Annotated in this window: 194 protein-coding genes and 8 tRNA genes (1 of these 202 only partly in view); 73 read left to right on the forward strand and 129 right to left on the reverse strand. The window is 72.2% G+C overall.

Annotated features, from left to right (window positions below):
- The first annotated feature begins 316 nt into the window (after positions 1–316).
- Positions 317–1,765 (forward strand): acyl-CoA synthetase, encoded by a 1,449-nt coding sequence (locus tag ACIGW4_RS07875; protein ID WP_399579133.1) that lies wholly within the window; start codon positions 317–319, stop codon positions 1,763–1,765.
- 102 nt (positions 1,766–1,867) lie between these two features.
- Here the strand turns inward: ACIGW4_RS07875 and ACIGW4_RS07880 are convergent, their stop codons facing one another.
- From ACIGW4_RS07880 to ACIGW4_RS07895, 4 genes are all read right to left on the reverse strand, one after another.
- The gene (locus tag ACIGW4_RS07880; RefSeq protein WP_398708870.1) at positions 1,868–3,133 is read right to left on the reverse strand and encodes an MFS transporter; all 1,266 of its coding nucleotides are present in this window, start codon (positions 3,131–3,133) and stop codon (positions 1,868–1,870) included.
- A complete protein-coding gene (locus tag ACIGW4_RS07885; protein ID WP_359592244.1) occupies positions 3,130–3,582 on the reverse strand; it encodes a GNAT family N-acetyltransferase in 453 nt (150 codons plus the stop codon). Before ACIGW4_RS07885 ends, ACIGW4_RS07880 begins: the two co-directional genes overlap by 4 nt.
- 75 nt (positions 3,583–3,657) lie before the next feature.
- Entirely contained in the window at positions 3,658–5,094 is a 1,437-nt protein-coding gene (locus ACIGW4_RS07890) for a cytochrome P450 (RefSeq protein ID WP_399579137.1), read from the reverse strand.
- Positions 5,091–6,371, reverse strand: coding sequence for a wax ester/triacylglycerol synthase domain-containing protein (locus tag ACIGW4_RS07895; protein ID WP_399579139.1), 1,281 nt, complete (start codon positions 6,369–6,371; stop codon positions 5,091–5,093). The genes ACIGW4_RS07890 and ACIGW4_RS07895 overlap by 4 nt, the downstream gene beginning before the upstream one ends.
- Before the next feature lie 72 nt (positions 6,372–6,443).
- Between ACIGW4_RS07895 and ACIGW4_RS07900 the strand changes: the two genes are divergently transcribed.
- From ACIGW4_RS07900 to ACIGW4_RS07920, 5 genes are all read left to right on the forward strand, one after another.
- Positions 6,444–7,742 carry a cytochrome P450 gene (locus tag ACIGW4_RS07900; RefSeq protein WP_398708862.1) on the forward strand — a complete coding sequence of 433 codons (1,299 nt, stop codon included), beginning with the start codon at positions 6,444–6,446 and terminating at the stop codon, positions 7,740–7,742.
- Positions 7,739–8,359, forward strand: a complete 621-nt coding sequence (locus tag ACIGW4_RS07905) for an NUDIX domain-containing protein (RefSeq protein WP_399579143.1) — start codon at positions 7,739–7,741, stop codon at positions 8,357–8,359. Before ACIGW4_RS07900 ends, ACIGW4_RS07905 begins: the two co-directional genes overlap by 4 nt.
- A gap of 253 nt (positions 8,360–8,612) precedes the next feature.
- Positions 8,613–10,211 (forward strand): prenyltransferase/squalene oxidase repeat-containing protein, encoded by a 1,599-nt coding sequence (locus ACIGW4_RS07910; RefSeq protein ID WP_399579146.1) that lies wholly within the window; start codon positions 8,613–8,615, stop codon positions 10,209–10,211.
- A 26-nt stretch (positions 10,212–10,237) separates the two neighbouring features.
- On the forward strand, positions 10,238–10,468 hold the full coding sequence (locus ACIGW4_RS07915; protein ID WP_123452032.1) for an acyl carrier protein: 231 nt from the start codon (positions 10,238–10,240) through the stop codon (positions 10,466–10,468).
- Positions 10,468–11,682 (forward strand): beta-ketoacyl-[acyl-carrier-protein] synthase family protein, encoded by a 1,215-nt coding sequence (locus tag ACIGW4_RS07920; protein ID WP_399579149.1) that lies wholly within the window; start codon positions 10,468–10,470, stop codon positions 11,680–11,682. The genes ACIGW4_RS07915 and ACIGW4_RS07920 overlap by 1 nt, the downstream gene beginning before the upstream one ends.
- 26 nt (positions 11,683–11,708) lie before the next feature.
- On the opposite strand, the gene ACIGW4_RS07925 is transcribed toward ACIGW4_RS07920, so the two are convergent.
- A complete protein-coding gene (locus ACIGW4_RS07925) occupies positions 11,709–12,173 on the reverse strand; it encodes a MarR family winged helix-turn-helix transcriptional regulator (RefSeq protein WP_260174349.1) in 465 nt (154 codons plus the stop codon).
- A 115-nt stretch (positions 12,174–12,288) separates the two neighbouring features.
- On the opposite strand from ACIGW4_RS07925, the gene ACIGW4_RS07930 reads away from it, so the two are divergent.
- Both ACIGW4_RS07930 and ACIGW4_RS07935 read left to right on the forward strand, forming a co-directional pair.
- Positions 12,289–12,705 (forward strand): organic hydroperoxide resistance protein, encoded by a 417-nt coding sequence (locus ACIGW4_RS07930; RefSeq protein ID WP_123452038.1) that lies wholly within the window; start codon positions 12,289–12,291, stop codon positions 12,703–12,705.
- A gap of 245 nt (positions 12,706–12,950) precedes the next feature.
- Entirely contained in the window at positions 12,951–15,005 is a 2,055-nt protein-coding gene (locus tag ACIGW4_RS07935; protein ID WP_123452040.1) for a phosphocholine-specific phospholipase C, read from the forward strand.
- Between the two features lie 252 nt (positions 15,006–15,257).
- Here the strand turns inward: ACIGW4_RS07935 and ACIGW4_RS07940 are convergent, their stop codons facing one another.
- The 5 genes from ACIGW4_RS07940 to ACIGW4_RS07960 form a co-directional block, all read right to left on the reverse strand.
- Complete coding sequence (locus tag ACIGW4_RS07940) at positions 15,258–15,476, reverse strand: hypothetical protein (RefSeq protein ID WP_148086869.1); 219 nt, start codon at positions 15,474–15,476, stop codon at positions 15,258–15,260.
- Positions 15,473–16,018: an RNA polymerase sigma factor gene (locus tag ACIGW4_RS07945; protein ID WP_359592256.1), complete on the reverse strand. Its 546-nt coding sequence runs from the start codon at positions 16,016–16,018 to the stop codon at positions 15,473–15,475. Before ACIGW4_RS07945 ends, ACIGW4_RS07940 begins: the two co-directional genes overlap by 4 nt.
- 47 nt (positions 16,019–16,065) lie before the next feature.
- Entirely contained in the window at positions 16,066–16,530 is a 465-nt protein-coding gene (locus ACIGW4_RS07950) for a hypothetical protein (protein ID WP_399579156.1), read from the reverse strand.
- 355 nt (positions 16,531–16,885) lie between these two features.
- Positions 16,886–17,344 carry a hypothetical protein gene (locus ACIGW4_RS07955; protein WP_399579158.1) on the reverse strand — a complete coding sequence of 153 codons (459 nt, stop codon included), beginning with the start codon at positions 17,342–17,344 and terminating at the stop codon, positions 16,886–16,888.
- Between the two features lie 102 nt (positions 17,345–17,446).
- Entirely contained in the window at positions 17,447–26,047 is an 8,601-nt protein-coding gene (locus ACIGW4_RS07960; RefSeq protein WP_399579160.1) for a DNRLRE domain-containing protein, read from the reverse strand.
- Positions 26,048–26,366: 319 nt separating this feature from the next.
- On the opposite strand from ACIGW4_RS07960, the gene ACIGW4_RS07965 reads away from it, so the two are divergent.
- Positions 26,367–26,819: an MmpS family transport accessory protein gene (locus tag ACIGW4_RS07965; RefSeq protein WP_399579164.1), complete on the forward strand. Its 453-nt coding sequence runs from the start codon at positions 26,367–26,369 to the stop codon at positions 26,817–26,819.
- A 505-nt stretch (positions 26,820–27,324) separates the two neighbouring features.
- Here the strand turns inward: ACIGW4_RS07965 and ACIGW4_RS07970 are convergent.
- The 3 genes from ACIGW4_RS07970 to ACIGW4_RS07980 all read right to left on the reverse strand — a co-directional run bounded on the left by ACIGW4_RS07970 (position 27,325) and on the right by ACIGW4_RS07980 (position 27,715).
- Positions 27,325–27,398, reverse strand: a tRNA-Ile gene (locus tag ACIGW4_RS07970).
- Positions 27,399–27,564: 166 nt separating this feature from the next.
- A tRNA-Asn gene (locus ACIGW4_RS07975) sits at positions 27,565–27,637 on the reverse strand.
- A 5-nt stretch (positions 27,638–27,642) separates the two neighbouring features.
- Positions 27,643–27,715 (reverse strand) — tRNA-Asn (locus ACIGW4_RS07980).
- Positions 27,716–27,851: 136 nt separating this feature from the next.
- On the opposite strand from ACIGW4_RS07980, the gene ACIGW4_RS07985 reads away from it, so the two are divergent.
- From ACIGW4_RS07985 to ACIGW4_RS08005, 5 genes are all read left to right on the forward strand, one after another.
- Entirely contained in the window at positions 27,852–28,163 is a 312-nt protein-coding gene (locus ACIGW4_RS07985; RefSeq protein ID WP_093876233.1) for a hypothetical protein, read from the forward strand.
- A gap of 95 nt (positions 28,164–28,258) precedes the next feature.
- The gene (locus ACIGW4_RS07990) at positions 28,259–29,698 is read left to right on the forward strand and encodes an FGGY family carbohydrate kinase (RefSeq protein WP_123452050.1); all 1,440 of its coding nucleotides are present in this window, start codon (positions 28,259–28,261) and stop codon (positions 29,696–29,698) included.
- Positions 29,699–29,794: 96 nt separating this feature from the next.
- A complete protein-coding gene (locus tag ACIGW4_RS07995) occupies positions 29,795–31,528 on the forward strand; it encodes an ABC transporter ATP-binding protein (protein ID WP_123452052.1) in 1,734 nt (577 codons plus the stop codon).
- On the forward strand, positions 31,528–33,453 hold the full coding sequence (locus tag ACIGW4_RS08000) for an ABC transporter ATP-binding protein (RefSeq protein WP_399579167.1): 1,926 nt from the start codon (positions 31,528–31,530) through the stop codon (positions 33,451–33,453). The genes ACIGW4_RS07995 and ACIGW4_RS08000 overlap by 1 nt, the downstream gene beginning before the upstream one ends.
- A gap of 33 nt (positions 33,454–33,486) precedes the next feature.
- Positions 33,487–34,674 (forward strand): TerD family protein, encoded by a 1,188-nt coding sequence (locus tag ACIGW4_RS08005; protein ID WP_399579169.1) that lies wholly within the window; start codon positions 33,487–33,489, stop codon positions 34,672–34,674.
- Here ACIGW4_RS08005 and ACIGW4_RS08010 read toward each other — a convergent pair.
- The 5 genes from ACIGW4_RS08010 to ACIGW4_RS08030 form a co-directional block, all read right to left on the reverse strand.
- Positions 34,671–35,678 carry an RNA polymerase sigma factor gene (locus tag ACIGW4_RS08010; protein ID WP_398708844.1) on the reverse strand — a complete coding sequence of 336 codons (1,008 nt, stop codon included), beginning with the start codon at positions 35,676–35,678 and terminating at the stop codon, positions 34,671–34,673. The genes ACIGW4_RS08005 and ACIGW4_RS08010 overlap by 4 nt on opposite strands.
- A gap of 117 nt (positions 35,679–35,795) precedes the next feature.
- Positions 35,796–37,688 (reverse strand): DNA primase, encoded by a 1,893-nt coding sequence (dnaG, locus tag ACIGW4_RS08015; RefSeq protein WP_359592479.1) that lies wholly within the window; start codon positions 37,686–37,688, stop codon positions 35,796–35,798.
- Positions 37,689–37,755: 67 nt separating this feature from the next.
- Positions 37,756–39,015, reverse strand: a complete 1,260-nt coding sequence (locus tag ACIGW4_RS08020; protein ID WP_123452060.1) for an NAD(P)/FAD-dependent oxidoreductase — start codon at positions 39,013–39,015, stop codon at positions 37,756–37,758.
- Between the two features lie 136 nt (positions 39,016–39,151).
- Entirely contained in the window at positions 39,152–40,468 is a 1,317-nt protein-coding gene (locus ACIGW4_RS08025) for a deoxyguanosinetriphosphate triphosphohydrolase (protein ID WP_359592477.1), read from the reverse strand.
- Between the two features lie 35 nt (positions 40,469–40,503).
- Positions 40,504–41,427: a sirohydrochlorin chelatase gene (locus ACIGW4_RS08030; RefSeq protein WP_399579626.1), complete on the reverse strand. Its 924-nt coding sequence runs from the start codon at positions 41,425–41,427 to the stop codon at positions 40,504–40,506.
- A gap of 368 nt (positions 41,428–41,795) precedes the next feature.
- Here ACIGW4_RS08030 and ACIGW4_RS08035 point away from each other — a divergent pair, with 368 nt between their 5' ends.
- Entirely contained in the window at positions 41,796–42,629 is an 834-nt protein-coding gene (locus tag ACIGW4_RS08035; RefSeq protein ID WP_359592476.1) for a class II glutamine amidotransferase, read from the forward strand.
- A 6-nt stretch (positions 42,630–42,635) separates the two neighbouring features.
- Here the strand turns inward: ACIGW4_RS08035 and ACIGW4_RS08040 are convergent, their stop codons facing one another.
- Complete coding sequence (locus ACIGW4_RS08040; RefSeq protein WP_399579174.1) at positions 42,636–43,097, reverse strand: GNAT family N-acetyltransferase; 462 nt, start codon at positions 43,095–43,097, stop codon at positions 42,636–42,638.
- Positions 43,098–43,173: 76 nt separating this feature from the next.
- On the opposite strand from ACIGW4_RS08040, the gene ACIGW4_RS08045 reads away from it, so the two are divergent.
- The 3 genes from ACIGW4_RS08045 (at position 43,174) to ACIGW4_RS08055 (ending at position 46,790) form a co-directional block, all read left to right on the forward strand.
- Positions 43,174–43,896 carry an aquaporin gene (locus ACIGW4_RS08045; protein WP_123452067.1) on the forward strand — a complete coding sequence of 241 codons (723 nt, stop codon included), beginning with the start codon at positions 43,174–43,176 and terminating at the stop codon, positions 43,894–43,896.
- Between the two features lie 38 nt (positions 43,897–43,934).
- Complete coding sequence (locus tag ACIGW4_RS08050) at positions 43,935–44,624, forward strand: vancomycin high temperature exclusion protein (RefSeq protein ID WP_399579178.1); 690 nt, start codon at positions 43,935–43,937, stop codon at positions 44,622–44,624.
- A 72-nt stretch (positions 44,625–44,696) separates the two neighbouring features.
- Positions 44,697–46,790: a molybdopterin oxidoreductase family protein gene (locus tag ACIGW4_RS08055; RefSeq protein WP_123452071.1), complete on the forward strand. Its 2,094-nt coding sequence runs from the start codon at positions 44,697–44,699 to the stop codon at positions 46,788–46,790.
- Here ACIGW4_RS08055 and cutA read toward each other — a convergent pair.
- From cutA to ACIGW4_RS08070, 3 genes are read right to left on the reverse strand one after another with little or no spacing between them, the layout of a single operon-like run.
- Entirely contained in the window at positions 46,744–47,496 is a 753-nt protein-coding gene (gene cutA, locus ACIGW4_RS08060) for a divalent cation tolerance protein CutA (protein WP_123452072.1), read from the reverse strand. The two genes, ACIGW4_RS08055 and cutA, sit on opposite strands and share 47 nt — an antisense overlap.
- The gene (locus ACIGW4_RS08065) at positions 47,493–49,367 is read right to left on the reverse strand and encodes an ABC transporter ATP-binding protein (protein ID WP_399579181.1); all 1,875 of its coding nucleotides are present in this window, start codon (positions 49,365–49,367) and stop codon (positions 47,493–47,495) included. The genes cutA and ACIGW4_RS08065 overlap by 4 nt, the downstream gene beginning before the upstream one ends.
- Positions 49,364–51,097 carry an ABC transporter ATP-binding protein gene (locus tag ACIGW4_RS08070; RefSeq protein WP_399579184.1) on the reverse strand — a complete coding sequence of 578 codons (1,734 nt, stop codon included), beginning with the start codon at positions 51,095–51,097 and terminating at the stop codon, positions 49,364–49,366. Before ACIGW4_RS08070 ends, ACIGW4_RS08065 begins: the two co-directional genes overlap by 4 nt.
- A gap of 149 nt (positions 51,098–51,246) precedes the next feature.
- On the opposite strand from ACIGW4_RS08070, the gene ACIGW4_RS08075 reads away from it, so the two are divergent.
- On the forward strand, positions 51,247–52,041 hold the full coding sequence (locus ACIGW4_RS08075; protein ID WP_399579187.1) for an aminotransferase class IV: 795 nt from the start codon (positions 51,247–51,249) through the stop codon (positions 52,039–52,041).
- Here ACIGW4_RS08075 and ACIGW4_RS08080 read toward each other — a convergent pair.
- Positions 52,017–52,874 carry a helix-turn-helix domain-containing protein gene (locus tag ACIGW4_RS08080; protein WP_398708829.1) on the reverse strand — a complete coding sequence of 286 codons (858 nt, stop codon included), beginning with the start codon at positions 52,872–52,874 and terminating at the stop codon, positions 52,017–52,019. The two genes, ACIGW4_RS08075 and ACIGW4_RS08080, sit on opposite strands and share 25 nt — an antisense overlap.
- A gap of 345 nt (positions 52,875–53,219) precedes the next feature.
- Here ACIGW4_RS08080 and ACIGW4_RS08085 point away from each other — a divergent pair, with 345 nt between their 5' ends.
- The 4 genes from ACIGW4_RS08085 (at position 53,220) to ACIGW4_RS08100 (ending at position 55,224) form a co-directional block, all read left to right on the forward strand.
- A complete protein-coding gene (locus ACIGW4_RS08085; protein WP_123452080.1) occupies positions 53,220–53,411 on the forward strand; it encodes a hypothetical protein in 192 nt (63 codons plus the stop codon).
- Complete coding sequence (locus ACIGW4_RS08090; RefSeq protein WP_123452082.1) at positions 53,408–53,623, forward strand: hypothetical protein; 216 nt, start codon at positions 53,408–53,410, stop codon at positions 53,621–53,623. Before ACIGW4_RS08085 ends, ACIGW4_RS08090 begins: the two co-directional genes overlap by 4 nt.
- A gap of 296 nt (positions 53,624–53,919) precedes the next feature.
- On the forward strand, positions 53,920–54,513 hold the full coding sequence (locus ACIGW4_RS08095; RefSeq protein WP_398708827.1) for a hypothetical protein: 594 nt from the start codon (positions 53,920–53,922) through the stop codon (positions 54,511–54,513).
- A 90-nt stretch (positions 54,514–54,603) separates the two neighbouring features.
- Complete coding sequence (locus ACIGW4_RS08100; protein ID WP_123452086.1) at positions 54,604–55,224, forward strand: class F sortase; 621 nt, start codon at positions 54,604–54,606, stop codon at positions 55,222–55,224.
- Positions 55,225–55,281: 57 nt separating this feature from the next.
- Here the strand turns inward: ACIGW4_RS08100 and ACIGW4_RS08105 are convergent, their stop codons facing one another.
- Entirely contained in the window at positions 55,282–56,067 is a 786-nt protein-coding gene (locus ACIGW4_RS08105; protein WP_123452088.1) for a TSUP family transporter, read from the reverse strand.
- Between the two features lie 192 nt (positions 56,068–56,259).
- Between ACIGW4_RS08105 and ACIGW4_RS08110 the strand changes: the two genes are divergently transcribed.
- The 5 genes from ACIGW4_RS08110 (at position 56,260) to ACIGW4_RS08130 (ending at position 62,123) form a co-directional block, all read left to right on the forward strand.
- The gene (locus ACIGW4_RS08110) at positions 56,260–57,795 is read left to right on the forward strand and encodes an NAD(P)/FAD-dependent oxidoreductase (RefSeq protein ID WP_399579195.1); all 1,536 of its coding nucleotides are present in this window, start codon (positions 56,260–56,262) and stop codon (positions 57,793–57,795) included.
- Positions 57,792–60,311 (forward strand): nitrite reductase large subunit NirB, encoded by a 2,520-nt coding sequence (nirB, locus tag ACIGW4_RS08115; RefSeq protein ID WP_398708823.1) that lies wholly within the window; start codon positions 57,792–57,794, stop codon positions 60,309–60,311. Before ACIGW4_RS08110 ends, nirB begins: the two co-directional genes overlap by 4 nt.
- Positions 60,308–60,652, forward strand: a complete 345-nt coding sequence (gene nirD, locus ACIGW4_RS08120) for a nitrite reductase small subunit NirD (RefSeq protein ID WP_398708821.1) — start codon at positions 60,308–60,310, stop codon at positions 60,650–60,652. Before nirB ends, nirD begins: the two co-directional genes overlap by 4 nt.
- 37 nt (positions 60,653–60,689) lie before the next feature.
- Positions 60,690–61,274 (forward strand): TetR/AcrR family transcriptional regulator, encoded by a 585-nt coding sequence (locus tag ACIGW4_RS08125; protein WP_399579198.1) that lies wholly within the window; start codon positions 60,690–60,692, stop codon positions 61,272–61,274.
- 84 nt (positions 61,275–61,358) lie between these two features.
- The gene (locus ACIGW4_RS08130) at positions 61,359–62,123 is read left to right on the forward strand and encodes an SDR family NAD(P)-dependent oxidoreductase (protein WP_123452098.1); all 765 of its coding nucleotides are present in this window, start codon (positions 61,359–61,361) and stop codon (positions 62,121–62,123) included.
- A 15-nt stretch (positions 62,124–62,138) separates the two neighbouring features.
- On the opposite strand, the gene ACIGW4_RS08135 is transcribed toward ACIGW4_RS08130, so the two are convergent.
- From ACIGW4_RS08135 to ACIGW4_RS08145, 3 genes are all read right to left on the reverse strand, one after another.
- Positions 62,139–62,552: a glyoxalase gene (locus ACIGW4_RS08135; RefSeq protein ID WP_359587644.1), complete on the reverse strand. Its 414-nt coding sequence runs from the start codon at positions 62,550–62,552 to the stop codon at positions 62,139–62,141.
- 87 nt (positions 62,553–62,639) lie between these two features.
- A complete protein-coding gene (locus ACIGW4_RS08140; RefSeq protein WP_399579201.1) occupies positions 62,640–63,083 on the reverse strand; it encodes a group III truncated hemoglobin in 444 nt (147 codons plus the stop codon).
- A 52-nt stretch (positions 63,084–63,135) separates the two neighbouring features.
- A complete protein-coding gene (locus tag ACIGW4_RS08145; protein WP_399579202.1) occupies positions 63,136–64,164 on the reverse strand; it encodes a hypothetical protein in 1,029 nt (342 codons plus the stop codon).
- A 168-nt stretch (positions 64,165–64,332) separates the two neighbouring features.
- On the opposite strand from ACIGW4_RS08145, the gene ACIGW4_RS08150 reads away from it, so the two are divergent.
- Positions 64,333–65,490 carry an alkaline phosphatase PhoX gene (locus ACIGW4_RS08150; protein WP_399579204.1) on the forward strand — a complete coding sequence of 386 codons (1,158 nt, stop codon included), beginning with the start codon at positions 64,333–64,335 and terminating at the stop codon, positions 65,488–65,490.
- A 31-nt stretch (positions 65,491–65,521) separates the two neighbouring features.
- Here ACIGW4_RS08150 and ACIGW4_RS08155 read toward each other — a convergent pair whose 3' ends face one another.
- From ACIGW4_RS08155 to dusB, 3 genes are all read right to left on the reverse strand, one after another.
- Positions 65,522–66,556 carry a helix-turn-helix domain-containing protein gene (locus ACIGW4_RS08155; protein ID WP_185094529.1) on the reverse strand — a complete coding sequence of 345 codons (1,035 nt, stop codon included), beginning with the start codon at positions 66,554–66,556 and terminating at the stop codon, positions 65,522–65,524.
- 489 nt (positions 66,557–67,045) lie between these two features.
- A complete protein-coding gene (gene ppdK, locus ACIGW4_RS08160; RefSeq protein ID WP_123452106.1) occupies positions 67,046–69,757 on the reverse strand; it encodes a pyruvate, phosphate dikinase in 2,712 nt (903 codons plus the stop codon).
- 357 nt (positions 69,758–70,114) lie between these two features.
- On the reverse strand, positions 70,115–71,251 hold the full coding sequence (gene dusB / locus ACIGW4_RS08165) for a tRNA dihydrouridine synthase DusB (protein ID WP_123452108.1): 1,137 nt from the start codon (positions 71,249–71,251) through the stop codon (positions 70,115–70,117).
- A 52-nt stretch (positions 71,252–71,303) separates the two neighbouring features.
- Between dusB and ACIGW4_RS08170 the strand changes: the two genes are divergently transcribed.
- Entirely contained in the window at positions 71,304–72,761 is a 1,458-nt protein-coding gene (locus ACIGW4_RS08170) for an MFS transporter (protein ID WP_123452110.1), read from the forward strand.
- Here the strand turns inward: ACIGW4_RS08170 and ACIGW4_RS08175 are convergent.
- Positions 72,737–73,627, reverse strand: a complete 891-nt coding sequence (locus tag ACIGW4_RS08175) for a helix-turn-helix domain-containing protein (RefSeq protein WP_399579209.1) — start codon at positions 73,625–73,627, stop codon at positions 72,737–72,739. The two genes, ACIGW4_RS08170 and ACIGW4_RS08175, sit on opposite strands and share 25 nt — an antisense overlap.
- 101 nt (positions 73,628–73,728) lie before the next feature.
- Here ACIGW4_RS08175 and ACIGW4_RS08180 point away from each other — a divergent pair, with 101 nt between their 5' ends.
- The 4 genes from ACIGW4_RS08180 to ACIGW4_RS08195 all read left to right on the forward strand — a co-directional run bounded on the left by ACIGW4_RS08180 (position 73,729) and on the right by ACIGW4_RS08195 (position 77,704).
- Positions 73,729–75,171 (forward strand): MFS transporter, encoded by a 1,443-nt coding sequence (locus ACIGW4_RS08180; protein WP_399579210.1) that lies wholly within the window; start codon positions 73,729–73,731, stop codon positions 75,169–75,171.
- A 64-nt stretch (positions 75,172–75,235) separates the two neighbouring features.
- Entirely contained in the window at positions 75,236–76,279 is a 1,044-nt protein-coding gene (locus tag ACIGW4_RS08185) for an aldo/keto reductase (protein WP_398708806.1), read from the forward strand.
- A gap of 16 nt (positions 76,280–76,295) precedes the next feature.
- Positions 76,296–76,886, forward strand: coding sequence for a TetR/AcrR family transcriptional regulator (locus ACIGW4_RS08190; RefSeq protein WP_123452118.1), 591 nt, complete (start codon positions 76,296–76,298; stop codon positions 76,884–76,886).
- A 116-nt stretch (positions 76,887–77,002) separates the two neighbouring features.
- The gene (locus ACIGW4_RS08195; protein WP_123452120.1) at positions 77,003–77,704 is read left to right on the forward strand and encodes a VC0807 family protein; all 702 of its coding nucleotides are present in this window, start codon (positions 77,003–77,005) and stop codon (positions 77,702–77,704) included.
- Positions 77,705–77,771: 67 nt separating this feature from the next.
- On the opposite strand, the gene ACIGW4_RS08200 is transcribed toward ACIGW4_RS08195, so the two are convergent.
- Positions 77,772–79,154, reverse strand: a complete 1,383-nt coding sequence (locus ACIGW4_RS08200; protein ID WP_123452122.1) for a glycine--tRNA ligase — start codon at positions 79,152–79,154, stop codon at positions 77,772–77,774.
- Positions 79,155–79,309: 155 nt separating this feature from the next.
- Here ACIGW4_RS08200 and ACIGW4_RS08205 point away from each other — a divergent pair, with 155 nt between their 5' ends.
- The 4 genes from ACIGW4_RS08205 to ACIGW4_RS08220 all read left to right on the forward strand — a co-directional run bounded on the left by ACIGW4_RS08205 (position 79,310) and on the right by ACIGW4_RS08220 (position 82,436).
- Positions 79,310–80,278, forward strand: a complete 969-nt coding sequence (locus tag ACIGW4_RS08205; RefSeq protein WP_398708803.1) for a metal ABC transporter substrate-binding protein — start codon at positions 79,310–79,312, stop codon at positions 80,276–80,278.
- Between the two features lie 9 nt (positions 80,279–80,287).
- A complete protein-coding gene (locus ACIGW4_RS08210) occupies positions 80,288–81,058 on the forward strand; it encodes a metal ABC transporter ATP-binding protein (protein ID WP_123452127.1) in 771 nt (256 codons plus the stop codon).
- Positions 81,059–81,060: 2 nt separating this feature from the next.
- Entirely contained in the window at positions 81,061–81,954 is an 894-nt protein-coding gene (locus ACIGW4_RS08215; RefSeq protein ID WP_123452129.1) for a metal ABC transporter permease, read from the forward strand.
- Between the two features lie 71 nt (positions 81,955–82,025).
- Positions 82,026–82,436 (forward strand): Fur family transcriptional regulator, encoded by a 411-nt coding sequence (locus ACIGW4_RS08220; RefSeq protein WP_123452131.1) that lies wholly within the window; start codon positions 82,026–82,028, stop codon positions 82,434–82,436.
- Between the two features lie 57 nt (positions 82,437–82,493).
- Here the strand turns inward: ACIGW4_RS08220 and ACIGW4_RS08225 are convergent, their stop codons facing one another.
- The 6 genes from ACIGW4_RS08225 to ACIGW4_RS08250 form a co-directional block, all read right to left on the reverse strand.
- Positions 82,494–83,015 carry a YcxB family protein gene (locus ACIGW4_RS08225; protein ID WP_359587635.1) on the reverse strand — a complete coding sequence of 174 codons (522 nt, stop codon included), beginning with the start codon at positions 83,013–83,015 and terminating at the stop codon, positions 82,494–82,496.
- A 7-nt stretch (positions 83,016–83,022) separates the two neighbouring features.
- Complete coding sequence (locus ACIGW4_RS08230; RefSeq protein WP_123452135.1) at positions 83,023–83,847, reverse strand: isoprenyl transferase; 825 nt, start codon at positions 83,845–83,847, stop codon at positions 83,023–83,025.
- 12 nt (positions 83,848–83,859) lie between these two features.
- Positions 83,860–84,609 carry a DNA repair protein RecO gene (recO, locus tag ACIGW4_RS08235; RefSeq protein WP_123452137.1) on the reverse strand — a complete coding sequence of 250 codons (750 nt, stop codon included), beginning with the start codon at positions 84,607–84,609 and terminating at the stop codon, positions 83,860–83,862.
- 69 nt (positions 84,610–84,678) lie between these two features.
- Entirely contained in the window at positions 84,679–85,980 is a 1,302-nt protein-coding gene (locus tag ACIGW4_RS08240) for a S8 family serine peptidase (RefSeq protein WP_399579217.1), read from the reverse strand.
- Between the two features lie 132 nt (positions 85,981–86,112).
- Positions 86,113–86,328 (reverse strand): hypothetical protein, encoded by a 216-nt coding sequence (locus tag ACIGW4_RS08245; RefSeq protein WP_123452141.1) that lies wholly within the window; start codon positions 86,326–86,328, stop codon positions 86,113–86,115.
- Positions 86,325–86,546 (reverse strand): hypothetical protein, encoded by a 222-nt coding sequence (locus ACIGW4_RS08250; RefSeq protein WP_190156855.1) that lies wholly within the window; start codon positions 86,544–86,546, stop codon positions 86,325–86,327. The genes ACIGW4_RS08245 and ACIGW4_RS08250 overlap by 4 nt, the downstream gene beginning before the upstream one ends.
- A 132-nt stretch (positions 86,547–86,678) precedes the next feature.
- Between ACIGW4_RS08250 and ACIGW4_RS08255 the strand changes: the two genes are divergently transcribed.
- Positions 86,679–87,512, forward strand: a complete 834-nt coding sequence (locus ACIGW4_RS08255) for a Scr1 family TA system antitoxin-like transcriptional regulator (RefSeq protein ID WP_399579219.1) — start codon at positions 86,679–86,681, stop codon at positions 87,510–87,512.
- Positions 87,494–87,688: a DUF397 domain-containing protein gene (locus tag ACIGW4_RS08260; RefSeq protein WP_399579221.1), complete on the forward strand. Its 195-nt coding sequence runs from the start codon at positions 87,494–87,496 to the stop codon at positions 87,686–87,688. The genes ACIGW4_RS08255 and ACIGW4_RS08260 overlap by 19 nt, the downstream gene beginning before the upstream one ends.
- Here ACIGW4_RS08260 and ACIGW4_RS08265 read toward each other — a convergent pair.
- Positions 87,669–88,109 (reverse strand): hypothetical protein, encoded by a 441-nt coding sequence (locus tag ACIGW4_RS08265; protein WP_148086872.1) that lies wholly within the window; start codon positions 88,107–88,109, stop codon positions 87,669–87,671. The two genes, ACIGW4_RS08260 and ACIGW4_RS08265, sit on opposite strands and share 20 nt — an antisense overlap.
- Positions 88,110–88,209: 100 nt before the next feature.
- On the opposite strand from ACIGW4_RS08265, the gene ACIGW4_RS08270 reads away from it, so the two are divergent.
- The 5 genes from ACIGW4_RS08270 to ACIGW4_RS08290 all read left to right on the forward strand — a co-directional run bounded on the left by ACIGW4_RS08270 (position 88,210) and on the right by ACIGW4_RS08290 (position 95,444).
- Positions 88,210–89,121, forward strand: a complete 912-nt coding sequence (locus ACIGW4_RS08270; protein WP_359587630.1) for a nuclease — start codon at positions 88,210–88,212, stop codon at positions 89,119–89,121.
- Positions 89,122–89,220: 99 nt separating this feature from the next.
- On the forward strand, positions 89,221–90,054 hold the full coding sequence (locus tag ACIGW4_RS08275; RefSeq protein WP_399579224.1) for a hypothetical protein: 834 nt from the start codon (positions 89,221–89,223) through the stop codon (positions 90,052–90,054).
- Between the two features lie 153 nt (positions 90,055–90,207).
- Positions 90,208–91,581, forward strand: coding sequence for an FAD-dependent oxidoreductase (locus tag ACIGW4_RS08280; protein ID WP_359587628.1), 1,374 nt, complete (start codon positions 90,208–90,210; stop codon positions 91,579–91,581).
- Between the two features lie 184 nt (positions 91,582–91,765).
- Complete coding sequence (locus tag ACIGW4_RS08285) at positions 91,766–93,466, forward strand: LuxR C-terminal-related transcriptional regulator (protein WP_399579226.1); 1,701 nt, start codon at positions 91,766–91,768, stop codon at positions 93,464–93,466.
- A gap of 607 nt (positions 93,467–94,073) precedes the next feature.
- Entirely contained in the window at positions 94,074–95,444 is a 1,371-nt protein-coding gene (locus tag ACIGW4_RS08290; protein WP_399579228.1) for an FAD-binding oxidoreductase, read from the forward strand.
- A gap of 20 nt (positions 95,445–95,464) precedes the next feature.
- Here the strand turns inward: ACIGW4_RS08290 and ACIGW4_RS08295 are convergent, their stop codons facing one another.
- Together ACIGW4_RS08295 and leuA are read right to left on the reverse strand one after the other, a co-directional pair.
- Complete coding sequence (locus ACIGW4_RS08295) at positions 95,465–96,157, reverse strand: TerB family tellurite resistance protein (RefSeq protein WP_123452155.1); 693 nt, start codon at positions 96,155–96,157, stop codon at positions 95,465–95,467.
- Positions 96,158–96,501: 344 nt separating this feature from the next.
- Entirely contained in the window at positions 96,502–98,265 is a 1,764-nt protein-coding gene (gene leuA, locus ACIGW4_RS08300; RefSeq protein WP_123452157.1) for a 2-isopropylmalate synthase, read from the reverse strand.
- 293 nt (positions 98,266–98,558) lie between these two features.
- Between leuA and ACIGW4_RS08305 the strand changes: the two genes are divergently transcribed.
- Both ACIGW4_RS08305 and ACIGW4_RS08310 read left to right on the forward strand, forming a co-directional pair.
- On the forward strand, positions 98,559–99,605 hold the full coding sequence (locus tag ACIGW4_RS08305; RefSeq protein WP_399579233.1) for a M4 family metallopeptidase: 1,047 nt from the start codon (positions 98,559–98,561) through the stop codon (positions 99,603–99,605).
- A gap of 20 nt (positions 99,606–99,625) precedes the next feature.
- Entirely contained in the window at positions 99,626–99,880 is a 255-nt protein-coding gene (locus ACIGW4_RS08310) for a protealysin inhibitor emfourin (RefSeq protein WP_123452161.1), read from the forward strand.
- A gap of 49 nt (positions 99,881–99,929) precedes the next feature.
- On the opposite strand, the gene era is transcribed toward ACIGW4_RS08310, so the two are convergent.
- The 6 genes from era to ACIGW4_RS08340 all read right to left on the reverse strand — a co-directional run bounded on the left by era (position 99,930) and on the right by ACIGW4_RS08340 (position 105,494).
- Positions 99,930–100,880: a GTPase Era gene (gene era, locus ACIGW4_RS08315; RefSeq protein ID WP_123452163.1), complete on the reverse strand. Its 951-nt coding sequence runs from the start codon at positions 100,878–100,880 to the stop codon at positions 99,930–99,932.
- Between the two features lie 21 nt (positions 100,881–100,901).
- Positions 100,902–101,855 carry a WxL protein peptidoglycan domain-containing protein gene (locus ACIGW4_RS08320; RefSeq protein WP_399579237.1) on the reverse strand — a complete coding sequence of 318 codons (954 nt, stop codon included), beginning with the start codon at positions 101,853–101,855 and terminating at the stop codon, positions 100,902–100,904.
- Between the two features lie 66 nt (positions 101,856–101,921).
- Positions 101,922–103,256: a beta-xylosidase gene (locus ACIGW4_RS08325; RefSeq protein WP_359587622.1), complete on the reverse strand. Its 1,335-nt coding sequence runs from the start codon at positions 103,254–103,256 to the stop codon at positions 101,922–101,924.
- A gap of 226 nt (positions 103,257–103,482) precedes the next feature.
- Positions 103,483–103,962, reverse strand: coding sequence for a hypothetical protein (locus ACIGW4_RS08330; RefSeq protein ID WP_123452169.1), 480 nt, complete (start codon positions 103,960–103,962; stop codon positions 103,483–103,485).
- Between the two features lie 206 nt (positions 103,963–104,168).
- Positions 104,169–104,531 (reverse strand): cytidine deaminase, encoded by a 363-nt coding sequence (locus ACIGW4_RS08335; protein ID WP_123452170.1) that lies wholly within the window; start codon positions 104,529–104,531, stop codon positions 104,169–104,171.
- Positions 104,532–104,672: 141 nt separating this feature from the next.
- Positions 104,673–105,494, reverse strand: coding sequence for a helix-turn-helix transcriptional regulator (locus tag ACIGW4_RS08340; protein ID WP_123457320.1), 822 nt, complete (start codon positions 105,492–105,494; stop codon positions 104,673–104,675).
- A gap of 168 nt (positions 105,495–105,662) precedes the next feature.
- On the opposite strand from ACIGW4_RS08340, the gene ACIGW4_RS08345 reads away from it, so the two are divergent.
- The gene (locus ACIGW4_RS08345) at positions 105,663–107,093 is read left to right on the forward strand and encodes an MFS transporter (protein WP_398708778.1); all 1,431 of its coding nucleotides are present in this window, start codon (positions 105,663–105,665) and stop codon (positions 107,091–107,093) included.
- A gap of 22 nt (positions 107,094–107,115) precedes the next feature.
- Here the strand turns inward: ACIGW4_RS08345 and ACIGW4_RS08350 are convergent, their stop codons facing one another.
- From ACIGW4_RS08350 to ACIGW4_RS08370, 5 genes are all read right to left on the reverse strand, one after another.
- Entirely contained in the window at positions 107,116–107,469 is a 354-nt protein-coding gene (locus tag ACIGW4_RS08350; RefSeq protein ID WP_123452174.1) for an MmcQ/YjbR family DNA-binding protein, read from the reverse strand.
- Positions 107,466–108,761 carry a hemolysin family protein gene (locus tag ACIGW4_RS08355; RefSeq protein WP_123452176.1) on the reverse strand — a complete coding sequence of 432 codons (1,296 nt, stop codon included), beginning with the start codon at positions 108,759–108,761 and terminating at the stop codon, positions 107,466–107,468. The genes ACIGW4_RS08350 and ACIGW4_RS08355 overlap by 4 nt, the downstream gene beginning before the upstream one ends.
- Before the next feature lie 5 nt (positions 108,762–108,766).
- Positions 108,767–109,264: an rRNA maturation RNase YbeY gene (gene ybeY, locus ACIGW4_RS08360; RefSeq protein ID WP_041129173.1), complete on the reverse strand. Its 498-nt coding sequence runs from the start codon at positions 109,262–109,264 to the stop codon at positions 108,767–108,769.
- Positions 109,265–109,276: 12 nt separating this feature from the next.
- Positions 109,277–110,314, reverse strand: coding sequence for a PhoH family protein (locus ACIGW4_RS08365; RefSeq protein ID WP_123452178.1), 1,038 nt, complete (start codon positions 110,312–110,314; stop codon positions 109,277–109,279).
- Positions 110,315–110,420: 106 nt separating this feature from the next.
- Positions 110,421–111,539 carry a carbohydrate kinase family protein gene (locus tag ACIGW4_RS08370; RefSeq protein WP_123452180.1) on the reverse strand — a complete coding sequence of 373 codons (1,119 nt, stop codon included), beginning with the start codon at positions 111,537–111,539 and terminating at the stop codon, positions 110,421–110,423.
- 260 nt (positions 111,540–111,799) lie between these two features.
- Between ACIGW4_RS08370 and ACIGW4_RS08375 the strand changes: the two genes are divergently transcribed.
- Entirely contained in the window at positions 111,800–113,287 is a 1,488-nt protein-coding gene (locus ACIGW4_RS08375; protein WP_399579245.1) for an MFS transporter, read from the forward strand.
- Positions 113,288–113,291: 4 nt separating this feature from the next.
- On the opposite strand, the gene ACIGW4_RS08380 is transcribed toward ACIGW4_RS08375, so the two are convergent.
- Positions 113,292–113,723 (reverse strand): RICIN domain-containing protein, encoded by a 432-nt coding sequence (locus tag ACIGW4_RS08380; RefSeq protein ID WP_398708774.1) that lies wholly within the window; start codon positions 113,721–113,723, stop codon positions 113,292–113,294.
- Between ACIGW4_RS08380 and ACIGW4_RS08385 the strand changes: the two genes are divergently transcribed.
- On the forward strand, positions 113,713–114,114 hold the full coding sequence (locus tag ACIGW4_RS08385; protein ID WP_398708772.1) for a hypothetical protein: 402 nt from the start codon (positions 113,713–113,715) through the stop codon (positions 114,112–114,114). The genes ACIGW4_RS08380 and ACIGW4_RS08385 overlap by 11 nt on opposite strands.
- A gap of 177 nt (positions 114,115–114,291) precedes the next feature.
- Here the strand turns inward: ACIGW4_RS08385 and ACIGW4_RS08390 are convergent, their stop codons facing one another.
- The 5 genes from ACIGW4_RS08390 to ACIGW4_RS08410 all read right to left on the reverse strand — a co-directional run bounded on the left by ACIGW4_RS08390 (position 114,292) and on the right by ACIGW4_RS08410 (position 119,072).
- A complete protein-coding gene (locus ACIGW4_RS08390; RefSeq protein ID WP_123452188.1) occupies positions 114,292–115,287 on the reverse strand; it encodes an adenosine deaminase in 996 nt (331 codons plus the stop codon).
- Positions 115,288–115,289: 2 nt separating this feature from the next.
- Complete coding sequence (locus tag ACIGW4_RS08395; RefSeq protein WP_359587616.1) at positions 115,290–116,195, reverse strand: ribonuclease Z; 906 nt, start codon at positions 116,193–116,195, stop codon at positions 115,290–115,292.
- A 3-nt stretch (positions 116,196–116,198) separates the two neighbouring features.
- Positions 116,199–116,558, reverse strand: a complete 360-nt coding sequence (locus ACIGW4_RS08400; RefSeq protein ID WP_123452192.1) for a histidine triad nucleotide-binding protein — start codon at positions 116,556–116,558, stop codon at positions 116,199–116,201.
- A 124-nt stretch (positions 116,559–116,682) separates the two neighbouring features.
- Complete coding sequence (locus ACIGW4_RS08405; RefSeq protein ID WP_398708769.1) at positions 116,683–117,780, reverse strand: tetratricopeptide repeat protein; 1,098 nt, start codon at positions 117,778–117,780, stop codon at positions 116,683–116,685.
- Complete coding sequence (locus ACIGW4_RS08410; protein ID WP_399579249.1) at positions 117,777–119,072, reverse strand: AAA family ATPase; 1,296 nt, start codon at positions 119,070–119,072, stop codon at positions 117,777–117,779. The genes ACIGW4_RS08405 and ACIGW4_RS08410 overlap by 4 nt, the downstream gene beginning before the upstream one ends.
- Positions 119,073–119,140: 68 nt before the next feature.
- Here ACIGW4_RS08410 and ACIGW4_RS08415 point away from each other — a divergent pair, with 68 nt between their 5' ends.
- Positions 119,141–119,491: a hypothetical protein gene (locus ACIGW4_RS08415; RefSeq protein WP_123452198.1), complete on the forward strand. Its 351-nt coding sequence runs from the start codon at positions 119,141–119,143 to the stop codon at positions 119,489–119,491.
- On the opposite strand, the gene ACIGW4_RS08420 is transcribed toward ACIGW4_RS08415, so the two are convergent.
- From ACIGW4_RS08420 to hrcA, 4 genes are all read right to left on the reverse strand, one after another.
- Positions 119,488–120,231, reverse strand: coding sequence for a 16S rRNA (uracil(1498)-N(3))-methyltransferase (locus tag ACIGW4_RS08420; protein ID WP_123452199.1), 744 nt, complete (start codon positions 120,229–120,231; stop codon positions 119,488–119,490). The genes ACIGW4_RS08415 and ACIGW4_RS08420 overlap by 4 nt on opposite strands.
- The gene (locus tag ACIGW4_RS08425) at positions 120,228–121,319 is read right to left on the reverse strand and encodes a nitronate monooxygenase (RefSeq protein ID WP_399579252.1); all 1,092 of its coding nucleotides are present in this window, start codon (positions 121,317–121,319) and stop codon (positions 120,228–120,230) included. The genes ACIGW4_RS08420 and ACIGW4_RS08425 overlap by 4 nt, the downstream gene beginning before the upstream one ends.
- A 188-nt stretch (positions 121,320–121,507) precedes the next feature.
- On the reverse strand, positions 121,508–122,647 hold the full coding sequence (gene dnaJ, locus ACIGW4_RS08430; RefSeq protein ID WP_093876158.1) for a molecular chaperone DnaJ: 1,140 nt from the start codon (positions 122,645–122,647) through the stop codon (positions 121,508–121,510).
- Positions 122,648–123,667: a heat-inducible transcriptional repressor HrcA gene (gene hrcA / locus ACIGW4_RS08435; RefSeq protein ID WP_030684865.1), complete on the reverse strand. Its 1,020-nt coding sequence runs from the start codon at positions 123,665–123,667 to the stop codon at positions 122,648–122,650.
- Between the two features lie 147 nt (positions 123,668–123,814).
- Between hrcA and ACIGW4_RS08440 the strand changes: the two genes are divergently transcribed.
- Together ACIGW4_RS08440 and ACIGW4_RS08445 are read left to right on the forward strand one after the other, a co-directional pair.
- Complete coding sequence (locus ACIGW4_RS08440) at positions 123,815–124,543, forward strand: MBL fold metallo-hydrolase (protein WP_123452203.1); 729 nt, start codon at positions 123,815–123,817, stop codon at positions 124,541–124,543.
- Between the two features lie 122 nt (positions 124,544–124,665).
- On the forward strand, positions 124,666–125,472 hold the full coding sequence (locus tag ACIGW4_RS08445) for a DUF3097 domain-containing protein (protein WP_123452205.1): 807 nt from the start codon (positions 124,666–124,668) through the stop codon (positions 125,470–125,472).
- Positions 125,473–125,954: 482 nt separating this feature from the next.
- On the opposite strand, the gene hemW is transcribed toward ACIGW4_RS08445, so the two are convergent.
- From hemW to lepA, 3 genes are all read right to left on the reverse strand, one after another.
- Positions 125,955–127,196 carry a radical SAM family heme chaperone HemW gene (gene hemW / locus ACIGW4_RS08450; RefSeq protein WP_399579256.1) on the reverse strand — a complete coding sequence of 414 codons (1,242 nt, stop codon included), beginning with the start codon at positions 127,194–127,196 and terminating at the stop codon, positions 125,955–125,957.
- Between the two features lie 39 nt (positions 127,197–127,235).
- Positions 127,236–129,113: a long-chain fatty acid--CoA ligase gene (locus ACIGW4_RS08455; protein WP_123452209.1), complete on the reverse strand. Its 1,878-nt coding sequence runs from the start codon at positions 129,111–129,113 to the stop codon at positions 127,236–127,238.
- A gap of 290 nt (positions 129,114–129,403) precedes the next feature.
- Complete coding sequence (lepA, locus tag ACIGW4_RS08460; RefSeq protein ID WP_123452211.1) at positions 129,404–131,269, reverse strand: translation elongation factor 4; 1,866 nt, start codon at positions 131,267–131,269, stop codon at positions 129,404–129,406.
- Positions 131,270–131,454: 185 nt separating this feature from the next.
- On the opposite strand from lepA, the gene rpsT reads away from it, so the two are divergent.
- Complete coding sequence (gene rpsT, locus ACIGW4_RS08465; protein ID WP_123452213.1) at positions 131,455–131,721, forward strand: 30S ribosomal protein S20; 267 nt, start codon at positions 131,455–131,457, stop codon at positions 131,719–131,721.
- 1,096 nt (positions 131,722–132,817) lie between these two features.
- Here rpsT and holA read toward each other — a convergent pair.
- Positions 132,818–133,807, reverse strand: coding sequence for a DNA polymerase III subunit delta (holA, locus tag ACIGW4_RS08470; protein WP_359587605.1), 990 nt, complete (start codon positions 133,805–133,807; stop codon positions 132,818–132,820).
- Positions 133,808–133,878: 71 nt separating this feature from the next.
- Here holA and ACIGW4_RS08475 point away from each other — a divergent pair, with 71 nt between their 5' ends.
- Positions 133,879–134,121: a hypothetical protein gene (locus ACIGW4_RS08475; protein ID WP_123452217.1), complete on the forward strand. Its 243-nt coding sequence runs from the start codon at positions 133,879–133,881 to the stop codon at positions 134,119–134,121.
- Positions 134,122–134,239: 118 nt separating this feature from the next.
- Here the strand turns inward: ACIGW4_RS08475 and ACIGW4_RS08480 are convergent, their stop codons facing one another.
- From ACIGW4_RS08480 to ACIGW4_RS08520, 9 genes are all read right to left on the reverse strand, one after another.
- A complete protein-coding gene (locus ACIGW4_RS08480; protein ID WP_399579260.1) occupies positions 134,240–135,124 on the reverse strand; it encodes a YceI family protein in 885 nt (294 codons plus the stop codon).
- A gap of 98 nt (positions 135,125–135,222) precedes the next feature.
- Positions 135,223–136,107, reverse strand: a complete 885-nt coding sequence (locus tag ACIGW4_RS08485; RefSeq protein ID WP_399579263.1) for an arylamine N-acetyltransferase — start codon at positions 136,105–136,107, stop codon at positions 135,223–135,225.
- Positions 136,108–136,425: 318 nt separating this feature from the next.
- Positions 136,426–138,957: a ComEC/Rec2 family competence protein gene (locus tag ACIGW4_RS08490; protein ID WP_399579265.1), complete on the reverse strand. Its 2,532-nt coding sequence runs from the start codon at positions 138,955–138,957 to the stop codon at positions 136,426–136,428.
- Complete coding sequence (locus ACIGW4_RS08495) at positions 138,954–139,997, reverse strand: helix-hairpin-helix domain-containing protein (protein ID WP_399579268.1); 1,044 nt, start codon at positions 139,995–139,997, stop codon at positions 138,954–138,956. Before ACIGW4_RS08495 ends, ACIGW4_RS08490 begins: the two co-directional genes overlap by 4 nt.
- Positions 139,998–140,147: 150 nt before the next feature.
- Complete coding sequence (locus ACIGW4_RS08500; protein WP_399579271.1) at positions 140,148–140,993, reverse strand: DegV family protein; 846 nt, start codon at positions 140,991–140,993, stop codon at positions 140,148–140,150.
- 144 nt (positions 140,994–141,137) lie between these two features.
- Entirely contained in the window at positions 141,138–141,893 is a 756-nt protein-coding gene (locus ACIGW4_RS08505; protein ID WP_399579272.1) for a hypothetical protein, read from the reverse strand.
- A 123-nt stretch (positions 141,894–142,016) separates the two neighbouring features.
- Positions 142,017–144,890: a leucine--tRNA ligase gene (gene leuS / locus ACIGW4_RS08510; protein ID WP_399579274.1), complete on the reverse strand. Its 2,874-nt coding sequence runs from the start codon at positions 144,888–144,890 to the stop codon at positions 142,017–142,019.
- 270 nt (positions 144,891–145,160) lie between these two features.
- Positions 145,161–145,233, reverse strand: a tRNA-Ala gene (locus ACIGW4_RS08515).
- A 73-nt stretch (positions 145,234–145,306) separates the two neighbouring features.
- Positions 145,307–145,379 (reverse strand) — tRNA-Ala (locus ACIGW4_RS08520).
- A gap of 122 nt (positions 145,380–145,501) precedes the next feature.
- Between ACIGW4_RS08520 and ACIGW4_RS08525 the strand changes: the two genes are divergently transcribed.
- Positions 145,502–146,722, forward strand: coding sequence for a glycosyltransferase 87 family protein (locus tag ACIGW4_RS08525; RefSeq protein WP_399579276.1), 1,221 nt, complete (start codon positions 145,502–145,504; stop codon positions 146,720–146,722).
- On the opposite strand, the gene ACIGW4_RS08530 is transcribed toward ACIGW4_RS08525, so the two are convergent.
- On the reverse strand, positions 146,701–146,934 hold the full coding sequence (locus ACIGW4_RS08530; RefSeq protein WP_005317760.1) for a hypothetical protein: 234 nt from the start codon (positions 146,932–146,934) through the stop codon (positions 146,701–146,703). The genes ACIGW4_RS08525 and ACIGW4_RS08530 overlap by 22 nt on opposite strands.
- A gap of 137 nt (positions 146,935–147,071) precedes the next feature.
- A complete protein-coding gene (locus ACIGW4_RS08535) occupies positions 147,072–148,505 on the reverse strand; it encodes an MFS transporter (RefSeq protein ID WP_399579278.1) in 1,434 nt (477 codons plus the stop codon).
- Positions 148,506–148,606: 101 nt separating this feature from the next.
- Between ACIGW4_RS08535 and ACIGW4_RS08540 the strand changes: the two genes are divergently transcribed.
- The gene (locus tag ACIGW4_RS08540) at positions 148,607–149,500 is read left to right on the forward strand and encodes a helix-turn-helix transcriptional regulator (protein ID WP_359587594.1); all 894 of its coding nucleotides are present in this window, start codon (positions 148,607–148,609) and stop codon (positions 149,498–149,500) included.
- 22 nt (positions 149,501–149,522) lie between these two features.
- Here ACIGW4_RS08540 and ACIGW4_RS08545 read toward each other — a convergent pair.
- From ACIGW4_RS08545 to ACIGW4_RS08575, 7 genes are all read right to left on the reverse strand, one after another.
- Positions 149,523–149,595, reverse strand: a tRNA-Ala gene (locus ACIGW4_RS08545).
- Positions 149,596–149,698: 103 nt separating this feature from the next.
- Entirely contained in the window at positions 149,699–150,352 is a 654-nt protein-coding gene (locus tag ACIGW4_RS08550; protein WP_123452234.1) for a histidine phosphatase family protein, read from the reverse strand.
- Positions 150,349–150,813, reverse strand: coding sequence for a ribosome silencing factor (rsfS, locus tag ACIGW4_RS08555; protein WP_030684910.1), 465 nt, complete (start codon positions 150,811–150,813; stop codon positions 150,349–150,351). The genes ACIGW4_RS08550 and rsfS overlap by 4 nt, the downstream gene beginning before the upstream one ends.
- Before the next feature lie 83 nt (positions 150,814–150,896).
- Entirely contained in the window at positions 150,897–152,618 is a 1,722-nt protein-coding gene (locus ACIGW4_RS08560) for an LCP family protein (RefSeq protein WP_399579282.1), read from the reverse strand.
- Between the two features lie 19 nt (positions 152,619–152,637).
- Positions 152,638–153,258, reverse strand: coding sequence for a nicotinate-nucleotide adenylyltransferase (gene nadD, locus ACIGW4_RS08565; protein WP_123452238.1), 621 nt, complete (start codon positions 153,256–153,258; stop codon positions 152,638–152,640).
- Between the two features lie 52 nt (positions 153,259–153,310).
- Complete coding sequence (locus ACIGW4_RS08570) at positions 153,311–153,472, reverse strand: hypothetical protein (protein WP_030684916.1); 162 nt, start codon at positions 153,470–153,472, stop codon at positions 153,311–153,313.
- An 83-nt stretch (positions 153,473–153,555) separates the two neighbouring features.
- Positions 153,556–153,762, reverse strand: coding sequence for a hypothetical protein (locus ACIGW4_RS08575; RefSeq protein ID WP_123452240.1), 207 nt, complete (start codon positions 153,760–153,762; stop codon positions 153,556–153,558).
- A 128-nt stretch (positions 153,763–153,890) separates the two neighbouring features.
- On the opposite strand from ACIGW4_RS08575, the gene ACIGW4_RS08580 reads away from it, so the two are divergent.
- Positions 153,891–155,033, forward strand: coding sequence for a M48 family metallopeptidase (locus ACIGW4_RS08580; protein ID WP_398708743.1), 1,143 nt, complete (start codon positions 153,891–153,893; stop codon positions 155,031–155,033).
- Here ACIGW4_RS08580 and ACIGW4_RS08585 read toward each other — a convergent pair.
- The 7 genes from ACIGW4_RS08585 to ACIGW4_RS08615 form a co-directional block, all read right to left on the reverse strand.
- On the reverse strand, positions 155,018–156,103 hold the full coding sequence (locus ACIGW4_RS08585; RefSeq protein ID WP_123452244.1) for a hypothetical protein: 1,086 nt from the start codon (positions 156,101–156,103) through the stop codon (positions 155,018–155,020). The genes ACIGW4_RS08580 and ACIGW4_RS08585 overlap by 16 nt on opposite strands.
- A gap of 365 nt (positions 156,104–156,468) precedes the next feature.
- Positions 156,469–157,041, reverse strand: a complete 573-nt coding sequence (locus ACIGW4_RS08590) for a hypothetical protein (RefSeq protein WP_399579285.1) — start codon at positions 157,039–157,041, stop codon at positions 156,469–156,471.
- 87 nt (positions 157,042–157,128) lie between these two features.
- A complete protein-coding gene (locus ACIGW4_RS08595; protein ID WP_398708739.1) occupies positions 157,129–158,412 on the reverse strand; it encodes a glutamate-5-semialdehyde dehydrogenase in 1,284 nt (427 codons plus the stop codon).
- Positions 158,413–158,518: 106 nt separating this feature from the next.
- Positions 158,519–159,010 carry a hypothetical protein gene (locus ACIGW4_RS08600; protein ID WP_093876131.1) on the reverse strand — a complete coding sequence of 164 codons (492 nt, stop codon included), beginning with the start codon at positions 159,008–159,010 and terminating at the stop codon, positions 158,519–158,521.
- Positions 159,011–159,161: 151 nt separating this feature from the next.
- Entirely contained in the window at positions 159,162–160,265 is a 1,104-nt protein-coding gene (gene proB / locus ACIGW4_RS08605; protein ID WP_123452250.1) for a glutamate 5-kinase, read from the reverse strand.
- 124 nt (positions 160,266–160,389) lie between these two features.
- Entirely contained in the window at positions 160,390–160,866 is a 477-nt protein-coding gene (locus tag ACIGW4_RS08610) for a GtrA family protein (protein WP_260174357.1), read from the reverse strand.
- A gap of 2 nt (positions 160,867–160,868) precedes the next feature.
- Positions 160,869–161,864: a glycosyltransferase family 2 protein gene (locus ACIGW4_RS08615; RefSeq protein WP_123452252.1), complete on the reverse strand. Its 996-nt coding sequence runs from the start codon at positions 161,862–161,864 to the stop codon at positions 160,869–160,871.
- Positions 161,865–162,124: 260 nt separating this feature from the next.
- Here ACIGW4_RS08615 and ACIGW4_RS08620 point away from each other — a divergent pair, with 260 nt between their 5' ends.
- The gene (locus tag ACIGW4_RS08620; protein ID WP_399579289.1) at positions 162,125–163,834 is read left to right on the forward strand and encodes a hypothetical protein; all 1,710 of its coding nucleotides are present in this window, start codon (positions 162,125–162,127) and stop codon (positions 163,832–163,834) included.
- 109 nt (positions 163,835–163,943) lie between these two features.
- On the opposite strand, the gene galE is transcribed toward ACIGW4_RS08620, so the two are convergent.
- From galE to ACIGW4_RS08730, 22 genes are all read right to left on the reverse strand, one after another.
- Entirely contained in the window at positions 163,944–164,936 is a 993-nt protein-coding gene (gene galE, locus ACIGW4_RS08625) for a UDP-glucose 4-epimerase GalE (protein WP_123452254.1), read from the reverse strand.
- A 169-nt stretch (positions 164,937–165,105) separates the two neighbouring features.
- Complete coding sequence (locus ACIGW4_RS08630; protein ID WP_123452256.1) at positions 165,106–166,260, reverse strand: glycosyltransferase; 1,155 nt, start codon at positions 166,258–166,260, stop codon at positions 165,106–165,108.
- The gene (locus ACIGW4_RS08635; protein ID WP_185094536.1) at positions 166,253–169,039 is read right to left on the reverse strand and encodes a CDP-glycerol glycerophosphotransferase family protein; all 2,787 of its coding nucleotides are present in this window, start codon (positions 169,037–169,039) and stop codon (positions 166,253–166,255) included. The genes ACIGW4_RS08630 and ACIGW4_RS08635 overlap by 8 nt, the downstream gene beginning before the upstream one ends.
- A gap of 210 nt (positions 169,040–169,249) precedes the next feature.
- The gene (locus tag ACIGW4_RS08640; protein ID WP_399579293.1) at positions 169,250–170,887 is read right to left on the reverse strand and encodes a glycosyltransferase; all 1,638 of its coding nucleotides are present in this window, start codon (positions 170,885–170,887) and stop codon (positions 169,250–169,252) included.
- A gap of 235 nt (positions 170,888–171,122) precedes the next feature.
- Positions 171,123–172,562: a GTPase ObgE gene (gene obgE / locus ACIGW4_RS08645; protein ID WP_123452262.1), complete on the reverse strand. Its 1,440-nt coding sequence runs from the start codon at positions 172,560–172,562 to the stop codon at positions 171,123–171,125.
- A gap of 109 nt (positions 172,563–172,671) precedes the next feature.
- Positions 172,672–172,926, reverse strand: coding sequence for a 50S ribosomal protein L27 (gene rpmA, locus ACIGW4_RS08650; protein WP_010041940.1), 255 nt, complete (start codon positions 172,924–172,926; stop codon positions 172,672–172,674).
- Positions 172,927–172,939: 13 nt separating this feature from the next.
- Complete coding sequence (gene rplU, locus ACIGW4_RS08655) at positions 172,940–173,260, reverse strand: 50S ribosomal protein L21 (RefSeq protein ID WP_015033583.1); 321 nt, start codon at positions 173,258–173,260, stop codon at positions 172,940–172,942.
- A 241-nt stretch (positions 173,261–173,501) separates the two neighbouring features.
- Positions 173,502–177,359, reverse strand: coding sequence for an Rne/Rng family ribonuclease (locus tag ACIGW4_RS08660; protein WP_399579297.1), 3,858 nt, complete (start codon positions 177,357–177,359; stop codon positions 173,502–173,504).
- A gap of 233 nt (positions 177,360–177,592) precedes the next feature.
- Complete coding sequence (locus ACIGW4_RS08665) at positions 177,593–178,384, reverse strand: TIGR03936 family radical SAM-associated protein (protein WP_190156645.1); 792 nt, start codon at positions 178,382–178,384, stop codon at positions 177,593–177,595.
- Between the two features lie 233 nt (positions 178,385–178,617).
- Positions 178,618–179,280, reverse strand: a complete 663-nt coding sequence (locus tag ACIGW4_RS08670; protein ID WP_398708730.1) for a hypothetical protein — start codon at positions 179,278–179,280, stop codon at positions 178,618–178,620.
- Between the two features lie 80 nt (positions 179,281–179,360).
- Positions 179,361–181,292, reverse strand: coding sequence for a TIGR03960 family B12-binding radical SAM protein (locus tag ACIGW4_RS08675; protein WP_123452270.1), 1,932 nt, complete (start codon positions 181,290–181,292; stop codon positions 179,361–179,363).
- 52 nt (positions 181,293–181,344) lie between these two features.
- Positions 181,345–182,859, reverse strand: a complete 1,515-nt coding sequence (locus ACIGW4_RS08680; RefSeq protein WP_398708728.1) for a CHAD domain-containing protein — start codon at positions 182,857–182,859, stop codon at positions 181,345–181,347.
- A 29-nt stretch (positions 182,860–182,888) separates the two neighbouring features.
- Positions 182,889–184,088, reverse strand: coding sequence for a rod shape-determining protein RodA (rodA, locus tag ACIGW4_RS08685; RefSeq protein ID WP_123452274.1), 1,200 nt, complete (start codon positions 184,086–184,088; stop codon positions 182,889–182,891).
- Between the two features lie 4 nt (positions 184,089–184,092).
- On the reverse strand, positions 184,093–186,351 hold the full coding sequence (gene mrdA / locus ACIGW4_RS08690; protein ID WP_123452276.1) for a penicillin-binding protein 2: 2,259 nt from the start codon (positions 186,349–186,351) through the stop codon (positions 184,093–184,095).
- A gap of 66 nt (positions 186,352–186,417) precedes the next feature.
- A complete protein-coding gene (gene mreD / locus ACIGW4_RS08695; protein WP_123452278.1) occupies positions 186,418–187,086 on the reverse strand; it encodes a rod shape-determining protein MreD in 669 nt (222 codons plus the stop codon).
- Positions 187,083–188,060: a rod shape-determining protein MreC gene (gene mreC / locus ACIGW4_RS08700; RefSeq protein WP_359587582.1), complete on the reverse strand. Its 978-nt coding sequence runs from the start codon at positions 188,058–188,060 to the stop codon at positions 187,083–187,085. Before mreC ends, mreD begins: the two co-directional genes overlap by 4 nt.
- Positions 188,061–188,122: 62 nt before the next feature.
- Positions 188,123–189,142 (reverse strand): rod shape-determining protein, encoded by a 1,020-nt coding sequence (locus ACIGW4_RS08705; RefSeq protein ID WP_017239313.1) that lies wholly within the window; start codon positions 189,140–189,142, stop codon positions 188,123–188,125.
- Between the two features lie 223 nt (positions 189,143–189,365).
- Entirely contained in the window at positions 189,366–189,779 is a 414-nt protein-coding gene (gene ndk, locus ACIGW4_RS08710; protein ID WP_093876112.1) for a nucleoside-diphosphate kinase, read from the reverse strand.
- Between the two features lie 66 nt (positions 189,780–189,845).
- On the reverse strand, positions 189,846–190,202 hold the full coding sequence (locus ACIGW4_RS08715; protein WP_123452282.1) for a DUF4233 domain-containing protein: 357 nt from the start codon (positions 190,200–190,202) through the stop codon (positions 189,846–189,848).
- A 5-nt stretch (positions 190,203–190,207) separates the two neighbouring features.
- Positions 190,208–191,707: a folylpolyglutamate synthase/dihydrofolate synthase family protein gene (locus ACIGW4_RS08720; protein ID WP_123452284.1), complete on the reverse strand. Its 1,500-nt coding sequence runs from the start codon at positions 191,705–191,707 to the stop codon at positions 190,208–190,210.
- A 9-nt stretch (positions 191,708–191,716) separates the two neighbouring features.
- On the reverse strand, positions 191,717–192,916 hold the full coding sequence (locus tag ACIGW4_RS08725; RefSeq protein WP_399579305.1) for a sensor histidine kinase: 1,200 nt from the start codon (positions 192,914–192,916) through the stop codon (positions 191,717–191,719).
- A 155-nt stretch (positions 192,917–193,071) separates the two neighbouring features.
- Positions 193,072–195,693, reverse strand: a complete 2,622-nt coding sequence (locus ACIGW4_RS08730; RefSeq protein WP_123452285.1) for a valine--tRNA ligase — start codon at positions 195,691–195,693, stop codon at positions 193,072–193,074.
- 138 nt (positions 195,694–195,831) lie between these two features.
- On the opposite strand from ACIGW4_RS08730, the gene ACIGW4_RS08735 reads away from it, so the two are divergent.
- A complete protein-coding gene (locus tag ACIGW4_RS08735; RefSeq protein WP_359587579.1) occupies positions 195,832–196,785 on the forward strand; it encodes a hypothetical protein in 954 nt (317 codons plus the stop codon).
- Between the two features lie 70 nt (positions 196,786–196,855).
- On the opposite strand, the gene clpX is transcribed toward ACIGW4_RS08735, so the two are convergent.
- From clpX to ACIGW4_RS08760, 5 genes are all read right to left on the reverse strand, one after another.
- Positions 196,856–198,139: an ATP-dependent Clp protease ATP-binding subunit ClpX gene (gene clpX, locus ACIGW4_RS08740; RefSeq protein ID WP_015033605.1), complete on the reverse strand. Its 1,284-nt coding sequence runs from the start codon at positions 198,137–198,139 to the stop codon at positions 196,856–196,858.
- 174 nt (positions 198,140–198,313) lie between these two features.
- On the reverse strand, positions 198,314–198,976 hold the full coding sequence (locus ACIGW4_RS08745; RefSeq protein ID WP_123457325.1) for an ATP-dependent Clp protease proteolytic subunit: 663 nt from the start codon (positions 198,974–198,976) through the stop codon (positions 198,314–198,316).
- A gap of 65 nt (positions 198,977–199,041) precedes the next feature.
- Positions 199,042–199,659, reverse strand: coding sequence for an ATP-dependent Clp protease proteolytic subunit (locus tag ACIGW4_RS08750; RefSeq protein WP_123452298.1), 618 nt, complete (start codon positions 199,657–199,659; stop codon positions 199,042–199,044).
- Positions 199,660–199,899: 240 nt separating this feature from the next.
- Positions 199,900–201,285 carry a trigger factor gene (gene tig / locus ACIGW4_RS08755; protein ID WP_123452300.1) on the reverse strand — a complete coding sequence of 462 codons (1,386 nt, stop codon included), beginning with the start codon at positions 201,283–201,285 and terminating at the stop codon, positions 199,900–199,902.
- A 171-nt stretch (positions 201,286–201,456) separates the two neighbouring features.
- Positions 201,457–201,533: transfer RNA gene (locus ACIGW4_RS08760), tRNA-Pro, on the reverse strand.
- 132 nt (positions 201,534–201,665) lie between these two features.
- On the opposite strand from ACIGW4_RS08760, the gene ACIGW4_RS08765 reads away from it, so the two are divergent.
- Positions 201,666–201,739: transfer RNA gene (locus ACIGW4_RS08765), tRNA-Gly, on the forward strand.
- Positions 201,740–201,802: 63 nt separating this feature from the next.
- On the opposite strand, the gene ACIGW4_RS08770 is transcribed toward ACIGW4_RS08765, so the two are convergent.
- Positions 201,803–201,997 carry a hypothetical protein gene (locus ACIGW4_RS08770; RefSeq protein ID WP_123452302.1) on the reverse strand — a complete coding sequence of 65 codons (195 nt, stop codon included), beginning with the start codon at positions 201,995–201,997 and terminating at the stop codon, positions 201,803–201,805.
- 167 nt (positions 201,998–202,164) lie between these two features.
- On the reverse strand, positions 202,165–203,292 hold the full coding sequence (locus ACIGW4_RS08775; protein WP_399579311.1) for a PP2C family protein-serine/threonine phosphatase: 1,128 nt from the start codon (positions 203,290–203,292) through the stop codon (positions 202,165–202,167).
- A 125-nt stretch (positions 203,293–203,417) separates the two neighbouring features.
- On the opposite strand from ACIGW4_RS08775, the gene ACIGW4_RS08780 reads away from it, so the two are divergent.
- Entirely contained in the window at positions 203,418–204,647 is a 1,230-nt protein-coding gene (locus tag ACIGW4_RS08780; protein ID WP_399579313.1) for a GNAT family N-acetyltransferase, read from the forward strand.
- Between the two features lie 69 nt (positions 204,648–204,716).
- Here the strand turns inward: ACIGW4_RS08780 and ACIGW4_RS08785 are convergent, their stop codons facing one another.
- Together ACIGW4_RS08785 and ACIGW4_RS08790 are read right to left on the reverse strand one after the other, a co-directional pair.
- The gene (locus ACIGW4_RS08785) at positions 204,717–205,526 is read right to left on the reverse strand and encodes an Fpg/Nei family DNA glycosylase (protein WP_123452308.1); all 810 of its coding nucleotides are present in this window, start codon (positions 205,524–205,526) and stop codon (positions 204,717–204,719) included.
- A complete protein-coding gene (locus ACIGW4_RS08790; protein WP_123452310.1) occupies positions 205,526–206,020 on the reverse strand; it encodes a ribose-5-phosphate isomerase in 495 nt (164 codons plus the stop codon). Before ACIGW4_RS08790 ends, ACIGW4_RS08785 begins: the two co-directional genes overlap by 1 nt.
- A 196-nt stretch (positions 206,021–206,216) precedes the next feature.
- Here ACIGW4_RS08790 and ACIGW4_RS08795 point away from each other — a divergent pair, with 196 nt between their 5' ends.
- Positions 206,217–207,671: an amino acid permease gene (locus ACIGW4_RS08795; protein WP_123452312.1), complete on the forward strand. Its 1,455-nt coding sequence runs from the start codon at positions 206,217–206,219 to the stop codon at positions 207,669–207,671.
- Positions 207,672–207,741: 70 nt separating this feature from the next.
- Here the strand turns inward: ACIGW4_RS08795 and ACIGW4_RS08800 are convergent, their stop codons facing one another.
- Positions 207,742–208,335, reverse strand: coding sequence for a biotin transporter BioY (locus ACIGW4_RS08800; RefSeq protein ID WP_123452314.1), 594 nt, complete (start codon positions 208,333–208,335; stop codon positions 207,742–207,744).
- A gap of 253 nt (positions 208,336–208,588) precedes the next feature.
- On the opposite strand from ACIGW4_RS08800, the gene ACIGW4_RS08805 reads away from it, so the two are divergent.
- The 3 genes from ACIGW4_RS08805 (at position 208,589) to ACIGW4_RS08815 (ending at position 212,312) form a co-directional block, all read left to right on the forward strand.
- Entirely contained in the window at positions 208,589–209,962 is a 1,374-nt protein-coding gene (locus ACIGW4_RS08805; RefSeq protein WP_399579319.1) for an amino acid permease, read from the forward strand.
- 116 nt (positions 209,963–210,078) lie between these two features.
- Positions 210,079–211,491 carry an amino acid permease gene (locus ACIGW4_RS08810; RefSeq protein WP_123452318.1) on the forward strand — a complete coding sequence of 471 codons (1,413 nt, stop codon included), beginning with the start codon at positions 210,079–210,081 and terminating at the stop codon, positions 211,489–211,491.
- A gap of 176 nt (positions 211,492–211,667) precedes the next feature.
- A complete protein-coding gene (locus ACIGW4_RS08815) occupies positions 211,668–212,312 on the forward strand; it encodes a superoxide dismutase (protein WP_399579320.1) in 645 nt (214 codons plus the stop codon).
- A gap of 110 nt (positions 212,313–212,422) precedes the next feature.
- Here ACIGW4_RS08815 and ACIGW4_RS08820 read toward each other — a convergent pair whose 3' ends face one another.
- Positions 212,423–213,058 carry a DsbA family protein gene (locus tag ACIGW4_RS08820; protein WP_123452322.1) on the reverse strand — a complete coding sequence of 212 codons (636 nt, stop codon included), beginning with the start codon at positions 213,056–213,058 and terminating at the stop codon, positions 212,423–212,425.
- Positions 213,059–213,218: 160 nt separating this feature from the next.
- Here ACIGW4_RS08820 and pepN (ACIGW4_RS08825) point away from each other — a divergent pair, with 160 nt between their 5' ends.
- Complete coding sequence (pepN, locus tag ACIGW4_RS08825; protein ID WP_359587570.1) at positions 213,219–215,768, forward strand: aminopeptidase N; 2,550 nt, start codon at positions 213,219–213,221, stop codon at positions 215,766–215,768.
- Positions 215,769–215,913: 145 nt separating this feature from the next.
- Positions 215,914–216,918 (forward strand): hypothetical protein, encoded by a 1,005-nt coding sequence (locus tag ACIGW4_RS08830; protein WP_399579324.1) that lies wholly within the window; start codon positions 215,914–215,916, stop codon positions 216,916–216,918.
- Here the strand turns inward: ACIGW4_RS08830 and ACIGW4_RS08835 are convergent, their stop codons facing one another.
- The 5 genes from ACIGW4_RS08835 to ACIGW4_RS08855 form a co-directional block, all read right to left on the reverse strand.
- A complete protein-coding gene (locus ACIGW4_RS08835; protein WP_399579326.1) occupies positions 216,919–218,073 on the reverse strand; it encodes a serine hydrolase domain-containing protein in 1,155 nt (384 codons plus the stop codon).
- Positions 218,074–218,180: 107 nt separating this feature from the next.
- On the reverse strand, positions 218,181–218,648 hold the full coding sequence (locus ACIGW4_RS08840; protein WP_123452328.1) for an NUDIX hydrolase: 468 nt from the start codon (positions 218,646–218,648) through the stop codon (positions 218,181–218,183).
- 9 nt (positions 218,649–218,657) lie between these two features.
- Complete coding sequence (locus tag ACIGW4_RS08845; RefSeq protein WP_399579328.1) at positions 218,658–219,161, reverse strand: HPP family protein; 504 nt, start codon at positions 219,159–219,161, stop codon at positions 218,658–218,660.
- Positions 219,162–219,182: 21 nt separating this feature from the next.
- On the reverse strand, positions 219,183–220,037 hold the full coding sequence (locus ACIGW4_RS08850; protein WP_399579329.1) for a pyridoxamine 5'-phosphate oxidase family protein: 855 nt from the start codon (positions 220,035–220,037) through the stop codon (positions 219,183–219,185).
- Between the two features lie 123 nt (positions 220,038–220,160).
- On the reverse strand, positions 220,161–220,616 hold the full coding sequence (locus ACIGW4_RS08855; RefSeq protein WP_359587564.1) for a VOC family protein: 456 nt from the start codon (positions 220,614–220,616) through the stop codon (positions 220,161–220,163).
- 128 nt (positions 220,617–220,744) lie between these two features.
- On the opposite strand from ACIGW4_RS08855, the gene ACIGW4_RS08860 reads away from it, so the two are divergent.
- The 5 genes from ACIGW4_RS08860 to pepN (ACIGW4_RS08880) form a co-directional block, all read left to right on the forward strand.
- Entirely contained in the window at positions 220,745–221,287 is a 543-nt protein-coding gene (locus tag ACIGW4_RS08860; RefSeq protein WP_123452337.1) for a CGNR zinc finger domain-containing protein, read from the forward strand.
- Between the two features lie 195 nt (positions 221,288–221,482).
- Positions 221,483–224,803, forward strand: coding sequence for a S8 family serine peptidase (locus tag ACIGW4_RS08865; protein ID WP_399579334.1), 3,321 nt, complete (start codon positions 221,483–221,485; stop codon positions 224,801–224,803).
- Between the two features lie 191 nt (positions 224,804–224,994).
- Positions 224,995–226,011 carry an aspartate-semialdehyde dehydrogenase gene (locus ACIGW4_RS08870; protein ID WP_123452339.1) on the forward strand — a complete coding sequence of 339 codons (1,017 nt, stop codon included), beginning with the start codon at positions 224,995–224,997 and terminating at the stop codon, positions 226,009–226,011.
- A gap of 81 nt (positions 226,012–226,092) precedes the next feature.
- On the forward strand, positions 226,093–227,277 hold the full coding sequence (locus tag ACIGW4_RS08875) for a TerD family protein (RefSeq protein ID WP_399579336.1): 1,185 nt from the start codon (positions 226,093–226,095) through the stop codon (positions 227,275–227,277).
- 52 nt (positions 227,278–227,329) lie between these two features.
- A protein-coding gene (gene pepN, locus ACIGW4_RS08880) for an aminopeptidase N (protein WP_399579339.1) crosses the window boundary here: on the forward strand, positions 227,330–228,903 show its 5' portion. 1,003 nt of this gene lie beyond the right edge of the window; the window shows 1,574 of its 2,577 coding nt (coding positions 1–1,574); its start codon is at positions 227,330–227,332; its stop codon lies off the right edge, out of view.

Consider the following 228,903-nt stretch of genomic DNA (forward strand, 5'->3'; position numbering starts at 1 on the left):
TGCGGGTTCAGGCGCATGAGCCTCTGGCGCCGGCAGGGCGCGGGTCCGTTGTGCCCACCCGTTCCGCCCCAGCGGAACGACTGCCCACAACGGGGCGCGCGGGGGTGGGCACCGCCCGGCGGGCGCGCCCACAACAGGGGCGGCGGGGGCACCGCCCGGCGGGCGTAGCCCGCGGCCGGGTGGGTGGGGTGCCGCCCCGCAGGGCGTGGGCGTGCACGAGCGGGGGGCGGCCCGGCGGTGCGGCCCGCGGCGGGGGCTCGGGGGGCAGAATGCGTTGCGTAACCCCTCGCCCTCGAGTACCCGAGGAGTACGACCGGTGAGTGCGCTGTTTCCCGAGCTCGTGGACCCGTCCGACGACCGCCCCGCCCTCCGCGTCGGCCCCGACGCCCTGACGTACGCCGAACTGGCCCGCGCCGCCGGCGCCCTGGCCGGGCGGATCGGCGGTGCGGGCCGGGTCGCCGTCTGGGCGACGCCCACCGCCCGCACGGCCGTCGCCGTGGTCGCCGCCCTGCTCGCCGGCGTGCCGGCCGTACCGCTCAATCCGCGGACCGGCCGGCGGGAGTTGGCGCACATCCTCGGCGACAGCACGCCCGACCTCGTGCTCGCGGGCCCGGAGGACGAGCTGCCGGCGGGGCTCGCGGCGCTCCCCCGGGTCGACGTGGAGCTCACCGGACCGGACGCCCCGCCCAAGCCCGCGACCGTCGATCCCGAGACGACCGCGCTCGTCGTCTACACCTCCGGCACGACCGGCCCCCCGAAGGGCGTCCTCCTCTCGCGCCGCGCGGTCGCCGCCTCCCTGGACGCCCTGGCGGAGGCCTGGTCGTGGACGGCGGACGACGTCCTGGTGCACGCGCTGCCGCTGTTCCACGTGCACGGGCTGGTCCTCGGGATCCTGGGCCCGCTGCGGCGCGGCGGCGAGGTCCGGCACCTGGGGGCCTTCTCCGTGGAGGGCGTCGGACGGGAGCTGGGCGACGGCGGGACCGTGCTCTTCGGCGTACCGACGATGTACCACCGGATCGCGGACGCACTGGAGGAGGACACGGGCCTCACCGCCGCCCTGGCCGGGGCCCGGCTCCTCGTCTCCGGTTCGGCGGCGCTTCCCGTGCACGACCACGAGCGGATCGCGGCGGCGACGGGCCGGACGGTCGTGGAGCGGTACGGGATGAGCGAGACGCTCATGAACACCAGCGTGCGCCCGGGCGGCGAGCCCCGGCCGGGGTCGGTCGGGACGCCGCTCGCCGGCGTGGACCTGCGGCTCGTGGACGAGGACGGCTCCGTCCTGGAGGAGCTCGACGGGGAGACGGTCGGCGAGGTGCAGGTGCGCGGCCCGAACCTCTTCTCCGGCTATCTGAACCGGCCGGACGCGACGGCGGCGGCCTTCGACGGCGACTGGTTCCGCACCGGCGACATGGCGGTCCGCGAGGCGGACGGCGGGGTGCGTCTGGTGGGCCGGAAGGCGACGGACCTGATCAAGAGCGGCGGCTACAAGATCGGTGCGGGGGAGATCGAGAACGCGCTCCTCGACCACCCCGGCGTCCGGGAGGCGGCCGTCACGGGTGAACCGGATCCCGATCTGGGCGAGCGGATCGTGGCCTGGATCGTGCCGCAGGACGGGGAGAAGCCGCCGGCGGAGGCGGAGCTCGCCGACCACGTGGCGGGGCTGCTCGCGCCGCACAAGCGTCCCCGGGTGGTGCGCTACCTCGACGCGCTGCCCCGCAACGACATGGGCAAGGTGCTGAAGAAGGCCCTGCCTGTGGCCGGTTGAGCGGAGCCCCTGCCGACCGTCGGGTCGGCAGGGGCCGTTCGGGGGCGCCGGGGGAGGCCGGGGCACGGACGTCCGGGGCGTCAGGGAGTCGGGGCGTGGGCGTCAGGGGGTCGGGTCGTGGGCGTCGTAGCGGCGGAATCCGCGTCCGTACAGGGCGAGGAGTCCGATCGCGACGACGCAGGCGATCCCGCCGCCGGTGATGGCGACCGTCGGCGAGGTGAGGTCCGCGACGGAGCCCGCCAGGAAGTCGCCGAGGCGGGGCCCGCCCGCGACGACCACGATGAAGACGCCTTGGAGCCGGCCGCGCATCTCGTCCGGGGCGGCGACCTGCATCATCGTGTTCCGGAAGATCATCGAGACGGTGTCGGAGTAGCCGGCGAGGGCGAGCAGGAGGAGCCCGAGCCAGAGGTTCCGGGTCAGTCCGAAGACCGCGACGGCCGTGCCCCAGGAGGCGACGGCGAGCAGGATCGCCTGCCCGTGGTGGCGGATCCGGCCCTGCCAGCCGGACAGCACTCCGCCGAGGAGCGCCCCGAACGCGGGCGCGGCCACGAGGAGTCCGGTGGTCCTGGCGTCGCCGCCGTACCAGAGGACGGCGACGGCCGGGAACAGGGCGCGGGGGTGGGCGAGGATCATCGCGCAGAAGTCCGAGAAGAACGTCATGCGCAGGTTGGGGCGGGTGGCGAGGAAGCGGAGCCCGTCGAGGACCGAGGCCCTCTTGCTCCCCGTGCGTTCGGGGAGCATGGACGGCAGCCGCCACATCGCGTACAGGCTCGCGGTGAAGGCGACGGCGTCCACGAGGTACGCGGTCTGGTAGCCGGCGAACCCGACGATCAGGCCGCCGAGGCTGGGCCCGACGAGCGTGCCGAAGGTCATGACCATCGAGTTGAGCGCGTTGGCGGCGCGCAGCTGCTCGGGCGGCAGGAGCCGGGGGATCATCGAGGAGCGGGCGGGTGCGTTGAGCGCGTTGCACACGGCCTGGAGGGCGACGATCCCGTACAGGAACCAGACGTGGTGGAAGCCGGCGAACGCGGCGCCCGCGAGGGCGATGGAGAGCACGGCGGAGCCGCTCGCGCTGGCGAGGCCGAGCTTGCGCCGGTCCATGGTGTCGGCGATGGCGCCGCCGTACAGGCCGAAGACGATCAGCGGGACGAGGGCGAAGAGGCCGACGAGCCCGACGGAGAAGGGCGAACGGGTGATGTCGTACACCTGGAGGGAGACGGCGAGGGCCGTCATGCCCTGTCCGACCCAGGAGACGGTGTTCCCGAACCAGAGGCGGCGGTAGTGCGCGGAGGTGCGCAGCGGGGTGAGGTCGGCGAAGACCTTGCGGCGGTCCCGCTCCCGCTCCTGGGTGTCCTGGGCGGCGGTCACGCGACGTCGTACCGCAGCTCGGGGCGCTCCCAGTGGATGCGTCCGGTGGGGCGCACGGTGCCGGTGCGGACGGCGCCGGTCCGCAGGTAGAACTCCTCGGCGGGCGGGTGGGCGACGACCCGTACGGAGTCGAGCCCGGCGGCCCGGGCCTGTCCGGTCATGTGCTCCATGAGGAGCCGGCCTATGCCGAGTCCCTGGGCCGCGTCGGCGACGAACGCGAGGTCGAGTTCGGCCTCGTCGACGAGGAGGGCGTAGAAGCCGAGCACCCGGCCGCCGTCGGCGTCGTCGACGGCGGCGAAGACGGGGTGGTGCTCGATGTACGGGCCGCCGACCTGGTAGCCCTCGACCATGGCGGCGTAGTCGCCCCGGTAGGCCCCTGAGGTCCGGACGAGCCGGGTGAGCCGCGGGGAGTCGTCGGCGGTGGCACGCCGGATGGTGATGTCGGACATGGGGTGAGTATAGGGGCGATCACTGTTGATGCTCCTTACAATTCGATGAACGGAGGCCGCCACCCGCCTCCGCGCTCACCGTTCGGCGAGTCGCATCGGCTGCGGTCCCGGGGAGAGGACGATGCGCGGGACCGGGCGGGGCGGGCGCGGCGAGACCGGCGTCAGGCGCCAGCGCGAGGCGATCGCGGCGATCGCGAGGGTGGCCTCGACCGTGCCGAAGACGTCCCCGACGCACTTGGTGGCGCCGAGCCCGAACGGCAGCCAGGCGTCCCTCGGCACCTCCCCCGCCGTCCAGCGCCCGGGGTCGAAGCGTGCCGCGTCCGGGAAGAGGTCCTGGCGCCGCTGGAGCAGGTAGAGGCAGCAGATGACCGTGGAGCCGGGCGGCAGCGGCCTCCCCGCCAGCTCGGTCTCGCGGGTGGTGGTGCGGGTGACCGCCCAGGCCGGCGGAAAGAGGCGGAGCGCCTCGCGCACCACGTCGCCGGTGTACGGCAGCCGGGACAGGTCGTCCGGGGAGACCGGGCGCCCCGGGAGGACCGCGTCGAGCTCCTCGTGCAGCCGGGCGGTGGCCTCGGGGTGGTCGGCCAGGAGGCGCAGGGCCCAGGCGACGACCGAGGAGGTGGTCTCGGCGCCGGCCAGGACGAGGGTGGCGACCTGGTCGCCGAGTTCGGCGTCCGACAGGGACCGGCCGTGCTCGTCCCGCACGGCGAGCAGCAGCGAGAGGGCGTCCCCGTGGTCCACGCCGGTCGCCCGGTACGAGGCGACGATGGCGGCGACGCCCGTGCGCCAGCGGCCCAGGGCCCGCTGGTAGCGGCGGCGGGACGGGGAGGGCACCCGGTCGACGGCCGGCGCCACGACCCGCGTGTAGACGCCGCGCAGCAGGACTTCGAGGGCCTCGCGCAGCTCCTCCGCGGCGCGCGGGGTGATGCCGGCGGAGAAGAGGGTGCGGACGGCGACGGCGGTCGTGAGCCGGAACGCCTCCTCGGTGACGTCGACGACCGCTCCGGACCGCCAGGGCGCGGTCAGGGCCTGGGCCTCGGCCGTCATCACGGCGGCGTAGCGGCCCATGAGGGAGGGGTGGAAAGCCGGCTGGAGGACGCGGCGCTGGTCCCGGTGCTCGGCGTTCGGGCAGGTGGCGAGGCCGTTGCCGAGGAGCGCGCGGACCTTCTCGTACAGGGCGCCGCTCCGGTCGAAGGAGCCGCGGTCGGTGAGGACGCGACGGACGAGCGCGGGGTGGCTGACGACGTGGGCGGTCCGGGTCCCCATCCGCACCCGGACCACGTCGCCGTGGCCGGGCAGCGAGTCGAGGAAGGCCAGCGGCCGGGTGGCCAGGTACGGCAGGTGCCCGAGCAGCGGCCACGCCCCGGGAGCCTGCCCGTGCCGGAACGAGGGCGCTCGGCCGTGCCGGGGCTTCGGGTCCGGGTCCGGGTGCGGGTGGGGGTGCGAATTCGGGGCTGGGTGCGGGTTCGGGGCCGGGTCCGGGTGCGGGTCCGGGTGCGGATTCGGCTCGCTCACGGCGCCCCCACCGTGGCTCCGGCCCGCGCGAACGCCGCGAACGCCCCGTCGGCCGCCCCCTGTTCGTACGCGGCGAGGGTCGACACCCAGGCCTCCGGCAGCCGTTCGGCGCCGGCGAGGGCGCGGTCGGTGAGGAAGGTGACGTGGAGGCGGCGGCGGTGCGTGAGCCAGGCGACGAAGAGCGGCTGGCCCGGCACCATGACCGGCAGGGCGTACACCCCGGCGGCGGGGGATCCGGCGAAGCCGAGCGGCTGCCGGATCCGGAGGTCGGCGACGCCGAGCGGGGTGTACCGGGCGTCGATGCTGCGGGCGAGCGCCAGACGGCCGATCCGGTACGGGAGTCCGCGCAGGACGACCCGGTGGGCGTCGGCGAGCCGGGCGAGCCGGGTGTGGTCGAGGGCGTCTCCGAGCCGGGCGAGCCGCAGGGCCGGGTCGGGTTCGCCGCAGGGGAGGTCGACCCCGGCGACGGCGACCCGGTTGCCGAGCAGGGGGTGGGGGTCCTCGGGGTCCCGGACGCCGATCCCGAGGTTGGCGCGCAGCCCCCGGCCGTGGCCGGGGCCGTCCGGCCCCCAGCCGTCGGGGTGCCAGGCGCGCAGCGCCCCGGCGGTCAGGGCCAGGCAGAGCTGCGGGACGGTGGCCCCGGTCAGACGGCCGAGGGCGTGCAGCCGGGCGGTGTCGACGTCGGCGAACGCGGCGGCGTAGGACTGGGCGGGCGGGGTGTCGAGCGCCGGCCACCAGGTGACGCGGCGCGGCGGCCGGAACTCGGGGAGGACGGCGGCCCAGCGCACGGGCCGTGGCGGCCGGAAGGCGAGCGCCCTGGGGCGCGGCGCCCCCTCGGGACCGAGCAGCCGCTCCAGGGTGGCGACGGCGGCGGCACCGTCCTGGAAGGCGTGGTGGGCCCGGTAGCAGAGCCCCCAACGTCCGCCGCCGGCCCGGCGGACGAGCCAGATCCCCCACAACGGCCGGTCGCGCGGCAGGGGTTGCCGCAGCAGCTCGGCGGCGACCGTCAACGGGTCGGCGCCTCCGGGTAGCTCGTACAGGTGATGATCGGGATCGAAGCCGGGGTCGGGTTCCCAGCGGGGGCGGCCCGCCTCGTCCGCGAGCCGGTGGGCGAGCTCGGGGAGCAGGCCGACGCGAGGTCCCAGATGATCCAACACCCTTGCGCGGGGCGGCGGTTCCCCCTCGAAGAGGATCAGGGCGCCGAGGTGCAGGGCGGAGTCCGTCGCGTGCAGCGCCGCCACGTCGAGGGAGAGCCGGTCGAGCACCCCGAGCGGCACCGCCGCGGAAGATCGAATTGGATCTGAAGATCGCACGGAGCGCTACGATACGTCATCATGCAATCGCAATGCGTGACGGATGGCGTGCTCCCCGACTTCCTCGACGACGGCGTCGTGGCGGCCTGGGCCGCCTCCGGAGCACCCCTCGTCGACCTCCTCCGCCAGGCGCACACGCCGGGCCGGCTGACCGGCTTCCACCGCGGCGGCCGGGCGGCGGTCCTGGTCACGGAGCCCCGGCACGTGCACCAGGTGCTCGGCGTCGGCGGCGACCGGTACGTGAAGCGGTCGCACCGGGCGAGACCCCTCCTCGGAAACGGCATGATCACCGCCACGGGCGAGGCCTGGCGGTCCCAACGGAAGCTGCTCCAGGCGATGTTCACGGGCCGGGGCGTCCAGCGCTGGGAGCACCACATCGCGGGGGCGGCGGCGTGCGTCGTCGACCGCTGGGCGGATCGGGCGCGCCGGGGCGAGCCGACCGACATCGCCGAGGACGTGCAGTTCTTCACGGTCGACACGATCTGGCGCTCGCTGACGGACCGGCCCCTCGACCAGGAGACGTACGTCGACCTGGCGGCCGTGCAGGACATCGTCGCCGCGCTCCCCGCCGACGTGGGCGGCGCGACCGCGCTGCCGCCGGAGGTCGAGACGGCGATCGCCGCGCTCGACGAGCGGATCCTCCGGGCGCTCGCCGACGCCCGCGTCCGCCACCGGAGGGACGACACCGGGGCCGGATCCCGCGCGGCGGGCGTGGACCGCGAGCCGGGCCCCGGCGTCCTGGGTCGGCTGCTCGACGCGGCCGAGACGGATCCGGCGTACACGGACCGGCTGATCCGCGACGAGCTCGTCACCCTGCTCGTCGCCGGGTACGAGAGCAGTGCCCGCACGCTGACCTGGGCGTTCGTCCTGCTCGACGCGCACCCGGAGGTCATGGAGCGGGCGGCGGTGGACGCCTCGGCCGTCGAGGCGGCGCTCTCCGAGACGCTGCGGCTCTACCCGACGGGCTGGCTGCTGCCCCGGCACAGCCCGGCGGACGAGACGCTGGACGGCTGGGCGATCCCCGCCGGTACGGACCTCCTCGTCTGCCCCTATCTGACCCACCGCGACCCGGAGGTCTGGCCGGAGCCCGACACCTTCGACCCCGGCCGCTTTCCGGCCCGGTCGCCGCTGCCGCCCGGCGCGTACCTCCCCTTCGGCATCGGCCCGCGGGCCTGTCTCGGGACGCGGTTCGCGATGCGGGAGATGGAGGTGCTGCTCGGCGCGCTCCTCGCCCGGTTCACGGTCGAGACGACCGGGCCGGTGGGCGAGCCCGTCTTCGGCATCAACCTGCGCCCGGCCGGCCCGCTGCACGCGCGCGTCCGCGAGCGGACGTGAACGCGCCCGCACCGGACAGGCGCCCGCCCGGGGCGTTCCCGCCCGACGCGTTCCCGCCCGCGGGGTGCGCTTCCCAGGGGTGCGCCTCCCAGGGGTGCGCCTCCCAGGGGTACGGCTCCGAGGGGTGCGGCTCCGAGCGCGTCGACTACGTCGATCCCCGGGACCGGGTGGTCGCCCAGGGCGGACGGACCGCCGGGCCGCCGGCCGGACTGCTCCGCCGGTACGCGGCGACCGTCTGCACCGACCACGCCGGCCGGGTCCTCCTCTACCGGCGGACCGCCTCGGCACCGGCCTACCCGGACCACTACGACGTCCTGATCGGCGGGGCGGTCCGCAGCGGCGAGGAGTACCGGGCGGCCGCGCTCCGGGAGCTCCGGGAGGAGCTGGGCTGGGAGCGGGCGCCCGGCCTGACGGAGGCGTACCGGCTCCGCGTCGACGATCCGCACGGCGCCTGCTTCCTGACGGTCCACCGCTGGGTGGCGGACCGCGCGCCCCGACCGGATCCGGGCGAGATCGCCTGGTGCGGTTTCGTCGCGCCGCTCGCGGTCCTGACCGGCGGCTACACCCCGATGGTCCCGGCCGGCGCGGAGGCGGTACGGCGCCTCTTCCCCGGCTGACCGCCCGGGGCGCGGAGCCCGTGCGGCACCCCTCGCCCCGCCGACCCCCGTTGCGGGCGGTCGTTCCGCCAGGGCAAGGGGTCTCCCCTGCTCGCGCGAAGCCGAGAGCTCGGGGGAGGGCGGGCACGACGGAACAGCGCCCTTGCCGGCGCCCGAGGCTCCCGCGCCTGAACGGCCACCCTCCTGACCACCCACCGGCCGCCCCCGGTCGGCGTCCCCCCTCTCGTACGACAGCACCGAAGGACACCTCCCCATGACGTACTGCGCGCTGCCCTTACCCGGCGCCTCCCTCGCCGTCCCCGGCCCCCGCCCGGAGCCCCTCCCGGGGGCCGGGCCGCTCGACCGCGCGCGGGCGCGGCTGGCGACCCGCCTGGTGGCGGCCGCCGGGCCCGGGGGGCTGCTCCGGGCGCCGTGCGACAGCCGGATCCTGGAATCCGCCCTGGCCCTGCGGCTGCTCACGGTGACGGGTGTGGACCCGGACGCCCAGGAGCGGCTGACGCGCCGCCTGAAGACGGCCGTGGACGAGGGCGCCCCCGACCCCGTGCAGGAGGCCGCCGCCCGCGCGGCCCTCGGCGAGTACGTGGACGGGCGGGGCGCGCTCGCCCGGCTGCTCGGCGCGTTCGACCACTTCACGGCCGGGCGCAAACGGCTGATGTTCCAGACGCTCCTGGCCGAGCTGGGCGCCGAGTCCTTCCCCGAAGTCCCCTCCCCCGAGGCCCTCTTCGAGGCGCGCGGCCAGCAGCGGTGGCTGATCACGGAGATGGCCGCGCTCAAGGTCCTGTACGCCTTCGGGACGGGGGCGCCGCGGCTCGTCGCGGAGGAGGACTGGCGGGCGCTCGAACCCTGCGCGCTGCCCGGCCCGCCCCCGTACGGCAACCATCTCGCCCGGATCCTCGCGCTGCTCGCGCTGCGGCTGCGGCCCCGGTACGCGGTGGCCGTGCGGGCGCGGGCGCGGGAGCTGCGCGGCTGGCTCCGCGAGGACGGCGGGTTGCCGTTCATCACGGGGATGGACGTGTTCGCGACGGCGACCGGCGGGCTCGCGCTGGCGGGGGCGGGAGCCCCGGCGCACACCCTGCGGGCCCTCGCGGCGGCCCTGGTGGAGCACCGGAACGCCGACGGCGGCTGGGGGTTCGACCGGGGCGTCGGGCAGAGCGACGTGGACGACACCTCGTACTGCGTGGAGTTCCTGCGGGCGACGGCCGCGGTGCGGTTCGGCGCGGAGGTGGCGGCCGGCGAGCGGTACCTGCTGGCCCGGCAGGGCGCGGACGGCGGCTTCCCGACCTTCGAGCGCGGTACCGCCTCCGAGGTGGCGATAACGGCGGCGGCCGTGAACGCGCTGGCTCCCGAGCCCGCGCACCGGTCGGCGGTGGAGGCCGCCGTCCGGTTCGTCGCGGCCCGGCAGGAGCTCGCGGGCTCCTTCGAGCGCAGCTGGAGCCTGAACGAGAGCAACGCCCTGTTCCGTACGGTCCTCGCCCACGACTCCTTCCTGGCCGTGGCGCCCGGTCATCCGGCCCGGGCGGAGGTGGCGCGGGCCCGGGAGCGGGCCGTGTCCCGGCTGCTCGACACGCAGAACGCGGACGGCGGCTGGGGGCACGTGCCGTCCGATCCGAGCGACCCGATCAGCACGGCGTACGCGCTGATCGCGGTGGCCCGGACACCGACCGTGCCGCCCGCCCGGGGTGCGACCGGGCGGGCGGTACGCCACCTGCTCGAACGACAGCGGCCGGACGGCGGCTTCGTCTCCCGCCCGGACCAGGCGGGGCCCCGGCCGCTCGCGTACCACGTGCCGCTCCTGACGGACGTGTGCGTGCTGCTCGGCCTGAACCACGCGCGCGCGTGCGCCGCGCTCTGAACCCACCTCTGCCCACAGGGAACGCCATGACCTTCGACGAACTGAAGACCCTGCTCGTCTCGCTCGGCCTCGACCCGGCCGACATCACCCCGGAGTCCACTCGCGAGGAGGCCGGTCTCGACTCCCTCCTGCTCACGGAACTCGCCCTCGTGCTCCGCAAGGAGCAGGGGGTCCCGGTCCCCGAGGAGGAGCTGTACGCGGCCCCCACGGTCGCGGCGATCGAGGGCCTCGTCTCCCGGTACGCGGGGGTGGTCTGATGGTCAGCGGCCACGCGGCCGCCGTCACCGGCGTCGGCCTCTTCACCCCGGCCGGCGCGGACGCCGCGACGACCTGGGAGACCGTCCGCGCGGGGAAGGCCACCGCCGCCTTCGAGGAGCGGGACGGCCTGCGGTACCTCGCCTGCCGGGCGCCCGGGCCGCCCGGGGACCTCGGCAGGGCGGTGACGGCGCGGCGGCCCGACCGGAGCGCGGTGCTCGCGCTGGTCGCCGCGCGGGAGGCGCTCGCCGACGCCGGCCTGGACCCCGCCGGCTGGGACGGGGCGCGGGTCGGCGTGGTCGCCGGGATCGGGGCGGGCGGCGTGCTCACGTTCGAGGCGCAGCGCGAGGTGCTGCGGACGGACGGTCCCGGGGACATGTCGCCGTTCGCGGTGCCGGGCGCGCTGCCGAACTCCGTCGCGGGGCAGCTGGCCGTCGAGTTCGGGGTGCGGGGCCCGTCGACGGCGGTGACCACGGCGTGCGCGGCGGGCGCCACGGCGATCGGCGTCGCGCTCGACCTGCTGGCGCTGGGCCGCTGCGACATCGTCCTGGCGGGCGGGGCCGAGGCGCCGCTGAGCCCGTTCTACGTGGCGGGTTTCGACCGGCTCGGCGCGCTGTCCCGCCGGTTCCACGACCCGGCGGGCGGGCTGCGGCCGTTCGACAGGGACCGGGACGGTTTCGTGATGGCGGAGGGCGCGGGGTTCCTGGTCCTGGAGCGCCCGGCGGACGCCGTCGCGCGCGGGGTCCGGCCCCGGGCGCTGATCACGGGCTACGGGGCGACGTCGGACGCGCACCACGTGGTGGCGCCCCGGCCGGACGGCTCCGGCCTGACGGCGGCCGTCCGGGGCGCGCTCGCGGAGGCGGGCGCGGCGCCGGGCGACGTCGACCTGGTCAACGCGCACGGGACGGGCACGCCGCGCGGTGACGCGGTGGAGGCGGCGGTGCTGGCGGCGCTCCTTCCGCACCGGCCTCCGGTGACGTCGACGAAGGGGGTGACCGGGCACCTGCTGGGCGCGGCGGGTGCGGTGGAGGCGGCGCTCACGGTGCTGTCGCTCGCGGAGGGGACGGTGCCGCCGACCGCGAACTTCGCGGAGCCGGGCGAGGGCGTCGACCTGGACGTCCCGACGACGGCCCGGGGCGCCCGGCTGCGCCTCGCGGTCTCCACGTCGGTGGGCTTCGGCGGGCACAACGCGGCGCTGGTGATCACCGCTCCGTAGGGGCGGCCGCCCCGTGCGAGCGGAGGTCAGCCGCAGGCGGCCGCCACGTCGTCCGGGTCCACGCCGTCGAGCCGGGCGGCCAGGGCGTGGAGCCGTTCCCGCAGCTCTCCGAGTTCCGCCAGGTCGAGCCCGGTGGCGGCGGCGATGCGGCGCGGCACGCCGAGGGCCTTCTCGCGCAGGGCGGTCCCGTCGCCGGTGAGGCGGACGGTGACGGACCGCTCGTCCTCGGGGCTGCGGCGGCGCTCGACGTATCCGGCCGCCTCCAGCCGCTTGAGCAGCGGGGACAGGGTGCCGGAGTCGAGTCGCAGGCGCTCGCCGATCCCCTTCACGGGCAGCTCGCCGTGCTCCCAGAGCACGAGCATGACGAGGTACTGGGGGTAGGTCAGGCCCAGCTCCTTGAGCGCGCCCCGGTAGACGCCGTTGAAGGCGCGGGTGGCGGCGTGCAGGGAGAAGCAGATCTGGTTGTCGAGCCGGAGGAAGTCCTCGTCCATGGTGCCCAGGATACGGGAGACGCGCATCACACGCGATTAAGTTGTGCACAACTCAATCACGCACTAACAATATGAGGGCAGCCCGACACGATCCCTTCGAGGAACGGAAGAACCCATGGACGCGATCTACACCGCCGTCGCCACCGCCAACGGCCGCGAGGGCCGCGCCGTCAGCTCCGACGGCCGGCTCGACCTCCCCCTCGCCCACCCCGAGGCCCTCGGCGGCAACGGCCAGGGCACCAACCCGGAGCAGCTCTTCGCCGCCGGGTACGCGGCCTGCTTCGCCAGCGCCATGGGGGTGATCGCCCGCCAGGAGCGGATCGACATCTCCGAGGTCTCCGTGACCGCCGAGGTCTCCATCGGCAAGGACGCGGCGGACGGCGGCTTCGGCCTCGCGGTCGTGATGCGGGCCGAGTTCCCCGACCACCTCCAGGGCGAGGCGGGTCTCGCCCTGCTGAAGAAGACGCACGCCTTCTGCCCCTACTCGAAGGCCACCCGCGGAAACATCGAGGTCGAGCTCGTCGTCGAGTAGTTTTCCGCGTGGCTTTCTGTTGCTTCCCGCACGCCCCTGGGGGTCATCGACCCACCGGGGGCGTTCGGTTGTGAGTTTTCACGTTCGGGCACGGGGGGTTCGTCCGCCGTACGACGGGCAGTCATGGGACGGCCTCCTGGCGGTGGTCCACGGGCGCTCTCCTTGGGGCGCCCGTCGGCCGGTCCGCCCGGTCGGCCGCACCCGCACCCCCACCGTCGCACTCACACCCGGAGGGCAACTCCCCCATGGCCGACCTCAATCGCCGCCGGTTCCTGCAGCTGACCGGCGGCGCCGCCGCGTTCACGATGCTCTCGGAGAGCATCGCCCGCGCCGCCGCGATCCCCGCGCAGGGCGCCACCGGCACGATCCAGGACATCGAGCACATCGTGGTCCTGATGCAGGAGAACCGTTCCTTCGACCACTATTTCGGGGCGATGAAGGGCGTACGGGGCTTCGGCGACCCGCGCCCGGTGACGCTGCCCAGCGGGAAGTCGGTCTGGAACCAGTCGGACGGCAGCAAGGTCACGCTCCCCTTCCGGCCGACCAGCGACAAGCTGGGCATGGAGTACCTCCAGGGCCTCAACCACGACTGGCAGGGCGGCCAGAGCGCCTTCAACAAGGGCAGGTACGACAACTGGATACCGGCCAAGACCAAGGCCACGATGGCGCACCTCACCCGTGAGGACATCCCGTTCCACTACGCGCTCGCCGACGCGTTCACCATCTGCGACGCGTACCACTGCTCGTTCATCGGAGCCACCGACCCGAACCGCTACTACATGTGGACCGGGTACGTCGGCAACGACGGCACGGGCGGCGGCCCCGTCCTGAACAACGCCGAGGCGGGCTACGGCTGGACCACCTACCCCGAGCGCCTGGAGGCGGCGGGGATCTCCTGGAAGGTCTACCAGGACATCGGCGACGGCCTGAACGCGGCCGGCTCCTGGGGCTGGATCAACGACGCCTTCCGCGGCAACTACGGCGACAACTCCCTCCTGTACTTCAACAACTACCGCAACGCCCAGCCGGGCGACCCGCTCCACGACAAGGCCCGCACGGGCACGAACGCGAAGGCCGGCGAGGGCTACTTCGACATCCTCCGCGCCGACGTGCAGGCCGGCCGGCTGCCCCAGATCTCCTGGATCGCGGCCCCGGAGGCCTTCTCCGAGCACGCCAACTGGCCCGCCAACTACGGCGCCTGGTACATCGCGCAGGTCCTGGACGCGCTGACCTCGAACCCGGACGTGTGGGCGAAGACGGCGCTGTTCATCACGTACGACGAGAACGACGGCTTCTTCGACCACGTCGTCCCGCCGTACGCCCCGGGCTCGGCGGCGCAGGGCCTGTCGACGACCCCCACGACGCTCGACTACTTCCCGGGGAAGACGGGCTACGTCGCCGGCCCCTACGGCCTCGGCCCGCGCGTCCCGATGATCGTCGTCTCCCCCTGGTCCAAGGGCGGGTACACCTGCTCCGAGACCTTCGACCACACCTCGGTCATCCGCTTCATGGAGAGCCGCTTCGGGGTGCGCGAGCCCAACATCTCGCCCTGGCGCCGGGCGGTCTGCGGCGACCTCACCTCGGCCTTCGACTTCACGCGCACGGACGCCCAGCCCGCCCCCCTCCCGTCGACGGCCGGCTACTACCCGCCGGACAGGAACCGCCACCCCGACTTCCTGGCCACCGCCCCGGCCACCGGCACGATGCCCCGCCAGGAGCCGGGCGCCAAGCCGACCCGCCCGCTGAAGTACGCGCCGTACGTGGACGGCGCGGCGGACGTGTCGGCGGGCACCTACCGCCTCACCTTCAGCGGTGGCCCCGCGGCCGGCGCCCAGTTCTACGTGACCTCGGCGAACCGCACGGACGCCCCGTGGACGTACACGGCGGAGGCGGACAAGTCGATCGCGGACACCTGGAACACGAAGTACAGCAAGGGCGTCACCGACCTCACGGTCCACGGCCCCAACGGCTTCCTCCGCCGCTTCCGCTCCCCCGGCAAGACGGCGGTCCCGGAGGTCCGGGCCCGCCACGACGCGACGACGGGCGACCTCGCGCTGACCTTCACCAACGCCGGCACCACGGCCACGGTGACCGTCACCAACGCGTACGGCGGCACCCCGGCGACCCTGACCGTCCCCAAGGGCGCCACCGTCACCCACACCGTCCCGCTCTCCGCCTCCGCCCGCTGGTACGACGTCACCGTCACGTCCCCGGCCTCCGCGGACTACCTCCGCCGCCTGGCGGGCCACGTGGAAACGGGCGCGGCGGGCACGACGGACCCGGGCATCCTGACGTACTGACCCTCCCGCACCGCCCCGGCGCCGGCCACGGCCGCCGGGGCGGTGCGCCGGGTGAGGAGCGATGCCGGGGCGGCCCGAGTGGAACCCCGGGTGTCCGCCGTACGCGACGGTGACGGAGTGGCGGTCACGACCCCGGCCGTGCTCCCCCTGGCGCTCGCCGTACTGACGGGCCTGGCCATGGCCTCCGGCCGAGGTCCTCCGGCCCATGGCTCATGGCTTACGGCTCATGGCTTACGGCTCATGGCTCATGGCTCATGACGCATCGGATGCCCCGCTTCGGGCGTCGAGCGGGTGCCGCCAGTCGTCGCGACGTCTGGTGCGCCGGGGTCCGTGCAGGCCCGTGTCGCGGGCCGCGCGGAACGCGGCGACGGCCGCTCGGGTCGCGGTGTCGTCCACGGTCCCGGGGCGCAGGGCGGCGGCCAGTACCGCCTCGACGTCGTCGTGCTCCCGCATACCGTCTTCCGGACTCATCCCAGCAGTTCCTTCGCGAGCCGCTTCAGCCCGCGGTGCGCGGCGGAGCGCACGGCTCCCACCCGCTTGCCCAGCACCCGGGCCGCCGCGGGCCCGTCGAGCCCGATGACCACCCGCAGCAGCACCGCCTCGGCCTGGTCCGGGGGGAGCGCCGTGACCAGGGCCAGGGCCTCGGCGGTGGACATCCCCTCCAGGGCCTCGCCGGCCGTCTCCCGCGGTGCGGGCAGGTCGAGCACGGCCCGTTCGAACGGGGCGGCCGGCGGCCGGGAGCGCAGGCGCCGCAGGTGGTCCAGCGCGCGGTGGCGGGCGATGGTCGCGGTCCAGCCGCGGAACCCCGCACCGTCTCCGCGGAACCGCGCCAGGTCGCGGGCTATCTCGAGCCACGCGTCGGAGGCCACGTCCTCGGCGGAGTCGCCGACGAGCCCCCGCAGGTAACCCAGAAGTCCGGGCTGCACGATCCGGTACACGTCGACGAACGCCTCGTCGTCACCGTTCTGCGCACGTTGCACCGCGCGCTGCAGAGTGGTGTCGTCCACCCTCAAGAAATCTTCCCTCGGTCTTCCCGCGTCGCGCTGCCCGGCGCATCACCCTACGCGGCGGGAAGTCGCAGGCCGCCGGCCGTTCCCCGGGACAGCGGCAGGCTCTTGGGAAGGCGCGGGACCAGCAGGAAGAGCTCGTGAACGGATTCGCCGGGGCCCAGCTCGAAGCGGTTGACCACCTTGCCGAGCGGGTTCCACGCCCGCCCGTCGGAGGTCCGGACGCCGACCGGCTGCCGGAACAGCTCGGACGTCATGTCGTCGAAGTCGACCCAGCGCGCCCCCGCCTGCCGGACGAACACCTCGCCGACGTAAGCGCCGAGTTCCTGGAGGACCGGTGCGACGCCGGCCGGGTCGCCGGCCCCCTGCCGCAGACCGTTCACCACGCGGTCGACGAGGCGCAGGCTGGCCGCGGAGAAGTCGAGGGGGAGCCGCGTCCTCGCGGCCGTGCGGGAGGCGAACACGGAGGCGCGGCCGCTCATGTCGGCGGCCCGCAGCGTGCGGCTGACTCGGTCCATCGGTCCCACCCCTCGTGTAGGGACCGGTGCGTTCCCCCGGTCCTCTGGGTCCTCGGGAGGGCCACGGGTCTTCCACGTCCTCCCGACAAGCCAGCGGAACCGGGCCCCGGACCATCACGGGTCCGCGCTGTGATCAGCGCCACATCCCGGTGGGGCGGGGCCGGCGGGCGGCGTCCGGAACCTCGACGATTCCGCAGCGGCGACGGAACCGGAACGGCCGCCGAAGAAACCGGCGAACCGCCACAGGGGATCGAGTCCCATGTTCTTTCGGGGTTCTTCCGAGATCACGCGAATCGGCCGCCGGCAGTGCCGGCGGCCGATCACGGGCAATCGAAGCGACGAGGTCGCCGACGCCTCACGCCATTTCGGACCTGAAGCCGACCAGCTTCTGGTGGGTGGGGTTGTCCCGGAAGGCCGGATACCGGTCGACGATGAATCTGAGGCAGTCATCCGTGAACCGGGAGACGGCGGCGAAGAATTCGCCCGTTCCACAGAACCCGGGCACCGGATTCCAGGACCTCAGGATCTTCAGCTGCGTTCCCTGCGGGACGAACTCGATGAGCATGTCGCTCTCGGTGAAGCTGACGCGCCCTTCACCACCTTCCCGAACCGCCTGGGCGGACAGCAGGAGGCAGTACATGAAGTCGAGAACCGGAACCCGGAAGGATTCCGTCTCGAAGCCGTCCGCAGCGAGCGTGACCTGCGCCTCGAAATAGGAGTAGCGCAACTGCCACTCCGCGACGGAACCCAGCTTCCCGATCTGCTGCTCCGAGGGCTCCCGCATGGAGTCTCGGTCGAAATCGACGAGAATCATCGATCCTCACTTCTTTGATCTCTGGCGAACGGCGCCGCCCGCACCGGGAGATGGATCCATTCCCTCAGGAACGGGCGGCGCCACCGTATCACGCGAGCACTATCACGGAATCGGGTGAGCGGTCCTCAGACTTCCATCAGGGTTGAGAATGACCCTGATTCCGTAGGCCTGCTTGTGCCCCAGGCCCGCGCTCTGCTTGTCGCTGAGGATTCCCACGCCGTTGGGACCGGCGTTCACCCTGCCCTCGTAGACGTACCCGTCCCTGCCGTCAGTGTTCTTCTGGGCCTTGTTGTTGGTGACGACTTCCTGAATCCACTGCTTGATCTTCTTTTCCTTGCCGATGAACGCACCCTTTTCCTCGGCGTTGTACTCCTTTCCGCCGATGCGGTGGCGATCCATCGTGTGCTGCCAGCCGTCGTACTCCTCGGTGCTCCAGGTGACCTCGGGGTTCTCCGCGCCCGGGTCCTTCGCCGAGCCGGAACTCGTGCTCTCTTCCGTGCTGCGGAGGTTGCCGAGGTCCTTGCCCAGGTCGCCTGCGCCGCTCACCAGCGCCGTGGCCGACGCGGCCATCAGACCGAACCCGGCCACTGCCGTCGCACCGCCGAGCACACATCCCAGACCGAGGGTCTCGACGCCCAGCGCGATGCACTCGGCACCGCCCAGGATCATCGCGGCCCCGCCGCCCATCATGCCGCCGAAGGCGCCGGCCATGCCCAGGAGGTCACCACCGATGTCGCCGATGGTGTCCGCGTTCTCCGACAGCCAGTCGCCGGTGGTGTCCAGCGCGTCGGAGCACCAGTCGCACCAGCCGTGCCCGTCGAGCTCGATCCGGCTGGTCGGGTTGCCGCCGGCGAAGGCGTACCGGTTGCCGGTGAGCGCGTCACGGCCGAGGTTCATGTCGGCGAGGGCGCCGTTGTACATGTCCCTGGTCGTGAAGCGGTTGAGGCCCGGGGAGTAGTCCCGGAAGCCCATGTCGTACGTGCCGGAGTTGGCGTCCCAGCGCTTCGCGTTGAAGCGGTAGGGGTTGTACGCCTCCTTGGTGGGGTCGGCCGCGTCGGGCTTGTCGACACCGGTGAACTCGGAGTCGTCGTTGCTGCCGTAGGCCGTGTAGCCGTAGGTGGCCTTGGTGTCGCCGTCCTTGGTGGTCAGCGTCTCGACGTCGCTGTGGCTGTCGTACCCGTAGTAGCCCTCCTCCTCGGTTCCGTCGCTCTTGTGCGTGATCTGGGAGAGGCGCTGCCCCCACGGGCTGTACTGGTAAGACTTGGTCAGCTGACCCGCGACCTCCTCGGTCAGCACCTCGTTGCCCAGACCCAGGTAGGTGTAGTCGGTGGTCTTGCCGCCGACGGTCATCGACTGGGTGCGGTCCAGCGGGTCGAAGGTGTACTTCGTGGTGCTGGTGAGCGCGGTGTGCTCCACCACGTGGTCGAAGCCGTCGTAGACGTTGCGCTCGACCACGGAGCCCCCGGAGGTGGCCGTCTCCAGCCGCCCGAAGGGGTCGTAGTTGTAGCTGATGGAGGCGCCCGGCGTGGAGGCGGACTGGAGCCGGTTGCGGTCGTAGGTGAACGTCGTGGACGTGCCCTTGACCGTCTGGCTGACGACGTTGGCGTTGTCGTCGTGGACGTAGGTCTCGGTGCCCGCGCCGTTGCCCGACTTGACCGCCTTGGCGAGCCGGTCGACCGGGTCGTAGGTGTAGTCGGTGGTGGAGTCGAGGTACGCCGCGTGGTTGTCGGCGTTCATCTTCTTCGCGACGTCCTGCGCCTTGTTGCCGTTGGCGTCGTAGGCGTAGGTGTGCGAGGCGACGAGGGTGCCGTTCGCCTTCTTCTCGCTGGTGCTCTTCAGCGAACCGTCGAGGAAGTAGGTGTAGTCGACCGTGTTGCCGTTGCCCTTGGTCTCCCTGAGCTTCTGGCTGCGGTCGGTGTAGGTGAAGCTCGCCACCTTGGGCGAGGTGTCGGTGGCGGACTTGCCCACGGACACGGACCTGGTCAGCTCCCGGACGTCATACGTGTACTTGGAGTACTGATCCGGGTGGGTGACGGTGTCCGGCTGGCTGTTGGCGTCGTAGGTGTAGGAGGTGGTCTCCTTGTCCTGCCCCGCCAGCGCCTCGGTGACCTTGGCGACCTCGTTGAGGCCGGTGTAGGCGACCGTGTACGCGTCGATCTTCGCCCCGGCCGACGTGTCGCCGATCGAGGTCAGATTGCCGTTGGCGTCGTAGGTGTAGGAGAAGGCGTGCTTCTCCGTGTCGCTGTCGCCGGTGTTGTCCCGGACCAGCTTCACGGCGTCGGCGACGACCGCCCCGGCACTGTTCTGGAACAGCTGGAGCTTGGCGGCATTGCCCTGCTTGAGGCTGTACGAGCCGAGCGAGACCCAGTTGCCCGTGTTGGACTTTTGGTCCAGCGTCTTGTCGGTCTTCGCGCCGACGGAGTCGGTGACCGTGTACTTGGCGGCCGTGGCCGCACCCGTCACCTGCGGGAACTTCACATACGCGGTGTACGTGCCGTCCTTGGGGATGTTCAGGGTCCAGGTGAAGGCGTCCGTGCCCGCGCCGGCGGCGTGGACCTGGTGGTCGTAGCCCTGCTGGCCGGTCAGGCTGCCCTTGGTCCAGGTGCCCGTGGCGGAGGTGTTCTGACCGTCGGAGTTGTCGACCAGCGCGACCGCGCTGCCGACCGGAACACCGTCGTCCGACTTGGACCTGAGCTTCCCGTCCGGGAAGTACGTCCAGCTCATCGTGCGGCTGGACGAACCGCCGGCCGACGTGATCGTGCGGGCGGTCTGCTCGCCCAGCGCGTCGTAGTCGTACGTCGTGACGATGTCCCACGGGTCCGTCGACGACTTGGTCCAGCCGTTGTCGAAGTACGAGTAGGTGGTGTCGTTGCGGACCGACTGGCCCTCCGACGGCGGCAGCGACGACTTGGCCACGCGGCCGACCTCGTCGTAGACCGTCTCGCTGTAGACCCTCTTGTTGTAGCGGGCGTCCGCCGGGTCGTACGGCAGGTACTCCTTCGCCGGACGGTTCAGCGCGTCGTACGTCGTCTCCGAGGTGAAGTCGTCGGCCGCGGCCGTGTCCACGCCCCGAGGGGTGATGACCTTGGTCGTGTTGCCGACCTGGTCGTACTCGTACTTCTTCGTCCGGTACGTGATGGTCGAGGTCCCGTCGTGCGGGACCTTCGCCTCGGTCTTCTTGCCGCGCTCGTCATAGGTGATGAGCGTGGTGTTGTTCTCCGGGTCCGTGGTCGAGACGACCAGCGAGTCCTTGTCGTAGGACTTCTTGGTGGTCTTGCCCGCGGCGTCGGTGACGACCGTCGGCCGGTGGTTCAGGTCGTAGTCGGTCTTGGTGGTGAAGTCGGTGGGGTCGGCGGTCGCGTTCTTCTTGGGGTCCACGACCGTGGTGACGTTGCCGACGTTGTCGTAGCCGTACGAGAGCTTGTCACCTGCGGCATCGACGACCGACGTCAGCTGGTAGATCTCGTCGTAGTAGTTGCTGGTCTTGAAGTCGTTGGCGTTCGCCGTGGTCAGCGTGCCCTTCGGCTCCGTGGTGGACGTGACGTTGCCGACCTTGTCGTACGTGTAGAGCGTCTTCCGCTCGTCGGACGACGCGGTGTCCTTCGGGTCGGTCATGGCCGTGACCTGGTCGCCCGCGTCGTACTCGGCCGTGTACACGGCGCCGTTGGCCGCACTGGACCGGGTGACGTTGTCGTTGGCGTCGTAGACCGGGGCCGGGGTGGTGATGAACACACCGGCGTTCTGGTCCTTCGGCACGCTCTTGACCAGCGGGCGTCCGAACGTGTCGTACGTCTGCGTGGTCTTCTTGCCCAGTGCGTCGGTGACCTGGGTGACCTGACCGCGCTCGTCGTAGACGTACCCGGTGGCCTTGCCCAGCGCGTCCGTGATGGTCGCCGGGTAGCCGGTCGGGCCGAAGTCGCTGTTGACCGTCGGGTTTCCGTTGGCGTCCGTCGCCTTGGTCAGCTCGCCGTAGGCGTCGTACTCGTACGACGTGGTGTAGTCACCCGCCGTCGCGGTGGCGACGCCCTTGGGGTCGGTGACCGTCTTCAGGTTGCCGAACGAGTCGTAGCCGAACTGCCAGGTACGGCCCTCGGGGGACGTCTTCCTGAACAGGTCGGCGGAGTAGCCGTCCAGGCGGGTTCGGTACTCGTACTTCGCCGCGTTGGCCGGGTAGGTGCCGGGAGCGCAGTCGGAGGACGGCGGCACGCCGGCCTTGTTGTTCTCGGCGTCCCGCTGCCAGAGCGGGTAGCCCGTCTTCTGGTCGTAGCAGTACGCGGTCTTGGCGCCGTTGGCCTCCTCGAGGTACGTGACGTTGTTGTCCGCGTCCCACGACAGCTTGGTGATCTGCGACTTGGCGTTGGTGACCTGGACCGGGCGGGCGAAGTCGTCCGTCACATAGGTCGACGTGTGGTTCTCCGCGTCGGTGACCCTGGTGTCGGTGAACTTGGGGCTGCCCGTGTCGGCCGCGTAGGTGAAGCCCGTGGTGCCCTGCAGACGGTCGGTGATCGTCTTGGTCCACCAGTGGTACTTCGGGTCGTCACCGTTCTGCGGGGCGTAGTAGTCCAGCTTGGTGGCGTTGCCCCGGGGGTCGGTGGCCGCCACCAGCTTGACGTTCTTGTTGCCCTGCGTGGCGTCGTAGGTGAACTTGAACACCTTGGGCTGCGAGGAGCCCACGCCGTCGGTGAACTGGCCGAGCAGACCCTTGTCGGTGTACCAGAAGTTGATCTTTCGACCGGAGACGTCGGTGACCGACTTGATGTGGTCGTAGATCTTGGAGTTGGTCAGGTTCGAGCCCGTGGCGATGGTGCCGGTGCTCGAGACGTACTCGTAGGAGTTGTCGCCCTTCTTGAAGTAGTCCACCGTCATCGTCTGCCGCGACGCGGGGTCGGTGACGTACTTCAGGAACTTGGTCGGCTTGTTGTTGGACTTCCGCTCCTCGTAGGTGAACAGCATGGTGTTGCCGTTCTTGTCCACGGTGGAGGTCAGGTAGCCGTCGCAGCCGAACAGGAAGCGGGTGCCGTCGGGACGGGTCAGCGTCCAGGCGTCCGGGACCGGGTCCTTCAGCGGGGTGCAGTCCAGGCCCGCCTTGGCGGCCAGCTTGTAGTGGACACCGGCCGGCGCCTTCCAGGAGCCGTCGGGCTGCTCACGGAAGACGTGGGTGGTGCCGTCACCGTCCGGGAGGCGGATCTCGGTCGGGTGCGGCTTGGGGTGGAACTCCAGCGGAGCGCCCAGGCGGATCGGGCCCGACGCCTGCATGGACCAGCCGTAGCCGGAGACCGTGTCGGAGGTGTCCAGGCTGTTGTAGGCCAGCCGGAAGAACGTGTTCAGGCCCCGGCCGGGGTTGTTGAACGCGTTGTACTGCCAGACGCTGTTGCCGGACGCCGTGTTGTTCATGACCGTCGAGCCGGCGCCGGTGTTCTTGCCCGTGTAGGAGTAGAACTTCTCCATGCCGAGCTGGTTGGAGGTCGGGTCCTCCACGGCCACGTTCTGGGCCAGGCCCGGGATGCCGGCGGTGGTGGAGGTCCAGGTGCCGGCCGTCTTGTTGTAGACGTCCCAGGTCAGGACGTAGTCGGTGCGCTTGTTGCCGTTGTCGGAGTTGATCGGCGTCTTGACCTGCGCCTGCAGGCCGACCGAACCACCCGGGGCGACGTTGGACGGCAGGGCGGTCTGGACCTGGTTGCCGCCGGTGGTCACGTCCGTGCCGTCGGGCAGCGTCCACCGGTAGGTCAGGACGTGATCGGCCGTGTTCCAGGTGGAGGCGGTGGTGTTGGTCAGGGTGAAGTCGACCGTGTAGTCGCTGTTCGGGGTCATCCGGGCCGGGGTCTGCGGCGCGTAGTACGTCGACTCGGTGGTCGAGTCGACGTACGTGACCACGATCCGGGGCGCGAGACGCGGCTCGGTGCCCTCGGAGGACAGGAACAGGGTGCGCTCCTGTGCGGCCGTCTCGTCGGCCATCCTGATCGCCACGCCCTTCTGGGACGCGGGAGTGGTCACCCAGGACTGGGCCAGGGAGGTGACGTTCCAGTCGTGGCGGGCCGGGTCGTTGGTCATCGCCCCGGTGTCGGCCGTCACGGCGCCGAGGTCGCCGCCCGGGGTGGTCCAGGCGGTGGCGGCGTCGGCCTTGGCCCAGGTGGCGGACTCGTCGAAGTCACGCGTCAGCGGCCGCAGCTCGTAGACGGCGCCGGGGGTGTCCTGGGCGGTCTGGGTGGACCACAGGCGCACGTTGGCGTCCAGCACACGGGCGGTGGCGGGGATGCCGAGGGCCGGGAACTTCAGCAGGGCGCGGGTGTCGCCGTAGGTGGCGGAGTTGTTGCCCGCGCTCAGCCAGTTCTTCGGGCCGGCGTCGTCGATCGTGTCGTGCGCGGTGGTGGGCTGCGCCGAGGACACGGTGGTGTCCGCCGTGGCGGCGAACACCTTCGTCGTCCGGCCCGCCTTCGGCAGCCGCACCAGCTGGGTCGGCGCCGCGACGACCTGGCCGTCCTTCGTCTTGACCGCGACCATGTAGTAGTAGGCGCGGCCGAACGGGTCGGGGTCGTCGGCCTTGGTCGGGGTCGCGGAGGTGTCGGTGTACGACGTGGTGCCGGGCGCGACCGGGGCGACCAGGGTGGCGGCCGAGGGGGTGAAGGTCTGGCTGACCGAGCGGTGGACCTGGTACTCGACCAGGTCGTCGCCGGTCGAGGTGGACGGGTCGTTGTACGCCGACCAGGACAGCTCCGCGCCGGTGTCGTGGATCGTGGTCGGGGCGGCGAGGTCGACGCCCTGGCGGCCGAAGGTCAGCACGAGACGGGGGTAGTTGGCGGTCTCGCCGCCGTAGCCGAACTCGCTGCCCTCGTAGCGAGGGCCGCCCTTGGGGCCGGTCGCCGACTCGTCCCCGGCCTTGATCACGAACCCGTTGTTGACGTTCGTCCCGTCGATCCAGGACTGCACGGTCTTCGTCACCGGGAAGGAGTGCCAGGTGTTGAGCTCGCCGGGCTGCTTGGTGACCACCCCGCCCTTGGTGAACCGCACCGCGTCCGCGATCACCGACGTGGTCGTCGAGACCGGGCCGTCGCCGAGGACGACCTTGCCCAGCGTGCCGGCCTTGAACGGGTGCGAGCCGAGGGTCTTCCACACCCCGGCGGTGCCGGCCTGCTGGTTGACCGTGTAGGCCTTCGTCCCGCCGTCGTAGCTGACGGTGAACGGCGCGTTCGTCGCCCGGTCGGAGGCCGGGACGTTGTGCGTCTCGACCTGGTAGGTGCCGTCCTCGGGAAGACTCGGCTGCCAGGTGTACGTGTCACCGGCGACCGAGTCCTTGTTGTACATGTACGTCTGGTTGACCGCGTACTGCGTGTACGCGGTGTTCCCCGACGCCGGCCAGGCACCCACCGCGGCGGTGCGCCCGGCCTCGCCGTTGTCGACCACGACCGCGGTGCCGGACAGCTCGCCGGTGAGCGCGTTGGCGTTGTTCCAGGTCGCCGTCGACTCCGACCAGGCCTGGGTGGCCCGGTGGGCCTCCAGCTGCACCTCGGTGTCACCCGTGGTGTGCGTCTGGTCGAAGTACAGCTTCAGGTCGGCCGAGTCCAGCTTCGTCCCCGCCGGGATGCTGCCCACCGGGAACCGGATCAGCGCGCGCGAGGCGCCGGTGGAGGTGTTGCCGACCGACAGACGCCAGTTGTCGTCGTAGTTGGTCGTCGGACCGTCCGAGGAGATCATCACGTCCTGCGCCGTGGTCGGCGTCGGCGCGATGGACAGCGTCGGGTCGATGGTGACCGGGTACTGCCGCTCGGGGGCGGCCAGCCACTTCGCGTCCGGCGTGACGACCAGGTTCCAGCCCTTGCCCGCCCGCGTCAGCTTCTGGGCGACGTTTCCGCTGTAGGCGGAGCCGTACGGCGCCTTCGCGTCCTTCTTCGCGTCCGTCATGAACGCGGCGGGGATGACGAGGACCGGATCGGCGCCCTCGCCGTAGAAGGAGATCGAGCCGTCCTTGTTCGCCTTCGGCGTCAGCCCGCCCGCGTCCAGGGTGAAGGTGAAGGACACCGGCCCGGACGGCTTCGCGTCCAGGACGATGTTCTCCTTCACCCGCCCCGGGCCGACCCGGTAGGACAGGTCCGCACCGGGCACCGCGTCCTTGTAGGTGACCGTGTCCCCGGCCGCGACCGGCGCGAGTTCGCCCGCACCCTTCAGCCCCAGGGTCACCGCGTGCCCGGCCCCGGCCTCGAACCGAACCAGTCTGCCCGCGTCCGCGCCGAACCAGCTGCTCGCCGCGTTCGTCGTGTTGGCGAAGACGAACCCCTCGGCCCCGGTCGGCACGACGGTGGGGTCGATGTCCTTCCAGCCCTTGCCCGCCCGGTAGCCGGTCGGCGTCGCCGACACCTCGGCCTGCACCCGGCCGTCCGACAGCTGCCAGTAGCGGGCGTTCGCCGTCCGCCTGCCGGTCAGCTCCGCGACCCGCTTCGGCTTCGCCGCCGCCCTGCCCTTCGGCAGCTTCTCCCGGCTCGGCAGGACGGGAGTCCCACCGGTCGACGGAGCCTCCGGCCCGTCCGACTCCTCGTCGCCCGAGAACCAGCCCGAGACCGTGTCGAAGACGCCCTTGTCGTCGTTCGTCGCGGGCGACTGGGGAGCCCCATACGCGGCCTGTGGCAAGAACGTGCCTGCTACCGCCGACACGACAAGACAGGAGAGATATCTCCTGTACGGAACTTTCACCTCAATACCTTTCGGCATCGACGCACCCGCGTCACTGCACGTGAAATGGGCACGCCGGATGAGCCGGTGTGGAGGTTTCCACCCGGCTTGGAGCAATCCGGAGTGATCGCGCGGGATATATGAGCCACGAGGTCACGGGTATTGCAGCGGGCTTTCTAGTCACTCCCGCGAGACCCGGTCAACCCCCGCGACATAAAGGACAAACAAGCGGTCAGGAGGAGTGCGCTTCGCCCGATTCCTCCGTTCGCTCGCACTCGGCCTGTGGCGTGGTGTATAACCAGCCGGTTCCTCTACCGACCGACCGAAAGCCGGCTCTCTCATGTCGTCCGATGAACTCGTGGAAAGCGCGGTGCAGGAGGAGAAGGAGCCCGAGAGCACGGCGGGCTCCCCGGACCGGCGGGGGCTGCTGATCGGCGGCGTCGTCCTGCTCACCTGCCTCGGGCTCGTCGGTTACGGCCTCCTCGACACCGAGGAGCAGCCGAAGCCGCGCGCCGTGCCGACCGCCGAGGTGACGTACGAGGTCACGGGGACGGGGACTGCCGATATCTCGTATCTCGCCCGCAGCGAGGCCGGTACGGTCACGGTGGAGAAAGGCGTCACGCTTCCCTGGACCAAGTCCGTTCACATATCCCTCGGGAAAGTCCCGTCCGTCGCCTTCGTCCTCGACGAGAAGGGCGGGCAGGCGTCCTGCGCGCTCGCAATCCACGAGAAGCACGTCCAGCGCGCCACCGCCACGGGCGCATTCGGGCGCGCCACGTGCACGGGAGGGACCCGGGCACAGCAGGGATGATTTTCGTCGGCCGGATTCCGTGTCGGGATTCTCCCTGAATCCTGGTGCGGTCGGGATCCGGTGGCGCGCTTCCGTATAACGGCGCGCATTCCTCCAGGGGCCGGCCTTCTCGGGCGCGTGCCACACGACGCCCGTTCCCTGGTTTTTTCTCGTACGCGGCGGAGATCGCTTCGCGCTTCCCGGGAGCGCTCTGCCCGCCTCTGCGCTTCCGCTGCTCCTGCCCTCCGGCCACGGAGGCGGGGCGGGACGGGGGGCGGACGAGGCGGCGGCGCGGACCCGGATCTTCGACTCGGTGTGCGGCGTGTCACACGCGGGGGCCGGGGGGTCGCCGTGTCATCATCGTCCTGGATCCGCACCTGCGTTCCATCTGGCACCGCAGATGGAGAAGGCCGGGGACCGGTACGGCAGGCCGGGGCGCCGCCTCACCTCGTGGGCGAGGGGTGGACGCCGCCTGCGAAAACACCCCTTCAGGGGCGTTTTCGCAGGTCAGAACGTTTTTCTTCGGTGGGGCGGGTGGGACTCGAACCCACGGCCGACGGATTATGAGTCCGCTGCTCTAACCGGCTGAGCTACCGCCCCGAACGGTGAGGCGCGTACATGTGTGCGCGCCGTCTGCCGCAGCATAGCCGCTCATACGATCTCCTGCTCCGGATGATCGGCTCTGCTCGTCCATGAAGACCGCACCGGGCCCCGGATGGTTCCCGGAGACGCGAAAAAGGACCCCGAAGGGTCCTCTTCCGTCTCGCTCCCCCGGCTGGACTCGAACCAGCAACCCTCCGGTTAACAGCCGAATGCTCTGCCAATTGAGCTACAGGGGATCGCGCTCCCCCGACTGGACTCGAACCAGTAACCTGCCGGTTAACAGCCGGCTGCTCTGCCAATTGAGCTACAGGGGATTGCTGCGTTGCACCGATCGGCTCCACCTCGGACCTTGCCGGGCGGCGCTCGCTCGCTGCGAGACATACATTAGCGCAAGCAGGGGGGTGCTCCGCCAATCGGTATCCCCAGGGCCTCCAGGGAAGGATCGCAGCCGTGCGGTACAAGCTGACGTTCGTCGTGGGACTCGCCCTCGGTTACGTGATCGGCACGCGGGCCGGACGCGAACGCTACGAGCAGATGAAGAAGTCCGCGAAGGAGTTCGCCGAGAACCCGGCCGTGCGGAACGCCGCCGAGACCGCCGCCCAGACCGGCCGCCAGGCCGCGGGCAAGGCGGTGCACCTCGTGGGCGACAAGGTCGGCGACCGGCTGCCGTCCTCCGTGACCGACCGGGTCCACGCCCTGCGCGGGCGCGGCATGGGCAACGGCAAGGTCGACGAGGAGGACTGGGGCACCAGCAACACCTGAGCCCGCGCGTACGGCGCCGGCAACACCTGAGTCCGTGAGCCCGCTCGTGCGGCACCGGCGGCCCCGGGGCCGCGCGTGCGGCAGAATCATGTGTCATGGGGATAGTCGCCGGATTGGACAGCTCTGCGGAGTTCACACGCATCGTCGTCTGTGACACGGACACGGGTGCCGTACTGCGGCAGGGGTACGCCGCGCATCCCGGGGAACCGAAGGCCGTCGACGTCGATCCGCAGAACTGGCTGCTCTCGCTCGGGGAGGCCGCCACCGGCGGGCTCCTGGAGGGCGTGGAGGCCATCGGCGTCTCCGCGCAGCAGCACGGGCTCGTGCCGCTCGACGCGCAGGGCGGCCTGGTGCGGCCCGCGCTGGTCCGCAACGACAAGCGGGCGCAGGTCGCCGCCGCCGACCTCGTCGAGTCGCTGGGCGGCCGGCAGGCCTGGACCGAGGCCGTCGGCAGCGTGCCGGGCGCCGGGCAGCCGGTGGCCAAGCTGCGCTGGCTGGCCCGTACGGAGCCCGAGAACGCCCAGCGGGTCGCCATGGTCCTCCAGCCCCACGACTGGCTCGTCTGGCAGCTCCTCGGCCGTCCCGCCCGCCGCACCACCGACCGCGGCGCCGCCTCCGGCACCGGCTACTGGTCCCCGCGGACCGGGGCCTACCGGCCCGACCTCGTCGAGCTGGCGCTCGGCCACCAGGCGGTGCTGCCCGAGGTCCTCGGGCCCTCCGAGGCCGCCGGCATCACCCCCGAGGGCCTCCTCGTCTCCGCCGGCACCGGCGAGACGATGGCCGCCGCGCTCGGCCTCGGCCTCGGCCCCGGCGACGCGGTGGTCTCGCTCGGCGCCTCCGGCTCCGTGATGGCCGTGCACCACGAGGCCCTCGCCGACCCGAGCGGGACGATCACCTCCTTCGCCGACGCCACCGGCATGCACCTGCCCGTCGTCTCCACCTCCAACGCCGTACGGGCGCTGCGGGGGACCGCCGAGATGCTGGGCGCGGAGTCGCTGGACGAGCTGTCGGCGCTGGCGCTGAAGTCGACGCCCGGGGCCTCCGGGCTGGTCCTGCTGCCCTACCTGGAGGGCGAGCGGACCCCGAACCTGCCGCACACGGCGGGCACGCTCAGCGGGCTGCGGCGCGAGTCGATGAAGCCCGAGCACCTGGCGCGGGCGGCGTTCGAGGGGATGCTCTGCGCGCTCGCCGACGCCATGGACGTGCTGCGCGGGCGGGGCGTCGAGGTGCGGCGGGTCTTCCTGCTCGGCGCGGCGGCCGCCCTGCCGGCCGTGCAGGCCCTCGCGCCGGCGCTCTTCGGCGCCCAGGTCGTCGTCCCCCAGCCGGCCGACTACGCGGCGCTCGGCGCGGCCCGGCAGGCCGCCTGGGCGCTCGGGGTCGCGCGGGGCACGCTGTCCCCGTCCGCTCCCCCGCCGTGGCAGGGCGCGGTCGCGCAGATCCTGGAGCCCGGCGACGAGTTGCCGGCGGGGCAGGCGGTGCGGCAGCAGTACGTGGCGACGCGGGAGCAGATCCACCCGGGCGCGTTCGGCCACTGAGGGGCGCACCCGGGTTCGTGAAGGCTCGCCCCGGGTTCCGCCCGCGCCCCGAAACCGAGTCGTAACGCTCCCGGGGCGCGGGCGATAGTAGGAGCCGTGCTCATAAGACTTCTCCGAACCCATCTGCGGCCCTATCGAAAACCCATCGCACTGCTCGTCCTGCTGCAGTTCCTGCAGACGTGCGCGAGCCTCTACCTGCCGACCCTGAACGCCGACATCATCGACCACGGCGTCGTCAACGGGGACACCGGCTACATCCTGCGCTTCGGCGCCCTGATGGTCGGCGTCTCCGTCGTCCAGGTCGTCTGCAACATCGGGGCCGTGTACTACGGCGCGCGGACCGCCTCGGCGCTCGGCCGCGACGTGCGCGGCGCGGTCTTCGACCGGGTGCAGTCCTTCTCCGCCCGGGAGCTCGGCCACTTCGGCGCCCCGTCGCTGATCACCCGTACGACCAACGACGTCCAGCAGGTCCAGATGCTGGTCCTGATGGGGTTCACCCTGATGGTCTCCGCGCCCATCATGTGCGTCGGCGGCATCGTGATGGCGCTCGGTCAGGACGTCCCGCTGTCGGGCGTGCTGCTCGCGGTGGTGCCGGTCCTCGGCGTCGCCGTCTCGCTGATCGTGCGGAGGATGCGGCCGCTCTTCCGGACGATGCAGGAGCGGCTGGACACGGTGAACCGGGTGCTGCGCGAGCAGATCACCGGCAACCGGGTCATCCGCGCCTTCGTGAGGGACGGGTACGAGGAGGAGCGCTTCCGCGGCTCCAACGGCGAGCTGACCGAGGTGTCGCTGGCGACCGGGCGGCTGATGGCGCTGATGTTCCCGACGGTGATGACCGTCGTGAACGTCTCCAGCGTGGCCGTGGTCTGGTTCGGCGCGCACCGCATCGACAGCGGCGGGATGGAGATCGGCGCGCTGACCGCCTTCCTCGCCTATCTGATGCAGATCGTGATGGCCGTGATGATGGCCACCTTCATGTTCATGATGGTGCCGCGCGCCGAGGTGTGCGCGGAGCGCATCGAGGAGGTCCTCGGCACGGAGACGAGCGTCGTGCCGCCGGCCGAGCCGGTGACGAAGCTGCTGCGGCGCGGCCATCTGGAGGTCAGGGGCGCGGACTTCCGTTACCCGGGCGCGGAGGAGTCGGTCCTGAAGGACGTGGGGCTGGTCGCCCGGCCCGGTGAGACGACCGCGATCATCGGTTCGACGGGCAGCGGGAAGTCGACGCTGCTCGGGCTGGTGCCCCGGCTCTTCGACGCCACCGGCGGCGAGGTCCTCGTCGACGGCGTCGACGTGCGGAAGCTGGACCCCGCCCTGATGGCCAAGACCGTCGGACTCGTCCCCCAGAAGCCCTACCTCTTCTCCGGAACCGTGGCCACCAACCTGCGGTACGGGAAGCCCGACGCCACCGACGAGGAACTCTGGCACGCCCTGGAGGTCGCCCAGGCCAAGGACTTCGTGTCCAAGCTGGAGGGCGGTCTGAACGCGCCGATCGCGCAGGGCGGCACCAACGTCTCCGGTGGCCAGCGCCAGCGCCTCGCCATCGCGCGGACGCTCGTGCAGCGGCCGGAGATCTACCTCTTCGACGACTCCTTCTCCGCGCTCGACTACGAGACGGACGCCCTGCTCCGGGCCGCGCTGGCCCGGGAGACGGCGGACTCGACCGTGGTGATCGTCGCCCAGCGCGTCTCCACCATCCGGGACGCCGACCGGATCGTCGTCCTCGACGAGGGCCGGGTCGTGGGCACCGGACGGCATCGTGAGCTGATGGCGGAGAACGAGACGTACCGGGAGATCGTGCTCTCCCAGCTGACCGAGGCGGAGGCAGCCTGATGGCCGGTCCTGGCGGACGCATGATGATGGGCCAGTCCGGTGAGCGGTCCATGGACTTCAAGGGCTCGGGCAAGCGGCTGCTGAAGCAGCTGGCGCCCGAGCGCGGCACGCTCTGGCTGATGCTGGTCGCGGGCGTGCTGTCGGTGGCGGCCTCCGTGGTGGGGCCGAAGATCCTCGGCAGGGCGACGGACCTGATCTTCGCGGGCGTCGTCGGGCGGAACATGCCCGAGGGCGTCACGAAGGCGCAGGCGCTGGAGAAGCTCCGCGCGGACGGTGACGGCGGCATGGCCGACATGCTGTCCGGGGTCGACTTCACCCCCGGCAAGGGGATCGACTTCGGCGCGGTCGGCGGGGTCCTGCTGTGGGCCCTCGCGATCTACGTGGCGGCGGGCCTGCTGATGCTGGTCTCCACCCGCATGTCGATCAAGGTGATCAACCGGACGGTCTACCGGATGCGGGAGGACGTCCAGACGAAGCTGGCGCGGCTCCCCCTCTCGTACTTCGACAAGGCGAAGCGCGGCGAGGTGCTGTCCCGGGCGACCAACGACATCGACAACATCTCGCAGACGCTCCAGCAGTCGATGGGCCAGCTGATCAACTCGCTGCTCACGATCGTCGGCGTGCTCGGGATGATGTTCTGGATCTCGCCGCTGCTGGCGCTGGTGGCGCTGGTGACGGTGCCGGTCTCGGTGTTCGTCGCGGCGAGGATCGGCAAGCGCTCGCAGCCGCACTTCGTGCAGCAGTGGAAGTCGACGGGCGCGCTCAACGCGCACGTGGAGGAGATGTACACCGGGCACGGCCTGGTGAAGGTCTTCGGCCGGCAGGAGGAGTCCGCGAGGGACTTCCGCGAGCAGAACGAGGCGCTGTACGAGGCCGGGTTCAAGGCGCAGTTCAACAGCGGTGTGATGCAGCCGGTGATGTTCTTCGTCTCGAACATCAACTACGTGCTCGTGGCCGTGGTCGGCGGTCTGCGGGTGGCGACCGGCAGCCTGTCCATCGGCGACGTGCAGGCCTTCATCCAGTACTCGCGCCAGTTCTCGATGCCGCTGACGCAGGTCGCGTCGATGGCGAACCTGGTGCAGTCGGGCGTCGCCTCGGCGGAGCGGATCTTCGAGCTGCTCGACGCGGAGGAGCAGGAGCCCGACGCGCCCACGAGCGAGAAGCCGCTCGACCTCAAGGGCAAGGTGGCCCTGGAGGGCGTCTCCTTCCGTTACGAGGAGGACAAGCCGCTCATCGAGGACCTGTCGCTCACGGTGGACCCGGGGCAGACGGTCGCGATCGTCGGCCCGACCGGTGCCGGCAAGACGACCCTGGTGAACCTGCTGATGCGGTTCTACGAGGTGACGGGCGGCCGGATCACCCTGGACGGGGTGGACATCGCGAAGATGTCCCGCGAGGAGCTGCGCAAGGGCATCGGCATGGTCCTCCAGGACACCTGGCTCTTCGGCGGCACCATCGCGGACAACATCGCGTACGGCGCCACGCGCCCGGTGACCCGGGCCGAGGTCGAGGAGGCGGCGCGCGCCGCGCACGCCGACCGGTTCATCCGGACCCTGCCCGAGGGGTACGACACGGTGATCGAGGACGACGGGGCGGGGGTCAGCGCGGGCGAGAAGCAGCTGATCACCATCGCGCGGGCGTTCCTGTCCGATCCGGTGATCCTCGTCCTGGACGAGGCGACCAGCTCGGTCGACACCCGCACCGAGGTCCTCATCCAGAAGGCGATGGCCCGGCTCGCGGCCGGGCGGACCTCGTTCGTGATCGCGCACCGGCTCTCCACGATCCGGGACGCGGACGTGATCCTGGTGATGGAGAACGGCTCGATCGTCGAACAGGGCACGCACGAGGAGCTGTTGTCGTCCGGCGGGGCCTACGCCCGGCTGTACGCGGCGCAATTCGCGCAGGCGGTCGCCGAGGTCGACTGACCCGGTGGTGACCCGTGCCGCATGATGTGCGGCATGGGTCACACAACTGAGAGTTCCTGGGTGCCGTCGGTCGCCCTCCGGGTGCGCATACCGGGGGCCGAGGCGGCGGCGCTGCTCCTCGACGGGTCCGGCCGGGTCCGCGGGGACGCCGATCTGGTCTTCCACGGACAGCCGACGCATCCGTCGGGGGCGGCGTGGTCCGGCCCGTCGGGTCTCGTCCTCGATCTGAACGGGGTCGAGCCCGAGGTCGAGCGGATCGTGGTCGCCGGCTGGAGCCGGCACGGAGGCTTCGGGGAGCCCCCGGTGCTCGACGCGGTCGGGCCGGACGGCACGCCCGTCCTCTCGTACGTGCCGGAGGGGGTGCCGGACGTGTCGGCCGCCGTCCTCGGTGTCTTCTTCCGGGAGGCGGGCGGCTGGAAGTTCGACGGTCTCGGGGAGGGGTACGGCTCCGGGTTCGCGGGCCTCGTCACTGCGTACGGGGTCGAGGTCGCCGAGGACGAGCGGGTGCCGGTGCTGCCGGGGCCGGTGCCGCTGGCCGGTGTGGTGAAGATGCCCCGCCAGGCGCCGCCGCCCGGGGGGTACCTGCCGGGGGTCTTCCCGCCGCCGGAACGGCCGTACCGGCTGGTCGAGGGCTGGGAGTTCGGCGAGGTCTTCGAGCCCTTCACCGCCGAGGGGCACGGCCACCGGGTGATCGCCGTGGACCCCTCGGTGCCGCCCGGTCCCGTCCTGGTCGAGCTGGCGCACGAGGGGGAGGGGTACGTCTCCCTCTACCCGCTGGACGAGAAGAACAAGGACGAGGACTTCCTCTTCGCCTCTCCGCTGCCCGACTTCCGGGGCAGCCGGGTCTTCGACGCGCCGCGAAAGCATCCGCTGCGCTTCCGGATCACGGCCACGGGCCGCTGGCGGCTGCGGGTGCTGCCGGTCGCGGCGGCCCGCCAGGTGGAGGGCGTGCTGCACGGCTACGGCCCCGAGGCGCTGCTGCACCCCGGCGGGCCCGCGGACCTGCGGATCGACTTCTACGGCGACGCGAAGGTCGAGAACGCCTACATCAGCCTCTACACGCACGAGGTGGCGGGCCGTACGAGCCTGGGGACCGACGACCGGCTGCTGCTCAGCGACAACGGCAGGCTGCGCAGGTCGGTGCCGCTCGCGGACGGCCCGCTGGTGCTGCGCCACTACGCGGCGGGGCCGTGGACGCTGACGGTCGAGGAGCTCGACTAGTCGAGGTAGCCGCGCAGTTGGTCCGCGTAGGCGTGGTCCCGCAGTTTGTTGAGGGTCTTGGACTCGATCTGGCGGATGCGTTCGCGCGTCACGCCGAAGATCTGCCCTATCTCCTCCAGGGTGCGGGGCCTGCCGTCGTCGAGGCCGTAGCGGAGCTGGACGACCTTGCGTTCGCGTTCGCCGAGGGTGGAGAGGACGTCCTCCAGGTGGCGGCGGAGCAGCAGGAAGGCGGCGGACTCGACGGGTGAGGCGGCGTCGCCGTCCTCGATGAGGTCGCCGAGGGCGACGTCCTCCTCCTCGCCGACGGGGGCGTGCAGGGAGACGGGTTCCTGGGCGAGGCGGAGGACCTCGCCGACCCGTTCGGGGGCCAGGTCGAGCTGGGCGGCGACCTCTTCGGCGGTGGGTTCACAGCCGCGTTCCTGGAGCATGCGGCGCTGGACGCGGATGACGCGGTTGATGAGTTCGACGACGTGCACGGGGACGCGGATGGTCCGGGCCTGGTCGGCGAGGGCCCGGGACATGGCCTGGCGGATCCACCAGGTGGCGTACGTGGAGAACTTGTAGCCGCGCGCGTAGTCGAACTTCTCGACGGCCCTGATGAGGCCGAGGTTTCCCTCCTGGACGAGGTCGAGCATGGTGAGGCCGCGGCCCACGTACCGTTTGGCGACGGAGACGACGAGGCGGAGGTTGGCCTCGATGAGCTTGCGCTTGGCGATCCGGCCGAGGACGACGAGCCGGTCCAGGTCGATCGCCAACCGCGTGTCCAGGTCGGGGGTGTTGGCGAGTTTCTCCTCGGCGAAGAGCCCTGCCTCGACGCGGCGGGCGAGTTCGACCTCCTCCTCGGCGCTGAGCAGCGGGATGCGGCCGATCTCGCGGAGGTACTGGCGGAAGAGGTCGGAGGAGGGACCGTTGCCGCCGGGGTCGCCGGTGCGGCGGCGCTGGACGGGTATCTCGGGGAGTTCGGCCTGCTCGTCCGGCGGGGTGGTCTGGATCTCGGTCTGCACGGCGGGCGACCTCCAGGAGGGGCGGAACGACACCGTCACCCAGTGTGGGGTACGACACATCGCCGCCACGAGGGGCGTGCGGTGACTTTTTGAGACCGGGGCGTGACCGACCGTGTGTCAGAGGGCCGCGGCGCCGTTGTTCCGGAGGGACTGTCCGTACTGGGTGAGGACCCACAGCTCGTTCTGCACGGCGGCGAGCCGCTCGGGGTCGCCGTTGACGCCGAGCCGGGCCAGGGTGCCCTGGACGTCGCGGATGCGGCGGTCGACGGCGCGGAGGCGGACGGTGACGAGCTGGTCGCCGGCGTAGGCCTCGTCGACGGTCTTGGCGAAGATCGTCTCGACGGCGAGTTCGGTGACGAGGGCGCGGACCGAGTCGTTGGGGGCGGCCTCGCGGACGGCGTCGAGGTAGTCGGAGGGGGCGCCGGTGGCGCCGCCCGCGTCCTGGATGCACTGCCGGACGGCCGCGTAGGGCGGGGCGGTGAACTCGTCGACCCCGTAGGCGTCGAAGGCCGGGGAGACCAGTTCGGGCCGCTGGAGGGCGAGCTTGAGGAGCTCCCGCTCGGTGCGGTGGGCGGGGCTGCGCAGATTGAGCGCGGGGCCCGGGGAGGCGGCGGCCGGGGCGGGGGTGTCGTACGTCCGCTGGGGCTGCTGCTGCCGGGCGGGGCCGCGCTCGGCGCCCTGCCGCTGCCAGCGGGCGATCTGGGCGACCCGCCGGACCACGAACTGGGTGTCGAGGATGCCGAGCATGCCGGCGAGCTGGACGGCGACCTCGTGCTGGGAGGCGACGTTCTTGATCTTGGCGACGACGGGCGCGGCCTCGTCGAGGGCGGCGGCGCGACCCGCCGGGGTCTCCAGGTCGTACCGGGTCACGATCTGGCGGAGGGCGAACTCGAAGAGCGGGGTGCGGGGCTGCACGAGGTCGACGACGGCCTCGTCGCCCTTGGCGAGGCGGAGGTCGCAGGGGTCCATGCCGTCGGGGGCGATGGCGATGTACGTCTCGGCGGCGAACTTCTGGTCGTCCTCGAAGGCCCGCAGGGCGGCCTTCTGGCCGGCGGCGTCGCCGTCGAAGGTGAAGATGACGCGGGCCGAGCCGTTGTCCATGAGGAGCCGGCGGAGGATCTTGATGTGGTCGCCGCCGAAGGCGGTGCCGCAGGTGGCGATGGCGGTGGTGACGCCGGCGAGGTGGCAGGCCATGACGTCGGTGTAGCCCTCGACGACGACGGCCCGGCTGACCTTGGCGATGTCCTTCTTGGCCAGGTCGATGCCGTAGAGGACCTGGGACTTCTTGTAGATCGGCGTCTCGGGCGTGTTGAGGTACTTGGGCCCGTTGTCGTCGTCGCGGAGCTTGCGCGCGCCGAAGCCGACGATCTCGCCGCCGACGTCCTTGATCGGCCACATGAGGCGGCCGCGGAAGCGGTCGATGGGGCCGCGGCGGCCGTCCTGGGAGAGGCCGGAGAGGATCAGTTCCTTGTCGGAGAAGCCCTTGCCGCGCAGGAAGCGGGTGAGGTGGTCCCAGCCGGCCGGGGAGTAGCCGACGCCGAAGTGCTCGGCGGCGGCCTGGTCGAAGCCGCGCTCGGCGAGGAACTTCCGGCCGATCTCGGCCTCGGGCGAGCCGAGTTGGCCGGCGTAGTACTCGGCGGCGGCCTTGTGGGCCTCGATCAGGCGGATGCGTTCGCCGCGCTGGTGGCCGGGGTTGTAGCCGCCTTCCTCGTACCGCAGGGTGATGCCCGCCTTGGCGGCGAGGCGCTCGACCGTCTCCGAGAAGGAGAGGTGGTCGATCTTCATCACGAAGGCGATGGTGTCGCCGCCTTCCTGGCAACCGAAGCAGTGGAAGAGTCCCTTGCTGGGGCTGACCTGGAAGGAGGGCGACTTCTCGTCGTGGAAGGGGCAGAGGCCCTTGAGGTTTCCGCCGCCCGCGTTGCGCAGCTGGAGGTACTCGGACACGACGGCGTCGATCGGGACCGCGTCCCGTACCGCCTTCACGTCGTCATCGTTGATCCTGCCTGCCACGCATGAAGTGTACGGGGGTCCGGGGGTCGCCCCCCGGAGGACGTCGGGGCCGGGTGGCCCGCACCGGTCAGACCAGGCTCTCCAGGGGCACGGAGGCGTCGGCGAGGGCCTCCGGGTCCACGGCCGTACGGGCGCGGACGAGGGCCTGGATCGGCTCCGTGACGTCCCACACGTTCACGTTCATGCCGGCGAGGACCCGGCCCTCCTTGAGCCAGAAGGCGATGAACTCGCGCTTGCCGGTGTCGCCGCGGACCACGACCTGGTCGTACGTGCCGGGCGGCGCCCAGCCCGAGTACTCCATGCCCAGGTCGTACTGGTCGGAGAAGAAGTAGGGCACCCGGTCGTACGAGACGCGCTGTCCGAGCATGGCGCGGGCGGCGGCCGGGCCGCCGTTGAGGGCGTTGGCCCAGTGCTCGACGCGGAGCCGGGTGCGCAGGAGCGGGTGGTGGGCGGCGGCCACGTCGCCGGCGGCGTAGACGTCGGGGTCGGAGGTGCGCAGGGACTCGTCGACGGCGATGCCGCCGCCGTCGGCCCGGTCGACGAGGGCGAGCCCCGAGTTCTCGGCGAGGGCGGTGCGGGGGGCGGCGCCGATCGCGGCGAGGACGGCGTGCGCCGGGTGCTCCTCGCCGTCGTCGGTGCGGACGGCGAGGACCATGCCGTCCTGGCCGACGATCTCGGTGAGCCGGGCGCCGAAGTGGAAGCGGACGCCGTGGTCGGTGTGCAGGTCGGCGAAGAGCTGGCCGAGCTCGGGGCCGAGGACCCGGTGCAGCGGGGTGGGGTCGGCCTCGACGACGGTGACCTCGGCGCCGTAGCCGCGGGCGGCGGCGGCGACCTCCAGGCCGATCCAGCCGCCGCCGGCGATCACCAGGTGGCCGTTGTCCCGGCCGAGGCCGGCGAGGACCTGGCGGAGCCGGTCGGCGTGGGCGAGGCGGCGCAGGTGGTGGACGCCGGCGAGCTCGGTGCCGGGGATGTCGAGGCGGCGCGGCTCGGCGCCGGTGGCGAGGAGCAGCTTGTCGTAGCGGATGACGGTGCCGTCGCCGAGGCGGACGGTGCGGGCCTCGCGGTCGACGGCGGTGACGGACTGGCCGAGGTGGAGTTCGACGTCGTTCGCCGCGTACCAGGCGGCCTCGTGGACGAAGACCCCGTCGCGCTCCTTGGCGCCGGTGAGGTAGCCCTTGGAGAGCGGTGGCCGCTCGTAGGGGTGGTCGCGTTCGTCGCCGATGAGGATCACCCGGCCGTTGAAGCCCTCGGCGCGCAGGGTCTCCGCCGCTTTGGCCCCTGCCAGGCCCCCGCCGACGATGACAAAGGTCTGATCTGCGTCGACCACGTCGTTTCCTCCTCTTTGCGACCGGTTCCAACCTACGCCCCCGGGCGTTCGTCCCGTCGTACCTCCCCGGGCCGTGCCTGCGAGGGTCCCGTACGGAGGGAGACGGCGGAAGAGGGCCGTCCCGGCCCGGAGGGTCCTAGCGGGGGGTGCGGAGGCGGGCGTGGAGGGCTCGGGCGGAGGCGTCGGTGAGGTTGGCGATCTGGTCGACGAGGACGCGCTTGCGGGCCCGGTCGTCGCGGGCCGTGTCGAACGCGGCCCGGAACTGCGGTTCGAGGCCGTCGGGGGCGCGGGCGACGAGGGCCTCGGCGAGTTCGGCCACGACGATGCGCTGGTCGGCGCGGAGCGCCTCCTGCTGGGGGCGCTGCATCACGTACCGGTCGGCGACGGCCTTGAGGACGGCGCACTCGTTGCGGGTCTCGCGCGGGACGACGAGCTCGGCCCCGTACCGGGTGAGGCGGCCGGAGCCGTAGGCCTGGCGGGTGGCGCCCTCGGCGGCGAGGCAGAAGCGGCCGATGAGCTGGCTGGTGGCGTCCTTGAGCCGGGCCTGGGCGACGGCCGAGCCGTCGTAGCCGTGCGGCCACCACTCCTGGTCGACGAGCCGGTCGAGGGCTTCGGCGAGCTCCTGCGGGTCGGTGTCCTCGGGTACGTAGCGGCCGACGGCCACCGTCCAGATGTCGGCGCGCTCGGGCTCGGCGAGGAGCATGTTCGGGTCGATGTGCCCGGCGTGCAGTCCGTCCTCGAAGTCGTGGACCGAGTAGGCCACGTCGTCGGACCAGTCCATGACCTGGGCCTCGAAGCACTTGCGGTGGGCGGGGGCGCCCTGCCGGATCCACTCGAAGACGGGCAGGTCGTCCTCGTACACGCCGAACTTCGGCGAGCCGGGGTCCTCGGGGTGGCCGCCGCGCGGCCACGGGTACTTGGTGGCGGCGTCGAGGGCGGCGCGGGTGAGGTTCAGCCCCACGCTGACGAGCTCCCCGTCGGCGTCCTTCACGAAGCGCTTCGGCTCGATGCGGGTGAGGAGCCGGAGCGACTGGGCGTTCCCCTCGAAGCCGCCGCAGTCCTTGGCGACGTCGTTGAGCGCCTGCTCGCCGTTGTGCCCGAAGGGCGGGTGGCCCATGTCGTGGGAGAGGCAGGCGGCCTCGACGAGATCGGGATCGCAGCCGAGGGCGGCGCCCAGCTCCCGGCCGACCTGGGCGCACTCCAGGGAGTGCGTGAGGCGGGTGCGGGGGCTGGCGTCCCAGGCGTGGCTCCGGGTGCCGGGGGTGACGACCTGCGTCTTCCCGGCGAGCCTGCGGAGCGCGGCGGAGTGCAGCACGCGGGCGCGGTCACGCTGGAAGGCGGTGCGCCCGGGGCGCTTGTCGGGCTCCGCGGCCCAGCGTTCGGTCGCGGTCTCGTCGTATCCGGGGGTGTCGGTGATGTCTGCGCTGTCCTTGGTGTCCTCGATGCCTGCCATGCGTCGAAGGTAACCGGAGGGGCCGACAGGAAACCTCAGACGGCGGCGAGTTCCCGTACGGGGAGGGTGGTGCGGGCGTGGTCGTAGCGGTGCAGGACCAGGCGGGCGAGGGCCGGGTGGGCGCCCAGCGGGTCCGCCGCGATCCAAGGGGCGTCGGCGGCGGCGCGGGTCGCGAAGCGGCCGGGGGCGGTGAAGCAGGAGGCGACGGCGATCCGGTGCCGGCCCCGGGCGGTGAGCGCGCGGACGGCTTCGGGGACGGTGGGCGCGGCGGCGGAGGCGTACGCGGGGACGACGGGGACGCCGCCGAGGCGCTCGCCGAGGAGTGCGGCGATCCGGCGGATCACGGCGCCGGACCGGGGGTCGCGGGAGCCGGCGGAGGCGAGGACGACGCCGGCTCCTCCCAGGTCGCCGGGCGTCCAGCCGGCCTCGGCGAGGCGGTCGGCGAGGGCCTCGACGAGGAGGGGGTGGGCGCCGAGGGGGTCGGCGATCCGCGCCCGGAGGGTGGGCGCGGCCGCGACGGCGGCGGGGAGGTCGTGGGTGACGTGGTGGCCGGGGGCGAGGAGGAGGGGGACGAGGACGGCGCCCCCGCCCCCGTCGGCGGCGAGCTCGGCGAGGGTGTCGTCGAGGAGGGGGGCGTTCAGCTCGATGTGGGCGAGGCGCGCGTCGAGCCCGGGGCGCAGCTCGCGGACCCGGTCGAGGAGGCGGGCCAGGGCGGCCCGGGCCCGGGGGTCGCGGCTGCCGTGACCCACGGCGACGAGGACGGGGGCGGCCGGCGCGGGGGCGGGCGATGCGGGCGCGGCGGAGGCGGTCGCGGCAGGGGCAGGGGCGGTCGGCGCGGGCGGCGTGGGCGCGGCCGAGGCGGCCACGGCCGGCGCGGGCGGTGCGGGCGACGCGGAGACGGGGGTGGCAGGGGCCGCCGGTGCGGTGTGGTTCTCTTCGGCGAGGGGGGGAACGTTCATCGGTGGGCATACCTCCTCGTCGTGCTTCCGCTGCCGGCGGTCGTACGGACGCACCTGGGCCAGCTGGGCCCCGAGCTGTCCGGCGATCCTCACGAGCAGCCCCGCGGTGCTGGCGAACGCGCTGTCCGGCTCCGTCATGCGCCGATCCTGGCGGGGGCGCGTTGCCCCGTCGTTTCCGGCGCGTGACGTGTCCTCGCCGCCCTCCTCACGCGCCCCGGGCCCCGTCTGCCAGGACGTCCGCGCGACCGCCGGCCCGGCGTCCCGGCGGCGTCGGTGTGGCGGCCCGTGGGGAGGGCGCCGAGAATGGGAGGGCCGGACGCCGGGCGCGAGGCCGCCCGCCGATCCGGCAGGGATCCAGGTGATCACGCATGTGCCGATGGCTCGCGTACCGGGGGACGCCGGTGCTCCTCGACACCCTCCTGTACAAGCCGGCCCACTCCCTGATCGACCAGAGCCTGCACTCCAAGCTCGGCGTGGAGACCACCAACGGCGACGGGTTCGGCGTCGGCTGGTACTCGGAGCACGACGAGACCCCGGCACTGCTGAGGGACGTCGGCCCCGCCTGGAACAACCGGAACCTGCGGGAGCTGGCGGACCACGTCCGGTCCCCGCTGTTCTTCGCCCACATCCGGGCGTCGACCGGGACGGCCGTGCAGCAGTCGAACTGCCACCCGTTCCGGCACGGGCGCTGGATGTTCATGCACAACGGCGCCATCGCCGGGTTCCACCTCATGCGCCGTGACCTCACCATGCTCGTCGATCCCGAGCTCTACGCCGGCATCGAGGGCACGACGGACTCCGAGGTGATGTTCCACCTGGCCCTCACCTTCGGCCTGGACCGGGACCCGCCCTCCGCCGTCGCCACGATGGCGGGCGTGGTGGAACGGGTCGGCCGTGAGCACGGGGTGGAGTTCCCCCTCCAGATGACGCTCGCCCTCACCGACGGCGAGCGCCTCTGGGCCTTCCGCTACTCCAGCGCGCACGCCTCCCGCTCGCTGTTCTACAGCAGCCGGGTGGAGGCCCTGCGCAAGCTCCATCCCGACGTCGCCTTCCTGCGGGACGTGTCGGACGAGACCCGCCTCGTCGTCTCCGAGCCCCTCGGCGACCTGCCCGGCGCCTGGAACGAGGTGCCGGAGAGCAGCTACGGCGTCGTCCAGCCCGGCCAGGACGAACTCCATCGTTTCGCCCCCGTGGCGGCGTGACGACGGTCAGGGCGCCGGGTGCCAGACGTAGCGGACGTCCGGTTCCCGCTCCTCGTTGCGCGTGCCGTCCGTCCGCTCGGCCGCCACGAAGCCGTGCCGTTCGTAGAAGCGTCGCGCCGGGGCGTTGACCTGGAACGTCCACAGTGCGAGGCCGGTCGCGCGGCGCTGCTTCGCCAGCTCCACGAGACGGTCGCCGATGCCGTGGCCGCGCCACGGCGGATCGACGTAGAGCTGGTCCAGCTCCTCGTCGCCCAGCACCATCATGGCGACCACCGCGCCGTCGGCCGTGGCCACCCAGGTCTCCTGACCGGGCACGACCACGTGCCGGATCCAGGACCGGACCTCTTCGTCCGTGTGGGCCCGGCGCACGTCCGGAAGGGCCGCCGCGTAGGAGCGCAGCCACACCTCGGCCACCTCGGCGGCATCGGAGGCGGCGGCGCGGCGGAGGAGGAGCTCGTCGGTCTTCACAGTCCGGATCGTACGAAGGTCCCGCCCCTCCCCTCCCCTCTTTTTTCCTTCCGAATAACGGAATATCTTTTCCGTTATGAGAATGTCCCCGCCCGCGCTGCCCCGGCGCGCCGCAGCCGAGTTCATCGGCACCGCCGCCCTCGTCGCCGTCGTCGTCGGCTCCGGCATCCGCGCCGACTCCCTGAGCCAGGACATCGGCGTCCGGCTGCTCGCCAACGCCGCCGCGTCCGCCCTCGGCCTCGGCCTGCTGATCGCCCTCATCGGCCCGCTCTCCGGCGCCCACTTCAACCCCGTCGTGACGCTCTCCGAGTGGTGGTCCCGGCGCCACGAGGGCAAGGGCCGCGAGGTCCTCGCCTACATCGCCGCCCAGCTCGCCGGGGCCGTCACCGGCGCCCTGCTCGCCGAGGCGATGTTCGGACGGGCGCCCGGTGCCTGGGCCACCGAGCCGCGCACCGAGCTCCACCTCCTCCTCGGCGAGGCCGTCGCCACCGCCGGGCTCGTCCTCGTCGTCCAGGGCCTGCGCCACATCGGCCGCCCCGCCCTCGCGCCCGTCGCGGTCGCCGGCTACATCGGCGCGGCGATCTGGTTCACCTCCTCCGGCTCCTTCGCCAATCCGGCGGCCACGCTGGGCCGGTCGTTCTCCGACTCCTTCACCGGCATCGCCCCCGCCTCCGTGCCCGCCTTCGCCGCCGCGCAGCTGCTCGGGATGCTCCTCGGGATGGGCCTCGCCGGTGTGCTCTACGGAACAGACCGGGCGTCCGGTGAACCGAATCCGGCCGATGCGCGTCGGACGGGGTGACAGACCGACACCGCTTCCCGCCCCACGGAGGTTTCCGCATGCCGGCACGGCTCACCCGGTTGATCCCCCGCACCACCCGGGCCCGCCGCCGCACCGTCCAGGCCGTGATGCTGGGCGCCGTCCTCGCGCTCGCCCCGGCCACCTGGATGCAGACGGCCGCCGCGCCCCGCCTCCGTACCGTCGCCGACGTGCCCGCCCGGGACGTCGCCGTCGTCTTCGGCGCCGGCCTCTGGAAGGGGCGCCCCACTCCGTACCTCGCGCACCGCCTCGACACCGCCGCCGAGCTGTACCGCGCGGGCAAGGTCCGGGTCCTCCTCGTCACCGGCGACAACAGCCGGACCGCGTACGACGAGCCGAGCGCCATGCGCGCCTACCTCACCGCGCGCGGGGTGCCGGACCGGCGGATCGTCAGCGACTACGCGGGCTTCGACACCTGGGACTCCTGCGTCCGCGCCCGGAAGGTCTTCGGCGTCGACCGGGCCGTCCTCGTCACCCAGGACTTCCACATCAAGCGGGCCGTCGCCCTGTGCGGCCGGGCGGGCCTCGACGTGTACGGGGTCGGGGTCGCCGAACCCCACGACCGCACCTGGTACTACGGCACCACCCGCGAGGTCTTCGCCGCCGGGAAGGCCGCCCTCGACGCCGGGCTCCGCCCCGATCCGCGCTTCCTCGGCCCGGAGGAGAAGGGCGTCGCCGAGGCGCTGGCCTCACCGGCCGGCAGGCGCTGAACGGAGCGGAGAGCACCGCGCCCGTAATACGGGACGCCGCCCCGCGTAACACGCCGGACGCACCCTTGCCGCATGTCCGACGCCGCCACCGTTCCCACCCACTGCCCCTACTGCGCCCTGCAGTGCGGCATGTCGCTGCGCCCCACCGGTGTGCCGGAGCTGCCCGCCGAGGTGGTCGAGCGGACCGACTTCCCCGTCAACCGGGGCGCGTTGTGCGGCAAGGGCCGCACCGCCCCCTCCGTACTCTCCTCCCGGGTCCGGCTCACCGAGCCCCTGGTCCGGCGCCCTGACACGGGGGCCCTGGAGCCCGCGTCCTGGGAGGAGGCGCTCTCCGCCGTCGCCGAAGGCCTTCGCCGGACCCGCGCCGACCACGGTCCCGATGCCGTGGGGGTCTTCGGCGGCGGCGGCCTCACCAACGAGAAGGCGTACACGCTGGGCAAGTTCGCCCGGCTCGTCCTCGGCACCTCGCAGATCGACTACAACGGCCGCTTCTGCATGTCCTCGGCCGCCGCCGCGCACCAGCGGGCCTTCGGCCTCGACCGGGGGCTCCCCTTCCCCCTGGAGGACGTCCCGAGGACCGGGTGCGTGATCCTCGTCGGCTCCAACCTCGCCGAGACCATGCCGCCCGCCCTGCGCTACCTCACCGAGCTGAAGGAGAACGGCGGGAAGCTGATCGTCGTCGACCCGCGCCGCACCCGCACCGCCGAGCAGGCCGACCTGCACCTCGCGCCGCGCCCCGGCACCGACCTCGCGCTCGCCCTCGGCATGCTGCACCTGGTGGTGGCCGAGGGGCGGGTCGACGAGGACTTCGTGCGCGAGCGCACCGACGGCTGGGAGGGCGCCCGCGCCGGGGCCATGTCCCACTGGCCCGAGCAGGTCGAGCGGATCACCGGCGTGTCCGTGCCGCAGCTGCGGGAGGCCGTCGCGATGTTCTGCGACGCCGAGAACGCCATGGTGCTGACCGCCCGCGGACCCGAGCAGCAGTCCAAGGGCACCGACACCGTCGGCGCCTGGATCAACCTCTGCCTCGCCACCGGCCGGGCCGGCCGGCCGCTGAACGGCTACGGCTGCCTCACCGGCCAGGGCAACGGCCAGGGCGGCCGCGAGCACGGCCAGAAGGCCGACCAGCTGCCCGGCTACCGCAAGCTCGACGACCCGGCCGCCCGCGCGCACGTCGCCGGGGTGTGGGGCGTCTCCCCGGAGTCGCTGCCGGGGCCCGGGCGGAGCGCGTACGAGCTGCTCGACGCCCTCGGCCGGGACGTCAGGGCGCTGCTGCTCATGGGCTCCAACCCGGTGGTGTCGGCGCCGCGCGCCGCGCACGTCGAGGAGCGGCTGCGGTCGCTCGACTTCCTCGCCGTCGCGGACGTGGTGCTCTCCGAGACCGCCGAACTCGCCGACGTCGTCCTGCCCGTGACCCAGTGGGCGGAGGAGACGGGCACCATGACCAATCTGGAGGGGCGGGTGCTGCTGCGCCGCCGCGCCCTCACCCCTCCCCCGGGCGTCCGCAGCGACCTGGAGGTGCTGCACGGGCTCGCCGGGCTGCTCGGTTGGGAGAAGGGCTTCCCGACCGACCCGGAGGAGGTCTTCGAGGAGCTGCGCCGTGCCTCGGCAGGCGGGCCCGCCGACTACGCGGGCATCAGCTACCGGCGGATCGAGGAGGAGCGGGGCGTCTTCTGGCCGTGCCCGGACGAGGAGCACGCGGGCACCCCGCGCCTCTTCCTGGAGCGGTTCGCGACGGCGGACGGGCGGGCCCGGTTCGTGCCGGTGGTGCACCGGGCGGCGGCCGAGGAGACGGACGCCGACTACCCGGTCGTGCTGACGACCGGCCGGGTCGTGTCCCAGTACCAGTCGGGGGCGCAGACCCGGCGGGTCGAGGAGCTGAACGCGGCGGCGCCCGGGCCCTTCGTGGAGCTCCACCCCCGGCTCGCGGAGCGGCTCGGGGTCGCCGAGGGCGAGGCGCTGGCGGTGGTCTCGCGGCGCGGGCGGGCCGTCGCCCCGGCGCGGATCACGACGGCGATCCGGCCGGACACCGTCTTCATGCCGTTCCACTGGTACGGGGAGGGGCGGGCCAACACGCTGGTGAACCCGGCGCTCGACCCGGTCTCGCGGATGCCCGAGTTCAAGGTGTGCGCGGTGCGCCTCGAAGTGGTCGCTGAGGCCGGCTGAACCAGTCGCCGCTCTCGATGACCGGGCCGAGGGGCGCGTCGGGGGCCGCCAGGAACACCCAGGCGGACACCCGCGCCCCGTCCCGCACCCGTACGACGTCCCTCGCCACCCGCTCGTATCCGACGGGCAGCTCCAGCCGGTCGAGCAGGCCGAACAGTTCGCCGTACGCGCCGGGCGCGGGCGTCAGCAGCGTGCCGACCACCTGGCCCTTCTCCGCCGGGACGACGTACGGATAGCCGGGTCCGTCGTGCAGGACCGCCCCGTGCAGCACGGCGTCCGCCTCGGAGCCGATGCGGCCGGCGAGGAAGCGGTCGTGGTTGTACGCGCCCGGGCGCAGCGTCCCGTACACGAAGAACGGACGCTCCTCGGGCGCCGGGGGCTCGATCGCCTCGGCCGCCCGGGTCTCCTGCTCGACCCAGTGGGCGTAGCCCTCGCTGACCCGGGTCACCCGGGTGGCGAGGATCTCGGGCGTCTCGTAGTCGTGGGCGGCGAGGAGGTGCGCCTCCAGGGCCTGGTAGCGGGCCTCGGTGGTCTTGAACACCACCTCCCACTCCTCGGAGGTCTCGATCGCGCCCCGCCAGTGGAAGACGGAGGTGACGGGGCCCGCGATCTGCGCGCAGGCGGCGAGCCGGGCCTCGACGGCGCCGCGCGCCAGGGCGTCGGCCTTGGCGCGCGCGTCGGTGGTGGTGCGGACGGTGACGATCACGTCTCCACCGTACGGGCGAACTGGGCGGCGTGCAGCCGGGCGTAGGCCCCTCCGGCGGCGAGGAGTTCCTCGTGGGTGCCCTGCTCGGCGATCGAGCCGCCCTCCATGACCAGGATCGTGTCGGCGTCCCGGATCGTGGAGAGCCGGTGGGCGACGACGAAGCTGGTGCGGCCCGCGCGCAGGGAGGTCATGGCCTGCTGGACGAGGAGCTCGGTGCGGGTGTCGACGGAGCTGGTGGCCTCGTCGAGGACGAGGATCACCGGGTCGGCGAGGAAGGCGCGGGCGAGGGTGATCAGCTGCTTCTCGCCGGCGCTGAGGCCGCCGCCGTCCTCGTCGAGGACGGTGTCGTACCCGGCGGGCAGGGTGCGGACGAAGCGGTCGGCGCGGGCGGCCTTCGCGGCGGCGACGATCCGCTCGCGGGAGACCTCTCCGGGTGCTCCGTAGGCGATGTTGTCGGCGATGGTGCCGCCGAAGAGCCAGGTGTCCTGGAGGACCATGCCGGTGGCGGAGCGCAGCTCCTCCCGGGTCATGGCGGCGGTGTCGACGCCGTCGAGGGTGATCCGGCCGGCCGTCACCTCGTGGAAGCGCATCAGCAGGTTGACCAGGGTCGTCTTGCCGGCGCCGGTGGGGCCGACGATGGCGACGGTCCGGCCCGGCTCCACGGTGAGGGACAGGTCCTCGATGAGCGGCTTGCCGTCCTCGTACCGGAAGGCGACCTCCTCGAAGGAGACCCGGCCGCGGAGTTCGGCGGGCCTGCGGGGCGCGGCGGGCTCCGGGGACTCCTCCTCGGCGTCGAGGAGGTCGAAGACCCGCTCGGCGGAGGCCACTCCGGACTGGAGGAGGTTGGCCATGGCGGCGACCTGGGTGATGGGGCCGTTGAAGTCGTACGAGTACTGGACGAAGGCCTGCACGTCGCCGACGGAGAGGGTGCCGCTCGCCACCCTCAGCCCGCCGACGACGGCGATGGCGACGTAGTTGAGGTTGCCGACGAGGGTCAGGGCGGGCTGGATGAAGCCGGAGACGAACTGGGCGCGGAAGCTCGCCCGGTAGAGCTCCTCGCCGAGCTCGTCGAAGCGGCGCACGGCCTCGGCGCGGCGGCCGAAGGCGACGACCTCGGTGTGGCCGGTGATCGTCTCCTCGACGTGGCTGCCGAGCCGGCCGGTGACCGCCCACTGCTTCACGAACTGGGGCTGGGCGCGCTTGCCGACGAAGGCGGCGACGGCGACCGAGACGGGCACGGTGGCGAGGGCGACGAGGGCGAGCAGCGGGGAGATCCAGAACATCATCAGGAGGACGCCGGTCAGGGTGAGCAGGGCGCGCGTCATCTGGCTGAAGGCCTGCTGGAGGGTCTGGGTGATGTTGTCGATGTCGTTCGTGGTGCGGGAGAGGACCTCGCCGCGCGGCTGTCCGTCGAGGTAGGCGAGGGGCAGCCTGGCCAGTTTGTGCTGGGCCCGTTCGCGGAGCCGGTGCCCGGCGCGCTGGACGACGGTGGTGGCGATCCGCAGCTGGACCCAGGTGAGGGCGGAGGAGCCGGTGACGACGGCGACGGAGAGGGCGAGGATCCGGCCGACGGCCGCGAAGTCGACGCCGGCGGGGCCGGTGGCCCCGGTGATCACGAGGTCGGTGGCGCGGCCGAGGAGGAGGGGGCCGAGGACCGAGAGGGAGACGGCGGCGGCTCCGGCGGCGAGGACGGCGAGCAGCCGGGCCCGGTCGGGGGCGAGGGTGCGCAGCAGGCGGAGGCCGGAGGAGCGGAAGGAGAGGGAGCGTTCGAGGGAGGGCGTGGCCAGGCCGGGGCCGCGCTGGGGCGGGGGGCCGGTGCGGACGGGGGCCTTCGCGGGGCTCGGGGCGCGGGTCGCGGTCGCCGTGCTCATGCGGCTTCCTCCTCGGTGAGCTGGGAGAGGACGATCTCCCGGTAGGTGGGGTTGTCCCGCATGAGGGACGTGTGGGTGCCGGTGCCGACGGTCCGGCCCCGGTCGAGGACGACGATCCGGTCGGCGTGCCGGATGGTGGAGACGCGCTGGGCGACGATGACGACGGTGGCGTCGGCGGTCTCCTCGCGCAGGGCGGTGCGGAGCCGGGCGTCGGTGCGGGGGTCGAGGGCGGAGAAGGAGTCGTCGAAGAGGTAGAGGCGGGGGCGGGCGACGAGCAGGCGGGCGATGGCGAGGCGCTGGCGCTGGCCGCCGGAGAAGTTGGCGCCGCCCTGGGAGACGGGGGCGTCGAGGCCGTGCTCCAGTTCGCGTACGAAGTCGGCGGCCTGGGCGACCTCCAGGGCGTGCCAGAGTTCCTCGTCGGTGGCGTCGGGCTTCCCGTACCGCAGGTTGGTGGCCACCGTGCCGGAGAAGAGGTAGGGCTTCTGGGGGACGAGTCCGACGGTCTTGGCCATCAGGGCGGGGTCCAGCTTCCGCACGTCGACGCCGTCGACGAGGACCTCGCCGCCGGTGGCGTCGAAGAGCCGGGGCACCAGCCCGAGCAGCGTCGACTTCCCGCTGCCCGTCGAACCGATGATCGCGGTCGTCTCACCGGGCCGGGCGACCAGCCCCACGTCCTTCAGGACCGACTCCTCCGCGCCCGGGTAGCGGAAGTCCGCGCCCCTGACCTCCAGGTGCCCGCGCCGGTCGAGCGTCCGGACGGGGTGGGCGGGCGGGGTGACGGAGGGGCGGGTGTCGAGGACCTCGCGGACGCGCTCGGCGCCGGCTTCGGCGCGGGGCATGTGCATGAGGAGGAAGAGGACCATCATCACGGACATGGAGGTCTGGAGGAGGTAGCCGAGGAAGGCGACGAGGCCGCCCGGCTGGAGGGCCCCGGAGTCGATGCGGTGGGCGCCGACGTACACCAGGGCGACGGTCGTCAGCTGCCAGACGATCAGGACCGTGGGGAACATGAGGGCCTGGAGCCGCCCGGCCCGCAGGCCGACGGTGAGGAGCTCGTCGTTGGCGGCGGCGAAGCGTTCCCGCTCGTGCCGGTCGCGGACGAAGGCGCGGACGACCCGGACGCCGGTGATCTGCTCGCGCAGGACGCGGTTGGCGCGGTCGACGCGCTCCTGCATGCCGCGGAAGAGGGGCCGCATGCGCAGGACGACGGTGCCGACGGCGCCGGTCATCACGGGCACGAAGAGGAGCAGGACGAGCGCGAGCGGCACGTCCTGGCGCAGGGCCATGACGAGTCCGCCGGCGCAGAGGAGCGGGGCGGCGACCAGCATGGTGAGGACGAGGACGGTGAACGTCTGGATCTGCTGGACGTCGTTGGTGGTCCGGGTGATGAGGGAGGCGGCACCGAAGCGGCCGCGCTCCCGGGCGGAGAAGTCCTGGACCCGGCGGAAGACCTCGGAGCGCAGGTCGCGGGCGACGCCCATGCCGATCCTGGCGCCGGTGTAGGTGGCGGCGGCGGCCGCGGCGGCCTGGAGGAGGGTGGCGGCGATCATGGCGGCGCCGCCGCGCAGGACGCGGCCGGTGTCGCCGCGCAGCACGCCGTGGTCGATGACGCCGGCGTTGAGGGTGGGCAGGGCGAGGGAGGCGAGGGTCTGGACGAGCTGGAGGGCGACGAGGAGGACGAGGAGGGGGCCGTACGGCCGGAGGCGGGAGGCGAGCAGTCGGAACAGCATGCCGAGGATCGTGGTACCTCAAGTTTGGTTGAGGTCAAGCGCCGCGCGTCCTGCGCGCTGTCGAGTGCCGCACCTCCCCCGCCCCGCCAAGTACCGCCCCCGTCAAGCCGGTCGGGGCCCGGCGCCGCCCGCCCCCGTACGGTGAGGGCATGACGACACCTCCCGCGCACATCGAGATCGACGGAGCCCCGGCGGCCGATCCGCAGCTCCTCGCCGCCCTCATGAGCGGTTACGGCCACTACACCGCGATGCAGGTGCGGGACGGGCGCGTTAAGGGCCTCGACCTGCACCTCGACCGCCTCGACCGCTCCACCCGCGAGCTCTTCGGCCGGGATCTGGAAGGCGGGCGGGTGCGCGAGCTCGTCGCCGGAGCCCTCGCGAACGCCGGGCGGCGGGACGCCTCGGTCCGGGTGTACGTGTACCCCGGCGTCCGCACCGTCGTGACCGTCGCCGACCCCGCCCCGGACGGCCCCGGCGCCCCGCAGCGCCTGACCGCCGTCGACTACCGGCGGCCCGCGCCGCACATCAAGCACCTGGGCGGCTTCGGCCAGCGCTTCCACGGCGACGCGGCCCGCCGGGCCGGCTACGACGAGGCCCTGCTGACCTCTCCGCACGGCGAGATCTCCGAGGGTGCGGTCACCAACATCGCCTTCTGGGACGGCACTTCGGTGGTCTGGCCGTCGGCCCCCTGCCTCGTCGGCATCACCATGACCCTCCTGGAGGGCCCCCTGGAGTCGGTCCGGCGCCCGGTCACCCTGGCCGACCTCCCGGGCTACCGCGCCGCGTTCGTGGCCAACTCCCGGGCGATCGCGCCCGTGACGGCGATCGACGGGCTGGCGTTCGCGGTGGACGAGGAGCTGATGGGGCGGGTGTTCGCGGCGTACGACGGCGTGACGCCGGAGGACATCGCGGCTCCGGCTCAGCCGGGGAGCTCGTCCAGGTAGTGGGCGAGCGAGGGGAGGGCGACCCAGAGCTGGTCGAAGTAGGCGGCGAAGTACCCCATGAACCTGGGGTGCTCGACGCTGAAGCCGTTCAGCCGCTGACGTGACCCGCCGGAGAAGGCCAGGAAGGCCACGCTGTCGTCGATCAGCGCCATGTTGAGGCCGTCGGCGGCGGCGGTCCACCGCATCACGGCGGCCTCGTAGTTGAGGATGCCCTCGGTCTCCCCGTGATGCCGCCGCACCCAGGCCAGGACGTCCCTGTCGGGCACCCCGTCCCGCTCGGGCACACCGATGATCCGGCGCACGCTGCGCTCGTCCTCGCTGTCGGCGGCGGCCCACTCCTGGACCGCCCTGAAGTACTCACGGGAGGCGTTCGTACTGGTCTGGTCGGGTGGGTAGCGGCGCGTGTAGGTGACCCGGATCTCCGAACCGGCACCCCGCACCCGCTCCGCCGCGGCCTCGTAGAACTCCCGGTTGTCCTTGTACCAGTGGACCCCGGGCAGCGTCTCCCCGCCCGCGAGCGCGTCGAACGGGAGGGGCGGCAGGGAGGCCGGCGGGGCGTCGCCCGCCCTGCCGGCCTCCTCGATCTCACGCCGGGCGGACAGCCAGCGCTCCCGCCAGTCGGCGGGCTTCCCGCCGAGGGCCTCGACGAGCGCGCACATGTGCTCCCAGGAGGGGAAGCGGTGGCCGTTCAGGATCATCGAAACGTTGCTGCGCGCGCACTCCATGGACCGCGCGAGCGCGTCGAGCGTCGGCTTGGTGAGGTTCTGCCGGCGCAGCTCGCGCAACTCGGCGGCGAAGCGGGCCTGCGGACCGTACGAGGCCGTGTCGGTCATGAGCGGTGCCCTTCGCGTCACAGGACGTTCCCGGCAGGACGTTCCCGGGTGTTCTCCGTTGTTCCGTCATTGTCCTTCAGCTTCACAGGAGTTGACAGACCGATGCGGGCGTTCCGCCGCGTCAGTACCGGTCTACGCGCGTCTTCCAGCCATTGCCCGGGCCTCCCGGCCGCCGCACACTCGGTACATCGAGCCTGATACCGGTCAGGCAGGGAGGAGGGACACCCCATGTGACCTGACGGACCTCTCGGACATCACGGAAAAGGACGGAAACGGCCGAGGCCGCCCCTTCGCATCCGGGCAGGAGCAGGGGCGGCCTTCCGACCACACGCAAGGGAGAACCCCGTGTTCGTCGATCTCAGAGTAGACCTTCCGGTCAGGAGCGCCGCGTTCCTCGCCTCGCTCGTCCTCGGCATCATCCTGGTGCTCTCCCCCGCGACGGGCGCGGGAGCCCCGGAGGAGGCGTGGCTGTTCCTCGGAGCCCTCGCCGCCCTCGGGACGGGCGCCCGGGGCGGCGCCGGGAGGGCGGGGCGATGACGACCGGTGAGGAGCGGACGTTCGACTGCCCCCGGTGCGCCGCGGCGACGCCGCACCGGACGTACACCTCGCCCGCCGTGGGCTGCGCCGGGGAGCGGATCATCCTGGTCCTGCACGAGTGCCGGCGATGTCGGCACGCGTCGGTGGGCTCCGCCGGGCGCCCGGGCGGCTGCCTGCCGTCCGGGTCCGGCTGCGGGGCGGACCGCGGCTGACGGGAAGGCGACGGGCCGGGACGCCTTCGGGTGCCCCGGCCCTTTCGCACGCCCGGCCGTTCGCATGCTCACCCGTTCGGCACGGACCGTCAGCTGACGACTCGTGGACCGCCCTGACCTGCGGAAACACCCGAAATCCAGGCGACACACCGTATCGGACGGAGCAATCCTGATGCCTCATCAGGAGGCGGGGCGCGCGACATGCCTCTTATCTCGGTCTCAGAAGGTCCGGCTCCGGGACGTCCCTCCCGGCAGGACCAGCCGGCATGACCGCTCGCGCGCCCCGGAGGACCCCCATGCGCACCACTGCCCGCCTGCTCACCGGTACCGCGCTGGCGGTCGCCGCGATCGGGGCCTTCGCCGCCCCCGCGGCATACGCGGAGGACGACAGCTGGAGCTCGAACAGCGAGAGCTGGAACTCGACCGGCTCGACCGGCTCGACCGGCGGGAACTGGAACTCGGGCGGCGGCGGTCACGAGTCGCTGGAGCTCTCCCCGTCGTCCGCCTCCCCGGGCGAGACCGTCACCGTGAACACGCTCGCCTGCGGCAAGCACGGGCACGGCGTGGGCGACGCGAACTCGCTCGGCGCGGGCGAGTTCCACCTGAGGCCGAGCACGCACAAGGAGGTCGTGGTCGGGCAGTTCGAGGTGCCGGAGCACGTCAAGGCCGGCTCCTACAAGATCAGCGTGGCCTGCGACAACGGCAAGACCGCCAAGGGCGACCTGTGGGTCAAGCACCGGAGTCCGAGCGGCCACGTCCAGACCGGTGTCGGGGGCAGCGTCGGCCCCGACACCGCCCAGGTCACGGCGGGCGCGGCGGTGCTGGCCGCGGCTGCCGTCGGCGGTGTCTGGCTCCTGCGGCGCCGGGCGAGCGGCGCGCAGGGCCACTGAGACCACCGCCCGTCCTGCCCCCGCCGCGCGCCCGCACACGGCCCGGCGGGGGCAGGGCCACACCCACGAAGCGCGACCGAGGGAACCCAGGTGAGCAACAGGAGCAAGGGCTGGGGCATAGCCGCGGCCGCCTGCGTCGGGATCTGGCTCGTCCACAACGGCTCGGAGGACGTCACCCCGCCCGTTCCGTCGGCCGCGCAGGCCTTCGCCGCCGGGCCGAGCGTGCACACCGACGCCGCCGCCGACCCGCTGCCGCCCTCGGTGCCGGTCCGGCTCCGGATCCCCGAGACCGACGTGGACGCCCCGGTGACGCGGCTCGGCCTCAGGGCGGACGGGGCGCTCGACGTGCCGCCGGCCGCGGACCGGAACCTGGCCGGCTGGTACGAGGACGGCACCACGCCCGGCGCCAAGGGCACCGCGATCATCGCGGGCCACGTCGACAACGCCGAGGGGCCCGCCGTCTTCTACACCCTGGGCGCGCTCAAGAAGGGCCACCGGATCGAGGTGGTCCGGCAGGACGGGCGGACCGCCGTCTTCACGGTCGACGCGATCGAGGTGTACGACAACAAGCACTTCCCGGACCGCAAGGTGTACGACGAGGCCGACCGGGCCGAGATCCGGGTGATCACCTGCGGGGGCGGCTTCTCGAAGAAGAGCGGCGGCTACCAGGGGAACGTGGTCGCCTTCGGCCACCTCATCGGGGTCAAGTAGTCCCGGTCTCGGAGCCGAGTGGTCCCGGCCCCGTCCTGGCCCCGCCCCCGGCTCCGGTCAGCTCCACTGGTCGAAGGCCAGCTTCGCGACCAGCGACAACACCACGACGAGCAGCACCCCGCGGACGAACTCGGCGCCCTTGCTCAGCGCCATCCGGGCGCCGAGCGTCCCGCCGACGAGGTTGAAGACGGCCATGACGGCCGCGAGCTGCCAGTACACGGTGCCCTGGTAGGCGAACATGGCGAGCGCGCCCGCGTTGGTGCAGACGTTGACGATCTTCGCGGTGGCGGAGGCGGTCACCAGGTCCAGGTGGAGCACGGCGGTCAGCGCGAGGACCAGGAAGGTGCCGGTGCCCGGCCCGAACAGGCCGTCGTAGAAGCCGATCCCGCCGCCGACGACCACGATCGCGGTCACGATCCGCGCCCGGGTCAGCGGCGCCCGCTCCTCCCCCTCGGCCTTCGCGCCGAAGGAGGGCCGCAGCATCACGAAGGCCGCGACGCCGAGCAGCACCACCATGATCACCGGGCGCAGCACCTCGCTGCTGATCCCGGCCGCGAAGAAGGCGCCGGCCATGGAGCCGGCGAGGGCCGCGAGCCCGATCCGCACCGCCGTCCACACCCGCACGGGCGCCTTGCGGAGATAGGTGACGGCGGCCCCCGTGGTGCCCACGATCGAGACGGCCTTGTTGGTGCCGAGGACGTACGCGGCCGGGACGTGCGGAAGACCGAGCAGCAGCGCGGGCAGCTGGAGCAGCCCGCCACCGCCCACCACGGCGTCGATCCAGCCCGCCACGAGCGCGGCGAGACAGAGCAGGACAAGGGTGGTCAGCGAGATGTCGGGCATGACCGTGAGCCTAGGGAGGCGATCGTTGCCCCGTCCATCGATCGCCTGATCGTTGAGCTGCTTCAGAGCCTGCGGCGCCCGTGCCGGGCCGGCCGGGCCTCACAGCGGGCCCCGCCCCGGACGGAGATCAGCGTTCCGTACGGGAAACAGTCGGGATCCCGACGGGTAACACCGGCCCCGCACCCTTCCGGTATGAGTACACGGATCGTGGTGGTCGGGGGCGGAACGGCGGGCGCCCGGCTCGCCCAGCGCCTGCCGGTCACCCTCCTCGGCGAAGAGCCGCACGCCCCCTACAACAGGGTGCTGCTCGCCGACGTCCTCGCCGGACGGTACGCCCCCGAGGTGATCGCCCTGCCCGGGACCCGCGAGCCGGTACGGCTCGGGGTGCGGGCGGTGCGGATCGACCGGGCCGCGCGGACCGTCGAGTGCGCGGACGGCTCGCTGGTCGGATACGACCGGCTGGTCCTGGCGACCGGCTCGAACCCGGTCCTCCCGCCGCTGCGCGGACTGCGCGGGGCGGCGCTCCCCTCCGGGGTCCATCCCTTCCGCACCCTCGACGACTGCCTGTCGCTGCGCGCCGTGGTACGGCCCGGGGTGCGGGCCGTGGTCATCGGCGGCGGGCTCCTCGGCGTCTCCGCCGCGCGGGCCCTCGCGGCGCTCGGCGCGGACGTGGTCCTGACCCAGCAGGGCGAACGCCTCATGGAACGCCAACTCGACGCCCAGGCCTCCGCCCTGCTGCGCTCGCACGTCGAGGCCCTCGGCGTCGAGGTCCACACCGAGTGCCGGGTCAGCGGTCTGCGGCAGCGGGACGGGGCGGTCACGGCGGTCGAACTCGCCGACGGCTTCGTCCTCGACGCGCAGGTCGTGGTCCTGGCGTGCGGGGTCCGGCCCCGGGTGGCCCTGGCGAGGGAGGCGGGGCTGTCCGTCGCGACGGGGATCGTCGTCGACGACGCCCTCCGCACGTCGGACCCGTACATCCACGCGATCGGGGACTGTGCGGAGCACGGGGGGCGGGTGTACGGCTTGGCGGGCCCGGCCCTGGAACAGGCGGACGCGCTGGCGGAACTGCTCCTGGCGGAGACGTCCACGCCCACCGGAGCGGCACCCCCCGCCCACCCGCCGTGTGGGCAATCGTCCCGCGGGGCGGGACGGGTGGGCACACGGGACGGCGCCCTTGCCGGCGCATCCGGCCCCTGCGCCGACCCGCACCACGAGGACGACGCGCTTGCGGTGCGGGCCCAGGCACAGGAGGCGGAGGCACCCGCAAAGGTGCCGTCCGTTGTGCCCACCCTCCCCCAAGCTCTCGGCTCCGCTCGAGCAGGGGGGACCCCCCTCGCCCCAGCGGAACGACTGCCCACAACGGGCGCGGGGGCGGGCGCCGCACCGGCGGGCGGGCCCAGCGCGGGGGCGGGCGGGGGCGGAGCCCCCGCCCCCTACACCGGCACCCGCGCCCTCACCCGGCTCACCCTCGGCGGCCCGAAGCCCTTCGACCTCGCCGCCTTCGGCGAAGTCACCGCCCGCCCCGGTGACGACGTCGTCCAGCTCACCGACGCCACGCGCAGCGCGTACCGGAAGGTCGTCGTCCGCGGGGACCGGCTCGTCGGGGGCGTCCTCCTCGGCGACCTGGCCGCGGTCGGCGCGCTCGCGAGGGCCTGGGAGGGCGACGAAGCCCTGCCCGACGAGGCCCCCCTGCTCCACCTGCTCACCCACGACGGAGGCTCCTCATGACCACTCCCACCATCGTCCTGGTCGGCCACGGAATGGTCGGCCAGCGGTTCCTGGAGGCGCTCGCCGACCGTGGCGTCACCGAGCGGGCCAGGATCGTGGTCCTCTGCGAGGAGCCGCGCCCGGCCTACGACCGCGTGCAGCTGACCTCGTACTTCTCCGGCAAGACCCCGGACGACCTGTCGATGGTCGAGGCCGGCTTCATGGAGCGGCACGGCATCGAGCTGTACGTCGGCGACCCGGCCGAGGCGATCGACCGGGAGGCCCGGACGGTCACGGCCCGCTCGGGGCGGGTGGTCGCGTACGACACCCTCGTCCTCGCCACCGGTTCGTACCCCTTCGTGCCTCCCGTCCCCGGCAAGGACGCCCAGGGCTGTTTCGTCTACCGCACGATCGAGGACCTGCTCGCGATCGAGGAGTACGCGAAGACGGCGACGACCGGCGCCGTCGTCGGCGGCGGTCTGCTCGGCCTGGAGGCGGCGGGCGCGCTGAAGGGCCTCGGGCTCGACACGCACGTCGTGGAGTTCGCGCCGCGTCTGATGCCGGTGCAGGTCGACGAGGGCGGCGGCGCGGCCCTGCTCCGCACGATCGAGAAGATGGGCCTGACCGTGCACACGGGGACGGGCACGCAGGAGGTCGTGACGGCGGACGGCGCCGTGACGGGCATGAGGCTGTCGGACGGTTCCGAACTGGCCACGGACATGGTGGTCTTCTCCGCGGGCGTACGGCCCCGGGACCAGCTGGCCCGCGACTGCGGCCTGGAGGTCGGCGAGCGCGGCGGCATCGCCGTGGACGAGCTCTGCCGGACCTCCGACCCGGCGGTCTTCGCGATCGGCGAGTGCGCGCTGGCCTCGGACGGCCGGGTGTACGGCCTGGTGGCGCCGGGTTACGAGATGGCGCAGACGGCGGCGGCGGCGATCGCCGACGAGGAGGCCGGGGACGGCTTCACGGGCGCCGACATGTCGACCAAGCTGAAGCTGCTCGGCGTGGACGTGGCCTCGTTCGGCGACGCGCACGGGACGGCCGAGGGCTGCCTCGACGTCGTGTACTCCGACTCCCGCGCGGGCGTCTACAAGAAGCTGGTGGTCTCCGCCGACGGGGTGCTGCTCGGCGGTGTCCTGGTCGGCGACGCCGAGCAGTACGGTCTGCTGCGCCCGCTGACCGGCACCGTGCCCCCGGTCTCGCCCGAGCAGCTGGTGCTCCCGGCGGGCGCGGGCGCGCCGGTGGCGCTCGGCCCGTCCGCCCTGCCGGACGACGCCGTCATCTGCTCCTGCCACAACGTCACCAAGCACGAGATCGGCCGGTGCACGAGCCTGCCCGAGGTGAAGAGGTGCACCAAGGCCGGCACGGGCTGCGGCAGTTGCGTGAAGGTGATCGAGAAGCTGCTGCCGGCGCCCGCCGACCAGGGGCTCTGCGGCTGCTTCTCGTACACCCGGAGCGAGCTGTACGAGATCGCCCGCACCCTGCGGCTGACCTCCTTCGCGGCGCTGCTCGACTCGCACGGGCGGGAGGAGGCGCGGGGCGGGGAGGGCTGCGAGGTCTGCAAGCCGACCGTCGGCTCGATCCTGGCCTCTCTCAACAACGGGTACATCCTCGACGGCGAGCAGGCCTCCCTCCAGGACACCAACGACCACTTCCTCGCCAACCTGCAGCGCAACGGCTCCTATTCGGTGGTGCCGCGCATCCCCGGCGGCGAGATCACGCCGGACAAGCTGATCGTGATCGGCGAGGTGGCCCGGGACTTCGGGCTCTACACGAAGATCACCGGCGGTCAGCGGATCGACCTCTTCGGCGCGCGGGTGGACCAGCTGCCCTCGATCTGGACGCGGCTCGTCGACGCGGGCTTCGAGTCGGGGCACGCGTACGGCAAGGCGCTGCGCACGGTGAAGTCCTGCGTCGGGCAGACCTGGTGCCGCTACGGCGTCCAGGACTCCGTGCAGATGGCGATCCGGCTGGAGCTGCGCTACCGGGGCCTGCGCGCCCCGCACAAGCTGAAGTCGGCGGTCTCGGGCTGTGCCCGCGAGTGCGCGGAGGCGCAGTCGAAGGACTTCGGGATCATCGCCACGGCCAACGGCTGGAACCTGTACGTGGGCGGGAACGGCGGCGCGACCCCGCGCCACGCGGACCTGCTCGCGCAGGACCTCTCGGACGCCGAACTGGTCCGTCTCATCGACCGGTTCCTGATGTTCTACATCCGGACGGCGGACCGCCTGGAGCGGACGTCGACCTGGCTGGAGCGCCTGGAGGGCGGGCTCGACCACCTCAGGGACGTGGTGGTGCACGACTCGCTGGGGCTCTGCGACGAGCTGGAGGCGCTGATGGCCGCGCACGTCGCCGACTACCGGGACGAGTGGGCCCAGACGCTGGACGACCCGGAGCGGCTGCGGCGCTTCGTGTCCTTCGTGAACGCGCCCGGGGCGCCGGACCCGTCGGTCCGGTTCGTGCCGGAGCGGGACCAGATCAAGCCGGACCTCACGATTCTCACGATCGGAACGCTGGAAGGGGCCACCTCCCGATGACGACGACGATGACGACGACCCTCGAACTCTCCCCCTCCCCCGACTCCTGGGTGACGGTCTGCGAGGAGGCCAGGCTGACCCCGGGCCGGGGCGTGGCGGTGCTGCTGCCGGACGGCCGGCAGGCGGCGGTCTTCCGGGACCGGGCGGGCCGGACGTACGCGATCGACAACCGCGATCCGTTCACGGGGGCGCAGGTGCTGTCCCGGGGGCTGATCGGCTCGGCGGACGGGCGGCCGTTCGTGGCCTCGCCGCTCCTGAAGCAGCGGTTCGACCTGGAGACGGGCCGGTGCCTGGACGACGAGGAGGTCGCGGTGACGGTGTATCCGGTGCGTTCCATTTGACTTGACCGATCGTTCCAGAAAGCCGTACGGTCTCCCCGTGGCCAGGACCAAGGAATTCGATCCGGAGGCCGCGCTCCAGGCGGCGCTCGAACTGTTCTGGGCGCGCGGCTACGAGGCGACGGCGATGTCGGACCTCGTGGCGCACCTCGACATCGGCCGCGCCAGCATCTACGCCACCTTCGGCAACAAGCGCGAGCTGTACCTGAAGGCGATGGACCGCTATGCGGAGACCCACGATCCGGGGATCGTCGAGGAACTGTCCGCACCGGGCCCGGCCCTGCCGGCCGTGCGGGCGCTCGTCCGCCGCTTCGCCGCCGAGGCGGCGGCGGACGGGGAGCGGCTGAACGGCTGTTTCGTCACCAACTCGGCGGCGGAGCTGGGCCCGCACGACGCGGTGGTCGCCCGGCGGGTCGAGCTGAGCTGGGAGCAGGTCGAGACGCTCCTGCACGGCGCGCTCGCCCGGGCCCGCGCCGGGGGCGAACTCCCGGCCGACCGCGACCCGCGGGCCCTCGCCCGGATGCTGCTCGTCCTGCTGCAGGGGATCAGGGTGGTCGGCAAGGTGTCGAGCGACCCGGGCCGGGTCAGGGACGCGGCGGAGCAGGCACTGGCACTCCTGGACTGAGGAACGGGCGCCCCCGTGGGCGCCCTTTCTTCGGCACCCATTCTGGAACGTACGGTCAAGTTCAATACCTCACAAGGAGCTCTCGTGTCCGCACGCTTCACCGACCGCGCCGTCCTCGTCACCGGCGCCGGCTCCGGTCTCGGCCGGGCCATCGCGCTCGCGTTCGCCGCCGAGGGCGCGAAGGTCGTCGCCGCCGGCCGTACGGCGGAGTCCCTCGACGGGACGGTCGCCCTGATCGAGGCCGCCGGGGGCACCGCCGCCGCGGTCACCGCCGACGTGTCGAGCGCCGGGTCCACCCGGGAGCTGGTCCGGCGCACGGTCGAGCTGTTCGGCGGCCTGGACGTCGCCGTGAACAACGCGGGGGTCTTCCGGGGCGGCGGCCACAGCGCCGCCGACCTCCCGCTGGAGGACTGGCGGACGCTGCTCGACGTCAACGTCACGGGCGTGCTGCACGCCCTCCAGGCCGAGGTAGGCCACATGCGGGCGAACGGCGGCGGGGCCATCGTGAACATCGCGTCCAACCTGGGCCCGCACGTCCGGATCCCCGGCGTCTTCGGCTACCAGGTCTCCAAGGCGGCGGTCTCGGCGATCACCCGGGCCGCGGCCCTGGACCACATCGGCGACGGGATCCGGATCAACGCCGTCAGCCCCGGCGCCGCCGAGTCCACGATGTCGCTGCGGCCCGGCGAGACGGAGGCCGAGCGGGAGGTCCGGATGAAGGAGCAGTCGCCCCTGGGCCGCATCTCGTCGGCGGCCGAGGTGGCGGCGGCGGTGCTGTACCTCGCGTCGGACGACGCGGGCTCCGCCGTCGGCACGGACCTGGTGATCGACGGCGGCGTCTCGGCCTGATCCGGGCGCCGGGCCTCAGCCCTGGACGGCCGCCGGGTCCATCCAGAAGACCTCCCAGTGGTGGCCGTCCAGGTCGGTGAAGGAGCGGCCGTACATGAAGTCCGTCTCCAGCGGCTCCTTCGCCGGGCCGCCGCCGGCGGCGAGGGCGGCGTCCGCGAGCCGGTCGCACGCCTCCCGGCTCTCGGCGCTCAGCGTGACCAGGACCTCCGTGCTCCTGGTCGCGTCGGAGAGCTCCTTGCCGGAGGCCATGAACGACTTGAACCTGGGCTCTTCGAGGAGCATCACGAAGATCGTGTCGCTGATGACCACACAGGCGCTGGTCTCGTCGCTGAACCGGGGGTTCGAGGCGTAGCCCAGCTTCTCGAAGAAGGCCTTGCCGGCGTCGACGTCCTTCACGGGCAGGTTCACGAAGATCATCTGCGGGGCCATGGCGCTCTCTCTTCCGTCGTGCGGTGCTGTCGAGAGGTAGGACGGCCCTGCCCCTCGGAACTCATCGCTCCCGGAGGGTCTTCTCGTTCAGGCCACGGAGCGCAGTTCGAGGGCGGCCAGCGGGACGAACCCGCCGCCCGTGCCCTCCGTCGACCCGTCGCCCAGCCGCCTCAGCATGGCCAGGGCGATCCGCTCCCCCTGCGCCTTGGCCCGCTCGGCCCGGGGGCCGCTGTGGAGTCCGTCGACGCTCGCCTGCCAGAGCTGCACCCAGCGGCCGAAGTGGGCGGCGGTGAGCGGCCGGGCGCTGTGCAGGGCGGCGTGCGGGGCGAAGGCGTCGCGGCCGTAGCCGGCGGTGCGGAAGAGGGCGCGCTCCCAGAAGTCGGCGATGCGCGGCAGGTGGACCTCCAGGTCGGTCCCGGCGATCTCGGTGAAGAAGGGCCCGATCAGCGGGTCGGCGAAGGCGGCGCCGTAGAAGCGCCGCAGCAGCACGTCGAGGTCGTGGCGGTCGCTGATGTCCCGGGTGGCACGCATGCCCTCCAGTGTGCCCCGGCACCGCGCCGGACCCCAGTGCCGAAGGTCCCCGTCACCGGACCGTCCAGCGGTTGAGCGTCTCGCTCTTCTCGTCGTACGTGAGCCAGCTGCCGTCGCCGAGGGGGCGGACCAGGCCGGGGACGGGGCCGTGGGAGTACGTGACGGATCCGCGTATCTCCAGGGTGCGGGCGTCGAGGAGCCAGTGGCGGGGGCCCTTGTCGTACACGACCCCGGTGGTCGCGATGACCGTGTCGGCGTCGACGAACCCGGCGGCGTGGTCCCAGGTCGGCTCCGACTGCTCGGCGAGGACCTCGCCGTCGAGGGCGTGCAGGCTCAGGTCGTGCCCGTAGTGCTCGACGGTCAGGAAGCCCTCGTGGGCGGGGTGGACGTCGATGAGGATCCGGTCGAGCGACTCGTTGAGGTCCCAGACGGTCGGCCGCTCGCCGTCCCAGCGGGCCCAGTACAGCAGGATGCCGTCCTGGCCCATGCCGATGCAGAGCCCCATGTGGACGCCGTCGGGGTGCGAGAGGTGGCGGGATCCGGCGGCCGCGCTGTCGTCGAGGGGCAGCCGGGCGAGTTCCCGTCCGTCACGGGCGTCGAGGACCGACCAGCACTCCTCGGGCTGCTCCTCCCCCGGGGCCAGGACGTGCGCCCAGACGAACCGGCCGTCGTCGGAGACCCGGACCGAGCCGTGCTCGGAGCCGTAGCAGACCTGCTGCTCGTCCCCGGTGTGCGCGTGGCCGAGGACGGGGCCCCAGCACGGGTGCCGGTACTCCCACAGGGCCGTGCCGTCCGCGCCGACGGCCCGTACGGCCCGCTGTCCGGAGAAGACCGCGAGGGTGCCGTCGGGGCTCACCGAGGCGCCGCCCCGGTCCCAGCCCGGCCAGGGCATCGGGAAGACGGCCGCGGGTGCCCGCTCCCCGGCGAACAGGTCCTCCAGCTCGTGGACCTCCAGGTCGGTGCCGTGGAACAGCAGGGCACGGCGGGTGCCGGCCCCGCGGCTCTCGTAGACATCGCCGGTGATCAGCTCCCGGCCTCCGGGCAGCCGTACGGAACCGCTCAGGCGTGCGTGGATCGACATGACGCGAACCTAACGCCCCGCACCGACACCGCCGTTCCCGCCCGGCACCCGCCGCCTCCCCGTCACCGCTCATTGACGCGCAGTCAACTCCGTACTCCTAGGTTCCGGAAGCGCGCGACCCCGTCGCCGACCGGTGCGGCGGGGCACCACCCTTCTCGGGAGTGAGACGTGGAGCGACGCACCTTCCTGCGTGGAGCGGTCATCGGCACCTCGGCCGCCGCCTTCGGCGGCAGCCTGTGGCAGAGCGCGGCCGTCGCCGCCCCCGCCCAGCCCGGCGCCGGCCCGTACGGGGCGCTCGGCGCGGCCGACGCGAACGGCATCCAGCTGCCGGCCGGGTTCCGCAGCCGGGTGATCGCCCGGTCCGGCCAGACCGTGAGCGGCACCTCGTACGCCTGGCACAACGCCCCCGACGGCGGCGCCTGCTTCACCGACGGCACCGGCTGGATCTACGTCTCGAACTCGGAGGTCAACCCGGGCGGCGGCGCGAGCGCGGTGCGGTTCGACGCGGCGGGCACGATCACCGGCGCGTACCGGATCCTCTCCGGCACCCGCCAGAACTGCGCCGGCGGCAAGACCCCGTGGAACACCTGGCTGTCCTGCGAGGAGGTGTCCCTCGGCTACGTCTACGAGACGAACCCGTGGGGCGGCACCGCCACCCGCCGGGACGCGATGGGCCGGTTCAAGCACGAGGCCGCGGCCGCCGACCCGGTGCGCCGGGTGGTCTACCTGACCGAGGACGAGACGGACGGCTGCTTCTACCGCTTCGTCCCCACCACCTGGGGCGACCTCTCCTCCGGCACCCTCCAGGTGCTCACGGCCGGCACCGCCGCCTCCGGCACCTTCGCCTGGCAGAACGTTCCGGACCCGGACGGTTCCCCGGCCACCACCCGCACCCAGGTCCCCGCCGCCAAGCACTTCAACGGCGGCGAGGGCTGCCACTACGCGAACGACACCGTCTGGTTCACCACCAAGGGCGACAACCGGGTCTGGCAGGTGAACCTGGCCGCCGGCACGTACGAACTGGCCTACGACGACTCGCTGGTCGTCGGCGGCGGCGCCCCGCTGACCGGCGTCGACAACATCACCGGCTCCTCCTCCGGCGACCTGTACGTCGCCGAGGACGGCGGCAACATGGAGATCTGTCTGATCACGCCGGACGACGTCGTGACGCCGTTCCTGCGGATCAACGGCCAGTCCGGCTCCGAGATCACCGGACCGGCCTTCTCCCCCGACGGCACGCGCCTGTACTTCTCCAGCCAGCGCGGCACCACCGGCAGTTCCTCGGGCGGCATCACCTACGAGGTGACGGGCCCGTTCCGCGCGTAGCCACGAGGCGCCGGGCGCTCTCCGCGCGTAGCTACGACGTGACCTGCCCGTTCTTCGCCCGACCGCCCGGGTAGCAGCGCAGGTCCACCGTCCGCTGGGCGCCGCCGAGGAGGGCGGCGCCCAGCGGCGTCAGCGTGTGCAGGACCGCGTTGCCGTGGCGGAGGGTCGCGATGAGTCCGGCCTCGCGCAGCACGCCCGCGTGCTGACTGGCCGAGGCCAGCGACACCCCGGCCCTGCGGGCCAGTTCGCTGGTCGTCCCGCCGTCCCCGATGGCGTGCAGGACGGCCGAGCGGGTCTGGCCGACCAGCTTGGCCAGCGAGGAGCCGCCCGGCGAGCGGACGGTCGGCGCCTCGCCGTGCGTGACGGGGTAGACGAGGACCGGCGGCAGCGCGGGGTCGCGCAGCACCACCGGGGTCCCCCGGCAGAAGAACGAGGGCTGGAGCAGCAGCCCGCGCCCGTCGAGGTGGACGTCCCGGTCGACGGGGTAGTCCGCCTCCAGGACGGGCGCCCGCCAGCGCAGCATCGGCGGCAGCGAGGCGAGCAGCTCCTCGGCGCCGCCGTCCAGGAGGGCCCGGCCGCGGCGGGCCCGGTCGGCCTCGACGCGGGCCCGGATGTGCGGCCAGTACGGTTCGATCGCGGCCCGGTGGTAGCCGCGCAGGGCCCCCACGAGCCGGTCGAAGGGCTCCGCGCCGCCGTCGGCGAGGGCGCGCAGCGAGTGGGGCACGGTCCGGGCGCCGGAGCGGTCGGCGGCGAGCAGCGAGAGTTCGCCGCGCAGCCGGCCGGGTTCGGTGGCGCGGATCGCCTGGAGGCCCTCGTCGAGGCCGTGGACTCCTTCGGCGGGCGTCAGGAAGTCGGGGAAATAGCCGCGGCTGGGAACGAGTGCGGCGAGGAGCCGGGTCTCGCCGCCGAGCCGCATCCGGGCGTCCGAGCGCCATTCCCCGTAGACGACGGAGCCGCGCCGGTCTCTTAAACGGTGAAAGCTCAGAATCGTTTCCCACAGAACGTCCGGCCGGGCGGCCGTCCGCACCCCCGCCAGGTCTTCTCCGGTGAAATGAATCCGCAGCATGAACGTCCCCACCTGTGCACTCGCAACCACCCCCGACGACGAGTATGCACAGCATCACTGCACGTTACCAGGGTGTTTCAGCCACAGTTGAAAGGCATCGCGGCGATCAGGGGGGAACCGAAAAGCTGTACGGGTCGGGCAGGAAACCTTCAGGACCGAGGTGACGTGGTGAAGACCGTGGGGGGCTTTGCCCGTCCGGCGGCGGTCGGCGAGGTTGTGGCTCACCTGCCCGGCATCGGTAAAGGGCGCGGCCTCCGGGTGGGGATCCGGGGGTCGCGCCCGCTCCGTTCTTTGCGTCGAGGAATCCAGAAGTTCAATGGCCAATAATTCAAACGGCCGCAATTGAACATTGACTCACATCAGCCCGACGAACAAACGAACAACGGGACGGACACCTCCGCACAAAGGTGTCCGTCCCGTCTCTTTTGTGAATCCGGAGCCGCCGCCCGTCGGTGAGGGTGAGGGAGACCGACGGCGGCCCCGGTGGACTCAGCGGCTGTCGCTGCCCTTCGCGCCGGACGCGGCACGGCCGGCCTCCAGGCGCGCCACCGGGATCCGGAAGGGCGAGCAGGAGACGTAGTCGAGGCCGACCTCGTGGAAGAAGTGCACCGACTCCGGGTCGCCGCCGTGCTCGCCGCAGACGCCGAGCTTGATGTCGGGGCGGGTGGCCCGGCCGGCCTGGACGGCGCTGCGCACCAGGGAGCCGACGCCGTCCTTGTCGATGGTCTCGAAGGGGCTGACGCCGAAGATGCCCTTCTCCAGGTACGCGGTGAAGAACGAGGCCTCCACGTCGTCGCGGGAGAAGCCCCAGACCGTCTGCGTGAGGTCGTTCGTGCCGAAGGAGAAGAACTCCGCGGCCTCGGCGATCTGACCGGCGGTCACGGCGGCGCGCGGCAGCTCGATCATGGTGCCGAGCGCGAGCTTCAGCTCGACGCCGGTCTGCGCCTGGACCTCGGCGATGACCTGCTCGGCCTCCTCGCGGACGATCTCCAGCTCCTGGACGGTGCCGACGAGCGGGATCATGATCTCGGCGCGCGGGTCGCCCTTGGCGTCGATGCGGTGGGCCGCGGCCTCCGCGATCGCCCGGACCTGCATGGTGAACAGGCCGGGGATGACCAGGCCGAGGCGGACGCCGCGCAGACCCAGCATCGGGTTCTGCTCGTGCAGCCGGTGCACGGCCTGGAGCAGGCGCAGGTCGTTCTCGTGCGGCTCCTTGCGGGACTCGGCGAGGGCGACGCGCACCGACAGCTCGGTGATGTCGGGCAGGAACTCGTGCAGCGGCGGGTCGAGCAGGCGGACCGTGACGGGCAGCCCGTCCATGGCCTCGAAGAGCTCGATGAAGTCCTGCTTCTGCAGCGGGAGCAGCGCCTTCAGCGACTCGTCGCGCTCGGCGTCCGTGTCGGCGAGGATGAGCCGCTCGACGTACTGGCGGCGCTCGCCGAGGAACATGTGCTCGGTGCGGCACAGGCCGATGCCCTGGGCGCCGAAGCGGCGGGCGCGCGAGGCGTCCTCGGCGTTGTCGGCGTTGGCGCGGACGCGGAGGCGGCGGACGCGGTCGGCGTAGGCCATGATCCGGTGCACGGCCTGGACGAGCTCGTCGGCGTCGTCGGCGCCGGCGTGCATGCGGCCCTCGAAGTACTCGACGACCGGGGACGGCACGACGGGTACCTCACCGAGGTAGACCTTGCCGGTGGAGCCGTCGATGGAGACGACGTCGCCCTCCTCGACGACCTGGCCGTCGGCCGTGGTCATCCGGCGGCGCTTGGTGTCGACCTCCAGCTCCTCGGCGCCGCAGACACAGGTCTTGCCCATGCCGCGGGCGACGACGGCGGCGTGCGAGGTCTTGCCGCCGCGGGAGGTGAGGATGCCCTCGGCGGCGATCATGCCGTCCAGGTCGTCCGGGTTGGTCTCGCGGCGGATCAGGATGACCTTCTCGCCGGAGCGGGACCACTTGACGGCCGTGTACGAGTCGAAGACGGCCTTGCCGACGGCGGCGCCCGGGGAGGCGGCGATGCCGCGGCCGATCTGCTCGACCTTGGCGTTCTCGTCGAACTTGGGGAACATCAGCTGGGCGAGCTGGGCGCCGGTGACGCGCTGGAGCGCCTCGGCCTCGTCGATCAGGCCCTGGTCCACGAGCTGCGTGGCGATGCGGAAGGCGGCACCGGCGGTGCGCTTGCCGACGCGGGTCTGGAGCATCCAGAGCTGGCCGCGCTCGATGGTGAACTCGATGTCGCAGAGATCCTTGTAGTGGGTCTCCAGCGTCTCCATGATCTGCATGAGCTGGTCGTACGACTTCTTGTCGATCTGCTCGAGATCGGCGAGCGGCACGGTGTTGCGGATGCCGGCGACGACGTCCTCGCCCTGCGCGTTCTGCAGGTAGTCGCCGTAGACGCCCTGGTGGCCGGAGGCGGGGTCGCGGGTGAAGGCGACGCCGGTGCCGGAGTCCGGGCCGAGGTTGCCGAAGACCATCGAGCAGACGTTGACGGCGGTGCCGAGGTCGCCCGGGATGCGCTCCTGGCGGCGGTACAGCTTGGCGCGGTCCGTGTTCCAGGAGTTGAAGACGGCCTCGATGGCGAGGTCCATCTGCTCGCGCGGGTCCTGCGGGAAGTCGCGGCCGGTCTGGGCCTTCACGATCTTCTTGAAGTGCTTGACGACCTTCTTGAGGTCGGCGGCGTCCAGGTCGGTGTCGCTGGCGACCTTCTTCGCGGCCTTGGCCTCGTCGAGGGCCTCCTCGAAGAGCTCGCCGTCGACGCCGAGGACGGTCTTGCCGAACATCTGGATGAGCCGGCGGTACGAGTCCCACGCGAAGCGGTCGTTGTCGGCCTGGCGGGCGAGGCCGTTCACGGACTCGTCGGAGAGGCCGATGTTGAGGACGGTGTCCATCATGCCCGGCATGGAGAACTTCGCGCCCGAGCGGACGGAGACGAGCAGCGGGTCGTCGGCCTGGCCGAGCTTCTTGCCCATCTTCTGCTCGAGGGCGTCGAGGTGGGCGGTCACCTCGTCGCGGAGCTCGACCGGCTCGGAGCCGCTCTCGAGGTAGACCTTGCACGCCTCGGTGGTGATCGTGAAGCCCGGAGGCACCGGCAGGCCGAGGTTGGTCATCTCGGCGAGGTTGGCGCCCTTGCCACCGAGCAGGTCCTTCAGGTCCCTGTTGCCCTCGGTGAAGTCGTACACGAACTTCTGATCAATGTTTCCCGACACGGGTCTCGACTCCTCGACGACTCGGTTGGCTGCCCTGACGGCGAGGAACATACCCAGATCGAAGGCTTCTAGGGAGGTACGCCTGCCGGTCACACGGTCTTAACCACCCATCCGCCAGCACTTCGAAAGTTACCGATGCGAAGTATTCGGTTTCACGCCCCGAAGGCCAGTTGACTCAAATCAGGGGAGAGTCGCTCTTATGAGCGCCCAATCGAGCATTTGCGTTCAACTCTTGAACACAAAAGGGGTGGCACTCGGTGCCACCCCTTCAGGCTGTACAGCTGACCCTGATGCGCTCATCTGAGCGCAACCCCCCTCAAGGGTGGCGAGGATCACTCCCCCCAGAGGGGCGGAATCTCACCCTCCGGACGTGTCCAGCTCGGCGTCCTCGCTCACTCCGGCACAGTCGTACGGGTCCTTCAGCCAGCCATCCGGCAGGACAACCCGGTTGTTTCCGGACGTACGACCCCGGGGGCCGTCCGCACCCACCGGCCAGGGCTGGTCCAGGTCCAGCTCGCTCAACTGAGCGCGCAGCTCGTCCAGGGACGAGGTGATCGCGAGCTTCTTGCGCATCTCCGAGCCGACCGCGAAGCCCTTCAGGTACCAGGCCACGTGCTTGCGGAAGTCGATGACACCGCGTGCCTCGTCCCCCAGCCACTCGCCGAGCAGCCGCGCGTGCCGCACCATCGCGTCCGCGACCTCCCGCAGCCCCGGCTGCGCGTACGCGCCGGTGCCCTCGAAGCCCGCCACCAGGTCCCCGAAGAGCCAGGGGCGGCCCAGGCAGCCGCGGCCCACGACGACGCCGTCGCAGCCCGTCTCGCGCATCATCCGCAGCGCGTCGTCCGCCGACCAGATGTCGCCGTTGCCGAGCACCGGGATCTCCGGCACGTGCTCCTTGAGCCGCGCGATCGCGTCCCAGTCGGCCGTGCCGCCGTAGTGCTGGGCGGCGGTCCTGCCGTGCAGGGCGATGGCGGTGACGCCCTCCTCGACGGCGATCCGCCCGGCGTCGAGATAGGTGATGTGGTCGTCGTCGATGCCCTTGCGCATCTTCATCGTGACCGGCAGGTCGCCCGCGTTGGTCACGGCCTCGTTCAGGATCGCCCGCAGCAGCGGCCGCTTGTAGGGCAGGGCGGAGCCGCCGCCCTTCCGCGTCACCTTGGGGACCGGACAGCCGAAGTTCAGGTCGATGTGGTCGGCCAGGTCCTCGTCGACGATCATCCGCACCGCCTTGCCGACCGTCACCGGATCGACACCGTACAGCTGGATCGAGCGCGGCTTCTCCGTCTCGTCGAAGCGGATGAGCTGCATCGTCTTCTCGTTGCGCTCGACCAGGGCGCGCGTCGTGATCATCTCGCTCACGAACAGCCCCTTGCCGCCGCTGAACTCACGGCAGAGGGTACGGAAGGGGGCGTTGGTGATGCCGGCCATGGGGGCGAGGACCACCGGGGGCTGCACGATGTGCGGCCCGATGGCGAGAGGGGTGAACGCGGTCATTCGGCCATTGTCCCGCACTGCGGAGTTTCTTAGACAGCCATACGATCCGCACATGCCCGAGCTCACACGCGGTCGCCGCCTCGTCGTCCTCGCGATCTGCTGCATGAGCCTGCTGATCGTCAGCCTGGACAACACCGCCCTCAACGTCGCCCTGCCCGCCATGCGGCGCGACCTCGGCGCCACCGTCGCCGGCATGCAGTGGGTGATCGACGCCTACACGCTGGTCCTCGCCTCCCTGCTGATGCTCGCCGGCTCCACCGCCGACCGGATCGGCCGCCGCAAGGTCTTCGTCACCGGCCTGGCCGTCTTCGCGCTCGGCTCGCTGCTCTGCTCCCTCGCGCCGAACCTGGAGGCCCTGATCGCCTTCCGGGCGGTCCAGGCCGTGGGCGGCTCGATGCTGAACCCGGTCGCCATGTCGATCATCACCAACACCTTCACGGACCCGGCGGCACGCGCGCGTGCCATCGGCGTCTGGGGCGGGGTCGTCGGCGTCTCCATGGCCGCCGGGCCGCTGGTGGGCGGGGTGCTCGTCCAGTCGGTCGGCTGGCGGGCGATCTTCTGGGTGAACCTGCCGGTCGCCCTCGCCGCCCTGCTCCTCACCCTGCGGTACGTCCCCGAGTCCCGCGCGCCCCGGCCCCGGCGCCCCGACCCCGTCGGGCAGGTCCTGGTGACGGCGCTCCTCGGCTCGCTCACGTACGCGATCATCGAGACCGACCCGCTCTTCGCCGGCGTCGCGGCCGTCGCGCTCGCCGGCCTCCTGTTCTACGAGCCCCGGCGCCGCGAGCCCCTGATCGACCTGCGGTTCTTCCGCAGCGCGCCGTTCAGCGGGGCCACCGTCATCGCGGTCTGCGCCTTCGCCTCGCTCGGCGGCTTCCTCTTCCTGAACACCCTGTACCTCCAGGACGTGCGCGGGCTCTCCCCGCTGTCCGCCGGGCTCTGGATGCTGCCGATGGCCGGCATGACCTTCGTCTTCGCCCCGCTGTCGGGGCGGCTCACGGCGGCCCGCGGACCGCGCCCCTCGCTGCTGCTCGCGGGGACGGCGATGGCGGCCGGGCCGCTGCTCTTCGCGGCCTTCGCCGCCGAGACGAGCGACGCGCTGCTCTTCACCGGGTACGTGGTCTTCGGCATCGGCTTCGGCCTGGTGAACGCCCCGATCACGAACACCGCCGTCTCCGGGATGCCCCGCGCGCAGGCCGGGGTGGCGGCGGCGGTGGCCTCGACGAGCCGCCAGGTCGGCCAGACGCTGGGGGTCGCGGTGATCGGCACGGTCCTGGCGGCGGGGGTCGGCGCCCTGCCGCACGCGGACGCGTTCGTGGCGGCGGCCCGCCCCGGCTACTGGATCATCACGGGCTGCGGGCTCGCCGTCCTGGCGGTCGGGGCGCTGACCAGCGGCCCGTGGGCCCGGCGCACGGCGGAGCGGACGGCGCGGTGCCTGGCGCAGGAGGGGGAGCCCCGGCCCGGCGGACCGCACGCGGAGGACGACCCTCAGACCGCCGTCAGCACGCCCTGAGCCTCCCGCTCCCGCACCACCAGGTCGAGGAGGCGGGCGACGCCCTCCTGGGTGGCGTCGTCCACGGGGACGTACGTGACGAGGTGGGTCCCGGCGTTCGGGCCGAGCCAGAGGTTGGTGTGCTCGAAGCTGAGGAGTCCCACCCGGGCGTTGCGGATGACCTTCACGCGGCCGCCGGGGGCGACCACCTCGTGCCGGGCCCAGAGCTCCCGGAACTCGGGCGAGGCCTCTTCGAGGCGGCGTACGAGCTCCTTCCAGGCGGGCTCGGCCAGGTGCTCGGCCATGGCGGCGCGGAGCTTTCCGGCGAGCGCGCGCATGACCTCGGGCAGGTCGGTGACGGAGGCCCGGAAGTCCTCGTCGGTGAAGGCCAGCCAGAGGGAGTTGCGGTCCTCGCGGGGCAGTGCGTCGAGGTCGCAGAAGAGCTTCCCGAAGGTGCGGTTGTGGGCCAGGAAGTCGTAGCGGCTGTTCTGGATCGCGGCGGGCACGGGCTCCAGCTGGTCGAGCAGCCGGCGCAGGGTCGGCGTGACGGCGGAGCAGGACGCCTCGGGGTGCGGGTCGGCGGCCCCGGCGAGGGCGAAGAGGTGGCTGCGCTCGGTCGGGTCGAGCAGCAGGGCTCCGGCGAGGGCGTCCAGGACCTGCGGGGAGACCTGGATGTCGCGGGCCTGTTCGAGCCAGGTGTACCAGGTGACGCCGACGGCGGAGAGGTGCGCGACCTCCTCGCGGCGCAGTCCGGGGGTGCGGCGGCGCCGGCCCCGGGGCAGGCCGACCTGCTCGGGGGTGATGCGCTCGCGCCTGCTGCGCAGGAAGGCGGCGAGCTCGTGCCGCCGCACGTCCTGTCCGGATCCGCTCATCGACATGACGGTCATGCCTCCAGGGTGCCGAGGGGGTCAGCCGGTTTCCAGGTAGTGCTTGTACCAGGATAAAGACACTCTGGTACCAGGCTGAGCGGCGGCGGAGGCTCGGTTCCGTGACTACGACCACCCCTTCCGCCCGTACCGCGGCCCCGGCCGGCCGCCAGGCGCCGCCCCCGGCGCTCGGCGCCCTCGGCCTGTTCACCGTCCTCCTCGGTGCCGCGCTCCCCCTCATCGACTTCTTCATCGTCAACGTCGCCCTGCCGTCCATCGACCACGACCTGGCCGCCGGGCCGGCGCTCCTGGAACTGGTCGTCGCCGGGTACGGCCTGGCCTACTCGGTGCTGCTCGTCCTCGGCGGGCGGCTCGGCGACCTCTTCGGCCGCCGGCGCCTCTTCCTCGCCGGCATGGCCGCCTTCGGCCTGACCTCGCTCGCCTGCGGGCTCGCCCCCGACGCCTGGACCCTGGTCGCGGCGCGGGTGGCGCAGGGCGCGGCGGCGGCGCTGATGCTGCCGCAGGTGCTCGCGACCATCCACTCCTCGACGGAGGGGCCGCGCCGGGCGCGGGCGTTGAGCCTGTACGGGGCGACGGCCGGTCTCGCGATGGCGGGCGGCCAGATCCTGGGCGGGGTCCTGGTGACCGCCGACGTCGCGGGTTCCGGCTGGCGCGCGGTGTTCCTGGTGAACGTGCCGGTGGCGGTGGCGGGCCTGGCCCTCGCCCTGCGCACCGTGCCGGAGACCCGTTCGGACCGTCCGGCGCCGGTGGACGTGCCGGGCACGCTGCTGCTCGCGCTCGCGCTGCTCGCCCTGCTCGCGCCGCTGACGGAGGGCCGGGCGGCGGGCTGGCCGCTGTGGACCTGGGTGTCGCTCGCGCTGTTCCCGTTCGCGGCGGGGGCCTTCTGGTGGGTGGAGCGGCGGGCGGACCGCCGGGGCGCCGTGCCGCTGGTCCCGCCGAGCCTGCTGGCCCTGGTCCCGCTGCGGCGCGGGCTGCTGGTGGTGCTGCCGCTCTCGCTGGGCTTCAGCGGCTTCATGTTCGTGATCGCGGTGGCGCTCCAGCAGGGTCTGGCGATGGGCGCGGTGGCCTCGGGCCTGGCGCTGGTGCCGATGGCGCTGGCGTTCTTCGGCGCCTCGCTCGCGGGGCCGCGTCTGGTGCGGCGCTGGGGCACCCGGATCGTGCCGGTGGGGGCCCTGCTCCAGGGGCTCGGCATCGCCGCGATCGCCTGGTCGGTGGGGCGCGACTGGCAGGGGCTCTCCGTCGGGGACCTGGTGCCGGGCATGGCGGTGGCGGGTCTCGGCCAGGGGCTCCAGCTGCCGGTGCTGTTCCGGGTGGTGCTGTCCGAGGTCCCGTCGGAGCGGGCGGGCGTGGGCAGCGGGGTCATGGTGACCACGCAGCAGTCGGCGCTGACGCTGGGCGTGGCGACGCTGGGTTCGCTCTTCCTGTCGCTGGCCTCCTCGCCGGCGGAGATGGGGACGGCGCTGCGGACGACGCTCCTGGTCCAGCTGGGGGTGGTGGCGGTGACGTTCCTGCTGAGCCTGCGCCTCCCCCGCGCGGTGAGGTAGACCGAAAACGGGGGATGGAGTGACAGATATTGAAATCTGTCATCGCACATGTCATGGTTGTTTCATGACCACTACACCGAAGACCGTCACATTCGAGAACGCCGTCCCCACCCGCCCCCTCGGCGCCACCGGCCCCACCGTCTCCGCGCTCGGCCTCGGCTGCATGGGCATGTCCGCGCTGTACGGCGAGAGCGACCGCGCGGAGTCGATCGCGACGATCCACGCGGCCCTGGACGCCGGGATCACCCTGCTCGACACGGGCGACTTCTACGGGATGGGCCACAACGAGCTGCTCATCGCCGAGGCCCTGCGGACGGCGCCCACCGCCGCCCGCGAGCATGCCCTGACCAGCGTGAAGTTCGGCGCCCTGCGCACGGTCGAGGGCGGCTTCACCGGCTACGACGGCCGCCCGGCCGCCGTGAAGAACTTCGCGGCGTACTCGCTCCAGCGCCTCGGCACCGACCACATCGACGTCTACCGGATCGCCCGCGTCGACCCGGACGTGCCGATCGAGGAGACCGTCGGCGCCATCGCCGAGCTGGTCGAGGCCGGGCACGTCCGGCACATCGGCCTCTCCGAGGTCGGCGCGGACACCCTGCGCCGGGCGGCGGCCGTCGCCCCGATCGCGGACCTCCAGATCGAGTACTCGCTGATCTCCCGGGGCATCGAGGAGAAGATCCTGCCGACCGCCCGTGAACTGGGCATCGGCGTCACCGCGTACGGAGTCCTCTCCCGCGGTCTGATCAGCGGCCACTTCACCCGGGACCGGGAGCTCGGCGCCGGCGACTTCCGCGGGATGTCCCCGCGCTTCCAGGGCGAGAACCTCGACCGGAACCTGGACCTGGTGGACCGGCTGCGCGCGGTCGCCGAGGCCAAGGGCGTCACGGTCGCGCAGACCGCGATCGCCTGGGTGCTCGCCCAGGGCGAGGACATCGTGCCCCTCGTCGGCGCCCGCCGCCGCGACCGGCTCGCGGAGGCGCTCGGCGCCCTGGACGTCACGCTCGACGCCGCCGACCTGGCCGCGATCGAGGAGGCCGTCCCGGCGGACGCCGCGGCCGGCGCCCGCTACCCGGAGGCCCAGATGGCCCATCTGGACAGCGAGCGCTGACGGGTACTGTCGTCGCATGGCCGCCACCGAGACCCTGACCGCAGAGCGCATCCTCGAAGCCACCGAGGAGGTGCTGCGACGCTACGGCCCCGCGAAGGCGACCGTCGTCGACGTGGCCCGGGTCCTCGGCGTCAGCCACGGCAGCGTCTACCGCCACTTCCGCACCAAGGCGGCGCTGCGCGAGGCGGTCACGGAGCGGTGGCTGGAGCGGACGATCGTCGCGCTCGTGCCGTACGTCGAGGCGGAGGGCCCGGCGGACGGGCGGCTGACCGACTGGCTCACGGCCCTGTTCGCCCTGAAGCGCAAGAAGGCGGGCGGCGACCCGGAGCTGATGGCCACCTTCCAGGTGCTGATCGGCGAGAACAGCGCGGTCGTCGACCGGCACGAGGAGCACCTCGTCGAGCAGATCGCGCGCATCCTGGAGGACGGTCACCGCGAGGGCCTGTTCGCGGCCCCGGAGCGGGACTTCACGAGCACGGCGCGCGCGGTCTTCCACGCCACGGACCGCTTCCACAACCCGGCGCACGCGGCCGACTGGTCGGCTCCGGGCGTCGAGGACGCGTTCACGGCCGTCGTCTCCCTGGTCCAGCGAGCACTACGGGCCTGAGGAACGTCCCGTTTTGAAGATCATTTGGCGTGGAGTTTCCCCTTCCCTGTCCGGTGCGTGACTAGCGTTCCCCCGCACCGCGACCGCGAGACCGTGAAGAACACCCAGGGGGAACCATGTCCACACCCGCCAAGCCGGCACGATCGGGCGGGGCCTCCGCGCTCGGGTGGGTCCTCACCATCGGCCTCAACGTCGTCGCGCCGATCGTCACGTACAACACGCTGACGGAGGACCACGGCTGGTCCGAGTTCTCGGCCCTGCTCCTCAGCAGCGCGTGGCCGGTCCTCGACACCGCGGTCATGGCCGCCTGGCGCCGCAAGATCGACGAGTTCGCCATGGTCACCCTGGTCTTCCTGGTGATCACGGCCGTGGTCTCGCTGGTCGGCGCCCACACCGCCCGCGCGCTCCTGGTCAAGGACTCGTCGGTCACGGGCCTGTTCGGGCTGCTCTGCCTGGGGACGCTGCTCGCCCCGCGCCCGCTGATGTTCTACTTCGGCCGCAAGTTCGCGACCGACGGGACCCCGGCGTCCACGGCCTGGTGGAACGGCATGTGGCAGTACGAGGGCTTCCGCTCCACCATGCGCACGATGACGCTGGTGTGGGGCGTGGCGTACGTGGCGGAGGCGGTGGTCCGCATCGCCCTCGCGTACGCGCTGCCGACCAGGACCATGGTCACGGTCAGCCCGATCCTGCTCTACGGGGTCCTCGGCGCCCTCGGCGTGTGGACGGCCTGGTTCGGGAAGCGCCGCGCGGCGGAGGGGGCCCGGCGCCAGGCCGAGGCGGAGGCGGCCGCCGCTGCCGCCCCCGCGACCGCCTGACGTACGAGACGCGGGAGAGCCCCCGGTTCCGTCCAGGAACCGGGGGCTCTCCCGTGCGCGACCGGCTTCAGCAGCCCAGCAGACGGCTGCCCAGGTAGCCCTGGATCTGGTCGAGGGAGACGCGCTCCTGCTTCATGGTGTCGCGCTCGCGCACGGTCACCGCGTTGTCCTCGAGGGTGTCGAAGTCGACGGTGACGCAGTACGGCGTGCCGATCTCGTCCTGGCGGCGGTAGCGGCGGCCGATGGCGCCGGCGTCGTCGAACTCGATGTTCCAGTTCTGGCGCAGGTCCGCCGCGAGGCCCTTGGCCTTCGGGGAGAGCTCCGCGTTGCGGGAGAGCGGGAGGACCGCGACCTTGACCGGGGCCAGGCGGTGGTCGAGGCGCAGCACGGTGCGCTTCTCCATGACGCCCTTGGCGTTCGGGGCCTCGTCCTCGATGTACGCGTCGAGCAGGAAGGCCAGCATCGTGCGGCCGACACCGGCCGCGGGCTCGATGACGTACGGCGTGTAGCGCTCGCCGGACTCCTGCTCCAGGAAGGACAGGTTGGCGCCGGAGGCCTTGGAGTGGGCGCTCAGGTCGTAGTCGGTGCGGTTGGCGACGCCCTCCAGCTCGCCCCACTCGCTGCCGCCGAACTGGAAGCGGTACTCGATGTCGGCGGTGCGCTTCGAGTAGTGGGAGAGCTTCTCCTGCGGGTGCTCGTACCAGCGCATGTTCTCCTCACGGAGACCCAGGCCGGTGTACCAGTTCCAGCGCTGCTCCATCCAGTACTCCTGCCACTGCTCGTCCTCGCCCGGCTTGACGAAGAACTCCATCTCCATCTGCTCGAACTCGCGCGTGCGGAAGATGAAGTTGCCCGGAGTGATCTCGTTCCGGAAGGACTTGCCCATCTGCGCGATGCCGAACGGGGGCTTCTTGCGCGCGGTGGTCTGCACCTGGGCGAAGTTGGTGAAGATGCCCTGGGCGGTCTCGGGGCGCAGGTACGCGACGGAGCCGGTGTCCTGGGTCGGGCCGAGGTGCGTGGAGAGCAGGCCGGAGAACTGCTTGGGCTCGGTGAAGGTGCCCTTGTTGCCGCAGTTGGGGCAGTTGAGCTCGGTGAGGCCGTTCTCGGGGAGACGGCCGTGCTTCTCCTCGTACGCCTCCTCCAGGTGGTCGGCGCGGAAGCGCTTGTGGCAGGAGGTGCACTCGGTCAGCGGGTCGGTGAAGGTCGCGACGTGACCGGAGGCCTCCCAGACCTCGGTGGCCAGGATGACCGACGAGTCGATGCCGACGACGTCCTCGCGCGAGGTGACCATGTAGCGCCACCACTGGCGCTTGATGTTCTCCTTGAGCTCGACGCCCAGGTGTCCGTAGTCCCAGGCGGCCCGCTGACCGCCGTAGATCTCACTGCAGGGGAAAACAAAGCCACGGCGCTTGCTCAGGCTGACGATGGTGTCGATCTTGTCGGCGGCCACGGTGCTCTCTTCATTACGACGACGAAGTGCGAATGCCACAGGTTACCGGCGCGCACGCCCCCCGTATCAAATCGGTTCCGCACCGGGCCCCGGGTGGCCGGGGGCACACCCAGGGCAATTGACAACCGTTTCCAATTTTGTTGAAAATGACTGTCATGAACGTACGCCGCCTGATACCCGCCACCGCCCTCGCCGGAGCCGTCGCGCTCGGCGTCGTCTCCCTCTCCGCCTGCTCCGGGACCTCCGACGCCGCGGACAAGGGGAGCGACGGCAAGCTGGACGTGGTGGCGTCGTTCTACCCCATGCAGTACCTGGCCGAGCAGATAGGCGGCGGCCACGTCGCCGTGAACACGCTCACCAGGCCCGGCGTCGAACCTCACGACCTGGAGCTCAAGCCCCGGCAGATCGGCGAGCTCGGCGAGGCCGACGTCGTCCTCTACCTCAAGGGCATCCAGCCCGCCGTCGACGACGCCATCGCCCAGGCCGGCGTGAAGAACACCGTCGACGCCGCCGCCCTCACGAAGCTCGAAGCCCACGGCACCGAGGTCGGCCACGACCACGGCCACGGCGAGGCGGACCACGAGGACCACGGCTCCGAGGCCGGCTCCGACCCCCACGTCTGGCTCGACCCCGTGAAGTACGCCGAGGTCGCCAAGGGCGTCGGCGGCGCCCTGGAGAAGGCCGACCCGGCGAACGCCGCCGACTACCGGAAGAACACCGACGCCCTGGTGAAGAAGCTCGGCGACCTGAACACCGAGTTCGAGACGGGCCTGAAGAACACCGCCACGAAGACCTTCATCACCACCCACTCCGCCTTCGGCTACCTCGCCGAGCGGTACGGCCTGGAGCAGGAGGGCATCACCGGCATCGACCCCGAGTCCGAGCCGAGCCCCGCCCGCGTCAGGGAACTCCAGGACATCGCGAAGCGCGACAAGGTCTCCACCGTCTTCTTCGAGACGCTCGCGAGCGACAAGACCGCGAAGACCCTCGCCGGCGACACCGGACTGAGGACCGACGTCCTCGACCCCCTCGAAGGCATCACCGACAAGTCCGAGGGCCGCGACTACATCGAGGTCATGCGGTCCAACCTCGCCGCGCTGAAGACCGCGCTCGGCGCGAAGTAGGAGACAGCCTTGAACGAGAACGACGACCCCGTCATCTCCGTCCGCGGAGCCACGGCGGCCCTCGGCGCCCGCCCCGTCCTCCGGGGCGTCGACCTCACCGTCCGTCCCGGCGAGGTCGTCGCCCTGCTCGGCGCCAACGGCTCCGGCAAGTCCACCGCCGTCCGCTCGATCATCGGCCAGGTCCCGCTGACCGGCGGCACGATCGAGCTGTTCGGCACCGACCGGAAGCGGTTCCGCGACTGGGCCCGCGTCGGCTACGTGCCGCAGCGCACCACCGCCGCCGGCGGCGTCCCCGCCACCATCCGCGAGGTCGTCTCCTCCGGCCGGCTCTCCCGCCGGAAGTTCGGCTGGCTGACGAAGGCCGACCGGGCCGCCGTCGAGCGGGCCGTCGACCTCGTGGGCCTCGCCGACCGCGCCGCCGACTCCGTCTCCGCGCTCTCCGGCGGCCAGCACCAGCGGGTCCTCATCGCCCGCGCCCTGGCCTCCGAGCCCGAACTCCTGATCATGGACGAGCCGATGGCCGGCGTGGACCTCGCGAGCCAGGAGATCCTCGCCGCGACCCTGCGCGAGCAGGTCGCCGGCGGCACCTCCGTCCTCCTCGTCCTGCACGAGCTGGGCCCCCTGGAGCCCCTCATCGACCGCGCGGTCGTCCTGCGCGACGGCTGCGTCGTCCACGACGGCCCGCCGCCCGAGGCCCTCGGCCAGCACGCCCTGCCCGGCCACGACCACGTTCATCCGCACGCGGCCGACGAGCCGCTCCGCACGGGACTGCTGACCTGACCATGGACTTCCTCGAACCGGCCTTCATGCAGCGGGCGCTCCTCGCCGCCCTCCTCGTCGGCATCACCGCGCCCGCCGTCGGCGTCTACCTCGTCCAGCGCCGCCAGGCTCTGATGGGCGACGGCATCGGGCACGTCGCCATGACCGGCGTCGGCCTCGGCTTCCTGCTGAACTCCAGCCCGGTCTGGATGGCGACCCTCGTCGCCGTCGCCGGCTCCGTCGCGATGGAGCTGATCCGGGCGTACGGCAAGACCCGCGGCGACCTCACGCTCGCCCTGCTCTTCTACGGCGGCATGGCGGGCGGCGTCCTGCTGATCAACCTCTCGCCGACCGGCTCCAACGCCAACCTCACCTCGTACCTCTTCGGTTCGCTCTCCACGGTCTCGCCCGAGGACGTCACCGCGATCTCGATCCTGGCGGCCTTCGTGGTCCTCGTCACGGTCGGCCTGCGCCGGCAGCTCTTCGCCGTCAGCCAGGACGAGGAGTTCGCCCGCGTCACCGGCCTGCCGGTGCGCGCCCTGAACCTGCTGATCGCCGTCACCGCCGCCGTGACCGTCACGGTCGCCATGCGGGTCGTCGGCCTGCTCCTGGTCAGCGCGCTGATGGTGGTGCCGGTCGCGGCGGCCCAGCAGCTGTCGAAGTCCTTCCGCGCGACCTTCGTGGGCGCGGTCGTCATCGGCGTCGTCGTGGCCCTGTCCGGCACGGTCACCACGTACTACGTGGAGGCGCCGCCCGGCGCGACGATCGTCCTCTACGCGATCGGGATCTTCATCGTCCTGACCCTGCTCGCCACCCCGCTCGCCAGGCGGCGGGCCCGGGCGGCGGAAGCGGCCACGAGGGCCTGCGACGCGAAGGTTCCGGCCACCCGGCGGCCCACGGACGACGTGAAGGTCTGATCCTCGACTGATCCCGGGGGCACGGGGGGCTGGCAGAATGGCGGGGCAGACAAGCATCCAAGGAGGCCCCCGTGGCGACGGCAGGACCCCCCGTACGCGGCCGCTCGACCAAGCAGCGGGCCGCCGTGTCGGCGGCACTGAACGAGGTGGACGAGTTCCGCAGCGCCCAGGAGCTGCACGACATGCTCAAGCACCGCGGCGACTCCGTCGGCCTCACCACCGTCTACCGCACGCTCCAGTCCCTCGCGGACGCGGGCGAGGTGGACGCGCTGCGCACCAGCGACGGCGAGACGGTCTACCGCCGCTGCTCGACCGGTGACCACCACCACCACCTGGTCTGCCGCGTCTGCGGCAAGGCCGTGGAGGTGGAGGGCCCGATGGTGGAGCAGTGGGCCGAGGCGATCGCGTCGGAGCACGGCTTCGTGAACGTGGCGCACACGGTCGAGATCTTCGGCACGTGCGCGGAGTGCGCCGAGAAGTGACCTGACATACGTGGGGCCCGCACCTGAGCGATCCGGTGCGGGCCCTTTCGCACGGGTTCAGGCCCGGACGATGCTCCGGTCCAGGAGCGCCCGGAGCCGGTCGGCGTCGGCGGGGTCGGCGAGGCCGCGCTTGGGCAGATAGGCGAAGCCCGTGCCCGACTGCCTGGCCGTGAGGAGCACGAACATCCGGGACGTCTCCACGTACCGGGGCAGCATCGCCCACCGGATCACCGTGTCGGTGTCCCGGGTGGTCCAGCGGCCCCCCTCCTCGCCCACGACGGCCCGGGCCTCGCCCTGGGAGCCGATCATCCGGAAGAGGCTGTAGGCCGTCGCCCAGGGCACCAGCTCGGCGGCGCACGCGGCCACCAGTCCGAGGACGATCATCTCGGCGGCGACCGCCGGTTCCGGGTCGCCGGGCAGGAACAGCACGAGCCCCGCCGCCGCGAAGGCCAGCGCTCCGGCCCCCCAGGCCGCCCAGCGCAGCAGCCGCCACCAGACCGTGGCCCGCAGCCGCACCCGCACCGCCTCCTTCACCTCGGCGAACTCGGCCGAGTAGACGAGCTCCACTCCCTCCCCCACGGCCGACTCAGGCCTTGTCGAGGACGGCGAGGTCGGCCGGGTCGACGCCGCCGAAGCGGCGGTCGCGCTGGGCGTACTCGACGCAGGCCCGCCACAGGTCGCGGCGGTCGAAGTCGGGCCACAGCACGTCCTGGAAGACCATCTCGGCGTACGCGCTCTGCCAGATCAGGTAGTTGGAGGTGCGCTGCTCGCCGCTGGGCCGCAGGAACAGGTCCACGTCCGGCATGTCCGGGTAGTACAGGTACTTCTGGATGGTCTTCTCGGTGATCTTCGCCGGGTCGAGCCGACCCGCCTTCACGTCCTCGGCCATCGCCTGCGCCGCGTCCGTGAGCTCCGCGCGGCCGCCGTAGTTCATGCAGAAGTACAGCGTCAGCTTCGTGTTGTCCTTGGTCTGCTCCTGGGCGACCTGGAGCTCCTTGGCGACCGACTTCCACAGCTTGGGCATCCGGCCCACCCAGCGCACGCGGATGCCGAGCTCGTCGAGCTGGTCGCGCGTCTTGCGGATGAAGTCGCGGTTGAAGTTCATCAGGAAGCGCACCTCCTCGGGCGAGCGCTTCCAGTTCTCGGTGGAGAAGGCGTACAGCGAGATCGCCCCCACGCCCATCTCGATCGCGCCCTGGAGCACGTCGAGGACCTGCTCGGCGCCGACCTTGTGCCCCTCGGTGCGCGGCAGGCCGCGCTCCTTGGCCCAGCGGCCGTTGCCGTCCATGACGATCGCGACGTGCTCCGGGACCAGCTCGGTCTGGAGCTTCGGCGGGCGCGCGCCGGACGGGTGCGGCTCGGGGGTCCTGTACTCCCGACGCTGGCGCCCGAGGAGTCGTGCGATGGCCATGAGTGGTCTCTCCTAGCTTTTCTCTACGTACCGCAGGGAACGCAGGCCGCGCTCCAGGTGCCAGTGCAGATAGGCGGACACCAGCCCGCTGCCCTCCCTGACGTGACGCGGCTCGCACGCGTCCGCCGTCGCCCAGTCGCCGGTGAGCAGCGCGCTGAGCAGGCCGATGGCCTCCGCAGAGGGTACGACGCTTCCGGGCACCCGGCAGTCGCCGCATATGACCCCGCCCGCTGCGACCGAAAAGAACCGGTTCGGCCCGGGGAGTCCGCATTTGGCGCAGTCCTCGAAGCTGGGCGCGTAGCCGTTCACGGCGAGGGAGCGGAGCAGGAAGGCGTCCAGGATGAGGTGTGGGGCGTGCTCGCCCCGGGCGAGGGTCCGCAGACCGCCGACGAGCAGCAGGTACTGCTGCACGGCGGGCTCGCCCTCGTGGTCGGTGAACCGTTCCGCCGTCTCCAGCATGGCCGTGCCCGCGGTGTACCGGGCGTAGTCGGTGACGATCCCGCCGCCGTACGCGGCGATGGTCTCGCTCTGCGTGCACAGCGGCAGGCCGCGCCCGACCAGCTCACTCCCCCGGGCGAAGAACTGCACGTCCACGTGCGAGAAGGGTTCGAGGCGCGCCCCGAACTTCGACTTCGTCCGGCGTACGCCGCGCGCGACGGCGCGTACGCGGCCGTGACCGCGCGTGAGGATCGTGATGATGCGGTCCGCTTCACCCAGCTTCTGGGTGCGCAGCACGATGCCGTCGTCGCGGAACAGACTCATGCCCCCATTCTCGCGCACGCCGACGGAGCCCCGGGCGGGTACCCGGGGCTCCGTCGTGGGCGGGGCGGCTCAGTAGCCGCCGGCGTGGACGAGGTGTCCGTAGTAGCGCCCGGCGACGGGCGCGTTCGGGTCGCCCGCGAAGCCGTACGAGGCGGGCTGGGCCGCGGCGTCGGCGCGGAGCTTGGCGATCACCTGGGCGGGGGTCATGCCCGCGCAGGGCCCGGTGAGGCACAGGGCGGCCGTGCCGGCCACGTGCGGGGAGGCCATGGAGGTGCCGGAGAAGACGACCGTGGTGCCGTGGTTGCGGGTGGACCTGATGCACACGCCGGGGCCGGCGATGGTGTGGGCGGCGTCGGCGGCGCCGACCGCGAAGCTGGAGAAGTTCGCCGCGGTGTCGTCCTGGTTGCTCGTCCGGCAGGTCGCGGCGACGCCGCCTCCGGGCTGCCCGTCGAAGTCGGCCGCGGCGGTCACGGTGAGGACCTCGTCGAAGGCGGCGGGGGTGTGGTTCGCCAGGTCGTCGCTGCTGTTGCCGGCCGCGGCGACCAGCGTGACGCCGGCGTCGTTCACCACGCGGCAGATCGCCTGGTGCTCGGGGTCGTTGTTGGTGAATCCGCAGTTGCCGTCGTCGGCGCCGTCGCCGCCGAGGCTCATGTTCGCGGCCTTGATGCCGAGCGGGGCGGCGTTCTGCGCCAGCCAGTCGAGCCCGCAGAGGATGTTGGAGGTGGAGCCGCTGCCGCTGGCGCCGAGCACCTTCACCGAGTACAGCCGGGCGCCGGGCACCACACCCACGACGTCGTCGCCGTTGTCCCGGGCGGCGACCGTGCCGGCCACATGGGTGCCGTGGCCGTTGTTGTCCCGGTAGTCACCGGGCCGCGAGAGGTTCACGCAGTTGATCCCGCCGGCCACGTTGAGATCGCGGTGCCCGGTGTCGATCCCGGTGTCGATGATCGCCACCGCCGTGTCGACGGTCCCCGTCCCGTTTCCGGAGAGCGCGCTGCTCGCGTCGCCCTGGATCCGGTCCACGCCGGTCGGCAGCACCTGCCGGGTGGCGTGCACAGGCAGGTCGGGGGCGACCGCCTTCACGTTCGGGTCCGCCCGGAGCGCGGCCACCTGGGACTCCGGCACGACCGCCGAGTACCCGACCAGCGCGTGCCGGTACCGGAAGCCCACCCGCACGCCGTGGTCCCGGCCGTGGCCCTGCTCGACCGTCTCGGCCCGGCCGCGCGCCGATTCGTCGAGGACGACGATGTACCGCCCCTCCGGCTCGGCCGCCTTCGCCCCCGTGAGTCCCCCCGCCAACAACGCTCCTGCCGCCGCGGACACCGCCGCCAGCCGGTAGGCCGGTCTCGCGACCCGGCCTCGTCCCACCATGCCGAACACCTCGTCTCCCTTCGTGGTCGACGAACCCGTACTGGTTCGCGGCAACCACGTAACCGGGGCGGCGGGGTGCGTGCAGCGCGGGCGCGGCGGATGGACCAACGGGCCGCGTTCACCCGGACGGACTCACGGCACCTCGCCCCGGCTCCGGGCGTTGACGTGCGCCGTGGCCGCGCTCAGCCGCTCCGCCGTGGTGGCCTCCCGCACCCCCTCCGGCTCCACGTCCCACTCCCGGCCGCCCCCCAAGGGGCGGATCTGGACATAAGGGCCCTCGCGCCCCATGAGCCTCCCGACCCGTCCGGTACGGATCTCGACGACGTACGACCCGATGGGCAGCGTCATGAGCGACCCTCCTCCCTCGGCAGTACGGCGGCGGCGAGGAGCCGGGCCGTTTCCACCGTGCAGCATCCCAATTCCACGAGCGGCCGCGGGGGCTCCGCCGCGAGCGTGACGACGTCGAGCCCGAGCGAGGGGAGCGTGATTCCCGCCCTCGCGAGGGCCTCGCGCAATTCCGCCACTGCCTCTTGTGCGGTTCCGACTGCCCCCGTGGTCGCCTTCATGATGTCTTCCTTCACCAACGTATGCCTTTCTGAATCCATTTCCCGCTTCGCCTCTCCAGGGTGGGGGCAGATCCGTAGAATCGGCAGACGCGCGGGCCGTACAACTGCGGCGTAGTGCGGGGGAGTTAATCCATGGCCAGAAGCAAGCAGCAGGACGCGTGGGAGTTCTTCGGCGAGCTCCTGAAGGAACGGCGGGAGGCGGCGGGCCTCTCGCAGGGCGAACTGGGCAGACGGGTGTTCGTATCCGGGGCGTACATCGGCCTGTTCGAGCAGGGAATTCGAAAGCCGCAGTTGGATGTGGCGCGTCGAATCGACGAAGTCCTACAAACCGGCGGTATTTTCGAACGCACGTGGCGCAAGCTCATCAACAAGTCGCCGTACGCGTCTTATTTCAGCACGGTGGCGGAGCTGGAGGCGGTGGCGACGAAGCTGTGCGAGTTCGCGCCGCTGGTGATGCCGGGGTTGCTCCAGACGGAGGCGTACGCGAGGGCGGTCACGCTGGCCGCCAACCCGTTCGCCACGGAGGAGTACGTCGAGGAGAAGGTCACCTCGCGGATCGAGCGGGCGAGGATCCTCGCGGACGCTACAAGGCCCGAGTATTGGGTCACCTTGCACGAGAACGCGATCCGCATCCCGGTCGGCGGCCCGACGGTGATGACCGAACAACTGGGCCACATCGCCACGCTGATCCGGCAGCGGTGGGTACTGGTGACGGTCGTGCCCCGTACGACCGGGGCGCACGCCTCCATGGACGGCTCGCTTCGACTCATGGAGTTCGAGGACCAGCCGCCAACGGCCTATACAGAGACCTCGTTTTCGGGGACGCTCCTGGACGATCCGGCAGTGGTGAAGCGTGCACAGCGCGCCTACGATCTGCTCAGGGTCGCCGCCTTGTCGCCGGAGGCGTCCCAGGCCCTGATCGAATCGGCGGCGGAGGACTTCAGACGATGCACGAGTACGACCTGAGCAACGCCCGCTGGTTCAAGAGCTCCTACAGCAACGGGGAGGGCGGCAACTGCGTCGAGGTCTCGTACGACGTCACCGACCTCGTCCCGGTCCGGGACAGCAAGGTCCCCGACGGCCCCGCCCTGGTCGTGGCCGCCGCCGCCTGGTCCGCCTTCGTCAGCGGCCTGAAGGGGTGACCGCCGCACGGCGCTGACGCCTGCGGCGCCACACCGACGCCGGTGCGAGCACCGCGAGGACGAGCAGCACACTCGCCGTGATCAAGTGCGCCGGCGTGCGCCCCTGCGTCAGCACGTACACCGCGCACCCCGCGCCTCCGACGGCGACACCAACGGCCGGTGGCCAGCGCTTCGAGGTGAGCCCGGTGCCCACGACGAAGAGCGCCGGCATCGCGGACAGGAAGAGCACCCAGCCGTTCGCCTTGTAACCGTCGGCGGCGACGCATCCGCCCCGCGGGCCGGTCTCGCAGCCGCCCTCGACGAGCCCGAGCAGGCCCCAGGTCGCGGCGGCCAGCACCACGACGACCAACGGCGTCCACCACAACTGCCCGTGGTTCTCGTCGTCCAGCGTCCATCTGCTGTCGCTGCGGCCTCTGCCCATAGCCCCTCCCCCGATGGCGCTCCCCCGTGCGCGGTCGCAGCATGGAAGGAGGAGAACCGGTTCCCTTCCATGCCGCACGCACATCGCCGTGGGAGCCACCATGCCCATGCTGCTGATCAAGGGATCCTTCCATCTCTCGGGCCACACGGCCCCCGACGGGGACACGGTCCCCTTCATTCCGGACTACGTGGGCGAGTGGAAGCTCGTCCGGGGCTGCGAGAAGCCGCAGCCGGAGCGCGACGGTCACGTCGACGTCCGGCTCGAGGGCATCGACGCCCTGGAGACCCACTACACGGGGAACTACGGGGACGAGAAGCGCCAGCCGGCCAAGTTCGGCGACGAGGCCGCGGACGCGCTGCTGACTTTCCTCGGCTTCCGTGACATCCAGCGCACCCCCGACCCCCATCACCCGCACGACATGATCTCGGCGACCCCGGAATCGGTCCCGGGCTTCATCCTCACCAACGGCGCCGACGTCTTCGGCCGCTGCGTGGCGTTCGCCTGCGCCGGGGACCCGCCGGGGCCCAGCGGCTACGAGCTGGACGTGTCGGTGAGGCTCCTGAAGGAAAGGACGGCCAACTACCACCTGCTCCGCCTGGGTCTGGCGTATCCGACGTTCTACCAGGGGCTGCTCCCCGTCCTGCGCGACGCGCTGGCCGAGGGCAAGGCGGAGGCGCAGGCGGGGATCGGCGTGGGCATCTGGAACACCACGGGCAACGCCTTCGGCGACGTGACCCTCTCCGGGGCGAAGATCACCGGGATGGGGTCGATCACCGACGACGTGGTGATCCTCCCGAAGCTCTTCCGCCGCCTGAAGGAGTACTTCTCGCTCGGCTACACCACGCTCGACGCCTTCCCCGCCTACCTGGCGGGAGCCGCGGACAAGTTCCTCGACCTGACGCAGGCCAGGCCGAAGGAGCAGATCGGGCTTCAGCGGATCGTCGAGATCACCGACGCCACCACCGTGAGGATGACGCTCCCTTCGGAGAAGATCCTCTTCAAGCCGAAGTGAGCCGTCGCGCGGGCCGTCGGCCGAGGACGACGGACGGTCCGCCCGGCCACCGGGCGGCACCCCTCCCCTGAACCGGGTCCCGCCCCTACCATCCCGTCCATGTCGATCATTCCCTCCACGCCCGTCGTCCAGGGCTCCAGGAAGACCTCCCTCCGGCTCGACGGCGACGCCGTGTTGCTGAGCACCCCGCACGAGGAGGTCCGCATCCCGCTGGCGGCGATCGAGCGGATACGGGCCGAGGGGCGGTCGGTCACGGTCGAGCTGACGGCCCCGGCGGGAGAGACCCGGTACGTGCACCGGGTCGCCGGGGCGAGCGAGGCGGCGGGCGCCCTGTTCGCGGACACCGTGAACGCCGCCCTGCCCGGGGCGGCGGGCCGGGACACCACGGCCGACGGGACCGCACTCGTCGAGACGCGCGCGCTCCCCCTGAGCAGACGGGCGAGAAAGCTGCGACGCGTCATGTGGCTGTCGGTCGGCGCCCTCGGCCTGATCGTCGCCATGTGCGTGCTCGTCGCCGTCGCCGGGCAGCCGGTCGCCATGATCGCCCTCATACCCGGAGGCCTCGTCCTGACGGCGGCCCTCGCCATCGGCGCGAACGCGCTGGCCAACTGGTACCGCGAGTGGCGTCTGATCCGGCACGGCGTCACGGCTTTCGCCGCCGAGGTCCCGGAGCGGCCGGGGATGTACCTCTACACGGACCCCGCGGGACGGATCCGCCACGTGTTCACCTGGGCGGGCGGCATCGCCGTCAAGATCAGCTACGACCTCGCCGACCCGGCGGACGTCGTCCTCCCGAGGGCCGCCCTGTTCCGGCGCGGTGAGCTCGCCCTCGGACTGTTCTTCGCCCTCGTCGCGCTCTTCGGCTTCTTCGGCCTGACCGCGCTGACCGTCGCCGCGTTCGTCGACCCCGAGGCGATCTCCGGCACCGCCTAGCCATGCTTGACCTAGCCGCACTTATGGAAGTCATAAGTTCACCTTATGAGGCCATAGACCGGGGGCGGGTACCTCACCGCGCGAGGGGTTATTTAGGGTGGCCTAAGTGTCGGCGGCCTCGCCGCCACGTCGCTTGCGAAGGGAAACCCCGTCATGCCCCGCCCCCTCCGGGTCGCGATCGTCGGCGCCGGCCCCGCCGGAATCTACGCCGCCGATGCGCTGCTGAAGTCCGAGGCCGCCGCCGAGCCGGGCGTGTCGATCGACCTCTTCGAACGGATGCCCGCGCCCTTCGGCCTGATCCGCTACGGCGTCGCCCCCGACCACCCGCGCATCAAGGGCATCATCACCGCCCTCCACCAGGTCCTCGACAAGCCGCAGGTCCGCCTCTTCGGCAACGTGAACTACGGCACCGACGTCCACCTCGACGACCTGCGCTCCTTCTACGACGCGGTGATCTTCTCGACCGGCGCCATGTTCGACCGCGAGCTCCGCATCCCGGGCGTCGAGCTGGACGGCTCGTACGGCGCCGCCGACTTCGCCTCCTGGTACGACGGTCACCCGGACGTGCCGCGCACCTGGCCCCTGGAGGCCGAGAAGGTCGCCGTCCTCGGCGTCGGCAACGTGGCGCTCGACATCGCCCGCATCCTCGCCAAGACGGCCGACGAGCTCCTCCCGACCGAGATCCCGGCGAACGTCTACGACGGCCTCAAGGCCAACAAGGCCGTCGAGATCCACGTCTTCGGCCGCCGCGGCCCGGCGCAGGCGAAGTTCAGCCCCATGGAGCTGCGCGAGCTCGACCACTCGCCGAACATCGAGGTCATCGTCAACCCCGAGGACATCGACTACGACGAGGGCTCGATCGCCGAGCGCCGCAAGAACAAGCAGACCGACATGGTCGCCAAGACCCTGGAGAACTGGGCGATCCGCGACGTCGGCGACCGCCCGCACAAGCTCTTCCTGCACTTCTTCGAGTCCCCCGTCGAGATCCTCGGCGAGGACGGCCGGGTCGTCGGCCTGCGCACCGAGCGCACCGAGCTCGACGGCACCGGCAACGTCAAGGGCACCGGGCAGACCACCGACTGGGACGTCCAGGCCGTGTACCGCGCCGTCGGCTACCTCTCCGACGAGCTGCCCAAGATCCCCTGGGACGCCGTCTCCGGCACCATCCCGGACGAGGGCGGCCGCGTCGTCGAGGAGACCGGCGCGCACATGGCCTCCACCTACTGCACCGGCTGGATCCGGCGCGGCCCCGTCGGCCTCATCGGCCACACCAAGGGCGACGCCAACGAGACCGTCGCGAACCTCCTGGACGACTTCGCGAACGGACGCCTGCTCACGCCGGAGACCCCGGAGGAGGACGCGGTCGTGTCCTTCCTGGAGGGCAAGGGCGTCACGTACACGACGTGGGAGGGCTGGTACGCCCTGGACGCCGCCGAGAAGGCCCTCGGCGAGGCGCAGGGCCGCGAGCGCGTGAAGATCGTCGAGCGCGAGGACATGCTCCGCGCGTCCGGCGTCGACCTCGGCTGACGGACACGCCCAGGCCCCCCGGGCCCCCACCGGTCACGTACCGGCGGGGGCCCGACCCGTTCCCGGTGGGGGGCCGATCCGTTTCCGGCGGGGGTCGGCCCGTTCCCCGCCCGAGGTCCCGGTCGGCGGGCCCGGGGCCGTACGCGCTCATATCCTGGAAGGACCCGAAGGGAAGTGAGCGGCGATGGCCGTCCCCGTCGAGCAGGCCCCCGCCGTCGAGCGGGCACGGTCCGCGGCGGCCCGGGAGTCCTGGGCCGAGGCCTACGTACTGCTGCGCGAGGCCGACCGGCACCCCACGCACGCCCTGACCGCCGAGGACCTCGACGTCCTCTCCGACGCGGCCTGGTGGTCCGGGCACGTCGACGAGTCCGTCGCCGCCCGGCTGCGGACGCACGCCGCGTACGTCGCGGCCCACGACCGCCGGGGCGCCGGCCTCGCCGCCTGGTGGCTCCACTACGAGTACGCCGGCCTCGGGCGGCCCGCGGCCGCGGCTGGCTGGCTGCACCGCGCCCGGCACCACCTGGAGGGCCTGCCGCCCGGCCCCGAACACTGCTTCCTCGCCTGGACGGACGCCGAGGAGGCCACCGCGCGCGGCGACCACGCGGCGGCCCTCGCGGCGGCCGGCCGCATGACCCGCCTCGCCCTCCGCGCCGAGAGCCCCGACCTGCTGGCCCTCGCCCGCCAGGCCACCGCCGCGGCGCTCCTCGCCCAGGGCCGCCGCACCGAGGCCCTGACCCACCTCGACGAGGCGATGTGCGCGGTGACGGCGGGCGAACTGAGCGGCATGTTCACGGGCTTCCTGTACTGCCTGGCCATCACCCAGTGCATGGAGTCCGCCGACTTCGCCCGCGCCGTGGAATGGACGAACGCGGCGATGGAGTGGTGCGCCCCGCCGTGGACGGGCGCGGGACCCGGCGACGGCGTCGCCGCGCCCATCGGCGTCCCCTCCGGCGAGAACCCCTTCCGGGGCGTGTGCCGGGCGCACCGGGTCGAGGTGCTCGACCTCCTCGGGGCGTGGGCGCTCGCCGAGGCGGAGGCCCGGCAGGCGTGCCGGGAGGTGCCGGTGGACTGCCTGGAGTCGGCGGCCGCCGCGTACTACGCCGCCGGGGACGTCCAGCGGCGCCAGGGCCGCCTGGAGGAGGCCGCCGTCTCGTACGCGCACGCCCACGAGCTGGGCCGGATCCCGCAGCCGGGCCTCGCGCTGCTGCGCCTGGCCCAGGGCCGGGCCGAGGCCGCCGTGGCCGGCGTCGACCTGGCCCTCGCCTGCCAGAGCGACGCCCGGCACGACCTCCTCGGCCGGGCCCGGCTGCTCGCCGCCCGCACCGAGGTGGCCCTCGCCGTCCGTGACGTGCCCGGGGCGGCGGGCGCGGCGGCGGAGCTGGAGGTGCTGGCCGGGGACGTACCGCTGCTCCGGGCGATGGCCGACGCGGCGCGGGGCGCGGTGGCCCTGGCGGAGGCCCGGCCGGAGCCCGCGCTGCGGCTGCTGCGGCGGGCGCTCGCCGGCTGGCTGGAGCTGCGCGTGCCGTACGAGGCGGCGCAGGTACGGATGCTGCTCGCGGCGGCCGACCGGACGGTGGGCGACGAGGAGGCGGCCCGCCTGGAACTGGGCGCGGCGCGGGCGGTCTTCGAACGGCTCGGCGCCGGGCCGGACACCCGGCGGGCGGGCGCCCTGCTGACACGCCGCCGCCTGCCGGGCGGGCTGACGGCCCGGGAGGCGGAGGTGCTGCGCCTGGTCGCGTCGGGCGGGACGAACAAGGAGATCGCGCGGGCGCTGGTGATCAGTGAGCACACGGTGGGGCGGCACCTGAACAACATCTTCGCGAAGCTGGGCGTGAACTCCCGCGCGGCAGCCACGGCCTACGCGTACGCCCACAACTTGCCCTGACCCCCACCGGGCGGTGCCCACCCACCCCCACCGGGGCGGTACCCCCCCGTTGTGGGCCTGCGCCCGCCGGACCGATACCCCCGCCCACCCCGTTGTGGGCTGCGCCCGCCGGGCCGATACCCCTGCCCCCCGTTGCGGGCTGCGCCTGCTGGGGCAGTGCCCCCGCGCCCCCCGTTGTGGGCAATCGTTCCGCTGGGGCGGAACGGGTGGGCACAACGGACCCGCGCCCTGCCGGCGCCAGAGGCTCCCGCGCTTGAACCCGCACCCCGTGCACAGCGCACCGGTGGTGCGGGTCAAGGCGCGGAACGCGGAGGCGCCGCTTAAGCGCGCCGTCCCGTGTGCCCACCCGTCCCGCCCCAGCGGGACGATTGCCCACACGGGGGTGGGCGAGGGCACCGCCCCGGCGGGTGCGGCCCGCACGGACAGGGGGCACCGCCCAGCACGGGCGCGGGCCCCGCGCGGGCGGGTGGGCGCCGCCCCGGCGGGCGTGGGCCCCGCGTGGTGCGGGTCCGTGGGTGGGGTGGGGTGAATCGGGTAGGGCGGCCCGTCGTGGGCATGGGTCATTCGAGTGATGCGGGCCCGGGCGCCGCCCGGGTACACCGGGAGCATGACCACCACCACCCACCCCCTGGACACGCTTCGCGGTGCCGTGCGCGGCACCGTCGTGACCCGCGGCGACCCCTCGTACGACACGTCCCGCCGGGTCTACAACGCCCTGCACGACCGCCACCCCGCCGTCGTCGTGCACGCCGTCGACGCCGGCGACGTGATGGCGGCGGTGCTGTACGCCCGGGAGCACGAGCTCCCGCTGGCCGTGCGCGGCGGTTCCCACTCGGTCGCCGGCTTCGGCACCGTCGACGACGGCCTCGTCGTCGACCTGTCCCGGATGCGCGGCGTCCGGGTCGACCCGGAGGCCCGCACCGCGCGGGCCGAGGGCGGCGCCACCTGGGGCGACTTCAACCACGCGACCCACGCCTTCGGGCTCGCCACCACCGGCGGGGTGGTCTCGACGACCGGCCTCGGCGGCCTGACGCTCGGCGGCGGCATGGGGCACCTGGCCCGGCGCTGCGGCCTGAGCTGCGACAACCTGATCGCGGCGGACGTGGTGACCGCCGAGGGCACGCTCGTCACCTGCGACGGGGACCGGAACGCCGACCTGTTCTGGGCGCTGCGCGGCGGCGGCGGGAACTTCGGCGTGGTCACCTCGCTCGCGTACCGCCTGCACCCCGTCGACGTGATCTTCGGCGGCATCACCTGCTATCCGCTCGACGGGGACGTGGCCCGCGCCTGGCGGGAGCTGAACGCCGCCGCCCCGGTGGAGCTGAACGTGATCCTCGTCCTGGCCCTCGGCCCGGAGGAGCCGTTCCTTCCGGAGCGCTGGCACGGGCGTCCGATCTGCGCCGCGTTCACCTGCTACAGCGGCCCGGCGGAGGAGGACGAGAAGGTCCTCGCCCTGCTGGACGGCCTGGGGCCGGTCGTCGGCCGGTTCATGGACCGGATGCCGTACCCGCTGGTCAACACCCTCTTCGACGAGCAGCTGCCGCCCGGCCTCTACCACTACTGGAAGGGCAATTTCAGCCGCGGGCTGTCGGACGGGGCGATCGCAGCCCACATGGAGTTCGGGGCGACGATGCCGTCGATGGAGTCGGACACGGCGATCTTCCCGATCGACGGGGCGTGCCACGAGGTGGGACCGGAGGAGACCGCGTTCGCCTACCGGGACGCCGCCTTCTCGCACTCCTTCGGCGGCACGTGGACCGACCCGGCGGACTCGGAGCGGAACATCGCCTGGACCCGCGCCTATGACAGGGCGCTGCGCCCGCACACCCAGGAGGGCGGCTACGTGAACTTCATGGACACCGACGACCAGGACCGGGTGCGGGTGAACTACCGCCAGAACTACGACCGGCTGCGTGCGGTCAAGCGCCGGTACGACCCCGACAACGTGTTCCGGCTCAACCAGAACATCGTCCCCTAGGGACCTAGGGACCTAGGGACCTAGGGAACGGTACGGGCCGAGGCCAGCAGGCGGACGGTGTCCTCCGGGGCGAGCGCGAGCGCGTTGCCGACGGTCCCGAGGACCTCGGTCTCGGCCGGGGTGTAGGCCCCGTCCGCGAGGGCGATCCGGGCTGCCTGGAGCAGGATCGACTCCCGTCCGGCGGGGGCCAGGTGCGGGGTGAGCGGCTCCAGGGCCTCGTGGAGCTCGATCGACAGGAGCGTCCCCTCGGGGTTCACCTCGGGCATGAAGCGTCCGGTGTCGGCCTCCAGCGCCTCGACGAGGTCGACGAGCTGGACGGCCGTGCACTCGGCGAAGCCGGCGGACCGGACGGCGGTGACGGCCCGGTCCAGCACCTCGCGGGACTCGGTGCCGCCGGCCGCGAGGACGGCGAGGGCGACGGTGTGCACGGCGTCCCGCAGCATCGCGGAGAAACGGCTCGTCGTCGGGTGGTCGAGCACCTCCGTACCGAAGTGCGTGTGGCAGGCCGCGCACTCGACGACGGGGCCGGTACAGCCCCGGGGCAGGACGGGGACGCCCAGGACGGCGAACCTGCGGCGGCCGGTGCGCCGCCGGTAGTTCCGGTCGCCCCCGCACTCCTCGCAGAAGAACTCGCCGTCTCCGACGGTGTTCCAGGAGGTCCGGATCCCGCAGACGGTCACCTTCCCACCACGTGAATTCCGGGCAGACCGCACACGCACCTCCTCAACGGCCCGGCTGCACTGCCGGCGTTGGCGTGATGTTAGCCACATCCTTGATGTGCCGTCAGCACCCCGTCAGGACTTCGCCGTGGAGATGGCCGAGACACGACACCGCCCCGAGAGGCCTCGGGAGGCACGGCGGCGGCGCTTCGCAAAGGCCAGGAAGCCTCCGCCGGCGGCCACGGCGGCGGCGATCGTTCCGGGCCCGATGGCCGAACCGTTCGTCGCGAGATCACCCTCCGGGGTGGCGGACGGGGCCGGGACGGTGGCGGACGTGCCGCCGCCCCGCACCCTCCGGGAGGAAGGGTGCGGGGCGGCGGACGACGGGGCGCCGGGGGTCAGCGGGCGGAGCGGTTGACCGCCGAGATGACCGCCTTCAGGGAGGCGCGGGTCGTGTTGGCGTCGATGCCGATGCCCCACAGGACCTTGCCGTCGATGGCGCACTCGATGTACGAGGCGGCCTGCGCGGAGGCGCCCTCGCTCATCGTGTGCTCCTGGTAGTCCAGCAGGCGGGCGTCGACGCCGATGGACTGCAGCGCGGCGAAGAACGCGGAGATCGGACCGTTGCCGGAGCCGGTCAGGACGGTGTCGACGCCGTCGACGACCGCCTCGACGGTCAGGGTGTCCGTGCCGTCGGTGTCGGAGGTGGTCTGGCCGGAGCGCAGCTGGATGCGGCCCCAGGCGTTGTCCGGGTTGGGCAGGTACTCGTCCTGGAAGACGGCCCAGATCGCGGCCGGCGTGACCTCGCCGCCCTCGCTGTCGGTCTTCTGCTGGATGATCTTCGAGAACTCGATCTGCATCCGGCGGGGCAGGTCCAGCTTGTGGTCGTTCTTCAGGACGTACGCGATGCCGCCCTTGCCGGACTGCGAGTTGACCCGGATCACGGCCTCGTAGGAGCGGCCGACGTCCTTCGGGTCGATCGGCAGGTACGGGACGGCCCACTCGATCTCGTCGACGGTCTTGCCCTGGGCGGCCGCGTCGGCCTCCATGGCGTCGAAGCCCTTCTTGATGGCGTCCTGGTGGGAGCCGGAGAAGGCGGTGTAGACCAGGTCGCCCGCGTAGGGGTGGCGCGGGTGGACCTCCATCTGGTTGCAGTACTCGGAGGTGCGGCGGATCTCGTCGATCTGGGAGAAGTCGATCTGCGGGTCGACGCCCTGCGAGAACAGGTTCATGCCCAGCGTCACCAGGTCGACGTTGCCGGTCCGCTCGCCCTGGCCGAACAGGCAGCCCTCGACGCGGTCGGCGCCCGCCATGACGGCCAGTTCGGCCGCCGCGACGGCGGTGCCGCGGTCGTTGTGCGGGTGGACGGAGATGCAGATGTGCTCGCGGCGGGTCAGGTTCCGGGCCATCCACTCGAACCGGTCCGCGTGCGTGGACGGCGTCGAACGCTCCACGGTGGCGGGCAGGTTGAGGATGATCTCGCGGCCCGGGCCGGGCTGCCAGACGTCGCAGACCGCCTCGCAGACCTCCAGGGCGAAGTCCAGCTCGGTGTCGGTGAAGATCTCGGGGCTGTACTGGTAGCCGAAGGTCGTCTCCGGGCCCAGCAGCTTCTCCGCGTACTCCATCACCAGCCGCGTGCCGTCCACGGCGATCTGCTTGATCTGCTCCTTCGAGCCGCGGAAGACGACCCGGCGGAAGGTGGGCGCGGTCGCGTTGTACAGGTGGACGGTGGCGCGCTTGGCGCCCTTCAGGGACTCCACGGTCCGCTCGATCAGGTCCTCGCGGGCCTGGGTCAGGACGGAGATGGTGACGTCGTCCGGGATGGCGCCCTCTTCGATGATGGAGCGCACGAACGCGAAGTCGGTCTCGCCGGAGGACGGGAAGCCGACCTCGATCTCCTTGTAGCCCATGCGTACGAGCAGGTCGAACATCTCGCGCTTGCGGGCCGGGGACATCGGGTCGATCAGGGCCTGGTTGCCGTCGCGCAGATCGGTGGACAGCCAGCGGGGCGCCTTGGTGATGCGCTTCTCGGGCCAGGTCCGGTCGGGGAGGACGACGGCCTCGTACGGGCCGTACTTGTGGATCGGCATCCCGGACGGCTGCTGCGTGTGGGTCGCGTTGGTGATCGGCGTGGGGCGGCTGACGAAAGGCGACTGGGACATTGCGTAGGGCTCCTCGGGTCCAGCAAGTAGGACGGCCGACTGTCGAACGCAGCACCGAAACCCGCGGGGAGGGGGTCGGCCTACGACTACAGGCCCTCGCCGCGGCAGCTAAGGAGAAGCAGCCCGAAACGCATGATGTGCGTCACCATAGCCCAGGTCCGTGGAAGGCGGACGTCCTGTTTCAGTATGCGGGACGGCCGGTGCGTCAAGGGCGAAAGGTGACCTATCACTCCATTTCGCCAATCCTTGTCTCATCCCGTGACAGTGAGATCACACAGTGCCACATTCGAGAGATGACTCAGCACCCGCCCGCCTTCTGCACGATCGTCCCGCCGCACATCCTGGAGCGGCTCGCGGAATCCGACGACCCGGCGATCTCCGAGGCCGCCCGGCGCACGCTCCTGGTGGACACGGCGCAGCGCACGGCGCGCGCGCAGGGCCCGGCCGCCCCCGCGGACGCCGGGCCCGCCGACCGGCCGAAGCGCACCGTCTACGACGCCGGTCACCGCACGGAGCTGCCCGGCGCCCAGGTGCGCGGCGAGGGGGACGCCGCGGTGCGGGACGCCACCGTGAACCGCGCCTACGCCGGTCTCGGCGCGACCTTCGACCTCTTCGCGAAGGCCTACGGCCACCGCTCGATCGACGGCGCGGGCATGCCGCTCCTCGCGAGCGTCCACTTCGACGAGAAGTACGACAACGCCTTCTGGAACGGCGAGCAGATGGTGTTCGGCGACGGCGACGGCGAGCTGTTCCTCGACTTCACGCTCCCCGTCGACGTCATCGGCCACGAGCTGGCGCACGGCTTCACCCAGCACACCGCCGACCTCGCCTACTACGGCCAGTCCGGGGCGCTCAACGAGTCGGTCTCCGACGTCTTCGGCTCGCTCGTGAAGCAGTACGCGCTGGGTCAGACCGCCGCCCAGGCCGACTGGCTGATCGGCGCCGGGCTCCTCGGCCCCGCCGTCGACAACGGCGTCGCGCTGCGCTCCATGAAGGAGCCCGGCACGGCCTACGACGACGACGTCCTCGGCAAGGACCCGCAGCCGGCCACCATGGCCGACTACGTGCGCACCAGCTCCGACAACGGCGGCGTGCACATCAACTCCGGCATCCCCAACCACGCCTTCTACCTGCTGGCCACCGAGCTCGGCGGGAACGCCTGGGAGCGGGCCGGACAGATCTGGTACGACGTGATGACCGGCGGCACGCTGACCGGGGAGGCCCGCTTCTCGGAGTTCGCGCGGGCCACCGTGGCGGCGGCGCGGGCGCGGTACGGCGACGGGGAGGAGATCCAGGCCGTCCTGAAGGCCTGGACGGCGGTGGGGGTGCCCGCCGAGTGACCGGCTGGTAGACAGGGCCCATGCGGATTCGAGTGCGACGCACGGGCGGTTTCGCGGGCATCGAGCGGTCGGCGGAGGTGGAGGTCTCGGGACCCGAGTGGGAGTCCCTCGTCGCCGCCGCCGTCGCGGACGGCGACGACGGTCGCGGCCGGGGCGTGCCGGACGGCTTCTCGTACGAGATCACCGTCGACGGCCGCACGGTCCACTGCCGCGACCCGCACCTCACGGACGCCCAGAGGACCCTCGTCACGAGGGTCCTCAAGGAAGGGGCGTGAGCCCTGGGGGGCCTGGGGGGTGTCCTCCGGCCGGAGGGTGGCGGGACCCCTAGAAGCCCAGCTTCCGCAGCTGCTTGGGGTCCCGCTGCCAGTCCTTCGCGACCTTCACGTGGAGGTCGAGGAAGACCGGGGTGCCGAGGAGCGCCTCGATGTGCTTGCGGGACTTCATGCCGACCTCCTTGAGGCGGCTGCCCTTGGGGCCGATGATGATGCCCTTCTGGCTGGGGCGCTCGATGTACACGTTCGCGTGGATGTCGAGCAGCGGCCGGTCCGCCGGGCGGTTCTCGCGCGGGATCATCTCCTCGACGACCACCGCGATCGAGTGCGGCAGCTCGTCCCGTACGCCTTCGAGCGCGGCCTCGCGGATCAGCTCCGCGACCATGACCTGCTCCGGCTCGTCCGTGAGGTCGCCCTCCGGGTAGAGCGGCGGGGACTCCGGCAGGAGCGGGATGAGCAGGTCCGCGACGAGCTGGACCTGCTTGTCGCCGACGGCCGAGACGGGGACGATCTGCGCCCACTCGATGCCCAGCTCGCGCCCGAGCTGGTCGATGGCGATGAGCTGCTCGGCGAGGGTCTTGGAGTCCACCAGGTCGGTCTTGGTGACGATCGCGACCTTGGGGGTCTTCTTGATCTCGGCGAGCTCCTTGGCGATGAAGCGGTCGCCGGGGCCGAGCTTCTGGTCGGCGGGCAGGCAGAAGCCGATGACGTCGACCTCGGCCCAGGTGGTGCGCACGACGTCGTTGAGCCGCTCGCCGAGGAGGGTGCGCGGCTTGTGGAGGCCGGGGGTGTCGACCAGGATCAGCTGTGCGTCCGGGCGGTGCACGATGCCGCGCACGGTGTGCCGGGTGGTCTGCGGCCGGTTCGAGGTGATGGCCACCTTCTGGCCGACCAGAGCGTTCGTGAGGGTGGACTTGCCCGCGTTGGGGCGGCCGACGAAGCAGGCGAAGCCGGCCCGGTGGACGGCTTCGGTTTCTTGGTTGCGAGCGCTCATGGGGGCCATTGTCCCCGATGAGCGCCCGCGTCACGCACTCAGTGCCCGGCGGCGCCGTATCCGCAGCCCGTACAGCCCGGCCGCGCCGCCCACGACGAGGACCGCGGCGGCGAACCAGGGCAGGGCCAGGAAGGACACGGTGCCGGTCTCCTTCACGTCCTTCGCGGTGGCGGTGAGGGTCACGTCGCCCCAGTCGAGCTGCGGGGAGCCGGTCCAGCGCGCGGTGAGCCGGATCTTCTGCCGGGGCAGCAGCTCGGCGGGGACCCCGGTCAGGTCGCGGTCGAGGAGGGTGCGGCCGAAGAGGCCCCGGGCCTTCAGGACGACCTTGGGGTCGAGGGTGACGTTGCCCCGGTTGTGCAGGGTGTACGAGACGAGGGCGCTGCTCGTACGGGTGCCGGGGACCAGCGGCCGGTCCTGGTCGAGGGTGACGTCCTCGACGGCGAGGGCGGGGACGGTCGGCCCGTTGACCCGGAGGTAGACGCGGGCGCCGACCGCGCGCTGGACGCCGACGGCGACGGAGCCCTCGCCGCCCCGGGCGATCCGCTCGTCGAGGGCGACGAGGGCCCCGGGGTGGTCGCCGGGGTCGGCGTCGGCGGGCACGGTCAGGGTGTAGGGGACGGTGACGGCGGAGCGGGCCGGGACGGTGATCCGGGTCCGCTCGGGCTTGATCCAGGCTCCGGCGCCGGTCTGCTTCTCCCGCTGGGTGCGGACGGCGAAGCCGCCGTCCCGGTCGGTGTTGTAGGCGTCGGCGCCGTACAGCCGGAAGGTGAGCGGGGCGGACGTCTTGTTGGCCACGGTGACGCGGTCGGTGAGCGTGGTGCCGGGATCGGCGGAGTGGTAGAAGTACGGGCGGCCGCCGAGCCGGGAGGCGGCCGGGTAGACGGCCCACTCGCCGTTCTCGGCGGCCCGGGCGCCCGGCGCGGGGCCGAGCAGCACGGCGAGGGCGCTCAGGGTGCTCAGGAGGAGTGCGGAGAGCTTGCGCACGGGTGCGGACCCCCGGGGTGCGGATCGGGGCGGGCCGGCCGGGTGCGCGCCCGGCCCGCGGGACGGTCAGGACAGGGTCAGCGTGAGCACGCCCGCGTACGAGCCGGGCGCGGTGAACGCCGGGACGTCGAGGGAGAGCTGCGCGTCGACGGTGAACTCGCCGCCCGTGAGGGTGCCGTTCGGGGTGGAGGCGAGGGTCGCGCCGCCGCTGCCGACCGGGCCCGCCGAGCCGGCCGCGCAGGCGCTGGGGCTGCCGGCCTTGGCGGTGCAGGCGGGGGTCCAGCTGAGCTTGTCGCCGCCGATGGCGCCGCCGGGGCCGGTGAAGTCGGTGACCTTGCCCGTCAGGGACCAGCCGGCGGGGCCGCCGCGGAAGTCCTTGACGGTCACCGTCTGCAGGGCTCCGGTGGCCGCGCCGCCCGCGCCGAAGTCGACGGAGGACAGCTGGACGGCGTCCCCGGCCTGCGTCATGGACAGCTCGCCCGCGTTGACGGCCGCCGTGATCGTCTGGCTGTTCGGCGGGGCCGGGACGATCACCTTGTACGCGACGGGTCCGGCGCCCTTCTCGGGGTCCCAGGCCGAGCCCTCGTACGCCACGATCCCGGTGGTCGCCGGGTCGTTGACCTTCAGGCGCGCGGCGAAGCCGCCCTCGCCGTCGGTCGTGACGGTCATCCTGTCGGCGGTCTCCGCCGCTCCGGCGCGGCCGGCGACGGTGACCTCGGTGAGCGGGGTGAACTTGGAGCCGGTGACGGTGACCCGGACGCCGGGGTCGCCGGAGGCGTTGTCGAGCTGGAGCGCGCGGAGGTTGGGGCTGGTCACGGGGCTCGCGACGACCGTCTCGGAGACCGGGGCGGGCGGGTTGAGCACCGTACAGGGGGTGTCCAGCTCCATGAGGTAGCTGGTGTGGATGTTGTAGTCGCCGGGCGAGAGGGTGATCGACCCGGCCTCGGTGGCGGTGAAGGTGCCCGTCATCGAGAAGGCCGGGAAGGAGCCCTTGCCGGGGACCGGCGGGTTCTTCTTGGGGCCGGTGACGGTGACCGTGCCGGTCTGGGCGCCGCCGAGGACCACCTTGCCGCTGGGCGTCATGATGTCGGCCGGGAGCGCGAGGTCGACGGGGTTGGACGCGGCGGGCTTGGTGACGGTGTAGGTCACGGTCACGGTCTCGCCGACCTTGGGGCTGGGCTTGTCGACCGTGATCCGGGCGGTGGTGGTGCCCTCGATGGGCGGGATGCCGGCGATCGGCGGCGGGACGCAGCGGGTCTGGAAGTCCACCGTCTGCGAGGTGGTCGTCGCGCCGGCCGGGGCGGCGAGCGCGCCCGTGCCGGCGACCGCGAGGGCGGTGACGCCGAGGACGGCGGTCCAGCGCCGTCTTCGGGTCACCGCCCGGGATCGGGTGAATGCCATGGTGTGCCCCCTCCTGAGGGATGAGTGGGCGCCATTGACGGCTGCGGGCGGAGAGAAGTCAATGGAATCGAAACACATCGACTGATGACCCATCAGATACTGTCAAGATCGGCGGATTTCCGCCGTTTTCGCAGGTCACGACGGAGGTCGCGACAGAGGTCACACCGCAGGTCACGACAGAGACCGGTGCCGCGAAAGGCGACACCGGTCCGGGTGGGGACGGGGCTCAGCTGAAGACGAACGGGCCCGGCGACTGCGAGGTCACCGCGTCACAGTTCACCGTGACCCCGAAGATCACCATCTTGAGGGCGACCCCCGCGAAGTACGAGTTGAGGCTGTCACCCGAGGCCACGGTCCCGCTCAGCGGGCCCATGACGACGGACTGTCCGGCGGCGCGTGCCGGGTTCTTCTTCCCGGTGAAGACCCGGGTGCCGCCGCCGGCCTTGGCCATCGTCAGGGTCGAGCTGATCGTGTCGGCGCCGACCGCGATCGGCGTCGTGACGGAGGAACTGATGGTGATGGTCGCGGCGGTGCCGCTCTGCGTGGCCGTGAGGGTGGCGGCGCCACCGCCCCAGCTGCCGCAGTCGTACGTCGCCGTCGCCGAGCCCGGGGAGACGGCGCCGGCCGTCGGGGCGAAGGCGAGTCCGGCGGCGGCGAGCGCCCCGGTGAGGACCGCGACGGTCCCTAAGGTGCTTCTGCTTCTCATGGTGGGTTCGAACCCCTTCCGATGCCGAACGCAGGGGTGCGGACACTGCGTGAACGATGGAGATCTGACGGTCCGTCGGACGAACCGCTGTCATTGACGCGCAGACGGCACGGGAAGGCAAGAGAAGACGCGGTGATCCTTCACAAACACACAAAGACGCGGGGGCCCGGCGTTCCGCCCGGCCCCCGCTGCCCTGACCGGCTTCCTCAGCCCGCCGTGACCGCCGCGCGCAGCTTGCCGTCGGGGCCCGCGAGCAGCACCGGGGTCTCCGGGCCGCCCAGGTCCCGTACGGCCGCGCGGTCCTCCTCCGAGGCGGCCTCGGCGTTCGACACCACGGCCGCCGCCTCCAGGGACTCGGCGCCGCTGGCCACGGCCATCGCGACCGCGGTCCGCAGGGCGCTCAGCTTGAGCGACTCCAGCTCCACGGTGCCGGCCACATAGGTGCGGCCCGTCTCGTCGCGCACGGCCGCGCCCTCGGGGACGCCGTTACGGGCGCGGGCGCTCCGCGCAAGGGTGATGATCTTGAGGTCCTCGGCGCCGAGGTCGCCGTGCTCGCTGCTGAGTGTCATGGACCGAGCATAGGTCGGGGCCCGGGGCGCGCCCGGTCCGGTCTCAGCCCGTGATCGCCCCGGGTCTCAGCCCGCGACCCGCCCGGCCGGCGGACCAGGGCCGGCGACCGGTCCGGGTCCGCCCGCGACCGGGGCCGGGTGTCAGCCCGCGACCGGGTACATCGCCCCGCGGCGCCCCTCCGGCGACACCAGCCACTCCAGCTTCTCGGCCGTGTCGGCCTCCGGGAGCGGGGTGTGCATCACGATCACCAGGTCCGGGCGGGCCGGGACCCTGAGCTGGGTGGCCTCGACGACCAGCGTGCCGACCAGCGGGTGCTCCATCTCCTTGCGGTTCTGGCCGCCCGGCAGGATGTCCCGCCGCTCCCACAGCTCCGCGAACTCCGGGCTGAGCTCCTTGGCCTCCTCGACCACCGCCCGGAAGCCCTCGTCGTCCGGGCACTCGGAGCACGCCGAGCGGAACTGCGCGACGATCTTCGGTGCCAGCTCCTCCCAGCGCTTCGACCGCGAGCGGTACAGCGGGTCCGTGAAGAACGCGATCAGGCAGTTCTGCACGATCTCCTTGCGCATCCCGAGCACGATCGCCGCCGCGTCGTTCCACATCACGGTGTTCCAGTACTGGTCCATGATGTGCGCCGGGAACGGCATCCACGCGTCGATGAGCCGCCGCAGGCCGTGGCACATGTCCAGGTCCTCCGGGGCCGCCTCCAGCGGCGGCGGGTTCAGCGCCGCCAGGACGTACAGATGGCGCCGCTCGGCCGGGCTCAGCCGCAGCACCCGCGCCACCGAGTCGAGGACCTGCGGGGAGACCGTGATGTCCCGGCCCTGCTCCAGCCACTGGTACCAGGAGACCCCGACGCCCGCGAGGACCGCGACCTCCTCGCGGCGCAGGCCCGGGGTGCGGCGGCGCGCGCCGCCGTCCGGGAGGCCCGCCTCGGCCGGGCTGACCCGGGCCCGACGGCTCATCAGGAACTCGCGCAGTTCGCCGAGTCGGTGCTGCTTCGCGCCGGCACTCTCGAGAGCGGTGGCCACGTGTGCTTCCTCCCCCTGGACGCATGGTGGATGCCTGGTGGTACGACCAACAGGATAAGTACCCGCTCCCCGGCGTTGTTCCCGCCCGCCGAAGGTGGGGGCATGGCAACGACGACCACCCCGCCCGATTCCCCCGCCTCCGCCTCCCCGGCCTCGCCCTCCACCGCCCCGGCCGCTCCCCCGGCCCTCACCGGCCGCGACCGGCTCGTCCTCTTCGTGCTGTGCGCCGCCCAGTTCATGGTGGCGCTCGACTTCTCCGTCCTGAACGTCGCGCTGCCCGTCCTCGGCGCCGACCTGCGCTTCGACCCGTCCGCCCTCCAGTGGGCGGTCACCGCCTTCGCCCTGCCCTCCGGCGGCTTCCTGCTGCTCTTCGGCCGGATCGGCGACCTCTTCGGCCGCAAGAAGCTCTTCCTCTCCGGCCTCGTGCTCTTCGGCGCGGCCTCCCTGCTCGCCACCCTCGCCTGGAGCCCCGGCGCCTTCCTCGCCGGCCGGGCCCTCCAGGGCCTGGGCGCGGCGGCGATCGTGCCGACCGGCATGGCGCTGCTCACCACCGTCTTCCCCGAGGGCCCGCTGCGGGCCAGGGCCCTCGGCATCTCCGGCACCCTGATGTCCCTCGGCTTCACCATCGGCATGGTGCTCGGCGGCGTCATGACCGACACCCTCGGCTGGCGCTCCACGATGGCCCTGCTCGCCGTCTTCACGCTGATCGTGCTGCCGCTCGCCCCGGGCCTGCTGCCCGAGTCCCGCACCCCCGAGCGGCCCCGCCTCGACGTGCCCGGCGCGATGACCGTCACCGGCGGTCTGCTCTCCCTGATCTACGCCCTGACGACGGCGGCCGAGCGCGGCTTCGGCGGCGTGGACGTCCCCGTCGCCCTCGCCCTGGGCGTGCTGCTGCTCGTGGCCTTCGGCGTGATCGAGTCCCGGCACCCGGCCCCGCTGGTCTCGCTGCCGGTGCTGCGCCGCCGTACCGTCGCCTTCGGCAACCTGGGCGGTCTGGTCACCTTCTCGATGATGTCGACGATCGTCTTCGTCCTGACCCTGTACCTGCAGGGGACCCTGGGCCTCTCGGCCTTCGCCTCCGGCATCGTCTTCGGCGTCCAGGGCGCGGTCTCGGTCGTCGCCGGCATGTTCACCCCGAGGGTGATCGGCCGGTTCGGCGCCCAGCGCACCCTGGTGGTCTCGCTGCTCGGCCAGGGCCTGCTCACCGCCGCGATCCTCGGCGTCGGCCGGGAGTCCGGCGCGGTCCTGGCGACCGTGGCCGTCTCCCTGGCGTCGATGCTGCACCTCGGCGCGATCATCTCGTACGGCGTGACCGTCACCTCCGGCGTCCGCGACGAGGAGCAGGGGCTGGCGACCGGTCTGGTCACCACCACCCAGCAGGTCGGTCTCACCGTCGGCATCCCGCTGCTCGGGGTGCTCGCCACCACCGGCTCGGACCTCTTCGCCGGTGTCCGCACGGTCATCGCCCTGGACGCGGCGATCGTGCTGGGCGCGGCGGCCGTGGTCGCCCTCGGCCTGCGGCGCCGGTCCTGAGGCCTCCGGCACCGCCTGTGGGTCAGGGCCTGTCGAGGCGGAGTCGTACGGCCTTCGGCAGACCCGCGACCACCAGGTCGTACGAGTCCTCGACGAGCTCCCGGACCATCCGGTCCGGGAGCTCTCCGACGGTCACGGTGTTCCAGTGCCGCTTGTTCATGTGGTACCCGGGAGCGATCGCCGGGTGCTCCCGGCGGAGCCGTACCGCCTCGTCCGGGTCGCACTTGAGGTTGACCCGCAGCGGCTCGGCGTCGAGCCACGAGAGCGCGAACATCTTCCCGGCGACCTTGAAGACGGAGACCTCCGGGCTGAAGGGGAACTCCTCCGTCGCGTCGTTGAAGTCCAGGCAGAAGGTTCGCAGCTCGTCGGGGGTCACTCCGGCTTCTCCTCCGGTTCCAGCGGTTCCACGAGCACGGTGACGATCTTGTTCCGGCGGCCGGCGGAAGCCTCGGCCGTCAGCCGCAGCGAGCGTCCGTCCGGCAGCTCCACGGCCGCCCTGGCGCCCGAGATCGGGACCCGGCCGAGGGCCTTGGCGAGCAGACCGCCGACGGTCTCCACGTCCTCGTCGTCGTACTCGTCGGGGCCGAAGCCGTACAGCTCGCCGAGGTCGCCGACGTCGAGGCGGGCGGTGACCCGGTAGCGGTCCTCACCGAGCTCCTCGACGGGCGGCAGCTCCCGGTCGTACTCGTCGGTGATCTCGCCGACGATCTCCTCCAGGATGTCCTCGATGGTGACGATGCCCGCCGTGCCGCCGTACTCGTCGATGACGACGGCGACGTGGTTGCGCTCCTGCTGCATCTCGCGCAGCAGGTCGCCGGCGTTCTTGGTGTCGGGCACGAAGGCGGCGGGCCGCATCGCGGTGGACACCAGGTCGGCCTCGGAGTCCCGGTTGATGTGGGTCCGGCGGACCAGGTCCTTCAGGTAGACGATGCCGACGATGTCGTCCTCGTTCTCGCCGGTGACCGGTATCCGGGAGAAACCGGAGCGCAGCGCGAGGGTGAGGGCCTGACGGATCGTCTTGTACCGCTCGATGCAGATGAGATCGGTCCGGGGCACCATCACCTCGCGGACGAGGGTGTCGCCCAGCTCGAAGACCGAGTGCACCATCCGGCGCTCCTCGTCCTCGATCAGCGACTCCTGCTCGGCGAGGTCGACCATGGCCCGCAGCTCGGCCTCGGAGGCGAAGGGGCCCTTGCGGAAGCCCTTGCCCGGGGTCAGCGCGTTGCCGATGAGGATGAGCAGCTGCGGGATCGGACCCATGATCCGGGCCAGCGGCAGCAGCACGTACGCGGCGGCGGTCGCCGTGTTCAGCGGGTGCTGGCGGCCGATGGTGCGCGGCGAGACGCCGACGGCCACGTACGAGACGAGGACCATCACGACGATGGCGACGAGGAGCGCCTCCCAGGTCTCCGGGAAGGCCTCCAGGCAGGCGTACGTGACGAGGACGCCGGCCGCCATCTCGCAGGCGACGCGGACGAGCAGCGCCACGTTGAGATAGCGGGTCGGGTCGGCGGCGACCTGGGCGAGCTTCTCCGAGCCGCGCCGCCCGGACCGGACGGCCTCGGCGGCGCGGAAGCTGGAGACGCGGGCGAGACCGGCCTCGGCGCAGGCGGCGAGCCAGGCGACGACGACCAGCGCGACCGCGCCGAGGATCAGCGAAGCGTCCATCGGGGTCAGGAGACGGTCGGCGCCGGGGACGGGCCGGTGAGCCCCTTCTCCGCGCGCCAGCCGTCGACGATCGCCGCCTGGAGGCCGAACATCTCGGCCTTCTCGTCCGGCTCCTCGTGGTCGTACCCGAGCAGGTGCAGCACGCCGTGGACGGTGAGGAGCTGGAGCTCCTCGTCCATGGAGTGCTGCGTCGGCGCGTCCTTGCCCTGCTGGGTGGCGACCTCGGGGCAGAGCACGATGTCGCCGAGGAGGCCCTGCGGGGGCTCCTCGTCGTCCTTCGACGGCGGGCGCAGCTCGTCCATCGGGAAGGACATGACGTCCGTCGGTCCGGGCAGGTCCATCCACTGGATGTGGAGCTGCTCCATCGCCTCCGCGTCCACGACGATCACCGAGAGTTCGGAGAGCGGGTGGATGCGCATGCGCGCGAGCGCGTAGCGGGCGATGTCGAGGATCGCCTGCTCGTCGACCTCGGTGCCGGACTCGTTGTTGACGTCGATCGACATGTGCTGTTTCTGCTACTTCCCGTTGCGGCTGTCGTACTGCTCGTACGCGTCGACGATACGGCCGACGAGCTTGTGCCGGACGACATCCTGCGACGTGAGCGTCGAGAAGTGCACGTCCTGGACCCCGTCGAGGATGTCCCGGACCTGCCGCAGACCGCTCTTCGTGCCGTTCGGCAGGTCGACCTGGGTGACGTCACCGGTGATGACGATCTTCGAGTCGAAGCCGAGGCGGGTGAGGAACATCTTCATCTGCTCGGGGTTCGTGTTCTGCGCCTCGTCGAGGATGATGAACGCGTCGTTCAGCGTCCGTCCGCGCATGTACGCCAGCGGCGCGACCTCGATCGTCCCGTTCGCCATCAGCTTGGGGATGGAGTCCGGGTCGAGCATGTCGTGCAGGGCGTCGTAGAGCGGCCGCAGGTACGGGTCGATCTTCTCGTAGAGCGTGCCGGGCAGGAAGCCGAGGCGCTCGCCCGCCTCGACGGCGGGGCGGGTCAGGATGATCCGGGTGACCTGCTTGGACTGCAGGGCCTGGACCGCCTTCGCCATGGCGAGGTAGGTCTTGCCGGTGCCGGCGGGGCCGATGCCGAAGACGATCGTGTGCTTGTCGATCGCGTCGACGTACCGCTTCTGGTTGAGCGTCTTGGGGCGGATCGTGCGTCCCCGGCTGGAGAGGATGTTCTGCGTGAGGACCTCGGCGGGGGTCTCCTCGCCGGCCTCCGCCGATCCGTTCCCGCTCGCCCTGAGCATGGCGATCGAGCGTTCCACTGCGTCCTCCGTCATCGGCTGACCGGTGCGGAGCACCAGCATCATCTCGTCGAACAGGCGCTGGATCAGGGCGACTTCCGTCGCGTCTCCGACCGCGCTGACCTGGTTGCCCCGCACGTGGATGTCGGTCGCCGGGAACGACCGCTCGATCACGCGGAGCAGCGAGTCACCGGATCCGAGGACGGTCACCATGGGGTGCTTCGCGGGGACGGTGAAGTGGGCGCGGGCCTGTCCGGGCGCCTCCTCGCGGGGCGCTCCGTCGTGGGCTGTGGGTGTGTGAGTCATGGGCCGGCACTGTGGCCTGCGCATACCTCCCGTTGCGGGGTCCTCGCCGCTCGACGACCTCTCGGCTACCAAGCCTACGACCAGGTACCGACAAGCCCGTAGCGGTTTACGGGTGGGCCGCCCTGAACCCGATCGTGGGCACGGCCCTGCGCAGCGGCCACGCGCGGGCGGGGGCGGGCAGGAGCCGCTCCAGGAAGGCGTAGCGGCTGCGCAGCGCCTCGGGGTCCTGCCGGGCGTGGCCCTGGACGTGCTGCCACCAGGCGGCGATCTCGCCCCAGGTCGGGGCGGACAGCGAGCCGCCGAACTCCTGCACCGACAGGGCCGCGGTCAGGCCGGCGAAGGCGAGCCGGTCGGCGAGCGGCCAGTCGGCGAGGGTGCCGGTGACGAAACCGGCGACGAAGACGTCCCCCGCGCCGGTCGGGTCGAGGGCGGAGACCTGGATGGCGGGGACCTCGGCGGTCTCGCCGGTGGCGCCGTCCACGGCGTAGGCGCCCTCGGCGCCGAGGGTGACCACGGCGTAGCGGACCTTGTCGGCGAGGGCGCGGGCGGCGGCCCGGGGGCATTCGGTGCGGGTGTAGCGCATCGCCTCGGCGGCGTTGGGCAGGAAGGCCTCGCAGTGCTGGAGGTCGGTGAGGCCGGCCAGGTCCCATCGGCCGGTGTCGTCCCAGCCGACGTCGGCGAAGACCTTGGCGCCGCCGCGGGCGGCCTGGGCGACCCAGTCCTCGGAGCGGCCGGGCACGAGGGAGGCGACGGCGGCGCGCGCGTGCGGCGGGTAGGCGGGCAGGGCGCCGTCGAGCGGCGGGGCCTCGTGGCCGTGGGAGACCATCGTCCGCTCGCCCTCGTAGGCCATGGAGACGGTGACGGGCGAGTGCCAGCCGGGCACGGTCCGGGAGAGCGACAGGTCGATCCCCTCGCCCTGCTCCAGGGCGTCCCAGCAGTACTCGCCGTAGTGGTCGTCGCCGAAGGCGGCGGCGAGCGAGGTGCGGAGTCCGAGCCGGGCGAGGGCAGTGGCCATGTTGGCGACGCCGCCCGGGCTCGACCCCATCCCCCGGGCCCAGGACTCGGTGCCGCGGACGGGGGCGCTGTCCAGGCCGGTGAAGATGATGTCCAGGAAGACGGTGCCGGTCAGGAAGACGTCGCAGGCCGGGTCGGTGGGCTCGCGCAGGCACACCAACGGGTCGACCCCTGCGTCGTGTTGCGGCTGCTCTCCCCTTGCTGTGGTCACGGCAGACTCCCCGGTCGCGGTGCGGATCAGATCAGTGTGCCTGATGGGGATGGGGGGACGGGCGGGGCGCACAGAAATACGCCCTCTTACCCCCGTCGCCGCCCGCCAAACCGTTGGTGACCCGGATCACACGCCGAACCGGCGGAAACCACCTTCTCCGGCCGCCCGCCCGCTTGATACACATGGTCCGCGACCCCCGTGCCCCGCGCACGCCCCGGGCGCTCCACCCCTCCCCTCCCTTTCCGTTCCTGGGAACGCCCATGTCCTCGCGGACCCGCGGCGGGGCCCTCGCCGCCCTCGTCGCCCTCTTCACCGCCGGCTACCTCGCCCCGTACCTGCTGCCGACCGTCGTCGGCCGCCTCTCCGCCGGGCTCGGCCTCACGCCCGCCCAGGCGGGCCTGGTCGGCTCCGTCCTCCTCCTCGGCTCCTCGACCGCCGGCTTCGCGCTCGCCGCGCGCGGGGAGCGGATCGCGCCGCGCCGCGCCGCCCGCGCCGGACTGCTCGCGATGGCCGTCGGATACGGCTCCGCCGCCGCGACCGGCCTCGTGCCGCTGGTGGTCGCGGGCGCGGTCCTCGGCGGCCTCGGCTCGGGCACGGCGACGGCGGTGGCCGTGGCGGGGATCGCCGGGCAGCGCGACCCGCACCGCGCCTCGACCCTCGGCCTGCTCTCCGTCTCGGCGACGGCGGGCGCCCTCTACCTGACCCTTCCGCACCTGGGCGGCGGCCACGCCGCCCCGCTCCTCGCGATCGCCTGCGCGTCGACCCTGGCGTGGCCGGCCACGGGCCGACTGCCGGACGCCGGGCGCGCGGTGCGGAAGCGGTCGACGGCCGTGCGCGCGGTGCGGGAGCCGTCGGCGGCCGCGCACGCGGTGCGGGAGTCCTCGGCGGCCGCGCGCACAGCGCAGGAAGCGTCGGCGGCCACGCGCGCGGTACGGGAGTCCTCGGCGGCCGCCGCGGTCTCCGGCAGGGGGCCCGGGGACACGGCGGTCCCGGGGCCCCTCCCCTGCCGGCGGGCCGGTGCCGTGCTCGCCGGAGGCATCCTGTGCTGGTCCCTCGCGCAGAACGCCCTGTGGGGCGTGAGCGGGCGCATCGGACTCACCCAGGCCGGCCTCTCCGAGGTCACCGTCGGCGCGGTCTTCGCGGCGGCGCTCGGCGCGGGCCTCGTCGGCGTCACGGCGGCGGGCGCGCTCGGCTCGCGCCTGGGCCGGGCGGTCCCGATCGGCGCGGGCACGGTGGTCATCGCGGGCTGTGTGTGGCTGAGTTCGTCCGCCGAGGACCTCGCCGGCTTCGCGACCGGCGAGATCCTGTGGAACACCGTCTACCCGGTCGTCCTGTCCTACCTCCTGGGCCTCGCCGCCTCCCTCGACCCGCGCGGCCGCTGGGCCGTCATGGTCGGCTCGGCCTCCTCCCTCGGCGTGGCCTGCGGCCCGGTGACCGGCTCCCTGCTCTCCGACCGCGCGGGCTATCCGGGCATGGGCCTGGTCCTCTGCGCCCTGCTCCTGCTGGTCGCCGCCCCCATGACGGCGGTCGCCCGGCACGCCTCCGGCCGCCCCCTGGTCCCGGGCTCGATCCGCCGCCGCGGCGGGGCGCCCGCGGCGGTGCTCGCGGGGCGGGGGCCGGGGACGGCGACCCTGGTCCCGCAGGTGGGCGCGCCGGAGCAGGAGGTCGCCCCGGTCGCGGTCCCGGCGGGGCGCCGCCGCATGGCGAAGTCGACGTTCCGCCTGGCCCGCCCGTCGGACCGGGGCTGAGGGCTCACTCCTGGCCGAACCGCCAGAGGCGGTCGGCACGCGGACCGCAGGGGGCCTGGTCGACGGGCGCGGTCTCGTAGGCGGCCGCGCCGGGAACGGCGAGGCAGAGCCCGCTGTTGGCGTTGACGATCCGGTAGAGCGGACGCCCGCCGCCGTCCCGCTTCTGGTACTCGACCCGCCAGAAGTGGTCGGGGTGGTCGCCGCAGGGGAACTGGTTGACGCGCACCGCCGCGTCCTTGCTCGCGGCCGGCACGGCCGCGCAGTAGCCGCTGTTGCCGTTCACGATCCGGTAGCGGGTCCGGCCCGCGCCGTCCGCGCCCGCGGCCCTCAGGCGCCAGAAGTGGTCGGCGTACGGGCCGCAGCCGAACTGGTTCAGGTCGACGACCTCGGTCGACGCGCCGGGCACCGCGAGGCACAGGCCGCTGTTGCCGTTCACGATCCGCACGAGCGAACCCACGGGAGGCGCCACGGCGCCGTCGGCGTCCTGCCGGGCGGTCGGGGCCGGCGGGGCGGGCGCCTCGGACCGCCGGGCGGGCGGGGTCGTCGCCGGGGCCCTGGTGGGAGCCCGGCCCGGCGACGGCACGGAGGCGGGCGGCGAGGAGACCGACGGCGAGGAGCTCGGCGACGCCGGAGCCGAGGGCGTCGCGGAGGCCGACGGGGCGGCCGGGGCGGTGCTCGTGGCGGACGGGGCCGCGGGAGGCGCGCCCTGGGCGGGTGGCGCGCCCGCGCCGCCCGCGCGCTGCGTCTGCGCCAGGACCGTCGCGAGGACGCCGATCAGCGGCACCACGACCCCGACCACCCACCAGGCCCACCGGGGCGGCTGGTAGGGGGGCCGGCCGACGGCCGGGCCCGGTTCCGTGCTCGTGGAGTCCCCCGTGGGACCGGACGCGTCCGACACCTGCTGCTCCCCCCGCGACGACCGCCGGCGGCCAGTATCGCCGCGCGGGGTGCCCACGGGGCCGGTACGGCGGAAACCGGGGGACGGGTACGGCGGAAAACCGCCGCTACGCGCCGAACTCGTACGCCTCCACCTCGGCGAGGTACCGCGCCCGCCGCGCCTCGTCGTCCTCCAGGAACGACGCCCGGAAGGAGTTCCGCGCCAGCTCGCGGAGCTGCTCCGGCGCCAGGCCCAGCGCGTCGCGGATCCCGTCGAAGTTGTCGCCCGCGTACCCCCCGAAGTAGGCGGGGTCGTCGGAGTTGACGGTGACGAGCAGCCCCGCCGCCATCATCGCGGGGAGCGGATGGTCGGCGAGGGTGTCGACGACGCGGAGCCGGACGTTCGAGAAGGGGCACACCGTCAGCGGGATCCGCTCGCGGGCCAGCCGGTCGACGAGCTCCGGGTCCTCCATGCAGCGCAGCCCGTGGTCGATCCGCTCCACGCCGAGCACGTCGAGCGCCTCGCGGACGTAGGCCGCCGGGCCCTCCTCGCCCGCGTGGGCGACGCGGCGCAGGCCGAGCCGGGCGGCCTCCTCGTACACCTCGCGGAACTTGGCCGGCGGGTGGCCGACCTCCGCCGAGTCCAGGCCCACCCCGGTGATCCGGTGCAGGTACGGCTTCGCGGCGTCCAGGGTCGCGAGCGCCGACTCGGCCGACTCGTCGCGCAGGAAGCAGAGGATGAGCCGGGTGGAGATCCCGTACCGCTCCTCGGCACGGTCGAGGGAGGCGCCGAGGCCCTCGATCACGGTGCCGATCGGGACGCCGCGGGCGGTGTGCGCCTGCGGGTCGAAGAAGATCTCGGCGTGCCGGACGCCCTGGGCGGCGGCCCGCTCCAGGTAGGCGTCGGCGAGCTCGGTGAAGTCCTCGGCGGTGCGCAGGACCGCCATCAGGTTGTAGTAGAGGTCCAGGAAGGACTGGAGGTCGCCGAAGCTGTACGCCGCGCGGAGGGCGTCGGTGTCCGCGTACGGCAGGGTGACGCCGTTGCGGGCCGCGAGCGCGAAGGCGAGCTCGGGTTCGAGGGTGCCCTCGATGTGGAGGTGCAGTTCTGCCTTGGGTACGGGCATGGTCACGTTCGTTTCGGTACGGGGACCCTCATGAGGTCCTGGGCAATGCTCAGCTCGCCGTCGAACCCGGCCGCCCGCGCCTGCCGTTCGAAGGCGGCGGGGTCGGAGTAGCGCTGCGAGAAGTGGGTCAGGACGAGGTGCCGGACGCCCGCGTCGCGTGCGACGGCGGCGGCCTGTCCGGCCGTCAGATGGCCGTGGTCGGTGGCGAGCCGGACGTCCTCGTCGAGGAAGGTCGACTCGATGACGAGCATGTCGGCGCCCTCGGCGAGGGCGTGCACCCCGTCGCAGAGCCGGGTGTCCATGACGAAGGCGAAGCGCTGCCCGCGCCGGACCTCGCTGACCTCGTCGAGGGAGACGCCGTTCAGTCCGCCCTCGCGCTGGATCCGGCCGACGTCGGGGCCCTTGATGCCGTGCGCGGCGAGCTTCTCGGGCAGGAGGCGGCGCCCGTCGGGCTCGGTGATCCGGTAGCCGTAGGACTCGACGGGGTGGGAGAGCCGGCGGGCGTCCAGGGTGAAGGACTCGGTGACGGCGAGCGGCCCGTCGGCGGCGACGGGCGACTCGGTCAGCTTCACGGTCTCGCGGTAGGCCGTGGCGTACCGCAGCCGCTCGAAGAAGTGCTGCCCGCTCGCCGGGTAGTGGGCGGTGACCGGGTGGGGGACCTGGTCGAGGTTGATCCGCTGGATCACCCCGGCCAGGCCGAGCGAGTGGTCGCCGTGGAAGTGCGTGACGCAGATCCGGTCGAGGTCGTGCGCGGCGACCCCGGCCCGCAGCATCTGGCGCTGGGTGCCCTCGCCCGGGTCGAAGAGGATGCCCCTGCCGTCCCAGCGCAGCACGTAGCCGTTGTGGTTGCGGTGCCGGGTCGGGACCTGGCTCGCGGTCCCGAGGACGACCAGTTCGCGTACGGACACGGGTTATCCGGGGGGCCAATTGAGGCCGCGGCCGCCGAGGACGTGCGCGTGGGCGTGGAAGACGGTCTGGCCGGCGCCGGCACCGGTGTTGAAGACGATCCGGAAGCCGCTGCCGTCGATCTTCTCCTGCGCGGCGACCTCGCCCGCCTCGCGCAGTATGTCGGCGGCGACGGCCGGCTCGGCGGCGGCCAGCGAGGCGGCGTCGGGGTGGTGCAGGCGCGGGATCACGAGGACGTGCGTGGGCGCCTGCGGGTTGATGTCGCGGAACGCGACGGTGGTCTCCGTCTCGCGCACGATCGTCGCCGGCACCTCCCCTGACACGATCTTGCAGAACAGGCAGTCGCTCTGCGGCTCTCCGGCCATGTCCCGGACCTCCTCGGTCTGATGCCGACCACTGACCATGTGCCGGCCGTGCCTTGACGATCAACTACCCGGTCATGCTATCCGTCGCCTCCGACAGTCGGGGGGAAGGCCCCGGCCGGGGGCGTCAGTCCTTCGGCGCGCGGCGGTTGAGCGCCGAGCGGCTCACCCAGTACGTGACGATCACGCCCCAGAACAGGAGCGTGCCGGCCCCGCCCATCACGCCCGAGTCGAAGGACCACAGGGCGAGCGAGACGAGCGAGTAGAGGCCGAGGAGCCCGACGGCCCCCGCCATGAACAGCACGGGCCGGCAGCCGCGGGCCACGAGGAGCAGGGGCCGGCGCAGCCGGGGCGGCACCCGGCGGGCCATCCACACCCCCCACCCCGCCCAGGCGCCGAGGATCACGGCCGCGCCGACCAGGAGCGGCACGGCCGCGACGACCCAGGTCGCGCCGTCGGGGATCGCGGCGTCGGCGACGGCGGAGGCCAGGAAGCCGACGAGGGCGACCCAGCGGGCCCCGGCGGCGGTGTTCCAGGCCATGGCCTCCAGGTTGTAGCGGGCCTTGCGGTCCTGGAGGTCGAGCGCGGCGGAGGCGACGAAGCCCTCGGCGGCCTGCGTCCAGGCCCCGCGCCGGAACCAGCGGCGCCGCAGCCGCAGCAGCGAGAGGTTGTTGTGGGCCTCGCTGCTCTGCGGGTTGAGCCGCAGGGTCGTCTCGTACGCCCGCTGCGCGGTGGCGTGGTCGCCGCGCCGCTGGGCGGTGAGGCCGACCAGGAAGTGGGCCGCGTCCTCCTCGGGCGCGAGGCCCACGGCGGTCCGCGCCGCCTCGTACGCCTCGACGGTACGCGCGGGCGTGCGCGCGTGTTCGGCGTGCTCGGCGAGGGCGGTGCCGAGCGCGTAGTGGGTTCCCCAGTACTGCGGGGCGAGTTCGACGGCGTGCCGGGCGGTGGCCTCCGCCTCCTGGAACCGCCGGTCGGCGAGGAGGACGTGGACCCGCATCAGCCAGCCCCCGAGCAGCTCGGGCTCGATCCGCAGCGCCTGGTCGACGGCGGTGAGGGCGGCGGACCGGTCGCCGGCCCGGTGGTGGCAGCGGGCGAGCAGGACGAGCGCCTCGGCGTCCTCCGGTTCGCTCGCCAGGTGCCGGGCGACGAGCTCGCCGGCCTGCGCGTACCGTCCGGTCTCGTAGAGCGCCTCGGCGCGGGCGAGCGCGGTGGAGGGGGCGGTCACAGCTTGCGCTTCCGCTTGAGGTGGGCGAGGAGGTCGTCGTACAGGCCGCCCTCGTTGGCGAACATGGCGACGTTCCGGGCGGCGGCGAACCACGGCTCCGTGGACGGCTTGATCTGCCTGGCCGCGCCGAGCAGGTCCTTGGTGGTGATCAGGCGCACGGAGCCGGTGCGGGCGGAGTCGAGGAGCGCGGCCTCGGCGGCCGTCTCGCAGACGTGGGCGAGGTCCGCGCCGGAGAAGTCCTCGGTGGCCTTGACGAGCTTGCCGAGGTCGACGGCCTCGATGGGACGCTCCCGCAGGTGGTAGCGGAGGATCGCCTCCCGGGCGGCGGCGTCCGGCGGCAGCACGAGCAGCGTGCGGTCGAGGCGGCCCGGGCGGCGCAGCGCGATGTCCACGTCCCAGGGCACGTTGGTGGCGGCGAGGACGAAGACGCCCTCGTTGCCGGCGCCGCTCGCGATGCCGTCGAGCTCGGTGAGGAGCTGGTTGACGACGTTGCGCAGGCCGCTGTGGTGGGTGCGCGAACGCTTGGCGCCGAGGGCGTCCAGCTCGTCGAGGAAGACGACGCAGGGCGCCTGGCGGCGGGCGGTCTCGAAGATGTCGTGGACGTTCTTCTCGGAGGCCCCGATCCACATGTCGAGGACGTCGGAGAGCGAGACGGTGAGGAAGTTGGCGCCGAGCTCGCCCGCGACGGCCCGCGCGATGAACGTCTTGCCGCAGCCGGGCGGGCCGTAGAGGAGGAGGCCGCCGCGCAGCGACTTGCCGTACAGCCTGCGCAGTTCGGGGTTGCGCATGGGCGCGAGGAAGGCGGCCTCCAGACGCTCCTTGACCTCGTCCATGCCGCCGACGTCGGCGAGGCGTACGGTGCCGGGGGCGTCGACGTCCCAGGCGGCGGCGTCCCCGGCGGTCCCGGCGGCGCCGTCGGCCTGCGGGGCGTCCAGGAACCGGGGCCCGACGAGGTCCTGGACCTGCTGCTCGGCGGCGTCCCAGTCGAAGGAGGGGGCGGCCGGGGGCTGCGCGGGCTCTTCGCGTACGGGCGCGACCGGCACCTCGGGCGCCGACACGGCCGGTGCCTCGGGCGCGGGCGCCGCCGGCATCCCCATCGCCCGGACCATCAGCGCACGGGCGTCCGCGTCACCGGGCGCGTGCTGGAGCGCGACGGCCGCCTCCGCGACGGCCTCGTCGTTGCGACCCGCCGCGAGGAGGAGCTCGGCGAAGTGGAGGCGCAGGGGGACGTCACCGGGGGCGGCGGCCACGGCGGCGCGCAGACTGCGGATGAGGGGGGACTCGTCGGCCATGGGGTCAGCCTAGAAAGGTCACCCCGCCCCCCGTCCAGCGGGTGGCCCGCCCTCGTAGGCTGCGGTCCATGAGACGTGCTCGCGCACCGCGCCGGCTGACGGTGGACGGCCGGGTCTGGCTGTGGAACGTCGGCCACACCCATCCCGGTTGCCGCACCTACGTCACGCTGCGCCGGGCCGAAGCCCGCAACGCCCTGCTCCGGCTGGTGTTCGAGAGCGGTCCGGGCCGCGTCACGGCGGGTTTCCCGTACGGCGCGGGCGAGGTGGCCGCCGCCGGCGGGCACCTCAACCTGAACGAGCCGGGCGTGGTCCGCCGACTCCTCGACCTGGCGACGGCCCGAGGCCTCCTCCCGTACGAGAACGGCGTACGAGAAGTGGACGCCTGGCCGCTCTTCGACGCCTTGACGGGGACGGACTAGCTCCAGCGGCCGGTGCGCCCCAGGACCAGGGCGGTCGCCGCCGTGCCGGCCGTGGAGGTGCGCAGGACGCTGCGGCCGAGGCGGTACGGCTTCGCCCCGGCGGCCTCGAAGGCGGCGAGCTCGTCCGGGGAGACCCCGCCCTCGGGGCCGACGACGAGCACGATCGAGCCCTTCGCAGGGAGTTCGGCGGTGGCGAGTGTCCCGCTGGGGTGGTCGCGGTCCTCGTGCAGGACGGCCGCGAAGTCGGCCTCCGCGAGGAGGGCGGCGACCTGCTTGGTCGTCATGAGGTCGGCGACCTCGGGGAAACGGGTCCGACGCGACTGCTTGCCGGCCTCGCGCGCGGTGGACCGCCACTTGGCGAGCGCCTTGAGGCCCCGGTCGCCCTTCCACTGGGTGATGCAGCGGGAGGCGGCCCACGGCACGATCCCGTCCACGCCGGTCTCCGTCATGGTCTCGACGGCGAGTTCGCCCCGGTCGCCCTTGGGAAGGGCCTGGACGACCGTGACGCGCGGCTCCTCCTCGGGGTCCTCGTGGACCTCGTCGACCCGCACGGTGAGCTCGTCCTTGCCCTCGGCGGAGACCACCACGCACTCGGCCCAGCGGCCCCGCCCGTCGGCGAGGACCAGCTCCTCCCCGGCGCGCAGCCGCTTCACGGAGACGGCGTGCCGCCCCTCGGGTCCGTCCAGGAGGAAACTCCCGGCACCGGGGACGGTGTCGACGACGAAGACGGGTGCGGTCATGAGGCGCTCCTGGGGACGAGCCCGGAAAGGTCGGAGAGGGCGGTGTCGAGTTCGGCGGCCAGCACCTCGACCAGCTGCCCGGCGGGGAGTTCCCGGGCGAGGCGGTGGCCCTGACCGGCCCACAGGGCCATGCCCTGGGCGTCGCCGGCGGCGGCCGCGGCCTTGCGGAGCGGGGCGGTGAGGTGGTGGATCTCGGGGTAGGCGGCGGGGGCGTACGGGCCGTGCTCGCGCATGAAGCGGTTGACGAGGCCGCGCGCCGGGCGCCCGGAGAAGGCCCTGGTGAGGGCGGTCCGGGTGAACAGCGGGTCCGTCAGGGCCTGCTTGTGCAGCGGGTGGGCGCCCGACTCGGGGCAGGGGAGGAAGGCGGTGCCGAGCTGGGCCGCGTCGGCCCCGGCGGCGAGGACGGCGGCGATCTGCGCGCCGCGCATGATGCCGCCGGTGGCGACGATCGGCAGCGCGACGGCCTCCCGGACCTGGGTGACGAGGGTGAGGAGCCCGGTGCCGGGGGCGTCCTCGTCGGCCGGGTCGTCGCGGTGCGTGCCCTGGTGACCGCCGGCCTCGACGCCCTGGACGCAGACGGCGTCGGCGCCGGCCTGCTGCGCGGCGAGGGCCTCGTCGGCGGAGGTGACGGTGACGATCGTGTACGTGCCGACGCGGTCGAAGGCGTGGAAGGTCTCCTGCGCGGGGCAGCCGAAGGTGAAGGAGACGACGGGGACCGGGTCCTCCAGGAGGATGGCCAGCTTGGCGTCGTAGGCGTCGTCGCGGGAGTCGTCGGTCTCACCGAGCGGGGTGTCGTACCAGGTGGCCTCGCCCGCGAGCTGGTGCCGGTAGACCTCGACGGCGGCGGGGTCGGCGGGCCGCCCGTCCTGCGGCATGAAGAGGTTGACCCCGAAGGGGCGCGCGGTGAGCCCGCGCACCCGTTTGACCTCCTGGTACAGGCCTCCGGCCGTCTTGTACCCGGCGGCGAGGAAACCGAGCGCCCCGGCCTCGCAGACGGCTCCGACGAGCTCGGGACAGGAGGCGCCACCCGCCATGGGGGCCTGCACGATCGGAAACCGAGAGAGATCGTTCAGTGCGGTGGTGGACATATGGGCATCGTGTCATGCCACCGGGGCGGGTACGGAAAGGGGCGGTACCCATGAATGGGTACCGCCCCTTTCCACCTACACAGGCCTAGCGCCCGTTGAACGCGTCCTTGAGGCGCGAGAACAGCCCCTGCTGCCCCGGCTGACTGTGCTGACCCGGGGGAACGACCCCCGGACCCCCGGCCGAGCGCCTAGCGCCCGTTGAACGCGTCCTTGAGGCGCGAGAACAGCCCCTGCTGCCCCGGCTGGAACTGCCCGGTGGGCCGTTCCTCGCCACGGAGCTTGGCCAGTTCGCGCAGGAGGCGCTCCTGCTCCGCGTCGAGCTTGCTCGGGGTCGTCACCTCGACGTGCACGATCAGGTCGCCCCTGCCGTTGCCCCGCAGGTGCGTGACGCCGCGCCCGTGCAGCGGGATCGACTGGCCGGACTGCGTGCCCGGACGGATGTCGATCTCCTCGACGCCGTCGAGGGTCTGCAGCGGCACCTTGGTGCCGAGCGCGCCCGCCGTCATCGGGATGGTGACCGTGCAGTGCAGGTCGTCGCCGCGCCGCTGGAAGACCTCGTGCGGGGTCTCGTGGATCTCGACGTACAGGTCGCCGGCGGGGCCGCCGCCGGGGCCGACCTCGCCCTCGCCCGCGAGCTGGATGCGGGTGCCGTTGTCGACACCGGCCGGGATCTTGACCGTGAGGGTGCGACGGGACCGCACGCGGCCGTCGCCGGCGCACTCGGGGCACGGGGTCGGGACGACCGTGCCGAAGCCCTGGCACTGCGGGCAGGGGCGGGAGGTCATGACCTGGCCGAGGAAGGACCGGGTGACCTGGGAGACCTCGCCGCGGCCGCGGCACATGTCACAGGTCTGCGCGGAGGTGCCGGGCGCGGCGCCCTCACCCGAACAGGTGGTGCAGACGACGGCCGTGTCGACCTGGATGTCCTTGGTGGTGCCGAAGGCCGCCTCGTTGAGGTCGATCTCCAGGCGGATCATGGCGTCCTGGCCGCGGCGGGTGCGCGAGCGCGGGCCGCGCTGCGAGGCCGTGCCGAAGAAGGCGTCCATGATGTCGGAGAAGTTGCCGAAGCCGCCCGCTCCGAAGCCGCCGCCCGCGCCACCGCCGCCGGAGGCCGAGAGCGGGTCGCCGCCGAGGTCGTAGACCTGCTTCTTCTGCGGGTCCGAGAGGACCTCGTAGGCGGCGTTGATCTCCTTGAAGCGTTCCTGCGTCTTCGGATCGGGATTGACGTCCGGGTGCAGCTCGCGCGCGAGCCTCCGGAAGGCCTTCTTGATCTCGTCCTGGGACGCGTCGCGGCGCACGCCGAGTACGGCGTAGTAGTCCGTGGCCACTTACGACTCCGCCAGGATCTGTCCGACGTAACGTGCCACTGCGCGTACCGCTCCCATCGTTCCGGGGTAGTCCATGCGGGTCGGTCCGACCACGCCGAGTTTGGCGACTGCCTCGCCGCCCGAACCGTAGCCGACCGAGACGACGGACGTGGAGCTCAGCCCCTCGTGGGCGTTCTCGTGCCCGATGCGTACGGTCATGCCCGATTCCTTGGCCTCGCCGAGCAGCTTGAGGAGCACGACCTGCTCCTCCAGAGCCTCCAGGACGGGCCTGATCATCAGGGGGAAGTCGTGTCCGAAGCGGGCGAGATTGGCGGTGCCGCCGATCATCAGCCGCTCCTCGTGCTCCTCGACGAGCGTTTCGAGGAGGGTCGCGAGCACGGTCGAGACCGTGGCGCGGTCCTCGGCCTCCTCGAAGGACTCGGGGAGGTCCTGCACCAGCTGCGGCACGTCGGCGAACCGACGGCCGACGACCCGGCTGTTGAGCCGGGCCCTCAGGTCGGCGAGCGAGGTCTCACCGAAGGGCGCGGGGCAGTCGACGACGCGCTGCTCGACCCGGCCGGTGTCCGTGATGAGGACGAGCATCAGGCGGGCGGGGGCCAGCGAGAGCAGCTCCACGTGCCGGACGGTCGAGCGGGTCAGCGAGGGGTACTGGACGACGGCGACCTGGCGGGTCAGCTGGGCGAGCAGTCGTACCGTGCGGCCCACGACGTCGTCGAGGTCGACCGCGCCGTCGAGGAAGTTGTGGATGGCCCGCCGCTCGGGCGTCGACAGCGGCTTGACGCCGGCGAGCCGGTCGACGAAGAGCCGGTAGCCCTTGTCGGTGGGGATGCGCCCCGCACTCGTATGAGGCTGGGCGATGTACCCCTCCTCCTCCAGCACGGCCATGTCGTTGCGGACGGTGGCGGGCGACACGCCGAGCTTGTGGCGTTCGGTGAGCGCCTTGGAGCCGACGGGCTCCTCCGTCCCGACGTAGTCCTGGACGATGGCGCGCAGGACCTCGAGTCTGCGTTCGCTGAGCATCGTGCGCACCTCCAGCTGGCGTCGTCGTTCCGGTTGCTCCGCTTTTGGCACTCGCCCTGTCCGAGTGCCAGCGATCCCCGGCCAGTGTACGGCGGCGGGCATCGCTCCTGGCAAGGAGGCGGCGCTCGCACCGGTTAGCGTCGCCTCATGGAGACGGATTGGGAAGCGTACGGGTGGGAGCGGCTCGCGGACGGGGTGGGCCGGCGACGGCTGCCCGGCTGGGACGCCACGGTGGGGCTTGTCCTGGGCACACGGGCGGTTCTGCTGTACGACACGGGGTCCACGCTCGCGGAGGGCGCCGAGCTGCGGGAGCAGGTGGCGGCGCTCACGGGCGGCCGGAAGGTGACGCACATCGCACTCAGCCACCCCCACTTCGACCACGTCCTCGGCACGGCGGCCTTCGCCGGGGCGGAGGTCTTCGGCGCGGTGGGCTCGGACGACCTCATGAACGGGGCCAGGGCCCGCGAGGAGCTGTACGGGGACGCGGTACGGCAGGGGGTCGACCCCCGGGCGGCGAGGGAGGCGACGGACCTCCTGGTGGCCCCCCGGCACCTGGTCACGGGCGAGTGGACGCTCGACCTGGGCGGCCGCCAGGTCCTCCTGGCGAACGTGGGGCCCGGCCACACGGGCCACGACCTTGCGCTCTGCGTGCCGGGCTCGCGCGAGGTCGTCTTCTGCGGGGACCTGGTGGAGGAGTCGGGCGAGCCGCAGGCGGGCCCGGACGCGATCCCGTCCCGCTGGCCGGACGCCCTGGACCGGCTGCTCGCCCTGGGCGGCGAGGAGGCGGCGTACGTGCCGGGGCACGGGGCGGTGGTGGACGCCGCGTTCGTCCGGGCACAGCGCGGCGAACTGGCACGCCGCTTCGGCGTGGCATAACGTCGCCCGAATGCGCGGCCGCGTCCCGGACCTGACGCCGCCCTGACCGTGCCTGCCCGGGGGACGACCCCGGGCCCCCCGGCAGAACCCCCATCCACCGCACCCCGGACGGAACGGAGCCCATGCGCAGCTACAACCCCGACCTGACCCCGCCCTGGAAGAAGTCGGCGCCCGTCCCGGAGGTCCCGGCGGAGCACGACCTGGTCGTGGAGGAGGTCGCCACGGGCTTCTGCGGGGCGGTGATCCGCTGCGAGGCGGGCACGGTGACCCTGGAGGACCGCTTCGGCAAGCACCGGGTCTTCCCGCTGGAGCCGCGCGGCTTCCTCCTGGACGGCAAGGTCGTGACCCTGGTCCGCCCGGCGTCCGGCGGCCCGGTCCGCCCCACCCGCACGGCCTCCGGCTCGATCGCGGTCCCGGGCGCACGCGCGCGCGTGGCACGGGCGGGCCGGATCTACGTCGAGGGCCGCCACGACGCGGAGCTCGTGGAGCGCGTCTGGGGCGACGACCTGCGGATCGAGGGCGTGGTCGTGGAGTACCTGGAGGGCGTCGACGACCTGCCGGCGATCGTCGCGGAGTTCGCGCCGGGGCCGGACGCCCGGCTCGGCGTCCTGGTGGACCACCTGGTCCCGGGCTCGAAGGAGTCGAGGATCGCCGCGCAGGTGACGTCCCCGGACGTCCTGGTCGTCGGCCACCCGTACATCGACGTCTGGGAGGCGGTGAAGCCGTCCTCCCTGGGCATCCCGGCCTGGCCGGCGGTCCCCCGCGGCCAGGACTGGAAGACGGGCGTCTGCCGCGCCCTGGGCTGGCCCTCGGACAACACGGGCGCGGTCTGGCGGGCGATCCTCGAACGCGTCCACTCCTACAAGGACCTGGAGCCGGCGCTGCTGGGCCGAGTGGAAGAACTGATCGACTTCGTGACGGCCCCGTAGCGCCCACACCCACCGGGGCGGTGCACCTGCCCGTGTGGGCCGCGCCCGGCCGGGCGGTGCCCCCGCCCACCCCCGTGTGGGGCCCGCGCCCTGCGGGGCGGTGCCCCTCGCCCACCCCCGTGTGGGCAATCGTCCCGCTGGGGCGGGACGGGTGGGCACACGGGACGGCGCCCTGAGCGGCGCCTCCGCGTCCCGAGCCTGAACCCGCACCCCGAGCTGGGTGCGCAACCGGTGCGGGTCCAGGCACCACAGCCTCTGCCGCCGGCAGGGCGCGGGTCCGTTGTGCCCACCCTCCCCCAAGCTCTCGGCTTCGCTCGAGCAAGGGGGACCCCCTTGCCCCAGCGGAACGACTGCCCACAACGGGGGCGGGCGGGTGCGCCACCCCGCGGGTGCAGCCCACAACGAGGGGCGCGGGGGGCGCCGCCCCGCGGAACGGCCGCCTGCGGCAGGGGCGTCGGCAAGGGCACCGCCCCGCACACGCCTCAGTCCACCAGGTCCCGCACCACCGCGTCCGCCAGCAACCGCCCCCGCAGCGTCAGAACCGCCCGCCCGCCCGCGTAGGGCTCGGGCGCGAGGAGCCCGTCCTCCAGGGCCTTCCGGGCCGCGGCCAGCCCCGCCGGCCTGAGGACCGACAGTTCGATCCCCTCCCGCAGCCGCAGCTCCAGGAGGATCCGCTCCACCCGCCGGTCCTCGTCCGACAGCAGCTCCCGTCCGGCCCCCGGCGACCGCCCGTCCGCGAGCGCCGCCGCGTACGCGCCGGGATGCTTCACGTTCCACCAGCGGACGCCGCCCACGTGCGAGTGGGCGCCGGGCCCCGCACCCCACCAGTCGGCGCCGCGCCAGTACAGCTCGTTGTGGAGGCAGCGCCCGGCCTCGGAGGTGGCCCAGTTGGAGACCTCGTACCACTCGAAACCGGCCCGGGTCAGCACGTCCTCCGCGATCAGGTAGCGGTCGGCGTGGACGTCGTCGTCGGTCATGGGCACCTCGCCGCGCCGGATGCGCCGGGCGAGCTGCGTGCCCTCCTCGACGATCAGCGCGTAGGCGCTGACGTGGTCCGGCCCGGCGCCGATCGCCGCCTCCAGCGAGGCCCGCCAGTCGTCGTCGGACTCGCCGGGCGTGCCGTAGATCAGATCGAGGTTGACGTGCTCGAACCCGGCCGCCCGCGCCTCCCCGACGCACGCCTCGGGCCGCCCGGGGGTGTGGGTCCGGTCGAGGACCTTCAGGACGTGCTGCCGGGCGCTCTGCATGCCGAAGGAGATCCGGTTGAAGCCGCCGGCACGCAGCTCGGCGAGGTAGGCGGGGTCGACGGAGTCCGGGTTGGCCTCCGTCGTCACCTCGGCGTCGTCCGCGAGCCCGAACTCGTCCCGGACGGCGCCGAGCATCCGTACGAGGTCCCCGGCGGCGAGGAGCGTCGGGGTGCCGCCGCCGACGAAGACGGTCCGCACGGGCCGGGGGTCGTCGCCGAGGACCTTGCGGGCGAGGCGGATCTCCTCGACGACCTGTTCGGCGTAGTTGTCGCGGGAGGCGAGCACACCGCCCGTACCGCGCAGCTCGCTCGCCGTGTACGTGTTGAAGTCGCAGTAGCCGCAGCGCGTCGCGCAGTACGGCACGTGCAGGTAGAACCCGAGCGGCCGCTCCCCGGCCCCTTCGAGGGCGTGCGGGGGCAGCGCCCCGTCGTCGGGAACGGACTCACCATCGGGCAGTACGGAAGGCATGAGCCCCATTGTCCCGTACTGCCCGGGGTGACGGCCCGGCTCCGCGGGTCACGCCTCGCGGGAGCCCGCGTACATCTCCTCGATGAGGTCCTTGTACTCCCGCTCGACGACCGGCCGCTTCAGCTTCAGGGACGGGGTGAGCTCGCCGTGCTCGATGTCGAGGTCGCGCGGCAGCAGACGGAACTTCTTGATCGTCTGCCAGCGCTGGAGACCCTCGTTGAGGCGGTCGACGTAGCCCTGGATCAGCTTCTCGGTCCGCGGATCGGCGACGAGCTCCGCGTACGACTTGCCGCCGAGGTCGTGCTCGGCGGCCCAGCCGAGGAGGGCGGGCTCGTCGAGGGCGATGAGCGCGGTGCAGAAGTTCCGGTCGGCGCCGTGGACGAGGACGTTCGACACGAACGGGCAGACGGCCTTGAACTGGCCCTCGACCTCGGCCGGCGCGATGTACTTGCCGCCGGAGGTCTTGATCAGGTCCTTCTTCCGGTCGGTGATCCGGAGGTAGCCGTCGGCGGACAGCTCGCCGATGTCGCCGGTGTGGAACCAGCCGTCGGGCTCCAGGACCTCGGAGGTCTTCTCCGGCAGGCCGTGGTAGCCCTCCATGATGCCGGGGCCGCGCAGCAGGATCTCTCCGTCGTCGGCGATGCGGACCTCGGTGCCGGGGAGCGGCTTGCCGACGGTGCCGGTGCGGTAGGCCTCGCCCGGGTTGACGAAGGAGGCCGCGGAGGACTCGGTGAGGCCGTACCCCTCCAGGATGTGGATGCCCGCGCCGGCGAAGAAGTAGCCGATCTCGGGGGCGAGGGCGGCGGAGCCGGAGACGCAGGCGCGCAGGTTGCCGCCGAAGGCCTCGCGGATCTTGGCGTAGACGAGCGCGTCGGCGACCTTGTGCTTCGCGGAGAGGCCGAAGGGCACGGAGGCGGTGCCGGTGCGGCGGAAGTTGTCCTGGGTGGTCTTGGCGTACTCGCGGGCGACGCCGGCCGCCCACTGGAAGATCTTGTACTTGGCGCCGCCGCCCGCGCGGGCCTTGGCGGCGACCCCGTTGTAGACCTTCTCGAAGATGCGGGGCACGGCCGCCATGTAGGTCGGCTGGACGACCGGCAGGTTCTCGATGATCTTGTCGACGCGGCCGTCGACGGCGGAGACGTGGCCGACCTCGATCTGGCCGGAGGTGAGCACCTTGCCGAAGACGTGGGCGAGAGGCAGCCACAGGTAGGACACGTCGTCCGGGGTGAGCAGGCCGGTGGCGGCGATGGCCTTGGCCATGTACGACCAGTTGTCGTGCGGGAGGCGGACGCCCTTGGGGCGGCCGGTGGTGCCGGAGGTGTAGATGAGGGTGGCGAGCTGCGTGGGGGTGATCGCCGCGACCCGCTCCTTGACCGCCTCGGGGTGCTCCACCAGATGGGCCTTGCCGCGCTCCTCCAGCTCCGCGAGGGAGAGGACGAACTCGCCGTCGCTCTCCACGCCGGTGGCGTCGATGACGACCACGTGGTGGAGGTTCGGCAGCTCGGCGCGGCGCTCGACGGCCTTGGCCAGTTGGGCCGCGTCCTCGGCGATGAGGACCCTCGACTCGGAGTCGGAGAGGATGAACGCCGACTCGTCGGCGTTGGTCTGCGGATAGACCGTGGTGGTCGCGGCGCCCGCGCACATCACGCCGAGGTCGGAGAGGATCCACTCCACCCGGGTGGAGGAGGCCAGGGCGACGCGCTCCTCGGCCTGGACGCCGAGGTCGACGAGGCCGGCGGCGATCGCGTAGACCCGCTCGGCGGCCTGTCCCCAGCTGAGCGACTTCCAGTCGTCCGGGCCGGCGCCGGAGGCGGCGGGAACCGGGTAGCGGTAGGCCTCCGCATCCGGGGTCCGCTCGACGCGCTCAAGGAAGAGGGTCGCCACGGAGGGCGGCCGGTTCTCGATCTGGGTCTGTGTGTCGCTCACGACGTCCTCCGGGCGGCGGCGGTGCCTGCTGGTGGTTCGTAACTAACTGGCGAGTAACCTTCGAGCCGGGATCAGAGTAAAGGCCCGAGGACCGGCGCGTAAGGCCTTACAGGGCGTCGCTTCATAACGAACGGACCCACGCGGGGGACGCGAACCGGCCCACGCGGGGGACGCGAACCGGTCCACGCGACGAACGCGAACGGGTCCACGCGGCGAACGCGAACGGGCCCACGCGCGCACGGCGCGTGGACCCGTTGGGTGCACAGGGCAGCTACTTTCCCGCCCCCTGGCTACTTCTTCTTGCCGGAGGACTCGTCGCTCGACAGGACGGCGATGAAGGCCTCCTGCGGCACCTCCACCGAGCCGACCATCTTCATGCGCTTCTTGCCTTCCTTCTGCTTCTCCAGCAGCTTCCGCTTACGGGAGATGTCACCGCCGTAGCACTTGGCGAGGACGTCCTTCCGGATGGCGCGGATGGTCTCGCGGGCGATGACCCGGGAGCCGATGGCGGCCTGGATGGGCACCTCGAAGGCCTGCCGCGGGATGAGCTCGCGCAGCTTGGCGACGAGCCGGACGCCGTAGGCGTACGCGGCGTCCTTGTGGGTGACGGCCGAGAAGGCGTCCACCTTGTCGCCGTGCAGCAGGATGTCGACCTTGACCAGGCTGGAGGCCTGCTCGCCGGTGGGCTCGTAGTCGAGGGAGGCGTAACCGCGCGTCTTGGACTTCAGCTGGTCGAAGAAGTCGAAGACGATCTCGGCGAGGGGCAGGGTGTAGCGGATCTCGACCCGGTCCTCGGAGAGGTAGTCCATGCCGATGAGCGTGCCGCGACGGGTCTGGCAGAGCTCCATGATCGCGCCGATGAACTCGCTCGGGGCGAGGATCGTGGCGCGCACGACGGGCTCGAAGACGTCGCTGATCTTGCCTTCGGGGAACTCGCTCGGGTTGGTGACGGTGTGCTCGCTGCCGTCCTCCATGACCACGCGGTAGACCACGTTCGGCGCGGTGGCGATCAGGTCGAGCCCGAACTCGCGCTCCAGACGCTCGCGGATCACGTCGAGGTGGAGGAGACCGAGGAAGCCGACGCGGAAGCCGAAGCCGAGCGCGGCGGAGGTCTCCGGCTCGTAGACCAGCGCGGCGTCGTTGAGCTGCAGCTTGTCGAGGGCCTCGCGGAGGTCCGGGTACTCCGAGCCGTCCAGCGGGTAGAGGCCCGAGAAGACCATCGGCTTCGGGTCCTTGTAGCCGCCGAGCGGCTCGGTGGCGCCCTGGTTCAGGGAGGTGATCGTGTCACCGACCTTGGACTGCCGGACGTCCTTCACACCGGTGATGATGTAGCCCACCTCGCCGACGCCGAGACCGTCGGAGGAGGTCATCTCGGGCGACGAGACACCGATCTCGAGCAGCTCGTGGGTGGCTCCGGTCGACATCATCCGGATGCGCTCGCGCTTGTTGAGCTGACCGTCGACGACTCGCACGTACGTCACGACGCCCCGGTAGGAGTCGTAGACGGAGTCGAAGATCATCGCGCGGGCGGGGGCGTCGGCGACACCGACCGGCGCCGGGATGTCCTGCACGACGCGGTCGAGCAGCGCCTCGACGCCCATGCCCGTCTTCGCGGAGACCTTGAGGACGTCCTCCGGCTGGCAGCCGATGAGGTTGGCCAGCTCGTCGGCGAACTTCTCCGGCTGGGCGGCCGGCAGGTCGATCTTGTTGAGGACGGGAACGATCGTGAGGTCGTTCTCCATCGCGAGGTACAGGTTCGCGAGGGTCTGCGCCTCGATGCCCTGCGCGGCGTCCACGAGCAGGATCGTGCCCTCGCAGGCGGCGAGCGAGCGCGAGACCTCGTAGGTGAAGTCGACGTGCCCGGGGGTGTCGATCATGTTCAGGATGTGCGTGTTGCCCTGGGCCGGCCCCTCGGTCGGCGCCCACGGCAGCCGGACCGCCTGGGACTTGATCGTGATGCCGCGCTCCCGCTCGATGTCCATGCGGTCGAGGTACTGGGCGCGCATCTGCCGCTGGTCGACCACACCGGTCAGCTGGAGCATCCGGTCGGCAAGCGTGGACTTGCCGTGGTCGATGTGCGCGATGATGCAGAAGTTGCGGATCAGAGCCGGGTCGGTACGGCTCGGCTCGGGCACGTTGGTAGGAGTCGCGGGCACGCAGGGATCTCGTCTCGGGCGATGTTCAGAACGGATACGTAGACACCATGGTCCCATGCCCGGCGCCCGGTGCCCGGTTTGGGCGGCCCAGAGGGTGGCTGATATCGTTGACAGCTGTGTCTCGCATGCCCTCTCAGCTGTGAGGCGCGTCCAGAAGGAACATCGAACCTGTAAAGGCTCTTTTCGTGGCGAACATCAAGTCCCAGATCAAGCGGAACAAGACGAACGAGAAGGCGCGCCTGCGCAACAAGGCCGTCAAGTCCTCGCTCAAGACCGCGATCCGCAAGGCCCGTGAGGCTGTCGCCGCCGGCGACCTCGAGAAGGCCACCGTTGCCGCTCGCGCCGCCTCGCGTCAGCTCGACAAGGCTGTCTCGAAGGGTGTCATCCACAAGAACGCCGCCGCCAACAAGAAGTCGGCGCTGGCGCTCAAGGTTGCCTCCCTCCAGGGCTGAGCTCTGATGTGATCGGCCGTACGGGAACCAGCGGGCCCTCTACCCCGCTCCCGCCCGGCCACCCGGGACTCGCACGCGGACGCGTTCGCCACGCGTGTGCGAGCCCACCAGCACCACCGCCGAAGGCCCCGCCGCTCCTTCCCCAGGCCCGCCGGGGCCTTCGCCGTACCCACACGGGCCCCATGCCCGACGCGAACCCCGGGACGGGCGACGCGAAGCCGCCGCAGGACTGTTAGCCGGCACGAGAACCCGGCCCCCGAAATCGAAGGCCCGAAACGCCCGCAGGCCTGCCGAGCAGCGCAAGACCGACGGAACCCCGACCCCGAGCCGACGGCACGAAACAGCCGCGGCGCTCCCGGGCGGCGTAAGGCCGACGGGGCCCAGAACCGACGGCACACGACACCCGCAGCGCCACCGGGCGGCGCGAGGCCGACGGCCTCGGAACCGACGGCGAAGCTGCCGCCCAGCTGCCAGACAGTGCAACACCGACGGGCCCGGGGCCGGCAGCAAGAAACCAGCCACAGCGCTACCGACAGCGCGAGGCCGGCGGGCCCCTGAACGGGCGGTGCGGAGCCGCCGCCGGGCCATTGGGCGGCGCAGGACCGACGGAAGCCGAACCCAGCTGTACTGAACCAGCCGCAGCCTCCCGGGCGGCGCGAGCCGCCAGGATCCGCATCCGCAGCCGGCGGCGCAGGGCGCAGTTGCGGGACCGCCGGGCCGCATCGGTCCCCGGACCCGAGCCGACGGCACGGAAAGCCGCAGCACTCCTGGGCCGTGCGAGCTGCCAGGCGGTGCGAGCCGTCGGGGCCCGGGGGCGGCGGCGCGAAGCTGCCGTCCGGTCGTGGGGACCGGCGGGATCGGGGCGCAGCCCTGGAAGAGAGGGCCTCACCCCCCCACCAGCCCCCGGCAGGGTTTCGGGAAGGGGTGGGGTGGGGGATCCGCTCGGATACCAGCCACGAACCACCCCGCACCACCGACTACCAGGCCCACCCCACCGGCTCCCGAGCCACCGACTTCCGAGCCACCGGCTTCCAAGCCACCGGCTTCCGGATCACCGGTTTCCGGGCTCGCCCCGCCGGCCCCCGCACCACCCCGCTCAGCCCCGCCGCATCCTCGCCGCCCGCGCCACCGCGACCACCGCCTTCTCCAGGGCGTACTCCGGGTCGTCGCCCCCGCCCTTCACCCCCGCGTCCGCCTCCGCGATCGCCCGCAGCGCCAGCGACACCCCGTCCGGGGTCCAGCCGCGCATCTGCTGCCGCACGCGGTCGATCTTCCAGGGCGGCATGCCCAGCTCCCGCGCCAGGTCGGCCGGCCGCCCGCCCCGCGCCGAGGAGAGCTTGCCGATCGCCCGTACCCCCTGGGCCAGCGCGCTGGTGATGAGCACGGGCGCGACCCCGGTCGAGAGCGACCAGCGCAGGGCCTCCAGCGCCTCCGCCGCCCGCCCCTCGACGGCACGGTCCGCGACGTTGAAGGAGGAGGCCTCGGCACGCCCCGTGTAGTACCGCCCGACGACCGCCTCGTCGATCGTCCCGTCCACGTCGGACGTGAGCTGCGAGACGGCGGACGCCAGCTCCCGCAGATCGCTGCCGATCGAGTCCACGAGCGCCTGGCAGGCCTCGGGCGTGGCCGAACGCCCCAGCGCCCGGAACTCCTGCCGCACGAACGTCAGCCGCTCCGCCGGCTTCGTCGTCTTCGGGCAGGCGACCTCCCGGGCCCCCGCCTTGCGCGCCGCGTCGAGCAGCCCCTTGCCCTTGGCGCCGCCGGCGTGGAGCAGGACGAGCGAGATGTCCTCTACGGGGTCGCCCAGGTACGCCTTGACGTCCTTGATCGTGTCGGCGGAGAGGTCCTGCGCGTTCCGCACGACCAGCACCTTGCGCTCGGCGAAGAGCGAGGGGCTGGTGAGCTCGGCCAGCGCCCCGGGCTGGAGCTGGTCGGGGGTGAGGTCGCGCACGTCCGTGTCGGCGTCGGCGGCCCGCGCGGCCGCCACCACCTCCTGGACGGCGCGGTCGAGGAGCAGGTCCTCCTGTCCCACGGCGAGCGTCACGGGGCCGAGGAGGTCGTCGGGGGAAGTCTTTCTGGTGGCCATCGCGATCCAGCATCCCACGGGCCACCGACACCGATGCCCGGGAAGGACGGGAAGGGGACGAGAATGGCGGGGTGAGCGAACGACACGTACTGGTACTGCCCGACCGCGACGCCGCCGAGGAGGTCGCCGGGGAGCTCCCCGACCGTTTCGGCGTGGCCGAGGAACCGCATCTCGTACGGGACGCCCTGGCCGGGGAGGACGACGCCGAGGACGCGCAGTGGCTGGTGGTCGTCGAGGACCCGGACGCCCGCCTCGACCCGGCGGCGCTGGACGCGCTGGCCGCCGAGTACGAGGGCTGGCTGGAGGCCCCGTAGGCCCGCCGGGTCCGATCAGGCCCGGGTCCGGTCAGCCCGGGTCCGGTCAGGCCCGTCGGCTCCGCCAGGTCCAGCCGAGCACCGGGCCCGGTCAGGCGGAGCCGACGGGATCCGCCCGTCAGCCCTTCTTGCGAACGATCTGGACGTCGAGCTCGATGCTGATGCTGGACCCGACCGCCGCGATGCCCCGCGCGAGCAGCGTCTGCCAGGTGAGGGTGAAGTCCTCCAGGTGCAGTTCGGTGGTGGCCCGGCAGGCGCCCCGGGTCTCGCCCTCCAGGCCGCTTCCGAGGCCCAGGTACTGGGTGTCCAGGGTCACCGTGCGGCTCACCCCGTGGAGGGTGAGCGCCCCGGTGACGGCCCACCGGCTGCCGCCCCGGTGGACGAAGCGCTCGCTGAAGAACTCCAGCGTCGGGTAGGCGCCGACGTCGAGGAAGTCGCCGGAGCGCAGGTGGTCGTCGCGCATCTGCACCCCGGTGTCGATGGAGGCCGCGTCGATGACGACGTGCATCGCGGAGCGCTCCATGCGTTCGGCGATCCGGACCGCGCCCGCGAAGCTGTTGAACCGCCCGTGGATCCGGGCGAGGCCGATGTGGCGTGCCGTGAAGCCGATCTGCGAGTGCGCGGGGTCGATCTCCCAGTCACCGGGCTCCGGGAGCTGGGGCTGGGGCGCGACCTGGAGCAGGACGTCGCCGAGGCCCTGGTGTTCGCCCTCGGCGACGACGGTGCTGCCGTGGTAGGGGGTGTAGCCCTCGGAGGTGACGGCGACCCGGTACTCGCCCGCCGGTACGGTCGCGAGGACCGTACCGTACGGGTCGGTCTCACCGGCCAGGACCTTGCGGCCCGCCGCGTCGCTGACGACGAACTCCGCCTGCCGGACGGGTTCGTGCACGGGGTCGAGCACCCGGCAGCTGAGCACGCCCGCCGAGGAGGGGACGGAGAGGCCGGCGAGCGGGCCGCCCCGCGAGGCCCCCGCCGCCCGCTTCCCGAAGAGACGATCGAACATTCTTCACGCACCCCCGTGCGACTCATTCACTATGCAACGAAGTCGCATTCGATCACCATTGAGGCGTTCGAGGCAAACGGGGCGAGTGGAGGCAAGTGTTACTCAGGGTCCGAATTCAGGATTCCGCTTCGTACGGCCGGCAGCACGTCGAGCTCGATGCCGAACAGCTCCTTGTACGCGTTCCTCACCTCGTCCTCACCGTCGAGGATCCGCTCCTCACGCTCGCCGTGAGCCCGGGTGATCAGCTTCGGCGCACTGAGCGTGACCCGGCCGTCCTCGGTGAGCCGGGAGCAGATCAGGGACTTCGTGAAGTGCGAGTCGGGCGAGGTCTGGTGGTACCAGGCGCCCGCCGCGAAGTCGACGAGCTCCCGCGGCCGCGACTCCAGCCGGTACTGCGGCTTGCCGTCCCGCAACACGTCGAGATCGCCGTCCGCGGTCTCCACGATCCGGAAGGCCCCGCCCGGATCCTGCTGGTCGTCACGCGCGTCGAAGGCCAGCGGGAAGTGGCTGTGCTCGCCGAACCCGACGTCCGCCAGCCACCGCTCCCCCTCCGCCGTCTCCACGAGCAGCGCCATGTGGTCGTACGGGATGCCCGGCTTCCCGTGCGGCCCGAACACCCGTCCCTGGAGCAGCGCGACCTCGTACCCGAGTCCCCGCAGCAGGACGGCGAACGCCGTGTTGACCTCGTAGCAGAACCCTCCCCTGCGCGCGCCGACCACCTTGTCGAGCAGCGCCTTCTCCTCCAGGACGACGGGCTCGCCGAGATGGATCGAGAGGTTCTCGAAGGGCACGGTCCGCAGGTGGAGCAGATGCAGTTCGCGCAGCGCGGCGGCGTCCGCGCGCCCCGGATGCCGCGCGCCGATACGGCGCAGATAGGCCTCGACGGTGGTCGAGTCGATGGCGAAGGGCTCGATCCTGCCGGGTTCGCTTGTGGCAAGCCCGGTCGCGGAAGGTTCGGTCGTGACAGGTCCGGATGTCGTCATACCACCAGTCTGCCTGCCCCATGATCGCTCCGTCCGGTGATCCACTCCTCTGCCCGACGGCCGCCGATTCCCTTTCCCCCGCGGGCAGTTCCCTCATCCACGGCAGCGGCGAGAGCAGCAGCCGGAGCACGGCGAGGAAGCCCCCGTCCCAGACCGCCCCGAGGAGGCCGCCCACGGCTCCGACCAACAGCACGAGACCGGGTGGTGGTGTCCCCCGGGGCTTCTCCCGCCCCCGCCCGCCGGACGGCTCCTCCACCAGCCCGTACAAGCCTCTCCGGCCACCTCCTCCACCAGCCCCTACAAGCCTCTCCGGCCACCTCAGCCCCCTCCCGGCACGGCCACCAGACCGCGCCCCGCCCCCACCACCGCGACGGCCCCGTCCCGATCGGTCCGCAGCACCCGCGCACCGCCCGCCCCCAGCGCCTCCAGCGTCCGGGGCGAAGGATGGCCGTACAGGTTGTCACGCCCCGCCGACACGAGCGCGAGCCTCGGCCGCACCGCCCGCATCAGACCGGGATCCTGGTGCGCGGAACCGTGATGGGCGACCTTGAGCACGTCCACCGGCCCCAGCCCCGGATGCACCCCCAGCAACGCCCGCTGGGCCGGCGGTTCGAGATCCCCGAGCAGCAGCAGGCTCAGCCCTCCGCCGGTACGGACGAGCAGCGTGACACTGGCGTCGTTGGGCCCCTCGACGGCCGATCCGAAGGCATCACCCCCTCCGGCGCCGCCCCACGGCCAGAGCACCCGCCACTCCAGGGTCCCGATCCTCCGCCGCTCGCCCGGCCCCGCACGGATCAGCGGCACCCCTGCCGCCGCCGCGGTCCGCCGCACGAACGCCGCCTGACCGGGCGGCTCTTCCAGCCCCGTGGTCTGGATCGCGCCCACCGCCCTCCCCCGCAGCACGCCGGGAAGCCCGGCCACATGGTCGGCGTGGAAGTGGGTGAGCACCACCAACGGCACCCTCCGCACCCCGAGTTCGCGCAGGCAGCGGTCCACCGGCACGGGGTCGGGCCCCGCGTCCACCACGACGGCGGAGTCCCCGCCCGCCGCGAGCACCGTCGCGTCCCCCTGCCCCACCTGGCACATGGCGAACACCCAGCCCGGGGGCGGCCACCCCGTGACCCACCGGGCCAACGGTGCCGGCCGCACCACCACGAGCAGGAGCACCCCGGCGACGAGCGCGCCGGCCACACCCCGGTACGGCAGTCTCCGCGCCCCGAGCACCACCAGCGCCGTGAGCAGCGCCAGCGCGAGGCCGCCCCACCACCCGCCGGGCCAGGCCAGCTCGGCCCCCGGCAGCGCGGCGCCCGTACGGGCCACCCGCGCCAGCCACCCCGCCGGCCACCCCGCCACCCACGCCAGCCCCTCCGCCGCGGGCATCCAGACAGCCGCCAGGGCGAGCGCGGCGAACCCGCACACCGTCGCCGGCGCCACCGCCAGCTCGGCGAAGAGGTTCGCCGGGACGGCGACCAGACTCACCCGGGCGGCGAACACCGTCACCACCGGCGCGCACACCGCCTGCGCCGCCAGGGCCGCGCCCAGCGCCTCCGCCGCCCGCCCGGGCACCCCGCGCCGCCGCAGCGCCTCGCTCCAGCGCGGGGCGATCGTCAGCAGCGCCCCGGTCGCCAGGACCGAGAGCAGGAAGCCGTAGCTCCGGGCGAGCCAGGGGTCGTAGAGCACCAGGACGAGCACGGCGGCGGCCAGGGCGGGGATCAGCGACCTCCGGCGTCCGGTCCCGATCGCGAGCAGCGCGACCAGACCGCAGGCCGCGGCGCGCAGCACGCTCGGATCCGGCCGGCAGACCACCACGAACGCGAGCGTCAGCCCTCCCCCGGCCAGCGCCGTGACCCGCAGCGACAGCCCGATCCGTGGCGCGAGCCCGCCCCGCTCCACCTGTTGCGCCCGCCCGGGCCGTCCGATGAGCAGGAGCAGCACCACCGTGAGGTTGCTGCCGGAGACCGCCAGGAGGTGGGTGAGGTCGGTGGCCTCGAACGCCGCCCGCAGCTCGGGGCCGACCCTGGAGGTGTCCCCCACGACGAGTCCGGGCAGCAGGGCCCGCGCGTCCGGGTCGAGCTTCTCCGTCGCCTCCCGCAGTCCGGCGCGCAGGTCCCCCGCCGTCCGCTGCAGGGCGCTCGGCGGGCCGACGATCCGCGGAGGGCCGGCCCCGTCGGTCTTGAGCACCGCCGCGAAGGACTCACCGGGTCGCAGCGGCGGCGCGAGCCGGGCACCGACCCGCAACCGGGTGGAGGGAAGGAGGCGCAGCCATTCCTCCCGTCCCTCCCCCGACGGCACGATCAGCAGGACCGGCGTCCGGGTCCGGTGCACCGAGCCGTCCGACCGCTCGACCCGGGTCACCTCGCCGTCCAGGACGATCGAGACCGGTGCCATCGCGTTGCCCCGGACCTTGGGCCGGGTGAGCCGTGGGTCGGAGGTCACCACCACCTCCAGGCGCGCCCGCGCGTACTCCCGCGCCAGCTCCGGCACGGGTCCCCGCCGCAGATCCGCCGCGTGCAGTCCCGCCGAGGCGGCTCCGGCCGCCGCGCAGAGCAGCACCCCGGCCCACGCGGTCGCCCGTAATCGCCACCCTGGTGTGGCCCCCGGTACGGCGGCCCCACGACCACCGCCCGGACCCCCGCGCCGCCGGACCTGCCCCCGCACCAACAGGATCAGGGCTCCCGCCAGACAGACGCCGACACCCGCCGCCGTCCACTGACCGGTGGCGCCCACGGCCCAGGCCGCCGCCGCCCAGGCGGCCCCCGCGAGGGGAACGAGGCGAAGATCGGTCGGCCCCTCCTGCCACGGCTTCTGCCCCGCGCCGTGCTCCTCATCGATTCCCTCGTCCGGGTTCATGGCCGGACCAGCGGCTCGAGATCGGCGAACCGGCGCTCACCGATGCCGTTGACCTCCCGGAGCTCCGCGACCGACCGGAAGCCGCCGTGCTCCGTCCGGTGGTCGACGATGTGCCGGGCGAGCACGGGCCCCACCCCCGGGAGTCCGTCGAGTTGTTCCGCCGTGGCCGTGTTGAGGCTCAACGGCGCCCCCGGCACACCGCCGCCCGGACCGGAGCCGCCCGAGGTGGAGCCGTTCGGACCGGAGCCGGTCACCGGCGTCCCCGGCAGACCCACGAGGATCTGCTCGCCGTCGAACAGGACGCGAGCCCGGTTCACCCCGGTGAGATCCGCGCCGGGCTCCGCCCCGCCCGCCGCCCGCAGGGCGTCCGCCACGCGCGAGCCGGCCGGCAGGGTCAGCACCCCGGGCCTGCGCACCTTGCCGCCGACGTCGACGACGACCCGCGCGCCGGCAGCCCCGGTCCCCCGCACCGGCCCCGGCCCTGGTCCTGATGCCGCCCCCGGACCGCTCCTCGGCGCGGGCACGGCGGCCACGGGAGCGGCGGCGTGGACGAGTGCGGGAGCCCGCACCGGCTCCGGCCGCCCGGTCCAGAAGTACGCGCCCGCGAGACCGGCGGCCACGAGCAGCACCACCGTCAGCGCGGCCAGCGCCCTCGGTTCGAGCCCGCACCTGGTCTGCATCCACACCGGGGTCCGGTCACGGAGCAGCGCTACCACCCGCTCCCGTACTCCCGGCGGGGAACCACGCTCCGGCGCCTCCGGTGCCTCCGGTGCTTCGGGCACCTCCCAGGTTCCCGGCACCGGCGCCGGCGGTGTCGCCGTCGGGAACAGGGCGTCCGCCCGCCGCCGCACGGTTCCCCCGGGCACCGCGGGGGCCTGCCCGATCAGGGCGCGCCTCCGGGCCCGCCCGGCGGGTGAGCCGCGTCCCCCGGGGCGACTGCGCCCGTCCGAACCGGGCGCCCGTCCGGGCCCGCTCGTCGGGGCGCCCGCCGGGCCCGAGGTCCTGGAAGCGGTCGATGCGATGCGTGTACGAAGAGTCATGTCCGTAACGGTAGAGATCACGACCGGCTCGTGCGGAGATCGGCCGTCTTCCGTGGACAGGCACTTCTCTGTGGAAAACTCCGTCACCCCTACGAGGGACGGAGCCCGGCTGCCGGGAGGGTCGATGTGGACGCGCCGCGGCGGACGGTCTCAGCGCGGCGAGACGACGACCGCGAGGAGACCGGGGCCCGTGTGGGCGCCGATGACCGCTCCCACCTCGCTGACCTGGAGTTCCTCGATTCCCGGGACGCGCTCCTCGAGCCGGTCCGCGAGTGCGGTGGCGCGCTCCGGCGCGGAGAGGTGGTGCACGGCGATGTCGACGGCGCCGGAGCCCGCCTGCTCCACGGCGATCTCCTCCAGGCGCGCGATGGCCTTCGAGGCCGTCCGCACCTTCTCCCGCAGTTCGATCCGCCCGCCGTCGAGTTCGAGGAGCGGCTTCACCGCGAGCGCCGAACCCAGCAGGGCCTGCGCGGTGCCGATGCGCCCGCCCCTGCGCAGATAGTCCAGGGTGTCGACGTAGAAGTAGGCGGACGTTCCCGCGGCGCGCTTCTCGGCCGCCGCGACCGCCTCTTCGAGGGAGCCTCCGGCCTCCACGACCTGTGCCGCCGCGAGGGCGCAGAAGCCCAGCGCCATGCCGACCATGCGGGTGTCCACCACGCGTACGGGCACGGGGGCGGTCTTGGCCGCGAGCACGGCGGCGTCGTAGGTCCCGGAGACCTCGGCGGACAGATGGAGCGAGACGACGCCCTTCGCGCCCGCCTCGGCGGCCTCGCGGTAGGCCTTCGCGAAGACCTCGGGGCTCGGCCGCGAGGTGGTGACGGGCCGGCGCTTCTGCAGGGCCTCGGCCAGCGCCTTCGCCGAGATCTCGGTGCCCTCCTCAAGGGCGCGGTCGCCGATGACGACGGTCAGCGGGACCGTGGTGATGGCGTGCCGCTCCCTCGTCTGGCGTGGCAGGTAGGCCGTGGAATCGGTGACGATCGCGACATGCCGGGACATGAGCGGGAGGTTACCCGCCGGGGCTCCCGCACGGCAGCCCGGCCCCCCTCACCGCCCGCCCCCGGCACGACGCCGTCCGGGCCGTTCGGTCCCGCGCCCGACGTCCGGCCCCTCGGCGGCACGGCACCGCGCGGGTCCGTGCCCTTAGGTGGTGGTCTCCGGGCGGGCCGACTTCTCCCAGGGGTAGGCGGTCCGGCGGGGATCGGGCGCCGTGATCGCGGACGGCTCCCCGCCGGCCGTCGGGCCCGTCTCGCGAGCGGGTCGGGCGGGCTGCCCCCAACCGCCGGCCGCCGCCGCGTCCGCCGCCCCGTTCCCCGTGCCGGTGCCGGCCGCCGTCCCCGGCGAGGCGTCCGGGCTCGTCCAGTGGCGCAGGGCGCCCGCCTCGACGTCGATCTGGGCGCTGAGCGACGACAGGTCGTCCTCGGCGAACTTCAGGGCCCGCTCCCGGGCGGCGCGGCGCAGCGCGTCGGCCGAGCCCGTGATCCGCTCGGTCCGCGCGGCGAGTTCGGGCAGCTGGCCGGCCACCCACGCCCGGTCGGGCTCCCGCTCCAGGCGCTTGAGGTCCGCGTCCAGTTCGAGTCCATGGGCGCTGAGGCGGTGGAACAGGTCGAGCGACTCCTTCAGCGAGGCGTCCTCGCCGACCCCGTCCTGCAGCGCCTCCTGGGTGGCGCGCATCGAGGTGCGCAGCGAGAGCCGCAGCCGGGCGAGCTCGCTCGCGGTCCCGGCCTGTCCGAAGCTCTTGGCGCGCAGGGTGGTGTCCTCGACCGTGCGCCGGGCCTGGTCGATGGTGCGGTCGACCCCGCGCTTGGCGGCCTTCGCGACCTTCACGGTGACGTACACCCCGAGCGCCACGAAGGACAAGAAGAGCAGCGCCATGATCGTGATAATCGTGGCTTCCATGTGCGCCCCTCCGGCGTCCGTCGGTTCCCCACGGCTGTGGTTCCTCCACGTTAAACGGAACGGGCAGGTTGGGGGTTCCATCGGAACCCCCAACCTGCCCGTAGGGGAAACCCCTATGTGCCGCTAGCCGGCGACGATGTTGACCAGCTTCGGCGCGCGCACGATCACCTTGCGGATCTGGGCGCCGCCCAGCGCCGCGACCACGTGCGGGTCGGCCAGGGCCAGCGTCTCCAGCTCCGCGTCCGTGATCGACGGGGAGACCTCCAGGCGGGCCTTGACCTTGCCCTTGATCTGCACGACGCAGGTCACGGTCTCGTCCACGACGTAGGCCGGGTCGGCGACCGGGAAGTCCTGGTGGACGACCGAGTCGGTGTGGCCCAGCTTGCGCCACAGCTCCTCGGCGATGTGCGGGGCCAGCGGGGCGACCAGCAGGACCAGCTGCTCGGCGACCGGCCGGGAGACCGCGCCACCGGTCTTGGTCAGGTGGTTGTTCAGTTCGGTGATCTTGGCGATGGCGGTGTTGAAGCGCATCGCGGCCATGTCCTGCGAGACGCCGTCGATCGCCTTGTGCAGGGCGCGCAGGGTGTCCTCGTCGGGCGCGGCGTCGACGACCGTGACCTCGCCGGTCGCCTCGTCGACGATGTTGCGCCACAGGCGCTGCAGCAGACGGTACTGGCCGACCACCGCGCGCGTGTCCCAGGGGCGCGACACGTCCAGCGGGCCCATCGCCATCTCGTACAGGCGCAGGGTGTCGGCGCCGTACTCGGAGCAGATCTCGTCCGGCGTGACCGCGTTCTTCAGGGACTTGCCCATCTTGCCCAGGACGCGGCTGACCTTCTCGCCCTGGTAGTAGAACGCGCCGTCCCGCTCCTCGACCTCGGCCGCCGGCACGGCGATCCCGCGCGCGTCCCGGTAGACGAAGGCCTGGATCATGCCCTGGTTGTAGAGCTTGTGGAACGGCTCGGCCGAGGAGATGTGGCCCAGGTCGAACAGGATCTTGGACCAGAAGCGCGCGTACAGCAGGTGCAGCACGGCGTGCTCGGCGCCGCCGACGTACAGGTCGACGCCGCCGGTCGGCATGCCCTCGCGCGGGCCCATCCAGTACTGCTCGACGGCGGGGTCGACCAGCTTCTCGGAGTTGTGCGGGTCGAGGTAGCGCAGCTCGTACCAGCAGGAGCCGGCCCAGTTGGGCATGGTGTTGGTCTCGCGCCGGTAGCGGCGCGGGCCGCGGCCGTCGCCCAGGTCCAGGGTGACGTTGACCCAGTCCTCGTTGCGGGACAGCGGGGTCTCCGGCTGGGTGTCCGCGTCGTCGGGGTCGAAGGTGCGCGGCGAGTAGTCCTCGACCTCCGGCAGCTCCAGGGGCAGCATCGACTCGGGCAGCGGGTGGGCGACGCCGTCCTCGTCGTAGACGATCGGGAAGGGCTCGCCCCAGTACCGCTGGCGGCTGAACAGCCAGTCGCGCAGGCGGAAGTTGACGGTGCCCTCGCCGATGCCGCGGTCGGCCAGCCAGGCGGTGATCTTCGCCTTGGCGTCGACGACGCCCAGGCCGTCCAGGGAGATCTCGTCGTTGGCCGAGTCGACCAGCTTCGCCTCGTACGAGGAGAAGGCGTCCTCCCAGGTCGACGGGTCGGTGCCGCGGCCGTCGCTCGGCTCCACGACGCAGCGCATCGGCAGCTCGAAGGCGCGCGCGAAGGCGAAGTCGCGGCTGTCGTGCGCGGGGACGGCCATGATCGCGCCGGTGCCGTAGCCCATCAGGACGTAGTCGGCGATGAAGACGGGGACCTGCGCACCGCTGACCGGGTTGGTCGCGTAGGCGCCGGTGAAGACGCCGGTCTTGTCCTTGGCCTCGGCCTGGCGCTCGACGTCGGACTTGGAGGCGGCCTGCTTGCGGTAGGCGTCGACGGCCTCGGAGGGGGTGGCGTGGCCGCCGGTCCACACCTCGTGGGTGCCCTCGGGCCAGGTGGCCGGGACGATCTTCTCGACCAGGTCGTGCTCGGGCGCCAGGACCATGTAGGTGGCGCCGAACAGGGTGTCCTGGCGGGTGGTGAAGACGGTGATGGCTCCGGTGTCGCCGACCTGGAAGTCGACGCGGGCGCCCTCGGAGCGGCCGATCCAGTTGCGCTGCTGCAGCTTGATGGCCTCGGGCCAGTCCAGCGCGTCCAGGTCGTCCAGCAGGCGGTCCGCGTAGGCGGTGATCCGCATGTTCCACTGGCGCAGCTTGGCCTTGAAGACGGGGAAGTTCCCGCGCTCGGAGCGGCCGTCGGCGGTGACCTCCTCGTTGGCCAGGACGGTGCCCAGGCCGGGGCACCAGTTGACCGGGGCGTCGGAGGCGTACGCCAGGCGGTACTCGCCCAGGACGTCGGAGCGCTCGGCGGCGCTCAGCTCGCTCCACGCGCGCGTGCCGGGGACCTCACGGGTGCCGTTCTCGAACTGCTCGATCAGCTCGGCGATCGGCCGGGCCTTCTTGGCCTCGTCGTCGTACCAGGAGTTGAAGATCTGCAGGAAGATCCACTGGGTCCACTTGTAGTACTCCGGGTCGATCGTGGCGAACGACCGGCGCTTGTCGTGGCCCAGGCCCAGCCGGCGCAGCTGGACCTTCATGTTCTCCATGTTGGCCTCGGTGGACACGCGCGGGTGCGTGCCCGTCTGCACGGCGTACTGCTCGGCCGGCAGGCCGAAGGCGTCGAAGCCCAGGGTGTGCAGCACGTTGTGGCCGGTCATGCGCGCGTGGCGGGCGAAGACGTCCGTGGCGATGTAGCCCAGCGGGTGGCCGACGTGCAGTCCCGCACCCGAGGGGTACGGGAACATGTCCATGATGAACTTCTTGGGCAGGGCGGCGACGGCGGGGTCGCCCGCCAGGTCACCGGTGGGGTTCGGCGCCTCGTAGGTTCCCTCGGCGTCCCAGAAGTCCTGCCAGCGTGCCTCGATGTCGGCGGCCATGGCCGCCGTGTAGCGATGAGGGGCCGCCGTCTCGGCGGCCGTCGTGATCTCGGTCATGGTCCTTGATGCTCCATCGATCGTCTCTGCCCACTGCCACGAACTGCCCGAAATGAAAAATCCCCTCGCACAGGAGGGGATGCCGCGCCGACTCCGACGGGATGTCTGTCATCCGTCGGGACTGGTCAGCGCGGCTCGGTAAGCAGGAGGCGTACGGCACGCATGGCGCCAGGGTACCGCAGTGCCCGAGCGGGCCGCGCCGACGTTCCACGGAGCGGAAGGACACGAAGAAGCGGGTCACCCTGGGGAGGGTGACCCGCTTCTCGACTGTGGAGCTAAGGAGAATTGAACTCCTGACCTCCTGCATGCCATGCAGGCGCTCTACCAACTGAGCTATAGCCCCGCGTACGGGAATGTTTCGCTTCACCGCAGAATCGGCGCGAGCCACCCGGTCCGGATGGCTCGGTTCCGATCTGTGGAGCTAAGGAGAATTGAACTCCTGACCTCCTGCATGCCATGCAGGCGCTCTACCAACTGAGCTATAGCCCCTTGATTCGTCGTCCCGGCTTCGACCTCGCTCGCGGCGACGAACAGAACAGTAACGGCCCGCGCGGCAGATCTCCAAATCGGTTTCTCCGCCCCGTCCGGAGCCCCGGGTAGGGTCGCCGACTGTGTCCGTCTCCGTGCTCTCCCGAACCCGCGCCCGGCCGTGGCCCCTGGCCACCGCCGCGGCGGTCTGTCTGCTCTCGTTCACGGCATTCTGGGTGGCGCAACGCCTCGCCCACGTGAACATGCTCGACGTGATGGTCTACCGGGCCGAGGGAGAGACGGTCCGGGCCGGCGGGGACCTGTACGCGATGCGCGCCACCTCGGCGAACCTCGGCATGACCTACCCGCCCTTCGCGGCGCTTCTGTTCGTCCCGCTCACCCTGGTGGGCGTCCCGCTGATGCGGACGCTCACGACGGCGGGGAACCTGCTCCTGGTGGTCGCCCTGGTGCAGCTGTCGCTCCAGCTGGTCCGCCCCTCGCTGTCGCGCACGGACCTGTGGCGCACGACACTGTGGGTCGCCGCCGTCGTGGTCTGGTGCGAGCCGGTGTGGACGACCCTGCGGTACGGACAGATCAACCTGCTCATAGCGGTGGCGGTGCTGTGGGACCTCACCCGCCGCGAGGGCAGCCGCCTGGCAGGCCTGGGCATCGGCCTGGCGACCGCGGTGAAGCTCACCCCCGGGCTCTTCGTGGTCCTCCTGCTCGTCGCCGGTCTGCTGCTGTGGCGCCGGGACCGGGGCGTGGACCAGTGGCTGCGCACGGCGCTGACGGCGACCGGGACGTTCCTCGGGACGACGCTGGCCGTGGCGCTCGCCCTGCCCGCGGACTCGAAGCGGTTCTGGACGGAGACCCTGTTCGAGACCGGCCGGGTCGGCTTCGCCGAGGAGACCGCCAACCAGTCGATCCGCGGGGTCCTGGCCCGACTGATGCACACGGACGACCCGGGCATGTGGTGGGCGGTGACGGCGGCCGTCCTGGGCGGCGCGGCGATGGTGCTCGCGGTACGGGCGGCGGTGCGCGGCGACAAGGCGGTGGCCGTGGTCGTCTGCGCGTTCACGGCGCTGATGATCAGCCCGATCTCGTGGTCCCACCACTGGGTCTGGTGCGTGCCCCTGCTGATCCTGCTCGCGGACCGCTCCACGCGCGCGTGGCCGGTGACGGGGGCGGTGGCACTGGCCTTCGCCTCGTTCGCGCTGTGGTGGGTCCCGCACGACCCGGGACGCCCCGAACTGGACCAGAACGCGGGGCAGATGCTGCTGTCGGCGGTCTACCCGCTGACGGCGACGGCGCTGCTCGTGGGATACGCGCTGACGCTGCGGCGTCAGGCCGTCGCGAAGGAGTAGAACCGCTTGAGGGTGCAGTGCTCGTCGAGGAGCCGGCCGTAGATCGGCTCCCCCTCCAGCTCGCGGTAGGTCTCGATGGGGTCGCCTTTTATGATCAGCGCCCGCGCGCACTCCTCGCACCAGTACTGGAACTCGGGATTGACGGGATCCATGTCGCGCACGATGGGCGTGCCGCTGCCGCACCAGTCGCACTTCCGCCTGTGTGCACCCATCAATCAGCTCCAGCTGTGGCCGCAGGCCGTGCACCCATAGGACACCCTGCCGTTGTCGCCGAGCACTTGGGTCACCCTCCCGTCCGGATCCTCGTCCCCCTCCGGCCGTCCGATTCTGCCATGGCCCCGCAAGAGGGTCAGCGTGATCGTCGCGGCAGTCCCGCGACGGCGCCCACGACGGAGGCGACGGCCAGGGCGAGGACGGTCGCCCACAGCGCGTCGGCGGAGTCCTGAGCTCCGGCACCCGCGTACCGGCCGAGGAAGAGGGTGCCGAACGTGGCGACGCCCACGAGCTGCCCGAGCTGTGTGACGGTGGCGAGCAGTCCGCTGGCGTCGGCCGCGTCCTCGGGGCGCACGGTGGCCAGCGCCCCGGTCAGGGCCGGACTGAAGGCCAGTGAGATCCCCGCGCCGAGCGCGCCCAGGGCCGGGTAGAGCCCCCAGCCGCCGGTGCCGCCGTCCGCGAGCAGCTCTCCGACGGCGAGGAGCGCCGCGGCCGCGAGCAGGAATCCGGCCGGGACCAGCGCGCGGTGCAGCCGGGCCGGCCAGCGCCGCCAGGTCAGGCCGACGGCGCCGAAGACGACGGCGGCGGGTCCGAAGGTGAGCCCGGCCCGCAGGGCGCTGTGGCCGAGCCCGCCCTGCAGGTGCAGGGTCAGGGTGAACAGGAATCCGGCGTTGACGCCCATGGCCACGGAGATCCAGAGGACGGCCCGCCCCATCCCGGGGATGCGCAGCACGCGCGGGGCGATCAGCGGTGTGCCGCCGCGCCGGGCGAGCCGGGACTCGTAGGCGCCGAAGACGACGGCGAGCAGCAGCGAGCCGCCGAGGGAGAGCCAGGACCACAGCGGCCAGTCCTGCTCCTGGCCGAGGACCAGGGGGACGGTCAGCAGGGACACGGCGGCGGCGAGCAGCAGCAGGCCCGGCAGATCGAGGGCACGCGCACGCGTGGATCCGGCGTGGGCGTCGCGGGGCAGCACCCGGACGCCGAGGACGAGCAGGGCGATCCCGAGGGGCACGTTGACCAGGAAGACCGGCCGCCAGCCGGTGCCGAAGAGGTCGGCGCTGACCAGGACGCCGCCGACGACCTGACCGGCGGCCGCGCCGGTGGCCAGCACCGCGGAGTAGGCGCTGAGGGCCCGGGCCCGGTGCTCCCCCGTGAAGTTGCGCTGGATGAGGCTCAGCACCTGGGGGATCATCAGGGCCGATCCCGCGCCCTGCGCCAGCCGGAAGGCGATCAACTGCCCGGCGTCCGCGGCGAGTCCGCAGGCGAGCGAGGCGGCGGTGAACAGGGCGAGGCCGCCGAGGTACGCCCGCCGGTGGCCGATCAGATCCCCAAGGCGGGCCCCGGTGATCAGCAACACCGCGTAGGTGATGGTGTATCCGGCGATGACGAGCTGGAGCGCGCCTCCGGACGCGGAGAGCTCGGTCCGGATGGTGGGGGCGGCGACGTTGACGATGAAGACGTCGAGGAGCGCCATGAACTGGGCGGCGAGCACCACTCCGAGCAGCAGGCCGGGGCGGTTGTCGGTGGCGCGGTCTTTACTGGGTGCGGGACGTGTCGCGGTCGAGGTCATGCAAGGAGCGTGACCTCGACCGGATACGGGTAACGAGAGCCCGCCGATGCTGGTACTGACACCACCTGGCAGCGGCGGCACGGGGACTCGACCATGGGGGTGTGACGATTGTGGCAGCGCTACCGACGCAGCGTCGGCGACGACCGGAACTGGCCGCGTTCCTGCGCAGCCGCCGGGCCAGGGTGACCCCGGAGGACGTGGGCATGCCGCCGGGTCTCCGCCGGCGCACCCCGGGGCTGCGCCGCGAGGAGGTCGCCCAGCTCTCCGGCGTCGGCGTCACCTGGTACACCTGGCTGGAGCAGGGCCGGCCGATCAACGCCTCGGCTCAGGTCCTCGACGCGGTGGCCCGGACCCTCCGGCTCGACCGCCCGGAGCGCGAGCATCTCTACCACCTCGCCGAGGTGCCGTACGCCCCGGACCGGCCGGCCCCCGACATCCCGGAGGTGAGTCCGGAGATCCAGGGGATCCTCGACGCCCTGGACCCGCTCCCGGCGGTGCTCTACAACGCGCGGTACGACGTGCTGGCGACCAACGTCCTGTACGAGCGGCTCCTGATGCAGAACGGAGAGGGCCTGGACACCGGCCCGTTCGGCATACGCAACGTGCTCTGGGCGCTGTTCAGCGTGCCGGCGCCCAAGTGCCCGGTGGTCGACCGGAAGCGGGAGCTGCCGCTGATGGTGGCCCAGCTGCGGGGCGCGTACGGCCGCCACGTGGGCGAGCCCGACTGGGAGGAGTTCGTACGGCGTCTCACGGAGACCAGCCCGGAGTTCGCCCGGCTGTGGCGCAGCGGTGACGTGGTCCCGCCGGGGACGAGGGTGAAGACCTTCCGGCACGAGCTGGTGGGCGAGGTCCGGATGACCTCGGTCTCCCTCTCGGTCAACGGGATGCCGGAGTGCCGGATCGTGACGTACACGCCGAGCGACGAGGAGAGCCACCGGGGGATCGAGATCCTGCGCGAGGCGAAAGGTGACAGAACGAAGGATCCCGCCCCCTGACGGGGACGGGATCCGGTGACTGTGGAGCTAAGGAGAATTGAACTCCTGACCTCCTGCATGCCATGCAGGCGCTCTACCAACTGAGCTATAGCCCCTTGTGTTCTTCGTGTTCTTCACGCCGTGCGCTCCGAACAAGAAGAACTCTAGCCTGTGACCTGCCGGAAAGTGAAATCCGGGTCCGGCAGGCCGGTCGTGGGCTCAGTCGTCGTCGCCGAGGACCGGCTCGGGGAGCGTGCCGGCGTTGTGCTCCATCAGGCGCCAGCCGCGCGCGCCCTCGCCGAGGACCGACCAGCAGCAGTTGGAGAGCCCGCCCAGGCTCTCCCAGTGCCGGGCCTCCAGGCCCAGGAGCCGGCCGATGGTGGTGCGGATGGTGCCGCCGTGGCTGACCACGACGAGCGTGCCGTTCTCGGGGAGCTTGTCCGCGTGCTCCAGGACCACCGGGGCGGCCCGGTCGGCCACCTCGGTCTCGAGCTCGCCGCCGCCCCGGCGCACGGGCTCGCCGCGCTTCCAGGCGGCGTACTGCTCGCCGTACCGCGCGACGATCTCGTCGTGGGTCAGCCCCTGCCACTCCCCCGCGTACGTCTCGCGCAGGGCGGAGTCGTGGGCGACGGCGTGGCCGGTGATCGAGGCGAGCTCCGCGGCGGTGGCCGCCGCCCGCTTCAGGTCGGAGGCCACGATGGCGTCCGGCTTGAGCGCGGCGAGCAGCCGTGCGGCCCGGCGCGCCTGGGCGACGCCGGTCTCCGTCAGCTCGATGTCGGTCGAGCCCTGGAAGCGGCGCTCCAGGTTCCAGGAGGTCTGGCCGTGACGCCAGAGGACGATGCGGCGGCCGCTGCCGCCCTTGGCGGCGCTCAGCTCAGCTCACCGTCCGGTCCCTCGGGGAGGCCGGAGCCGGCCTCGATGTCGGCGCCGGTCAGGGCGGCGTGCTCGGCGGCCTTGCCGCGGGTGTTCACCGCGTCCTCGGGCAGGTCGAGCTCGGGGCAGTCCTTCCACAGCCGCTCCAGGGCGTAGAAGACCCGCTCCTCGCTGTGCTGCACGTGGACGACGATGTCGACGTAGTCCAGGAGGATCCAGCGCGCGTCGCGGTCGCCCTCACGGCGGACCGGCTTGGCGCCGAGCTCCTTGAGCAGCCGCTCCTCGATCTCGTCGACGATCGACTTGACCTGGCGGTCGTTGGGCGCGGAGGCGAGCAGGAAGGCGTCGGTGATCGACAGCACGTCGCTGACGTCGTACGCGATGATGTCGTGCGCGAGCCGGTCGGCGGCCGCCTGGGCGGCGGTCTTGACGAGCTCGATGGAACGGTCCGTGGCGGTCACAAGCAGGCTTTCGTCGGCGGTCCAGTACCCCTCCAGGGTCTCACGGACCGCCGACGACCCCGTCGGCGTTTTCCGGGGCGCCCTTACCGGGGCCCCGGAACCTTGTAGTCCCGGCCCAGGACCACGGTGACCGCGATCGTTCCCGAGGGCTTGCCCTTCTCGACGGAGGAGGCGGGCAGCCCCAGCGTCTTGGCCACCTCGGTGGCCGTCGCCTTCTGGGCGTCGTCGCCGTAGAGGACCTGCGATTCCTCGCGGGTCTCCGCGTCGGCGCCGCCCACGAAGGTGAAGCCGCCGTTGATCAGCGCGATCCGGGCCGCCTCGGCCGCCTTCTTGCCGGAGCCGTCCCGCACCGAGACCCGGGGCACCTCGCCCGCCTCGGGGGCGGTCACCTTGCCGCCCAAGATGTCCTTCACCACGCTGTCGCTCGCGCCCTCGGTCAGCGCGCCGTCCTGCCCCACCGGGAGCAGGGCCGTCTTGTAGTCGCCGATCTTGGCGTGCTCGGCGAGCCTGGCCAGGGAGGCGGCGAGGTCCTTCTCCGGGAGCGAGGGGTCGAGGATCTGCTGGAGGGTCTCGATGGTGACCGTGGCGGCCTCGGGATCGCTGGAGAACTTGCGCAGCACCCCGTACATGACCCCGCCGAAGCGCTGGAGCTGCCGGGCCTCGGCCTCGCCGGGCGCCCGGTAGGTGGCGTAGGCGACGGCGGCGCGGCCGTTGAGGGTCTGCTTCTCGCCCTTCCGGACCAGCGGCTCGGCGCCCTTCCTGGTGTCGGGGACGTCCGTGTCGGTGTCGATCTCGATGCCGCTGACGGACTCGACGAGGTTCTCCAGGTAGGGGGTGTCCAGGCGCCAGGTGCCGGTGATCTTCGTCCCGAGCAGGTTGCCGATCGCCTCCCTGGTGCCGCTGGAGCCGTCGTCCTCGACGGACTTCCCGAGGGTGGTGCCAGCGCCCTCGGAGTCGGCGACGACGACGGAGTTGGGGAGGAGGACCGTGGTGCCCTGGCGGGTGGTGGCGTTGTCCACGAGCAGGGCGGTGGAGGTGGTGCCGCGCTTGAGGTCGTGGAGGTGGACGACGATCGTGTCGCGCTGCTGCGGGCCGGTCGCGGCGTTCCCGCCCTTGCTCTCCGGGTCGGACGAACCGGGGAACAGGCCCGCCGACCAGAGGTAGCCGACGCCGCCGGCGACGGCGAGCACGAGGACGACGACGAGCGCGACGATCCGGTTGCGGCCGCGCCGCCTGGCCTCCTCGCGCCGCTCCGAGCGGCTCTCGGTGAACTTGAGCCAGTCGATGACGTCCTCGGAGTCCTCGTCGGGCTCCTCGATGAACGAGAACTGTTCCGTGCGGTACGCGCGGTCGTCCTCGTCCTGCCGGGGCGGGGCGGACCGCTCGGAGGCGGGGCGCTGGCCGGGGACCCCGGCCGGGGCGGCGACGGGGGCGGCGGGGGCCGCCGGCGCCGCCTGGACGGGAGCCTGCGCGGGGGGCTGGACGGGCGAGGGGGCCGCGGGGGCGGCCTCGGGCCCGGCGGCCCACTGCTGTCCGGTGTCGTAGGACGGGTACGCGTAGCCCTGCTGCCCGTAGGGGTCGTACTGCGGGGGCAGGACCGGCTCCTGGGCGGGCGGCTGCTGGGCGTACGGGTCGTAGCCGTACGCCTGCTGCGGCTGCTGCTGCCCGGCGTACGGGTCGTAGTGCTGGGCGGGCGGCTGCTGTTGTGCCTGCGGCTGCTGGTACACCGGCTGCCCGTACTCGTCGTAGCCGATGATCTGCGGCTGCGGATAGTACGGGTCGTACGGGTGCTGCTGATCGTTCACCGGTGCCCCTCCCCGAAGCTCACTCGCCGCGGTACAGCTGGCGCTTGTCGATGTAGCGCACCACGCCGTCCGGGACCAGGTACCAGACGGGATCGCCCTGTGCGACCCTCGCCCGGCAGTCGGTGGAGGAGATGGCGAGCGCGGGGATCTCGACGAGCGAGACCCCGCCCTTGGGCAGTCCGTCGTCGGTGAGGTCGTGACCCGGTCGGGTGACGCCGATGAAGTGGGCGAGCGAGAAGAGCTCCTCGGCGTCGCGCCAGGTGAGGATCTGCGACAGCGCGTCGGCCCCGGTGATGAAGAACAGGTCCGAGTCGCTGTTGAGAGACCGCAGGTCCCGCAGGGTGTCGATGGTGTAGGTCGCACCCCCGCGGTCGATGTCGATCCGGCTCACCGAGAACTGCGGGTTGGACGCCGTGGCGATGACCGTCATCAGATAGCGGTCCTCGGCCGCGGAGACGACCTTGTGGCTCTTCTGCCACGGCTCCCCGGTCGGCACGAACACCACCTCGTCCAGGTGGAACAGGGCGGCGACCTCGCTGGCCGCCACCAGGTGTCCGTGGTGGATCGGGTCGAAGGTTCCGCCCATCACGCCGAGTCGGCGCTTGCCGCGCCCGCCAGTAGGCACTTCCTGCTCTCCCATGCGTGCAGAGCCTACTGGCACGGCGACGGACGCCGGATCAGCGGTCTCCGGTTCAGCGGTCGCGGTTGAAGCGGGTGGTGATCCACAGCAGCAGAAGCAGGGTGCCGAAGGCACCGAAGCCGGTGAGGTAGGGGCTGAGGCTTTCGTGGTTGCCGCCGTGCTCGGCCCCCTCGGCGAGGGTGACCAGGTGGGCGGCGGTGCTGTGGAGGCTCATCTTCGGCAGACCTATCGATCGGGGATGGGAGCGGAGACTTCGCGCACATCGTATGCGGGCGGTCGCGGCGTGCTCACGCCGACTCAGGCGTTGGCGTCGCGGTCCGCGCCGTCGTCGTCGCCGCCGGCGCCGGTGGTGTCGTCGGTGCGGTACCCGCGCAGCAGGAACCAGGCGAGCAGGGCTCCGCCCACGAGCGAGACGAGCAGCACGATCCGGAGCGTGTCGCCCAGTCCCTGCGGTGCGGCTGCGGCCGCGAGCAGGGCGGCTGTGGCGTCTGCGGTGTCCGGCATGTCGGTCGTGCCCTTCGGTCGTCCTCGGTGTCCTGGTTATCCACAGGCTCCGGCACACGGTAGCGCCAGCCCCTAGGCTGGGTTCAGTCAGGGGGACGAGCACCGACTCGTACGAACAGGGGGCATCCATGACCGAGAACGACCAGGGGAACGCGCCGAGCAGGCAGCGGAAGCGGTTCCCCGGCATCTCCTCGCGGGCCTACGAGCATCCGGCCGACCGCTCGGCCCTCGTGGCGCTGCGGAAGCTCAGCGGCTTCGACACGGCCTTCAAGGCGCTCAGCGGACTGCTGCCGGAGCGCAGCCTGCGACTCCTCTACCTCTCGGACTCCGTCCGGGTGAGCGACGCGCAGTTCAGCCACCTCAACGACATGCTGAGGGACGCCTGTTACATCCTGGACCTCGAGAAGGTCCCGCCGATGTACGTCACCCAGGACCCGAAGCCCAACGCGATGTGCATCGGCCTGGACGAGCCGATCATCGTGGTCACCACCGGCCTGGTGGAGCTCCTCGACGAGGAGGAGATGCGGGCGGTCGTCGGCCACGAGGTCGGACACGCGCTCTCCGGGCACGCCGTGTACCGCACGGTCCTGCTCTTCCTGACCAACCTCGCGCTCAAGATCGCCTGGATCCCGCTGGGGACGGTCGCGATCACCGCCGTCGTGACGGCGCTGCGCGAGTGGTTCCGCAAGTCGGAGCTCTCCGCCGACCGGGCCGGCCTCCTCGTCGGTCAGGACGTACGGGCCTCGATGCGCGGTCTGATGAAGATCGCCGGCGGCAACCACCTGCACGAGATGAACGTGGACGCGTTCCTCGCCCAGGCCGACGAGTACGAGAAGGCCGGGGACCTGCGGGACTCGGTCCTGAAGATCCTCAACGTGCTGCCGCGCTCGCACCCCTTCACCACCGTCCGGGCGGCGGAGCTGAAGAAGTGGTCGGAGAGCCGCGACTTCCAGCGGATCATGGACGGGCACTACCCGAAGCGCTCGGAGGACAAGGACACCTCGGTCACGGACTCCTTCCGCGAGTCGGCCAACCACTACGCCGACACGGTGCGGACCAGCAAGGATCCCCTGATGAAGCTGGTCGGGGACATAGCCGGCGGCGCCGGTGACCTGGCGGGCGACCTGGGCGGACGGCTGCGCAACCGGTTCGGCGGCGGCCAGGACCAGAAGACGGACGGCGGTCCCGCCCGGGACGGCAGGGGTGCCAAGGGCGAGGCCGGGAACGGGACGCCGGGCGACGGGGCCGGGGGCGGTCAGAGCGAGGGCTGAGCGCTCGGCGCCAGGGCTCCGCACAGCGCGGGGGCGGCGGGCCGGGCGGTGGCGTACGGATCGGTGACCGCCGGGCCGGCGCTCACGTCCGAGGCCCGCTCCCCCGCCAGGAGCGGCTTCAGGGAGCCCGTGGTGTCGGCGCCGCAGGCCTGCGGACCGGCCTCGACCGTGCTGGTCAGCAGCTCGGCGCGGTGCATCCGCAGGTCCTCGCGGTCGAAGCGGAAGTGCACCACGCGGTGGACCGTGAAGAGCGACGCCGCGGCGACCGGCCCCGCGCCCCGGGCGGCCGGACGGAGCGCGTAGGTGTACGTGTGGTCTGCGGTGACGTCCAGCGTGTCGGGGCCGGTCTCCTCGAAGCGGAGGGTGCCCTGCACGCGGGCCGCGGGCTCCGCGAGGGCCACCTGCCGGGGGTCGAAGCGGATCAGCCAGGCCGCGAGGGCGTGCCGCCCGTCGTCGGCGGGGGACTCGACGCTCCGGTCGAACTGCTCCAGCTGGTCCGGGTCGATCAGCAGGCGCGCGGGCCGGACGGTCGCCCCGGACAGGACGTCCGGCTCCAGGGCGGAGGCCACCAGGTACTCCTTGGCGATGCCGAGGCCGGCGACGACCTGGCTCTCGGCGAAGTGGGAGGTGCGCCCGGCGATGGGCAGGTTGATGCCGGCGGCCCCGGTGCGGTACTCGGCGGCCGGGCTGTGGGCGAAGAGCTGGGTGGGCGTGCCGCCCGGGACGGGGCCCTGGGGGGCGAGCGGGACCACGGTGGTCCGCAGGGGTTCGGCCCGCTGGTCGACGGGGGGCTGGTAGGGATTGCGGACGCCCAGGTAGATGGCGGTGCCGAAGGCGAGGAGGATCAGCAGGACGAGCAGGACCGCCTGGCGGGAGCCGCCCCGGCTCTCCCAGGAGGAACGGCTTCGGACGGCCTGGGCGTACTCGCCCATCCGCTCCTGCGCGGAGAGCTCCTGGAGGTGGGCAGCACGGATGAACGCCTCGTCGAAGACGACGGATCGGTACTCGTCCTCACCACCGCCGGGGAACCCCTCGGGTGTCCCCTCAGGCGGGTCGCCACGCCCTGCCATACCTTCAGGGTAGGTCCGCGCGGGCTTCGGTAAACGCCCAGGTACACGACAAGTTCGGAAGAATTCCGCCGCCGGGACGCGCCGGGGCCGCGGGGTGCCGGGCGGGTTCGGCCCGAACGGGTCACGGGACTCTCGAACCGGCTGAGACCGACTCGGGCCGCGGGAGGCCGAGCAAGCGGCGGCAGGACGCCCAGCCGGGGGCCGAGCAGGCTGCAGCAGGGAGGCCTGACTGGGGCCGAGCAGGTCGCAGTGGAACTCCCCAACCAGGGGCCAGGGGCGCCGAGCGGGTGCCGGTCAGGGCGGCCGGATGGGCCGCGGCAGGGTGCGTCCGGCCAGGGCGGTCGAGTGGGCCGCGGCAGAGAGGCCTAGCGGGGTGCGGCCGAATGGGTCGCGGGGATGAAGGCGGGGGCCTGGGCGGCCGGTGGGGCCGGGTTCGGGTTCGGGGTGTCGACGCCGGTGGTGGCCGGCGGCGGGACCTGGTCCTCGCGGTTGGCGGCGGCGCCCCGGTAGACGGCGCTGAAGGCGAGGGCGACCATGCCGACGCCCATGACGAGGGCGAGGACCCAGGCGACGGGCCGGAGCCAGCGGGCGCGCCCCCGGTAGGGGCGCAGGGCCCCGCCGTGGCGGCCGTAGGGGCTGGCGTCGTCGCCGATGTCGTCGGGCTCGTAGGTGAGGCCGAGGGGGTCGTGGCCGTCCCCGTAGGGGTCGTCCTCGACGGATCCGCCGCCGGCGCGGGCGCGGGCCGCCTCGGCCTCGGCACGGGCCTGGGCGGCGGCGAGGAGCCGCTCGACCGCGGTGGGCTCGTGGACGGTGGCGGCCCTGACGAAGTCCTCGTCGAAGACCACGTCGGCCCAGACCTCGTCGGCGCCTCCGCGGTCGACAGCGTCCTCGGGGTCTCCGCCGTCCTGGAACGGCCTGCCCCCCACGTCGTCCGGCACGGATTCAGAGTAGACCCGGAAGGGGCTTTTGGGCAGGGAGAGCGCGAAGCCTCCCCGCCCGCCCCTCCCCATACCGACAAGGAGGTGTTACCGCACGTGACCGTCGCCGGTGACGATGTACTTGGTCGAGGTCAGCTCCGGAAGGCCCATGGGGCCCCGGGCGTGCAGCTTCTGGGTGGAGATGCCGATCTCGGCGCCGAAGCCGAACTGGCCGCCGTCCGTGAAGCGGGTGGAGGCGTTCACGGCGACCGTGGTGGAGTCGACCAGCTGGGTGAAGCGGCGGGCCGCGGCCTGCGAGGTGGTGACGATGGCCTCGGTGTGGCCGGAGGACCACATCCGGATGTGCTCGACGGCCTTGTCGAGGGAGTCGACGACGGCGGCGGCGATGTCGTACGAGAGGTACTCGGTCTCCCAGTCCTCGGGCGTGGCCGGGACGACGGTGGCCTTGGAGCCCTCGGCGAGGGAGAGGAACCGCTCGTCGGCGTGGACGGTGACGCCGGCCTCGGCGAGGGCGGCGAGGGCCTTGGGCACGAAGACCTCGGCGACGTCCTGGTGGACGAGGAGGGTCTCGGCGGAGTTGCAGACGCTGACCCGCTGGGCCTTGGAGTTGATCAGGATGTCGACGGCCATGTCGAGGTCGGTCTGGGCGTCGACGTAGACGTGGCAGTTGCCGGTGCCGGTCTCGATGACCGGGACGGTGGACTCCTCGACGACGGTGCGGATGAGGGAGGCTCCGCCGCGCGGGATGAGGACGTCGACGAGGCCGCGGGCGCGCATCAGCTCGTGGACCGACTCGCGGGACTCGCCGGGGACGAGCTGGATCGCGTCGGCGGGGAGCCCGGCGCCGCCGATGGCGTCGCGCAGGACGGTCACCAGGGCGGTGTTGGAGGCGTACGCGGAGGAGGAGCCGCGGAGCAGGACGGCGTTGCCGGACTTGAGGCAGAGGGCGGCGGCGTCGACGGTGACGTTGGGGCGGGCCTCGTAGATGATGCCGACGACGCCGAGCGGGACGCGGATCTGGCGGAGGTCGATGCCGTTGGGGAGGGTCGAGCCGCGGACGACCTCGCCGACGGGGTCGGGCAGCGCGGCGACGTCACGGACGTCGGCGGCGATGGCCCGGACGCGCTCCGGGGTGAGGGTCAGACGGTCGATGATGGCCTCGCTGGTCCCGGCTTCGCGGGCCTTGGCGATGTCCACGGCGTTGGCTTCGACGATCTCGGCCGTACGGACTTCGAGGGCGTCCGCGATCGCGAGGAGCGCGTCGTCCTTGGCCGCGCGCGGGAGTGGCGCGATTTCGGCGGCGGCGCCACGGGCCCGGTAGGCGGCCCGGGTGACCGGGGAGAGGTTGTCGAGGGGCGTGAGCGAGGTCATGTCCGCAGGGTACTGGCACCGCTGCGGACATCCCTCACGTATCCCGCACTCCGAGACGTAGCGCCACTGTGTGAGCACGTCCCGCCGGGGGACGCGCCCCTACCCGTCAGTAGGGGTGGACGCCGACCGGGGCGGCGGGTGGCGGGCCGTAGCCCTCCGCGATCCGCTGGTGGTAGGTCTCGCGGTCGATGACCTCGAGCCCCACGATCTCCCAGGGCGGCAGCTTGGCGGTCTGCCGGTGCTCGCCCCACAGGCGCAGGGCCACGGCCGCCGCGTCGTGCAGGTCGCGGGCCTCTTCCCAGTACCGGATCTCGGCGTGGTCGTTGGCGTAGCGGCTGGTCAGCAGGAAGGGGTGGTCGTGGGCCAGCTGTTCGAGCCCGCGTCGTACCTCCTTCAGCGGTGACTCCACGCCCGACACACTGAGGGTGATGTGCCAGAGCTTGGACACCGGCCGTTCCTCACGTGTCTCGGTGGTGGTCTCGGTCTTCCTGTCCGTGGACCTGTGCCGTGCCTCGTCGAAGTCGGCTCCGGCCTCGACACTGGTCAGGGCGCGTTCGGCAGTCCCGCGGGGCGGTGCCCCTGGGCGCGCTCGTCTCACCGGCGGCCTCCTGTGTGATGCGTGTGGTGCTGTACCCCGCCTTGTCTTACCCCCGAGACAAAGTTGACCAGTCCGAGGCGGTACGTGGGGCGGTTTTGGTGAACGTCCCTTCCGGATGGCCAGACTTTCAGCCGTTTCGGCGTCGGCCCCGTCAGCGGATGACGACCAGGTCGTCGCGGTGGACGACCTCGCGCTCGTACTCGGGTCCGAGGTCCTTGGCGAGCTCGTGGGTGGAGCGGCCGAGCATCCGGGGCAGCTCCTTGGCGTCGAAGTTGACCAGGCCGCGGGCGACGGCCCGGCCGGAGGCGTCGCGGAGCTCGACGGGGTCGCCGGCCACGAAGTCGCCCTCGACGGCCGCGACACCGGCCGCGAGCAGGGACTTCTTGCCTTCGACGACGGCCCGCACGGCTCCGTCGTCGAGGCTGAGGGAGCCCTGCGGGGTGGAGGCGTGGGCGAGCCAGAGCAGCCGGTCGGCGGAGCGGCGGCCGGTGCGGTGGAAGTAGGTGCCGGTGTCCCGTCCGGCGAGGGCGTCCGCTGCGCGGCTCGCGGAGGTGAGGACCACCGGGATGCCGGCGGCGGCGGCGATCCGGGCGGCCTCGACCTTGGTGACCATGCCGCCGGTGCCGACGCCCGCCTTGCCGGCCGAGCCGATCTCGACGTGGGCGATGTCCGAGGGGCCGGTGACCTGCGCGATCCGCGAGGTGCCGGGCTTGGAGGGGTCGCCGTCGTACAGTCCGTCGACGTCGGAGAGCAGCACGAGCAGGTCGGCGCGGACGAGGTGGGCGACGAGGGCGGCGAGCCGGTCGTTGTCACCGAAGCGGATCTCGTCCGTGGCGACGGTGTCGTTCTCGTTGACGACGGGGAGCGCGCCCATGGCGAGGAGCTGGTCCAGGGTCCGGTACGCGTTGCGGTAGTGGGCGCGCCGGCTGGTGTCGTCGGTGGTGAGGAGGACCTGGCCGACGCGGACGCCGTAGCGGGCGAAGGAGGCGGTGTAGCGGGCGACGAGGAGGCCCTGGCCGACGCTGGCGGCGGCCTGCTGGCGGGCGAGGTCCTTGGGGCGGCGGGTGAGGCCGAGCGGGGCGAGTCCCGCGGCGATGGCGCCGGAGGAGACGAGGACGATCTCCTTCTCGCCGCCGCTGCGGACCTTGGCGAGGACGTCGACGAGGGCGTCGACGCGGTCGGCGTCAAGGCCTCCGGAGGCGGTGGTGAGCGAGGAGGAGCCGACCTTGACGACGATCCTGCGGGCCTCCGCCACGTACTGCCTTGCCACGTCCTGCCCTGCCACGTCCGTCTGTCCCGTCACCTGCGTCGCCACCTGCGTCGTCCTCACTCGGCTCTCCCACGCGCCGCGTGCTCCCGGCCGCGGCTGCCCAGGCAATCTACGCGAGCCGGGAGGTCTGCCGCTCGTCCGTTTCGCTCCCTGGACCGGGGTCGGAGGCGGGTCGGCCGGTGCCCCGGGGCACCAGGATCCGCTGGGAGATCAGGTAGGTGAACGGGATCGCGACGACGGCCGCGACGAGTGGCGCGATCCTGTCGTCCATTCCGGCCCAGGTGACGAGGGCGTAGAGACCGACGCTCTGGACGAGGTAGTTGGTGACGTTGGTGAGCGGGAAGAGGGCGAACTTCTTCCACGTCGGCCGGGTCCGGTAGGTGAAGTAGGTGTTGAGGAAGAAGGAGCCGATCATGCTGAGGAGGAAGGCGAGGGAGTACGCGGCGAAGTACGGCATCCAGGGGTGCAGGAGCAGGTAACAGCCGAAGAAGGTACCGGTGTTGACGCCGCCGACCAGCGCGAAGCGGAAGATCTCCGCGAGCCTGGCCCGTCGCGCGTCGCGCACACCGCCGGGGCGCGTCGGCACCGTCACCGCTCCCGCTCGGTGGTCACGACGCGGATCCGTTCGGCGGCGGCGCGCTCGGCGGCGGCGCGGCCGAAGGAGCGGTGGGTCTCCTTCACGAGGAAGTGCGGGCGGCGCTTCGTCTCGTAGTAGATGCGGCCGATGTACTCGCCGATCAGTCCCAGCATCACCATCTGCACGCCCCCGAGTCCCACGATGATCGCGACGAGGGTGACGTAGCCGGGGGCGGTGACGCCCTGGGTGATCGCGGCGACGGCCACCCAGACGGCGTAGAGGGCCGCGAGGCCGGTGAGCATGAGGCCGAGCCAGAGGGCGATGCGCAGCGGACGGTTGTTGAAGGAGATCAGCCCGTCCATGCCGTAGTTGAGCAGGGAGCTGAACTTCCACTTCGTCTCGCCGCCCTCGCGCGCGGCGTTCCGGTAGTCGAAGGTGACGGTGTCGAAGCCGATCCAGGAGAAGAGGCCCTTGGAGAAGCGGTTGTACTCGGGCAGCGACAGGAGGGCGTCGACGGCGGGCCGGGAGAGCAGGCGGAAGTCGCCGACGCCGTCCGTGAGTTCGACGTCCACCCAACGGTTCACGGCCCGGTAGTACACACGGCTGAGCGCCGTACGGACCTTCTTGTCGCCCTCGCGGGTGCGCCGCGCCATCACCTGGTCGTGGCCCTGGTGATAGAGGTCGAGCATGCGCCCGAGCAGCTCGGGCGGGTGCTGGAGGTCGGCGTCCATGATGACGACGGCGTCACCGGTGGATTTGCGCAGGCCGGCGAGCATGGCGGCCTCCTTGCCGAAGTTGCGGCTGAAGGAGGCGTACTGGGTGTGCTGCGGGTGGCGGGCGGCGATCTCGCGCAGCCTGCCCAGCGTTCCGTCGGAGCTTCCGTCGTCGACGTAGCAGATCTCGTATCCGACCGGGAGTGCGTCGAGCACCTGTCGCATCCGCGTGTCGAAGCGCTCGATGACGTCCTCCTCGTTGAAGCAGGGGACGACGACGGAAAGCCTGGTCATGGAACGGTCACTCCAGAGGGATGGGCGAGAGTACGTCCTGAAGGACTGGAAGGACCGCCACCGGACTCTCCTTCGAGCAGCGCGGCCACGGTACGGCGGGGTGGTGACCGCCCGGCGGCGTCCGAGTGACGACCCCTGGTCGGCATGTCGTCCATGAAGCAAAGCATGTGGGGAAGATATTGGTATACGTGGCATTTTCACCTGTTCGTCACTCATAGGGGCGACATGCCACGGACTTTGGCCGGCTGGAGCGATGACCGTTGAGCAGGACCACCATCTCGGAGCCCGGTGACGCGCGGATGCCGAACGACGAGCAGAACGGCAACGACGGAGACCCCGGACAGGACACCGGCGGCACCCGGGAGACGGGAGGCGCCGGCGGCACCGAGGAGACGGAGGGCGTCGGAGGCGTCGAGGGGACGGGGGACGCCGACGGACGCCGGGAGGGTCCGCGGCAGGTGCTGTCCTGGATCGCGCTCGTCGTCGCCGTCGGAGCCGGGGCGCTGCTCTCGGTCGGCGCCTTCCTCGGCGTCTACGTACGCCCCACGTCGGACGACTGGTGCGCCCTGTGGAAGGCCCGTGACATGGGCGTCCTGGGGATCACCTCGGACTTCTACCGCACCCAGAACGGGCGCGTCACCAACGCCTTCCTCACCGGCCTCCTCTACTCCGACGACATGCGGGGCCCCAAGCTGCTGCCCGCCTTCCTGATCCTCACGCTGGGCACGGGACTGTTCCTCCTCGCCCGCACCGCCCTGCGCGCATCGGGCCGGTCCGCCGAACCGCCCACCGTGCCGCTCGTGGCCGCGACGGCGCTCGTCACCGCGCTGCTGTTCTTCGCCGGCACCCGCTCGTACCAGGTGCTGCTCTGGGCGCCGGCGACGATCTCCCACACCCTGCCGAGCGTGATCGGCGTCTGGACCGTGCTCGGCGCGGTCCGCGCCGCGCGCAGCGGCGTGCGGTGGGCCAGGGCCGCGGCGGTGGGGGCGGCGCTCCTGGTCGGGGTGGCGCTCGGCATGCTGGGCGAACCGTTCGCCCTGGTGGCCGGGGTGTTCTCGGCCACCGTGGGCGTCCTCTGTCTGCCCCGGTTCGGCTGGACCCGGGACCGATACGTGTCCACCTGGTGCGCGGCGGCCTGCCTCGGGCTCCTCACCGGCCTCGTCCTTCTCTACACCTCGCCCGGAGCGCGCTGGCGGCGGGCCCAGCACCCGCCGGAGCCGCTGTCGGCCGCGAGCGTCGGAGAGACCTTCCGCGACTGGTGGCGCCTCTGGCAGGCGATCGGCGGCCAGTGGGCGTATCTGGGCGCCCTCGCCGTCGGCGTGCTGCTCGGCCTGGCGCTCTCCGCCCGCCAGGAGAGCGGCAGCCGCCAGGAGAACGGCAGTCGGCAGAAGAGCGGCGCCCGACAGGAGAGCGACAGCGCCCACCGGGACGCCCCGACGCCCCCGCCGCTCCCGCCGCGCGCGCTGTTCCGCGTGGCGGTGCTCCTGCCGCCGCCACTGATCGGCCTCGCCTCGCTGGGCGTCGTCTTCGGGCTGCGCAGCGGCTACGGGGACACCGGCTGGACCTACGGCCGCACCTGGACGAGCTTCCTGCTTCCGCTGCTGATCGCCCTCTGCGCGTACGGGGCATGGGGCGGCCGGCTCCTGGGGCGGCACCTGTCGGTGACCCGGCGCCCCGCCGGACGCGCCGCCGTCCTCGTGGCGGTCGGCACGGTCGCCGTCGGCAGCACGGCCGCCCTGGTACAGCCGGTGCACGCGCTGACCACCAGTACGGTGGTGCGCTCCGTCGCCTGGGACCGCCAGAACGCCCGCATCCGGGGCGAGGTGGCGGCGGGCGCCCGTGAGGTCGCGTACAGGCCGCTCCTCATCGGCGGCCTCACCGAACCCCTCTTCGCGTCCTCGTACGAGCGGGACTGGGCGGCGCAGTGCACGGCCACGTACTACGGCGTGCACCGCATCCACCGGCCCTGAGGCCGGCCCCGCCCGCCCCGGCCCGCCCGGCACGTCCCCGGGGGAAACCCTGGCACGCGCAGGAGGGGTGCCCCGGGCCGGGGCACCCCTCCTGCGTGAAACGCCGGTGTCAGACGGCCGCGCGGACCGCGCGGTTGGCGCCCCAGCCCTCCCAGGCGGAGCTGATCATGGAGCGGACGTCGTGCTGCGCCTTCCAGCCGAGCTCCGACTCGATGCGCTCGGCCGAGGCGACCACGCGGGCCGGGTCGCCCGGGCGGCGCGGGGTGACGACGGGCTCGACGCTGTGACCGGTGACCTCGTTGATGAGGTGCACCATCTCGCGCACCGACACGCCCTCGCCGCGCCCGATGTTCAGGGTCAGCGTGGCCGTCTCGCCGCGCTCGGCCGCCGCGGCGAGCTCGCGGGCCGCGGCGAGGTGGGCGCTCGCGATGTCGGCGACGTGGATGTAGTCGCGGATGCAGGTGCCGTCCGGCGTCGGGTAGTCGTCGCCGAAGATGCGCGGGGACTCGCCGGCGTCGAGGCGCTCGAAGACCATCGGCACCAGGTTGAAGACGCCGGTGTCGGCGAGCTCCGGGGCCGCCGCGCCCGCCACGTTGAAGTACCGCAGGCAGGCCGTGGACAGGCCGTGAGCCTGGCCGACGGCGCGGGCCATCCACTCGCCGACGAGCTTCGTCTCGCCGTACGGGCTGAGCGGGAGGCACTCGGTGTCCTCGGTGACGAGGTCCACGTCGGGCATGCCGTAGACGGAGGCGGAGGAGGAGAAGAGGAAGCTCTTCACACCGGCCGAGACCGCCGCGTCGAGGATCGTCTGCAGACCCGTCACGTTCTCGTGGTAGTAGAACAGCGGCTTCTCGACCGACTCGCCGACCTGCTTCTTGCCGGCCAGGTGGACGATGCCCTTGACCTCGTGCTCGCGCAGCACCCGGTCGAGGAAGGCGCGGTCCAGGACCGTGCCCTGCTCCAGGACGACGCCCTCGGGGACCCGCGCCGGGTTGCCGGTGCTGAGGTCGTCGACGATGACGACGTGCTCGCCGCCCTCGGTCATTGCCTTGACGACGTGGGAACCGATGTAACCGGCACCGCCGGTGATGAGCCAGGTCATTCCGACAGTGTAGCCACAGCCTCCGGGCCTCCCGGAGGCTCCCGAAGTGGCCCCGGACACGCCGGAAGCCCCGCCCGGACACAGGGTCGGGCGGGGCTTCCGGCGTCCCGCGGGTCCAGGGCCCGTCCTTCGGTTCAGGCCGGACCCGGCGGGGACCGTCAGACGGGCTCTAGCGCTCGATCTCCTCGAACGCCGCCTCCCACTGGTCGAGGACGTGCGGCAGCGCCAGGTGCGCGACGTGCTCGCGGCCGGCCCTGCCGTACCGCCGGCGCATCTCGTCGTCGTCCATCAGCTCGCCGAGCGCGGCGGCGAGACCCGGCACGTCGGCCGGCGGCACCAGGGTGCCCGAGACGCCGTCCGCGACGAGTTCCCGGACGCCGCCGGAGACGTCGAAGCTCACGCACGGCACGCCGCAGGCGGCGGCCTCGGCCAGCGCCATCGGCCGGCCCTCGCGCTCACTGCTGATCGCGACGACGGACAGCTCGCGGTAGGCGGCGGCCATGTCCTGCGCCGTGCCGCGGAAGACGACCTGGTCGGCGACCCCGAGGTCCTCGGCCCGCATCCGGAGCTCGCCCTCCAGCGGGCCCTCGCCGAAGAGGTGCAGCTCCCAGCCCTCACGGCCCTTGTGGGCCTGCGCGAAGGCCTCGATCATGCGGTCGTACCGCTTGATCGGGTCGAGCCGGCCGACCGCGCCGATCTTGCGGGTGTCGAGCGGGGCCAGCTCGTCCGGGAAGAACGGCAGCGGGTTCGGCATGACGCGCACGTTCGGCACGCGCTGGTTGACGAACTCGACCGCGTCGCCCTCGGAGAGCACCAGGGTCTGCTCCAGTGCCGGGTAGTGACGGCGGATCAGGCCCAGGTTGGCGCTCCGCTTCGCCTGCGCGAAGGACTCGTGGTACTGCCCGATGCCCTTGAGGTGACGCCACTTCAGCGGCATGACCCAGTCGACCGCCCACGGCGAGCCGAAGACGATGTAGCCGTCCTCGACCTCGGCCAGCTTCCGCTCGAACTCCGCCCGCGCGTTGTCGCGGTCGGCCCGGGCGCGGCGGGCTTCGGCGCGCCGCGCCAGGCTCATCCGGTCGCCGACCGTGCGCACGGGCGGCTTGGGCTCGGAGGGGGCCGGGTAGAGCGTCGAGTGCCGGTACGCGCGCGTGGCGTTGTACGGGAACGGCTCGGGGCTCGGCCGGATGCCGATCAGCTCGACGCGGTGACCGCGCTCCCCCATGCCCTGGGCGAGGGTGTGCAGCACCCGCTGGGATCCACCCATCGAGTCGACGTCGATACCGACGAAGAACACGTTGCGGACAGGGGAGGCCTCAGTCATGGGTGCCGCCTTCGAAAAAAGCGTCGACCACCATCTTGCTGGCGTGGCCGGTCTCGTACGAGCAGAACATTTCCTGGAAGCGCGCGTACCGCTCGGCGTGGCGCTGCCGGGTGCCCTCCAGGTCCCGCACGGCGGCGGCGAGGTCCTCGGTGGTCGTCAGCATCGGGCCGGGCGCGATCTCTTCGAGGTCGTAGTACGTGCCGCGGTCGCCGCCCTTGTACACCTCGTAGTCGTCCGTGTAGAGCAGGATCGGACGCCCGGTGTTGGCGTAGTCGAACATCAGCGACGAGTAGTCCGTGAGGACCGCGTCCGAGGCCAGCATCACGTCGTTGATGTCGGCGTAGGAGGAGCCGTCGCGCAGGAAGTGACCCAGCTCCGGAGCGATCTTGAAGCGGTCGTACGGGTGGGTCCGCACGACGACGATCCACTGGTCGGACAGGAGCGGGGCCAGCGCCTCCAGGTCCACCCGCACCGACTGGCCGGTGCGGCGGGCCGCGTCGCGGAACGTCGGGGCGTAGAGCAGGACCTTCTTGTCGGCCGGGATGTCCAGGGCCTCGCGGACGGCGGCGGCCCTGGCCTGCTGCTCGGGCTCGGCCCAGCGCACCAGCACGTCGTTGCGCGGGTAGCCGGAGCGGATCAGGTCGGCCGAGACCTCGAAGGCCGGGACGAAGGTCCGCTCGAACTCGGCGCTGGGGCAGACGAGGGCGTCCCAGCGGCCGACGGCGGCGCGGAAGCGCCCCTTCTCGATCTCCGACGCGCTACGCAGCGAGGGCACGTCGAAGCCCATCGCCTTGAAGGTCTGGCCGTGCCAGGTCTGGAGGTACCGGGTGCCCTTCGGCTTCGGGTACAGGTACGGCAGGTTGTGCGAGTCGACCCAGTAGGTGGCACGGGCCAGCGCACGTCCGTAGGCGAAGCTTCCGCGCTTGACGAGGGTGACGTCCTCCGGGAAGGACGAGCGGTCGCCGGAGTACGACCAGACCACGTCGATCGGGAGGTTGCGGCGCTTGAGCTCCTCGTAGATGTAGCGCGGGCTGTCCGCGTAGCCGCGGCCCTCCATCGCCTCGAACACGGCGAGGCCGCGCTTGCGCCGCGGGAGCTTGGCCACGGCGTCGTAGGCGCTGGCCTTGCCCTCGTTGCCGACGAGGATCTTTCTGACCTTGCCGACCTTGCCCTTGGCCTTGCGGGCGTAGGGGCCGAGGGGTTCGAGGGACTTCAGGACACCGGACCGCTGCCAGGTCACCTCGAGACGTCCGGCGCCCTTCTGCTCCGCCTTGATGCGGAGGTGGTGGATGCCGAACCTGTGGTACGTGACGGTGGCGCGGAAGTCCGGCTGGTCGTGCTTGGCCAGCAGGATGTCCGTGCGGCGGGCGCCGTCGCGCTCCAGGGCGACCACCGGGTGGCGGCGGGTCGCCACGCCGACCTTGCCGACGGGCACCTTGCGGAAGTCGAGCGCGGCCTTGGAGACGTACTGCCCCTCGCCCTGCGGGCGGAGGTCCAGCGGCACCGTGAGCGGCGTCTTGTGCGCGGCGAGCTTGACCGAGGCCTTGGTGCCCTCGGTGATCAGGCCGGCCGGGTCGTACGTGTGGATCTCCAGGTGCAGGACCGGGCCCCGCATCGACACGGACGTCAGCTCGTGCCGGATGCGGCCGGTGGCGAGCACCTGCTCGCGCATGTACCACTCGCTGATGTCCAGCTCGCGGCGGCTCGCTTCGTCGGCGGGGGCGACGGCGCCCCAGTAGGTGACGCCGTCCTCGTCCGTCACGAAGCGCGGGGCGAGCTGCGGCCGGCCCAGCTGGCGGGCGGCGACGTGGAGCTCCTCCAGGCGGCCGGTGCGCAGCAGGTGGATGCAGATGCGCTCCTCGCGGGAGAGCCGGGCGTAGGTCTCGTCGGAGATCTCGTCCAGGTACGGGTTCACCACGTCGGCGAACTCGGCGACCCATTCGAGGTCACGGAACGGCAGGTCGCCCAGGTACAGGCGGAAGTCGTGGCGGAGGAACTTGTAGTCCTTCTCCGCGCGCAGCTCCCCGCGGCCGTTCTCCTCGAACCAGGTGTCGATGAGCCGGGCCACGCCGATGCGGTCCGCGACGTTCTGGATCTTGTGCCGGCTGGAGGAGATGGAGACGCTCTCCGGCGCGAGGCGCCAGGTGTAGACCGACCACGGGACGACGGCGAAGGACTCCGCGAGCGAGAAGGCCTGCGCGGAGAACAGCTGGTCCTCGTAGTGGATGCCCTCGGGGAAGGTGAGGGCGTTGTCCCGGATGAAGGCGGTCCGGTAGAGCTTGTTCGTCGACAGGTGGTCGAAGAAGTACTCCGGCGCCTCGGCGATGCCGTTGACGACCCGCTTCTCGGTGAAGAGGTGCGGGTACCAGAGGCCGGTGGTGTTCGACTCCTCGAAGAGGCGGGTCACCTCACCGGTGACGAAGTCGACCCCGGTCTCCTCGGCGACGAGGAGCAGGCTCTTGCAGGCGTGGCGGGGCAGCTCGTCGTCGCTGTCCAGGAACATGATGTGCGGGGCGCGGGCGACCGCGATGCCGCGGTTGCGGGGCGCGCTGCAGCCGCCGCTGTTCTGTTCGAGCCGCACGTAGCGCACGCGCGGGTCGGAGGCTTCCAGAGAACGCGCGACACGCTCGGTGCCATCGGTCGAACAGTCGTCGGCGATGATCACTTCGAGGTTGTTCAGGGTCTGGTCGAGCACGGACCGGACCGCTCGCGGGAGCCGTTCCTCATCGTTGTAGACGATGATGACGACGCTCACATCAGGGACGTCGCTAGTCGGCATCCAAGTCCTCTCACAAATGCGGCCGGCGAGATCTGGCACGCGTTCCGGCCAGGCGCGGCGCTGTCAGCGCCATGGTCGATGACGCGTTACCGCCTTCGATGGTGGAGGGTGTCGCCCCCCACATGTTCGACGAGCGCCACCCGGCGACCGGAAAGACTACCCGGCAGGAGGAATTGTTTCATACCTGCCCACCCGGGCCTTCGGTGATGTTCACCGCATCGCAAACAGCCTCTTGAAGCGGCCGGAGACCACCTGCCGCGCGCCGACCGCGCCGCCCGCGAAGCGGAGGACGAGCCCCCGGCGCGCCGAGGCCACGACCTGGACGAGCAGCACCCGGCCCAGTCGCCCGAGGACCATTCCGCGCCGGCCCGCGAACCCCTGCGGGGCCCTGACCTCGGCGTCCCCGGTCGAGCCGTCCGCGTACCGCAGTTCGGCGCGGAGCGACCAGGCGGCGAGCCGGCCCGCGCGGAGCAGCTTCGCGGTCGGCAGCGAGACGGTGGCCGTCCAGCCCTCCTCCGCGGGGAGCAGCGGCGCGTCGAGCGACAGCTCCGCCGCCGAGACCCGCTCCGTGAACACCACACGGACGGCGGTGGGTCGCAGTTCGGCGACCCGTCCGTAGAGGTCGTGGACGGTCAGGGTCAGCCGGGTCGACGCCCCGACGGCCACGGAACCGTCCACGGCCACGGGCAGCCGCGCGGGCGCGAGCTCCGCGAGGCCCTCCAGGGGTACGTCGGCGGGCGCGGCGGACAGGACCGGAGCGCCGTCCCCGGCGCGCGGGTAGGGCGGCACGAGCCGGGGCAGGGGCGCGGCCAGTTCGACGAACCGGGTCAGCTCCCGCCCTTCGGGCACGGCGGGGAGGGCCGCGAGCCCGGCGTGCAGCCAACGGCCCGGGGCCTGGGCGTCGGCGACCGCGGCGGCTTCGAAGCCGGCCAGGTGCGCGCGGGTGGCCGTCCACCAGTCGGCCCGGTAGGCGGCGGTCCGCTGCGGCAGTTCGCGCAGGTACATGGGGAGGTCGTAGTCGAGGAACTTCGTCTGTGCGGCCCGGGCCAGGGCGGGGCGTCCCGCCGTGCGGAACACCTCGACGACGGAGGCGTGCGCGGCGATCCGGTGCTCCCAGTTGGCCAGGGAGGCGCGGCGCAGCGAGATCGACAGGGTCGCGGCCTGCCGCCGCACGTGCCACACGTACACGGGCACGTCGGTGACGGCGAGCCGGGGGGTGGCGGCCTGCACCCGGGCGCTGAAGACGAAGTCCTCGTAGTGGAAGGCTCCGTCGGGGAAGCGGATGGCGTGCCGGTCGAGGAAGTCCCGGCGGTAGAGCTTGTTGACGGAGAGGGTGTCGAGGACGAACTCCGGGTGGTCCTCGATGCCGTCGAGGACGGTGCCGGGGAGCGTGGCGCCCTGGGAGACGTCGTACAGCGAGGGGGCCCAGACGGTCTCGCGACCCTCGGGGAGCTCGCGCCGCACGCAGATCCCCGCGACGACGTCGGCGCGCTGCTCGGCGGCGACGGCGAGCAGCCCGTCGACGGCGCCGGGCAGCAGCAGGTCGTCGCTGTCGAGGAACAGGACGTACGGGTGGACGGCGGCGTCGATGCCGTCGTTCCGGGGGGTGCCGCAGCCGCCGCTGTTCTCCCGCCGGATCAGCGGGCGCACCCGCGGGTCGTCGGCGAAGCCCGCGAGGACCTCGGCCGTGTCGTCCCCGGAGGCGTCGTCGACGACGACGACCTCGCCGACCGCCTCGCCCTGCGCGAGCGCGGAACGGACGGCGTCGCCGACGTGTGCCGCGTCGTTGTAGGCGATGACGACGACACTGACGCGCGCGGCGGCCTGCGGCCGGGGGGTCTCACTCACCCGTGAATCCTACGTGGCCCCCGGACGGGTCCCCGGTGGCCCGTGCCCGTACGGAACCGGCCGGACACCCCGGGGGTGCCCGGCCGATGACTGCCGGCGGACGGCCGGCCCGTGCCCGCGGGAGGGACGGACCGGCCCGGGAAGCCCCACGCCGACCCGCCCGACCGGAACGGGACGGGACGGGACGGGACGGGACCGCCCGGCCGAACCCACCCGCGGAACGGGACGGGACCGCCTAGAAGGGGTCGAACTCGTCGTACTCGCGCTGCGCGTCGTCGCGCTCCGCCTGCTTGTCGCGGCGGCGCTGCGCGGCCGGACGCGGGGCCTCCAGGCGGTGGTCCTCACCGCGGCGGCCGAGCATCTCGGCGCCCGCCATCATGGTGGGCTCCCAGTCGAAGACGACCGCGTTGTCCTCGGAGCCGATCGCGACGCCGTCGCCCGCGCGGGCACCGGCCTTCATCAGCTCGTCCTCGACGCCGAGGCGGTTGAGGCGGTCGGCCAGGTAGCCCACGGCCTCGTCGTTGTTGAAGTCGGTCTGGCGGACCCAGCGCTCCGGCTTCTCGCCGCGCACCCGGTAGACCTCTTCGTGCTCGTCGTACGTGACGGTGAAGCCCGTGTCGTCGACGGCCTTCGGGCGGATGACGATCCGGGTCGCCTCCTCCTTCGGCTTGGCCGCGCGCGCCTCGGCGACGATGCCGGCGAGGGCGAAGGAGAGCTCCTTCAGACCCGTACGGGCCACGGCGGAGACCTCGAACACCTGGTAGCCGCGCTCCTCCAGGTCCGGGCGGATCATGTCCGCGAGGTCCTGGCCGTCCGGGATGTCGATCTTGTTGAGGACGACGATCCGGGGCCGGTCCTCCAGGCCGCCGTACTGCTTGAGCTCCTCCTCGATGACGTCGAGGTCGGTGACCGGGTCGCGCTCGGACTCCAGCGTCGCCGTGTCGAGGACGTGGACGAGGACCGAGCAGCGCTCCACGTGGCGGAGGAACTCCAGGCCGAGGCCGCGGCCCTGGCTGGCGCCCGGGATCAGACCCGGCACGTCGGCGATCGTGTAGACGGTCGAACCGGCCGTGACCACGCCGAGGTTCGGGACGAGCGTGGTGAAGGGGTAGTCCGCGATCTTCGGCTTGGCGGCCGACAGGACGGAGATGAGCGAGGACTTGCCGGCGCTCGGGTAGCCCACGAGGGCCACGTCGGCGACGGTCTTGAGCTCCAGGACGATGTCCCGCGCCTCGCCGGGCTCGCCGAGGAGGGCGAAGCCGGGGGCCTTGCGGCGGGCCGAGGCCAGCGCGGCGTTGCCGAGGCCGCCGCGACCGCCCTGGCCGGCGATGAAGGTGGTGCCCTGGCCGACCAGGTCGGCGAGGACGTTGCCCTTCTTGTCGAGGACGACGGTGCCGTCGGGCACGGTCAGGACCAGGTCCTGGCCGTCCTTGCCGGAGCGGTTGTCGCCGGCGCCGGGCTGACCGTTGGTGGCCTTGCGGTGCGGGGAGTGGTGGTACTCGAGGAGCGTGGTGACCGACTGGTCGACGACCAGGATCACATCGCCGCCACGGCCGCCGTTGCCGCCGTCGGGGCCGCCGAGCGGCTTGAACTTCTCCCGGTGTACGGAGGCGCAGCCGTGGCCTCCGTTACCCGCGGCGACGTGCAGCTCGACGCGGTCCACGAAGGTGGTCATGGTTCTGTGCCTCCAGAGAATTACGGGTGGAATGTCTATCTAGTAACACGCGAAAGGCGGACCCTCTTCCCTTCCGGGAAGTGAGGTCCGCCTCCGCAAAGAGTTCCGATCAGGCGACCGGAACGATGTTCACGACCTTGCGGCCACGGTGGGTGCCGAACTGCACCGAACCGGCCTGCAGGGCGAACAGCGTGTCGTCGCCGCCACGGCCGACGCCCGCGCCCGGGTGGAAGTGCGTGCCGCGCTGGCGGACCAGGATCTCACCCGCGTTGACGACCTGACCGCCGAAGCGCTTCACGCCGAGCCGCTGGGCATTGGAGTCGCGCCCGTTCCGGGTGGACGATGCGCCCTTCTTGTGTGCCATGTCTCAGTCCCTCTTACTTCGCAGCCGCGGGGATACCGGTGACCTTGATCGCCGTGTACTGCTGACGGTGACCCTGGCGACGGCGGTAGCCGGTCTTGTTCTTGTAGCGCAGGATGTCGATCTTGGCGCCCTTGTGGTGGTCCACGACCTCGGCCGTGACCTTGATGCCGGCCAGGACCCACGGGTCGCTGGTCACGGCGTCGCCGTCGACAACGAGCAGGGTCGAGAGCTCGACCGTGTCGCCAACCTTGGCGGTGGAAATCTTGTCAACCTCAACGATGTCGCCGACAGCAACCTTGTGCTGGCGACCACCGCTGCGCACGATGGCGTACACGCGGATCTCTCTCTCACTCGGGATCGAAACCTCTGAAGCCAGCCGCTCACACGGACCCGGGGGTCCGCGGCGTTCCGGAATCGGACGAGCGGCCTCTCCCGACGGGCGGGAGGGAGGTGCTCAGAGGTGCGGCGCGTCGTCAGACACGCCGACGGTCTAGGTTACGGGCGGCCGCCTCGGAGGGTCAAATTCGCCCGTGCGGTGCGGGCCGCCCCCAGCCGGGGCGGCCCGCACCGGCCGGTCAGTCCTGGGCCGGGGCGGCGGTCTTCTCCGCCGCCTTCTTGGCCGTGGTCTTCTTGGCGGTGGTCTTCTTCGCCGCGGTCTTCTTGGTCGCCGCCGTCTTCTTGGTGGCGGCCTTCTTGGCCGTGGCCTTCTTCGCGGTCTTGCGCGCGGCCGTCTTCTTGGCCGGCGCGGCCTCCGCCTCGGCCGGAGCCTCGGGCTCGGCCGGTGCCTCGGCGGCCTCGGCCGGAGCCGTGGTCACCACGACGACGGCCGCCTCCTCGGCGCCCGCGGGCGAACCGGCGGGAGCGGTGGCCTTGCGGACCACCCGGCGCCGGGCACGCGGCGGGGCGGCCACGGGGGCCTCCTCGGCGACGGGCTCGACGACCGGGGCGACCTCCTCCGCCACCGGCTCCGGGGCCACGACGGGCTCCGGCTCCGGAGCGGGCTCGGCGACCGGCTCGGCGACGACCTCGGCGGCCACGTCCGTGGTCGAGACGACCGGGGACGTCACCCGGCGGGTGGCGCGGCGGCGGCCGCGCGGCGCCGGGGCGGCGGCCTCCTCGACCACCGGCTCGGGCTCCACGACCGGCTCGGGCTCGGCGACCGGAGCGGCGGACTCGGCGACCGGGGCAGCGGGCTCGGCGGCGGGCGTCGGCTCGAAGTCGACGGCCTCCGTCTCCACGACCGGCGCCGGGGTCGAGACGACCGGGGCGGACACCCGGCGGGTGGCGCGACGGCGGCCACGACCGCGCGTGGCGGCGGCCTCCGCCTCGGCGACGGAGCCGTACAGCTCCTCGTCCGGGGCGATCGGGACCGGCACGGCCACCGGCGCGGCCAGCTCCGCGGCGACCTCGGCCTCGGTCTCGACCTCGGCCTCCACCGCCTCGGCGTGCTCGTGCTCGTGGACGTGCTCGGCGCCGCCGCGGCCGCGCTTCTTCGAGCGCTTGCCGCCGCCACCGCCGCCGGCGGTGGCCGGCTGCTCCATGTGCACGATGACACCGCGGCCGTTGCAGTGGACGCAGGTCTCCGAGAAGGACTCCAGCAGACCCTGGCCGACCCGCTTGCGGGTCATCTGGACCAGGCCGAGCGAGGTGACCTCGGCCACCTGGTGCTTGGTCCGGTCCCGGCCCAGGCACTCCAGGAGGCGGCGCAGCACCAGGTCGCGGTTGGACTCCAGGACCATGTCGATGAAGTCGATGACGACGATGCCGCCCAGGTCGCGCAGGCGCAGCTGGCGCACGATCTCCTCGGCCGCTTCGAGGTTGTTCCTCGTCACGGTCTCTTCGAGGTTGCCGCCCTGGCCGGTGAACTTGCCGGTGTTGACGTCGACGACGACCATCGCCTCGGTCTTGTCGATCACCAGCGAGCCGCCGGACGGCAGCCAGACCTTGCGGTCCAGCGCCTTCATCAGCTGCTCGTCGATCCGGTACGTCGCGAAGACGTCGACCTCGCTGGTCCACTTGGACAGGCGGTCGGCCAGGTCGGGCGCGACGTGCGAGACGTACCCGTGGATGGTCTCCCACGCGTCGTCACCGCTGACGATGACCTTCGAGAAGTCCTCGTTGAAGATGTCGCGGACGACCCGGACGGTCATGTCCGGCTCGCCGTAGAGCAGGCTCGGCGCGGACGTCGAGATCTGGTTGGCCTTCTTCTGGATGTCGGCCCACTGCGCCTGCAGGCGCTCGACGTCACGGCGCAGCTCGTCCTCGCTCGCGCCCTCGGCGGCGGTGCGCACGATGACGCCCGCGTCCTCGGGGACGATCTTCTTGAGGATGGTCTTCAGACGGGCGCGCTCGGTGTCCGGGAGCTTGCGGCTGATGCCGGTCATCGAGCCCTCGGGGACGTACACGAGGTAGCGGCCCGGGAGGGAGACCTGGCTGGTCAGACGCGCGCCCTTGTGGCCGATCGGGTCCTTGGTGACCTGCACGAGGACCGACTGGCCGGACTTGAGGGCGGACTCGATGCGGCGCGGCCCGTTGGCCATGCCGAGCGCCTCGAAGTTGACCTCGCCGGCGTACAGGACGGCGTTGCGGCCCTTGCCGATGTCGACGAAGGCGGCCTCCATGGACGGCAGCACGTTCTGGACCTTGCCCAGGTAGACGTTGCCGACGTACGAGGTGGCCTGCTCCTTGTTGACGTAGTGCTCGACGAGCACGTTGTCTTCCAGGACGCCGATCTGGGTGCGCTCGCCGTTCTGGCGGACGACCATCACGCGCTCGACGGCCTCGCGGCGGGCCAGGAACTCGGCCTCGGTGATGATCGGGACGCGGCGGCGGCCCTGCTCGCGGCCTTCGCGGCGGCGCTGCTTCTTGGCCTCCAGGCGGGTCGAGCCCTTGATGGACTGGACCTCGTCGGACGGCTCGGCCTTCTCGCGGGCCGGGCGGGGCTCGCGGACCTTGACGACCGTACGGACGCCGTCCTCGTCGCCCGCCTCGACGTCGACGGAGGCGTCCCCGCTGCGACGGCGGCGACGACGGCGACGACGGGAGCTGCTGGAGCCGCCGGCGTAGGCCTCGGCCTCCTCCGGCTCCTCCTCGCCCTCTTCGGTCTCCTCGGCCTCGTCCTCGGCGTGCGGCTCCTCGCCCTCCTCGGTCTCCTCGACCTCGGTGAGCTCGCCGCGACGGCGGCGGCGGCCGCCCCGGCGGCGACGGCGGGACGGACGGTCCTCGTACTCGTCCGACTCCTCGGGCTCCCCGGCCTCGGAGGTCTCCTCGACCTCGTCGGCGGCGGCCTCGACCTCGGGCTCGTCGGCGACGGTGGCCGGGACGGGCTCGACGGCGACGGGCTCGCCACGGCGGCGACGGCGACGGCGGGAGCCGGACTCGGCGCGCTCGGCGGTCTCGGTCTCGGCGGGCTCGACGGTCTCCACGACCTCGGCCGTCTCGACGACCTCGTCCTCCTCCGGCTCCTCCACGTGGGCGGCGGCCGCGGCGGCGGCGGTCTCCGGGGTCTGGAACATGGGCTCGGCGAAGACCGGGGCCTGGAAGACGGGGACGGCGGGGCGCGTGGCGCGGCGCGTCTCGCGGACCGGGGCCGGCTCGGAGGTGAACTGCGGCGAGGTGGCACGGCGGCGGCCGCGGCCACGGGTGGCGGCGGTCTCGGCGGCGGCGACCTCGGCCTCGTCGGCGGCGATCTGCTCGACGGTGGACTGGGGCAGCGACTCGCCGGTGACGGCCGGCTCCGCGGCCGGAGCGGCGGTCGGCTCGGGGGAGGTGGCCTTGCGGGTCGCACGGCGGCGGGTACGGGCCGGCGGCGCGGCCTCCTCCACGACCTCGACGGCCGGAGCGGCGGCCTCGGCTGCGGTCTCGGCGACCGGCTCCACGACCGGCTCGGCGGCGGCCGGAGAGGTCACCGGCGAGGTGGCCTTACGGGTGGCACGGCGGCGGGTACGGGCCGGCGGCGCGGCCTCCTCCACGACCTCGACGGCCGGAGCGGCGGCCTCGGCTGCGGTCTCGGCGACCGGCTCCACGACCGGCTCGGCGGCGGCCGGAGAGGTCACCGGCGAGGTGGCCTTGCGGGTGGCACGGCGGCGCGGACGGGCGGGGGCGGCCTCGGGGGCCTCCTCGACGGCCTCGGCCGCGGGTGCCTCCACCACCGGCTCGGCGGCCGGCTCGGCCGCGGTCTCCGCGACGGGCGAGGTGGCCTTGCGGGTGGCCCGGCGGCGGGTGCGCGGCGCGGGGGCGGCCTCGGCCTCGGCGGGGGCGGCCTCCACGGCGGGGGTCTCTGCGGCCGGGGCCCCGGCGGTCACCGTGGTCTCGGCGGCGTCGGCGGTCGCGCCCGTCACCGGCGGACCGGCGGGGCGGGAAGCGGCGCGGCGCCTGCGGCGCGGCGGCAGCTTGTCACCGGGGGCGTTGGTGTCTTCGTTGGACTCGAGCATGCGGGGTTCTCCCGTCACGCTCCCGGGCGCCGCGCCTGGTTCCGGTCCGGCGGCACGATCGCGCCTGTGGCGCGGTGCCGCCGTCCGGGGCGCGGGCGCCGCACGGGAGCTCTGTGTCTGGCTCGCCGGTTCCGTACGCCCTGTGCGGACGGCCTGGCGAAAGTCTCCTGGTCAGTGCGCTGCCCGACCCAGGTGGCTCCCGAGTGCCAGGGCGGCGCTACGACGACCGCTCCCTACGCGGTACCGGCACCCGGCGCCGTCGCCGGGGCGGTCGCGGCGGCCGTGGGTGAAGCGGCCGTGACTGCCTCGCGGTCGGGCGCGAGCGGGTCGGTCACCGTGCCGGACTCCTCGTCGAAGAGCCCCTGCGCCAGCCTGGTCACCGCAGCGGGGACCGGCGGCGCCAGGTCGGCCACAGCTCGGAGACCGGACAGGACGTCGTCGGGTCGAACGGCAGGTGTCACGTGCCGAACAACCAGGCGCAGTATCGCACAGGCGCTGTCCAGCGGCCTATCACCCTGGGGATCGCCCTGGTGACGGGCTGCCGTCAGCTCGGTGACGGCGGAACGGGCGTCGAAGGTGCGGACTCCGTTCTTGGTCTTGCGCTGTACTTCCACCGTCTCGGCCGCGAGAAACGCCTCGACGGCCTTCTCGGCGTCCTCGACGGCGACGCCCTCCAGGCGCAGCTCCCACACGGAGGCGGTGAGCCGGTCGGCGAGACCCGAGGTCCGGGCCTCCACGGCGTCGGTGATGTCGAGGCCGGCCGGGAGGGACTCGTCGAGCAGGGCCCGCAGGGTCTCCGGGTCACGCGGCTCGGTGAGCGCGATCTCCAGGTACTCGGCCTCGGAGCCCGTGCCCGTCGGGGCGGCGTTGGCGTACGACACCTTGGGGTGCGGGGTGAAACCCGCCGAGTACGCCATGGGCACCTCGGCACGGCGCAGCGCACGCTCGAAGGCGCGCTGGAAGTCACGGTGGCTGGTGAACCGGAGGCGGCCGCGCTTGGTGTAGCGCAGTCGGATGCGCTGCACCGCCGGTGCGGGCGGCGGGCCTTCGGGCTGTCGCTTGCCCAGTGGTTCTTCTCCTCGGTGCGGGGCGGACGCGGGTGGCGCTCCGCCCGGAAGCTCGGGGGACGCCCCCTGGGCGGCCCGCCCGGATCACCCCCGCGTCCTGCGGGGAGATCCCGGGGCGGGCGCCGCACCGGGGACGTTCGTCGTACTGCCCAGGGTACGCGCCCGGACCGCCTCCGGTTCCCTCGGCTCGATCAGCGGGGCCCGCCGAAGAGGGCGAGGCGCACCTCACGGGCGGCGGCGCGGACGGCGCGCCCGACGGAGGCGAGGGGCGCCCACACCCAGGTGCGCAGCCAGTGGCCGACGGGCGTGAGGATCACCCGGTACGTCCAGGCGAGGGGGCGTCCGATCGCGTTCCACAGCACCCAGCCGACGGCGCGCCCGAGGGCCCGGGAGATCTGGCCCCCGATCCGCCAGGCCCAGGCGATCGCGGCGCCGACCGTCCGGCCGACGGGGGCGAGCACGTACTGCCAGAGCCAGGTCAGCGGGGTGACGACCAGCAGGTCGACCACCCACCAGACGGCTTTGGCGACGGGGAGGAGGACCCGAAGCCCGAGCCACTTGAGGGGCGTGACGACCAGCAGGTCGATCACCCACCACAGGGCCCGGCCGACCGGGGCGAGGACCCACTCCCACAGGAACCGCAGCGGGATGACGACGAGGTGGTGGATCAGCCAGCCGAGGGCCCGGCCGAGCGGGGCGAGCACCCAGCGCCACAGCTGCTTGAGGCAGTAGGCCAGGGCGTCCCAGACCAGCCGGACGGGCAGGACGATCACCAGGGCGATGGCGCGCGCCACCCCCGTGAGACAGCCCGCGGGCTCGTTCGGGGGCTGCGACCTGGTGTTCTCCGTGTTCATGCCGGAAATGACGCGACGGCCCGGCGAAGGGTTTCCCTTTCGCCGGGCCGTCATTCAAGCGTTACTGATTCACGCGGGCGTCACTGGTTCACAACCGTCAGCGGCAGCAGCTTCTTGCCGGTCGGGCCGATCTGGATGTGCGTGTCCATCTGCGGGCAGACGCCGCAGTCGAAGCACGGGGTCCAGCGGCAGTCCTCGACCTCGGTCTCGTCGAGGGCGTCCTGCCAGTCCTCCCAGAGCCAGTCCTTGTCGAGGCCCGAGTCCAGGTGGTCCCAGGGCAGGACCTCCTCGTAGGTGCGCTCGCGGGTGGTGTACCAGGCGACGTCCACGCCGAAGTCGGGGAGCGTCTTCTCGGCGCAGGCCATCCAGCGGTCGTACGAGAAGTGCTCGCGCCAGCCGTCGAAGCGGCCGCCGTCCTCGTACACCGCGCGGATGACCGCGCCGAGACGGCGGTCGCCGCGGGAGAGGAGGCCCTCGACGATGCCGGGCTTGCCGTCGTGGTAGCGGAAGCCGATCGAGCGGCCGTACTTCTTGTCGCCGCGGATCTTGTCGCGGAGCTTGCGCAGGCGCTCGTCCGTCTCCTCGGCCGACAGCTGCGGGGCCCACTGGAACGGGGTGTGCGGCTTGGGCACGAAACCGCCGATGGAGACGGTGCAGCGGATGTCGTTCTGGCCGGAGACCTTGCGGCCCTCGGCGATCACGTTCATCGCCATGTCGGCGATCTGCAGGACGTCCTCGTCGGTCTCCGTCGGCAGGCCGCACATGAAGTACAGCTTCACCTGGCGCCAGCCGTTGCCGTAGGCCGTCGAGACGGTACGGATGAGGTCCTCTTCCGAGACCATCTTGTTGATGACCTTGCGCATGCGCTCGGAGCCGCCCTCGGGGGCGAAGGTGAGGCCGGAACGGCGGCCGTTCCTCGTGAGCTCGTTCGCCAGGTCGACGTTGAACGCGTCGACGCGGGTCGAGGGGAGGGACAGACCGACCTTGTCCTCCTCGTACCGGTCCGCCAGGCCCTTCGCGATGTCGGCGATCTCGCTGTGGTCCGCGGAGGAGAGGGAGAGGAGGCCGACCTCCTCGAAGCCCGTCGCCTTGAGGCCCTTCTCGACCATCTCGCCGATGCCGGTGATGCTTCGCTCCCGCACGGGGCGCGTGATCATGCCGGCCTGGCAGAAGCGGCAGCCGCGGGTGCAGCCGCGGAAGATCTCGACGGACATGCGCTCGTGGACGGTCTCCGCGAGCGGGACGAGGGGCTGCTTGGGGTACGGCCACTCGTCGAGGTCCATGACGGTGTGCTTGGAGACGCGCCACGGCACGCCGGAGCGGTTCGGCACGACGCGGCCGATGCGGCCGTCCGGCAGGTACTCCACGTCGTAGAACGCCGGGATGTACACCGAGCCGGTCTTCGCGAGGCGGAGGAGGACCTCCTCGCGGCCGCCGGGGCGGCCCTCGGCCTTCCACTGCCGGATGATCTCGGTCATGTCGAGGACGGCCTGCTCGCCGTCGCCGATGATCGCCGCGTCGATGAAGTCCGCGATCGGCTCGGGGTTGAAGGCGGCGTGGCCGCCGGCGAGCACGATGGGGTGGTCGACGGTCCGGTCCTTCGACTCCAGCGGGATGCCCGCCAGGTCCAGGGCCGTGAGCATGTTCGTGTAGCCGAGCTCGGTGGAGAAGCTCAGGCCGAAGACGTCGAACGCGCCGACGGGGCGGTGACTGTCCACGGTGAACTGCGGCACGCCGTGCTCGCGCATCAGCTCTTCGAGGTCCGGCCACACGCTGTAGGTGCGCTCGGCGAGGACGCCCTCGCGCTCGTTCAGCACCTCGTAGAGGATCATGACGCCCTGGTTGGGCAGGCCGACCTCGTACGCGTCCGGGTACATCAGCGCCCAGCGGACGTCGGCGGACTCCCACGGCTTGACCGTGGAGTTCAGCTCTCCACCGACGTACTGAATCGGCTTCTGCACGTGCGGGAGCAGAGCTTCGAGCTGCGGGAAGACAGACTCGGCAGCAGACATCTCGAACCTTCGTGAGCTGGCAGGGGGGCGACTCTCAAGCGTACCCCGGTGCTCAGCGGGTCAGAGCCGCCGTGAGCTTCGGGGCCGAGGCGCGGGCCCAGACCCCGGGCAGTTCCCGCTCGGCCGCGTCGGCCGCCGCCTCCTCCCGGCCGTACAGGAGTCCCCAGGTGAAGGCCGATTCGCCGACGCCGTGGGCCATGATCCCGAACTCCCGGAGGGCGGCCCGGGCGACGACGGCGTCCTGGTGCTCGCCGAGGAGGGACTGGACGGCCTTGACGCGTTTCGAGAGCCGCTTGGCGGGTTTGCCGAGGGTGGGGCGGGCCGCGTCGGCGGCGTAGCGGGCGCGTTTGGCGGCCTTGCGGGCCTCGTGGAGGGCGAGGTCGCGCTCGTGGCCGGGGGTGAGGGAGAGGGCGTGTTCGATCCGGGTGCCGAGCCGGTCGTGGTCCTTGCGGACGGCGCGGGCGAGGACCGGGCGGGCGTCGCGGTGGGCGGCCTTGCGCAGCGGCGGGTCGGCGAGGAGTGCGTCGAGGGTGTCGAGGAGGGTGAGGTAGCGGGCGGAGTCGAGGGCGGAGAGGGCCTGGTGCCGGGCGTTCCTGGCGAGGGCGGCGTCCCGGCGGCGCAGCCGGGCCTCGACGGGGCCGAGGGTGAGGGCGGGGGGCAGGTCGGCGACGCGGGCGCGCAGGCGGGCGTCGAGGACCTCCTGGTCGCGGGCGACGCCGAGCTCTCCGGCGAGCCATTTCAGCTCGTCGCCGACGGGGCCGGTGACGTGCCGGTCGAGGACCTTGCGGTAGGTCTTGAAGGCGCTGCGCATCCGGCGGCAGGCGACCCGCATCCGGTGGACGGCGTCGGGCAGGTCGCGGCGTACGGCGGGGTCGAGGGCGACGATCGCGTCGGCCTGTTCGCGTACGTAGGCGAGGACGGCGGCGCCCGCGGTGCCGGGCTTCCCGGCGGTGGGGGCCGCCTGGGGCTCCGAGCCGGTCTCCGTGAGGGCGCGGGCGAGTTTGGACGGGGACGTGGAGGGGTGGATGCCGGCCTTGCGGAGGCGTTTCTCGACGGCGTCGAGGAGGGCGGGGTCGATGTCGTCCGCGAGTTCGACCTCGATCTCGGTCCAGGTGGCGACCGCGCCTTCGGGCAGGCGTTCGGCGTGGACGGTATCGACGGAGAGTTCGGCGAGGAGGGCGCCGTCGGCGTCGAGGAGGTGGCGGACGTCACGCGCGGAGCGGAGGCGGACGGCGGGGACGACCTCGGCGTCGCGGACGCGGGAGCGCAGGAGCTCCGCGAGCTCGCCCGGCAGGGTGTCGCTCAGCGGGGCCCTGATCTCGTCGCGGACTCCGGCGGCGACGGGGAACTTCACGTGCCAGCCGGCGTCGCTTCCGCCGGTGCGGCGGCGGAGGGTGACCCCGTCGGCCGCCAGCCGGAGGTCCGGGGTGTCGTGGTAGACGGCGTCGAGTTCCATGACGCCCCGGTCCACGACCTCGGAGACGCCGGGGACGCGGGAGAGGTCCGGCACCGGAGTCTCCCCGGTGGCTTCGTACTTCCGCTCGATCTCGCGTTTCGTCTCGGCCATACCCCGAATCTAACCGCCTCCCGCCACCCTCATGCGGTCATCGGGCGTTGTACGCGGATCGACTGGAGCAGTCCGATGGCCACCCACACGGCGAACATCGACGAGCCTCCGTAGGAGACGAACGGCAGCGGGAGGCCGGCGACCGGCATGATGCCGAGCGTCATGCCGATGTTCTCGAAGGACTGGAAGGCGAACCAGGCGATGATGCCGGCCGCGACGATCGTGCCGTAGAGCTCGGTGGTCTCGCGGGCGATCCGGCAGGAGCGCCAGAGGATGACGCCGAGGAGGACGAGGATCAGGCCGGCGCCGACGAAGCCGAGTTCCTCGCCGGCCACCGTGAAGACGAAGTCGGTCTGCTGTTCGGGGACGAACTGGCCGGTGGTCTGCGAGCCCTTGAAGAGGCCCGCGCCGAGGAGGCCGCCGGAGCCGATGGCGATGCGGGCCTGGTTGGTGTTGTAGCCGACGCCGGCGGGGTCGAGGTCGGGATTGGCGAAGGCGGCGAAGCGGTTGATCTGGTACTCGTCGAGCATGCCGAGGGCGGTGACGAGGAACGCGCCGACGACGCCGGCGCCGATGAGGCCGAGGACCCAGCGGTTGGAGGCGCCGGAGGCGAGCAGCACGCCGAGCACGATGACCGCCATGACCATGACCGAGCCGAGGTCGGGCATCAGCATGACGATGCCCATGGGGAGGGCGGCCAGGGCGAGGGACTTGGCGACGGTGCGGTGGTCGGGGTGGAGCTGGTCGCCGGCGTCGACCTTGGCGGCGAGGAGCACCGCCATGATCAGGATGATCGTGATCTTCACGAACTCGCTGGGCTGGAGGGAGAAGCCGCCGCCGATGACGATCCACGCGTGGGCGCCGTTGATGGTGGCGCCGAGCGGGGTGAGGACGGCGAGGATCAGCACGATCGAGAGGCCGTAGAGGATCGGCACCGCGCCGCGCAGGGTGCGGTGGCCGAGCCAGATCGTGCCGATCATCAGGGCGAGGCCGATGCCGGTGTTGAGCAGGTGCCGGAAGAGGAAGTAGTACGGGTCGCCCTGGTTGAGCTCGGTGCGGCCGCGGGTGGCGGACCAGACGAGCAGCGAGCCGACGCCGGAGAGGGCGAGCGCCGAGAGCAGTATCGGCCAGTCGAGCCGGCGGAGCACCGAGTCGCGGGCGGTCAGCCTGGCGAGGGTGCCGCGCTCGGGTGCGTACCGGGAGACGGAGAAGCCGTGGGGTGCGGTCATCGGTTCAGAGCCTCCCGCGGGTGGCGGGCGGGCCCGCCAACTGCTGGTCGTCGTCCGGCTTCCGGGTGGGGGGCGTCGTGGGGTCGGCCGGCGGGGCCGGCGGCTGGGCGCCGTCGACCTGCTGCTTCGTCTCGTCGACCTTCTGCGCCTCCGGGTCGTACGGCTTGATCTTCGGCGCGTCGATGGAGCCGTCGGCCTCGATCTTCGGGAGGGACTTCTGGGGCTGCGGCAGCAGGGCCCGCTTGAGGTCCTGGTTGCCGGCGTCGTCGAGTCCGTAGAGCGCGTCGTAGATGTTGCGCACGGCGGGGCCGGAGGCGCCGGAGCCGGTACCACCCTGGGAGATCGTCATGACGATCGCGTAGTCCTTGGTGTACGTGGCGAACCAGGAGGTCGTCTGCTTGCCGTAGACCTCGGCGGTACCCGTCTTGGCGTGCATCGGGATCTTGTCCTGCGGCCAGCCGACCTGGGCGAAACGCCAGGCGGCGGTACCGCGGGTGGCGACTCCCGCGAGGGCTTCGTCTATCAAGTTGCGGGTGGCGGCGTCGAAGGGGAGCCTGCCGTGCGACTTGGGCGCGATCTCCTTCACCTTCTTGCCGTCGGGGCTGACGACGGCCTTGCCGACGGTGGGGTTCCACAGGGTGCCGCCGTTGGAGATGGCGGCGTAGATGGTGGCCATCTGGATGGGGGTGACGAGGGTGTCGCCCTGTCCGATGGAGTAGTTGACGGAGTCACCGGCGCGCATCAGGTTGCCCTCCAGGCAGTTCTCGTACGAGAGCTGCTGGACGTAGGTGCCGCCCTTCTTGCCGTACTTGCACCACCAGTCCTTGTTGGCCTCCCAGAACTTCTGCTTCCACTGGCGGTCGGGGACGCGGCCGGAGACCTCGTTGGGGAGGTCGATGCCGGTCTCGGCGCCGAGACCGAACTGGTGGGCGGTCTTGTAGAACCAGTCGCCCGGGTTCTTCTTCGGCTTCATCCCGCCGTCCTTGATCCACTGCTGGTGGGCGAGGGCGTAGAAGACGGTGTCGCAGGAGACTTCGAGGGCGCGGCCGAGGCTGATGGGGCCGTGGTTCTGCGATTCGAAGTTCTTGAAGACCTGGTTGCCGATGGAGTACGAGCTGGTGCAGGGGTAGCGGCCGTCGAAGTCGTAGCCCGCGTTGACGGCGGCGGCGGTCGACACGACCTTGAAGATGGAGCCGGGGGCGGCCTGGCCCTGGATCGCCCGGTTGAGCAGCGGGAAGTTGGAGGCCTTGCCGGTGAGGGCGGCGTAGTCCTTGGCGGAGATGCCGCCGACCCAGGCGTTGGGGTCGTAGTCGGGCTGCGAGGCCATGGCGACGATCCGGCCGGTCTTCGCCTCCATGACGACGACGGCGCCGGAGTCGGCCTTGTAGTTCTCGTTGGTGTTGCGGTCGACGACCTTGCGGGCCTCGACCATCGCGTTGTGCAGCTCCCATTCGGCGACCGCCTGGACGCGGGCGTCGATGGAGGTGACGACGTTGGAGCCGGGCACGGCGGGGTCGTTCTTGGCCTGGCCGATGACGCGGCCGAGGTTGTCGACCTCGTAGCGGGTGACGCCGGCCTTGCCGCGCAGTTCCTTGTCGTACGTGCGTTCCAGGCCGGAGCGGCCCACCATGTCGGAGCGCAGGTACGGCGAGTCGGTGTCCTTGGCCTTCTCGATCTCCTCGTCGGTGACGGGCGAGAGGTAGCCGAGGACCTGGGAGGTGCGGGCCTTGCCGGGGGCCGGGTAGCGGCGGACGGCGGTGGGCTCGGCGGTGATGCCGGGGAAGTCCTCGGCGCGCTCGCGGATCTGGAGGGCCTGCTGGGTGGTGGCCTCGTCGGTGACGGGGATCGGCTGGTAGGGGGAGCCGTTCCAGCAGGGCTTGGGCGTCTTGGAGTCGCAGAGCCGGATCTTGTTGACGACGTCGACGGGCTTCATGTCGAGGACGTCGGCGAGCCGGGTGAGGACGGCCTTGCCCTTGTCCTTCATCTTCATCAGCTCGGTGCGGGACGCGGAGACCACGAGCCGGGTCTCGTTGTCGGCGAGCGGGACGCCGCGGGCGTCGAGGAGCGAGCCGCGGACGGCGGGCTGGACGACCTGCTGGACGTGGTTGTTCTTCGCCTCGTCCGTGTACTCCTTGCCGTTGCGGATCTGGAGGTACCAGAGCCGGCCCCCCAGGGTGAGGAGCAGGGAGAAGACGAGGATCTGGATGACGACGAGCCGGATCTGGACCCGTGGGGTCCGTCCGGTCTCGGGGATGTTGCTCATGCTGCCGGTGCCCCCTCGGTCACGGTCGCTGGGCTCCCTTGATGCGTCCGGTGATGCGTCCGGTCGTCACAGTCGCTTGACTCCCTTGATGCGTCCGGCGCGTGAGGCGCGGCTCCGCGCGGCCTTCACCCGCAGGCCGCCGCGCTGGGCGCCGATCCTCAGGCCGGTGCCGGAGGAGAGCCAGCCGGAGGCGACGTCGACGCCGTTGCCGCCGCCGGTGTCGGCGAGCGGGTCGTTCTCGGCGCGGCGGGCGAGGGCCATGATGAGCGGCACCGTGAAGGGCGCCAGGAGCAGGTCGTACACGGCCGCGGTGAACAGCAGGAACCCGAGGCCGACATGGCGGGCGGCGGTGTCGCCGACGAGGGCGCCCACGCCCGCGTAGAGGAGCGTGGAGCCGACGGCCGCGGCGACGACGACGGCCATGGGGCCGGTCGCCGAGGTGAGCCGGCCGTTGTCCGGCTTCGCGAGGCCCACGAGGTAGCCGATGACGCAGAGCACGAGGGCGTAGCGGCCGGCGGCGTGGTCGGCGGGCGGGGCGAGGTCGGAGAGCAGGCCGGCGGTGAAGCCGATGAGGGAGCCGCTGACGGGTCCGTACACCAGGGCGAGGCCGACGACGGTGAGGAGGACGAGGTCGGGGACGGCTCCGGGGAGCTGGAGGCGGGCGAGGACGGAGACCTGGACGACCAGGGCCACCACGATCAGGGCGGCGGAGAGGAGGATCCGATTGAGCTTCACGGTGTCGCGTCCCCCTGCTCCTGCTGTGCCTGCTGGTTCTGACCGTCGTTCGGCTTCCGCTGTCCGTCCGGTGGCGGTGGTGTGACCGTGACGGTGACGGTCGGGGCGGGCTTGGGCTTCTGCGGCAGCACCATGTCGCGCGGGTCGGAGCTCGGGGCCTGGACGACGACGCCGACGATGTCGAGCTTGGTGAAGCCGACGTACGGGCGGACGTAGACGTTGCGGGTCAGGCCGCCGCCCGACGGGTCGACGCGGACGACCTCGCCGACCGGGACGCCGGGCACGAAGGGCTTGTCGGCGCGCGAGCCGAAGGTGACGAGCCGGTCGCCGGGCTTGACCTTGGCCTTGCCGTTGAGGAGCTGGACCAGGAGGGGGCTGTCGCCCTGGCCGGTGGCGAAGCCGAGTTCGTCGCTCTTCTCCATGCGGGTGCCGACGGTGAAGTCGGGGTCGTTGGCGAGGAGGACGGTGGAGGTGGAGGGGCCGACGGTGGTGACGCGGCCGACGAGCCCGGCGCCGTTGAGCACGGTCATGTCGCGCTTGATGCCGTCGCGGGCGCCGACGTCGATGGTGACGGTCCAGGAGAAGCCCTGGGCCGCTCCTATGGCGATGACCTGGGCGCCCTTGATGCCGTACTGCCCGGCGCCGGCGGTCTTGAGCATGGCGTCGAGCTCGCGCAGCCGGTTGCGGTTGCGGTCGTCGCTGCCGAGCCTCGCCTTGAGTTCGGCGTTCTCCTTCTCCAGGGCGGCGATCCGGGTGTGGCGCTCGCCGGAGTCCCGTACCGCGCCTATGGCGTTGCCGACGGGATCGACGGCGGCCGCCACACCGTTCTCGACCGGCCCGAAGACCGCCGCTGCGGCCTGTCGGGCACCGTCGACGGGTGACTCCTGGCCGCCGCGGATGTCCACCGTGATCAGTGCGAACGCGATGGCGATCAGCAGCACCAGGAGCAGCCGGCTCTCTCGTGTGTCCCTCACGTGCGGCGGCCGTGCCTTTCCTCGTGGTTCGGTTGTTCGGCTGTTCGGTTGAACTGTCGTCGCTAGCGGCGCGGCTGGGCGTCCAGGACCTGCTGGAGGGCCTCGAACTCCTCCACGCACTTGCCGGAGCCGAGCGCCACCGAGTCCAGCGGGTCCTCGGCGATGTGGATCGGCATGCCGGTCTCGCGCCGGAGGCGCTCGTCGAGGCCGCGGAGCAGGGCGCCGCCACCCGTGAGAACGATGCCGCGGTCCATGACGTCACCGGAAAGCTCTGGCGGGCACTTGTCGAGGGTGGTCTTCACGGCGTCGACGATCGCGTTGACCGGCTCCTCGATGGCCTTGCGGACCTCGGCTGCGGAGATGACCACGGTCTTGGGCAGGCCGGAGACGAGGTCGCGGCCCCGGATCTCGGTGTGCTCGTCCTTGTCGAGGTCGTACGCGGAGCCGATGGTGATCTTGATCTGCTCGGCGGTGCGCTCGCCGAGGAGGAGGGAGTACTCCTTCTTGATGTGCTGGATGATCGCGTTGTCCAGCTCGTCGCCGGCGACCCGGATGGACTGTGCCGTGACGATTCCTCCGAGGGAGATGACGGCGACCTCGGTGGTGCCGCCGCCGATGTCGACGACCATGTTGCCGGTGGCCTCGTGGACGGGGAGGCCCGAGCCGATGGCCGCCGCCATGGGCTCCTCGATGATGTGCACCTGGCGGGCGCCGGCCTGGGTCGACGCCTCGATGACGGCGCGGCGCTCCACTCCGGTGATGCCGGAGGGCACGCAGACGACGACGCGGGGGCGGGCCAGGTAGCGGCGCTTGTGGATCTTGAGGATGAAGTAGCGGAGCATCCGCTCGGTGATCTCGAAGTCGGCGATCACGCCGTCCTTGAGCGGGCGTACGGCGACGATGTTGCCGGGGGTCCGGCCGATCATCTTCTTCGCCTCGGCGCCGACCGCGAGGATGCCCCCGGTGTTGGTGTTGATGGCGACGACTGACGGCTCGTTCAGAACGATGCCTCGACCCCTGACGTACACCAGCGTGTTGGCGGTCCCGAGGTCGACAGCCATGTCACGGCCGATGAACGACATTGAGTTCCCCTTGATTTCCCATGGCTGAGAGTGGTGCGCGTGGAGTTTTCCATCGTAGTGCCGCCCGCACGGATGCCGCGCGTTGGTCCACCTCTGTATCTGGTGACGGCAGGACGCGGCGATCCGTTCCCGGGATTGGCGTTCATATGCCTGGGGGCGACCGAATTCCTTCGGTCGCCCCACAGGGTTGTGCCGATCGACTGACGCCGGGTCAGCGGACGGCTCAGACGAGGCCGGGGAAGAAGATCTTCAGCTCGCGCGCGGCGGACTCCTCCGAGTCCGAGGCGTGGATCAGGTTCTCCCGGACGATGGTGCCGAAATCACCACGGATGGAGCCCGGCGCGGCGGCGATCGGGTCGGTCGGGCCGGCGAGCGTGCGCAGGCCCTCGATGACCCGCTCGCCCTCGACGACGAGCGCGACGACCGGACCGGACTGCATGAACCCCATCAGCGGCTCGTAGAAGGGCTTGCCCTTGTGCTCGCCGTAGTGCTGCTCCAGCGTGTCCTGGTCCAGCTCGCGCAGCTCCAGGGCGGTGATGGCCCATCCGGCCTTGCGCTCGATGCGGCCGATGATCTCGCCGATCAGGCCACGGCGGACGGCGTCGGGCTTGAGCAGGACGAGCGATCGCTGGCTCACGGGGGAACTCCTTCGGAAAAGCGTTGTGCGGGACCTCCGAGGCTACAGGGCCCGCACGTCCCGCGATTACGCAGCGTCAGGCCCTGCCGAGGCGTGTGCCGCGGCCCAGTCGGCCTTGACCTTGTCAATCCGCCGACCGTAGTGCACCGAGGCCCACCACAGACCGGCGAAGACGGCCCCGAGGAAGAACATGGTGGGGACGAAGAAGCCGCTGAGGATCAGCCCGACCTGCAGGGCCCAGCCGAGCTGCACCCCGCCCGGCCGGGTGATCATCCCGCACAGCAGCACCGAGACGACCATGGCCACGCCGCAGACCCACCAGACGGTGGACGTCGCGAGGCCGTCGTCCTTCATCGCGACGAGCCCGGCGAAGCCGATCACGAAGAACTCGCCGATGAGGGTCGAGGAACAGAGCACACGCATCGGGTTCAGCCCCTTCGCAGCAGCAGCCGGGCGTCGCCGACCGTGAAGATCGAACCGGTCACGAGGACGCCCGCGCCACCGTACTCGGCCTCTTCCTCCGCGAGGGTGATGGCCGCCTCGATGGCGTCGGGCAGCCGCGGCTCGACGACGACCCGGTCCTCGCCGAAGACCTCGACCGCGATCGCGGCGAGCGCGTCCACGTCGGTGGCCCGCGGGTTGGAGTTCGCGGTGACCACGACCTCCGCGAAGATCGGCTCGAAGGCCTCCAGGAGGCCCTTGGCGTCCTTGTCCCCGCTCGTGGAGACCACGCCGATGAGCCGGGAGAAGCCGAAGGCCTCGCTGATGCCCTCCGCCGTCGCCCGCGCGCCGTGCGGGTTGTGCGCGGCGTCCAGGATGACGGTCGGGGAGGTGCGGACGATCTCCAGGCGGCCCGGCGAGGCCACCTGGGCGAAGGCCCGGCGGACGGTGTCGACGTCCAGGGTCCTGGCGTGCTCGGCGCCGATCCCGAAGAAGGCCTCGACCGCCGCGAGCGCCACCGCGGCGTTGTGCGCCTGGTAGGCGCCGTGCAGCGGCAGGAAGATCTCCTCGTACTCGCCGCCCAGGCCCCGCAGGGTGAGGAGCTGGCCGCCGACCGCGACCTCGCGGGAGGCGACGCCGAACTCCATGCCCTCGCGGGCCACGGTCGCGTCCGCCTCGACGGCCTTCTTCAGCAGGACCTGGGCCGCGTCGACCGGCTGCTGGGCCAGGATGACGGTCGAGCCCTGCTTGATGATCCCGGACTTCTCGGTCGCGATCTCGGCGGTCGTCCCGCCGAGCCGGTCGGTGTGGTCCAGGTCGATGGGGGTGACGACGGCGACGGAGGCGTCGATGACGTTCGTCGCGTCCCAGGTGCCGCCCATGCCGACCTCGACGACCGCCACGTCGACCGGGGCGTCCGCGAAGGCGGCGTACGCCATGCCGGTGAGGACCTCGAAGAAGGAGAGCCGGTACTCCTCGCGGGCGTCGACCAGCTCCACGTACGGCTTGACGTCCTGGTACGTCTCGATGAACCGCTCGGCGGAGATCGGGGCGCCGTCCAGGCTGATCCGCTCGGTGATGGTCTGCACGTGCGGCGAGGTGTAGCGCCCGGTGCGCAGCTCGAAGGCGCCGAGCAGGGCCTCGATCATGCGGGCCGTCGACGTCTTGCCGTTGGTGCCGGTGATGTGGATCGAGGGGTACGCGCGCTGCGGCTCGCCGAGGACGTCCATCAGGGCCGCGATCCGCTTGACGGAGGGCTCCAGCTTGGTCTCGCCCCAGCGGGTGGACAGCTCGGTCTCGACCTCGCGCAGCGCCTTGTCCAGCTCGGGGTCCTCGGGGCGGCTGGGCACGGGGTCGCCCTGGGGCGGTCCGGCCTGGGCGCGCAGGGTGCGGCTGCCGGCCTCGATCACCGCCAGGTCGGGGTCGCGGTTCGTCTCGGTGTCGACGATGTCGTCGAACTGGTCATTCGGGTCGCTCGGCTCGCTCACGGACCCAGTCTACGGAGCGGTGCCGACAGGACCGCGGACCCACCCCTTTCGGGACTTTCGGTCCGCCGGGCCGTCACCGAGGCCCGCCGGCAGCGTCGCCGTCACCGCGTAGGCGCCGTCCTCCCGGCGGGCCCGCAGCGTGCCGCCCATGCTGGTGACCCGCTCCCCCATCGAGAACAGCCCGGTGCCGGTGGAGACGGGCGCCGGGTCCGGCGGGCTCTTCGGCAGCGGGTTGCGCACCTCGATCCGCAGGTCGGGCCCCTCGACCGTGACGGCGACCGTCACGGGGAGCCCCGGCGCGTGCTTGGCGGCGTTCGTCAGGCACTCCCGGACGACCCGGTGGACGGCGGCCTGCCGGAGCGGGGACAGCGCCTTGGCCTCCTCGGCGACCGTGAGCTCGACGGGGCTGCCCATGCGCTCGCTCTCCCCGGCGAGTCCGGGGAGCCCCTCGATGCCGGGCGTCGCGGCGTCCCGGTCGGCGCGGCGCACGATCGTCTCGTTGAGCATGAGGTGGGCGCGCCGGGCGGTGTCCGCGAGTTCCTCGAAGTCCTTCTGGTGGGCCTCTCCCCTGGCCCGTACGGCGAGGACCTCGGCCCGTACGGCGAGGACGGTGAGTTCGCGGCCGACCAGGTCGTGGACGTCCCGGCCGACGGAGATCCGCTCCTCCTGCACGGCCTGCCGGGCGGCGGCCTCGCGGCGCTGGCCCTCCAGGGCGCGGACGAGGTCCTGGCGGTAGGCGGCGATGCCGACGCCGGCCGCGAGGACGCCGATCGGGACGACCAGGCTGAGGAAGTCGCTGACGGTCTCGCCGTGCTCGACGGGCCAGCCGGGCGTCAGGAAGTAGCCGTACGCCACGGCGACGTACAGCAGGGTCGCGAGGACGGCGGCGCGCCGTCCCCGGTAGCGGCCGATCGAGTACAGCGCGAACTGGATCATGGTCAGTTCGTGCAGCCAGCCCATCAGGCCGAGCGCCACGGCGTACGGGAGCCACGGCAGCCGCCGCCGGAGCACCAGCGTGGCCGCCCCGCCCGCGAGGACGAGGGTGGCGGTGATCCCAGTGAGGGAGTTGTCGGCGCGGGCGAGTCCCGGCACGTCCAGGAGCATCAGGCCGAAGGCGAAGAGCGCGGCGACGACGTCGAGGGCGCGGGGCGAGCCGGCCCACCGGTCCACGCGGCGGCGGAGCGCGGGGAGGGCGGGGAGGCGGGTCATGTCCTCCATCATCCCGGGTCTTTCGTCCCGGACTTCTGGACTTCGGTCACAAGTCGCGTGATGTCACCCACAAACGGACAAAGTCGTCACCGTGAACGGCCGAAAGCGAAGGGCCCGGAACCGCTTCGCGCGGTTCCGGGCCCCTTCGTCGCTTCCTAGGCCTGCGGCAGGTTCGCCAGCTGGGCCTGGATGCGGGCGATGTCCTCGTCCGCCTTGGCGAGGCGGGTGCGGATCTTGTCGACCACGTTGTCCGGGGCCTTGGCGAGGAAGGCCTCGTTGCCGAGCTTGCCCTCGGCCTGGGCCTTCTCCTTCTCCGCCGCCGCGAGGTCCTTCGCGAGGCGCTTGCGCTCGGCGGCGACGTCGATCGTGCCCGAGAGGTCGAGCGCGACGGTGGCACCGGCGACCGGCAGGGAGGCGGTGGCGGAGAAGCCCTCGCCCTCCGGCTGGAGGCGCAGCAGCTGGCGGATGGCGGCCTCGTGCGCGGCGAGCGGGGTGCCGTCGAGCTCCAGGCGGGCCGGGACCTTCTGGCCGGGCTGGAGGCCCTGGTCGGCGCGGAAGCGACGGACCTCGGTGACCACCTGCTGGAGGTTCTCGATCTCGGCCTCGGCGGCGTCGTCGCGGAAGCCGCTGTCCTTCGGCCACTCGGCGATGACCAGGGACTCGCGTCCGGTCAGCGTGGTCCACAGGGCCTCGGTGACGAACGGGACGATCGGGTGCAGCAGGCGCAGCATGACGTCCAGGACCTCGCCGAGGACCCGGCCGGAGACCTTGGCCTGCTCGCCGCCGGCGAAGAACGTGGTCTTGGACAGCTCGACGTACCAGTCGAAGACCTCGTCCCACGCGAAGTGGTAGAGCGCGTCGCTGAGCTTCGCGAACTGGTAGTCCTCGTAGTACGCGTCGACCTGGGCGACCGTCTTGTTGAGGCGGGACAGGATCCAGCGGTCGGTCGCCGACAGCTGCTCGACCGGGGGCAGTTCGCCCTCGATCGTCGCGCCGTTCATCAGGGCGAAGCGGGTGGCGTTCCAGATCTTGTTGGCGAAGTTCCGGGAGGCCTTGACCCAGTCCTCGCCGATCGGGACGTCGACGCCCGGGTTGGCGCCGTTGGCCAGGGTGAAGCGGACGGCGTCGGAGCCGTACTGGTCCATCCAGTCCAGCGGGTTGACGACGTTGCCGAAGGACTTCGACATCTTCTTGCCGTTCTGGTCACGGACCATGCCGTGCAGGGCGATGGTGTGGAACGGCGGGGTGCCGTCCATCGCGTACAGACCGAACATCATCATCCGGGCGACCCAGAAGAAGAGGATGTCGTAGCCGGTGACCAGGACGGAGTTCGGGTAGAACTTCTCGAGGCTCTCGGTCCGCTCGGGCCAGCCGAGCGTGGAGAACGGCCACAGGCCGGAGGAGAACCAGGTGTCCAGGACGTCCGTGTCCTGGTGCCAGCCCTCGCCCGTCGGCGGCTGCTCGTCGGGTCCGACGCAGACGACCTCGCCGTTCGGGCCGTACCAGACGGGGATGCGGTGGCCCCACCACAGCTGGCGCGAGATGCACCAGTCGTGCAGGTTGTCGACCCAGTCGAAGTACCGCTTCTCCATCTCCTGCGGGTGGATCTTGACCTTGCCGTCGCGGACCGCGTCGCCGGCGGCCTTCGCGAGCGGGCCGACCTTGACCCACCACTGCATCGACAGGCGCGGCTCGATGGTGGTCTTGCAGCGCGAGCAGTGGCCGACGGAGTGGACGTACGGACGCTTCTCGGCGACGATCCGGCCCTCGGCGCGCAGGGCGGCGACGATGGCGGAGCGGGCCTCCAGGCGGTCCAGGCCCTGGAAGGGGCCGTGGACGGTGATGACCGCGCGCTCGTCCATGACGGCGAGGTTCGGCAGGTCGTGGCGCTGGCCGATCTCGAAGTCGTTCGGGTCGTGCGCCGGGGTCACCTTGACGGCGCCGGTGCCGAACTCGGGGTCGACGTGGGTGTCGGCGACGACCGGGATCGTACGGTCCGTCAGCGGCAGCTTGATCTGCTTGCCGACCAGGTGCTTGTAGCGCTCGTCGTCGGGGTGGACGGCGACGGCCGTGTCGCCGAGCATCGTCTCGGCGCGGGTGGTGGCGACGACCAGGGAGTCCTCGCCCTCGCCGTAGCGGATGGAGACGAGCTCGCCCTCGTCGTCCTGGTACTCGACCTCGATGTCCGAGATGGCCGTCAGACAGCGGGGGCACCAGTTGATGATGCGCTCGGCGCGGTAGATCAGCTCGTCGTCGTAGAGCTTCTTGAAGATGGTCTGGACGGCCTGGGACAGGCCCTCGTCCATGGTGAAGCGCTCACGGGACCAGGCGACGCCGTCGCCCAGGCGCTTCATCTGGCCGGAGATCTGACCACCGGACTCGGCCTTCCACTGCCAGACGCGCTCGACGAACGCCTCGCGGCCCAGGTCGTGGCGGGACTTGCCCTCCTTGGCGAGCTCGCGCTCGACGACGTTCTGGGTGGCGATGCCGGCGTGGTCCATGCCGGGCTGCCACAGCGTCTCGAAGCCCTGCATGCGCTTGCGGCGGGTGAGGGCGTCGATCAGCGTGTGCTCGAAGGCGTGGCCCAGGTGGAGCGAACCGGTGACGTTCGGCGGCGGGATGACGATGGTGTACGGCGGCTTCTCGCTCTTCGCGTCCGCCTCGAAGTACCCGCGCTCCACCCAGCGCTCGTACAGCGGCCCCTCTACCTCGGCCGGCGCGTACTGGGTCGGCAGTTCGGTGGTGGGCGCTGTCTGCTGCTGAGTGTTCTCGGTCACGGGGCCAGTTTAGGGGTGTCGCGGTCCTGTCCTGAAACGCGATTGTTCGGTAACGGTGTGGCCCCCGCCGCACCTGCGGCTCCTCGGTTCCGACAGGATGTTCGCTACGCATAAACATCCTGTGAGGGGAACCTGTCGATGAGCTACAACCAGCCGGGCCCGTACGGCGGCCAGCAGCCCGGTCCCTACGGCCAGCCGGGCCCGTACGGCCAGCCGCCGCAGCAGCCGGGCCCCTACGGCCAGCCGCCGCAGGCTCCGCAGCCGGGTTACGGATACCCCCAGCAGGCCCCGCAGGGCGTCCCGCCGCAGCAGCCCCCCTACGGCTACCCCCAGCAGCCCCCGCAGCCCGGCCCCTACGGCCAGCAGCCCCCGTACGGCGCCCCGCAGGGCCCCGGCGGCTACGTGCCCCACCCCCCGGCCCCGAAGAAGTCCAAGGCGGGCTGGATCATCGGCGCGGTCGCGGTGGTCGCGGCGATCGGCGTGACCGCGTACTTCGTGCTGGGCGGCGGCGGCGCCTCGGTCGCGGACGACGGCCCGCACAAGCTGATCACGCCGGAGACGGTGCTGGGCGAGTACAAGAAGGGCCCCGACAAGGGCAAGTCGAGCGGCGACGACTCCCTCAAGGAGGCCGAGCAGAACGGCGTCAAGAACGCCCAGCAGGTCAAGGCCTCCTACCAGGTGGAGAACAAGGCCAACCCGCTCGCGGCCAAGATGCTCTCCTTCAACGGTCTGTACGGCGAGATCGAGGACCCCGAGAAGGTCGTCGACTCCATCTTCGCCAGCGCCAAGGCCGAGGCCGACAAGGACGCCGGCAAGGGCGACGCGCCGCAGCTGGAGGGCAGCCCCCAGGCGTACACGCCCGCCGACCTCGACGGCGCGGTCCTGAAGTGCCAGCAGGCCAAGACGAAGGCCGACGCGTCCACCGGCGCGCCCGCGTTCTCCATCCCGATGTGCGTGTGGGCCGACCACAGCACCGTGGGCTTCGTCGTCCCGGTCGACATGGCCTCGATGATGGCGGGCAAGGGCGGCTCCCTCGAGGACGCCGCCGCCACCACCGCCAAGCTCCGCAAGGAAGTCCGCGTCAAGGCCTGATCCTCGGCCCGCACACGGAGAAGGGGGCGCCCCGCCGGCCGGCGGGGCGCCCCCTTCATGTCCGTGCGGCTCAGGCCGACTTCTCGTGCCTGCCGTCGTTCTTCACGATCCGCGGGACCAGCGTCGGGTTGACGTTGTTGCGGACGACGTCGGCCGTGATGACCACGCGGGCCACGTCCTTGCGGGACGGGACCTCGTACATCACCGACTGGAGGACCTCCTCCATGATGGCGCGCAGGCCGCGCGCGCCGGTGCCGCGGAGGATCGCCTGGTCGGCGATGGCCTCCAGGGCCGGGCGGTCGAAGTCCAGTTCCACGCCGTCGAGTTCGAAGAGGCGCTGGTACTGCTTCACCAGTGCGTTGCGCGGCTCGACCAGGATCTGGAGGAGCGCCTCGCGGTCCAGGTTGTGGACGGAGGTGAGGACGGGGAGACGGCCGATGAACTCGGGGATCATCCCGAACTTCACCAGGTCCTCCGGCATGACCTCCTGGAACTGGTCGCTCGCCTCGATCTCGCGCTTGGAGCGGATGGTCGCCCCGAAGCCGATGCCCTTGGCGCCCGCCCGCGACTCGATGATCTTCTCCAGGCCGGCGAAGGCGCCGCCCACGATGAAGAGCACGTTCGTCGTGTCGATCTGGATGAACTCCTGGTGCGGGTGCTTCCGGCCGCCCTGCGGCGGGACGGAGGCCGTCGTGCCCTCCAGGATCTTGAGGAGCGCCTGCTGCACGCCCTCGCCGCTCACGTCACGCGTGATCGACGGGTTTTCGCTCTTACGGGCGACCTTGTCGATCTCGTCGATGTAGATGATCCCGGTCTCGGCCTTCTTGACGTCGTAGTCGGCCGCCTGGATCAGCTTCAGCAGGATGTTCTCGACGTCCTCGCCGACGTAGCCGGCCTCCGTCAGCGCCGTCGCGTCGGCGATGGCGAACGGGACGTTGAGCATGCGGGCCAGGGTCTGCGCGAGCAGCGTCTTGCCCGAGCCCGTGGGGCCGAGCAGCAGGATGTTGGACTTCGCCAGTTCGATGGCGTCGTCACGGCCCTGCGCGCCGCCGTTCTCGCCGGCCTGGACGCGCTTGTAGTGGTTGTACACCGCGACCGAGAGGGCCTTCTTCGCGGGCTCCTGCCCGACGACGTACCCCTCGAGGAACTCGTAGATCTCGCGGGGCTTGGGGAGTTCCTCCCAGCGCACCTCGCTCGTCTCCGCGAGTTCTTCCTCGATGATCTCGTTGCAGAGGTCGATGCACTCGTCGCAGATGTACACACCGGGTCCCGCGATGAGCTTCTTCACCTGCTTCTGGCTCTTTCCGCAGAACGAGCACTTGAGCAGATCGCCGCCATCACCGATGCGTGCCACGAGGTGCTTCCCCTTCGCCTGGGAGCGCTTGGTTCAGCGACTCCTGGTGCCTCATATTCGACGGTACCTTGCCGGGCCCCCCGTTCGGGCCCCCCTTGGCACGGTTCACATGGTCGCGATTCGGCCACAGAGGCCGTCGGGGCCGCGCGAACCGTGCCGAGGGAAGGTCGGGCGTCAGCGCTCGGCGGAGGCCGTGCTCTTGCGGGTCGAGACGATCTGGTCGATCAGGCCGTACGCCAGGGCGTCCTCGGCCGTCAGGATCTTGTCGCGCTCGATGTCGTCGCGGATCTTCTCGATCGGCGTCGAGGAGTGCTTGGCCAGCATCTCCTCCAGCTGGCTGCGCATCCGCAGGATCTCGTTGGCCGCGATCTCCAGGTCGGAGAGCTGCTCACGGCCGGTGCCGCCGGAGGGCTGGTGGATCAGCACACGGGCGTTCGGCAGGGCCATCCGCTTGCCGGGGGTGCCGGCGGCGAGCAGCACGGCCGCGGCGGAGGCCGCCTGGCCCATGCAGACCGTCTGGATGTCGGGCTTCACGAACTGCATCGTGTCGTAGATGGCCGTGAGGGCGGTGAAGGATCCGCCCGGGCTGTTGATGTAGATCGAGATGTCGCGGTCCGGGTCCATCGACTCCAGGCACAGGAGCTGCGCCATGACGTCGTTGGCGGAGGCGTCGTCGATCTGCACGCCGAGGAAGATCACGCGCTCCTCGAAGAGCTTCGCGTACGGGTCGTACTCGCGCACGCCCTGCGAGGTGCGCTCCACGAAGCGCGGCACGACGTAGCGGCTGTCCATCGGCGCGCCGGTGTAGAGGCCGCTCGGGGAGAGGTTGTTCTGCATCTGGGTGTTCACCGTCCTGGTGGCGTTCAGAGGGGGCTGGGGGCTCTTCGGCGGGCTGCCGGCGCTCAGGCGCCCGTGCCGCCGCCGCCCGGAACACCCGCGGCGTGCGTGATGATGTCGTCGATGAGGCCGTACTCCTTGGCCTCCTCCGCGGTGAACCAGCGGTCGCGGTCGCCGTCGCGGATGATCGTCTCGACGGTCTGACCGGAGTGGTGCGCGGTGATCTCGGCCATGCGCTTCTTGGTGCGCAGCAGGTACTCGGCCTGGATCTTGATGTCGGAGGCGGTGCCGCCGATGCCGGCGGAGCCCTGGTGCATCAGGATGTCGGTGTTCGGCAGCGCGAAGCGCTTGCCGGGGGTGCCGCCGGTGAGCAGGAACTGGCCCATGGAGGCGGCCATGCCCATGCCGATGGTGACCACGTCGTTCGGGATGTACTGCATGGTGTCGTAGACGGCCATGCCGGCCGTCACGGAGCCACCGGGGCTGTTGATGTAGAGGAAGATGTCCTTCTCCGGGTCGGCGGCCAGGAGGAGCATCTGCGCGGTGATCTTGTTGGCGATGTCGTCGTCGACCTGCTGGCCGAGGAAGATGATCCGCTCGCCGAGCAGCCGGTTGTAGACATGGTCGCCGAGGCCGCCACCGATGGACGGCTCACCCGCGGCGTAAGGCTTCAGATTCGTCACGTATCCACCTGCTCGTCTCCGACGGCCCCGGGCCGTCTCAGCGTCGTGTTCTGAGGGCAGTGCCCTCGTATTCATGGACCCTAACGCGCAGGTCGGACAACGCCATCCCGGTTCCCGAACTGTTCGCTGGGAGCGCAAGGTAGTTGGAGGCGTGTAAGCGGGTCCGGGTACGTCCACGGGCCCGTACGCACTGCTGTGCGCACGGGCCCGTGGAACAGGGTCCGCCGGGGGCGGGGGCCCTTACTTGTCCTCGGAGACCTCGGCCTCGCCGGTGACGGCCTCGACGGCCTCGGCGGCGGCCTCGACCTCGTCCTCGTCGTCGGAGAGGTCGACGACCTCGCCGTTGGTGTCGACGACCTTGGCGGCCTCGACGACGACCGCGAGGGCCTTGCCGCGGGCGACCTCGCCGACGAGCATCGGCACCTGGCCGCCCTGGGCCACGGCCTGGGCGAACTGGTCGGGGCTCATGCCGGAGGAGGCGGCACGGCGGAACAGGTGCTCGGTGAGCTCCTCGCGGGAGACGTCGAGCTTCTCCTTGTTGACGAGCTCATCGAGGATGAACTGCGTCTTGATGCCCTTCTCGGCCTGCTCCTTGGTCTCGGCCAGGAACTCCTCCTCGGTCTTGCCCTGGATCTCCAGGTACTTCGCGAGGTCGAGGCCCATCTGGCCGAGCTGGTGGTGCTCCAGGTTGTGCTTGCGGGTGTTGATCTCGTCCTCGAGAAGCTTCTCGGGCATCGGGACCTCGACCAGCTTGAGGAGCTCGTCGAGGACGCGCTCCTGGGCCTGGGTGGCCTGGTCGAACTGCTTCATGTTCTCGAGGCGCTTGCGGCTGTCGGCCTTGAGCTCGTCGAGGGTGTCGAACTCCGACGCCATCTGCGCGAACTCGTCGTCGAGCTCGGGGAGCTCACGGGCGGCGACGGTGATGACCTTGACGGTGACCTCCGCGTCCTTGCCCTCGGCGGAGCCGCCCTTCAGCTGCGAGGTGAAGGTGGCCTCGCCACCGGCCTCCAGGCCCTTGACGGCCTCGTCGATGCCGTCGAGCAGCTCGCCGGAGCCGATGGTGTACGAGACGTCCTTGGCGACACCGTCGGGCAGGACCTCGCCGTCGACCTTGGCCTCCAGGTCGATGGTGACGACGTCGCCCTCGGCGGCGGCGCGCTCGACCGGGGAGGTCGAGGCGAAGCGCTCGCGGAGCTGCTCCACGGACTTCTCGACGTCCTCGTCGGTGACCTCGACCGCGTCGACGGTGACCTCGATGCCGGAGTAGTCCGGGATCTCGATCGTCGGGCGGACGTCGACCTCGGCGGTGAAGGCCAGCAGCTCGCCGTCCTTCAGCTCGGTGATGTCGACCTCGGGCTGGCCGAGCGGGTTGACCTCGGCCTCGTTGACGGCCTCGGTGTAGAACTTCGGGAGCGCGTCGTTGACGGCCTCCTCCAGCACGGCGCCGCGGCCGAACCGCTGGTCGATCACGCGAGCAGGGATCTTGCCCTTGCGGAAGCCCTTGACCGTGACCTGCTGGTTGATCTTCTTGTACGCCGCGTCGAGGCTGTCCTTGAGCTCCTCGAAGGGCACCTCGACAGTGAGCCGAACCCGGGTCGGGTTCAGGGTCTCCACGGCGCTCTTCACGGTTCGGTCTCCTTGTGGCTGATTCCTGGAATCCGTCGGGGCCGCGTTCGGCGGTACCGGCGGGTCGGCCCGGTCAGAAAGACACACGGGCACGCAGCTTGCATAGTAACCGCAAGCGGGATGACGCCCACAACGTGATCAAGGACGCGCGAGGTGGGCGCGTGATCGTCATGGTCGGGGTGGCGGGATTTGAACCCACGGCCTTCCGCTCCCAAAGCGGACGCGCTACCAAGCTGCGCCACACCCCGTCGGTGCGACACGTAGGGTACATGGACGGGGACTGTGCGGCGCCCCCCGTTTTCCGGGTGTGCGCGAAAGCCCCCCGACCGGCTACCATGCTCCTCGTGCCGCGGTCCCCGTGACCTGCGGCGCGATGCTGTGCGGGTGTAGCTCAATGGTAGAGCACTAGTCTTCCAAACTAGCTACGCGGGTTCGATTCCCGTCACCCGCTCCATACGAGGTCAGGGCCGGTCCGGAGAGCTTCTCCGGACCGGCCCTGAATCGTTTCTCCGGGTGGTCAGAACTTGATGGAGGCCACCGTCTGGGTTATCGAGTCCAGGAAGCGCTGGATGTCGTCGGCCATGCCGGTGGAGGCGAGGAAGAAGCCGAAGAGGACCGCGACCACGGCCGGTCCGCCCTTGAGGTTCCCCCCGCGGATCAGCACCACCATGATGATCGCCAACAGCAACACCACAGACAGTGAAATGGCCACAACTGATCACACCCTCGGTCGGTCCCGCCTTGCCCACCAGGGAGCCCCTGTCTCGGAACACCCCCCGCTGTCTCCATCGTGCCATCAACCCCCTTGCCCTCGCTGCCCGGTGACGAATCGTCGTGCAGAAGATCACGTGGCGGGCGCACGGGCGACCGGGCGACCGGTCAGGCGGGGCGCGAGAGGATCAGCAGGGCCCGGTCGTCGTTGACGTCCTTGGCGACGGCCTCGATCAGGTGCCAGGCGACGCCCTCGAAGCCCTCGGCGACGCAGCGGTCGGCCTCGCCGGTGAGGCGGTCGATGCCCTCGGCGATGTCCCGGTCGGCGGCCTCGACCAGGCCGTCGGTGAAGAGCATGAGGACGTCGCCGGGCCGCAGGGAGCCCTTGACCGGGTGGAACTCGGCCCCGTCGTACACGCCGAGGAGGGGGCCGTCGGCGGCCTTCTCCTCCCAGCGGCCGGTGCCGGCGTGGAGCTGGAGGGCGGGCAGGTGGCCGGCGGAGAAGAGTTCGTAGTCGCCGGACTCCAGGTCGAGGACGAGGTGGATCGAGGTGGCGAAGCCCTCGTCCCAGTTCTGCCGGAGGAGGTAGCCGTTGGCGGCCGGGAGGAAGTCGTGCGGCGGCAGCGAGCCGAGGAGTCCGCCGAAGGCGCCGGAGAGCAGCAGGGAGCGGGAGGCCGCGTCCATGCCCTTGCCGGAGACGTCGGTGAGGACGACCTCCAGGGTGCGCCCGCCATGGGTGCGGGCGGCGACGACGAAGTCGCCCGAGAAGGACTGGCCGCCGGCCGGGCGCAGCGCCATCTCGCGGTGCCAGCCCTGGGGGAGCCGGGGCAGCGCGCTCTGGACGCGGATGCGTTCGCGCAGGTCGAAGAGCATGGTGCCGCCGCGCCGCCAGGGCACGCCGACCCGGGCGCGGAACTGGGCGATGAGCAGCCCGAAGAGTCCGCAGGCGGCGACGACCAGGACGGTGCCGGGGGTGACCCGGGCCGGGCCCTGGGTGTACGGGCCGAGGACGACGGACTCGACGATGAGGGCGCCCGCGGCCGCCGCGTACAGGGCGAGCAGGCTGGCGGGGCGCAGCAGCAGGCCGCCGGCCACGATGGGCAGGGCGAGCGCGGCGGGCGCGCACCAGACGGGGTCGAGGACGGTCCCGCACGCGATGAGGGGGATCATCAGGAGGAGTCCGGCGAAGGCGAGCCAGTCGGCGCCGTCGCCGCGGAAGTAGTCGACGGCGGATCTGCGCAGCGCGACACGGGCCCGGCGCACGCGCCTGCGTGTCCGGGCCGCGTACGTGTTCATTCCGGCACGCTGTCCCATTGGCCTGGACCCTATCCATCCCGTCGGACATCGTGCAGGGGCACCCCTGTGACAATGTGCCTGAAATCGGGTCGCTCCGGGACCCGCGCCGCTGATATCGATGGCATATGACGACTGAACTGCGGGTTCTCGACCCGTCCGAGTGGGATCGCTGGTTCGGGGTGCTGGAGCTCGCGTTCGGGGGCGTGCCGGAGGCGCCGGAGGCGCGGCAGCTGTGGCGCGACCTGACCGAGTTCGACCGTTTCCTCGGCGCCTGGGACGGCGACCTGTGCGTGGGTACGGCGGGGGCGTTCACGTTCCGGCTCACGGTGCCGGGCGGGGCGTCGGTCCCGGCGGGCGGGGTGACGATGGTGAGCGTGGCCGGGACGCACCGGCGGCGCGGGATCCTGACGTCGATGATGCGGCGGCAGCTGGACGACCTGCGGGCGGCGGGCGAGCCGCTGGCCGTGCTGACGGCGTCGGAGCCGGAGATCTACGGGCGGTTCGGCTACGGCGTCGGCGCGTACGCGGTGCGCGGGACGATCGACACGACCCGGGTGCGGCTCACGGTGCCGGAGGGCACGGACGGGGTCTCCCTGCGCATGGCCGACCCGACGGAGTCCTCCGCGGTGTGCGAGGCGGTCCACACGAAGCTGGTGCCGCTGCGGCCCGGCATGCTCGCGCGGCGGCCGGGGTGGGAGCGGGAGCCGCTGCTCGACCCGCCGGGCGACCGGGAGGGGGCCTCGGCGCTGCTCTGCGTGCTCGCGGAGCGGGGCGGGGAGGTCGTGGGGTTCGCGCACTACGCGATCAGGCCGGAGTGGGCGCCCGCCGGGTCCGGCGGGTCCGTGAACGTCCGCCGGCTGATGGGGCTCGACCCGGCGGCCGAGGCGGCGCTGTGGCGGTTCCTCTGCTCGGTGGACCTGACGTCGTCGGTACGGTTCCGCGGCCGGCCCGTGGACGACGGCTGGCAGCACCTGGTGAGCGACGTGCGGCGGTGCGAGCCGACGCTGCGGGACGCCCTGCACGTGCGGCTCGTGGAGGTGGGCGCGGCGCTGGAGGCGCGGACGTACCAGGCGCCGGTGGACGTGGTGTTCGAGGTGGAGGACGCGTTCTGTCCGTGGAACGCGGGGCGGTGGCGGTTGACGGGGGACGCGAAGGGGGCGACCTGTGTCCGGACGGGGGACGCGCCCGACCTCGCACTGTCCGTGCGGGAGTTGGGGGCCGCGTACCTGGGCGGGACCTCGCTGGTCTCGTTGGCCTCGGCCGGGAGGGTGCGGGAGCTTCGGGAGGGGGCGCTGGTCGAGGCGTCGGTGGCCTTCGGGTCTCCCGTTGCGCCCTGGCTGCCGCACGGGTTCTAGCAGCGGGTCCCGGGGGCGGGCGTGACGGGGGCGGGCACCGCCCCGGCGGAACACGTGCCCACGACGCGGTCAGCGTTGTTGGCAGGTCGGGCACCAGAAGAGGTTGCGGTTCGCCAGGTCCGCCGTGCGGATCCCGGTTCCGCAGATGTGGCACGGCTGGTTCGCGCGGCGGTAGACGTAGACCTCGCCGCCGTGGTCGTCCACGCGGGGCGGGCGGCCCATGGCCTCGGGGGTGTGCTCGGGGCGGACCGTGTCGATGCGGTTCAGGCGGACGCCCTCGCGCATGAGGGCCACCAGGTCCTCCCAGATCGCGGTCCACTCCCCCGCCGTGAGGTCCTTGCCCGCGCGGTACGGGTCGATGCCGTGCCGGAAGAGGACCTCGGCGCGGTAGACGTTGCCGACGCCCGCGATGATCTTCTGGTCCATGAGGAGGGCGGCGATCGTCGTGCGGGACTTCGAGATCCGGTGCCAGGCCTTCGCCGGGTCGTCGTCCTCCCGGAGCGGGTCCGGGCCGAGCCGGTCGTGTATCGCCCGCTTCTCGGCGTCCGTGATCAGCGCGCACGTGGTGGGGCCGCGCAGGTCGACGTACCCCTCGGGGTCGGCGAGCCGCAGCCGGACCGTGTCCGTGGGCGGCGGGGCCGGGGCGTCGCCGAAGTTCACCTTGCCGAAGAGGCCCAGGTGGATGTGGATCCATTCGTCGCCGGGGAAGCCCAGGAAGAGGTGCTTCCCGTGGGCTTCCGCCGTCTCCAGGACGGTGCCGTCGAGCAGGGCCGCCGAGTCGGCGAACTTGCCCTGCGGGCTGGAGACGCGCACGGGCCGGCCGCCGAACCGCTCGCGGTGGTCGGCGGCCAGCCGGTGGATGGTGTGCCCTTCGGGCATCAGGCGGTCGGCTCCTGCGGGTGGTGCGCCGGGATCGGGGGGAGCTCGCCGGTGTTCTCGTACGCGGTGAGCATGTCGATCCGGCGGGTGTGACGCTCGTCACCCGAGTACGGCGTGTTCAGGAAGATCTCGACGAACTTGGTCGCCTCTTCCCGGGTGTGCATCCGGCCGCCGACGGAGATCACGTTGGCGTTGTTGTGCTCGCGGCCGAGGGCGGCGGTCTGCTCGCTCCAGGCGAGGGCGGCGCGCACCCCCTTCACCTTGTTCGCGGCGATCTGCTCGCCGTTGCCGGAGCCGCCGATGACGATGCCCAGGCTGTCCGGGTCCGCGGCCGTCTTCTCGGCGGCACGCAGGCAGAACGGCGGGTAGTCGTCGAGGGCGTCGTAGATGTGGGGGCCGCAGTCGACGGGCTCGTGGCCGTGGGCCTTGAGCCACTCGACGAGGTGGTTCTTTAGTTCAAAGCCGGCGTGGTCGGAACCGATATAGACGCGCATGATGCCGAGTGTGGCACGCCGGGGCCCGGGTAGCTGGCAGCGGGGTCGGGACCTTCACCCGACCCGGTACGGACCTTCGACTCTCGCGAGGTCGCCCGTACAACGATCCGGAATGAGGTCTTCCGATCATCCCTGTTTCCGGGGTTCAATGCTCAGGCTCGCGACCCGAGCGCCCCCCACACACGAGGAAGCGTCTGTGAACACGCAACCGACCCTGACGAAGGACGGCCAGGAGACCGGCACCACCGGTGGCTCGCAGTCCTCCGACGGCCTCAAGGCCGGGCTCAAGAACCGCCATCTGTCGATGATCGCGATCGGCGGCGTCATCGGCGCCGGTCTCTTCGTCGGCTCCGGCTCCGGCATCGCCGCGGCCGGCCCCGCGATCCTCCTCTCGTACGCACTCGTCGGCGCCATGGTCGTCTTCGTGATGCGGATGCTCGGCGAGATGGCCGCCGCCCGGCCGTCCTCCGGCTCCTTCTCCGCCTACGCGGACCGAGCCCTGGGCCGTTGGGCCGGTTTCAGCATCGGCTGGCTGTACTGGTTCTTCTGGGTCGTCGTGCTCGCCGTCGAGGCGACCGCGGGCGCCAAGATCCTGGAGAGCTGGGTCCCGGCCGTGCCGCAGTGGGGCTGGGCGCTCATCGTGATGGTGGTGCTCACCGCGACCAACCTGGGCTCCGTCGCCTCGTACGGCGAGTTCGAGTTCTGGTTCGCCGGCATCAAGGTCGTCGCCATCGCGGGCTTCGTCGTCATCGGCCTGCTCGCCGTCTTCGGCGTGCTGCCCGGCTCGGACAACCCGGGCGCCGGATTCGCGCACCTCACCGACAGCGGGGGCTTCTTCCCGATGGGCGCGGGCGCGGTCCTCACCGGTGTGCTGATGGTCGTCTTCTCCTTCATGGGCAGCGAGATCGTCACGCTCGCCGCCGGCGAGTCGGAGGACCCGCAGAAGGCCGTCACCAAGGCCACCAACAGCGTGATCTGGCGGATCGGCGTCTTCTACCTGGGCTCGATCTTCGTGGTCCTGACGCTGCTGCCGTGGAACGACAAGTCGATCGTCGACAAGGGCTCGTACGTCGCCGCCCTCGACTCCATCGGCATCCCGCACGCCGGCCAGATCATGAACGTGATCGTCCTGACGGCCGTCCTGTCCTGCCTCAACTCGGGCCTCTACACGGCCTCCCGCATGGCCTTCTCGCTCGGTCAGCGCGGTGACGCGCCCAAGGCCTTCGCGAAGACCAACAAGCGGGGCGTGCCGACGGCCGCGATCCTCGGCTCGGTCGTCTTCGGCTTCGTCGCGGTCTTCTTCAACTACAAGTGGCCCGACACCGTCTTCGCCTTCCTGCTGAACTCCTCCGGCGCGGTCGCGCTCTTCGTCTGGCTGGTCATCTGCGTGACCCAGCTGCGGATGCGCGGGATCATCCTGCGGGAGTCGCCGGAGAAGCTGGTCGTCCGGATGTGGCTCTTCCCGTACCTGACCTGGGCGACCATCGCCATGATCGTCGCCGTTCTCGGCTACATGGTCGTCGACGGCGGCAGCAACCGTGAGCAGGTCGTGCTGTCCCTGCTCGTGGCCGCGTTCGTGATCGCGATCGCGCTGGTCCGCCAGCGGCTCGGCAAGAACACCGCCCCCGCCGAGGAGCTCGAGCGCGTCTAGCCTCCCGGGTGCACGAAAGGGCCCTGCCGCTCCCCCGAGCGGCAGGGCCCTTCGCGTACGGGGCCGTCGTTCAGCCCTTGCGGCCGACGAGCTTCCAGGCGGCCGGCAGGGCGCCCATGGCGAGCGCGGCCTTGAGCGCGTCGCCGATGAGGAACGGGGTCAGACCGGCGGCGACGGCCTGGCCGAGGGTCATGCCGGTGGCGAGGGCCAGGTACGGCACGCCGACCGCGTAGATGATCGCGGAGCCCAGCACCATGGCGCCGGCCGTGCGGAGCACGGAGCGGTCGGCGCCGCGGCGGGCGAGGGCGCCGACGACGGTCGAGGCGAGGAGCATGCCGAGGATGTAGCCGAAGGACGGCATGGCGTAACCGGAGGTGGCCTGCGCGAACCACGGGACGCCCGCCATGCCCGCGACCGCGTACAGGGCGAGGGCGAGGAAGCCGCGGCGGGCGCCGAGCGCGGTGCCGACGAGCAGGGCGGCGAAGGTCTGGCCGGAGACCGGGACCGGGGAGCCGGGGACCGGGACCGAGATCTGCGCGGCGAGGCCGGTGAGGGCGGCGCCGCCGACGACCAGGGCGACGTCGCGGGCGCGGCTCGACGGGATGAGGTCGGCGAGGACGGTGCCCGCCCGGAGGGTGCGGACGGGGGCGGCGGCGGTGCTCATCGGTACTCCGCGGGGTGAGGGTGGGAGGGACAGGTTGACGGTATGCCAGGTGTGAACGGCCGATCACCGTCAGCCGCCGACAAAGCGGCGGTCGAGCGCTTCGTGGAGATCTCACAAAGGCCGCCGATCACACCTCGCGCCACGTGACGCTTGTCACTGGGCACTCCTCCTCGGAGGTCCCTTTTGCGCCAGGGGATGCTCCCTGGAGAGACTGTGGGGTCTCCATAAACCGCCAGAGAGTACGAGCCCCCACATGCACGAGCCCCTCGCTCCCGAACCGGAGCCCCTCTCCCACGGCCTGAAGCAGCGTCACCTGACGATGCTGGGGCTCGGGGGTGTGATCGGCGCCGGGCTCTTCGTCGGCTCGGGCGCCGGCATCGCCGTCGCCGGGCCCGGCATCGTGGTCTCGTACCTGATCGCCGGCGCGCTCGCGATGCTGGTCATGCGGATGCTCGGCGAGATGTCGGCGGCGATGCCCGCCTCGGGTGCCTTCTCGGTGCACGCGGAGCGGGCGCTCGGCCGCTGGGCGGGCTTCTCGGTGGGCTGGCTGTACTGGTTCCTGCTGGTCGTCGTCCTCGCCGTGGAGGCGACGGGCGCGGCGCGGATCGTGCACGGCTGGGTGCCGGGGGTGCCGCAGTGGGGCTGGGTGCTGGTCTTCATGATCGTGTTCACCCTGGCCAACCTGGCGGCGGTGAAGAACTTCGGCGAGTTCGAGTTCTGGTTCGCGGCGCTCAAGGTCGGCGCGATCGTCCTGTTCCTGGTGCTCGGGGTGCTCGCGATCGCGGGCCTGCTGCCGGACACGGATCCGGTGGGGCTCGCGAACCTGACCGGGCAGGGCGGGTTCCTGCCGAACGGCTGGTCGGGGGTGGTCTCCGGGGTCCTGGCGGTCGTCTTCGCCTTCGGCGGCCTGGAGGTCGTCACCATCGCGGCGGCCGAGTCCGACGACCCTGCGCGGAACGTGGCGCGGGCGGTGCGCAGCGCGGTCTGGCGGATCCTGCTCTTCTACGTGGGTTCGATGCTGGTCGTCGTGACGCTGCTGCCCTGGACCTCGATGAAGCCGGGCGAGTCGCCGTACGTGGCGGTCCTGGACGCGATCGGGGTGCCGGCGGCGGGCCAGATCATGAACGTGGTGGTGTTCGTGGCGCTGCTCTCGGCGCTCAACGCGAACCTGTACGGCTCGTCCCGGATGGTGTTCTCGCTGGCGGAGCGCGGGGAGGCGCCGAAGGGGCTGCTGAGGATCTCCGCCGGCGGCGTGCCGCGCCGGGCGGTGCTCGCCTCGGTGGCCTTCGGCTTCGTCTCCGTCCTGCTGAATCTGAAGTGGCCGGATTCCGTCTTCCTCTACATGCTGAACGCGGTCGGCGCGGTGCTGCTCTTCGTCTGGGCGCTCATCGCGGTCTCGGAGCTGCGGCTGCGGCGCCGGATCGAGCGGGAGGCGCCGGAGACGCTGAGCCTGCGGATGTGGGGCTTCCCGTGGCTGACGTGGGTGGCGCTCGCCGCGATGGGCGCGGTGGTCGTCCTGATGCTGTTCGACGACGGGGCGCGTCCGCAGGTGCTGTGGTCGGCGGGGGCGACCGGGGCCGTCCTCCTGGTGGCGTGGGCCCGGGAGCTGCGCACGAAAAGGAACTGAATCTTCACCTTGTGTGAAGGTCGTGCCCGTATAGCGGACGCCTGTTCCCTCTGAGCGGCGTGCCCACCCACACTGTGGGCTTCCTCCCCGTCTCAGCTAGTGAACAGGGCTCGCCCATGTCTCGGACCACCGCGCCCGCGCCGGCCGACCGCAAGGACGGCGCGAACGCACCTGCCGAGGGCCTCTCGCACGGCCTCAAGCAGCGCCATCTCTCGATGATCGCCCTCGGCGGGGTCATCGGCGCCGGGCTCTTCGTCGGCTCCGGCGCGGGCATCGCCGCCGCCGGGCCCTCGATCGTCATCGCCTACGCGATCTCGGGCGTGCTCGTCATGCTCGTGATGCGGATGCTGGGCGAGATGTCGGCCGCGAACCCGGCTTCCGGCTCCTTCTCCGTCCACGCCGAGCGCGCCTTCGGCTCCTGGGCGGGCTTCACCTCGGGCTGGGCCTTCTGGTTCCTGCTCTGCGTCGCCGTCGGCCTGGAGGGCATCGGCGCCGCGAAGATCATGACGGGCTGGTTCCCGGGCAGCCCCGAATGGGCCTGGGTCGCGCTCTTCATGGTGGTCTTCTGCGCCACCAACCTGGCGGCGGTGAAGAACTTCGGCGAGTTCGAGTTCTGGTTCGCGGCGCTCAAGGTCGGCGCGATCGTCCTCTTCCTCGGCATCGGCGTCCTCGCCATCGTCGGCGTCCTGCCCGGCACGGACGCCCCCGGCACCACGAACCTCAACGGCGATGGCGGCTTCTTCCCGCACGGTTCCGAGGGCCTGATCGTGGGTCTGCTGGCCTCCGTCTTCGCGTACGGCGGCCTGGAGACGGTCACCATCGCGGCGGCCGAGTCGGAGCACCCGGTGCAGGGCGTCGCCAAGGCCGTCCGTACGGCGATGTGGCGGATCGCGCTCTTCTACATCGGCTCCATGGCGGTCATCGTCACCCTCGTCCCGTGGGACGACAAGGCGGTCGTCGAGAAGGGCCCGTACGTCGCCGCCCTCGACCACCTGGGCATCCCGGCGGCCGGCCAGATCATGAACGTGGTCGTGCTCGTCGCCCTGCTCTCGGCGATGAACGCCAACATCTACGGCGCCTCCCGCATGGCCGGCTCGCTGGTCGCGCGCGGCCAGGGCCCGAAGGCGCTCGGCCGGCTGTACGGCGGGGTGCCCCGCCCGGCCGTGCTCGTCTCCTGCGTCGTCGGCTTCGGCTGTGTGCTGCTGAGCTACTGGTCGCCGGACAAGGCGTTCATCTGGCTGCTCAACACCATCGGCGCGATCATCCTGGTCGTCTGGTTCTTCATCGCCGCCTCCCAGCTGGTGCTGCGCCGCCGCACCGAGCGCGAGGCGCCCGAGAAGCTGGTCGTGCGGATGTGGGCCTTCCCGGTGCTGACGTGGGTGGCGCTGGCCGGCATGGCGGCGGTCTTCGTCCTGATGGCGCGCGAGGAGGGCACCCGGGTGCAGCTGTACTCGACGGGCGGTCTGACGCTGGCGCTCGCCGTGGTCGGCTTCGTGCGCCAGAGGACGGCGGCGGCCCGCGCCTCCTGAGCTTCCGCCGCTTCTCCCGAAACCCCCGGACCGCCGCTCGGTCCGGGGGTTTCGCCGTGCCGGGAGGAGGCCGGGGACACGGGACCTAGGACGAAGGGCTGATCATCTGCACACGCACCTACTGCTAGCCTGCACTTGCATAGAGGTTGCAATAAGCCGTCGAAGGGCTCGGGCACATGGCGATCTACACACTTCCGGAGCTGCCGTACGACTACGCGGCGCTGGAGCCGGTGATCAATCCGCAGATCATCGAGCTGCACCACGACAAGCACCACGCCGCCTACGTCAAGGGTGCGAACGACACCCTGGAGCAGCTGGAGGAGGCGCGCGACAAGGACCAGTGGGGTGCGGTCAACGGCCTGGAGAAGAACCTCGCGTTCCACCTCTCCGGGCACATCCTCCACTCCATCTACTGGAACAACATGAACAGCCCGAAGGACGGGGGCGGCGGCGAGCCGCTCGCCGCCGACGGCGTCGGCGAGCTCGCGGACGCGATCACCGAGTCCTTCGGCTCCTTCGCCAAGTTCAAGGCCCAGCTGACCAAGGCCTCCGCGACCACCCAGGGCTCCGGCTGGGGCGTCCTCGCGTACGAGCCGATCAGCGGCCGGCTCATCGTCGAGCAGGTCTACGACCACCAGGGGAACGTCGGCCAGGGCTCGGTCCCGATCCTGGTCTTCGACGCCTGGGAGCACGCCTTCTACCTGCAGTACAAGAACCAGAAGGTCGACTTCATCGAGGCCATGTGGCAGGTCGTCAACTGGCAGGACGTGCACAAGCGCTATCTGTCGGCCAAGGCCTCGGTCCCGCTGATCTCCTTCTGACCCCGCGCTCCTGCTCGTGATCGTCTTCTCAGCCTTCACCGGGCAGGCGGTAAGGAGGACGGCCCCCGCGATGACGTGAATCGCGGGGGCCGTCTGCCGTACGGGGGCGACTACTCGAAGCTCGGGGCCGCCGTCCGGGTGCGCTTGATCTCGTAGAAGCCCGGCGTCGACGCCACGAGCAGCGTGCCGTCCCACAGCCGGGCCGCCGCCTCGCCGCGCGGGGTCGGGGTGACGACGGGGCCGAAGAAGGCGACCTCGTCGCCCGTCGGGCCCGGCACCGAGACGACCGGGGTGCCGACGTCCTGGCCGACCTTGTCGATGCCCTCCTTGTGGGAGGCGCGGAGCTCGGTGTCGTACGTGTCCTTGTCGGCGTACTCCACCAGGTCCTCGGGCAGACCGACGTCCTTCAGGGCGCCGGCGATCGCCTCGCGCGTCGGGCCCTCGCCGTTGTTGTGGAAGCGGGTGCCGAGCGCCGTGTAGAGCTTGCCGACGACCTCGTCGCCGTGCAGCTGCTGGGCGGCGATCACCACGCGGACCGGACCCCAGGCCTGGGTCTCCAGCATCTCGCGGTACTCGGCGGGGACCTCGTCGAGCCGGTTCTCGTTGAGCACGGCCAGGCTCATCACCTTCCAGCGCACGTCGACCGGGCGCACCTTCTCCACCTCCAGCATCCACCGGGAGGTCATCCAGGCCCACGGGCACAGCGGGTCGAAGTAGAAGTCGGCGGTGGTCCTGCTCTCGGACATGTCACTCCTCGGTAAGGCCGCGGTGAAGGGGTTTCGCCGAAAGGAGCAAACACCGCCGGGGCCCGGCGGCATTCCCGGCGCGTCGGGGTTCCGCCGTACCGGGTGACAGCCGCACATGGGAGGATCGGTGCTGTTTCGAACGCGCCACGAAGGAGTGACCGTGCCCGGTGAGAATCTGTCCCGCGACGAGGCCCACGAGCGGGCAGCGCTGCTGTCCGTCGACGGGTACGAGGTCGACCTCGACCTGAGGTCGGCGGTCGGCGAGTCCGCCGAGACGGTGCGCACCTTCCGCTCGCGGACGACGATCCGGTTCCGCCGCACCGGCGAGGGCGCGAGCACGTTCGTCGACCTGATCGCCCCCTCGGTGAACGCGGTCACGCTCAACGGCCGCGCCCTCGACCCGGCGGTGGTCTTCGACGGCGCGCGGATCGCGCTCGACGGCCTCGCCGACGAGAACGTGCTCGTGGTGGACGCCCAGTGCGCCTACAGCCGCACCGGCGAGGGCATGCACCGCTTCGTCGACCCGGAGGACGGCGAGGTCTACCTCTACACGCAGTACGAGCCGGCCGACGCCCGCCGGGTGTACGCCAACTTCGAGCAGCCCGACCTCAAGGCGCCGTACCGCTTCTCGGTGACCGCGCCGGAGGGCTGGACGGTCTGGTCGAACGGCGCGGGCGAGCAGGACGCCGAGGGCGTCTGGCGGTTCGCGGAGACGGCGCCGATCTCCACGTACATCACGTGTGTCGTGGCCGGCCCCTACCACTACGTGACCGACAGCTACACGCGCGGCGAGCTGGAGATCCCGCTCGGCGCGATGTGCCGCAAGTCGCTCGCGAAGCACTTCGACGCCGACGACGTCTTCCTGATCACCAAGCAGGGCTTCGACTTCTTCCACGACAACTTCGACTACCCGTACCCCTTCGGGAAGTACGACCAGGCCTTCGTCCCCGAGTACAACCTCGGCGCGATGGAGAACCCGGGCCTGGTGACCTTCCGCGAGGAGTACATCTACCGGGGCAAGGTCACCCAGGCCGCGTACGAGAGCCGGGCCAACGTCATCCTGCACGAGATGGCGCACATGTGGTTCGGCGACCTGGTCACCATGGTGTGGTGGGACGACCTGTGGCTGAAGGAGTCCTTCGCGGACTTCATGGGCTCCTTCGTGAACGCCGAGGCCACCCGCTTCACCAACAGCTGGGTGACCTTCGCCAACAACCGGAAGTCCTGGGCCTACCGCGCCGACCAGCTGCCGTCCACGCACCCGATCACGGCCGACATCCGTGACCTGGAGGACGCCAAGCTCAACTTCGACGGCATCACGTACGCCAAGGGCGCCTCGGTGCTCAAGCAGCTCGTCGCGTACGCCGGCCGGGACGCGTTCCTGGAGGGCGCGCGCCGCTACTTCAAGCGCCACGCCTACGGGAACACGCGCCTGGCCGACCTCCTCTCGATCCTGGAGGAGACCTCCGGGCGGGACATGAAGGCCTGGGCGAAGTCCTGGCTCCAGACCTCCGGCGTCAACAGCCTGACCCCGGCCGTCACCTACGACGCGGAGGGCCGGATCACCGAGCTCGCCGTCCTCCAGGAGGGCGACGAGCTGCGCCCGCACCGCGCCGCCGTCGGCCTCTACCGGCTCTCCGGCGGGGAGCTCGTGCGGTACGCGCGGGCCGAGGCCGACATCACCGGCGTCCGGACCGTCGTCGACGGGCTCGCGGGCCAGGAGAAGCCCGACCTGGTCCTCGTCAACGACGACGACCTGACCTACTGCAAGATCCGCTTCGACGAGGGCTCGCTCGCGACCCTCCGGGCGCACCTCGGCGACATCACCGATCCGCTGGCCCGCGCCCTGTGCTGGTCGGCGCTGTGGAACCTGACCCGCGACGGGCTCATGCCCGCCCGGGACTTCGTCTCCGTCGCCCTCGCCTTCGCGGGCCGCGAGACCGACATCGGCGTCCTGCAGATGGTGCACAACTGGACGAGGTCGGCCGTCACCCTCTACGCGGCGCCCGCGTGGCGCGAGGAGGGCGGCCGGCTGCTCGCCGAGGGCGGACTGCGCGAGCTGCGCCTGGCCGAGCCGGGCAGCGAGCACCAGCTGACCTGGGCGCGGTTCTTCGCGGCGACCGCCTCCACCGAGGCCGACTTCCAGCTCCTGGAGGGGCTGCTCGACGGCACGGCGAAGATCGACGGCCTCGACGTCGACCAGGAGCTGCGCTGGGCGCTGCTCTCCCCGCTGGCCGTCCACGGCCGCGCGGACGAGGCCCGGATCGACGAGGAGCTGGCCCGGGACGACACGGCCACGGGCAAGCGCCACCAGACCCGCCTCCTCGCCTCGCGGCCCTCGGCGGCGGTCAAGGCGCAGGCCTGGGCGCAGGTCGTCGAGTCGGACGCCCTGTCGAACGCGCTGGTCGAGGCGACCATCGCGGGCTTCGTCCAGCCCTCGCAGCGCGAACTGATCGCGCCGTACGCGGAGAAGTACTTCGCGGCGATCGAGCGGCTGTGGGAGGAGCGGTCGATCCAGATCGGCATCGACGTGGTCCGGGGCCTGTTCCCGGGGCTCCAGGACGACGAGGCGACGCTCGCCGCGACGGACGCCTGGCTGTCGGAGCACGAGTCGGCCCCGCCGGCGCTGCGCCGCCTCGTCCTGGAGGCGCGCGACGACCTGGCGCGGGCGCTGCGGGCGCAGGCGTGCGACGGGCGCGTGGCGGAGTAGTCGGTACGCGGACGGGGGCGGCACCCTTCGGGGTGCCGCCCCCATCGGCACTCGAACGTGCGTACTTTAGGGCGAGGTTGTCCCGGAATGTCGACGAGCGTGTAACAGGGGTTAGGGGAGCCTTCGGAAGCGGAAGACCCCCGGCATGAACCACAACACCCCCATCACCCCCCGCCCCCTCCCCCTCCCCTCCGCCACCGGTCAGGCACAACGCCTCGCGTCCGCCGACCAGTTGAGGACCCAGGGCATCCCCGCCGCCGAGGTCGCCGCGCGCTGCCGGCCCGGCGGCTGGCAGCAGCTCCTCCCCGGCGTCTTCCTGCTCCAGCCCGGGCCGCCCACCAGCGAGGACCGGCTGAAGGCCGCGCTGCTCTACGCCCGCAGGACCGGGGCCGTGCCCCCGCAGGGACCCGACGCGATGATCACCGGCCTCGCCGCGCTGACCCTGCACCGCTTCTCCTCCGCTCCCCCGCTCACCGCCCTGGACCGGATCGACGTCCTGGTGCCGCGCACCCGGCGGCTGCGCTCGACCGGCTGGGTGCGGGTGGTGCGCGCCCCCGAGTCGCCGGAGCCGGTGGAGCTCACGGGCGTCCCCGTCGCCCCGGTCGCCCGCGCCGTCGCCGACGCGGTGTCGGGCCTCGCGGACGCCGAGACGGTGCGCCGGCTGCTCACCGAGGCCGTCCGCGGCGGCCACTGCGAACCGGGCGTGGTGGTACGGGAGTTGAGCCGGGCCCGGCTGCTCTCCCGGCCGCACGTGGTGGACGCGGTGGACGCGCTTCTCGCCGAGGGACGCTCGCTCTCGGAGCAGCGGCTCTACGAGATGGTGCGGGAGTTCGCGCTGCCGGACCCGCTGTGGAACGTGGACCTGAGGCTGCCGGGCGGCCCGCACCTGGGCGGGGTGGACGCCTACTGGCCCGACCAGGCCGTCGCCGTGGAGCTGGACACCCGGGCGCCTCGGCAGGACGACGACGAGCTGTGGACCGAGTACACCCGCAAGCGGGAGCACCTGGAGCGGCTCGGCATCACGGTCGTCCACCTCACCCCGCGCAAGCTGCGCGAGGCGATGGACCAGCAGGCCACCGTGGTCCGTACGGCCCTGATGGCCGCGGCGGACCGGCAGCCCGCCGCGTACGTCGTCGTCCTGCCGAGGTGACTAGCCCTTGTTCGCGGGCGTGCCGCAGAACTCGGCCTCGACGACCTTCTGGGTGTCGCCCGTCCAGTCGGCGTTGAAGTTGCCGGCCAGGGAGTGCTCGCCGTCGCGGGTCACCTGGGCCAGGGAGCTGGAGCCGTGGATGCCGCCGCCGTGGCCCCAGACCTCCACGCCGCAGCTGAGCTCCTCCTTCATGAGCCCGAGGCCGTAGCCGAGGTTCGGGAGCTCGGGGGACATCGCGACCGTGGTGGTCATCTCCTTCAGCCCGCCCTTCGTGAGCAGCCGGCCCTTGAGCAGCGCGCTGTAGAAGGTCTGCAGGTCGCGGGAGTCGGAGATGATCTCGCCGGCCGCGCCCGCGATGCTCGGGTTGAGGTCGGAGACCTCGTGGACGGGGGCGTTCACGTCCCGGGAGAGCTTGGAGTACGCCGGGCTGCTGGGCTCCGGCATGGCCGAGCGGGTCCCGGGGACGGTGGTGGCGCGGAGCTTGAGCGGCTTGATGATCCGGTTCTCGACGGCCTTGCCGTACGGGCGGCCGGTGACCTTCTCGATCACCATGCCGGCGAGGACGAAGTTGGTGTTGGAGTAGTTCCAGGAGGCGCCGGGCTCGAAGTCGGGCCGGTGGGCCATGGCGACGGAGACGAGCTGCCGCGGCGTCCAGGTGTCGTAGCGGTGCTCCAGGAAGCCGGGGCCGAAGACCTTCTCCTGGAAGGCGGGGTCGCTGGTGTAGCTGTAGATGCCGCTGGTGTGGTTGAGGAGCTGGCGGACGGTGATCTTCCGGCCGTCGTGGCCGTGGCCCCGGACGACGCCGGGGAGCCACTTCTCGACCGGGTCGTCGAGGTCGAGGCGGCCCTCCGCCTGGAGCTGGAGGAGGACGGTGGCGGTGAACGTCTTGGTGATGGAGCCGACCCGGTAGCGGTCGTCGCCCTTGCGCTTACCGGCGGTGCCGGTCCAGCGGTCGCGTCCGTCGCGGGCCTGGGCGACGGCGCCGGGCACGCCGTCGGCGACGGCCGCGTCGAGGGCCCGCTGGGTGGCCGCGTGGTCCTGCTTCACGGACGCCGGGGCCTGCGCCGCGAGGGCGGGGGCGGCGAGGGCGGTGGCGGCGAGTCCCGCCACGAGGGTGGCTGCGACGACGGTACGGGCGGTGCGGGCGGGTGACATGCGGGGCTCCCCTGATCGTGGTGCTGCGGTTCGTCGTGCTGTGGTCGGGGGGAGGGACCCGGGAGGGTGGGCGGGGGTTGATCGCACCTTCGGTGGTTGAGCGCCTTTCAGCCGTTCTCGTGCTCCGTGAGGTGCGAGCGTCCGAGGGGCGGCCGGTCGCGCCAGAGCTGGAGGCCGATGTCGACGAGTTCGACGCGGGTGAGGGAGGGCACGGAGTCGAGCGGGTGCCAGGCGGCGAGGTCGGTGGAGCCGCCCTCCTCGTTCCGCAGGGCGCCGCCGGTGATCCGCGCCTCGTAGATGATCCGCAGGCCCTGCCAGTCGCCGGGTCCGCCGAGCCGGCGGAGCCAGGAGCGCCGGATGGAGTCGATGCCGAGGAGCGCGGTCGGCTCGGTCAGATAGCCCGTCTCCTCCTCGACCTCGCGGGCGACGGTGTGGACGGGGTCCTCGCCGTGGTCCATGCCGCCGCCCGGCAGGGTCCACCGTCTGGCACCGTCCTTCGCGACCCAGCGGGCGAGGAGGATCTCGTCGTCACGGACACACACGGCGTAGGCCGCCACCCTCAACTCCTGCTGCATGGACCGAGATTAGAGCCAGTACGCGGGATACGTCCGCCCCGTGGCACGGGCGGCCGCGAGTCCGACGGCGACCAGGAGGAGCGAGGCGAGGGCGAGAAGGCCGAGAAACGACCAGAGGGGCGGGTCCTGGAGGGCGACGATGACGGCCGTCGCCGCGGCGGGCGAGTGCGGGGCGCGGGCGAGCAGCATCACGCCGAGGGCGAGACCGCCCGCGACGGCCGCGCTCCACGGGCCCGGTCCCGCGACGGCGAGGACCGCGAAGCCGGTGAGGGCCGAGAGCAGTTGGCCGCCGACGACCGAGCGCGGCTGGGAGAGCGGCAGGGCGGGGGCGCCGGCCACGAGCGCCATGCTGGCGGCGAGGGGCGGGATGAGGAGGGGCTGGTGGAGGAGGGTGCCGAGGGCCGCCAGGAGGAGGAGGGCGGCGAGGCTGGCGGCCGTGGAGGACAGGGTGGCGCGGAGGTGGGGACGGGGAGGGGCGGCGGGGCGGGGCGGGGCGGTGGCGGTGGTCGTCACTGGGCCTCCAGGAGTGCGGGGTCACGGATTGGAAGGGGAGTACTCCGGGGGTGACCAGCGCAGGGGGCTGGCGTCCGGGGTTTCGGACGTGCGGTCGACGCGGAAGCGGGTGACGCGGCCCCCGGGGCCGTACTCGGTGTGCGCGACGCCGGTGAGCTGGAGGGTCAGCCCCGTCTCCCAGTCGAGGAAGAGCAGCCCCGCGCGGCCGTCCGACTCCAGGTTGCCCAGGGTCAGGAACATGGAGTTGCCCGGGTAGTCGCGCCAGCTGAGCTCCCGGGGGGAGTCGACGCGGACGAAGCCGGGGTTGCCACCGCGGTGGCTGGTGTCGAGGCCGTCCGGGGCGGCGGTCGCGATGAAGAAGGTGTCGGCGGCGCGGATCCGGCGCGCCTGGTCGGGGGTGAGCGCCTCGCCGTGTCGCACGGCGGCGGGTGCGGCGCCGGGGGGCTCGGAGCCGTACCACTCCCGTTTCTGCAGGTACTTGGGGCAGTTGGAGAAGACCTGCTCGGCCTCGATCGTGAAGCCGCGTCCGCTGCGCCGGGCGGTGCCGTTGAGGCGCATGCGGCGGCGGGTGCGGGGGTCGAGGGCGAGGGTGCCGACGGGGGCGCCGTCGGGCGTGCCCTCGGGGAGGTCGGCGGCGACCGAGACCGTGTGCGGGCCGACGGCCCTGGCGAAGCCGGGCGCGCCGGTGAGCAGGCTCGACCAGACGCGGCCGTCGGCGTCCGCCGTGCCGATCACCAGCATCGGCTGGGCTTCCAGGAAGGCGGCGGCGATGGGGCGAATGCCGTCGGTGATGGAGCGGCCCACGTGGGCGGCGAGGTCCTGGACGCCCTCGCGCGCCTGTACGGCCAGGGAGCCGGGGTGGTAGGCGGTGTTCACGGGGGCCTCCGAAGGGTGCGGGTGGTCGTGGTGCGGGTCGAGGACCCTGGGCGCGGGTGGCGCGTTCGGCGTTGTGCCCACCCGTTCCGCCCCTGCGGAACGCCTGCCCACAACGAGGTGCGGCTAGAAGAAGCCGCAGGTCGGGGCCGTCTCGCTCGGGGCTTCCGCGTCCTCCGCGCCCTTCGGGACCGAGATCTCCAGGCGGGTGCCGTCGGGGTCGTGGAAGAAGATGCCGCCGGAGGCCGCGCCTTCGCGGTGGGCGACGACGCCCTCGTACGCGAAGGAGGTGCCGCGCGCGACGAGCGCGGCCTCGGCGGCGCGGACGTGTTCGATGGACTCGGCCTCGAAGGCGAGGTGGTGGAGGCCCGGCCGGCCCGGGTCGTAGGTGCCCTCGGCCTGCTGCCAGAGGGTGAGGACCAGGCGGCCGTCCCGGCCGAGGAAGGCGTAGCGGCTGTCCTTCTCCTCGCCCTCGCCGAGGACGTCGAAGCCGAGGACGTCGCCGTAGAAGGCGAGCGAGCGTCCGAGGTCGGTGACGTTGAGGCCGACGTGGTGGGTGGCGAGTGTGCCGATCGCGGGCATGCGGGTTCCCTCTCCGATGTGGTCGCCCCCTCGGGCTAACCTTTCATTTCGACTTTAGGGGTTATAGATGAGGGGAGTCAACCGGTCACGTACTCTTGAGGGGTTAGCTGATCGAGGAGGGTGTCCCCATGACCGCCACCGACCCCCGGCCGCTCACCGGCGAGCCCGTCTCCCTCGACCTGCTCAACACCCGCTGGAACGACGAAGGCGTCCGCCGCGACCTGCTGGCGGAGGTCGAGGGCCTCGCCGTCTGGCTCGCCGCCAACGGCCTGGCCGAGCGGTTCACCGCCGACGCGACCACCCTCCGGCACACCCTCACCGCCCGGGACGCGCTCGCCGCGCTCGTCGACCGCCCCGGCGACCCCGCCGCCACCGCCCGGGTCGACGCCGTCCTCGGCCACGGCCGCATCCGGCCCACGCTCACCGCCGAGGGCCCCGGCGAGGAGCCGGAGTTCGCGGACCCCGCCTGGGGGCCCGGCTGGACCGCCGCCCGCGACTACCTCGACCTGCTGCGCACGGCGCCCGACCGGATCCGCGCCTGCGCCCACGAGGCCTGCATCCTGCACTTCTTCGACACCTCGCGGAACGGCACCCGCCGCTGGTGCTCGATGGCGGTCTGCGGCAACCGCGCCAAGGCCTCCCGGCACTACGCCCGGACCAAGGAGAGTTGAGCCCCGCGCCACGGCGAACTCGCCCGCTTACGGGCGAGTTCGTCCCGTGTGGCGCATCCACGGCGCTGGCGGGTTTGCGTCGCGGCGGCAATCCGACGCCCAGCGCCCCTCCCCAAAACCCGGTCCCTTGCGAAAGGCTGAGCGGTCATCCGGTATCGAAATCCGGACGCCCTCCTTTCACCAACAGGGATGTAAATGACCACCCCCGAAACTCAGAGCTCCATATCCGGAAGCTCGACGCACGGGCCCAGACGCGCGGCCCGCATCGCGGCCGCAGCCGGACTCGTCGCCGCGCTCGTCGCGACCGGTGCCGCGCCCGTCCTCGCCACCGAGGCCCCGGCGACCACTCCCCCGGTCAAGTCCTCGAACCCGGCCGACAAGCTCGGCGCCATCGACGCCCAGCGGCTCACCGAGGCCCAGGCGAGCGGCGAGAAGAACGTCACCGTCCTCGTCGCCACCGCCCCCGGCGCCACCGAGCAGGTCGCCGCCCAGCTCGACGCCGTCGCCGGCGCCTCGGTCGGCAAGCAGCAGGACGCGCTCGGCTACGTCCGGGCCACCCTGCCGACCGCCAAGGCCGCGGCCGCCATCAAGGCCGCCACCCAGCTCTCCTCCGTCCAGTCCGTCGACCTCCAGGCCGAGATCGCGCTGGACGACCCGACGCCGGACGCGGGCGCCGCGACGGGTGCCGTCTCCGGCACCACCGTCACCACGACGTACCCCGCCCCGGGCAAGGACACCCCGGCGAAGAACCCGTACAACCCCTCGTACGAGACGGGCGCGGTCGACTTCGTCAAGGAGCACCCGAAGGCCGACGGCCGCGGCGTGACCATCGGCATCCTCGACTCGGGCGTCGACCTCGGCCACCCGGCCCTGCAGAAGACCACCACCGGCGAGCGCAAGATCGTCGACTGGGTCACCGCCACCGACCCGCTGACCGAGGGCGACGCCACCTGGCGCGCCCAGGTCACCCCGGTCGCCGGTCCCGTCTTCACCGCCTCCTCGCAGAGCTGGACGGCCCCGGCGGGCTCGTACCAGTTCAGCCGGTTCTCCGAGGCGGCCACCGCGGGCGGCGACCCGAAGGGCGACATCAACCGGGACGGCGACACCACCGACGTCTTCGGCATGCTGTACGACCCGGCCGCCGGCACCGTCCGCGTGGACACCGACCAGAACAACGACTTCACGGACAACGCGCCGATGAAGCCGTACAAGGACGGGTACCAGGTCGGTTACTTCGGCACCGACAACCCCGCCACCGAGGTCGCCGAGCGCACCCCGTTCGTCGTCGAGATCCGCAAGGACGTCCCGATGGACCCGCTGGGCGGGACCTGGGTCGGCCAGAAGCGCGACTTCGTCAACATCGGTCTCGTCGAGTCCTCGCACGGCACCCACGTCGCCGGCATCACCGCCGCCAACGGCCTCTTCGGCGGGAAGATGAGCGGCGCCGCCCCCGGTGCGAAGATCGTCTCCGCACGCGCGTGCACCTGGTCCGGCGGCTGCACCAACACCGCCCTCACCGAGGGCATGACGGACCTCGTCGTCAACCGCGGCGTCGACATCGTCAACATGTCGATCGGCGGCCTGCCCCAGCAGAACGACGGCGACAACGTCCGCTCGCGCCTCTACACGCGGCTCATCGACACCTACGGCGTCCAGCTGGTCATCTCGGCCGGCAACGAGGGCCCCGGCATCAACACGATCGGCGACCCCGGCCTGGCCGACAAGGTCCTCTCGGTCGGCGCGGCCGTCTCCCAGGCGACCTGGGCCGCCAACTACGGCTCGGCCGTCGAGAAGAAGTACGCCATGTTCCCCTTCTCCTCGCGCGGCCCGCGCGAGGACGGCGGCTTCACCCCGACCATCACCGCCCCCGGCTCGGCCGTGAACACCATCCCGACCTGGCAGCCGGGCGCCGGCGTCGCCGAGTCGGGCTACACCCTGCCCGCCGGCTACGGCATGCTCAACGGCACCTCGATGTCCTCGCCGCAGGCGGCGGGCGCGAGCGCGCTGCTGATCTCGGCCGCCAAGCAGAAGGGCATCGCGCTCTCCCCGCTCACCCTGCGGACCGCGCTGACCTCCACCGCGAAGCGCATCCCCGGTGTCGCCGCGCACGAGCAGGGCGCGGGCCTCATCGACATCGGCGAGGCCTGGGAGTCGATCAAGGACGGTGCCACCGCCCACGACTACAAGGTCGAGGCCCCGGTCGACACCGTGATCTTCCCGGCCCCGCACACCGGCACCGGCGTGTACGACCGCGAGGGCGGCCTCAAGGTCGGCCAGAAGAAGGCCTACGACGTCACCATCACGCGCACGAGCGGCCCGGACCGGCCGATCGAGCACGAGCTGGACCTCAAGTACAACGACGGCACCTTCCGCATCCTCGGCGACGACGAGATCGACCTGCCGCTGAACAAGCCGGTCACCGTCAAGCTCCAGGCCCGCGCCGCCACCGCCGGTGCGCACAGCGTCATCCTGGAGGCCGACGACGAGCGCACCGAGGGCGTCGACAAGCAGATCCTCGCCACCACGGTCGTCGCGAACGACCTGGTCGCCCCGGGCTACGGCTTCTCCGCCACCGGCTCGGTGCAGCGCAACAGCAGCAAGTCCTACTTCGTCACCGTGCCCGAGGGCGCCAAGACGCTGGAGGTCGCGCTGGGCGGTCTGAAGGAGAAGAGCCAGACCCGGTTCATCTCGATCCACCCGGTCGGCGTGGGCATCGAGGACAGCGCCACCACGCAGTGCTACCCGCACTACAACCCGGCCAACACCTGCCGCCCGGACCTGCGGTCCTACGCGGACCCGACGCCCGGCGTCTGGGAGATCGAGGTCGAGTCCCGCCGCACGTCGCCGGACCTGGACAACCCGTACACGCTGAACGTCACCGCCCTCGGCGTCGACTTCGACCCGGCCGTCCAGACGGTCGCCGAGGCGAAGATCGGCACCCCGGCCCCCGTCCAGTGGCAGGTCGCCAACCGCTTCGCGGGCGTCACGGGCACCCTCAAGGGCGGCTCGCTCGGCTCGCAGAAGAGCGAGACGCCGACCATCCAGCACCACGAGAAGCACACGAAGACCGTCACCATCGGTGAGGGCGTGGAGCGGCTCGACATCGCCATCGGCAACACCTCCGACAAGGCCGCCGACCTCGACCTCACGGTCACGCTGAACGGCAAGACCGTCGGCCAGTCGGCGGACGGCGACTCGGAGGAGTCCGTCTCCCTGCTGAAGCCGGCCGCGGGCACGTACACCGTCGTCATCGACGGCTACTCGGTCCAGGCCGCGGGCGGCACGACGTACGACTACAAGGACGTGTACTACTCGTCCGCGCTCGGCACCGTGAAGGTCGACGAGTCGAAGCAGGTCGCCCTGGCCAACGGCGCCACCGCCCCGGTCTCGGCCGAGGTCGTCGTCGCGGGCGCGGCCCCCGAGGGACGCCAGTTCTTCGGCGAGGTCCAGCTGCTCAACGCGCGCGGCACCGTCGCGGGCACCGGCAGCGTCCTGATCGGCGCGGTCACCCCGTAACAGCGCACCGGTGAGGGGCGGGCGCCGGAACCGGCGCCCGCCCCTTTCGCGTCCCGAAGATCGTCACCCCACCGCCGGAAGATCGTCGTCCATGGCGCGTCCGCCCCTTGGACAATGGATTGGACAAGGCGGGCGGGGACACACGCATCATGGAGCAGCAGCACCCTGCACACGCGTACGGAGGAGTCCCCGTGAAGGTCGGAATCGTCGGAGCCACCGGTCAGGTCGGCACAGTCATGCGGAAGATCCTGGCCGAGCGGAACTTCCCGGTCGACGAGCTGCGGCTCTTCGCGTCCGCCCGCTCCGCCGGCACCGTCGTCGACGGCGTCACGGTCGAGGACGCCTCCACCGCCGACTACACCGGCCTGGACATCGTGCTCTTCTCCGCCGGCGGCGCCACCTCCAAGGCCCTCGCCGAGAAGGTCGCCTCGCAGGGCGCCGTCGTGATCGACAACTCCTCCGCCTGGCGCCGCGACCCCGAGGTCCCGCTGGTGGTCTCCGAGGTCAACCCGCACGCGGTCAAGGACCGCCCCAAGGGCATCATCGCCAACCCGAACTGCACCACGATGGCCGCCATGCCGGTCCTCAAGCCGCTCCACCAGGAGGCCGGCCTCACCGCGCTCGTCGCCACCACCTACCAGGCCGTCTCCGGCTCGGGCGTGGCCGGCGTCGCGGAGCTGGACGGGCAGGTCAGGGCCGTCGCCGAGCGCGCCACCGAGCTGACCCACGACGGCGAGGCCGTGGAGTACCCGGAGCCCGGCGTCTACAAGCGTCCGATCGCCTTCAACGTGCTCCCGCTCGCCGGCTCGATCGTCGACGACGGCTCCTTCGAGACCGACGAGGAGCAGAAGCTCCGCAACGAGTCCCGCAAGATCCTGGAGATCCCGGAGCTCAAGGTCTCGGGCACCTGCGTCCGCGTCCCGGTCTTCTCCGGCCACTCGCTCCAGGTCAACGCCCGCTTCGAGCGCCCGATCAGCGTCGAGCGCGCCTACGAGCTGCTCAAGGACGCCGAGGGCGTCGAGCTCTCCGAGATCCCGACCCCGCTCCAGGCGGCCGGCAAGGACGCCTCCTACGTGGGCCGCATCCGCGTGGACGAGACCGTCGAGAACGGCCTCGCGCTCTTCCTCTCCAACGACAACCTGCGCAAGGGCGCGGCGCTGAACGCCGTGCAGATCGCGGAGCTCGTCGCCGCCGAGCTCAAGGGCTGATCCCGGCCACCCTCCGGAGGGGCGGCTTCCCGTTGCGGGGAGCCGCCCCTCCGGCGTGCCCGGCCGTGCCAGAGTTCCCCCATGACCCGGATATCCAAGGGGGCCAACGTCCCGGTGCCCCCGCAGGCCCTTCACGTCGCGGTCAGCTGGCGCACCGGGCACGGGGTGCCCGACGTGGACGTCTCCGCGCTGCTCCTCGGCGCCGGGGAGCGGGTGCGGGGCGACGCCGACCTGGTCTTCTACAACCATTCCGAGCACCCCTCGGGGGCCGTCCGGCACCTGGGGAAGTCGGCGCCCGGCGCGCCCGGCAGCCCGGCCGCGGACTGGCTGTGGCTGGACCTCGCGCGCGTGGAGCCCGATGTGGGGCGCCTGGTGATCGCCGCCTCCGCCGACGGGGGCGCCTTCGGACAGGTGCCGGGCCTCGACGTGCTGGTCACGGACGGGGCCGGCACCCCCGTGGCGTACTGCCCGATCGGGGACGCGACGACGGAGACCGCCTTCGTCTTCGGCGAGTTCTACCGGCGGGACGGCGGCTGGCGGTTCCGCGCGGTCGGCCAGGGGTACGCCTCGGGGCTCGCCGGGCTCGCGACGGACTTCGGCATCGTGGTGGAGTACCCGCCGCCGCCGATCCCGGGCCCCGGCTACGTCCCGCCGCCCCCTCCCCCGGCGCCCGCCGCCCCGCCCGTGCCGGTGGCCGATCCGTACGGCGGGGAGTTCCGGCCCGCCGTGTACCAGGGGCGCGGCAGGAGGACCGTCCACTGCGACCCGGGCCTTCCGCCGGGGCACTGGGTGCTCCTGGAGATCGAGTCGTACCACTCGCTGTCCACCACGATCGAGTCCTGCGACGCGTACGGGCGGGCCGAGGAGTACCTCCTCACCGCGTACGAGGACGACGTGCGCGCGCGTACCGTCGCCCTCGTCCCGCGGGCCCGCCCGCTGGCCCTGCGGGTGGAGGCCGACACCCCCTGGACGCTGCGGGTGCTGCCGCTCTCCCACGCGCGGCGTTTCGACGGCCACGTGGAGGGCCTCGCCCACGATCTGGTGATCTACGAGGGGCCGGCCGGGGTGCTCGACTTCGCGCACCACGGGGAGTCGAACTTCACCGTCCACCAGCACACCCCGCCGCTGGACCCGCTCTACGACGACGAGGAGCGGGACCTGCTGGTGAACGAGGTCGGTGAGGTCCGGGTGAGCGCCCCGGTGCCGGGGCCGGGGCTGCTGCGGATCAGCGGTGACGGGCCGTGGAGATGTTCCGTGCGTCGCTGAGCCGGGCCGTGGAAGGATGGCCCAAACGTCACGTAACCGAGGAGTTGACCGGGTGCCTGGGACAAACCTGACCCGTGAAGAGGCCCAGCAGCGGGCGGCGCTGCTGACCGTGGACGCGTACGAGGTCGAACTGGACCTCACCGGTGCGCAGGAGGGCGGCACCTACCGGTCCGTCACCACCGTCCGCTTCGATTCCGCCGAGGACGGCGCCGAGACCTTCATCGACCTCGTCGCCCCCGCCGTCCACGAGGTCGTCCTCAACGGCCGCGCCCTCGACGTCGCCGCCGTCTTCCGCGACTCGCGGATCGCGCTCGACCGCCTCGCCCTGGGCCGCAACGAGCTGAAGGTCGTCGCCGACTGCGCGTACACCAACACCGGCGAGGGCCTGCACCGCTTCGTCGACCCGGTCGACGACCAGGCCTATCTGTACACCCAGTTCGAGGTGCCGGACGCGCGGCGGGTCTTCGCCTCGTTCGAGCAGCCCGACCTGAAGGCGACCTTCCAGTTCACCGTGAAGGCGCCGAGCGGCTGGTCGGTGATCTCGAACTCGCCGACGCCGAAGCCCGAGAACGACGTGTGGGTCTTCGAGCCGACCCCGCGCATCTCCACGTACATCACCGCCCTGATCGTCGGCCCGTACCACTCGGTGCACTCGACGTACGAGAAGGACGGACAGGTCGTCCCGCTGGGCATCTACTGCCGCCCCTCGCTGGCCGAGTTCCTCGACGCGGACCACATCTTCGACGTGACCCGCCAGGGCTTCGACTGGTTCCAGGAGAAGTTCGCGTACGACTACCCGTTCGCCAAGTACGACCAGCTGTTCGTGCCGGAGTTCAACGCGGGCGCGATGGAGAACGCGGGCGCGGTCACCATCCGCGACCAGTACGTCTTCCGCTCGAAGGTGACGGACGCGGCGTACGAGCGGCGCGCCGAGACCATCCTGCACGAGCTCGCCCACATGTGGTTCGGCGACCTCGTCACCATGGAGTGGTGGAACGACCTGTGGCTGAACGAGTCGTTCGCCACCTACACCTCGGTCGCCTGCCAGGCCGCCGTGCCGGGCACCCGCTGGCCGCACGCCTGGACCACCTTCGCCAACGCGGAGAAGACCTGGGCCTACCGCCAGGACCAGCTGCCGTCCACGCACCCGATCATGGCCGAGATCAACGACCTGGAGGACGTGCTCGTCAACTTCGACGGCATCACGTACGCCAAGGGCGCCTCGGTCCTGAAGCAGCTCGTGGCGTACGTCGGCCAGGACGAGTTCTTCAAGGGCGTCCAGGCGTACTTCCAGGCGCACGCCTTCGGGAACACCCGCCTGTCCGACCTCCTCGGCGCCCTGGAGGAGACCTCCGGCCGTGACCTGAAGACCTGGTCGAAGGCGTGGCTGGAGACGGCCGGCATCAACGTCCTCCGGCCGGAGATCGAGACCGACGAGAACGGCGTCATCACCGCCTTCGCCGTCCGCCAGGAGGCCCCCGCGCTGCCCGCCGGCGCCAAGGGCCGGGCCGTGCTCCGCCCGCACCGCATCGCGATCGGCTTCTACGACCTCGACGAGGCCGGCAAGCTGGTCCGCACCGACCGCCTGGAGCTGGACATCGCGGCGGCCGAACTGACCGCCGTGGA

Source organism: Streptomyces sp. NPDC053513 (assembly GCF_044544765.1).
In the GTDB taxonomy this organism is placed as follows: domain Bacteria; phylum Actinomycetota; class Actinomycetes; order Streptomycetales; family Streptomycetaceae; genus Streptomyces; species Streptomyces litmocidini.

What these genes read in the sequence shown, in the direction of transcription:
- rpmA (WP_010041940.1), bottom strand. Translation starts at nt 172,926, where the DNA reads ATGGCACACAAGAAGGGCGCATCGTCCACCCGGAACGGGCGCGACTCC.
- ACIGW4_RS08780 (WP_399579313.1), top strand. Translation starts at nt 203,418, where the DNA reads ATGACGACTGAACTGCGGGTTCTCGACCCGTCCGAGTGGGATCGCTGG.
- ACIGW4_RS08835 (WP_399579326.1), bottom strand. Translation starts at nt 218,073, where the DNA reads ATGTCACCCGCCCGCACCGCCCGTACCGTCGTCGCAGCCACCCTCGTG.
- ACIGW4_RS08330 (WP_123452169.1), bottom strand. Translation starts at nt 103,962, where the DNA reads ATGAGAAGCAGAAGCACCTTAGGGACCGTCGCGGTCCTCACCGGGGCG.
- ACIGW4_RS08485 (WP_399579263.1), bottom strand. Translation starts at nt 136,107, where the DNA reads ATGACGACATCCGGACCTGTCACGACCGAACCTTCCGCGACCGGGCTT.
- obgE (WP_123452262.1), bottom strand. Translation starts at nt 172,562, where the DNA reads ATGACCACCTTCGTGGACCGCGTCGAGCTGCACGTCGCCGCGGGTAAC.
- ACIGW4_RS08805 (WP_399579319.1), top strand. Translation starts at nt 208,589, where the DNA reads ATGCACGAGCCCCTCGCTCCCGAACCGGAGCCCCTCTCCCACGGCCTG.
- ACIGW4_RS08045 (WP_123452067.1), top strand. Translation starts at nt 43,174, where the DNA reads ATGAGAATGTCCCCGCCCGCGCTGCCCCGGCGCGCCGCAGCCGAGTTC.
- ACIGW4_RS08050 (WP_399579178.1), top strand. Translation starts at nt 43,935, where the DNA reads ATGCCGGCACGGCTCACCCGGTTGATCCCCCGCACCACCCGGGCCCGC.
- ACIGW4_RS08865 (WP_399579334.1), top strand. Translation starts at nt 221,483, where the DNA reads ATGACCACCCCCGAAACTCAGAGCTCCATATCCGGAAGCTCGACGCAC.
- ACIGW4_RS08065 (WP_399579181.1), bottom strand. Translation starts at nt 49,367, where the DNA reads ATGAGCACGGCGACCGCGACCCGCGCCCCGAGCCCCGCGAAGGCCCCC.
- ACIGW4_RS08735 (WP_359587579.1), top strand. Translation starts at nt 195,832, where the DNA reads ATGAGCTACAACCAGCCGGGCCCGTACGGCGGCCAGCAGCCCGGTCCC.
- ACIGW4_RS08055 (WP_123452071.1), top strand. Translation starts at nt 44,697, where the DNA reads ATGTCCGACGCCGCCACCGTTCCCACCCACTGCCCCTACTGCGCCCTG.
- era (WP_123452163.1), bottom strand. Translation starts at nt 100,880, where the DNA reads ATGGCCCCCATGAGCGCTCGCAACCAAGAAACCGAAGCCGTCCACCGG.
- ACIGW4_RS08155 (WP_185094529.1), bottom strand. Translation starts at nt 66,556, where the DNA reads ATGCTGCGGATTCATTTCACCGGAGAAGACCTGGCGGGGGTGCGGACG.
- ACIGW4_RS08070 (WP_399579184.1), bottom strand. Translation starts at nt 51,097, where the DNA reads ATGCTGTTCCGACTGCTCGCCTCCCGCCTCCGGCCGTACGGCCCCCTC.
- ACIGW4_RS08310 (WP_123452161.1), top strand. Translation starts at nt 99,626, where the DNA reads ATGCGGATTCGAGTGCGACGCACGGGCGGTTTCGCGGGCATCGAGCGG.
- ACIGW4_RS08585 (WP_123452244.1), bottom strand. Translation starts at nt 156,103, where the DNA reads ATGGCAGGGCGTGGCGACCCGCCTGAGGGGACACCCGAGGGGTTCCCC.
- ACIGW4_RS08875 (WP_399579336.1), top strand. Translation starts at nt 226,093, where the DNA reads ATGACCCGGATATCCAAGGGGGCCAACGTCCCGGTGCCCCCGCAGGCC.
- ACIGW4_RS08030 (WP_399579626.1), bottom strand. Translation starts at nt 41,427, where the DNA reads ATGAACGTTCCCCCCCTCGCCGAAGAGAACCACACCGCACCGGCGGCC.
- ACIGW4_RS07960 (WP_399579160.1), bottom strand. Translation starts at nt 26,047, where the DNA reads ATGCCGAAAGGTATTGAGGTGAAAGTTCCGTACAGGAGATATCTCTCC.
- ACIGW4_RS08375 (WP_399579245.1), top strand. Translation starts at nt 111,800, where the DNA reads ATGTCCTCGCGGACCCGCGGCGGGGCCCTCGCCGCCCTCGTCGCCCTC.
- ACIGW4_RS08815 (WP_399579320.1), top strand. Translation starts at nt 211,668, where the DNA reads ATGGCGATCTACACACTTCCGGAGCTGCCGTACGACTACGCGGCGCTG.
- ACIGW4_RS08580 (WP_398708743.1), top strand. Translation starts at nt 153,891, where the DNA reads ATGACCGAGAACGACCAGGGGAACGCGCCGAGCAGGCAGCGGAAGCGG.
- ACIGW4_RS07885 (WP_359592244.1), bottom strand. Translation starts at nt 3,582, where the DNA reads ATGTCCGACATCACCATCCGGCGTGCCACCGCCGACGACTCCCCGCGG.
- ACIGW4_RS08185 (WP_398708806.1), top strand. Translation starts at nt 75,236, where the DNA reads ATGACCACTACACCGAAGACCGTCACATTCGAGAACGCCGTCCCCACC.
- ACIGW4_RS08250 (WP_190156855.1), bottom strand. Translation starts at nt 86,546, where the DNA reads ATGAAGGCGACCACGGGGGCAGTCGGAACCGCACAAGAGGCAGTGGCG.
- ACIGW4_RS08635 (WP_185094536.1), bottom strand. Translation starts at nt 169,039, where the DNA reads ATGCCGACTAGCGACGTCCCTGATGTGAGCGTCGTCATCATCGTCTAC.
- ACIGW4_RS08680 (WP_398708728.1), bottom strand. Translation starts at nt 182,859, where the DNA reads ATGGCCGAGACGAAACGCGAGATCGAGCGGAAGTACGAAGCCACCGGG.
- leuA (WP_123452157.1), bottom strand. Translation starts at nt 98,265, where the DNA reads ATGTCCCAGTCGCCTTTCGTCAGCCGCCCCACGCCGATCACCAACGCG.
- ACIGW4_RS07950 (WP_399579156.1), bottom strand. Translation starts at nt 16,530, where the DNA reads ATGGACCGAGTCAGCCGCACGCTGCGGGCCGCCGACATGAGCGGCCGC.
- ACIGW4_RS08325 (WP_359587622.1), bottom strand. Translation starts at nt 103,256, where the DNA reads ATGGCATTCACCCGATCCCGGGCGGTGACCCGAAGACGGCGCTGGACC.
- nadD (WP_123452238.1), bottom strand. Translation starts at nt 153,258, where the DNA reads ATGGGAGAGCAGGAAGTGCCTACTGGCGGGCGCGGCAAGCGCCGACTC.
- ACIGW4_RS08280 (WP_359587628.1), top strand. Translation starts at nt 90,208, where the DNA reads ATGCCCCGCCCCCTCCGGGTCGCGATCGTCGGCGCCGGCCCCGCCGGA.
- ACIGW4_RS08270 (WP_359587630.1), top strand. Translation starts at nt 88,210, where the DNA reads ATGCCCATGCTGCTGATCAAGGGATCCTTCCATCTCTCGGGCCACACG.
- ACIGW4_RS08820 (WP_123452322.1), bottom strand. Translation starts at nt 213,058, where the DNA reads ATGTCCGAGAGCAGGACCACCGCCGACTTCTACTTCGACCCGCTGTGC.
- ACIGW4_RS08725 (WP_399579305.1), bottom strand. Translation starts at nt 192,916, where the DNA reads ATGACCCGCCTCCCCGCCCTCCCCGCGCTCCGCCGCCGCGTGGACCGG.
- ACIGW4_RS07920 (WP_399579149.1), top strand. Translation starts at nt 10,468, where the DNA reads ATGGTCAGCGGCCACGCGGCCGCCGTCACCGGCGTCGGCCTCTTCACC.
- ACIGW4_RS08630 (WP_123452256.1), bottom strand. Translation starts at nt 166,260, where the DNA reads ATGACTGAGGCCTCCCCTGTCCGCAACGTGTTCTTCGTCGGTATCGAC.
- ACIGW4_RS08355 (WP_123452176.1), bottom strand. Translation starts at nt 108,761, where the DNA reads ATGGACGCTTCGCTGATCCTCGGCGCGGTCGCGCTGGTCGTCGTCGCC.
- ACIGW4_RS08025 (WP_359592477.1), bottom strand. Translation starts at nt 40,468, where the DNA reads ATGGCAGGCATCGAGGACACCAAGGACAGCGCAGACATCACCGACACC.
- ACIGW4_RS08860 (WP_123452337.1), top strand. Translation starts at nt 220,745, where the DNA reads ATGACCGCCACCGACCCCCGGCCGCTCACCGGCGAGCCCGTCTCCCTC.
- ACIGW4_RS08110 (WP_399579195.1), top strand. Translation starts at nt 56,260, where the DNA reads ATGAGTACACGGATCGTGGTGGTCGGGGGCGGAACGGCGGGCGCCCGG.
- ACIGW4_RS08275 (WP_399579224.1), top strand. Translation starts at nt 89,221, where the DNA reads ATGTCGATCATTCCCTCCACGCCCGTCGTCCAGGGCTCCAGGAAGACC.
- ACIGW4_RS08365 (WP_123452178.1), bottom strand. Translation starts at nt 110,314, where the DNA reads ATGACTCACACACCCACAGCCCACGACGGAGCGCCCCGCGAGGAGGCG.
- ACIGW4_RS08500 (WP_399579271.1), bottom strand. Translation starts at nt 140,993, where the DNA reads ATGTCCCGGCATGTCGCGATCGTCACCGATTCCACGGCCTACCTGCCA.
- ACIGW4_RS08195 (WP_123452120.1), top strand. Translation starts at nt 77,003, where the DNA reads ATGTCCACACCCGCCAAGCCGGCACGATCGGGCGGGGCCTCCGCGCTC.
- ACIGW4_RS08800 (WP_123452314.1), bottom strand. Translation starts at nt 208,335, where the DNA reads ATGAGCACCGCCGCCGCCCCCGTCCGCACCCTCCGGGCGGGCACCGTC.
- ACIGW4_RS08480 (WP_399579260.1), bottom strand. Translation starts at nt 135,124, where the DNA reads ATGTTCGATCGTCTCTTCGGGAAGCGGGCGGCGGGGGCCTCGCGGGGC.
- ACIGW4_RS08670 (WP_398708730.1), bottom strand. Translation starts at nt 179,280, where the DNA reads ATGAACACGGAGAACACCAGGTCGCAGCCCCCGAACGAGCCCGCGGGC.
- ACIGW4_RS08615 (WP_123452252.1), bottom strand. Translation starts at nt 161,864, where the DNA reads ATGACCAGGCTTTCCGTCGTCGTCCCCTGCTTCAACGAGGAGGACGTC.
- ACIGW4_RS08345 (WP_398708778.1), top strand. Translation starts at nt 105,663, where the DNA reads ATGGCAACGACGACCACCCCGCCCGATTCCCCCGCCTCCGCCTCCCCG.
- nirB (WP_398708823.1), top strand. Translation starts at nt 57,792, where the DNA reads ATGACCACTCCCACCATCGTCCTGGTCGGCCACGGAATGGTCGGCCAG.
- ACIGW4_RS08095 (WP_398708827.1), top strand. Translation starts at nt 53,920, where the DNA reads ATGCGCACCACTGCCCGCCTGCTCACCGGTACCGCGCTGGCGGTCGCC.
- ACIGW4_RS08035 (WP_359592476.1), top strand. Translation starts at nt 41,796, where the DNA reads ATGTGCCGATGGCTCGCGTACCGGGGGACGCCGGTGCTCCTCGACACC.
- ACIGW4_RS07935 (WP_123452040.1), top strand. Translation starts at nt 12,951, where the DNA reads ATGGCCGACCTCAATCGCCGCCGGTTCCTGCAGCTGACCGGCGGCGCC.
- ACIGW4_RS08855 (WP_359587564.1), bottom strand. Translation starts at nt 220,616, where the DNA reads ATGCCCGCGATCGGCACACTCGCCACCCACCACGTCGGCCTCAACGTC.
- ACIGW4_RS08390 (WP_123452188.1), bottom strand. Translation starts at nt 115,287, where the DNA reads ATGCCCGTACCCAAGGCAGAACTGCACCTCCACATCGAGGGCACCCTC.
- holA (WP_359587605.1), bottom strand. Translation starts at nt 133,807, where the DNA reads ATGGCCACCAGAAAGACTTCCCCCGACGACCTCCTCGGCCCCGTGACG.
- leuS (WP_399579274.1), bottom strand. Translation starts at nt 144,890, where the DNA reads ATGACCGAGATCACGACGGCCGCCGAGACGGCGGCCCCTCATCGCTAC.
- ACIGW4_RS08785 (WP_123452308.1), bottom strand. Translation starts at nt 205,526, where the DNA reads ATGCCCGAAGGGCACACCATCCACCGGCTGGCCGCCGACCACCGCGAG.
- mrdA (WP_123452276.1), bottom strand. Translation starts at nt 186,351, where the DNA reads ATGAGCAACATCCCCGAGACCGGACGGACCCCACGGGTCCAGATCCGG.
- ACIGW4_RS08145 (WP_399579202.1), bottom strand. Translation starts at nt 64,164, where the DNA reads ATGTCGATCCACGCACGCCTGAGCGGTTCCGTACGGCTGCCCGGAGGC.
- ACIGW4_RS08000 (WP_399579167.1), top strand. Translation starts at nt 31,528, where the DNA reads ATGGCCGGTCCTGGCGGACGCATGATGATGGGCCAGTCCGGTGAGCGG.
- ACIGW4_RS08175 (WP_399579209.1), bottom strand. Translation starts at nt 73,627, where the DNA reads ATGACCGTCATGTCGATGAGCGGATCCGGACAGGACGTGCGGCGGCAC.
- ACIGW4_RS08245 (WP_123452141.1), bottom strand. Translation starts at nt 86,328, where the DNA reads ATGACGCTGCCCATCGGGTCGTACGTCGTCGAGATCCGTACCGGACGG.
- ACIGW4_RS08570 (WP_030684916.1), bottom strand. Translation starts at nt 153,472, where the DNA reads ATGAGCCTCCACAGCACCGCCGCCCACCTGGTCACCCTCGCCGAGGGG.
- ACIGW4_RS08440 (WP_123452203.1), top strand. Translation starts at nt 123,815, where the DNA reads ATGGAGACGGATTGGGAAGCGTACGGGTGGGAGCGGCTCGCGGACGGG.
- ACIGW4_RS08090 (WP_123452082.1), top strand. Translation starts at nt 53,408, where the DNA reads ATGACGACCGGTGAGGAGCGGACGTTCGACTGCCCCCGGTGCGCCGCG.
- ACIGW4_RS08240 (WP_399579217.1), bottom strand. Translation starts at nt 85,980, where the DNA reads ATGGTGGGACGAGGCCGGGTCGCGAGACCGGCCTACCGGCTGGCGGCG.
- nirD (WP_398708821.1), top strand. Translation starts at nt 60,308, where the DNA reads ATGACGACGACGATGACGACGACCCTCGAACTCTCCCCCTCCCCCGAC.
- ACIGW4_RS08810 (WP_123452318.1), top strand. Translation starts at nt 210,079, where the DNA reads ATGTCTCGGACCACCGCGCCCGCGCCGGCCGACCGCAAGGACGGCGCG.
- ACIGW4_RS08260 (WP_399579221.1), top strand. Translation starts at nt 87,494, where the DNA reads ATGCACGAGTACGACCTGAGCAACGCCCGCTGGTTCAAGAGCTCCTAC.
- ybeY (WP_041129173.1), bottom strand. Translation starts at nt 109,264, where the DNA reads ATGTCGATCGACGTCAACAACGAGTCCGGCACCGAGGTCGACGAGCAG.
- ACIGW4_RS08105 (WP_123452088.1), bottom strand. Translation starts at nt 56,067, where the DNA reads ATGCCCGACATCTCGCTGACCACCCTTGTCCTGCTCTGTCTCGCCGCG.
- ACIGW4_RS08080 (WP_398708829.1), bottom strand. Translation starts at nt 52,874, where the DNA reads ATGACCGACACGGCCTCGTACGGTCCGCAGGCCCGCTTCGCCGCCGAG.
- ACIGW4_RS08715 (WP_123452282.1), bottom strand. Translation starts at nt 190,202, where the DNA reads ATGCGTGTGCTCTGTTCCTCGACCCTCATCGGCGAGTTCTTCGTGATC.
- ACIGW4_RS08830 (WP_399579324.1), top strand. Translation starts at nt 215,914, where the DNA reads ATGAACCACAACACCCCCATCACCCCCCGCCCCCTCCCCCTCCCCTCC.
- galE (WP_123452254.1), bottom strand. Translation starts at nt 164,936, where the DNA reads ATGACCTGGCTCATCACCGGCGGTGCCGGTTACATCGGTTCCCACGTC.
- ACIGW4_RS08495 (WP_399579268.1), bottom strand. Translation starts at nt 139,997, where the DNA reads ATGACTCTTCGTACACGCATCGCATCGACCGCTTCCAGGACCTCGGGC.
- ACIGW4_RS08445 (WP_123452205.1), top strand. Translation starts at nt 124,666, where the DNA reads ATGCGCAGCTACAACCCCGACCTGACCCCGCCCTGGAAGAAGTCGGCG.
- ACIGW4_RS08305 (WP_399579233.1), top strand. Translation starts at nt 98,559, where the DNA reads ATGACTCAGCACCCGCCCGCCTTCTGCACGATCGTCCCGCCGCACATC.
- ACIGW4_RS07915 (WP_123452032.1), top strand. Translation starts at nt 10,238, where the DNA reads ATGACCTTCGACGAACTGAAGACCCTGCTCGTCTCGCTCGGCCTCGAC.
- ACIGW4_RS08335 (WP_123452170.1), bottom strand. Translation starts at nt 104,531, where the DNA reads ATGACACTCAGCAGCGAGCACGGCGACCTCGGCGCCGAGGACCTCAAG.
- hemW (WP_399579256.1), bottom strand. Translation starts at nt 127,196, where the DNA reads ATGGGGCTCATGCCTTCCGTACTGCCCGATGGTGAGTCCGTTCCCGAC.
- ACIGW4_RS08415 (WP_123452198.1), top strand. Translation starts at nt 119,141, where the DNA reads ATGAGACGTGCTCGCGCACCGCGCCGGCTGACGGTGGACGGCCGGGTC.
- dusB (WP_123452108.1), bottom strand. Translation starts at nt 71,251, where the DNA reads ATGACCGCGTTCACCCCTCTCGCCATCGGGCCGCACATCGTGCAGCCC.
- ACIGW4_RS07910 (WP_399579146.1), top strand. Translation starts at nt 8,613, where the DNA reads ATGACGTACTGCGCGCTGCCCTTACCCGGCGCCTCCCTCGCCGTCCCC.
- ACIGW4_RS08535 (WP_399579278.1), bottom strand. Translation starts at nt 148,505, where the DNA reads ATGACCTCGACCGCGACACGTCCCGCACCCAGTAAAGACCGCGCCACC.
- ACIGW4_RS08425 (WP_399579252.1), bottom strand. Translation starts at nt 121,319, where the DNA reads ATGTCCACCACCGCACTGAACGATCTCTCTCGGTTTCCGATCGTGCAG.
- ACIGW4_RS08660 (WP_399579297.1), bottom strand. Translation starts at nt 177,359, where the DNA reads ATGCTCGAGTCCAACGAAGACACCAACGCCCCCGGTGACAAGCTGCCG.
- ACIGW4_RS08775 (WP_399579311.1), bottom strand. Translation starts at nt 203,292, where the DNA reads ATGAACACGTACGCGGCCCGGACACGCAGGCGCGTGCGCCGGGCCCGT.
- ACIGW4_RS07990 (WP_123452050.1), top strand. Translation starts at nt 28,259, where the DNA reads ATGGGGATAGTCGCCGGATTGGACAGCTCTGCGGAGTTCACACGCATC.
- ACIGW4_RS08675 (WP_123452270.1), bottom strand. Translation starts at nt 181,292, where the DNA reads ATGTCTGCTGCCGAGTCTGTCTTCCCGCAGCTCGAAGCTCTGCTCCCG.
- ACIGW4_RS08075 (WP_399579187.1), top strand. Translation starts at nt 51,247, where the DNA reads ATGACGACACCTCCCGCGCACATCGAGATCGACGGAGCCCCGGCGGCC.
- ACIGW4_RS08790 (WP_123452310.1), bottom strand. Translation starts at nt 206,020, where the DNA reads ATGCGCGTCTATATCGGTTCCGACCACGCCGGCTTTGAACTAAAGAAC.
- ACIGW4_RS08595 (WP_398708739.1), bottom strand. Translation starts at nt 158,412, where the DNA reads ATGACCTCGCTCACGCCCCTCGACAACCTCTCCCCGGTCACCCGGGCC.
- ACIGW4_RS08490 (WP_399579265.1), bottom strand. Translation starts at nt 138,957, where the DNA reads ATGAACCCGGACGAGGGAATCGATGAGGAGCACGGCGCGGGGCAGAAG.
- rodA (WP_123452274.1), bottom strand. Translation starts at nt 184,088, where the DNA reads ATGACCGCACCCCACGGCTTCTCCGTCTCCCGGTACGCACCCGAGCGC.
- ACIGW4_RS08140 (WP_399579201.1), bottom strand. Translation starts at nt 63,083, where the DNA reads ATGCGTGCCACCCGGGACATCAGCGACCGCCACGACCTCGACGTGCTG.
- ACIGW4_RS07940 (WP_148086869.1), bottom strand. Translation starts at nt 15,476, where the DNA reads ATGAGTCCGGAAGACGGTATGCGGGAGCACGACGACGTCGAGGCGGTA.
- ACIGW4_RS08410 (WP_399579249.1), bottom strand. Translation starts at nt 119,072, where the DNA reads ATGGCCGACGAGTCCCCCCTCATCCGCAGTCTGCGCGCCGCCGTGGCC.
- ACIGW4_RS08230 (WP_123452135.1), bottom strand. Translation starts at nt 83,847, where the DNA reads ATGGCCATCGCACGACTCCTCGGGCGCCAGCGTCGGGAGTACAGGACC.
- ACIGW4_RS08285 (WP_399579226.1), top strand. Translation starts at nt 91,766, where the DNA reads ATGGCCGTCCCCGTCGAGCAGGCCCCCGCCGTCGAGCGGGCACGGTCC.
- ACIGW4_RS08505 (WP_399579272.1), bottom strand. Translation starts at nt 141,893, where the DNA reads ATGGAAGCCACGATTATCACGATCATGGCGCTGCTCTTCTTGTCCTTC.
- hrcA (WP_030684865.1), bottom strand. Translation starts at nt 123,667, where the DNA reads ATGCTCAGCGAACGCAGACTCGAGGTCCTGCGCGCCATCGTCCAGGAC.
- ACIGW4_RS07925 (WP_260174349.1), bottom strand. Translation starts at nt 12,173, where the DNA reads ATGGACGAGGACTTCCTCCGGCTCGACAACCAGATCTGCTTCTCCCTG.
- ACIGW4_RS08290 (WP_399579228.1), top strand. Translation starts at nt 94,074, where the DNA reads ATGACCACCACCACCCACCCCCTGGACACGCTTCGCGGTGCCGTGCGC.
- ACIGW4_RS08420 (WP_123452199.1), bottom strand. Translation starts at nt 120,231, where the DNA reads ATGACCGCACCCGTCTTCGTCGTCGACACCGTCCCCGGTGCCGGGAGT.
- ACIGW4_RS08340 (WP_123457320.1), bottom strand. Translation starts at nt 105,494, where the DNA reads ATGAGCCGTCGGGCCCGGGTCAGCCCGGCCGAGGCGGGCCTCCCGGAC.
- ACIGW4_RS07955 (WP_399579158.1), bottom strand. Translation starts at nt 17,344, where the DNA reads ATGATTCTCGTCGATTTCGACCGAGACTCCATGCGGGAGCCCTCGGAG.
- ACIGW4_RS08205 (WP_398708803.1), top strand. Translation starts at nt 79,310, where the DNA reads ATGAACGTACGCCGCCTGATACCCGCCACCGCCCTCGCCGGAGCCGTC.
- ACIGW4_RS08575 (WP_123452240.1), bottom strand. Translation starts at nt 153,762, where the DNA reads ATGCCGGACACCGCAGACGCCACAGCCGCCCTGCTCGCGGCCGCAGCC.
- ACIGW4_RS08745 (WP_123457325.1), bottom strand. Translation starts at nt 198,976, where the DNA reads ATGCAGAACAACCTCTCCCCGAGCGGCCTCTACACCGGCGCGCCGATG.
- ACIGW4_RS08530 (WP_005317760.1), bottom strand. Translation starts at nt 146,934, where the DNA reads ATGGGTGCACACAGGCGGAAGTGCGACTGGTGCGGCAGCGGCACGCCC.
- ACIGW4_RS08190 (WP_123452118.1), top strand. Translation starts at nt 76,296, where the DNA reads ATGGCCGCCACCGAGACCCTGACCGCAGAGCGCATCCTCGAAGCCACC.
- ACIGW4_RS08265 (WP_148086872.1), bottom strand. Translation starts at nt 88,109, where the DNA reads ATGGGCAGAGGCCGCAGCGACAGCAGATGGACGCTGGACGACGAGAAC.
- ACIGW4_RS08215 (WP_123452129.1), top strand. Translation starts at nt 81,061, where the DNA reads ATGGACTTCCTCGAACCGGCCTTCATGCAGCGGGCGCTCCTCGCCGCC.
- ACIGW4_RS08705 (WP_017239313.1), bottom strand. Translation starts at nt 189,142, where the DNA reads ATGTCGTTCATCGGCCGTGACATGGCTGTCGACCTCGGGACCGCCAAC.
- ACIGW4_RS08255 (WP_399579219.1), top strand. Translation starts at nt 86,679, where the DNA reads ATGGCCAGAAGCAAGCAGCAGGACGCGTGGGAGTTCTTCGGCGAGCTC.
- recO (WP_123452137.1), bottom strand. Translation starts at nt 84,609, where the DNA reads ATGAGTCTGTTCCGCGACGACGGCATCGTGCTGCGCACCCAGAAGCTG.
- ACIGW4_RS08840 (WP_123452328.1), bottom strand. Translation starts at nt 218,648, where the DNA reads ATGCAGCAGGAGTTGAGGGTGGCGGCCTACGCCGTGTGTGTCCGTGAC.
- ACIGW4_RS08400 (WP_123452192.1), bottom strand. Translation starts at nt 116,558, where the DNA reads ATGGCCGGAGAGCCGCAGAGCGACTGCCTGTTCTGCAAGATCGTGTCA.
- ACIGW4_RS08005 (WP_399579169.1), top strand. Translation starts at nt 33,487, where the DNA reads ATGGGTCACACAACTGAGAGTTCCTGGGTGCCGTCGGTCGCCCTCCGG.
- ACIGW4_RS08170 (WP_123452110.1), top strand. Translation starts at nt 71,304, where the DNA reads ATGCCCGAGCTCACACGCGGTCGCCGCCTCGTCGTCCTCGCGATCTGC.
- ACIGW4_RS08135 (WP_359587644.1), bottom strand. Translation starts at nt 62,552, where the DNA reads ATGGCCCCGCAGATGATCTTCGTGAACCTGCCCGTGAAGGACGTCGAC.
- ACIGW4_RS07930 (WP_123452038.1), top strand. Translation starts at nt 12,289, where the DNA reads ATGGACGCGATCTACACCGCCGTCGCCACCGCCAACGGCCGCGAGGGC.